We start from the raw sequence: 227662 nt of genomic DNA on the forward strand, positions 1-227662 counted from the left end.
GGGGCGCGGGGGCCGGGGGCGCCGCGGGTGCGGGGGCCTGAGGGGCCGCGGGTGTGGGGGCGGGCGCGGGTTCCGGAGTGCCGGGGACACCGAACGCGGGCGGGGCGAAGCCCGGCGCGGCGCCGGCCTGCGGCTGCTGCGGGGCCGGCGCCGGCGTCTCCTCCTCGGCGACCTCGCCGCCGAAGTTCTTCAGCAGCGCGTCCAGACCTCCGTCGAAGCCCTGCCCGACGGCGGCGAACCGCCAGACGTCCTTCAGGTAGAAGTCGCCCAGCATCACGGCCCGTTCGGTGGAGAACTCCGAGCCGTTGAAGGCGTAGCGCGCCACCTCCTCGCCGCCCGCGACGATACGGATGTACCCGGAGGCGATCTGCGACATCTGGCCGGCGCCGTCGATCGTGGCCGTGAAGGACAGCTTCTGGATCTGCGACGGGATCCGGTCGAGCGTCACCCGGAAGGACTCGGTGTCGCCCGCTTGGGCGCCCAGGAGCTGAATGGACTCCTCGGGGGATTTCGGCTGGTTGAAGAAGACGAAGTACCGGTCGTCCGAGAGCCGTTCGTCGGCGTCGAGGCCGAAGCAGCTGATGTCGAAGCTCAGTCCGGGCCCGGCGATCTGTACACCTACGTACAGATCCGTACCCGCGGTGAGGTCACTGATCCTGGCCTTGTGGCCGCGTTGGAATTCCCTGGCCATGCGTAACGACCGTCCCCCATCCAGAACGTAAGTGCGTCGCGCCAGGCTAACGGCAAACTCGGACACCGGACGAGGTCGGTACAGAGCCGGTACACAACGCCCGCTCGGCCGTATCGGCTGTTCGCTCGCGGAAAGCGGTCGGTCACCCCGTGGGGCTGTCGCCCCTTGTGCCGAATACATGGGGCAACCGCTCGGCGGCGACCACACCTTCGAGGTACCCCCGGGCCCGTTCCGTGCGCGGATAGGCCTTCAGGAGTTCCCAGAAGCGTGGTCCGTGTCCTGGGACGAGCAGATGCGCGAGTTCGTGGACGAGGACGTAGTCGACGACGTACTCGGGCATGCCCTGGAGGCGGTGCGAGAGGCGGATGCTGCCCTCAGCGGGGGTGCAGGAACCCCAGCGTGTGTTCTGGTTGGTCACCCAGCGCACCGACGCGGGCCGGGCGCGCCCCTCGAAGTACTGGTCCGAAAGACGCCGGGCCCGCTCGGTCAGCTCTGCGTCGCCGAGGGCCCGCTTGCTCTCCTGGGCGGCCAGCTTGTCGAGCATGACGGTCACCCAGCGCTGTTCCTCCGCCTCGGACATCCGGGCGGGGATGAGCACCACGGTGCGATCGCCCTCGCGGTACGCGGAGACCGTTCGGCGTCGGCGAGCGCTCCTGCGGACCTCGATCGCGCTCGCCCTTGAGCCGCTCGGCGGCTGGCTCGTCGTGCTGCGCTGTGCGGTTCCGGCGCGGTGCAGTGGGTCGGCGGGCACGCCCCGACGTTACCCGCTGCACACAGGGAAGTCCCGACTCCGGGACGCTTCCGTGCCGCCGCTCCCACCGGCCGCCGGACGGGTACGACCCGGTTGCCGGATTTGTACGACACGGTCGCCGGGTTCGTATGACACGGTCGCCGGGTTGGTAAGGCTCGCCGCTGACAGCAGGACACGATTGTCGGACCAGTACGACTAATACCTATGCCTGTGGACAACTTTCAGCGGGCCGCTGCGCGGTTGGGCATGCTGGATCTCGTCGGCGAGCAACGGCGAGGCCGGTCCGGGACCAGGGACCGTGTCCGCGCTCGGGGCCGTCGGCGTACGGGGACGATCTACGGCATACGGGGGCCTGTCTATGCATCCGATGGTGAAACCCGCACTCAGGCGCGGCTGGCGCGACCTCAACACCGTGCAGTTCGGGATGACACCGGCGCACGCGATGACGCTCGGCCCGATGGACCTGGCGACGGGCAGCTTCCTCGACCTGCTGAACGGCACGCGGGGGCTGGAGCTGCTCCGCGAGGAGGGACGCCGCATGGACCTGCCCGACGGCCATGTCGACAAGCTGGTGCGGGGGCTGGCACGGGCCGGACTGCTGGACGACGCCCGCGGCGGCGGGCCGTCCGCAGACGCGCTGCGGAAGAAGAAAGAGGTCCTCGACCGGCTGAGCCCCGACCTGGCCTCCCTCTCCCTGACGACACCGTCCCCCGGCGACGCGATCGGGCAGCTGGCCGCGCGGCGCTCGCAGCGCGTGCAGGTGCGGGGCGCGGGCCGGGTGGGTGCCGTGCTGGCCTCGCTCCTGGCAGGGGCCGGCGTGGGTGGGGTGGACGTGGTCGACGGCGGCCGTGTGGAGCCGTGGGACGTCGCGCCGGGCGGGCTGCCCCCGGATGCCGTCGGCGACCGCAGGGACGAATCGGCCCGCCGTGCCGTGCGCCGGGCGGCCCCCGACCGGCCGCCGCGCCGCGCGGCGGGTCGGGCCTCCCCGGAGGACGGCGACCCGGGATTCTCGCTGGTGATCCTCGCCCCGCGGGACGATGTCGCCGTGCACGCGCCCGACCCGGCCGCCGCAGAGCCGCTGATGACCTCCGGGACACCGCATCTGTACGCCGGTGTCGTGGAGGGCACCGGCGTGGTCGGTCCTCTCGTCCTGCCCGGCGAGACCGGATGCGCGGGATGCCTGCACGAAGACCGTGCCGACCGGGACCCCACCTGGCCGCGTCTGGTCGCCCAGTGGCGCTCCGGCAAGCAGCGGCAGGTGCCGCCGCCCTGCGACCTGACACTGGCCACGGCCGTGGCCGGACTCGCGGCCGCCCACGCACTCGCTTTCCTCGACGGCCGGGCCCCCTCCAGCGCCGGGGCACGCTGGGAGTGCTCCGTCCCTGATCTCCACTGGCGTACGCGGCCGGTCCGGGCGCATCCGACGTGCCCGTGCGCTGCGGCGAAGAGAGGAAAAGGGGAGCACCTCTCGGAGGACGGCGAGTCACACGAGACAATGGCTGTGCAACGGCCGTCGGAGCAGTGCCGTGAGGCAGAGGCGGAGCGGCCGGCTGGGACTTGGAGGGCGCATGTCTGATCTTCCCCGGAAGGCGGTTACCCGGACCGCCAAGCTCGCCGCGCTCCCGCTCGGCATCGCCGGGCGGGCGACCTGGGGATTCGGCAAGCGGATCGTCGGTGAATCCGCCGAGCTCGTCGGTCGCGAACTTCAACAGCGCACGGCGGACCAGCTGTTCAAGGTGCTTGGTGAGCTGAAGGGCGGCGCGATGAAGTTCGGGCAGGCCCTGTCCGTCTTCGAGTCCGCTCTGCCCGAGGAGGTGGCCGGCCCCTACCGGGCCGCGCTGACCAAGCTCCAGGAGGCGGCGCCGCCCATGCCGACCCGGACCGTGCACGCGGTGCTCGAGGAGCGGCTCGGCGAGGGCTGGCACGAGCTGTTCCTGGAGTTCGAGGACAAGCCCGCCGCGGCGGCCTCGATCGGCCAGGTCCACCGAGGGGTGTGGCACGACGGCCGCGAGGTGGCCGTCAAGGTGCAGTACCCGGGCGCCGGCGAGGCCCTGCTGTCGGACCTGAACCAGCTGAGCCGCTTCTCCCGCCTGCTCGGCCCGCTGATTCCCGGCATGGACATCAAGCCCCTGATCACAGAACTGAAGGACCGCGTTTCGGAGGAGCTGGACTACGGTCTGGAAGCCCAGGCCCAGCAGGCCCACGCGGAGGAGTTCACGGACGACCCGGACGTGGTCGTGCCGCAGGTGGTGCACCAGTCCGACCAGGTCCTGGTCACCGAGTGGATGGACGGCATCCCGCTGTCGGAGATCATCTCGGACGGCACCCAGGAACAGCGCGACCGCGCCGGTCAGCTTCTGGCCCGCTTCCTGTTTTCCGGCCCCGCCCGCACGGGCCTGCTGCACGCCGACCCCCACCCGGGCAACTTCCGGCTCCTGCCCGGCGGCCCGGAAGGGGAGGACGACTGGCGCCTGGGCGTGCTGGACTTCGGCACGGTCGACCGGCTCCCGGGGGGCCTGCCGGTCACCATCGGCGAGTCCCTGCGGATGACCCTCGACGGTGAGGCCGAGGCGGTCTACGAGCTTCTCTGCGCCGAAGGATTCGTCAAGGAGACCATAGAGCTGGACCCGGACGCCGTCATGGACTACCTGCTGCCGATCATCGAGCCGGCCCAGGTCGAGGAGTTCAGCTTCACCCGGGGCTGGATGCGCAGCCAGGCGGCACGGGTCGCCGACCCCCGTTCCCCGGCCTACCAGCTCGGCAAGCAGCTCAACCTGCCCCCGTCCTATCTGCTGATCCACCGGGTGACGCTGAGCACGATCGGCGTGCTGTGCCAGCTGGGGGCGACGGTGCGGCTGCGCGAGGAGTTGGAGGAGTGGCTGCCGGGGTTCGTCCCGGAGGATCCGGCGGACGGCGAGGAGGCGGTGGCGCAGGCCTGAGTGCCAACCGCGCCCTTCACCACCAGGCCGAGTCCAGACGCCCCTCGATGGACCTGAGGTTCTCCCGGGAGCAGGCCTCGCAGTAGCGGCGAAGGGCGCCGTCCTCCACGGAGTACGTCCAGGTGAGGGGTGGGCCTTCGGTCAGGACTTCGGCCGATGTGCCGCAGCGTGCGCAGGCGAAGCGTCGCGGTTCCGCGGCGGGACCGCCGTCACTGCCTCCTGGAGGACTCGTCACCCGGCGACGATATCTCCGCACCCGGCAATGCGGCAGGCACAACGCCCGGGGCCACACCACCTGGGCTTGATGGGCGCCGAGCCCCCGGGCTCGGTCCGCGCACCACTCCGGCCCGGCGCACACCTCACCTCGGCCCGGCGGGCACCACGCGCAGGCCAGGCAGGCACCACGCGCAGGCCAGGCAGGCACCACGCGCAGACCAGGCAGGCGCCGGGCGTGCGCTCTGGCAGGCGGTCAACGCGCCGCGGGGGCCGGCCCGTTCGATACGGATCGGCCCCCGCGGTGAGAGGTCGGCGGTGGCAGCCCGGCCGTATCGGCCGGAGAGCCCCGCTTCAGGTGCAGCGGATTACTGCATGACCGCCATGGCGAGCGCCCGGCGGGCACGCAGTGAGGCGCGCTCCGCCCTGCGCTGCATCCGGCGGGCGGATGCCAGGCGCACGGCCAGGCGATCCCGCTCCGCCTCTTGCAGTCGCTCGCGCATATGCACGCGAGCCATGGCTTCTGGGATGAGTTGCATCTCTCGGGTCCTGTTCTGACGCGAGTCCTTCGCGCCGTTGATGAGAAAGTCTTGGGTCGCCGAGCCGGCGGGCTCGTCAGTGGACGGCTTCATCGGGGCCTGCTTCTGGGGGTCGTGCGTGAAGGGATGGTCGATCGTTCCTACGGTGTTCATGCCGTGACCGGGTTCTTGCGCGGGCGGCCACGCGGCCGCTTCCGGGCGACGACAACACCCTGGACGAACAGCTCGCCACCCCAGACGCCCCAGGGCTCACGCCGCTCCTTGGCGCCGGCGAGGCAGGCCTCGACGAGCGGGCAGGTGCGGCAGAGGGACTTGGCGTACTCGACGTCCGCGGGCGACTCGGCGAAGAAGACCTCCGGGTCGTAGGAACGGCACGGGACGGGTACGCCGAGGTTCTCGATGGCGTCGTCGAGCGCGGTGAGCGGGGTCAAGGCGGGGTCCTCCGTGGAGCCGGGCTTGGGGATCGTGTCGGAAGGCGGTACGGACGGGGCGTGCGCTTCGAGTTGCACGGTTCGGCTTCCTCGTCAGGTCGTTCCGGCCTGTTGGCCGGGGGGTGGTGGTACCGGGTTCTTTTCTTGTCCCGAGGCTCCTTCGGTCTGTCATCCCTGTTCAGGGACAAACAGAAGGGCCGCGGATCCCGGATGGGGTTCCGCGGCCCTGAAGGCGCCGGCCTGATCGGCGATCAGGCTGGATCACTCCAGGGTTCTGGCCCACGGAAGGCCCACATCTGGTGGTGCTGCGTCGTCTGCTTCCGGAATCCGGCACCGGTCGCCGTAAAGGCATAGGCCTGTGCCTGTGCCGTTACTGCCGCTTCCAGTGCCTTGGTCGGTCGCTCATTGCGCTCACGGACAGGAAGGCCCGCGGGAGCAACGGAGGAGGACGCCGGGAGGGCGGCACGAATGCCGGACAGACCGGTGCCCAGGTTCGAAACGCCGAGCATGCACACGGAGACGGCCGAGCGATCGGTCATTTTCACGATGCTGACGGTGTTGATGCTGATCACTGGGCTCGCCTCCTCTCGGCGTCTTGGGGGACCGGGTGAACCAGTCCGACGGATATGCAAGTACAGCACGAAATCAGGGCCTCCGAGAAGGCCGCTGCTCTCGTGCCTTAGAACCTATGGGGATTGCTGGGGCATGCGCAAACTATTTTTTCGACGAGTTCGTGTCAGTCCTGATCTCGGCTCTCCGCGCCTGACTGGCCTGCGCAGATGGCCAGGACGTCGGCCCCGTAGCGGGTGAGCTTGCGCATCCCGACGCCCGGGATGCGGGCGAGCTCGCGTTCGTCGTCGGGGGCGGACTCGGCGATCGCCATCAGCGTCCTGTCCGTGAACACGCAAAAGGCGGGCTGGCCACTGCTGCGTGCCTGGTCGGCCCGCCACTCGCGCAGCCGCTCATACAGGCCCTCGTTCATGTCGGAGGGGCAGTCGTCGCAGCGCATCAGCTTCATCTCGCCCGGGTCCGTCAGCGTGCGGCCGCACACCCGGCAGCGGGCGGGAACTCGTTGGGTCCGCCTCGGGGCGGAATCCCTGGTTCCGGAAATTCCGCGCTCGATTCCGCCCGCCCCGCCCGAGCCGGCACGGCCCGTGGTGGCCGTCGAGCCCGGGCGCAGTCCGTCGAGGAAGCGGCTGGGACGACGGTTGGGGCGGCCGCCGGGCGATCGGGAGAGCGCCCAGGAGACGTGGAGGCGTTCGCGCGCGCGGGTGACCCCGACATAGAGGAGCCGGCGCTCCTCCTCGATCTGTTCGTCCGTCTTGGCGTAGGTGATCGGCATCATGCCCTCGGCCACACCCACCAGGAAGACGACGTCCCATTCCAGGCCCTTGGCCGAGTGCAGGGAGGCGAGGGTGACGCCCTGCACGGTGGGGGCGTGCTGGGCGTTCGCTCGTTCGTCGAGTTCGGCGACGAGGTCGGCCAGGGTGGCGCCCGGTTTGGCGGCGGCGAAGTCCTGGGCCAGGTTCACCAGGGCGGCCAGGGACTCCCAGCGCTCTCTCACGGCACCGGAGCCGGCCGGTGGCTGGGTCGTCCAGCCCTCTCCGGACAGGACGGCGCGCACCTGCGAGGGCAGGTCGACGACATCGTCGAGAAGGGAGTCGTTGCCGCCGAAGCGTGCCGCGCCGCGCAGGGCGATGCCCGCCTTGCGCACCTCCGGACGGTCGAAGAACCGCTCCGCGCCGCGCAGCTGATAGGGCACCGCGGCGTCGGCGAGTGCCTGCTCATAGGTCTCGGACTGCGCGTTCGTGCGGAAGAGGATGGCGATCTCGGAGGCAGGGACTCCGGAGTCGATGAGCTCGCGGATCCGGCGGGCCGCGCCTTCCGCTTCGGCGGGCTCGTCGGTGTACTCGCAGTAGACCGGCTCGGGCCCCGCGCCGCGCTGGGAGACGAGCTCCAGGCGGTGGTCGGCGGCCCGGCCCCGGGCCTGGGCGAGCAGGCCGTTGGCGAGATGGACGACCTGGGGGGTGGAGCGGTAGTCGCGGACCAGCTTGACGACGGTGGCACCGGGGTGGCGGGTGCGGAAGTCGAGCAGGTGGTCGGGGGTGGCTCCGGTGAAGGAGTAGATCGTCTGGCTGGCGTCTCCGACCACGCACAGGCTGTCCCGCTCGCCCAGCCACAGTTCGAGCAGGCGCTGCTGGAGGGGGCTGACGTCCTGGTACTCGTCGACCACGAAGTGCTGGTACTGGGCGCGGATCTGCTCCGCGATGTCGTGCCGGTCCTGCAGGACGGCCACGGTCAGCAGCAGCACGTCCTCGAAGTCGATGACGGAGCGCTCGCGCTTGACGTCCTCGTAGGCGGCGTAGAGCTGGGCGACCTCGGCGGGGTCGCGGGGGGACTCACGGCCGGCCTTGGCGGCGGCCGGCGCGTAGTCGGCGGGGACGGTCTGGGTGACCTTGGACCATTCGATCTCGGCGGTGACATCCCGCAGCTCGCCACGGTCGAGCCGGATGCGGCAGGCCGCTGCCGCGTCGGCGACGAGCTGGATCTTGCGGTCGACGAGCCGGGGCATCGAGCCGCCGATCGCTTTCGGCCAGAAGTACTGGAGCTGGCGCAGGGCGGCCGAGTGGAACGTACGCGCCTGGACGCCGGCGGCGCCGAGCTGACGCAGCCGGCCGCGCATCTCTCCGGCGGCGCGGGCGGTGAAGGTGACGGCGAGGACGCTGGAGGGGTGCAGGATGCCTGCGCGCACTCCGTAGGCGATGCGGTGGGTGATCGCCCGGGTCTTGCCCGTGCCCGCGCCCGCCAGGACGCACACCGGACCGTGCAGGGCCGTGGCCACCTCGCGCTGCTCGGGGTCGAGCCCATCGAGCACGGCGTCGGCGGAGTCCGGTACCTGCGGGAACAGGGTGGAGTGCGGTGCTGCTGTCACACCGCCATGCTGCCAGGTCGCGCGAGACGGCTGCGCCGGTTGTCCCCAGGGAGGCACCGATAGTCGTACCAATGCGGCAGGCGTCACGTCGGGGTGAGCCCGTGGGCCGGGAATGGTGGACCTTTCACATACGTTCCCCCACTGCGACCACCCGCCCCGAGCCACCGAAGGAGCACGAGAGACATGCTGGGCACTGTGACGATGTACAGCACCACGTGGTGCGGCTACTGCCGCCGGCTGAAGAGCCAGATGGACCGCGAGGGCATCGCGTACACCGAGATCAACATCGAGCAGGACCCGGAGTCCGCCGCGTTCGTGGAGAAGGCGAATGGCGGAAACCAGACGGTGCCCACCGTCCTGTTCCCGGACGGCTCGACGCTCACGAACCCCTCGCTGGCTCAGGTGAAGCAGAAGATCGGCGCCTAGTCACCGTGTGCTGGTGCGGGGAAGGCGGCTCCTGAGGCAGCTCAGGGGCCGCCTTCTCTCATACCGACGACGGGCGCGCTGACGAGGTCAGACGATGCTCCGCGTCGGGAGCGGCTTGCCGTACCAGAGCTCGATCAGGCGCGCCGCGATCGAGATGCCGTAGGGCGGGAGCACCTCGCCGGACTCGAAGGCGGCGTGCAGCTCCTCGCGGGAGAACCAGCGGGCCTCGTGGATCTCGTCGCCGTCGACCTCGATCTCGGTCGAGGTGGCCCGGGCCATGAAGCCCAGCATGAGGCTGGACGGGAAGGGCCAGGGCTGGCTGGCGACGTACTCGACCTGGCCGACGCTGATGCCGGCCTCCTCGTGGACCTCGCGGCGCACCGACTGTTCGATGGCCTCGCCGGGCTCGACGAAGCCGGCCAGGGTCGAGAAGCGGCCCTCGGGCCAGTGAACCTGGCGCCCGAGCAGGATGCGGTCGTCCTCGTCGGTCACGGCCATGATCACGGCGGGGTCCGTGCGCGGGTAGTGCTCCGCGCCGCAGGCCTGGCAGCGGCGAATGTGCCCGGCGGCGGCGATGACGGTGCGCTCGCCGCAGCGCGAGCAGAAACGGTGCGTGCGCTGCCAGTTCTCCAGTCCCACCGCGTGCACCATCAGGCCCACGTCGCGGGCCGACAGCAGGGCGCCCGCCTCGCGCAGGCCGGCCGGGCGCGCGGACTGGTCCATCCGGCCGGGCAGGGAGTCCTTCTGGAGGGCGAAGTAGCTGACACCGTCCTCGTCGATACCGAGGAAGTAGCGGTGCGCCTCGGTGAGGGGAGCTTCGAACGAGGGGGTCATGACGAGTTCGGTGCGCCCGTCCGCCGTCTCGTCGATGAGGACCTGCCCGCCGGAGACCACGAAGCAGCGCGTCGTGGGGTGGCTCCACGCCGCCGCGAGCCAGGCCTCGTCGAGCCGGTGGTGGGCGGCCCGGTCGATGCCGCTCGGGGCGGTGAGCGAGATGGGGCGGTCGGCGTTGTGGTCGGTCCAGGTGGTCACGGGTGCTTCCAACTCCCCGGTGGAACGGTCGGGTTCGGCGGGCGGTTCAGCGGGACGTACGGCGGGGGTCGACCGGTCCGGCGGGCTCGGGCGGTGCGGGGCGGCACTTCCAGTGTGCCCCGCGCGCAGTGGGCCCGGACGGATCGGGACGCTCAGGGCTCATGGCGCCAGTTCTCGGCGAGGTCACCCCACAGGTACGCGGTGGTCTCGACGCCCTTGAGGAGCAGGTCGAGTTCGACTTTCTCGTTCGGGGCGTGCCAGCCGTCTGAGGGGACGGAGATGCCCAGGAACAGCACCGGGGCACCGAGGACGTCCTGGAGGTCGGCAGCCGGGCCCGAGCCGCCCTCGCGCGTGAAGCGGACCGGCTGCTCGAAGGCACGGCCCATGGCGCGGGTGACCGACTGGAGGGCGGGGTGGTCCAGCGGCGTCAGGCACGGGCGGGTGGCCCCGCTGAAGGTGATGTCACAGCGGATCCCGGGCGGCACCTGCTGCTCGGCCCAGGCGCGGACGGCCTTCTCCACATGGCCGGGGTCCTGGCCCGCCACCAGGCGGAAGGACAGCTTCACCATGGCGGAGGCGGGGATGATCGTCTTGCTGCCGTGGCCCTGGTAGCCACCGCCGATGCCGTTGACCTCCGCGGTGGGCCGGGCCCAGATCCGCTCCAGGGTGGTGTAGCCGGCCTCCCCCCGGGTGGCGTTCGACTTGGCCGTGCGCAGCCACTGCTGCTCGTCGAAGGGCAGTTCGGCGAAGAGTTCGCGTTCGCGGCCGGTGAGGTCGACCACGCCGTCGTAGAAGCCGGGGATCGCCACGCGCGCGTGCTCGTCGTGCAGGGCGGCGACCAGGCGGGCCACGGCCGTCGCGGGGTTGGGCACCGCGCCACCGAAGGAGCCGGAGTGGATGTCCTGGTCGGGTCCGTGCAGGCGTATCTCGCATTCGGCGAGGCCACGCATGCCGGTGCACACCGTGGGGGTGTCCTCGGACCACATGCCGGTGTCGGAGACGATCACGGCGTCGGCGGCGAGCCGCTCGGCGTGCCGCTCGACCAGGGCCCGGAAGTGCGGGGAGCCGGACTCCTCCTCGCCCTCGACGATCAGCTTGAGGTGCACGGCCGGGCTGGTGCGGCCGGTGGCGGCGAGGTGGGCGCGGACGCCCAGGGTGTGGAAGAACACCTGGCCCTTGTCGTCGGCCGCCCCGCGCGCGTAGAGGCGGTTGCCGCGTACGACCGGATCGAAGGGTTCGCTGTCCCAGCCGTCCTCCCGGGCGGCGGGCTGCACGTCGTGGTGGCCGTAGACCAGCACCGTGGGCGCCTGCGGGTCGTCGCAGGGCCACTCGGCGAAGACGGCGGGGGCGCCCGGGGTCGGCCAGACCTCGACAGTCGGGAAGCCGGTCTCCTTCAGCTTTGCGGCGAGCCAGTCGGCGCTGCGTCGTACGTCGGGCGCGTGGTCCGGCTGGGCGGACACCGACGGGATGCGCAGCCACTCGGCGAGGTCGTCGAGGAAGGCGGCGCGGTGCTGCTGGATGTACGTACGGACGACGCTGTCCGGGGTCTGGCTCATGGTCACGAGCCTATCGGCCCGCACCTACGTCCTCGGAGTGCGGTTCCTCACCGGCCCCCGCCCCCGTGCGCGCGCTCGTCCGGGCACCCGCCTCCCCGTCGGTCGGGTCCTCCAGCAGCAGCCGCTCCAGGGCTGCGCGGTCCGGCAGCTCCGGGCGCACGACCTCCCCGCTGCGCACATAGAGGAACGCGGCCGTGACCGACTCCAGCGGCACGCCCCGCTGCTCGGCCCAGGCCAGGCGGTAGACGGCGAGCTGGAGCGGGTCGGCGGTACGGGAACGGTTGGTCTTCCAGTCGACGATCTCGTACGTCGCCTCGTCCCCGGCGCCCTCCTTGTAGACGGCGTCGATACGGCCACGGACGATCCGCCCGGCGATCTCCATCTGGAAGGGAGCCTCCACCCGGTAGGGCGTGCGGTGCGCGTACGGGGTGCGCTCGAAGGCGTCCTTGAGGGCCTCCAGGTCCCGTTCGTCGGCGATCTCGGCCTCGCTGCCGGGCAGTTCCTCCGGTTCCAGCATGGGCAGCATGAGCTCCTCGAAGCGGGCCTCGACCCAGGCGTGGAAGCGGGTGCCACGGCGGGCCGCGGGCTGGGGTGGGCGCGGCATGGGGCGGGCCAGCTCCTGGGCCAGGCCGTCCGGGTCGGCGGCAAGGCGCAGCAGCTGGGACGCCGAGAGCGAGGCGGGGAGGGGGACGTCGGTGACGCTGTCGCGGGCGCGCAGGAGTTCGCCCGTGAGGGCGTCGAGGTCGCGGTCCCAGGAGGCGACGGTGCGGGCTTCCTCCGGGGTGAGGTGTGGATGCTCCCGGCGACCGGGGCCCGGGCGCTCGGGGGCCTTGCGGTGGGGCCGGGCGGCCTGGGGCTCCGGTGGCGCCGCCTGGTGGGGGACGGTGGGTCGGACCGTGGCCCGGGCGTCACCGCCCGCCGGGTCTTCCCCGGAGGCGCTTTCGTGCAGAACCCCTGCGGCGGGACCCTCACCGACAGGATCCTGGTCGAAGGGGGCGTCGTGGAAGGGGTCGTCGTCGAACGGGTCCTTTTCGAAGAGCTCCTCCTCCAGGGGCTCCTCGTCGAACGGATCCGGTTCGTCGTACAGAGGCCCTTCGTGAGGGGGCTCGTCGTCCTCGGGGGGCGGCGGCCACTCCGGTTCGACGAGGTCGTCCGGGTCGTGCGTGGCCGTGGGGTGCCCGTCCTGATGGGACGCGAGGTCCTCCAGGTGGGTCAGGACGGTCTCGGCGGCCGCGCGGCGGCGGGCCAGGGCCGTCTCGTCCAGGGGCAGGGGCCAGACCTGGTCGTCGGTCGCCTGATGGAGGGCGGGGTTCTCCTCGTCCTCGGCGGGTTCGTCCGCCCAGGCCTCGATCTCGCCGTACCCGGCCTCGCAGTGCTCGTAGAGGGCCTGGAGGAAGGCGGACGGTCCGCGGCGCTTCTTCTGGGTCGGGCCCCACCAGTGGCCGGACCCCAGGAGGAGGGAGCGGGGCCGGGTGAAGGTGACGTAGCCGAGGCGGAGTTCCTCGGTGTGCTGGTGGTCCTTCATGGCCTCGTGGAAGGCCTTCAGGCCCTTGGCGTCCCAGGACGGCACGTCGGGCAGGGTGTCGGCGTCGCCGCGCAACCCGTGCGGCAGGACCTTGCCCTGGGAGGTCCACTTCTCGCGGCCCTGGCTGCTGGGGAAGGTGCCGGTGACCAGGCCGGGGACGACCACGACGTCCCACTCCAGGCCCTTGGACTTGTGGGCGGTGAGCACCTTCACGGTGTTGTCGCCGCCCGGGAGGGCGTTGTCGAGCCCCTTCTCGTACTGGGCGGCGGTGCGCAGGAAGCCGAGGAAGGCGAGCAGAGTGGCCTCGTTGTCGCCCGCGGCGAAGGAGGCGGCGACGTCCAGGAAGTTGGACAGGGTCTCGCGGCGGCGGGCGGCCAGGGCGTGCGGGGACGCCGACAGCTCGACCTCCAGGCCGGTGACGGCGAGGACGCGGTGCAGGACGTCCATCAGCGGGTCTGCCAGGGAGCGGCGCAGCTCGCGCAGTTCGGTGGCGAGCCGGGCGAAGCGCACGCGCGCGTCCGGCGAGAAGGGCAGTCCGTCGTCGTCCCCACGGCCGTCCAGTGGTGTCTCGAGGAACGTGTCGAGGGCGTCCGCGAGGGAGATCACCTCGGACGGGTCGACCCCTTCGACGGCTTCGGCGAGGCGGCGGTCCTGGTCGTCGTCGTCCGCCACGCGCGCGTGGGCCACGAGGAGACGGGCGCGCCGCCCCAGGAGGGCGAGGTCGCGCGGGCCGATGCGCCAGCGCGGGCCGGTGAGCAGGCGCACGAGGGAGGCGTTGGCTCCGGGGTCCTGGAGGACCTCGCAGACGGCGACGAGGTCGGCGATCTCGGGCAGGTGCAGCAGCCCGGACAGGCCGACGACCTCGACCGGGATGTCCCGGGCGACCAGGGCTCCCTGGATCTCGGCGAAGTCGGTCGCCGTGCGGCACAGGACGGCGATCTCGCTCGGTGCCGTCCCGGTCCGCACGAGGTGGGCGACGGAGTCGGCGGCCCAGTCGATCTCCTCGGCGTGGGTGGGCAGCAGAGCGCAGCGGACCGTGCCGTCGCGTTCGGCGCCGGGGGCGGGGCGGAGGGCCTCCACGCCCGCGTGCAGGGCGCGCAGGGGCTCTGCGAGGCCGTTGGCGAGGTCGAGCAGCCGGCCACCGCTGCGGCGGTTCTCGCTGAGTGCCTGTCGGGTCGCGGGGTGGCCGTCGGCGTGGGCGAAGTGCTCGGGGAAGTCGTCGAGGTTGGCGACGGAGGCGCCGCGCCAGCCGTAGATCGCCTGGCACGGGTCGCCGACGGCGGTGACCGGGTGGCCGGTGCCCTCGCCGAACAGGCCTGCCAGCAGGACGCGTTGGGCGACCGACGTGTCCTGGTACTCGTCGAGCAGGACCACCCGGAACTCGTCGCGCAGGAGGCGGCCCACCTCGGGGATCCCGGCGAGTCGGGCCGACAGGGCGATCTGGTCGCCGAAGTCGAGCAGGTCCCGCTCGCGTTTGGCGGCCCGGTAGCGGGTGACCAGCTCGGCGAGTTCACGCCGGGCGGCGGCCGCTTCGGGGACCTTGCGCAGGTCGGCGTTGCTGAGCTTGGCGCCCCGCAGGGTCAGCAGCAGTTCGGCGTCGTACGCGCGCAGTGCCTCCGGGCGTACGAGGTGCTCGGAGAGTTCGGAGTCCAGGGCGAGGAGGTCGCCGACCAGGTCGGGAAAGGAGCGGGTCAGGGCCGGGTAGGGCCCGGGGGCCTCGCGCAGGACACGCGCGGCGAGCTGGAAGCGGGTGGCGTCGGCGAGCAGCCGTGACGTGGGCTCGAGACCGATGCGCAGGCCGTGGTCGGTCAGCAGCCGGCCCGCGAAGGAGTGGTAGGTGGAGATCACCGGTTCGCCCGGCGGGTTGTCCGGGTCGATGGCGTCCGGGTCGGTCACGCCGGCCTTCACCAGCGCCTTGCGGACGCGCTCGGCGAGCTCGGCGGCGGCCTTGTTGGTGAAGGTGAGGCCGAGCACCTGCTCCGGGGCGACCTGGCCGGTGCCGACCAGCCACACCACGCGGGCCGCCATCACCGTCGTCTTGCCCGAGCCGGCTCCGGCCACGATCACCTGCGGGGCGGGCGGCGCGGTGATGCAGGCCGTCTGCTCCGGGGTGAACGGGATGCCGAGGAGCTCTTTGAGCTGTTCGGGATCGGTGATACGGGCGGGCACATCGAAAGGCTAGCGGCGACCACTGACAGTGCCGGCCGCACCGGCCTCAGGGGGAGGAAGAAGCGCAGCTCAGCACCGGTGGTGGGATACCTCACTCGACGACGTGACGCCCCTCCTGGCGCGCGCTGCACGAGGCCCGGAAAGCGCAGTGTGTGCAGTGCTGCCCGGCGGTCGGCGTGAAGCGTTCGTCGAGGACCTTGCCGGCGGCGGTGGCGAGCAGGTCGCCGACCCACTCCCCCTCCAGCGGCTCCTGGGCCTGCACCTTGGGCAGGCTCTCGCCGCCGTCGCGCTTGGCCGCCCCCTGCCGGAGGTGGACGAGTTCGGCGCCGCCCGGTTCGGGACGTACGCCGTCGAAGGTCTCGTCGACGGCACCCTCGCGGACGGCCAGCTGGTAGACGGCGAGCTGCGGGTGGCGCTCCACCTCCTTGGAACTGGGCGCCTGCTTGCCGGTCTTGAAGTCGACCACGTAGGCGCGGCCGTCGCCGTCCGCCTCGACCCGGTCCATCTGGCCGCGGATGCGCACCTGGTAGTCGCCCGCTTCGAGGGTGACGTCGAAGTCGTGCTCACTGGCCACGGGGGTGCGGCCGGTGCGGTTCATGACGTGCCACTGCAGGAACCGTTCGAGCGCCACGCGCGCGTTGTCCTTCTCCTGGGCCGACTTCCACGGCGCGTCGAAGGCCAGCGCGTTCCACACGGAGTCGAGGCGTTCCATGAGGACGCCGAGGTCGGCCGGGGTGTGCCCGGAGGCGACCTCGTCGGCGAGGACGTGCACCACGTTGCCGAAGCCCTGGGCGGCCGTCGCGGGGGCGTCCGCCTTCACCTCGCGGCCGAGGAACCACTGGAGGGCGCAGGTGTTGGCCAGTTGGTCGAGCGCGCTGCCGGAGAGCACCACGGGCTGGTCGCGGTCGCGCAGCGGCACCTTGGACTCGGTCGGTTCGAACATGCCCCACCAGCGGTAGGGGTGCGCGGACGGCACCAGGGGGCGTCCGTCCTCGTCGGCGAGGGCGGCGAGCCGGGCAAGGCGGCGGGCGGCGGCCTCCCGGAGCGCGTCGGAGACCCGCGGGTCGACCGTGGTGGCGCGCAGTTCGGCGACGAGCGCGGCGACGGACAGCGGCCGCCGGGGCCGGCCGGTGACGTCCTTGGGTTCGACGCCGAGTTCGGTCAGGAAGCGGGAGGGCTGATCGCCGTCGTCGGCGGGGGCCTTGACCGCGGTGACGACGAGGCGTTCACGCGCGCGCGTGGCGGCCACGTAGAACAGGCGGCGCTCCTCGGCGAGCAGCGCGCCGGGGGTGAGGGGTTCGGCGAGTCCGTCGCGCCCGATGCGGTCGGCCTCCAGGAGGGAGCCGCGGCGGCGCAGGTCGGGCCACAGGCCCTCCTGGACGCCCGCGACGACCACCAGGCGCCACTGGAGGCCCTTGGAGCGGTGCGCGGTCATGAGGCGGACGGCGTCGGGGCGTACGGCACGCCGCGTGAGGGTGTCGGCGGCGATGTCCTCGGCGTCGATCTCCGCCAGGAAGTTCAGAGTGCCCCGGCCGCCGGTGCGCTCCTCGGCGCGGGCCGCGGTGGCGAACAGGGCGCACACGGCGTCCAGGTCGCGGTCGGCGTTGCGTCCGGCGGCGCCGCCCCGGCGAGCGGCCCGTTCCAGCCGTGCGGGCCATGGTGTGCCCTCCCACAAGTCCCACAGCGCCTCCTCGGCCGTACCACCGCCGGCCAGGCGCTCGCGGGCCTTGCGCAGCAGCGCGCCGAGGCGCTGGGCGCCACGCGCGTACGTGGGGTCGTGCACGGCGAGTCGCTCCGGCTCGGCGAGCGCCTGTGCGAGCAACACGTCGGAGGGCGGCGGCAGCGGGTTGCCGGCGGCGCGCTCCTCGTCGCGCAGGGCGCGGCCGAGGCGGCGCAGGTCGGCGGCGTCCATGCTCGCGAGGGGGGAGGTAAGGAGGGTGAGAGCGGTTTCGGTGTCGAGCCAGCAGGTGCCCCGATGCGCGGGAGGGGCGACCTCGGAGGAGAGCTCCTGCTCGCGTTCCACAGGCTCGGCAGACACCTCCCGCCCGGCCTCCGCAGACTCGGGAGACGCACCGGCGGCCCGATGCTCGGCAGACACCTCCCGCCCGGCCTCTGCCGGCTCGGGATACACATCGTCCGCCTGGGGCTCCTCGGCGGGTTCCGCCTCCGCCATGGCCACCGCCCGCAGCGCCGTCAGCAGTGGTGCCACCGCCGGTTCCTGCCGCAGGGGCAGATCGTCACCGTCGACGTCCACGGGGACACCCGCCGCCGAGAGGGCGCGGCGGAGCGTCGGGACGGTGCGGGAACCGGCGCGCACCAGGACGGCCATGTCGCTCCAGGGAACGCCGTCCTCCAGGTGCGCCCTGCGGAGGATGTCGGCGATGTTGTCCAGCTCCGTCCCGGACGTCGGGTACGTGTACACCTCGACGCGGCCGCCGTCCCGCACCGGGGCGAGTTCGCGATGGGCGCGGACCTTCTCGGCGGGCAGGCGGGTCAGGGGCATGCGCTGGGTGAGCAGGCGCGTGGCGGCCAGCAGGCCGGCACCGGAACGGCGGGACGTACGCAGCACCGAGACGGGGGCCGGGCGCCCGTCCGCGCGCGGGAAGGCGTGCGGGAAGTCCAAAATGCCGTTCACGTCGGCGCCGCGGAACGCGTAGATCGACTGGTCGGGGTCACCGAAGGCCAGGAGCGTGCGGCCCCCGCCGGCCAGGGCGTCCAGCAGCCGCACCTGAGCGGGATCCGTGTCCTGGTACTCGTCGACGTAGACGGCGTCGTACCGGGCGGCGAGCCACGCGGCGACCTCGGGGCGGCGGGCGAGGAGCACCGCGCGGTGGACGAGTTCCGCGTAGTCGATCACGCCCTGCAGGTCGAGCACGTCGAGGTACTCGGCGAGGAAGGCGGCGGCGGCACGCCAGTCGGGCCGTCCCGTGCGGCGGGCGAAGGCGTCCAGGGCGTCGGGGCCGAGGCCCAGCTCACGGCTGCGGGCGAGGACCGCGCGGACCTCGTCGGCGAAACCGCGGGTGGTCAGGCAGGCGCGCAGCTCGTCCGGCCAGCGCACGTGCGCGAGCCCGAGCCGTTCGAGATCGACCTGGCCCGCGAGCAGCTCCCGCACCGAGACGTCCTGCTCGGGGCCGGACAGCAGGCGCAACGGCTCCACGAACAGGTCGCTGTCCTGGTGAGCGCGGACCAGGGCGTAGCAGAACGAGTGGAACGTGGTCGCCCGGGGGGCGCGGGCGGCGCCGGTCCGCAGGGCCATGCGGTCGCGCAGTTCGACGGCCGCCCGGCGGCTGAACGTGAGCACCAGGACGCGCTCGGGGTCCCCGCCCCGGGCGACGCGCTCGGCCACCGACTCGACCAGGGTGGTGGTCTTGCCGGTGCCCGGGCCTGCGAGGACGAGCAGCGGGCCGGCCGTGTGGTCAACCACGGAGCGCTGCGCGGCGTCCAAAAGAGGGGGGTCCATGCGGGCAGGGGGGGTACGTACCAGTCGGTAAGCGCCACGGCTCCCCCGCCGCACCCGGGGGTGCGACAGGCCGCTGGTGGAGAAAGAGGAGCTCACGTGGTTCGCCGGTTCTGGTGGAAGTGCTGGGTGGCGGGCCACCGCGCGTGGCGGGCGGTGACCGCGGGGTGACGGGGGCGCGTGCAGCCGACGCTACGCCGACGGGTCAGGCGGAAGCAGGGCTTCCCCTTCTTCCCACCGACCACGCGCGGCACTCGTGGCGCTCATGCCCCTCGCCTCACGAACGTACGTCATGCCCCCGGTGTGCCCCGATTCCCCCGTACGGATCACGGGTCACACGGGCGGCCGTCCGATGGCGGAAGCTGTCAGGTGTGACCCTCCGCGCGATCACCGCCGTCCCACCGCGCGCGTCTCATGTCGATGCGCGGCAGGTGGCCCTCGGCGGCGCGGCTCGCCTCCTTCAGGGGCGTGCCCTCCGCCCGGTAGTGGCCGAGGGCCCGCTGCTCGTGCCCGGGCAGCAGGACGCCGTCCGCACGGACGACCCGCCACCAGGGAGCGGCTCCGCCGTAGAGCGCCATCACACGGCCGACCTGGCGGGGGCCGCCCTGCTCCAGCCACTCGGCGACGTCCCCGTAGGTCATGACACGACCCGCCGGGATCAGTTCGGCGACGTCGAGGACCCGCTCGGCGTACTCGGGCAGCGCCTGCGCGAGATCGTCCTCGTACCGGCCCCCCTCAGGGCTCCTCTGCTCACTCATCCGCCCCATCCTGCCCCACCCCACCGACAACCGGCCGGGCGCGCTCCGGAGCGTTTCCCGCACCGGGCAGGGGCGCATCGGGCAGACTGTCCGCCCCCGCATGTGCACCCTGATTGCCCCGTGTGCCGGTGCGGCATGCCACCATCGTGCGGGCGGTGACCGGTGATACGAGACCAAGAAGAGACGATGAAGCAGCAGGGTGCGCACCCCGAGGACACAGAGGGCATCTCTGACGCTTCGTCGCGCCCGGGCACTCCGGACGACAGTCCGAAGGGGGCCGCGAGGAAGACGCGCGCGGCCGCCGAGGAGCCCGAGTTCGCGCACATCGACGAGGTGGAGGGCGACGAACCACTGCTCCCCGCGCGCGTGCACCGCCCGTCCGACCTGATGCGTCTGCTGGTGGGTGTGCTCGCCGTCGCGGTCCTGATCGGGATCGCCGCGTTCGCACACGGCACCACCTCGGGCCTCGAACAGGACATCAACAAGGGCACCGGGCAGGCACCCGACCTGCTCATCAAGATCGCGGGGCTGGCCTCCAGCATCGCCATCCTGCTGGTACCGGTCGCCTTCGCCATCGAGCGGCTGATCAAACGGGACGGGCTCCGCATCGCCGACGGCGTCCTCGCGGCGGTCCTCGCACACGGCGTGACCCTCGCCACGGACCTGTGGGTCGCCCGGGCCGCCCCCGACTCCATCCAGGAGGCGCTCACCCAGCCCTCCCCCGGCGACACCCACGCGCTGACCGACCCCGTGCACGGATACCTCGCCCCGGTCATCGCCTACATGACGGCCGTCGGCATGTCCCGCAGACCGAGATGGCGCGCGGTGCTGTGGGTCGTGCTGCTCCTCGACGCCTTCTCGATGCTCGTCACCGGGTACACGACCCCGTTCTCGATCATCCTGACCGTGCTGATCGGCTGGACCGTGGCCTACGGCACGCTGTACGCGGTCGGCTCGCCCAACGTCCGGCCCACGGGACAGACACTGATGGCCGGCCTGCGGACCGTCGGCTTCCGCCCGGTCAGCGCGTCACGCGAGGACACCTCGGACAACCCGGACACCGGGGACCGGGGGCGGCGTTACTTCGTCACCCTTGAGGACGGCCCGCCCCTGGACGTGACGGTGGTCGACCGCGAGCAGCAGGCCCAGGGCTTCTTCTACCGCGCGTGGCGCAACCTCACCCTGCGCGGCTTCGCCACCCGCAGCAGTCTCCAGTCGCTGCGGCAGGCTCTGGAGCAGGAGGCGCTGCTGGCGTACGCGGCCATCGCGGCCGGCGCCAACGCACCCAAGCTGATCGCCACCTCCGAGCTCGGCCCCGACGCGGTGATGCTCGTCTACGAGCACAGCGGCGCACGCACCCTCGACTCGCTGCCGGACGAGGAGATCACCGACGACCTGCTGCGCGACACCTGGCACCAGGTGAAGGCGCTGCAGTCGCGGCGTATCGCGCATCGCAGGCTGGTGGGGGACGCGATCCTGGTGGATCGTTCCCGCACGGTGATCCTCACCGACCTGCGCGTCGGCGAGATCGCGGCCGGTGATCTGCTGCTGCGCATGGACACCTCCCAGCTGCTGGTGACGCTCGGCCTCCGGGTGGGCGCCGAGCGGGCGGTGGCCTCCGCGGTGGGCGTGCTCGGTCCCGACGCGGTGGCGGACTGTCTGCCGATGCTCCAGCCCATCGCGCTCAGCCGTTCCACGCGCGCGACGCTGCGCAAACTGGCCCGGGAGCGGGCACAGCGCGAGCGTGACGCGGTGCTGGAGGCCTCCCGGCTGGCCAAGCAGGCTCGCCTGGAGGAGAACGCGGACGAGTCCGGGCCCGTCCTGGAGAAACCCGACAAGAAGGCCGTACGGGCCGAGCAGCGCGCCGAGAAGCGGGCGATCGACGAAGCCGTGGAGGAGGCACGCGAGGAGGACCTGCTCACGCAGATCCGGCACGCCGTGCTGCGGATCAGGCCGCAGGCACCCGTCGAACCGGCGCGGCTGGAGCGGGTGCGTCCGCGCACGCTGATCAGCTTCATCGCCGGGGCGATCGGCGCGTACTTCCTGCTGACGCAGCTCACGCACATCGAGTTCGGGCCGCTCATCGCGAACGCCGAGTGGGGGTGGGTCGCCGCGGCCGTGCTGTTCTCGATGTGCAGTTACGTCGCCGCGGCGATGGCCCTGCTGGGATTCGTACCCGAGCGGGTGCCGTTCGTGCGGACGGTGGCAGCGCAGGTCGCCGGGTCGTTCGTGAAGATCGTCGCCCCGGCGGCCGTCGGCGGTGTCGCGCTGAACACGCGCTTCCTGCAGCGCGCGGGAGTGCGGCCGGGGCTCGCGGTGGCGAGTGTCGGCGCGTCGCAGCTGTTCGGGCTCGGCTGCCACATCCTGATGCTGCTGTCCTTCGGCTATCTGACCGGCACGGAGAAGACGCCGTCGCTGTCGCCGTCCCGGACGGTCATCGCCGGCCTGCTGACGGTGGCGGTGCTCGTGCTCGTGGTGACCTCGGTGCCGTTCCTGAGGAAGTTCGTCTCCACGCGCGTGCGGTCGCTGTTCGCGGGTGTCGTGCCGCGCATGCTGGACGTGCTTCAGCGGCCGCAGAAGCTGGTCACGGGCATCGGCGGCATGCTGCTGCTGACGGCCTGCTTCGTGATGTGCCTGGACGCGTCGATCCGCGCGTTCGGCGACGACTCCACCTCGATCAGCATCGCCAGCGTCGCCGTCGTCTTCCTCGCGGGCAACGCCCTCGGGTCCGCGGCGCCGACGCCGGGCGGTGTGGGCGCGGTCGAGGCGACCTTGACGGTCGGTCTGATCGCCGTCGGGCTCCCGAAGGAGGTCGCGGCACCGGCGGTCCTGCTGTTCCGCCTCCTGACGCTGTGGCTGCCCGTCCTGCCGGGCTGGCTGGCCTTCAACCACCTCTCCCGCAAACAGGCCCTCTGACCCGACCGGGCCGGGCGCGGGTCCGTCAGCCCCCGTCGGCCCGGCGAGCAGGCTCTTTCGCCTCACCGGACCCTGCTACCTCGTACGGCACGCGTCCCGCGCGCCCCGTCCGGGGCCGCCGCAGGATGGAACCATGCCAACCCTCCTCCGGCTGCGCGCCGCCGCCCTGACCGCCTCCGCAGCGCTGCTGGCCACCGTGATGGCGGGCTGCGGCGACGACGCCAGGGACGAGGACGTGACGCGGCAGGCATTGAGCTGGAAGGCCTGCCCTGCCCCGGACGAGGCCCAGGGCGGTGGCCCCCCGCCCTCTCCGCTGCCGGACGGCGGCGAGTGGCAGTGCGCCACCATGAAGGCCCCGCTCGACTGGGGCGACCCCAAGGGCGACACGATCGGACTCGAGCTGATCCGGGCCAGGACCACCGGCGACGACAGCGAACGCATCGGCTCGCTCGTCTTCAACTTCGGCGGCCCCGGCGCCTCGGGCGTCACCACCCTGCCCGGCTTCGCGGACGGCTTCGAGACCCTGCGCACCCGCTACGACCTGGTCAGCTTCGACCCACGCGGAGTCGGCCGCAGCGACCCCGTCCTCTGCGAGAACGACCAGCAGCTCGACGCGTACTTCCAGCAGGACAGCACGCCCGACGACGCCGCCGAACGCAATCAGCTCGTGGACGACACCAAGGAGTTCAACGACGCCTGCGAGCGGAACTCCGCGAAGGTCCTGCCCCATGTGCGCACCACCGACGCGGCCCGCGACCTGGACCTGATGCGCCAGGTTCTCGGCGACGACAAGCTGCACTACTTCGGCTTCTCCTATGGCACTGAACTGGGCGGCGTCTACGCCCACCTGTTCCCCGAGCGAGTCGGCCGCGTCGTGTTCGACGCCGTCGTGGACCCCACCCTGAACCCCGAACAGAGCTCGCTGGCGCAGGTCAAGGGCTTCCAGCTCGCGCTCGAGAACTTTGCCGAGGACTGTGTGTCGAAGACGGAGGAGTGCCCCATCGGCGACAGCGCGCAGAACGTGACGGATCGCATCGCCACGCTGTTGAAAGACCTCGAACGCAAGCCGATCCAAGGGGTCTTCCCGCGCGAACTGACCCAGAGCGGGGCCACGAGCGGCATCGTGCAAGCGCTGTACTCGAAGGACTTGTGGGAGACCCTCACCGAGGGCCTGAAGCAGGCCTACGACGGCGACGGGAGCATCTTGATGCTGTTGTCCGACTCGCTGAACGGACGCAGTGAGAACGGCGAGTACGACAACTCGACCGCTGCCAACATCGCCATCAGCTGTGCAGACACCAAACCGCGCTACGACACCCCCTACGTGGAGAGGAAACTGCCCGAGTTCCGAGCGGCGTCCCCGCTGTTCGGCGCATCCTGGGCCTGGGCCATGCTCAGCTGCACCGACTGGGCCGTGGCGGGCGCCGCCGACCACCCGGACGTCAGCGCTCCGAGCTCGGCGCCCATCCTGGTCGTCGGCAACACCGGCGACCCGGCCACGCCGTACGAGGGCGCGAGGGCGATGGTGGACGCGCTGGGCAAGGGCGTCGGCGTCGAGCTGACCTACCGGGGGCAGGGTCACGGCGCCTACGACAGCAAGAACCCGTGTGTGCAGGGCGCGGTGAACGGCTATCTGCTGGACGGAAAGGTGCCGCCGGCGGGGACCGTCTGCACCTGACACCCCCAAGCCTTCGACCAAACTCGCAGGTCAAAGGGTTATCCACAGGCTGAGACGGTCGACGCGGGATGTGCCTACCATGGCCGGACCGCCATCCGCGGCACGAAGCGGACGGCCTGCGAGGGGGGATGGGCAATGACGCGCTTCGTTCGGTGGACCGCTCTGGCGGCCGCATCGGCCCTGCTGGCCGCGGGCTGCAGCGGCGGTCCGTCCGACGACGACAGGAGCGGGCTGTCCTGGGGACGTTGCAAGGCCGGTGCCGACGGCCCCGCGCCGAGCAGCGACTGGCAGTGCGCGACGCTGAAGGTGCCGCTGGACTGGTCGAAGCCGGACGGCGAGACGATCGGTCTGGGGCTGATCCGCGCCAAGGCGCGCGGCGGTAACCGCGTCGGGTCGCTGCTGTTCAACTTCGGCGGCCCGGGTGCCTCGGGCGTGTCCATGATGCCGTCGTACGCCCCGACCGTCTCCTCACTGCGCGAGCGGTACGACCTGGTGAGCTGGGACCCCCGCGGGGTGGGTGCGAGCGAGGGGATCCGCTGCAGGGGCGACAAGGAGATCCAGGCCGCCGAGTCGGTGGACCTCACCCCGGACACCCCGGCCGAGGAGAAGGCGTTCCTGAAGGACGCCACCGACTTCGGCAAGGGCTGCCAAAGGGACGCCGGCAAGCTCCTGGCCCACGTCTCGACGGCCGACTCGGCCCGTGACATGGACCGCATCCGTGAAGTCCTCGGCGACAAGAGGATGAACTACTTCGGTATCTCCTACGGCACCGAACTGGGCGGCACCTACGCGCACCTGTTCCCGAAGAAGGTGGGACGCATGACGCTGGACGCGGTCGTCGACCCCGGGGCGGACACCGTGGGCCACGCCCAGAACCAGGCGAAGGGCTTCCAGCGGGCACTGGACAGTTACCTCGAGTCCACCGGCCAGGACCCTCAGGAGGGCTCGCGGAAGATCGCGGCCCTGTTGCAGCGGATCGACGCCCGCCCCCTCCCGGCGGGCCTGCCGGGGCGGAAGCTGACCCAGGCCCTCGCGGTGACCGGCATCATCCTGCCGCTGTACAGCAAGGACAGCTGGCCGACGCTGACCGGCGCCCTCGACGCGGCCGAACAGGGCGACGGCTCGGAGTTGCTGACCCTCGCCGACCGCTACAACGAGCGTGCCCCCTCGGGGCGCTACGGCACGACCACCCACTCCCAGCGGGTCATATCGTGCCTGGACGACCGGCAGCGGCCGACGGTGGCCGAGACGAAGCGGCTGCTGCCCCGGTTCGAGAAGATCTCCCCGGTGTTCGGGACGTTCCTCGGCTGGGACACGGCCGGCTGGTGCCACGACTGGCCGGTGCCCGGACAGCACGACACCCCGGAAGTGAGCGCCCCCGGCGCGGCGCCGGTCCTGGTGGTCGGCAACACCGGCGACCCGGCCACCCCGTACGAGGGCGCGCGCAGGATGGCCGACGAACTGGGCAAGGGTGTCGGAGTGATGCTCACCTGGCGGGGCGAGGGACATGGCGCGTACGGCAGCGGGAGCGACTGCGTCGACTCCACGGTGAACGCGTACCTGCTGGACGGTTCGGTGCCGAAGGACGGCAAGGTCTGCTCATGACGGCGGCGGGGGCCTCGGACACCCGTGGTGCCCGAGGCCCCCGCCGCTCGGGAAGGGAGGCCGGATACGGCTCAGTACACCGGCTTGGACGGCTCGATCTGGTTGACCCAGCCGATCACGCCACCGCCGACGTGCACCGCGTCCGAGAAGCCCGCGGACTTCAGCACCGCGAGGACTTCCGCACTGCGGACACCCGTCTTGCAATGCAGGACGATCTTCTTGTCCTGCGGGAGGCTCTCCAGGGCGGTGCCCATGAGGAACTCGTTCTTCGGGATCAGCCGGGCGCCCGGGATGGAGACGATCTCGTACTCGTTCGGCTCACGGACGTCGATGATGTCGATGCTCTCGCCGTCGTCGATCCACTCCTTGAGCTGCTTGGGAGTGATCGTGGAGTCGGCGGCCGCCGCCTGGGCCTCCTCGGACACGACGCCGCAGAAGGCCTCGTAGTCGATGAGCTCGGTGACGGTCGGGTTCTCGCCGCAGACCGCGCAGTTCGGGTCCTTGCGGACCTTGACCTGGCGGTACTGCATCTCCAGGGCGTCGTAGATCATCAGCCGGCCGACCAGCGGGTCACCGATGCCGGCGAGCAGCTTGATGGCCTCGTTGACCTGGATGGAGCCGATGGACGCGCACAGTACGCCCAGGACGCCGCCCTCGGCGCAGGAGGGGACCATGCCGGGGGGCGGCGGCTCCGGGTACAGGCAGCGGTAGCAGGGGCCGTGCTCGGACCAGAAGACGGACGCCTGGCCGTCGAAGCGGTAGATCGAACCCCAGACGTACGGCTTGTTCAGCAGCACGCAGGCGTCGTTGACAAGGTAGCGGGTCGCGAAGTTGTCCGTACCGTCGACGATCAGGTCGTACTGACTGAAGATGTCCATCACGTTGTCGGCCTCGAGCCGCTCCTCGTGAAGGATCACGTTCACGTACGGGTTGATGCCCTTGACACTGTCGCGGGCCGACTCGGCCTTGGGCCGGCCGATGTCGGCCTGGCTGTGGATGATCTGGCGCTGCAGGTTCGACTCGTCGACCTCGTCGAACTCCACGATGCCGAGGGTGCCGACGCCCGCGGCGGCCAGGTACATCAGCGCCGGCGAGCCCAGGCCGCCGGCGCCCACACACAGCACCTTGGCGTTCTTCAGCCGCTTCTGCCCGTCCATCCCGACGTCGGGGATGATCAGGTGGCGGGAGTACCTGCGGACCTCGTCTACGGTGAGCTCGGCAGCCGGCTCGACCAGGGGTGGCAGCGACACGGGGACTCCGTTGGTCGGTCAATCACTACGGTTGTTCTCCCCGTAACAGTGCCATGCGCTTTTTCATTCCGAGACACCTGTTCCGACACGCGAGACGAATTCGTCCCAGTAGCCGGGCATGGCCTCCCACGGGTCCGTCTGACCGCCCCCGTCCGTGTGGTCGGTGATCCAGACCGTCGCGGCGCCCTGCCACCGGGCGATGCGCAGTGCCTCGGCCAGGTGAGGGCGGGGCACGCCGTGGACGAAGTGGCAGAAGCGCTCGGGCGTGTGGTCGGCGGTCCATTCCGCCACCTGCGACCAGCGGTAGTCGCTCCAGGGCCCGGAGAAGGTGACCAACTGGTCGGCGAGCTCGACATAGCCGGGGTGCGGGTGGATGCCGTGACCGAGGACGATGTGGGCGGCGTCACGGATCATGCGCAGCGTGGCGACCGTGCGGCGGATTTCGGGCAGCCCGGCGTGGTCGGCGGGGCAGCGCTCCAGGAGAAAGCCGTCGACCTGGTACCAGTCGACGAAGCGGTGGGCGTCCGAGATCAGTTCGCCGAAGTTCCGGGTGCCGTACCGGGTGTCGAGGTGGCCGAGGACGCGGATGCCGGCGTTACGCAGGCGGCCGGCCGCCGCCAGGCAGTGCGGGTCGGGGCGCGCGCCGGGACCGTCCGCCACATTGAGGACCACCCAGTGCAGCGGGGTGCCGGGGCGGGTCAGCTCACCCCATTCGGTGGGGGCGAGGAGGGGGTGAGCGTAGCCGGGCACCCCGACGCCGGGGCGGACTTCCGTGCCCGAGGTGCTCCGCCGGGATCTGGTCAGATGCGGCATGCCGCCTCCATCCAGATGTCGGCGAGGGACTCCTCCAGGCCGATCCGGGGACGCCAGCCGAGCCGGTCGCGCGCGGTGCGCACGTCGGCCTGCTGCCAGCTGCCGCAGCCGTCGGGGTACGGATACGCGACGGGGGGCGCGTGGTCCGGGTCGGGGCGGGGGTGGCCGATGGCCGAGCGCAGGGCGCCGGGAGGCCCGTCGAGTTCGTGGAGGGCGCCGCCGTATCCGGCGACCCGGGCGAGGACCCCGGCGGCGTCGCGCAGGCGCACGGCGCGGCCGGAGCCGATGTTGATGACGCCCTGCGCGGCGGAGAGCGAGGCGGCGTGGACGGCACGGGCCACGTCGCGGACGTCCACGAAGTCGCGCTGGGCGCCGAGCCCGCCGAGTTTCAGCTCGCCGTCGCCGGACTGCATGGCGCGGCGCATGGCCTCGGCGAGACGGCCCAGCGGGGAGCCGGCGGGGGTGCCGGGCCCGGCCGGTGAGAAGACGCGCAGGACGACAGCGTCCAGGCCGGAGCCGAGGACCAGTTCGGTGGCGGCGAGCTTGCTGACGCCGTACGGGCCGCCGGGCCGGGGCACCGCGTCCTCGGCGGTGGAGGAGCCTGGCTGGCTCGGGCCGTACTCCGCGCTGCAGCCGATCTGCACCAACCGGGCTCCGCAGCCGCTGCGGCGCAGGGCCTCGCAAACGGTGGCCACGGCGACGGTGTTGTGGCGGGTGAGCTCGCGGGCCCCGCCGCGGGTGGCACCGGCGCAGTTGACGACGACACCCGGGTGGACCGCGTCGAGGAAGCGGGTGAGGGCGCCGGGGCTGCCCGAGGCGAGGTCGAAGCGGACGTCGGCGTCGTCACCGCGGCCGAGGGCGGTGAGCTGCACGGCCGGGTCGGCGAGCAGGCGGTCGGCGACGAAGCGCCCGATGTAGCCGTTGGCTCCGATCAGCAGGACTCTCATCGCGCGGCTCCCCGTGTCGCCGGGGTTCCTGGGTGGGTGGTCATGCGGGTTCTCCTAGAAGCGGAAGAGAAGGCGGGAAGGAGGGGGAGGAAGGAAAGGAAGGGGTGGGACGGGGCGAATGCCGCCCGCGGCGGCGGGGCCGGTGTCGGCGCCGGTCACCGCGCGGGCTCCGACGGTGCGTGGGCCGAGGCCCGGGTGAGCTTGCGGGTCGTGTGGACCAGCAGGGCCAGGGCCGCCGCGCCGCAGGCGAGGGTGGGGACGCTGCCGGCGCCCCAGGTGGTGACGAGGGTTTCGACCGGGGTGGCCAGGAAGCCGAGACCAGGGAGGCGGGAGGCGAAGACAGAGGCGAGGCCGACTGCCTCCGCCATGGCCGTCGCGGTGAGGACCACGGCGGGGGCATAGGTGAAGCCGTGCGTGGTGAGGAGGCGGGCCAGGAACAGGAGCGCCCCCAGGGCGAGGGCCTGAGCGGAGGCACCGGACTCGCCGAGGACTGCCCCGCAGAGGGCGAGCAGGGCCGCCAGGGCGCCCAGGAACAGGGCGAACGTGCCGAGCAGGAGGGGTCGCATGGCGGCGGCGAAGTCCTCCAGGCCGCGGCTGGAGGCGAGTTTGCGGCGGGCACGCGCGGTGAGGAGGTGTGCGGTCCAGGCGGCGGGCGCGCAGGCCAGGGCGAGAGCCAGGACAGGGGCGGCGGTGAGGGGCCAGGGGCCGTCGGGCGTGCCGGTGGGCAGGGTGTCGGGGCCTCCGGCGAGGGCGTTGCGGAGCAGGCCGTCGCCCAGGAGGGTGTAGAGGACGAGCCACAGGGTCCACGGGGTGGTTCTGCCGGAGGATGCGCCCGGTCGCGGCCCGGGCCGGTCCGTGTCGGTCCTGCTCAGGGGCCCTCGACGCAGGGCCGCGCGCAGCCCCAGGGCCACGGCGAGGGCGCCCGCCGCGGCCGCGAGCAGGCGCGGCTGCCCATGGGTGAGGTGCACGGCGGTCACGGCTGCGGCGCACAGCGCACCGGGCAGGAGGGTCGAAAGGGCCCAGTCGGCGCGCACCCGGGGAGGGGCGGGCGGGGCGGGCAGGGGTGTGTCCCCGTCCCGTGAGACCCGCGCGTACATCTCCTCGGCGAGGGAGAAGACGTCCCGGTGGCGGAAGCGGGCGGCGGTCCGGTCGGTGATGCCGTGCGCCTCCAGACCCGCGGCGATCTCCAGGGGGTCCACCGCGCGCTCACAGAGGTCACGGTGACGGTGCATCAGCGCCTTGACCGGGTCGGCAGCGCCCCGACGCGAGGTGCTTCCCGGACGGTCCAGTTCGCCCAAGTCGCTCATCACGCACCCTCCTGGGCGGGCACGGGAGTGGTCGCCCGCACAGGTTTGCCCGCCACCCAGCCGCCGCCGGCGGCGGCGGCGAGGCGGGGCGACGCGGCGGTCCAGCGGACGGGTACGTGGGCCTCGGCGGGCACCGCGAACGGCAGTGGCGCCCCCGCTCCGTCGAGGAGGACACGGCGGACGGGCGCGTGCGAGACGATCTCCAGGTAAATGCCGTGAAATGCCTCGATGTTCTGCTCGACCGTGAACAGTTCGAGGGCACGGGCGCGAGCGGCGGCGCCCAGGCGCGCACGGCGCTGGGGGTCGCGCAACAGGGCCACGCACGCGTCGGCGAGCGCCCGCGGATTGCGCGGCGGTACGACGAGCCCCGTGCCGCCGATGACCTCCACGACCGCGCCGACGTCCGTCGACACCGTCGCGCGCCCGCAGAGCATGGCCTCGACGAGGCCGACGGGGAAGCCCTCGACCACGCTGGACAGTACGGTCACGGCACCCGAGGCGTGGGCGTCGGCGACGGCCGGGAGTTCAGGGCCGCCGATCTCCTCGAAGGACACCGGATTGTCGCCGGCCGCGTGCGGGCCCTCGGCCTCGTCGGGGAAGAGCTGGGCGGCCAGCGTCCTGCAGTGACCGAGGTAGGCGGCACCCTCGGGACCGGCGGGGGCGCCCACGATGCGCAGCCGCGTCGTCGGCTCCTGCTTGCGCACCTCCGCGAAAGCGTGCAGCAGCGAGACCAGGTCCTTGGCGGGCTCGACGTGGCCCACCCAGACGAGCGTGTACGGGTCCACGCAGTCCGGGGACTCGCCCACCTCGTCGAAGGGCCGGGCGTCCATGCCGGGGTAGACCGTGCGGAGCTTCTCGCGATCGGCGCCGCAGCGCTCCTGCCAGCGGCGGGTGTGGGTGTTGCCGGCGGTGACGACCTCGGCCCGCTCGTAGGCCTCGGCGGCGAGCCGGCCCTGGAAGGCGGCCAGCAGGGACCGCACGGCGGGCGGGGCGTCCGGGGCGTTGAGGTAGTGCGTCCGCAGGCGCACGCCGTATTCGGTCACCATCAGGGGCACGCCGGTGAAGTGCCGGGCCAGCAGACCGGGCAGGGCCGCCGTACCGCCGGACGCGGCGTGACAGAGGTCGACCGTGCCGAGCCCGTCGTCCTCGTACCAGTCGAGGGAGAGGGGGCGCAGGGCGCGTTCGAGGTGCGCGGCGACGGCGAGCAGATCCGGTACGCGCGCCTCGCGTGCCGCGCGATGGGCGCCGGGCGCACGACAGGCGCGTTCCAGGGTGCGCACGGCGGCCTCCGACCGGAGCGCTCCCCTCAGTCCGCCTTCTTCGCGGGCGAGTTCGGCGAGCCCGTACAGGGCGTTGGCGAAACGGTCCGCCTCGGAGGTCGGCGCACCTCCGGAGAGCCCCCCGACAGCGCTCGGGACGCCCCCGGCGGCAGGGGAGGCAGCTCCTCCCGGCCCCCCACACAGCACGGCGGCCAGTTCTCCGAAGTACTCGGTGAACCGCCGGCGTGCGCGGCGCCCGAGCACCACCTCGTCGTCCTCGGCCATCCACAGGGGCGCGGTGCGCACCCGGCGGACGTTCGGTGACAGCGGGACCCAGCCCTCGTCCTCCTGGTGCTCGCTGCGGCTGAGCGCGTAGACGTCGAACTCGTGCTGGGCGAGCCCGCGCACCAGCCGGTCGCACCAGAGCCTGGCGTCACCGCTCACATACGGATAGCCACCCTCCGTAAGCAGTCCGATGCGCACGTGTGCACCCCCGATCTCCCGTATGGGGAGCCGCCGTTGCCCGGCGGCTCGCAGCGGGACGAACGTATGCGGACAAGGCGGTGGTGCGACGGACGGTTGTCCGTCGCACCACCAAAAGGGGTGAACGGTCGTAACTTTCCCGTGCGGGTCGCGTTCTGTCGCGCTAGGAGATCAAGCGGACACGGATCGTCATGTCACAGCCGACTCCCGACGCCGAACACGGCATCACGCCACGGCCAGCTCCCGACGTTCCGCCCTGCGTCGCGCGGCGGCCTGCGGATCGAGCGCCGGGACGGCGGCCAGCAACTGCCTGGTGTAGGGGTCGCGCGGCGACTCGTACACCTCCCCGACGGGCCCTTCCTCGACGACCCTGCCGCGCCGCATCACCGCGACCCGGTCGCTGACCTGGCGGACGACGGCCAGGTCGTGCGCGACGAAGACCAGCGCGAGCCCGAGTTCGCGCTGCAACTCCCCCAGCAGGTCGACCACGTGGGCCTGGGTGGTGACGTCGAGGGCCGAGACCGGCTCGTCGCAGACGATGACCCGTGGGTCGGCCGCGAGCGCCCGGGCGATGCCCACCCGCTGGCGCTGCCCGCCGCTGAACTCATGGGGATAACGGTCGTAATGCGCCGCTTCGAGCCCCACGCGCTCCAGCAGTTCGCCCACGCGCTCCCGGATGCGCCCCTCCTGCCGCTCACCTCGTGCGCGCAGCGGGTCGGCGATGGACTCGCCCACGCTGCGGCGGGGGTTGAGGGAGGAGACCGGGTCCTGGAAGACCATCTGCACGGCCGGGTTCACCCCGGTGTGCGGACGGCCCTCGAAGGTCAGCGATCCCGCCGTCGGCTCCAGCAGCCCGACGAGCATGCGCCCGAGGGTCGTCTTGCCGCTGCCGCTCTCGCCGACGACCCCGAGGGTCTCGCCGCGGCGCAGAACCAGCGACACCTCGTCCACGGCCGTGACCGCCCGCTTTCCGCGCCCGAACTCGCGCCGGAGGCCGGTCGCCTCCAGGACGACCTCCTCGGGGGCCGTCGAGGCCTTCCGGGGCGCGTCCAGGCGGGGGACGGCGGCCAGCAGTTCCCGGGTGTACGGCTGGGTCGGTGCGCCCAGCACGCCGGCGACCGGGCCGTGTTCGACCGCCCGGCCGTGCCGCATCACCAGCACCTCGTCGACGCTCTCGGCGGCGACACCGACGTCGTGCGTGACGAGCAGCAGGCCCATGCCGGTCTCCTCGCGCAGCGTGTGCAGCAGGTCCAGGACCTGGGCCTGGACCGTCACGTCGAGGGCGGTCGTCGGCTCGTCGGCGATCAGCAGCCGGGGTTCGCACGCGAGCGCCATGGCGATCAGGGCGCGCTGGCGCATGCCGCCGCTGAACTCGTGCGGCCGCGACCGGGACCGCCGGGCGGCGTCCGGGATGCCCACCCGGTCGAGGACCTCCACGGCACGCGCGCGTGCCGCCCGCCGGGACACGCGGGCGTGCACGCGGTACACCTCGGCGATCTGGTCGCCGATCGCGTAGTACGGGTCGAGGGAGGACAGCGGATCCTGGAACACCATGGCGGCCCGACCGCCGCGCAGCCTCCGCAGTTCCTCTTCGGAGGCGCGCTGCACGTCGGTGCCGGCCACCTCGACCGTGCCCTCGACCCGCGCGCCGGTGCCGCGGTGCAGACCGAGCAGCGCGGACGCCACCGTCGACTTGCCGGAGCCGGACTCGCCGACCAGGGCGAGGGCGGCACCCTCCTCCAGACGGAAGGAGAGTCCGTCGACGGCACGCAGCGCGCCGAACTCCACGCGCAGGCCCGTCACGTCGACCAGGCTCATGTCAGCACCACCCGTCGGTCGGCCACCGCGTACAGGACGTCCGCGACGGCGTTGGCGAAGACCACGAAGAATCCGATGACCAGGACCATGCCGACCACGACCGGCAGGTCGACGACGTTGACGGCATGGACGAGTTCCTGTCCGATGCCGGGCAGGCCGAAGAGCGTCTCGGTGAGCACCGCGCCGCCGATCGCCGACCCGACGTTGGTGGCGTTCAGAGCGATGACCGGGGCGAACGCGCCGCGCAGCGCGTGCCGCCCGACGATCGACCGTTCGCCGACGCCGTACGCGCGGAAGGTGCGGATGTGGTCCTCGGCCAGCGTCTCCAGCATCGAGGCCCGGGTCAGCCGGGCGAACGAAGCGGCCTCGATGAGGGCGAGCGACAACCAGGGCAGCACCAGGTTCCACGCCCACTGTTCGGGGTCGTCGCCGAGCGCCACGTACTGAGGGAAGGGCAGCAGTTGCAGCTCCCCGCAGACGACGATCATCAGGACCAGGCCGATGACGAAGACCGGGGTGGCCGTGCCGGCGAGGGTGATGCCGGTCAGCACCCGCTCGGAGATCCGGCCGCGCCGCCAGGCGGAGAGCACACCGGTGCCGACGCCGAGGATCAGCCAGATGACCATCGCCCCGCCCACCAGGGACAGACTGACCGGGAGCTTGGCGAGGATCAGCTGCGTGACCTGCTGGTCGCTCTGGTACGACAGGCCGAGGCAGGGAGCGGAGCAGTGCTGCACGGACGTGCCCGTCGAGTAGTCCTGCCCGGCGACGAGGCCTTGCAGGAAATGCCCGTACCGCACGAACAACGGGTCGTCGAGGTTCAGTTGCCGGGCCACCTGGTGCACCTGTTCCGGGGAGCAGCGCGGACCGCAGGTGATCTGGGCGACGTTGCCGGGGGTGGCGTAGAAGACGACGTAGACGATCACCGAGATGGCGAACAGGGTGACGGCGGCGCCGACGGCGCGGCGCAGGACGAAGCCGGTGAGGCCGTTCATGCCGTGCCTCCCTCGTCCGCCTTGGACTCCCGCCTGCGTCCCGTCCCGACGCGCAGCCGGGAGGCCGCGCGCGGGTCGAGGGCGGTGCGGATCCCGTCGCCGAGGACCGTGAGGGCGAGCACCGTGACGAACAGGGCGCCCGCGGGCAGCAGCAGATACTGCGGGGCGGCCTGGTACCAGACGTCGGCGCTGGTGAGCATCTGGCCCCAGGAGGGCGTCGGCGGCTTCACACCCACGCCGAGGAAGGACAGCGCGGCCTCGACGGTGATGTTCATCGGGACGAGCAGCGCGGCGTATGTGATGACGGGCGCGGCGATCCCGGGCAGGAGCTCGCGGCGGGCGATGCTCCAGGTGCCCCAGCCGCTGAGCCGGGCGGCGGCGACGTGGTCGAGTTCCTTGAGGGTGAGCGTCTGCGCCCGCACGATCCGGGCGATGGTGCCCCAGCTGATCAGGCCGATGACGAGTGCGACGAGCACGGGCCGCGGGAAGCTCGACGGCACGATCGCGAGCAGCGCAAGCGACATGATCATGAGCGGCATGGCGACGATGACGTCCGTGAACCGGCTCAGCAGTTGATCAACCCATGGCTTCCCGAGTGCGGCCGCGACGCCCACGGTGATCCCGAGGGCTACCTGCACGACCGTCGCGGCCAGGGCGACGCCCAGGGACACGCGTGCGCCGTACACCAGCCGGGCGAACAGGTCCCGGCCGGTCTGCGGTTCGACGCCGAACCAGTGGTCGGCGCTCGTACCGCCGAGGGACCCGATGGGCACGCCGCCGCGCGCGGAGTCCACCAGGGAGGGGTGGTAGGTGGTCGGGTCCTGGCCTTCCAGGGCGGTGAGCAGCGGCGCGGCGAGCGCGACCAGGACGAGCAGCGCGACGAGGGCGGCCGCGACGAGGGCGGCGCGCTGCGTGCGCAGCCGCCGCCAGAACTGACGGGCCCCGGAGGCGGCCGGGACGATGGTGTCCGTCCCGGCCGCCTCGGTGGCGAGAAGTGCCTCACTCACGGCGTCACTTCACCGCGACCTGGGAGATGTCCAGCACGCCGGTCCAGTCGCTGATCACGACGTTCCTGACGTCCTTGCCGACCAGTCGCTTGTAGACGGGGTGGAACAGGGGCACCGTCAGGGCCTGCTCACCGATCTTCTTGTCCAGTGCACCCCACCTCTTGGCGGCCTGGTCAAGATCCGTCAACTTGTTGATCGCGTCAATCTCGGCATTGACCGACTTGTCGTTCAGCAGGCCCGTGTTGAAGTTCGCACCGTCCTTGACGATCTGCCGGCCGTCGAAGATCGGGGCGAGGAACGGCCCACCCGAGGGCCAGTCGGCGCCCCAGTGGGCGAGGAAGAAGCCGGGCTCGGACTTCACGTTGTGGATCTTGTCCGAGTAGTCGTTGTCCTCCAGCCCCTGCAGCTTGACCGTGATGCCGGCCTTCTTGAGCGCGTCCTGGACGGCGGTGGCGATCTCGGGGCTGGTCTCGAAGTCCTTGGCGTTGGAGTGCGTCAGCGTGACGGTGAGGCCGTTCGCGTGACCGGCCTGCTTCAGCAGTTCCTCGGCCTTGGCCGGGTCACCGGCCTTGCCCGCCGGGAAGAGGTCGTACGGCGTGTAGCCGAAGGACTTCTGGGCCGGCAGGAAGGTGGTGGCGGGCTCGGCCAGCGCGGACCCGCCCGCGGCGTTCACCACGGACGACCGGTCGATGGCGTAGGAGATGGCCTGCCGCACCTTGGGGTCGTCGAACGGCTTGACGGTCGGGTTGAACGCGATGTAGTCGGTGTAGCCGAAGTGCCCGGTGCCGACGCGGGAGGCAAGGTCCTTGTCTCCGGTGACCTTGGCCAGTTCGGCCGGGCCGAGGTTGGTGTCCGTGGTGACCGCGGCGGCGTCCGCGCCCTGGGACGCGGACAGCCGCTGATTGATCACGGACGAGTCGAGCCCGGACCGCACGTCGATCTTGTCCGGGTAGGCCTTGCGTTCGGCGTCGGTCGCGGCGGACCAGTGCGGGTTGCGCTCCAAGGTCACCCGCTCACCGTCGTTCTCGTTCCGCACGACCCTGTACGGCCCGGAGGAGACCGGGTGCTCCTCGTACTTGGTGCCCGTGTCCTTGCTCTTCGGGACGGGCGCGAACTGCGTCTGCGTGGCCAGGTACGGGAACTCGCCCTCGGGCTTGTTCAGGTGGAAGACGATGGTCCGCTCGTCCGGCGTCTCGATCGCGTCGAGGCCCCTCTTGTCCTTGTACGGGCCCTGGTAGTCGGCCGCGCCGACCAGCCAGTCCCGCAGGTAGGGGGCGCCGCCGGACAGCTCGGGGGCGAAGGAGCGCTCGATGCCGTACTTGATGTCGGCCGAGGTGATCGGGGTGCCGTCCTCGTACTTCAGGCCCTTCTTCAGGGTGTACGTCCACACGGTCGCGTTCTTGCTGGGACGCCCGGTGTCGGTGGCGAGGTCGGGCACGACCTTCGCTCCGGCGGCGCCGTTCTCGCGGTTGCGGGTGGTGAGCGTACGGAAGACCAGGGACGGGACGTTGCCGCCGCCGGAGGTGTAGAGGCGGGCCGGGTCGAAGTCCTGCTGCGGGTCGGCGTTCAGCACAGTGAGCGTGCCGCCCTTGTGAGGCGTGGAGTCACCGCCGGCGCCCTTGGCATCGTTGTCCTTCGGCCCGCAGGCGGCGGCACCCGCGGCCAAAACCAGGCTGACGGATGCCGCGGCCACGCGGCGCGCTGTGACGGACGGTTGGCGCATCGGAATGACGACCTCTCGGAAAGGGGCCCCGGATCACGAGTTCTCGTATCGCGAGACGAAAAGACGAAGGGTGAGACGAAAGAAGACAGACGTCTGCCCGGCGCCGAGCCGTCGGAAAAACCGTGACGACGTCACGGGGAGGATGAGCGACGCGCGCCGGGGGCGGGCGTCAGCAACAGTGAATGTCGGCCACGCAGAGCGGGGTCACGCCGATGAGCGCCAGCTCGATGGCTGCGCGAACGGAGACGTGACGGGGCGACATGCCCAGAAATATGAACGAACTTTCCGAGCATGTCAACGCGAGCCGCGCCACACCCCCTGAGGCCCCTGTCAACTCCCGGGGTAGGGCCAGGGGTTGGCGCGACAGTGGATGCCGTCATGGTCGAGGAACTTCGTCTGCTGCTGCATGACCGGGGCCAGGTCCCCGTCCTTGTCGCAGGTGACGTGGTTGTGGCCGAGGCGGTGGCCGACCTCGTGGTTGATCAGCATCTGCCGGTAGGCGTGGATCTTGCTGTCGCCGTAGGTCTCCGAGCCCTGCGCCCACCGATAGGCGTTGATCATCACGCGCTCGGTCGCCGCCGAGTCGCAGGAGACGTTGTCCTCGGTGGTGTCCAGGCCCGATTTGGCACACCAGTCGGCGGTCGTGCCGGGGCTGGCGAGGGTGATCACGAAGTCGGGCTTGCCGGAGTAGATCCGCTCGAAGGTGCGCGCGCCGTTGTGGGCCCAGCTGCGCTGGTCGTTGAGCGTCTTGTGCACGGCCTCGGCGAACAGCGCGCCGTCGAGCCCGAGGCCCTGCTCCACGTCCACGCGGTAGGTGAACTTCTGTCCGGCACCCGGCGCCTTGGCGATACCGGCGACCGCGTCGAACCTCCCGGAGCCCTTGAGAGTGGGGCCGAGCGGATACGTCCTGCCCATCTTCTCGTCGTACGTCAGCAGCTTGGCCTGGGGAGCGGGCGCCCGGCCGTCCGCTCGGGACGCGGGGTCCCGGACGTCACGGGCCTGGTCGGTGGCGGACTGCGACTGCACGCCGGCTGCGCCGTGGTCGTCGGCGACCTGCCCGGCGACGATGACGGCCAGCACGGTGGTGACGGCCGCGGCCGCGATGCCGGTGAAGGTTCGGCCCTTGCCGCCCCTGCCCGGCGCGGGCGTGCCGGTGGGCCCCGCGTCGTCATGACCGGACCCGGAGTCGGCAGGGCTGCCGACACTCCAGTCCGTGACGGAGGCGTAGGCGTCCGCGGCATGCGCGGAGGCGGGCGTACGGGGCGCGAAAACGTCGTCCTCCTCGTCGACGAAGGCGTCGATGTAGTCCTGCCGCGGCCCGGGCACGGATGCCCGACGCTGCCGCGGTATGGGTACGCCGACACCGGCGGTCCCTCCGCCGGTACCCCTCGACTCACCCCAGCCGCCCCCGGCTTCGCGCTGCTCGGGATGCCCGCCGCGGGCTTGCGGGAAGCCGTGCGCGGGGGTGCCGTCCGGCAACCGGGAAACGCCTTGCGCGTCAGTCCCGTGGGGCAACCGGGGAACACCCCTCGCCGCGCTCCCGTCGGCCCGCCTCGGAACGCCGAGCGACGGAGCACCCTCGGCAAGGCGGGGTACTCCGTGTACCGGCGTGCCGTCGGGCAGGCGTGGCATGCCCTGGGCCGGTGTGCCGTCGGGGTGCCAGCCATCGGGCAGGCGCGGCATCCCGTGCGGCGGGGTGCCGTGCGGCGGCGTTGCGTCCGGCGGCGCGGGCCTCGGCCCCGGCACCCTGCGCGAGCCCTGCGACGGCCCGCCACCCTGCGGTGCGCCGGGCGGCGCGGACCTGGCTCCCCGGTCGGTGTCCGGCGCCTGGCCCTGGGCCGGCCTCTGGCCCTGTGCGGCACCGGTCCGGCCGTCCCGTGCTGCGGTCGTGTCCGCGCTGTCGTCCCTGACGACCGGTCCGCGGCGGCTGTGGCGTCCCACGTCGCGCCTCAGCCCCCGATGCTCTCGTTGGTTCCTGCTCCCTCGCCGGCGGCGCCCCCGGCGTCCGTCCGGCCGGCCCGCGCCGCTTTCTGCGCGCCCAACTCGCCTGCGTCCGCGAGCAGTTCCCGAAACGACATGGCCACGGTCTCCGGGTACTCCATCATCGCCACATGGCCCGCATCGGGCAACGTCACCATCCGGGAGCCCCGGAAGGCCCGGGCCGCCTTGTGGGCCATGCGGAAGCCGACGAGCTGGTCGCGGCCGCCGTAGACGAGCAGGGTCGGCGCGAGGACTCGTTCCGCCTGACGCCACAGCCCCTGCTGGCCGCCCAGAGTGTAGGCGTTGACGATCCCGCGCGCGGAGCGCGCCATCGCGTCCCAGAAGTACGGCAGCCGCAGCCGCCGCTCCATCTCCTGCACGGCGTTGCGGAATCCTTCCGGCGTCACCCGCCCTGGGTCCCCGTAACACAGCGCCATCACGCCACGGACCCGCTGCTCCGCCGTCCACTGACGGGTGAGCCGGGTGAAGAGCAGGGCTACACCGGGCACCGCCAGCAGCCCCGTGGGCACGGCGGTGCGCTGCACTCGGATTTCCGGCAGAGCGGGCGACACAAGCGTCAGCGTACGGACCAAATCGGGTCGAACCGCGGCGACACGGGTGGCGATGGCGCCGCCGAGCGAGTTCCCGAACAGGTGCACGGGACCGCGCCCCGAGGCTTCGAGGTAGCGGATGACCGCGCGCGCGTGCCCCGTGACGGAGTAGTTGCCGTCGTCCGGTGGCGGGGAGTCGCCGAAACCGGGCAGGTCGAGGGCCTCGCCGTCGACGGAGTCGTCCAGCAGGGCCATCAGCGCCGACCAGTTCTGCGAGGAACCGCCGAGCCCGTGCACGAACAGGGCGGGAGGCAGCCCCTCGCGCGCCGGAGGCCTCGACCGCATCGTGAGCGTGACGCCGGGCAGCTCGACCGACCTCAGCCGCTCGCCCTCCGCGACCCGGACGGTCCCCACCTTGGGCAGCACATTGGCGGGCGGCACGAACGGCAGCTCGGTCGAAGACATGCGGCAATGTTACGAGACGATCACGCAGTGGCTCATGTGTTCGCCTGTGTTCGCCGTCACAGGAATCGGGCAGTTGAGGACGCGGAAGAACAGGCACCCGGCCACGCGGGGCAGCAGTCGGCGGGCGCAGCACTGCGTCACGTCGCGGACGCGGATCGCATAGCGTCCGGATCGGGTGTCTCCTAGGCTCGTACAGAGGGCACCCGCGTGTAGCCCCTGCATTCCCAGGGACGTTCGTAGGAAGGGAGCCCAGCATGGCCGTAGACCCCACCGACCCGGAGACGTTCGAGGTCGAGGATGCGCCGCAGGCGCAGGAGTTCGACGTCGAGGCACCCGAGGTCGACGCGGCCGAGCAGCAGGCGGACATCGCGCCGGACCGCGACGACCCGCTGACCGGCGTCGACCCGGACCGCGCCAACGAGGCGGACCTGGTGGAGCAGGCCCGGATCGTCTCGCTCGACGAGGACGACTATCGGTGACGCTCGCCGCCGACGGGCGACGAACCGCTCCACATAGCAGGAAAGAGGCAGCTTTTTGCCCGCTCTGACCCTGTTTGAAACCGTCGCAACCGCTTTCGCATCCGTCCGGTCCGTGAAATTCTGCGCTCTCACCGCGCACACCACGGTTACCGAAAAGTACGATGGCGACGCGGCCAGATCCGCATGTGGACGACTATGGGAGGCGGCGTGACAGCCATCGAGCAGACAGAGGCGGTTCGCCCACGGGGCACACGCCTGCCACGCCGTGCCCGACGGAACCAGCTCCTGGGTGCAGCCCAGGAAGTCTTCGTGGCCCAGGGCTACCACGCCGCCGCGATGGACGACATCGCGGAGCGTGCGGGCGTCAGCAAGCCGGTGCTCTACCAGCACTTCCCGGGCAAGCTCGACCTCTACCTCGCGCTGCTGGACCAGCACTGCGAGTCGCTCATCCAGGCCGTACGGAACGCGCTTGCGTCGACGACCGACAACAAGCAGCGCGTGCGGGCGACGATGGACGCCTACTTCGCCTACGTCGAGGACGACGGCGGTGCCTTCCGCCTGGTCTTCGAGTCGGACCTGACGAACGAGCCCGCCGTGCGCGAGCGCGTCGACAAGGTCACGAACGAGTGCGCGGAGGCGATCTGCGACGTCATCGCCGAGGACACCGGCCTGTCGCGCCCGGAGTCGATGCTGCTCGCCTCGGGCCTGGGCGGCCTCGCCCAGGTGGTGGCGCGGTCCTGGCTGCACAGCGACCGCAGCGTGCCCCGGGACCAGGCCGTACAGCTGCTCACCTCGCTGGCATGGCGCGGTATCGCGGGCTTCCCGCTGCACGGCATGGACCAGCCGCAGCACTGACAGGCGCCTTTGTTCCCGCCCGATGTTCGCTCGTGGCGTTCTCGGGCGGAGCCTGTACGTCCCCTCACCGGGCTAATGTGTGCTGCGTACAGCGCGGAAGGTCGCGCAACACTGACCGTCGGAGGGACATAGCCGTGGAGGTCAAGATCGGCGTGCAGCACGCGCCCCGCGAGATCGTTCTGGAGAGCGGTCAGACTGCCGAGGAGGTCGAGCGCGTGGTCGCCGAGGCACTGGCCGGGAAGTCGCAGCTGCTGAGCCTCGTGGACGAGCACGGCCGCAAGCTCCTCGTCCCGGCCGACCGTCTCGCCTACGTCGAGATCGGTGAGCCGGCCCCGCGCAAGGTGGGTTTCGGAGCGCTGTAGGCGCACGCGTGGAGCGGGGCGGGACGGCTTCGGCCGACCCGCCCCGTTTGCGTTGCCGCCGAGCGTCACGCTTGCGAACGACCGAGCGGGAGGCCACGTTGCGTTGCCGCCGACCCGCCCCGCTTGCACTCGTGCCACCAGCTCCCGCCGGCGCTGGTCCCGACCCGTCCCGCTTGCACGACTGCCGGCAGCTCCCGCCTGCGTGGGTCCCGACCCGTCCCGCTTGCATTGGTGCCGGTCCACCCCGTTTGCGTCGCCCTGCCTCGGACACCCATCTCGCGTAGCCCTCGGCTCGCCCTTGCGGCGCACCGGTTCCTCCACGGATGGCACACAAGTCGCCCACAGGGGTGGATTGGATTCCGCAGGTCAGGGGTAAGACGGGCTACGACCGATTTGGGCAGGCCGGCCGTGTGGGAGGGACCCCGACATGCTCCTGGAAGCGCTGAGTTCCGCGATCCTCGGCCTGGCTCTGGCGTGGGCGGCCGCACACCGCCTGCCGCACCGTCTCCCGGCCCGCTCCATGGTGCTGTCGACCGGAGTCGCCGGCGCCCTCTTCGGGGCGTTCGTCATGCACAGCGCACTGGAGGCCGGACATGTGCTGCTCGTCCTGCTCGGCGCGGTGATCGTCTCGGTGGCCTCGCTGTCGCTGCTGCTGCGCCCCGCGGGAAGACTGCGCCGCCGATCGGCGACCGCGTGAGGAGTCGCCGGTGGTGGCGCCTGTGAGGACGCGGATCGGCCAGAGGGCGACTGGGCCCCGTCCGGCCGGATCCTCCCGGCGTCGCGGGGCCCGGGTCGGCTGAGAGGCGCAGCGCCCCACAGCCGGCCCGCTTCGGACGGCAGGCCCTAGGCGGCCAGCCCCAGGGCGGCCATCCGCTTGGTGTGGGCCTCGGTGATCCGGGAGAACATCTTGCCGACCTCGGCGAGGTCGAAGCCGTCCGCGACACCGCCCACCAGCATGGTCGACAGCGCGTCCCGGTCGGCCACCACCCGCTGGGACTGCGACAGGGCCTCGCCCATCAGCCGCCGGGCCCACAGCGCGAGCCGCCCGCCCACGCGCGGGTCGGCGTCGATCGCGGCCCGCACCTTCTCCACGGCGAAGCCGCCGTGCCCCGTGTCGTCGAGCACGGCCAGCACCAGGTCACGCGAGTCGGAGTCCAGCCGGGCGGCGACCTCCCGGTAGAAGTCGCTGGCGATGGAGTCGCCCACGTAGGCCTTGACGAGGCCCTCCAGCCAGTCCGAGGGGGCCGTCTGCTTGTGGAACCCGTCGTACGCGGCGACGAACGGCTCCATCGCCCGCGTCGGCTCCTCCCCGATCTCGGCCAGCCGGTCGTGCAGCCTCTCGAAGTGGTGGAACTCCGCCGACGCCATCTTCGCCAGCTCCGCCTTGTCCGCCAGTGTCGGCGCCAGTTTGGCGTCCTCCGCGAGCCGCTCGAACGCCGCCAGTTCCCCGTAGGCGAGCGCACCGAGCAGATCCACGACCGCGGCGCGGTACTGCGGGTCGGCGGAGGCCGTCGCCCAGTCCCGGGCGGCGACTGAGGTGGGTTCGGCGGCGGCGGTGTCCGAGGCGTTCTCAGGCTTGTCAGAGCTCGTCATGAAGCGCACAATAACCCGCTTGCCGGGAGGCGTAAGGCCCTGGTCAATCACTGTGACGACGACTACGTGACCGAATCGGCCATCGCATGTGCGCGATTCCGGGGTATGGTGGTAATGCGCCTGCTGGTACGTTGACGTACCTCGACAGGCCGCACGTATGAGGATGCCCGGTCGGTGGCCCGATCGGCTCCGACCCGACAGCCCTCCCCGGCCGTCCGCCACAGTGCGGACGAGACCAGGAGGGGGACACCCTCAGCGGCACGAGCGCTAGAGCGTCGGCGCGGTCCCGTGCTCTACGGTCCGCCCGTAGGCAGCCGACGTCCCCAGCACGGTCTGACACGACCCCGCGCTCGCCTCGCGCCGCCCACACAGAAGAGGCAGCACCCTGACTACGTTCCGAGAGCTCGGAATCCTTCCCGAGACCGCCGAGGCCCTCGAGGCCGTCGGCATCATCACCCCCTTCCCCATCCAGGAGATGACGCTCCCCGTGGCCCTGTCGGGCAAGGACGTCATCGGTCAGGCCAAGACCGGCACCGGCAAGACGCTGGGCTTCGGCCTCCCGCTCCTCGAGCGCGTCACCGTTCCCGCCGACGTGGAGGCCGGGCGCGCCGAGCCCGAGGACCTCACCGAGGCCCCGCAGGCGCTCGTCGTCGTCCCCACGCGCGAGCTGTGCACACAGGTCACCAACGACCTGCTGACCGCGGGCAAGGTCCGCAACGTGCGCGTCCTCGCCATCTACGGCGGCCGGGCCTACGAGCCCCAGGTCGAGGCCCTGAAGAAGGGCGTCGACGTGGTCGTCGGCACCCCGGGCCGGCTGCTCGACCTCGCCGGGCAGAAGAAGCTGAACCTGAAGCACGTCAAGTCCCTGGTCCTCGACGAGGCCGACGAGATGCTCGACCTGGGCTTCCTGCCCGACGTCGAGAAGATCATCAACATGCTGCCGGTGCGGCGCCAGACCATGCTGTTCTCGGCCACCATGCCGGGCGCGGTCATCGGCCTCGCCCGCCGCTACATGTCGCAGCCCACGCACATCAGCGCCACGTCGCCGGACGACGCGGGCGCGACGGTCGCGAACACCAAGCAGTACATCTACCGCGCGCACAACATGGACAAGCCCGAAATGGTCGCGCGCATCCTCCAGGCCGAGGGCCGCGGGCTGGCCATGGTCTTCTGCCGCACCAAGCGCACGGCGGCCGACCTCGCCGACCAGCTGAAGCAGCGCGGGTTCGCCTCCGGCGCGGTCCACGGCGATCTCGGCCAGGGCGCCCGCGAGCAGGCGTTGCGCGCCTTCCGCAACGGCAAGGTGGACGTGCTCGTCTGCACTGACGTCGCCGCCCGCGGCATCGACGTCGAGGGCGTCACGCACGTCATCAACTACCAGTCGCCGGAAGAGGAGAAGACGTACCTGCACCGCATCGGCCGTACGGGCCGCGCAGGTGCGAAGGGCATCGCGATCACGCTCGTCGACTGGGACGACATCCCGCGCTGGCAGCTGATCAACAAGGCGCTGGAGCTGGACTTCAACGACCCGCCGGAGACGTACTCCACGTCCCCGCACCTCTTCTCCGACCTCGGCATCCCCGAGGGCACCAAGGGCGTTCTGCCGCGCTCGGAGCGTACGCGCGCTGGGCTGGACGCGGAGGAGCTGGAGGACGTCGGCGAGCCGGGCGGCCGCGGGCCGCGCGGACGCGGCGACCGAGGCGGCCGAGGGGGCCGCGGCGACCGGGACGAGTCCCGTTCGGCCGACCGCGAGCAGTCGTCGCGTACGCCGCGTCGCCGCCGCCGTACCCGTGGCGGGGCCACGGCGGACGGGGCGCCGGAGTCCACCGGCGCCATCGCACCGGGTACCACGACCACCGACGGCGCCGCCGAGGCGGACGCCGTGACGACTCCGCGCACCCCGCGCCGCCGTCGCCGCACCCGCGGCGGGGCCCAGTCCCAGCCGGCTCCGGTCGCGGCGGTCGAGTCCGCCGCGTCCGAGCAGGCGGAGAGCGCCGTCGCGACGGCGGAGGGCACGGCCACGGAGGCCACCGAGACGGCCGCGAAGCCGCGCCGGCGCCGCACGCGCCGTTCGGAGACGCCGGTCGTGGAGACCGAGGCCGCGGTCACGCCGTCGGTCGCGGAGCCGGCGGTCGTCGCGGAGCCGGCGGTCGTCGCCGAGACTCCCGCCGCCGCGGATGCCGCACAGCCCGAGGCCGCCGCCAAGCCGCGCCGCCGCACCCGCAAGGCCACGGCGGCGTCCGCGGCCGAGTCGGCGCTCGACACGGCCGAGGGGACCACCGGGTCCACGCCTGAGCCGGCGGAGAGCAAGCCGCGCCGCGCCCGCAAGACGACCGCGAAGGCGGAGGCGAGCGTCGACACGGCCGAGGGGGTCACCGAGCCCGCTCCGGAGCCGACCGAGGCGAAGCCGCGTCGCACCCGCAAGAGGGCCGTGGCGGCGCCGGGCGCGGAGGACGCCGTCGAGGCGGCCGAGGCCAAGCCCAGGCGTACGCGCAAGGCGGCGGCTGCGGCCGAAGCCGCCGTCGACACGGCGGAGGCCGCCGAGGCCAAGCCGCGCCGCCGCACCCGCAAGACCGCCGAGACCGCGGGCGAGGCCACGGCAACGGCTGCGGCCCCGGCCGAGGTTTCCGAGGTCGCGCAGACCAAGCCGCGTCGCACCCGCAAGGCCGCCGCTCCGGCGGAGGAAGCAGTAGACACGGCCGAGGGCGCGGAGGCCAAGCCGCGCCGCCGGACCCGTAAGGCCACCGAGCCGGCCGCGGCTGTCGCCGAGATCCCGGCCCAGACGGCCCAGGAGCCGGAGGCCGCCGAGGCCAAGCCGCGCCGGACGCGGAAGACCGCCACTGCCGTCCCGGACGCGGAGACCGTCGAGGCGAAGCCGCGCCGCACGCGCAAGACGGCTGCCGCGACCCCGGACGCGGAGGCCGTCGAAGCCAAGCCGCGTCGGACCCGGAAGACGGCAGCGGCCGAGGTCGCGGTCGACACGGCCGAGGGTACGGAGGCCAAGCCGCGCCGCCGCGCCCGCAAGGCCGCCGAGCCGGCCGAGATCCCCGCGCAGGCGGATCAGGAGCCGGAGACCGCCCAGGTCAAGCCGCGCCGCGCGCGCAAGACGGCAGCGGCCGCCACGGCCGCCACTGCCGAGGACGCGACGGAGCCGAAGCCCAGGGTGCGCCGCACCCGCAAGGCCACGGCCACCGCGGAGCCGACGGAGGGCTGACACGCTCCTCCACGACGGCCCGGCCCCCTTCACAGGGAGCCGGGCCGTCGGCGTTCACCCGGGCGACAGGGTCACCCCCACACTCGAAGCCACCACGCACCCCCAAAGCCCAGCCCTCCAGCAGGAGCCCGGCCGCCCACCTTTCGCCCGGGGCACACGGTCGGCCGCACCCGCTACCCTCGCCCCCGTGAGCAGCCACCCCACCTTCCCTCCGCCCCCGGGCGCCCGCGCCTACCCCCTGCGCACCTCACGCGGCGAGTTCGCCGTCGTCGACTCGTCGCCGAAGCCGGGTGCGGAGGTCAGGGGAGTCGCCCTGATGCTGCCCGGGTTCACCGGGAGCAAGGAGGACTTCAGGCTCCTCCACGAGCCGCTCGCGGAGCGGGGATACCGGGTCGTCGCCGTGGACGGGCGGGGGCAGCACGAGTCGGAGGGGCCCCTGAACGACGAGTCGGCCTACTCCCAGCGGGAACTGGCGCGGGACGTGCTCGCACAGGCCGAGGCGCTGGGCGAACCCGTGCACCTCGTGGGGCACTCGCTCGGCGGGCAGATCGCCCGTGCGGCCGTGCTGCTCGACCACTCCCCCTTCGTCTCGTTCACCCTGGTCTCGTCCGGCCCGGCGGAGATCTCCGTCTCCCAGCAGCAGCGAGTGAAGCTCCTGCGGGACGCGCTCGCGGTGCTGTCGATGGCGCAGGTGTGGGAGGCCATCCAGGCCATGGGGGCGCCGGAAGAGGTCGGCGGACCGGCTCGCGGCCTCGGTGACCAGGACCAGTTGCGCCGCCGCTGGCTGGGCCACAGCCCTGCCCAACTGCTCGCGACGGGGCGTCAGTTGTGCACCGAGCCGGACCGCGTGGCCGAACTCGCCGCGGTCCCGCTGCCCTTCCACGTGCTGTCGGGCGCGCACGACGACACCTGGCCGGTGGCGATCCTCGACGACATGGCCCTGCGGTTGGACGCGCGCCGCACGGTCGTCACGGGAGCCGAGCACTCCCCCAACGCCGACCGGCCCCTGCCGACGGCCCACGCCCTCGCGGACTTCTGGGACGACCTCGGAGAGGGCCGGTTCCCGGCGGCTCCCGGGACGGACTAGTACTGCGTCCGCAGGTGCTCCCAGAAGCCGTCCCGCAGCGCCCGCCGCAGGTCCGCCTGGCCGCGCAGCGAGTACTGCAGGAGGCCCTCCGCCTCCACCAGCAGGTCCTGGTCGACCGAGCCCGGCAGGTACGGGTGCCCGGGCAGCAGCTCGACCAGCGTGTCCCGGCCGCGTGCCGCCAGCCACTTCGCCGCGATCTGCGCACCCACGAACCGCACGGCCTCGCGGGTGGGCCGTTCCGCCGCCGTCTCGTGGGCGGAGGCGGTGCGGCGGGAGACGTACGGCTTGAAGAAGTCGAGGTCGAGGGTGCGCTGGCTGTCGACCTCCCAGAGCAGGGGCTCCGCCTGGTTGCGGCCCTCCGGCGCCTCGATGCCCCAGAGGTGGACCCGGGCGCCGTACCCCTGGGCCGCCTCCACCGCCGAGACGAGGTCCTCGTCGCCGCCGAGCAGCGCCGCGTCGCTGATGGCCCGGTGCCGGGCGAGGGACTCCAGGTCGGAGCGGATGAGTGAGTCGACGCCCTTCTGCTGGTTGTTGGCGTTGAGGTTGCCGAGCCGCACCTTGACATCCGGCAGTTCCGCGATGGTCTGCTGGTCGGCCGTGTGGATGCGGCGCCGGGCGCCGTCGTACCAGTAGACCCGCAGCAGCCGGCTGTCCGCGAAGATCGTGCGGGCCTTGTCGATGAGCGCGTCGATCAACCCCTCCGCGTCCACGTCGAAGGCGCGGCGGTCCTCCGTGCCTGCGACGAGGCGGCCGGCGGCGGCGTACAGATACCCGGCATCGACGAAGATCGCGTGGGTCGAGGGCGTCTTCGCCACCTCGGCGAGCATGCGCTGGAGCAGCTCGTTGGTGCGGTCGATGCGGGCACTGAGGGCCGCGAGGTCGTCGTTCATCGCCTCCATTGTCCCGGCGGTCACGCTGCGAACACAACCGGTCCCGGTCGGTCCCGTAACGACACTCTTACGACTCAGTAATTAGCCGTTCGAAAAATTTCCTTAGCGTAGGGAATGTTTGAACCATGCACCCCTGTTGACCCTTATGGAACACCGAGCGCCGCAGCCTGGTGGGCCACTCACTCAAGTAGTTCTCCTCAGGAGGATGACCAGACGAAGGGAGAAGCCCTTGCGCTTCGAAATCATGCGACTCGACGACGTCGACGGCACACCTGTGGACTCGACCGTTGTGGACGCCGCCTCCGTCAACCGCATCGTTCAGCAGGCCGCCTCCATCGGGCAGCGCCTGTGGATCCGCCCGGCCGAGACCACGGCCTCATAACGCGCGCACATCTCCCACGCTTCGGAGCCCCCGCCCGGCATCAGCCGGGCGGGGGCTCCGCTGTTGCGGACCTCCCTGGTCGGGGGCGTACTGGCTGAGGGGGACAGTGCGAACCAGAACAGGACGGTGGGACATGTCGGTGACGGACCGGCCGCACAGGGAACTGCACCAGCAGGCCGCAGCCGAGGCCGCGCGGCGCTACGAGGACTCCACCGCGGAGCGCGAGCGGGTCGAGGGCCGGCTGGCGGCCGGGGTCCGCTTCCCGGACTCCCCCGACGCGCTGGCCGTCCGCGCCGACCGGATCCTCGACCGGGGCGGCCTGTCGCCCTCGGCGGTGGTGGCCGACATCCACCGCGAGGCCATGGATCTGCCCGACGCCAACGAGCGGATCATCGACCTGTCCAACGAGCTCCAGGCCTGGAGCTTTCTGCCGCGCGGGGTCAGGGCCGGGGCCACGGTCGCCCGGATCACCCTGCGGCGCGACGGCCGCGAGCTGCCGCACGGCACCGGCTTCCTGGTCTCGCCGCGGCTGCTGATGACCAACCACCACGTCCTGCCCGACGAGAGCTTCGCCCGGACCTGCTTCGCGGAGTTCAACGCCCAGGTCACGGCGGACAACCTGCCCGACACCGTCGTCCGGATGGAGCTCGACCCGCAGACCTTCTTCGCCGCGGACCGGCGGCTCGACTTCGCCCTCGTGGCGCTGGCGCCCACCGGAGACGGCCCCGCGCCGGGCGAGATCTTCGGCTGGAACCGGCTGAGTGTGCAGACCGGCAAGCTGGTGCTCGGCGAGAAGGTGAACATCATCGGCCATCCCTCAGGGCGGTTGAAGGAGATCGCGTTGCGGGACAACGCCGTGCTGGTCCGCCTCGACGACTTCGTGCACTACACGACCGACACCGAACCGGGGAACTCCGGCTCCCCCGTCTTCAACGACCAGTGGGAGGTCGTGGCGCTGCACCACAGCGGCGTGCCGAAGAAGGACGACCAGGGCCGGGTCCTGCGCAAGGACGGCAGGCCCTGGCAGCAGGGCGACGGCGACGACGCCATCGAGTGGGTCGCCAACGAGGGCGTTCGGATCAGCTCGATCCTCAAGCACCTGGCGGGGCTGGACCTCGGCCCGGGGCGGCGTGCCCTGCTGGCCGAGATGGGCCCGGACACCGGCCTGGACCAGGCCATGACCACGGCGCCGGCCCTCCCCGCTGCGGCCCCCGGGGCACCACCCGAGAGGACGACCGCGGTACCGGGCCTCACGACCCCGCCGGCGCCCGGGGTTCCGGTGACGGTCCCCATGACCGAGAGCGAGACCGAAACCCAGCGGCCCAGGGTCGGGCTGCGGGCCCGCAGTACCGCCTTCGGCGGCCACCGGCACCTGGTCTTCCTGCACGGCCGGGACCAGCAGGAGAAGTTCCCCGACGATCTCCGCCGCACCTGGACGGCCGGGCTGAACCGCGGACTCACGCTCGCCTCCCTGCCCCCGCTCGACCCGGAGGACGTGTGGTTCCCGTTCTACGGCACGCGACTGCACGACCTCGTGAGCGGCCGGGAGAGCACGGCCGAGCCCATCGGCCTGGACCGGGTGAGCGCCGCCGCTGCCGCCGAGGTGTTCGCAGCGGAATCACCCACGGGCTCCTACGAGCGGCTGCTCTACGAGGCGGCCGCCCGGGCCGGCATGCCACAGAACGGGCCGGCGGCCACGGAGGGCTTCGGTGCGGGCCTGGTCGGGGTGCTGCACCGGCCGCTGAGCTGGCTGGCCGCCCGGTCGGACCTGGACGAGTGGACCATCGCCACATTTCTGCGGGACGTCGACCTGTACCTCGGTGACGGCGCCGTGCGGCAGGCGGTGCTGGACAGCGTGATGGAGACGATGCCCACCAGCGGCGAGCTGGTGCTGGTCACGCACAGCCTGGGCACGGTCGTGGGCATGGACCTCCTGACCCGGATCCCCGACGGCCTCGACCCCGTCCTGCTGGTCACCGCGGGCAGCCCGCTCGGCCTCGACGGCGTCAACGAACGGCTGCTGACTCGCGGCCCGCACCAGCCGCCCCGGGTGCGTGACTGGGTGAACGTCTGGTGCCCCACCGACGCCGTCGCCATCGGTTGCCCCCTGGCGGACGACCGCTGGGGGAAGCTCACCCAGCTGGCCGTCTCCAATGGCCGCGACCGCGCGCACAAGATCGACGAGTACCTCGGCCACCCCGGGCCGGCCCGGGAGATCCGCGGTGTCCTGCCCCAGCAGGCCTGAAGCCGGCCCTCAGCTCTGCTGGATCACCTGCGTGACACCGTTGATGATCTGCTGCACGGCGATCGCGGAGAGCATCATGCCGGCCAGGCGGGTCACCAGGACCACACCGCCGTCCTTGATGATCCGGATGATCACCAGCGAGTAGCGCATCACCAGCCACAGCACGACGTGGATGGCGAGGATGGCCGCCCACACGGACACCTGCGTGGCGATGCTGTGGGCCTTCTGCACGGCGAGGATGACCGACACGATCGCCCCGGGTCCGGCCAGCAGCGGCATGCCCAGTGGCACCAGGGCGACGTTGACGTCCTTGGTCTGCTTCGGCTCGTCGGTCTTGCCGGTGAGCAGGTCCAGCGCGATCAGGAGAAGCAGCAGGCCGCCCGCGATCATCAGCGCGGGCACGGACACGTGCAGATAGTTCAGGATCTGGTGCCCGAGGAGCCCGAACACGGTGATCACACCGCCGGCGACGCAGACGGCCTGGAAGGCCATCCGCTTCTGCACCTTGCCGGGCCGGCCCGCGGTGAGGGCGAGGAAGATCGGTGTGATCCCCGGGGGATCCATGATGACGAAGAGGGTCAGGAACAGGGAGCCGAAGACGGCGACGTCGAACATGAGGGTGATGGCCTTGCGGTAAGGGTGGAGCGGCGGAGCACGGCGTACCGGGACCGCTGTGGGCAGGCGTTCCGTCGGGGGTCCCCGCATGCCCTTGAGGCACTGGGGGTGGAACGGGTGGGCACGGCGAACAGCGCCGAGTGCCTGAAGAAGACCTGGAGCGGGAAGGGCTCAGGCGGCCCCGCCGGCCCCCGGCACGGGAAACGCCCCGAAGGCCCGTCGCGTGATCTCCCCGTACACCTCGGGATCCGTCGTGTACTCCCCGAGCACGCAGGTCTTGCGGCTGCCGTGGTAGTCCGAGGACCCGGTCACGAGCAGCCCGAGCTCCTTGGCCAGACCCCGCAGCCGCGCCCGCGTGTCCGCGTCGTGGTCCATGTGGTCGACCTCGACGCCATCCAGCCCGGCCGCGGCCATCTCGGCGATGGCGGCCTCCGGCACCGTGAGCCCCCGCTTGCTCGCCCCGGGGTGCGCGAACACCGCGACCCCGCCCGCGCCCTTGATCAGGCGGATGGCCTCGAAGGGGTCGGTCTCGTGCTTCTCCACGAAGACCCGGCCGCCGTCGGCCAGCCAGTCCTGCGTGAAGGCGTCGTTCACCGTCGGCACGACACCCAGCTCGACGAGCGCGCTCGCCACGTGCGGGCGCCCGACGGACCCGTCTCCGGCGATCCGCGCCACCTGTTCCCAGGTCACCGGCACGCCGAGCTCCTGAAGCTTGGCGATCATGCCCTGGGCGCGCGGTACCCGGTCGTCCCGGACCAGCTCCCGCTCGGCGAGCAGCGCCGGCTCCTCGGCGTCGAAGAGGTAGGCCAGCATGTGCATGCTGATGCCGTCGATCCGGCAGGAGAGCTCTGCCCCGGTCACCAGCGTGACGCCCTGGGGCAGCGCGGCGATCGCCTCCGCATGCCCGCGCGTGGTGTCGTGATCGGTGAGCGCGACGACGTCGAGCCCGGTCACGGCGGCTTTGCGCACCAGCTCGGCGGGCGAGTCCGTGCCGTCGGAAGCGGTGGAGTGGGTGTGCAGATCGATGCGCACGACACGAGCTCCAGACACAGACGGCACGAACAGGGCTGCTCAAGGATAACCGCATTTTCAACGCCCGATGTCACACCTGAACCCGGCACGCGCCCCCTACATCACGGGCCTCAGGGCGGCACACGGAACCGCCCGACCCCGAAGGGGCGCGGGGAACTACCCGACCCCGAAGGGGCGCGGGGAACCGCCCGACCCCGAAGGGGCGCGGGGAACCGCCCGACCCCGAAGGGGCGCGGGGAACCGCGCGACCGGCCACAAGAAGTGCGCGGCGCCGACGCACCCGACCTCCCGCCCCCGGAGGCACTACGGCTGAAGCAGACGCGGGGACAACGCCCCACAAGGCACCAGCTCCACCTCGGCCCCCGCCTCCCGGAGATCCGCCAGCACCAGTTCGTCGTACATCAGCAGCCCGGACTGCTCGGGCCACACCACGGCCCACAGCCACATCCCGAGCGCCTCTCCCGCGAACACCGCCCGGTCGCCGGGCGCCCCGGCCACGTGCCACAGCGGCGTGGGGCGCCCGGCGGCCAGCACCTTGGCCTGCGGCGGCTTCTCGACGTCCATGTGCGGCCCCGGGTCGGGGCCGTCCATGCCCGCATAGCGCGCCCCGAGCCCGACCCCGAGCTCCTCGGCCACCAGGATCAGCTCGCCCATCCCGCCGAGCGGCCCGGGCCCCGTGCAGGCCACTGCGGTCGCGCGGCCGCCGGTGCGGTCGTCCCCCGCGCAGGCCACCCCCGTGAACAACCACCCCACCGGCAGCGGCCAGGGCATCCACAGCGGCACCCGGGTGCGGTGCACCACGACGTCGAGGGCGTCGACGCTGGGCGGTATCACGGGCTGCACCGGATGAACGGTGCCGTGCACATCGCACTGCCACGAGTCGGAGAAGAGGCCGGGAGCCCTGACCCGGCCACCACACTTCGGGCAACTGGGTTCGCCCCTCATAGGGCCCCACGGTCCTACCCGCGCCCCGCCGCGTCAAGGACGATCACCCATCCGGACGGAACCCTTCACCGCCCACACTAGATGTAGTTTGCATTAATTAGCTTGGCTAACTTAGTATGTGCATATACCAACTATCTCGTCTCTGGAAAGGGAGCAAGCAATGGACTCCTTCGACGCCGGAGCGGGCGGCCTCCTGAAGCAGCCCAAGTCCGTGTGGGCGACCGCCGGGGCCTCGGTCGTCGCCTTCATGGGCATCGGGCTCGTCGATCCGATCCTGCCGTCCATCGCCCAGGGCCTCGACGCCACGGCCGGCCAGGTCTCCCTGCTCTTCACCTCGTACTTCCTCATCACCGCCGTCGCGATGCTGGTGACCGGATTCGTCTCCAGCCGGATCGGCGGGAAGAAGACACTGCTGCTCGGCCTCGCGTTCGTCGTGGTGTTCGCCGGGCTCGCGGGCACCTCCGGATCCGTCGACGAACTGGTCGGATTCCGGGCCGGATGGGGCCTGGGCAACGCGCTGTTCGTCTCGACGGCCCTCGCGGTCATCGTCGGTGCGGCGGCCGGCGGCAGCGCCGCGGCGATCCTGCTGTACGAGTCGGCCCTCGGTCTCGGCATGGCCTGCGGCCCGCTGCTGGGCGCCCTGCTCGGCGACGCCAGCTGGCGCTACCCGTTCTTCGGCACCGCGTTCCTGATGGCCGTCGGCTTCCTGTGCATCACGGTGTTCCTTAAGGAGCAGCCGAAGCCGGCCCGCAAGACCTCGCTGCTGGACCCGCTCAAGGCCCTCGGCCACGGCGGCCTCGCCTCCGCGGCGGTCTCGGCGTTCTTCTACAACTACACGTTCTTCACCGTGCTGGCCTTCACGCCGTTCGTGCTGAACATGAGCCCGTACCGGTCGGGTGCGGTGTTCTTCGCATGGGGTGTGCTGCTCGCCGTCTTCTCGGTGATCGTCGCGCCCCGGCTCCAGAAGCGGTTCGGCTCACTGAAGGTGCTCGGCGGTTCACTGGTCCTGCTCGCGGCCGACGTCCTGGTGCTCGGTTACGGCTCCCACACGGCCGCCGTGGTCTGCACGATCCTGTCCGGCGCCTTCATCGGCGTGAACAACACCGTCTACACCGAACTGGCCCTCGGCGTCTCGGACGCGCCCCGGCCGGTGGCGAGCGCGGGCTACAACTTCGTGCGCTGGTTCGCGGCGGCGGCAGCCCCTTACTTCGCGCCGAAGATCGAGGAGTGGACCGACATCCACATCCCGTTCGTGGTGGCGGCGATCACCGCGGTCGTGGGCGCGGCCGTGGTCGTCGTACGGCGCAAGGCCCTCACACTCCCCCAAGCTCTCGACTCCGCTCGAGCAGGGGGGACCCCCACCGCGGAGGAGTTGGAGCCGAAGCACGCGACCGAGGACAGTGTCACCGTGTTCGCCAACTGACGCCGTACAGCCCGGCGTTGGTGACCTTGCTCACTCCAGCGGGACGGACTTCCGGGAAGGATCCCGGAGGTCCGTCCCCTGGTTCAGCCACCGCTCCTGAAGCGCCTGCGCGCCGTGCACCCGCTTCCAGGCGGCCTCGTTCGGGGTCATCGGCAGCAGCGGCAGGAACCGCACGGGGTCGAGGGGCTCGTCGAGCTCCAGGTCCTCGACCAGACCGCCCGGCTCGGCGACCAGGACCGAGCTGAACGGGGCGCCCGGCCACAGCGGCTCACCGACGTCGAGGGACGCTCCGGGGGCCACGACCAGGCCCTCCACCTGCGGAGACGCGGCGAGCACGGCGAGCGGCCGGAGCACCTTGTCCGTGTCGGCGAGACCGGAGCGGACCGAGAGGACCAGCTCGGCGCGCGGACCCTTGACCGGGTCGGCGACCACCGCCGTGGGGTCCGTCATCGGGTGCGCGGACATGCCCAGCGAGGCGTAGCGGACGATGCCGCCCTCCTGGAAGCGGAGCACCTCGATGCGGTCCGTACCGAGGAAGGTGACCGCCGCGCGCGCGTCCGGTTCGCCCAGCGCGCTGCGCAACCGGGCTTCGACCAGAGGGAGAACATCTGCCATGCGGCGAGCATAGAACTCGCCAGTAGCGGGCAAAGCAGCACCTTGACAGTTGTGCCGGCTGCTACTCTTGCCCGGTGGTTCGGGGCAGCACGCAGAAGCGTCGCGATCAAGCCCTGACGCCGAAGGAACTCCCTTACGAGGGACCGGCCGGAGGAGGTGGGGCTGCAATGGATCGAAGTCGACCGTGCAGTAGCACCACGCTCTCCCGCCGCTGATGTAGCTGCTCTGTCTCTGGCTGCCACCTCTCGCACTCGCTTCACCGCGGAAGAGCGCTTCGTTTCGTTTTTCCTGATCTGCCTCAGTAGCTGAATCAGTAACGAAGCTCGCCACCGCGACGGTGCGGTGCTCCCCGCTTTGTGGACGTGCCAAACATCCGCAGTCACAACGTCCTCATTCCGGGTAGTTCCACCCGTCGTCGCCGGCGCCTTTCGTTGCCCGCCCGCGAAGGAGCCCGCCATGTCGATGATCCGCGACCTGCGCGCCGTGGTCCGTCCGTCCCGTGTCTCGCTGCGCAAGGACAGTGGCACCTACGACGCCACCCGCAGCCCGGCGACGGCCACCGCCGTCGTCGACTGCGCCGTCTACCGGGACGGTCGCCGCATCGAGACCGAGACCGCCCTGACCCCGCACGAGGCGGTGCGCCTGGCGCGCCGTGACGGGGGCTTCGTGTGGATCGGCCTGCACGAGCCGACCGAGGCCGAATTCTCCGGCATCGCCAGTGAGTTCGGGCTGCACCCGCTGGCCGTGGAGGACGCCGTCCAGGCCCACCAGCGGCCCAAGCTGGAGCGCTACGACGACTCCCTCTTCACCGTGTTCAAGACCATCCACTACGTCGAGCACGACCAGCTCGACGCCAACAGCGAGGTCGTCGAGTCCGGCGAGGTCATGTGCTTCACCGGACGGGACTTCTTCATCACCGTCCGGCACGGCGGGCAGGGCTCCCTGCGGGCCCTCAGGCACCGCCTGCAGGACGACCCCGAGCTGCTGGCCAAGGGCCCCTCGGCCGTGCTGCACGCGATCGCGGACCACGTCGTCGACGGGTACATCGCCGTCGCCGACGCGGTGCAGGACGACATCGACGAGGTCGAGACCGAGGTGTTCTCCCCGGGGCGCAAGGGCTCGCCGCGCGGTTCCGACGCCGGCCGGATCTACCAACTCAAGCGCGAGGTGCTGGAGTTCAAGCGGGCCGTGTCGCCGCTGCTGCGGCCCATGCAACTGCTGAGCGAGCGGCCCATGCGGCTGGTCGACCCGGACATCCAGAAGTACTTCCGGGACGTCGCCGACCACCTGGCCCGCGTCCAGGAGCAGGTCCTCGGCTTCGACGAGCTGCTCAACTCCATCCTCCAGGCCAACCTGGCGCAGGCATCCGTCGCCCAGAACGAGGACATGCGGAAGATCACCTCGTGGGCCGCGATCATCGCCGTGCCGACCATGGTGTGCGGCGTGTACGGCATGAACTTCGACCACATGCCGGAGCTGCACTGGCGCTACGGCTACCCGGTGATCCTGGGCTTCACCGTGGTCGTCTGCCTCGGCATCCACCGCACGCTGAAGCGGAACGGGTGGCTGTGAGCGGCCTGGTTAGGCTGGGCCCCATGACAAGCGAGCTGCTCGACCAGGCCCTCGTCGAGGAGGCCACGAAGAAGTCCGGCCTCGTCTGGGTCCAGGGCCCCGACGGCCCGGCGCGTGCGCTGTGGCACGTGTGGCACGAGGGTGCCGCGTGCCTGGTGGGCGACGGGCCGGGCGAGCAGCCGCTGCCTGGTCTCGCCGACGGCGCCGAGGCGAAGGTGACGGTCCGCAGCAAGGACAAGGGCGGCCGGCTGGCCACCTGGACGGCGCGGGTCACGGAGCTCGCGCCGGGCTCGCAGGCGTGGGACGCGGCGGTCGCCGAGCTCAAGGGCAAACGGCTGAACGCGCCCGACGGCGAGGCCATGACCGACCGCTGGGCCCGCGAGTGCCGGGTGCTGCGCCTGGAACCGACGGGGGCGACGGCGCCCCTGCCCGACGGCTCGCTGTCCGAGCCTCCCCTGCCGTCCCCGGCGATCACCCGCCGGCCGGTCCCGGCGGGACTGCCCCGCCTGCTGCTGAAGAAGCGCAAACGGACCTGACGGCCTAGGAGGACGGCAGCTGCCTGCCGTAGTCCACCGTCTCGTTCCTCTCCGGCTCCCGGAGGGAGAAGTCCTCGCCCCAGCCGGAGAAGGTGAGGGTGCCCGCCCCACCGGCCCGCTCCAGGCGCAGGGGGTACGGCTTGCCCTCGAGGGAGACCTCCAGGGTGCCGCCGGAACCCTTGTCACCGGTGACGCGGATGGTGCGGACGCCCGCCTCCTCGTCGTGGCCGTCCGTCGCGAGCGTCCCGTGCAGGGTCAGCAGACTGTCGAGGAGGAGACGCTTGTCCGTGAAACCACTGAACTTCTTGTACGAGGGGTCGCCCTGCGGCACCTTCACGTACTTGCCGCCGAGCTTGGAGGCCGCCGCCGCGTCCCCCTCGCCGCTGTCGCTCTTGCCGTCGCCGTGAGTCCAGAACTCGGCGTCCGCCTTGACGTAGAGCTGCTCGCCGATGCGCAGCAGCTTGAAGGTCGCGCCCTCGGAGGTGACCGAGCCGTCGCCGCCGTCGTCCTTCAGCCGGACGTCGAGCGCGTAGGTCCGCCCGCCGCTGACGACGTTGCCGTGCATCCGGACCGCCCCGGCGGATTCGGCGGCGGACCGGGTCTTGCCCTGGATCTTGGCGGCGGGCAGTCTGCCGACGCCGTTGGTGCCCTCGTTCGGATCCTCCGCGCAGCCGGTGAGCACCGTTCCCGTCACGAGCAGGGCGCATGTCGCGCTCGCGAGTGCCGCACGGCGGCCACGGCTCTGGCGAATCGGAGTCACAGGTGGGGCTGCCTCTCTGACGGGAGACCTGAACGGCGTACCGCAGGGTACCGGGGTCGTGCGGGCGGATCGGAGCCAGTCCGTCCGGACCGGCCGCCGACGCGTCACCGATCAGGACGGGCTAGCCTGAAGCCCACCCGAGCGGGCAATTCGGAAGACACAGGCACAAAAACAGCCACACGGACAGCCATCACGAACCACCCCGCACGAAAAGGAGCCGCGGCCATGGCAGCGGGCGCCCCCCGGATCTTCGTATCGCACCTCCAAGGTGTCGCCGTCTTCGACCCAGCCGGCGACCAGGTGGGGCGGGTGCGTGATCTCGTCGTCATGCTGCGGGTGGGACAGCGACCGCCCAGGCTGCTCGGCCTCGTCGTCGAACTCGCCACCCGCCGCCGTATCTTCCTGCCGATGACCCGGGTCACCGCCATCCAGTCCGGCCAGATCATCACCACCGGCGTGCTCAACGTGCGGCGTTTCGAGCAGCGGCCCACCGAGCGGCTGGTCTTCGGGGAGCTGCTGGACCGGCGGGTGACGCTCACCGAGACCGGCGAGGACGTCAGCGTCCTCGATCTGTCGGTGCATCAGCTGCCGGCCCGCCGGGAGTGGGAGATCGACCGGGTCTTCGTCCGCAAGGGCAGGAAGGGCAGTGCCTTCCGGCGCGCCAAGGGCGAGGCGCTGACCGTCGAGTGGACCGCCGTCACCGGGTTCTCCCTGGAGGAGCAGGGGCAGGGTGCCGAGAGCCTGCTCGCCACGTTCGAGCAGCTGCGCCCGGCCGACCTGGCCAACGTCCTGCACCACCTCTCCTCCAAGCGCCGGGCCGAGGTCGCCGCCGCACTCGACGACGACCGGCTCGCCGATGTGCTGGAGGAGCTGCCCGAGGACGACCAGATCGAGATCCTCGGCAAGCTGAAGGAGGAGCGCGCCGCCGACGTCCTGGAGGCCATGGACCCGGACGACGCGGCCGACCTGCTGGGCGAGCTGCCGACGGACGATCAGGAGCGGCTGCTGAGCCTGATGCAGCCCGGCGACGCGGCCGACATGCGCCGTCTGATGTCGTACGAGGACCGTACGGCCGGCGGTCTGATGACCACCGAGCCGATCGTGCTGCGCCCGGACGCCACCGTCGCCGACGCCCTCGCCCGTGTCCGCAACGCCGATCTCTCCCCCGCGCTGGCCGCCCAGGTCTACGTCTGCCGGCCCCCCGACGAGACGCCGACCGGCAAGTATCTGGGCACGGTCCACTTCCAGCGCCTGCTGCGCGAGCCACCACCGTCCCTGGTCAGCTCGATCCTGGACAGCGATCTGCAGCCGCTCGACCCCGAGGCGGAGCTGCCCGCCATCGCGGGCTTCTTCGCCACGTACGACATGGTCGCGGCGCCCGTCGTCGACGAGGCCGGCTCGCTGCTGGGCGCGGTGACGGTGGACGACGTGCTCGACCACATGCTCCCGGAGGACTGGCGGGAGACGGAGTTCCACTTGGACGAGGAGGTGGCGACCGATGGTTCCTGAGCGCGAGAGCCCGCGCGAACGCACGCCGGCGGGCGCCACGGCCGCATCCCGGCCCCGCACCACCCGCCTCGACCAGCCGCTGCCACCCCGGCGCCGGTTCCTGCCCGAGTACGACCCGGAGGCCTTCGGGCGGCTGTCGGAGCGCATCGCGCGCTTCCTGGGCACCGGGCGGTTCATCGTCTGGATGACGGTGGTCATCATCCTGTGGGTGGTGTGGAACATCTTCGCGCCGCACGACCTGCGCTTCGACGAGTACCCGTTCATCTTCCTGACCCTGATGCTGTCCCTCCAGGCCTCCTACGCCGCCCCGCTGATCCTCCTCGCGCAGAACCGGCAGGACGACCGGGACCGGGTCAACCTGGAGCAGGACCGCAAGCAGAACGAGCGGTCGATCGCCGACACCGAGTACCTGACGCGCGAGATCGCCGCCCTGCGCATCGGCCTGGGTGAGGTCGCCACCCGCGACTGGATCCGCTCGGAGCTGCAGGACATGGTCAAGGAGATGGAGGAACGGCAGAACGGCCATCGTCACGACCCCGTCGTATTCCCGGCGGAACGGTCACGCGGACGTGACGCAGACGACCGCTGAGACGCTTTCCTACGCACCGGTACGGCGCCGTACCATCGTCCTTATGGCTATGGAAGACGCGGTGCGCGAGGCACTGGCGACGGTGAACGACCCCGAGATCCACAAGCCCATCACCGAACTCGGGATGGTCAAGTCGGTGGAGATCGGCGCGGACGGGGCGGTCGCGGTCACCGTGTACCTCACGGTCTCGGGCTGCCCGATGCGGGAGACGATCACGCAGCGCGTGACCGACGCGGTCTCCGCGGTCGAGGGCGTCACCCGCGTCGACGTCACCCTCGACGTGATGAGCGACGAGCAGCGCAAGGAGCTGGCGTCCGCCCTGCGCGGCGGCCAGACCGAGCGCGAGGTCCCCTTCGCCAAGCCGGGCAGCCTGACCCGCGTCTACGCGGTCGCCTCCGGCAAGGGCGGTGTCGGCAAGTCCTCGGTGACGGTCAACCTGGCCGCGGCGATGGCGGCCGACGGCCTCAAGGTCGGTGTCGTCGACGCCGACATCTACGGCCACTCCGTGCCGCGCATGCTGGGCGCCGACGGCCGTCCCACCCAGGTCGAGAACATGATCATGCCGCCGTCGGCGAACGGCGTGAAGGTCATCTCCATCGGCATGTTCACCCCGGGCAACGCCCCGGTCGTCTGGCGCGGCCCGATGCTCCACCGTGCCCTCCAGCAGTTCCTGGCGGACGTGTACTGGGGCGACCTGGACGTCCTCCTCCTGGACCTGCCGCCCGGCACCGGCGACATCGCGATCTCCGTCGCGCAGCTGGTCCCGAACGCCGAGATCCTCGTCGTGACCACCCCGCAGCAGGCGGCGGCCGAGGTCGCCGAGCGCGCGGGCTCCATCGCCGTGCAGACCCACCAGAAGATCGTCGGCGTGGTCGAGAACATGTCCGGCCTGCCCTGCCCGCACTGCGACGAGATGGTCGACGTCTTCGGCACGGGCGGCGGTCAGACGGTCGCCGACGGCCTGACCCGCACGACCGGCGCGAACGTCCCGGTCCTCGGCAGCATCCCGATCGACGTCCGCCTGCGCGAGGGCGGCGACGACGGCAAGCCGGTCGTCCTCACGGACCCCGACTCCCCCGCGGGATCGGCCCTCCGGGCGATCGCCGGCAAGCTGGGCGGCCGTCAGCGCGGCCTGTCGGGCCTGTCGCTGGGGATCACCCCGAAGAACAAGTTCTGATCGGACGCCCCTGGGGGGACGCCCCCCCAGGGGCCCGGGGCTGTGTCGATTTGCGGCTCCACCGCGCGGGCGTGACGAGCCACAACGTGCCCGCCGCCGCCCGCTGACAGGCCCCCTACGGCGATGGGGCGCCGAAAACCCGGCGCCCCGAGGACTCACGCGTACGCGGCGATGTCCTTCACCACGGCGAACCCGAGCCCGTACGCGCTCATGCCCCTGCCGTACGCCCCGACGTGAACCCCCGCCGAGGTGGACCCGGCGAGCACCCATCCGAACTCGGACTCCCGGTAGTGGAACGCCGTCGGCACCCCGTCCACGGGCAGCGACAGCGTCGACCAGTCGGCCCCGTCCAGATCGTCCGCCAGCACCCAAGCCGTCTCGGTCTGCTGCTCCAGCCAGTCGTCCCGCAGCGCGTGGTCCATCTGCCCGGGCCAGGTGAAGGACAGCAGTCCGACGCCCGCGAGCCACGCCGCGGAGGACACCGAGGTGGCCTCCAGCAACCCCGTCCCGTCCGCCGTGCGCCGTGAGGGATTCGCCGCCACGGTCACGACGACCGCGAACTTCTCCTTGGCGTCCTGATCGCCCCCGGCCGCGTACTCGTTGCGAATGGTGGGTTCGTCCCCGTGCCCGATCGACCCGTGTTCCACGGCCCCGTCGGACGTCGTACCCACCTGCATCAGCCGGCGCGGTCCCGTGAAGGCCTCGTCGAGGCCGTACCACGGGAAGGGCGCACGCAGGTAGTCGTCGACCGTACGCCGGGCGAAGGGGGCCTGTTGTCCGCCCTCCGCGGCCGGCGTCTGCGCGACAGCCCGACTCGTCGTCTCCATGTGCCCGACGCCTCCTCGCTCTAGTCGGACCGGTACGGCCCGCCCCCCTTCGGGCGTACTCGTCACGGTCCGCACAACAACTCGGCAGCATAGCCACACCGCTGCGAGCAGCAGGGAAACCGCCCGGCGCGTGGGCCGCACGGGGGCCCCGTTCAGGCCGTACACAGCCCGACCGGAGTATGAAACGCGTCACGCACCCGGGGCGCACGCCCCTGGGCGTGTCCCTCAGGTGGCGTCCGCGTCGAAGGGCGGCCGGTCGTCCGGGTCGGGCGTCTCGGGCTTCTTCGTCATGTCGATGCGGCCACCGGACGAACCGGCAGAGCCGGCGGACGAAGCGGAGGAGGTGTCGGAGTCACGGCTGTGGACGGCGTCGGTGACCTCGGCCATCTCCTTCTTCAGGTCGAAGCCGTTGCGGATCTCCTTGAGCCCCAGGTCCTCGTTGTCCAGCTGCTTGCGGATGAACGTCTTGGGGTTGAGGTCCTCGAACTCGAAGTCCTTGAACTCCGGGCCGAGTTCCTCCCGGATGTCGTTCTTGGCGCTCTCCGAGAACTCACGGATCTTCCGGATCGTGCGCGTCACGTCCTGGATGACCTTGGGGAGCTTGTCCGGACCGAAGACGAGCACGGCAAGGACGATGAGCGTCACCAGCTCGAGTGGTCCTATGTCATTGAACACCTGAAGCTCCTAAAGCGATGTCCTCGGTCCTCGGCCCTCGTGGTCGGTGCGGGTCTTGCCGTGGTCCGGGCCGGACCCACGGTACCCGCCGATCCCGTCCGACCGGTACTGTCCCGGGACCTCCGAGTGCGGGAGGTGTGAGCGCTTTCCCGATTGTTTGCCTTGTCGGTCCGTTGTGAGGCCTGATGAGACGCCCTCCCGGGGCCAGGACCTCATGTCTCAGCCATCCGACGACCCGAGGACGAGCGAGACCTTGCGCTCCTTGCCGCCGCGCTCGACGGTCAGCTCCAGCCGGTCGCCGGGGCGATGGGCCCGGGTCTTCACGATCAGTTCCTCGCCGGAGTGCACCCGTGCGCCGTCGACCTCCGTGATGACGTCGCCCGACCTGATCCCTGCCTTGGCGCCCGGGCCGCCCGCGGTGACGGGCGGCCCGCCCTCGCTGCCCTCGGCGGCGACGCGGGCGCCGTCGCCCGTGTAGTCCATGTCCAGGGTGATGCCGATGACCGGGTGGGTGGCCTTCCCGGTGTTGATCAGCTCTTCGGCGACGCGTTTGCCCTGGTTGATGGGTATGGCGAAGCCGAGGCCTATCGAACCCGACCGGGCGCTGTCCTGCGTGGAACCGCTGTCCGCCGAGCGGATGGCCGAGTTGATGCCGATGACCCGGGCCCGGGCGTCCAGCAGGGGCCCGCCGGAGTTGCCCGGGTTGATGGGCGCGTCGGTCTGCAGCGCGTCGACGTAGGACACGTCGCTGCCGTCGCCCTTCTGGCCGCCGGCCGTGATGGGCCGCTGCGTGGCGCTGATGATGCCGGAGGTGACCGTGCCGGCCAGGTCGAAGGGGGCACCGATGGCCACGACCGGATCCCCGACCTGCACGTTGTCCGAGTTGCCCAGCGGCAGGGGGGTGAGTCCGCCGACGCCCTTGACCTTCACGACGGCGAGGTCGTAGCCGCTGTCCCGGCCGACGACCTCGGCCTTCGCGGTCTGCCCTCCGTTGAACGTCACGGTGATCTCGCCGCCGGATCCGGCGGGCTGCACGACGTGGTTGTTGGTGAGGATGTGCCCGCGGGTGTCGAGCACGAAGCCGGTGCCCGTGCCCTGCTCGCCGACGCCGCTGACATGCAGGGTGACCACGCTGGGCAGGGCCCGTCCGGCGATCCCGGCCACGCTGTCCGCGTCCCGCGCGGATGCCTCCTTCCCGGCCTGCGGCAGCTCGACGGTCCCGACGCCCCCGTTGCGCTCCAGATACGTCCCTACGACGCCGCCGAAGCCCCCGGAAACGAGCGCGAGCAGTACGGCACCGAGCACGAGGGACTTCCTGCCCCGCCTGCGCCGCTGCTGCGTGCTGAGCACGGCGGCGCCGCTCTGCTGGAAGGGCCCCTGTCCCCCGGCTGCACCGGGGGCCGCCCAGGGGTCGTAGCGCTGCCAGGGGTCGGGGGCGGGGGCGGGGGCTGGAGCACCTGCGTGGACCGGCACGGGCGCGGGGTCGCCGGGCGCACCAGGGGCACCGGGGACGCCGGGGTGCGGCATCTCGGCCGACGAGTGAGCGGAGGGCGCTGCATGGCCGTGGGCCGAAGCAGACGGTGTGCCGTGCGGCTCGGGCGGCGACGACACGGCCGCGGTGCCCGGCACGGCCGGCTGGCCCGGGGAGGGCGCTGCATGGCCGGTGGCCGAAGCAGACGGTGTGCCGTGCGGCTCGGGCGGCGACGACACGGCCGCGGTGCCCGGCACGGCCGGCTGCCCCGGGGAGGGCGCTGCATGGCCGGTTGTCGAAGCGGACGGTGTGCCGTGCGGCTCGGGCGGCGGCGACACGGCCGCGGTGCCCGGCACGGCCGGCTGGCCCGGGGAGGGCGCTGCATGGCCGGTGGCCGAAGCAGACGGTGTGCCGTGCGGCTCGGGCGGCGACGACACGGCCGCGGTGCCCGGCACGGCCGGCTGGCCCGGGGAGGGCGCTGCATGGCCGGGGGCCGAAGCAGACGGTGTGCCGTGCGGCTCGGGCGGCGACGACACGGCCGCGGTGCCCGGCACGGTCGGCTGCCCCGGTGTCGCCACGCCCTGCGCGGGGATCGTCGCCGGGTGCTGGACGGGCGGCGCGGGCGCCCAGGGACCGGGTTCGCCGTAGGGCGGGGTGCTGTAAGGGTCGGGGTCGTGCAGCGGCCGGGGAGCATCCTGCACCGGCCCGGCAACGCCGGCCTCCGCCGTCCCGGGCTCCGACGCCGTCGCCTTTGCGGCGCTCTCGGCCGGAACCGCTTCGGGGCGCCTCAACTCGTAGTCGCCGTCCGTGTCGTGCCGAGGCGCGGGCTGGGGCAGCTCGAAGTCACCGTCGGGGCCGGTCGATGCCTGGGCGGTCTCGGGCCCGTGCACACCGCTCCCGCCCGAGTCTTCCGCCGTGACCTGGTCCGTTCCGTCCGGCTCCCCCGCATGGTCCTGCGGCCGTGGACGGCTCCACCACTTCGCTTTCGTGGGCTTCCCCTCGTTCATGCTCTCCCCACAGCCGCGGCACGGCTCGTCGCGATGGCCGCAGTTCCTACTCGAACCGGCGCCCGGCCACACCTCGGCCGCGGGCGACAACCCCCGGATTCAATCAGGTTCGCGGGCCGATGCGCAGAGGCCGGTCAGTGAGCCGTGCGCGAGGAAGCGGGGGACGAAGGGGAGGAGGTCGGGTCCGCGAGGGGCACGGCGAACAGCGGGGCCGTGATCTCGGGGACCGCGGACCACGAGGTCAGGGCGGCGGGAGTGGCCGCTTCGAGCGGACGTATCAACGGGGACATGACGGCGGCTCCGGCCACCACCGGGGCGGTCAGCGCGTGGAACGCGTGGTGCCGGGCGGCGGACGGCACTCCGGGCAGCAGCGGGGCCGAGACCTCGGTCGGGGCGACCGGGGCGCGGCCGAGCATGCTCTCGCCGTGCACCTGCCCGAGCTGCGGCGCCGACCGGCGGCGCTGGGACTCGGGCGTCGTCGCGGCGCCGGTGCCCTGGGAGCGCATCGGTGTGACGTTGCTCCCCGTGCCCTGGCCACCTCGGGCCTCGGCATCGACCGGTGTGCCGGTGGTGACGCCGCCCAGCGCGATCGCCGCCAGGGACACGGCACCGGCCGCCACGAACGCGAATCGCAGCCGCGAGGACGACCGGTCGCCGTCGTGCCGGCCCACGTCGTGAATGCGGAAGCCCCTCTCCGGGGGCAGGCCCCGGTGGCCGGGCAGCGGGCCGCCGGTGTCGGAGGGAAGGCCAGGGGTTCCGCCCGGGGACGCGGGCACCACGGGCAGGTGCGACCGGGACGGGGCGTACCCGAACTCGAACCGCTCGCCGCGCTTCACACCGAAGGCCCCGGACGATCCGAACCGTCCGGACAGTCCTCCGGGCAGCCCTGCCCCGCCCGGCGGCGTGATCTCACCGTCCGGGCCGCCGCCCGCGGGTAGTCCCTGCAGGCGGGCCAGGAAACTCTCGGAGGGGGGCGGCGGGGCCGCCTCCGCGAAGACGTTCTTCAGCCGGCGCTGGGCGTCCACCTCCGCCTTGCACTTCGGGCAGGTGGCCACGTGCGCCAGTACGCGCTCGCGCGCGTCATGACCGAGCTCTCCGTCCACCAGGGCGGAGAGTCGGTCTCCCAGATGCTGCTCTGCGAGGTGACCCTCGGAGGCTTTCGGCCGAGATCCGCTCACGCGCTCGCGCCCCCTCCTCCCAGGGCGGGAACACGGGGCACGAAGGAGCGGCGCTCGGCGCGTGCCTCCGGGGAGCGGTGCGCGAGAGCCTTGCGCAGCTGGGAGCGTCCGCGGTGGATCCGGGAGCGGACCGTGCCGAGCTTGACGCCGAGGGTCGCCGCGATCTCCTCGTACGACAGTCCTTCGATGTCGCACAGGACGACCGCGGCGCGGAACTCGGGGGCGAGGGTGTCGAGGGCCTGCTGGACGTCCGCGTCGAAGTGCGCGTCGTTGAAGATCTGCTGCGGCGTGGGCTCCTTGCTGGGCAGGCGCTCGGCCGCGTCCTCGCCGAGCGCGTCGAAGCGGATGCGCTGCTTGCGGCGGACCATGTCCAGGAAGAGGTTCGTGGTGATGCGGTGCAGCCAGCCCTCGAAGGTGCCCGGCGTGTAGGTCGACAGGGAGCGGAAGACACGGACGAAGACCTCCTGCGTGAGGTCCTCCGCGTCGTGCTGGTTGCCGGTCAGACGGTAGGCGAGCCGGTAGACCCGGCCGCTGTGCGTGCTGACGATCTCCTCCCACGTGGGCGGAGTCCACGCCTGCCCGTCCGCGTCGGTGGTGAAGGTCGCGGTCTGGGCGAAGTCAGCGGCGTGACTGTGGTCAGCAGCGGTGTCGTTCACAGATGTCGGCCTGCCAGCCGGTCCGAGGAAGCGCCGGAGCACTCCTCCGCGAACCACAGCCGCAGCCGCACCTCCCCTGTCAGCTCTGGTGGTGTCCAGTGGAGCCCCTACCATAGCCACCTCGCCCGTTAGGACCGGATAAGTGGTTTTACGAGAATTTGATCTGGGCTGATACGCCTCGTACTCGTGCGTCAGCCTCGGCTCAACGTCCTGATCCACAGCCCGTCCCCCCGTCCCGGCCCACGCCGCTCGCTCATCCCTTTAAACGACCGGTCCCATCTGCGGGTTCCCGTGCCCAACGGATACAGTCACGCCCAGGCATTCACGGGGACAGGAGAGGGTCATTACCGGCAACCGGCAGACGAGCTGGGCGTTCGCCGACGCCTATGTCGCCGAGGACGAAACGCTGCAGTGGGCCCGGGACCGGGCCCGCGAGGCAGGGTTGCGCTCGGTGACGCCCGGCACGGGCGCTGCGCTGCGGTTGCTGGCCGCGTCGGTCGACGCGAAGGCCGTGGCGGAGATCGGGACCGGCTGCGGTGTCTCCGGGATCCACCTCCTGCACGGTATGCGGCCGGACGGTGTTCTGACGACCGTGGACCCCGAGCCGGAGCACCAGCAGTTCGCCCGTCAGGCCTTCCGCGCCTCCGGCTTCGCCAGCAACAGGGCCCGCTTCATCCCGGGCCGCGCCCTGGACGTGCTGCCCCGCCTCGCGGACGCCGGTTACGACCTGGTCTTCTGCGACGGTGATCGCCTGGAGGTCATGGACTACCTCGCCGAATCGTTGCGCCTGCTGCGCACCGGCGGGCTGGTCGTCTTCGAGGGCGCCTTCGCGAACGGCCGGACGGTGGACTCCGGTCCGCAGCCCACGGAGGTGCTGCGGCTGCGGGAGCTGCTGCGCGCCGTGCGCGAGAGCCAGGAGCTGGTGCCGTCACTGCTGCCGGTGGGCGACGGGCTGCTGTGCGCGGTGAAACGCTAGCCGGGTCGCGCGTTATCCAAGCGGGAGACGGGGCAGGCGAGTGTCGTCGGTGAGAAAAACAGCCGCCCCGGCACCGAGATGATGCCGGGGCAACTGAAAGGGTATGGTCGCTTGCGCCTCAGCCGACGACCTTCTTGAGGGCGTCGCCCAGCGCGTCGGCCTCGTCAGGGGTCAGCTCGACGACGAGCCGACCGCCGCCTTCGAGCGGAACGCGCATGACGATGCCCCGCCCCTCCTTGGTCACCTCGAGCGGGCCATCACCCGTTCGCGGCTTCATGGCCGCCATGCTCGTTCCCCTTCCTGAAACCCAGCTCATCGTCAAAGCCGACGGCCCCTGAGAAGGGCACACGTGCGGCCCTTGTGGCAGGACACGCGTCACCGGCATCGAACACATTGCTTCCAAGCCATTATCCCGCATCTCAGGACCCGATGACCAACATCAGTCGGCATCGCTTGGGCAACGCACGCGAGCAAAACCACTCAATTCGGCGATGAGGCTGCGATACTCCGCCACCGCACACACTTCCGCCGAACCAATCCGGACGAGAATTGTTTGACGCAGGTCACACGTCCGGTCCGGTTCCCGGCCCGCGATCTCCGTCATGCTGTCCTGCATACCCGGGGCGTACCGGCCGGTACGTCCCCGTTCCGCGACCCGGAGGGGATACGCCATGGCCGACACCGTGCTCTACGAGGTGAGCGACGGACTCGCGACGATCACGCTGAACCGCCCGGAGGCGATGAACGCGCTGAACGTGGAGACCAAGGTCGCCCTGCGGGAGGCGGTCGAGTCGGCGGCGCGCGACGGGGCCGTGCGGGCGGTGCTGCTGACGGCCGCCGGGGACCGGGCGTTCTGCGTCGGGCAGGACCTCAAGGAGCACATCGGGCTGCTGGTCCAGGACCGGGAGACCGGCTCGGGGCAGACCATGAACACGGTCCGGGAACACTACAACCCGATCGTGCGGGCGCTGGCGGGGGCGGCGAAGCCGGTCGTCGCCGCCGTGAACGGGGTGGCGGCCGGGGCGGGCTTCGGCTTCGCGCTCGCCGCGGACTACCGGATCGTGGCGGATACGGCGGCGTTCAACACCTCGTTCGCCGGGGTGGCGCTGACCGCCGACTCGGGGATCTCCTGGACGCTGCCGCGGGTGATCGGCCCGGGCCGCGCCGCCGATCTGCTGCTCTTCCCGCGGAGCATCGGCGCGCAGGAGGCGTACGAGCTGGGCATCGCCAACCGGCTGGTGCCGTCCGCCGAGCTGCGCGCGGAGGCCGAGAAGGTGGCGCGGGCGCTGGCCGAGGGTCCGACGGTGGCGTACGCGGCTCTGAAGGAGTCGGTGGCGTACGGGCTGACGCACTCCCTGGAGGAGGCCCTGGAGAAGGAGGACGAGCTCCAGACCCGGGCCGGCTCCTCCGAGGATCACGCGATCGCGGTCCAGGCCTTCGTCAACAAGGAGAAGCCGAAGTATCTGGGCCGCTGAGTTCGGGGCGGTCCCGCCGTGGGGGCACCGCGGGTTTTGTGTGATGGATCGCGCCCCCGCGGCGGAGCCGCACATCGACTCAGCCCCGCGCCCCTTACGGGGCGCTCCTGGCGACGCAGGCCTCCAGGTGATCGTCCACCAAACCGCACGCCTGCATCAGCGCGTACGCCGTCGTCGGGCCCACGAAGCGCAGCCCTCGCTTCTTCAGGGCCTTGGACAGGGCCGTCGATTCGGGGGTGACGGGCGGGACGTCGGACAGGGTCTTGGGGACCGGGCGGCCGGCCGGGTCGGGGGCGTGGGACCAGATCAGTTCGTCCAGCTCGCCCGGGGCCCATTCGGTCAGCGCACGCGCGTTGGCGAGGGTCGCGTCGATCTTGGCGCGGTTGCGGATGATGCCCGCGTCGGCCAGGAGGCGCTCGCGGTCCTCCTCGGTGAAGGCCGCCACCGACGCGATCTTGAAGTCGGCGAAGGCGGCGCGGAAGCCGGGCCGGCGGCGCAGGATGGTGATCCACGACAGGCCGGACTGGAAGGCCTCCAGGCTGAGGCGCTCGAAGAGCGCGTCGTCGCCGTGGACGGCGCGGCCCCACTCCTCGTCGTGGTACGCGACGTACTCCGGGGCGGACAGGGCCCAGGGGCAGCGCAGTGCGCCGTCCGGGCCGGCCAGGGCGGTGCCGTCGCTCACGGCCGGTCCTCCCGCCGCGGCTTGTCCATGGAGACGTGGTTCTCCCCGGCGGCGGACACCGGCCCGTGGGCGGCGGACGACCGGGCACCGGCCAGGGCGGACTCCAGGTCGGCGATGCGGGCGTCGCGCTCGGCGAGCTCGGCGCCCAGGCGGCTGAGGGCGTCGTCCACGTCCGCCATGCGGTAGCCGCGGGCGGCGAGCGGGAAGCGCAGGCCTTCCACGTCCGCGCGGTCCACCGGCCGGTCCGGGGGCAGCGGGTCCCGCAGCAGCTCGGGGGCGGCCTCGGGCAGCGGGCCGTTCTCGCCGCCGCCCACCACGGCGAGGGTCACCGCGGCGACCACGACGGCGAGCGCGACGACCAGGAACAGGAACATAACCATCGCGGGGCCCCCACGGTCGGATGCATCGGACGCTGCGGACGTCCTGCGAGTCGGATGTTGTCAGGCTCCGATCGTGCCATGCGAGTCCGACAGTTAGGGTCGCAGGCGGCGGAAGACGGGACGTACCCAGGAAAGGTCACAGGGGATGCTCAGGCTGGGCAAGCGGGAATTCGGACCACACGAGCCGGTGATCATGGCGATCGTGAACCGCACCCCGGACTCCTTCTACGACCAGGGCGCCACCTTCCGCGACGAGCCGGCCCTCGCGCGGGTGGAGCAGGCGGTGGCCGACGGGGCCGCGATCATCGACATCGGCGGGGTCAAGGCCGGACCGGGCGAGGAGGTCACGGCCGAGGAGGAGGCCCGGCGGACGGTCGGGTTCGTCGCGGAGGTGCGGCGGCGGTTCCCGGACGTGATCATCAGCGTGGACACCTGGCGGGCCGAGGTCGGCGAGGCCGTGTGCGAGGCCGGGGCCGATCTGCTGAACGACGCGTGGGGCGGGGTCGATCCGGGGCTGGCGGAGGTCGCCGCGCGTCATCGCGTGGGGCTGGTGTGCACGCACGCCGGCGGAGCGGAGCCGCGGACACGGCCGCACCGGATCGAGTACGACGACGTCATGGCGGACATCCTGGACGTGACGGTCGGCCTGGCCGAGCGGGCGCTCGCGCTGGGGGTGCCACGGGAGTCGATCATGATCGATCCGGGGCACGACTTCGGGAAGAACACCCGGCACAGCCTGGAGGCCACGCGGCGGCTGGACGAGATGGTCGCCACGGGGTGGCCGGTGCTGGTCTCGCTGTCCAACAAGGACTTCGTCGGGGAGACGCTGGACCGGCCCGTGAAGGAGCGGGTCGTGGGGACGCTGGCGACGACGGCGGTGTCCGCGTGGCTGGGGGCGCAGGTGTACCGGGTGCACGAGGTCGCGGAGACGCGGCAGGTGCTGGAGATGGTGGCGGCGATCGCGGGGCATCGGGCTCCTGCCGTTGCCCGGCGCGGGTTGGCCTGACCGAGGTACCAGGGGGCTCCGCCCCCTGGGCCCCCGGACCTGTGCCCACCCAACGCCCGACACGGTCCGGCAGGAGGCCGGGCTCGAAAGGCCCCCTAGCGCCCCGCCTCCTTCGACACCAGGGCCACCGCCTCGTCCACGTCGTCCGTCACGTGGAACAGCAGAAGATCCTTCTCCCCCGCCTTGCCCTGGGCGATCACCGTGTCACGCAGCCAGTTCACCAGGCCGCCCCAGTAGTCGGTGCCGAAGAGGACGATCGGGAACTGGGTGACCTTCTGGGTCTGGACGAGGGTGAGGGCCTCGAAGAGCTCGTCGAGGGTGCCGAGCCCGCCGGGCAGGACGACGAAGCCCTGGGCGTACTTGACGAACATCATCTTCCGGACGAAGAAGTAGCGGAAGTTCAGGCCGATGTCGACGTACGGGTTCAGGCCCTGTTCGAACGGCAGCTCGATGCCGAGGCCGACGGAGATGCCCTTCGCCTCGAGGGCGCCCTTGTTGGCCGCCTCCATCGCGCCCGGGCCGCCGCCCGTGATGACCGCGAAGCCCGCGTCGACCAGGCCCCGGCCCAGTCTGACACCGGCGTCGTACTCGGGAGAGTTCGCCGGGGTCCGGGCCGAGCCGAACACGCTGATCGCGGGCGGAAGTTCCGCGAGCGTGCCGAAGCCCTCGATGAACTCCGACTGGATGCGCAGCACACGCCACGGGTCGGTGTGCACCCAGTCGGAGGGGGCCCGCTCGTCCAGCAGCCGCTGGTCGGTCGTGCTGGACTGCACCTGCGCCCGCCGCTGGAGGACCGGGCCCAGGCGCTTTTCCTCCGGCGGCTGCTTCTTCCCCTCGGGGTTGCCGGTCGCCATGTGCGCTCCCTCCGTCGTGCCTGTCTTTCCACCTCAGCGTAGATCTACGCGGGTTACGAACGAGGGACGTGAGCATGTCCGCGATGAAGCGCCGTAAACACGAGGGGCGTTCCGGAAGGGTCAGGCGGTCAGCCAGGTCCGCAGCCGCTCCTCGCCCGCGAGGATCTTGGCGATCTCCACGCGCTCGTCCCGCTTGTGCGCCAAGTGAGGGTTGCCCGGGCCGTAGTTGACTGCGGGGACGCCGAGCGCCGAGAAGCGGGAGACGTCCGTCCAGCCGTACTTCGGCATGGGGGTGCCGCCGACCGCCTCGATGAACGCCTTCGCCGCCGGATGGGAGAGTCCGGGCATGGCCGCGCCGCTGTGGTCGACGACCTCGAACTCCTCGACCCCGCAGTCCGCGAAGACCTCCCTGACGTGCGCGACGGCGTCCTCGGGCGTGCGGTCGGGCGCGTAGCGGAAGTTGACGGTGACGACGCACTCGTCGGGGATCACGTTGCCGGCCACTCCCCCGCTGATGCCGACCGCGTTCAGGCCCTCGCGGTACTCCAGGCCGTCGATGACCGGCCGGCGGGGTTCGTAGGAGGCCAGCCGGGCAAGGATCGGGGACGCCGCGTGGATCGCGTTGGCGCCCATCCAGCCGCGCGCGGAGTGGGCCCGCTCGCCGGTGGTCTTCAGCAGGACCCGCAGCGTGCCCTGGCAGCCGCCCTCGACCTGGCCGTCCGATGGCTCCAGGAGCACCGCGAAGTCGCCCTCCAGCCACTCGGGACGGGTCTCGGAGACGTGCTTGAGGCCGTTCAGCTCGGCGGCGACCTCCTCGTTGTCGTAGAAGACGAAGGTCAGGTCGCGGTTGGGGGCCGGGACCGTGGCCGCGATGCGCAGCTGCACGGCGACGCCCGACTTCATGTCGCAGGTGCCGCAGCCCCACAGGACGCCGTCCTCGTCGAGCCGGGAGGGGACGTTGTCCGCTACGGGGACGGTGTCGATGTGCCCGGCGAGGATCACCCGCTCGGAGCGGCCGAGGTTCGTGCGGGCCACCACGTTGTTGCCGTACCGGTCGACCGTCAGGTGGGGCAGGGCGCGCAGCGCGGTCTCGATCGCGTCGGCGAGGGGCTTTTCGGTGCCGCTCTCGGAACGGAAGTCGACGAGCCGGGCGGTGAGCTCCGCGGCGTCCAGCGTGAGGTCAAGCGAGGTGTCGGCCATGCCTTCGACCCTAACGCGCCGGGCCCCGGCCTCACTCTCCCCACCCGGCTCATGCCACTGCGTACTCTCCAGTACCTTGTACGGCGTGCCAGAGCCGTCCTCTCCCAAGCGTCGTGGCCGCCTCTTCCGATGCGGCGCCGCCTTCGTGGCCCTGCTCGCGGTCGCCGGTTACCTCGTCGTGCAGTACGTCACCGGGGGCTCGGGCGGACCGGGCTGCAAGGTCGTCTCCGGCAAGGGCGACGGGGCGTCGTACGAGTTCACGCCCGAGCAGGCGGTGAACGCGGCGACGATCACCGCCGTGGGGACCGCGCGCGACCTGCCCGAGCGGGCTGTGACCATCGCGCTGGCGACCGCGCTGCAGGAATCGGCCCTGCGCAACATCAAGCACGGCGACCGGGACTCCCTCGGCCTGTTCCAGCAGCGGCCCTCGCAGGGCTGGGGAACGCCGAAGGAGATCATGGACCCGACGTACTCGGCCGGTGAGTTCTACGACCATCTGGTCAAGGTGCCCGGCTACACCCGGCTGCCGCTCACCGTCGCCGCGCAGCGCGTGCAGCGCAGTGGCTTCCCGCAGGCCTACGCCAAGCACGAGCCGGACGCCGCACTGCTGGCCGCGGCCCTCACCGGGCAGTCCGCGGCCACGCTGACCTGCGACGGCCGCCCGGCCGCGACCCGGGCATCGGGCCCGGACGGGGTGCGTGCCGCGCTCGTGCGTGACTTCGGGCGCGATGTGCTGGACCCGGCCGGTGCCGAGGTCGGCGGTACGTCGAAGGACACGCCCACGCCGTCCCCGAGCCCCACGGACGGGACCGGCGGGCGGACCGTGACACTGCCGGTGACCGCCGGCACCGCTTCGACGACCGGACGTGGCCCGGGTCTGCGCGGTTGGCAGCTGGCGCACTGGGCCGTGGCCAACGCCTCCGAGCTGCACATCGCGCGCGTCACCTACGCGGGGCGGGAGTGGGTGGCGGGGAACACCGCCAGCCAGTGGCGTACCGCCACGGAGAACGGCACCGCGGGTGCGGAACGCGCCGCGGACGCCGTCCGTATTGTCACGATGCGCTAGATCGCGCAGGGGTACGGGAACTCACTCCTGGGCGTTATCCGTGCGGCTCCGCGCCGAGGGTGTGCGCAGGTTTTCGCACCCTCACCCGGAAACTCCCGAAAACCCTTGGGCGCACAGGGCCGGAAGGGATGCGGCGGGCTTTCCGGCGAGGGTCTTTTCGCCCGTTTGTCCGCAGCCGATTATGCGACGCATTACCAACTCTTTACGTTCCGGCGCCGCAACCTTCGCGGGTCTCAAGCGGTAGTCACTGCGTCCGAGCCGGGTGCGATCGCAGCCAGTCGATCAACGCCCGGTGTCGGTCGGACACTTCACGAACCTCTGTTCTCTCCCGTTGAAGGAGCACCATGTCCCTCCCCCTGACCCGCCGTATCGCCCGTGCCGCGCTGATCGTCGCTGCGGGAGCGGCTGCCGGGGTCGGTGCGGCCGGCTCCGCCAGTGCGGCCCCCGAGCTGCCGGCCAACCCGAACCTCGGCGGACTGACCGCCCTGGACGGGGCGAACGCCGGCAAGACCGTCGACAGCGCGGCGACGGACGTCTCCAAGTCCGCGGGTGACACCGGCAGCAAGGCCGTCAAGAAGGCGGTGCCCACCGCGGGCAAGCTCGGCGGCAAGACGGTCAAGAAGGCCACCCCCGTCGCGCAGAAGGCGGCCGGTGCGGCGGCGGGCTCCGCCGGGCAGCTCGTCGGTGAGGCAGCCGGTTCGACCAAGGGCGGTCTGCCGACGGACTCCCTGGCCAAGGGTGGCGTGCCCGCCACGGGCACCCTGCCGACGAAGGGCCTGCCGGTCGGCTGACGCCGAGCCCCACGTCCGAGGCCTGAGGGGCCCGGGGGAACGTCCCCGGGCCCCTCAGGCATGCTCACCGCGGCAGCGGTCACAGACGTCGTACCGCCGCCGCCACCCTCTCGTCCGTCGCCGTCAGCGCCACCCGGACGAACTCCGCGCCGGCCGGGCCGTAGAAGTCCCCGGGGGCCACGAGGATGCCCCGCTTGGCGAGGTGGTCGACCGTGTCCCAGCAGGACTCGCCCCTGGTGGCCCACAGGTAGAGGCTGGCCTCGCTGTGCTCGATGCGGAAGCCGTGGGTGACCAGGGCCTCGCGCAGCAGCTCTCGGCGGGACGCGTAGCGCTCGCGCTGGACACGGACGTGGTCGTCGTCGCCGAGGGCCGCGACCACCGCCGCCTGTGTCGGAGCCGACGTCATCATGCCGCCGTGCTTGCGGATCTCCAGCAGCGGGCCGAGGACCGCCGGGTCACCGGCCAGGAAGGCCGCGCGGTAGCCGGCGAGGTTCGAGCGCTTGGAGAGCGAGTGGACGGAGACGATGCCGTCGTAGGAGCCGCCGTTGACGTCCGGGTGCAGGACCGAGACCGGGTCGGCCTCCCAGCCCAGCTCCAGGTAGCACTCGTCGGAGAAGAGCAGGATGCCGTGCGAGCGGGCCCAGGCGACGATCCGGGTCAGCTCCTCCTTGGAAAGGACCTTGCCCGTGGGGTTCGACGGGGAGTTCAGCCAGAGCAGCTTCAGGCCCTCGGGGTCCAGCTCCGTCGGGTCGTCGTAGGCCTCGTACGCGGCGCGCGCCAGCCGGGCGCCGACCTCGTACGTCGGGTAGGCCAGGCGCGGGAAGGCCACCCGGTCGCCGGGGCCGAGGCCCAGCTGGGTCGGGAGCCAGGCGACGAGCTCCTTGGAGCCGACGATCGGCAGTACGTGGCGGTGGGTGACGTCCCGGGCGCCGAGGCGGCGCTCCACCCAGCCGGTGATCGCGTCGCGCAGCTCGGGCGTGCCCCACACGGTCGGATAGCCCGGCGAGTCGGCGGCGGCCACCAGCGCCTTCTGGATCAGCTCGGGCACCGGGTCGACGGGGGTGCCGACGGACAGGTCGACGATGCCGTCCGGGTGGGCGGCTGCCGTGGCCTTGTACGGGGTCAGCTTGTCCCAGGGGAAGGTGGGCAAGCGGTCTGAGACTGCGGACACGGGTTCTGGCTCACTTTCTGGTACGTACGAGCCGGTGACGGCAAACGCCTCGGCCCCGTACGGCGATCAGCGGGTGATCGGGCCGTACGGGACCGAGGCGGCACGGAGTGCGGGCCGCTCTTACTGGTTCTGCGGCGGCAGCGCGGCGACGAAGGGGTGGTCGCGCTCGATCAGCCCCAGCTTGCTGGCGCCGCCCGGCGAGCCGAGCTCGTCGAAGAACTCGACGTTCGCCTTGTAGTAGTCCTTCCACTCCTCGGGAGTGTCGTCCTCGTAGAAGATCGCCTCGACCGGGCAGACCGGCTCACAGGCACCACAGTCGACGCATTCGTCCGGGTGGATGTACAAGGACCGCTGGCCCTCGTAGATGCAGTCGACCGGGCACTCCTCGATGCACGCCTTGTCCTTGACGTCGACACAAGGCTGCGCGATGACGTAGGTCACGCTGTCGTTCCTCCTCGATAGGGCGCTGGCGGGCCTCCTCAGGCTCCGCCGCCTGGCGCGCGGGAGCGCGGCGTCGTCGATGCCCGCCCCTAGTATCTCCGTTCTTGGGCATGATCCGAACAGGAGGGGTGAACTGACCTGTGGAAATCTCTGCCGCCGGGCGACTCGAGGTCCGCATCACCGCTGCTGACGTGGGCAAACGGGTCTCCGTACGGAGCTTGATCGAACACGGCGCTCCGGGTGAGAAGTTCACCGACACGGTCGGTGTTCTCACATCATGGGACAACGGTGTGCTGCTCATCACACGGAAGAGTGGCGAAAGCGTCCGCATCGCGGAATCCGCGCTGGTCGCGGGCAAGACCGTGCCCTCCGCACCGGCGCGTCGCCGTGGCCCGGCCGCCTCCTACGAGGAGCTGGCCCGGGTCGCCGCGCGGGCCTGGCGGCCCGTGGAGAGCGAACGGCTCGGCGAGTGGGAGCTGCGGGCCGCGTCGGGATTCACCCGGCGGGCCAACTCGGTGCTGCCGCTGGGCGCGCCGGGCGTGCCGCTCGACGAGGCGCTCGACGCCGTGCGGCGGTGGTACGGCGAGCGCGGACTGCCCGCCTACGTCCAGACCGCGACCGGCGCCGAGGGCACGCAGGAGCTGCTCTGTGCCGAGCTGGAGCGGCGGGGCTGGGTGCGGGAGGTGACCGCCGAGCTGTGGGCCGGGCCGCTGGCGCCGATCGCCGACCGGGGTGATCCGGCGGGGGTCGTGCTGTCCCGGGAGGCCGATGAGGCCTGGCTGGCCCGGTATCAGCGCAAGGGCGTGAGCGAGGTGGCGTTGCGGGTGCTGCAGGGCGGCCCCTCCGTGTGGTTCGCGAGCGTGCCCGGGGCGGCCGGGACCGGGGCTCCGGCCGCCATCGGGCGGTGTGTCGTCGACGGGCGGTGGGCCGGGTTCGCCGCCGTCGAGGTCGATCCGGCGCTGCGGCGGCAGGGCCTCGCCACGGCCGTGATGGCCGCGCTGGCCCGCCGGGCGCTCGACGAGGGCGCGTCGGCCGCGTGGCTCCAGGTCGAGGCCGAGAACGCGGGAGCGCGGGCGCTGTACGCCCCCATGGGCTTCGCCGCGCACCACGCGTACCACCACTACCGGGCGCCGGACGCCGACGGCACCGGCCGGTAACCGATCGTCGCGAGAGGGCACGAGCCAGTCATGCGTCCCCCGTATCCCCCGTCCCCCGGGCGTTCCGCCGAGCTGCGGCGGCGGTTCGCCGAGGAGGCCCGCTCGGAACGGCCCGATCTGTCGACGCTGTGCCTGCTGGTGGGCGCCGAGGCGGACGGGGAGCTGGACGAGGCGGGTCTGGACGCCGCACAGATCGAACTGGACCGGCTGGCCGGGTTGCTGCCGTACCGGCCCGCCGGGCCTCGGGCCTGGGCGGTCGCCCTGCGGGAGCTGCTCGGCGACCGGATGGGGTTCCACGGCACACCGGGCGACTACCAGCGCCTGGAGTCCTCCCTGCTGCACCAGGTGCTGGTGCGGCGCAGAGGGCTGCCGATCCTGCTGTCCGTGGTCTGGATGGAGGTCGCCAGGCGAGCGGGCGCGCCGGTGTACGGGGTGGCCCTGCCGGGGCATTTCGTCGTCGGGTTCGGGCCCGACGAGGGGCAGGTGCTCGCCGATCCGTTCGACGGGGGGCGGGTGCTGAGCGGGGCCGACGCGGAGTTGCTGGTGACCGGGGCCACGGGGGCGGGGCTGGAGGCGGCGATGTTGCGGCCGGCGGATCCGCTGGATGTGGTGCTGCGGATCCTGAACAACGTGCGGGCGTGGGCGGCGGCCCGGCCCGAGCGGTCGGATGTGGCGTTGTGGGCGGTGGAGTTGTCGTTGCTGCTGCCGTCGCATCCGGCGCGGTTGCGGTACGAGCGGGCGCAGTTGCTGGTGCAGCGGGGGGAGTTTCTCGCTGGAGCCTCGGAGCTGGAGGCCTATGCGGAGATTGTCTCGGCGGTCGATGAGGGGGCCGCGGAGCGGGTGCGGGGGGAGGCTTTCGCGGCTCGGGCGATGCTGAACTGAGGCTTCTCGCCGTACCGGTTTGCGGGGTGTGGCGTGTGCGGGTGCTTTGTGGCTTGTCGCGCAGTTCCCCGCGCCCCTGACGGGGCTCCTACAACCAGCCCTTTTCGCGGGCCACCCGGACCGCCTCCGCTCGGTTTCTCACCGCCAGTTTCTGGATCGCCGTGGAGAGGTAGTTGCGGACCGTGCCCTGGGAGAGGTGCAGGGTCGTGGCCAGTTCGGCGTTGGTGGAGCCGTCGGCGGCTGCCCGGAGGACCTCTCGCTCCCGGTCCGTCAGCGGGTTCGCGCCCTCCGCCAGGGCCGCTGCCGCGAGAGTGGGGTCGATGACCCGTTCGCCGGTGAGGACCTTGCGGACGGCCTCGGCGAGCTGGGCGGCCGGGGCGTCCTTCACCAGGAAGGCGTCGGCGCCGGACTCCATCGCGCTGCGCAGGTAGCCGGGGCGGCCGAAGGTGGTGAGGATGACCAGCTTCACGGCCGGGAGTTCGGCGTGCAGGCGGGCCGCGGCCTCTATGCCCGTCGCGCCGGGCATCTCGATGTCCAGCAGGGCCACGTCCACGGCGTGGGCGCGGGCCGCCTGGAGGACCTCGTCGCCGCGGGCCACCTGGGCCACGACCTCGATGTCCTCCTCCAGGCCGAGCAGGGCGGCCAGGGCCTCGCGGACCATCGACTGGTCCTCGGCGAGCAGGACCTTGATCGTGCGGCTCATGCCCGGGATCCTACGTCCGCCGGTCCGGCCGTCGGCACGCGGGCGACCAGCCGGAAGCCGTGCCTGGACGGGCCCGCCTCCAGGGAGCCGCCCGCCTTGGTGAGGCGCTCGGTCAGACCCGCGAGGCCGTTGCCCTCGCCGGTGCCCTTGCCGCCCGAGCCGTCGTCCTCGACGGTGAGTTCCAGTACCGGCCCGTCGAGGGTCTGACGGCCCACCAGCTCCACCGTGCAGCGGCGGGCCCCGCTGTGCCGTACGACGTTGGTGACCGCCTCGCGCAGTGCCCAGGCGAGGGCCGACTCGCTCTCCTCGGGCACGCCGGCGAGATCGGGTTCGGCGGGCAGCTCGGGGGTGACGCCGGCCGCGGTCAGGGCGACCCGGGCACCGGCGAGTTCGGCGTGCAGGCGGGGGCGGCGGTAGCCGGTGACGGCCTCGCGGACGTCGACGAGGGCCTGGCGGCTGACCTGCTCGATGTCCGCGACCTGCTGGGCCGCCTTGTCGGGATGGGCGGGCAGCATCCGCCCGGCCAGCTCGCTCTTGAGCGTGATCAGGGAGAGCGAGTGGCCGAGCAGGTCGTGCAGGTCGCGGGCCAGGCGCAGGCGCTCCTCGTTGGCGGCGAGCTGGGCGACGGTCGCGCGGGCCTCGCGCAGGGCGATGGTCGTCCGGACGAGTTCGCGTACGCCGGTCATCGCGAAGCCGCCGAGCAGGGCCGGGATGAGCAGTCCGGCCAGGTAGGAGTGGCCGCCCGGCACGGCGAACGCCACGGCGCTCAGCAGCGCGCACGCGCCCGGGATCGTCCAGCGGGCCATGCGCAGCGGCAGGGCGGCGCCGGACGCGATCGACACGTACACGAACAGCACCAGCCACTCGCGGCCCAGGGTGAGGGCGAGGAGCGTGGACTGGGCCGCGAGGACCCCGAGCGAGGCGAGCACCAGCCCGTTGCGTTCACCGCGGCCGGTGCGGAAGACCAGCAGCATGTACCAGGTGACGAAGGCGGCCAGGCCGAGCCAGCCGAGGATCCGCACGCCGGTGCTGTGGCCGCCGTGCAGCAGGTCGGTGACGGGTGCGCTCAGGTAGACCAGCCAGATGCCGGTCCACAGCGACTTCACCACGCGCTGCCTGCGGTTGACCGGGCGCTGCCCGATACCGACGCCGACGTCGTTCACGCCTTCAGGGTGTCCTTCCGGTACAGCCAGGCCGCGCCGCCCGCGAACAGGACGAACGACACCGCGAGGACGGCGAGATCCTGGACGTGCGGGGCCCGGCTCTGCTCGATGGCCTGCCCCAGGGCAGCGTACGCGTGCGTGGGCAGCCACTTCGCGATGTCCTGGAGCCAGCCCGGGAAGGTCGTGGTCGGCATCCACAGGCCGCCCAGCATCGAGAGGCCGAAGTAGGTGATCATCGTGATCGGCCGGACCGCGTCCCCGCTGGCCAGGTAGCCGAGGGCGACGCCGAGCGCGGCGAAGACCAGGCTGCCGGCCCAGATCGCGCCGGTGAGGGCGAGCCACTGCCAGGCGGCCAGTCGTACGTCCTTCACGGCCGCCGCGACGGCGAAGACGATGACGATGGACGGCAGGCTGACGACGGCGGCGCTCGCGGTCTTGGCGAGGACGTAGCCGCGGCCCGGCAGCGTGGTCAGGCGCAGTTGCCGCACCCAGCCGCCCTCGCGCTCCTTGGCGATGCGCTCGCTGTTGCCCATGAGGACGGCCGTGAGGGCGCCGAAGGACGCCATGGAGACCATCATGTAGGTCGGGAGGGTCAGGTCGCTGCCGGGGACCTTCGTGGTGCTGTCGGCGTTGCCCGCGATGATCAGAAACAGCACCGATGGGTAGATCACGGAGAAGAACAGGAACTTGCGGTTGCGCAGGGCGCGGGTGAGCTCCAGCTTGATCAGGCTGTTCACTTCGACTTCGCCTCCTCGGCGGTGGTGATGGCGACGAAGGCCTGTTCCAGGCCGAGTCCGGCGACTTCGAGGTTGCGGGGGTAGACGCCGAGGCCGTACAAGGCGTGGACGGTGGCGTCGGCGTCTGAGGACTGGATGCGCACGGTCCGGCCGGAGATGTCGATGCCGGTCAGGAAGGGCAGGGCGCGCAGGGCGGGTTCGTCGACGGTGCCCTCCACGTCGAAGGAGACCCGGCGGGCGCCCGCCTTGGCCTTGATCTCGGCGGCCGTGCCGTCGGCGAGGAGGCGGCCGCGGTGCAGGACGAGGACGCGGTCGGCGATGGCGTCGGCCTCTTCGAGGTAGTGGGTGGCGAAGAGGACGGTCCGGCCCTGGTCGGCCTGCTCGCGCATGGTGGCCCAGAAGGCCTGGCGGGTGGTGACGTCCATGCCGGTGGTGGGCTCGTCCAGGATGATGAGGTCGCTGTCGCCGGCGGTCGCGAGGGCGAAGCGGACGCGCTGGGCCTGTCCGCCGGAGAGCTTGTTGACCTTGCGGTCGGCGATCTGCGCGATGCCCGCCCGGGACAGGACCTCGGAGGGCCGGTACGACTTGGGGTGCAGGTCGCAGGCGAGCCGCACGAGTTCGGCGACCGTGACCTCGTCCATGAGGCCGCCGCTCTGCAGCATGGCGCCCACGCGCCCGGCGACGATGGCGTCCCGGGGGCTGGTGCCGAAGAGCCGGACGGTGCCGCTGTCGGGGTTCTTGAGGCCGAGCAGCAGATCGAGGGTGGTGGACTTGCCGGCGCCGTTGGGACCGAGCAGCGCCACGGTCTCCCCCGGCCTGAGGTCGAGGCTCAGCCCGTCCACGGCCCGGACGGCGTCGTACGCCTTGCTCACCTGGTCGAACGCGACCACCGAAGCTGTCGTTGTCATACCGGCATCGTGGCGTCGGGGGTGCCGGCGGGGGCAGTGCCGGGTGTCCGGAGTGCCGCATGACAGGTGTCATGCCGATGAGGTGACGGCGAGAGCCCCCGCCCTCATCGGGCAGGGGCTCTCGTACGGCGCGTGGCCGGAGGTCAGTTCGGGTTGGTGTCGATGACTCCGACGCGTTCCGCGGGCGTCTTGCCGCGCAGGGCCTTGCGCAGGGCCGTGACGACGTCCTGCGGCGTGACATCGCGCTTGCCGCTCGCGCCCTCGATCTGCACGCCGTCGAAGGTCGTGCCGTACGCCTCCTGGAGCGCCTTGAGGTTGTACGTGTCCACGAGCTTGCCGTCGACGGCCTTGAAGCTCAGGATCTTCGGCAGCGACAGCGCACCGAACGGGATGCTGTGCGCGGCGTCGGTCTGCACGATGGCCTTGGCCGACATCGCGGGCTGCGCGAAGTCCTTCAGGACCCGGTCGACCTCGGCGTTCGAGATGGTCGGCTGCCGGGTGGTGGTCGGGAGGTTCACCGTGCCGGGCGTGCCGTTCTCCACCTGGGTGCGGTACGCCTCCTCCACCACCGTCGTCGACCTGGCCAGGTCGACGCCCTTGCCGGTCTTGCCGTACACCGGGACCGCCTTGCCGTTCTTGAACTCGATCGTGCCGTCGGTCGACGCGCCGGAGCCGCCCGCCGCCTGCTCCAGGGAGGCGTGCAGCTTCTCCTCGTCGACGGGCATGACCGGCGTGACGACACGGTGGTTGCCGAAGAGCGAGCCGATCACGGAGACCGGGTTGTAGTCGCTCTTCGCCGCCGCGTCGGCCGTGGCGTCCATGTCGAACTGCAGGCCCGCCTTGTCCGGGTCGAGGGCGACGGTCTTGCCGCCCACCGACAGCTTCAGCTCCTTACCGGCGTTCTTGTCGAAGGCCTCGTCGAGCTTCCTGACGGCGCCGTCGCGGGTGGTGCCGCCGATGTCGACGCCGAGCACGGTGGTGCCCTTGGGCACGTCCGTGCGGTTCATCAGCAGACCGGCGCCGTAGACGCCACCGGCGAGGACGACCACGCCGACGGCCAGCAGCACGAGCTTGCTGCGCCCCTTCTTCTTCGGTGCCTTCGAGGAACTCGCCGGGGGCGGCGAGACCGGCTCGGGCAGCTTCGGAGCGGCGTGGGGCACCGGGCCGTCACCGGGGGCGCCCGGGGCGAACGGCGAGGCCCCGCCGGACGGTACGACGGGAATGCCGCTGGTGACGGTGTGCCCGGAGACGTTGTCGTGCCGGGGGCCGTAGCCCGGGCCGTCCGGCGGCTCGGGGGCCGGCTTCTGGGGGGTGAGGATCGCGGTGTCGTCGCTCATGCCACCGCCGGGAGCGGGGGCGCCGGCGAGCGGGCCGGAGCCCGCGGGGCCGCCAGCCGCTCCGGGGGCGCCAGGGCCGCCTATGGCGCCGGGGCCGCCGGGGGCGCCGGCGCCTCCCGGTCGGCCAGGCTTGTTGAAGGCACCAGGAGCTCCGGGGCCGTTGGGCCCACCGGGGCGGCCGGGCTCGTCGAACGCCTCGGGGCCACCGGGCCTGCCCGGGTCACCGAAGCCGCCGGGGCCGGAGGCGCCAGGGCCGCCGGGGCGACCAGGGGCGGCGGGTCCGCCAGGGGCGTTGAAGTCGTGGGGGCCGCCCCGGCCGCCCGGTCCGCCCGGCTCGTTGCCGAAGCCACCGGGAGCGCCCGGTGCGGTGAAGCCGCCGCCACCCTGCCCGCCGGGTGCGTCGAAGCCGCCCGGGCCGCCGGCCGGCGGCACCATCGGGCCGTCGCCGGTGACCGGTCCGCCGGTCGGGCCCGCCGGGCCCTGCGACCCGGGACCGCCGGACGGACCGCCGTAGCCACCCTGCCCGTTCTGCCCGTCGCGGCCGTTCTCGGAGAAGTACGGCAGGTCGTCGCGGCGCGGTTCGCCGCCGCCCGGGGCGGGACGCGAGCCGTTGCCCAGCGGGCCCGCCGCGAGGGCCTCGGTGACGTCGAACGAGCCGGTGCCGCCGCCGTGCCCGGGCGCGACGGGACCGCCGGTCGCGCCGCCCGGAAGTCCGGCACCGTTCGTACCGCCGGACCGGGAGCCGCCCGGCGCGCCCATGGAGCCGACCACACCTCCGGGTCGCCCGGTGCCCGGCCGCGTCGCTCCGGACGCACCGGCACCGGAACCCGGCGCCACGGCACCGGGACCGCCCGAGGCCGGACGCGAACCGCCCGGGGCCCCGGCGCCGTTGGTGGAGTCACTGCCCGGACCGCCCTTGCCGCCGCCCGACTTGCGGGGCGCGAACCAGTCGCTGGCCGGCTTGCCGTCGTCCGGCTGGCCTGGCTCGGCGGGAGGCTCGACCGGTGACGGGGACGGGGCGGTGCCCGCCGTCGTCGGCGCCTCACCGCGGGTGTCGGTGTCGGCCGTGCCCTCCGCCTCCGCGACGGGCTTGCGCACCACCACGGGCGGAATGGGCCGCGACCCGGGGATGTTGATCCGGATCCGGGTCGTCAGCGTGGTCTCGGTCTTGCGTTCCTCCGGCCGCGTGGCGGAACGGCCCGCGTCCGCACCGGCGTCGGGGACCGCCGGAATGCCGTAAGGCGGCGTACCCGACGGGTAGGCGGCTCCGCCGCGCCCGTTGGGCCCGGAGGACGGAGTGTCAGTTTCACGACTCAAGGCAGGTTCTCCCGGTTGGCTCCGCCGCCCGACACAACCTCACGCGGGCAGCTCGGCGGCGCGCACCACCATACTGGCCACTTCTCGCCCGTATCCCGTGACCGCCATGGAAACCCACACCGGACCCCCACGGCCACGTCTGGCGAAGTGGTACGTCACTTGGCAAGTCGGACGGGGCCGCCGTCCGGTTGCCGCCCCGGGGCGAGGGTGGCGCAGATCACAGCCACGGCGATGCCCCCGAGCAGGAAGAGATAGGAGCCGCTCCCCGCGGCGAAGAGGAAGTCGCCCTCGGGACGGCTGGCGGTGAGCAGGACGACGGCGAGCATCCAGCCGGCGGCCGCCGCGACGCCACCCGCCCGGCCGCGGACGACCCATGAGGCGCCCAGGACGGCTCCGGCCTCTCCGGCCAGGGCGAGCAGCAGCCCGCCCGGGAACCACCCGGGCTGCACCAGGGCCCCCGCGACGCCGGCCACGGCGCCGAGCACGAAGAATCCGAGGCAGGCGCCGACGCGTCCTGCGGTGGGCGGGCGCATCGGCTGGGCCAGCATCGGCGTCCGGTCGCTCATGAGGCCTCCTCGAGACCGGCGAACAGGTCCGTCTCCCGCTCGCCGGGGCCCGCCTCGCCGCGCACCAGCTCGTAGTACTCGGTGGTGAGGATCGGCTGGGCGAGTTCGTTGGACAGCACGAAGTACGGCCCGTCCACGGTGATCTGGGTGGCGTGGGCGCGCATCGCGGCGGCCTTGGCGGCGGCGTGGGAGGTGCCGTCGATCACGGTGGTGATCCGCTCCTCGGGCACGACACCCGGGACGTCGTCGACGTCGGCGGCCTTGGTGAAGGCCGTGCCGGGCAGGTCCTCCCTCAGCCGCGCGAAGGACTCCTCCACAACCGGCCGGGGGACCCGGTTCCAGTAGACCTTGGGGATCGGCAGGCCGGCGTCGGCGGTCAGCTCCGCGGCGCGCATGGCGACGCGGTGGGCCTGGATGTGGTCCGGGTGGCCGTAGCCGCCGTTGTCGTCGTAGGTGACGAGAACCTGGGGGCGTACCTCTCGGATCACCTCGACGAGGTGCGCGGCGGCCTCGTCGACGTCGGCCTGCCAGAAGCAGCCGGGGTCGTCGTTGTCGGGCAGGCCCATCATCCCGGAGTCGCTGTAGCGCCCGACGCCGCCGAGCAGGCGGAAGTCCTGGACGCCGAGCTCGGCCATGGCGGCGGTGAGCTCACGGCGGCGGTGCCGGCCCAGAGCGGCGCCCGTCAGGTGCGCGAGCCCGGGCGGGATGACCTCGCCGCGTTCGCCGAGGGTGCAGGTGACCAGGGTGACGTGGGCACCCTCGGCCGCGTACCTGGCCATGGTCGCGCCGTTGTTGATCGACTCGTCGTCCGGGTGCGCGTGCACCAGCAGCAGACGCCTCGCGGAGCGAGGTGGGGGTCCCCCCTGCTCGGAGAGCTTGGGGGAGGGCAGTTCCGTCATGGGACCAGCCTACGAGGTCCCGCGAGGCTCAGAACTTGATGCTGCCGATCATGCCCGCGATGTTCGTCGTCAGCTCGCTGATCGTGGGAGCGACGGTCGAGGAGGCGAGGTAGAAGCCGAGCAGCATGCAGACGATCGCATGCCCCGCCTTCAGTCCCGACTTCTTGATCAGCAGGAAGACGATGATCGCCAGCAGCACCACCGCCGAAATCGAGAGTGCCACGGCGGCTCACCTCCAAAGATCCACGAGGGCGCGGGGGGTCGGACTATGGGGGCATCAAATCCGTACAGCAGCCAGCAGGTTCATACCCACTATGCGTCATTGATCATAACTATCCCTCTGCGCGCATCGATCGGCGCACGGCCGCACAAGGGGGCGCATGGCCAATATGGTCAGGGCATGACGACCGAGCCTCACTCCTTCCCCCGACGGCACGCCCGTACCCAGCGCTTCACGCTCGGCGCGCCGCGTTCGTTCACCGTGGCGCCCGACGGTTCGCGTGTCGTGTTCCTGCGCTCCGGTTCCGGTACGGACCGGGCGAATTCGCTCTGGGTCCTCGACACGGAGGAGGGCGCTGAGCGCGTTGCCGCCGACCCGCGCGCCCTGCTGGGCGGCGCCTCGGAGGACCTCTCACCCGAGGAACGGGCCCGGCGCGAACGCAGCCGCGAGGGCGGGGCCGGCATCGTCGGGTACGCCACCGACACGGCCGTCGAGTTGGCCTCTTTCGCCTTGTCGGGGCGGCTTTTCGCGGCCGAGCTGCGGGCCGGGACGGCGCGTGGGCTGTCCGTGCCGGGCCCCGTGATCGACCCGCGCCCGTCGCCCGACGGGCGGCACATCGCGTATGTCGCGCAGGGTGCCCTGCGGGTGGTGGGCGCCGAGGGAGAGGACGACCGGGCGCTCGCCGAGCCGGAGTCGGAGAATGTCTCGTTCGGACTGGCCGAGTTCATCGCGGCCGAGGAGATGGGGCGTTCGCGGGGCTTCTGGTGGGCCCCGGAGTCGGACCGGCTGCTCATGGCGCGGGTGGACGACACGCCGGTGCGGCGCTGGTGGATCGCCGACCCCGCCCATCCGGAACGGGAGCCGCAGCGGGTGCCGTACCCGGCGGCCGGCACCGGCAACGCGGAGGTGCGGCTGTTCGTGATCGGCCTGGACGGGCTGCGGACGGAGGTCGTCTGGGACCGGGCGCGCTACCCGTACCTGGCACATGTCCACTGGTCAGCGGCGGGCGCGCCGCTGCTGCTCGTACAGGCGCGCGACCAGCGCAGCCAGCTGATCCTGGCCGTGGAACCGGACTCGGGCGCGACACGGATGGTGCACGCCGACGAAGATCGAACATGGCTTGATCTTTTCCCCGGAGTGCCGTGCTGGAGCCCGTCCGGTCAGCTGGTGCGGATCGCCGACGAGGGTGGTGCGCGTGTGCTGGCGGTCGGGGACCGGCCGCTCACCGGCGCGCAGCTGCACGTCCGGGCCCTGCTGGACGTCTCCGCGCACGACGTGCTGATCTCGGCGTCGGCGGGCGCGGAGGCCCCCGGGGAGCCGGAGACGGGCGAGGTGCACGTGTACCGGGTGAACGAGCTGGGCGTGGAGCGCGTCTCGCGGGAGCCGGGCGTGCACGCGGCGGTGCGGGCCGGGGAGGTGACGGTCCTGGTCTCGGCGGCACTGAACCGGCCAGGTTCACGGGTGCAGGTCCTGCGCGACGGAAAACCGACCAGGACTGTCCCTTCGTACGCCGAAGATCCCGGTATGTCCCCCCGCGTGACGCTCACCGAGGGGGGCGCACGCCGCGTCCCGTGCGCCGTGCTTATGCCTCGGGACTACGACGGCGACACCCCGCTGCCGGTGCTCATGGACCCGTACGGAGGTCCGCACGGCCAGCGGGTGGTGGCCGCGCACAACGCCCACCTCACCTCGCAGTGGTTCGCGGACCAGGGCTTCGCGGTCGTGGTCGCGGACGGCCGCGGCACCCCGGGCCGCTCCCCCGCCTGGGAGAAGGCGATCCACCACGACTTCACGCTGTCGCTGGACGACCAGGTGGAGGCCCTGGAGGATCTCGCCAAGCGCTACCCCCTGGACCTGTCCCGGGTGGCGATCCGCGGCTGGTCCTACGGCGGCTGGCTGGCGGGACTTGCGGTGCTGCGCCGTCCGGACGTCTTCCACGCCGGCATCGCGGGCGCGCCGGTGACGGACTGGAGTCTGTACGACACCCACTACACCGAGCGCTACCTGGGCACTCCGGCGGAGCACCCGGAGGCGTACGCGAAGAGCTCCCTGATCACCGCAGAGGGGCTGTCCTCCCCCGCCGAGCCGCACCGCCCCCTGATGGTCGTCCACGGCCTCGCCGACGACAACGTCGTGGTCGCCCACGCCCTGCGCCTGTCCTCGGCCCTGCTGGCCGCCGGCCGCCCCCACGAGGTACTGCCGCTGTCCGGCGTCACCCACATCACCCCGCAGGAACAGGTCGCCGAGAACCTGCTCCTCCTCCAGGTCGACTTCCTGAAGCGCTCCCTGGGCATCACGGCCCCCTGAACACGGCGACGGGCCGGAACGCCTCCCGGCGCCCCGGCCCGTCTACGGCACCCGCACGGCCGTACGCTGACCAGCCTGACGTGTCCGTATATCGGAACCGGGTCGGCGAAGTTGCCTGCGTGTTAACGCAGTTGGCGGGAGTTCGCGGGGTGGAAGCCCGGCCCGACGGCAGCGTTTCCCGGCCCCCTTGGGGATACCGGGAAACGATGCGGTGAGGTCAGGCCGCGTGGACCACGTCCTTTTCCTCGGCGAAGTGGCAGGCGGACTCGTGGGCCGCCGGGGTGTCCTCGCCCTGGAAGCGCTCGGGAATGGCCAGGAGCGGGATCTCCTGGGCGCACTTGTCCTGGGCCTTCCAGCAGCGGGTGCGGAAGCGGCAGCCCGAGGGCGGGTTGGCCGGGGACGGGACGTCGCCGGTGAGGATGATCCGCTCGCGGCCCTCGCGGGACGCCGGGTCGGGGACCGGGACGGCCGACAGCAGCGCCTGGGTGTAGGGGTGCGTCGGGTGGTCGTAGATCTCCGTGTCCGAGCCGATCTCGGCCATCTTGCCGAGGTACATCACACCCACGCGGTCCGAGATGTGCCGGACGATCGACAGGTCGTGCGCGATGAAGAGATACGAGAGGTTGAACTCGTTCTGCAGCTTCTCCATCAGGTTGATGACCTGTGCCTGGACGGACACGTCCAGCGCGGAGACCGGCTCGTCGCAGATGATGATCTCGGGGTTGAGGGCCAGGCCGCGGGCGATGCCGATGCGCTGGCGCTGACCGCCCGAGAACTGGTGCGGGTAGCGGTTGATGTACTCGGGGTTGAGGCCGACGACGTCCAGGAGGTCCTGGACCTTGCGGCGGCGGTCGCCCTTCGGCGCCACCTCCGGGTGGATCTCGAAGGTCTCCCCGATGATGTCGCCCACCGTCATACGGGGGTTGAGCGAGGTGTACGGGTCCTGGAACACCATCTGGATGTTCCGTCGGACCGCCTTCAGCGCGCGCCCGGACAGCTTGGTGATGTCCTGGCCCTTGTAGAAGATCTCGCCCGCGGTCGCCTTCTCCAGCATCATCAGGAGCTTGGCGACGGTGGACTTGCCACAGCCGGACTCGCCCACGATGCCGAGCGTCTCACCCTGGTAGAGGTCGAAGGAGACCCCGTCCACGGCCTTGACCGCACCGATCTGACGCTTGAACAGGATGCCCTGGGTCAGCGGGAAGTGCTTGACCAGGTTGCGCACCTGAAGAATGGGCTCACCGCGTTCGACCGGCGCCTCGATGGCGGCGACGGCCTCCTCGTCGGTGGCCACCTCCACCGTCTCGACCTCGGTGACGTTGGGGGTGGCGTCCATGGACTCGTCCGTCTTGTCCAGCTCAGCCATGGATCGTCTCCTTCCAGAAGTGGCACGCGCTGCCGCGGCCGGGCAGCTCGCCGCCGTCCCGCTCGGTGACCGGGTGCAGCGGCGGGACGTCCGTACGGCAGATGTCCTGCGCCTGCGGGCACCGCGGGTTGAAGGCACAACCGGACGGGATACGCGTCAGGTTGGGCGGCAGGCCCTTGATCGCGTACAGGTCCTGGCCCTTCTGGTCCAGGCGCGGGATCGACTCGAGCAGACCCTTGGTGTAGGGGTGCGCGGGCCGCTTGTACAGCTCGTGCACGGGCGCGGTCTCCACGATCCGGCCCGCGTACATCACGGCGATCTTGTCCGCGACGTCGGCGACGACGCCGAGGTCGTGGGTGATCAGGATCAGGCCCATGTTGTACTCGCGCTGCAGCTCCGCGAGCAGGTCCATCACCTGGGCCTGGACCGTCACGTCGAGGGCCGTGGTCGGCTCGTCGGCGATGATCAGGTCCGGCTCCAGGGCGAGCGCCATGGCGATCATGATGCGCTGGCGCATACCGCCGGAGAACTGGTGCGGGTAGTCGCCGACGCGCTCCTTGGCGGCCGGGATCTTCACGCGGTCCATCAGCTCGATGGCCTTGGCCTTGGCGTCCTTCTTGCTCAGGCCCTGGTGGACGCGGAACATCTCGCCGAGCTGGTAGCCGACGGACAGCACGGGATTCAGCGCGGACAGCGCGTCCTGGAAGATCATGGCGATCTTCCGGCCGCGGATCTTGCGCCGGGCGTCGCCGGACATGGTGAGCATGTCCTCGCCCCGGTACAGGATCTGACCCTGCGGGATCCGCCCGGGCGGCATGTCGAGAATGCCCATGATCGCCTGCGCGGTCACGGACTTGCCGGAGCCGGACTCACCGAGCACGGCGAGGGTCTCGCCCGAGTTCACGGTGTAGTTGACGCCGTTGACGGCCTTGGCCACACCGTCACGGGTGTGGAACTCGACGTGCAGGTCGCGCACTTCGAGCAGGGGGACGTCACCCTCGGCCGCGCCGCGCGGCTCGGGGACGTTCCGGGTTTTGTCGATGGTGGTCACGTACGCCCTCCTCAGCGCAGCTTCGGGTCAAGGGCGTCGCGGACCGCGTCGCCGAGCATGATGAACGCGAAGACGGTGAGGCTGAGCATGCCCGCCGGGAACAGCAGCGTGTGCGGGTTGTCCCGGATCACCTTGCTGCCCTCGGAGATGTCGATGCCCCACGAGATCGTCGGGTCGCTGAGGCCGAGGCCGAGGAACGACAGCGTCGCCTCGGCCGAGATGTAACCGCCGAGGGCGATCGTGGCCACGACGATGGTCGGCGCGACGGCGTTCGGCATCACGTGGCGGAACAGGATCCGCGTGGTGCCGGCGCCGAGCGCCCGGGCCGCCGTCACATAGTCCGCCTGCTTGGCCGTGATCACCGAGCTGCGCATGACGCGGGCGATCGAGGTCCAGCCCAGGAAGGCCAGGGCCAGGATGACCACGTACACCTTGCGCTCGGTGAAGGCGTTCAGGACGACCATCGTGCCGAGCAGGAAGGGCAGGCCGAAGAAGATGTCGACGATCCGGGAGATCACCGAGTCGACCCAGCCGCCGAAGTAACCGGCCAGCATGCCGAGCAGACCGCCGAGCAGCGTGACGGCCGCGGTGACGCAGACGCCGACGAGGATCGAGGCACGGGTGCCGTGGATGACACGCGAGTAGATCGAGCGGCCCTGCTGGTCGTAGCCGAACCAGTCGGGCTGGAAGAGGTGCCCCAGCTCCGGCTTGCCCAGGTAGTGGTGGACGAGGTCGCCGTCACGCGGGTCGACGCTGGTGAACCAGCCGGGGAACGCGGCGATCACGAGCAGCAGGACCAGCAGCACCGAGGAGATCCAGAACATGGGCCGGTGGCGCAGGTCGTACCAGGCGTCGCCCCACAGGGAGCGCGGCTTGTCGCTCTTCTGCGTGCTCGCCTTGCCGGGGGCGTCGACGGCCGGCGGGGCCACGGCGTCCACGGTCGCGGCGTCGGTGGTCTGGGCCTTGGTCACGTCAGGCATACCGGATCCTCGGGTCCAGGACCGCGTACAGCAGGTCGATGAGCAGGTTGATCAGGAGGATGACGAGGACGAGGACCGTCACCACACCCGTGACCGTCGAGCCCTCGCTCGTCTGGATCGCCCTGTAGAGGAGGTTGCCGACACCCTGGATGTTGAAGATGCCCTCGGTGATGACCGCGCCGCCGATGAAGCCGCCGACGTCGGTACCGACGAAGGTGACGACCGGGATCAGCGAGTTGCGCAGCAGGTGGACACCGATGACGCGGCGCCGGGGCAGGCCCTTGGCGAGAGCGGTGCGCATGTAGTCGGCCCGCAGGTTCTCGGCGAAGGTCGTCCGGGTCAGCCGGGCCACATAGGCCATCGACAACATGGCCAGGACGAACGCGGGCAGGAACAGCTGCGAGTAGCTCGTGGAGTCCTGGACGTTGGGCGGCAGCCAGCCGAGTTCGTCGGCGAAGATGAACCGGGCGATGAAGCCGAGGACGAACACCGGGATGGAGATCACCGTCAGGGTGAAGACCAGCACGCCGGTGTCGGCGGCCTTGCCGGCCCGCAGACCGGCCCACGCCCCCAGGCCGACACCGATGATGATCTCGATGGTGATGGCCAGCAGCGTCAGCCGCAGAGTCACCGGGAAGGCGTCGGCCATGAGGTCGACGACCGGGCGTCCGGCGAGGTTGTTGCCGAAGTCTCCCTTGAGGAGGTTCAGCATGTAGTGGAAGTACTGCTCGAGGACGGGCTTGTCGAAGCCGTACTCGCGCTTGATCTGCGCGATCTGTGCGGGATCGGGAGCCTTGTCCCCGTAGATGGCCCGGACCGGGTCGCCCGGCAGGATGTGGACCATCAAGAAGATCAACAGAGTTGTCCCGATGAAGATCGGGATCATCTGGAGCAGTCGCCTGGCGGCGTAGCGCCCCATCTTGCGCCTCCATGCCGTGAGGGGTCGGCGAGGCCTGCGCACTCATCTACCGCAGGTGAGGGGGGTGAGGTGGAGGCCTGTGCCTACGGACCGGCGCCGCCGCTCCCCTTGTGCGGGAGAGGCGGCACCGGTCTGCGGTCGTCTGGTTACTTCTGCTTGACCTGGATGGTGTCGAAGATCGGGTCACCGTCCTGGCCGTACTCGATCTTGCCCAGGATGTTCTTGGACTGACCGCTGTTGACCTTGTAGAACCAGAGCGGAATCGCCGGCATGTCCTTGGCGAGGAGCTGCTCCGCGTTCTGGTACAGCTTCACGGTCTCGTCGATCGAGCTGGCCTTGTCCGCCTCGGAGCTCAGCTTGTCGAACGCCTTGTTGGAGTAACCGCTGGTGTTACCGGCCGCCGTGGTGCCGTACAGGTCGCGCATGAAGTTCGAGTTGACCGGGTAGTCCAGCACCCAGCCACCGCGGTACATGGACTTGACCTGGTCCTTGTCACGCGCGTCGAGGTCGGCCTGGAAGGTCGGCTTCGGGTCGCCGGTGCACTCCACGCCGGTGGACTTGCGGATCGAGTTGCAGACCGCGTCGACCCAGGGCTTGTGGTCCTGGTCGGCGTTGTACTGGATCTGGATCTTGTTGCCCGGGACGCCGCCACCCTCCTGGATGAGCTTCTTGGCCTGGGCCGGGTCGAACTTGACGATGTCGCCGAGCGCGCCCTTCTTGTAGCCGAGGACGCCCGGGGCGACGTAGGAGTCGGCCGGGGTACGCGTGCCCTGGAGGACCGTCTTGGTGATCGTCTGGCGGTCGATCGCCATGGACAGACCCTGGATGACCTTGGGGTCGATGTCCTTGAACTGCTTGGTGTAGAACGCCGGGACGATCGACTGGACGGCCGAGTACGGCTCGTCGATGGCGCGGTCGCCGAGGTCCGACTTGTAGTTCGTCAGCGCGGTGGTCGGGACCTGCTCGATCCAGTCCACGTTGTCCGAGCGCAGGTCCGAGTACGCGGCGTCGGCGGTCGTGTAGTTCTTGAAGTCGATGCCGCCGTTCTTGGCGACGTTCGGGCCCTTGTAGCCCGCGAACTTGCGGACCTTGATGAGCTTGTTGTGCTCCCAGGACACGAACTTGTACGGGCCGTTGCCGACCGGCTTCTGGCCGAAGCCCTTCGGGTCCTTGAAGAAGGCCTCGGGCAGCGGCGCCCACACGTCGTAGCCCAGCTTGTACGCGAAGTACGAGACCGGCTGCGACAGCTTGATCGTGAAGGTGTTGTCGTCGACGACCTTCAGACCCGACATCTTGTCGCTCTTCGGGTCACCCTTCTCCGGGTGCACGTCCGCGAAGCCGACGATGTCGGAGAACCAGCTGGAGTTGGTCTGGTTGTTCTTGATGTTGGCGGACCAGTTCCAGGAGTCCACGTAGGACTTCGCGGTGACCGGGGTGCCGTCGTGGAACTTCCAGCCCGGCTTGAGCTTGACGGTCCACTCCGACGAGTCCTTGTTCGGCGTGACCGACTCGGCGTTGACGTACTCGAGCTTGCCGGTGCCGGGCTCGTAGTCGACCAGGCCGGCGAAGATCGTGCGCAGCACGCGGCTGCCCTGGCTCTCCTTGGCGTTGGCCGGCTGGAGCGGGTTCTGGGGCTCGCTCAGCTGCGCAGTGACGATGCCGTTCGGGTCGGCCTTCCCCTTGTTCATGTCGTCGCCGGCACTGTCGTCGCCGCCGCCGCAGGCGGTGGCGGCCAGGGCGACGACTATCGCCCCCGCGACCCACTTGGCGCTCTTGGCACCGCGCATGGGTTCCTCCTATGAAGTCATTGGTTCACCGCGAAGGGAGCACACGACACATCACGGCCCCCGCCCGTCGCCGGTGCCGGAATTCGTCGAGTGCCCCCGCGCTCGTGAGTCGCGCCGCTGCCGGCTACTGACCCGTACATCCGAGCTCTACGCGCCTAACTATCTGCCAAACGCCAGGACCGAACCACACTCTCGAGGTCTCGGTTCGATCACAGCTCTCGCCTACATCTTCCAAAATCCGGACAAAGGGTTTGGTGAAAGATCCCTGCGAAACGGACTTGTTACACATCTATCGGTGTCGGCTGTCCGCATTCCGGACGCGAGAGTGAGATAAACCGCTTGCGGCGTACCGTGGGTCCCGTGCAGGGTGCCACCGGAGTCTGTCGCGCGCTCAAGAAGCTTGTGCGGTAAGGCCGTTGCGCGTTCCCCGGTACCGGGGAGGCGTGGCGCTTCCGGAGCAGGGTAGTGGGAGAAAACCGCCTCTGACGGCTGTCACCGGCAAATCGAGGGTTTTCCCTACCCCTTCCCTTCGCGTTCCCCCTTCTTTACGCAACGGCACCGGGCACCCCGCATGAGCGGGGTGCCCGGTGCCGTTGTGAAGGGCGTCAGCCGTGCTTGGCGCGGCTCGCGGCGCGGGCACGCTCGCGGGCGTCCAGGTTCACCTTGCGGATGCGCACGGCCTCCGGGGTGACCTCCACGCACTCGTCGTCCCGGCAGAACTCCAGGGACTGCTCCAGCGACAGCTTGCGCGGCGGGACGATCGCCTCGAACGAGTCGGCCGAGGAGGACCGCATGTTCGTGAGCTTCTTCTCCTTGGTGATGTTCACGTCCATGTCGTCGGAGCGCGAGTTCTCACCGACGATCATGCCCTCGTACACCTCGGTGCCGGGGTCCACGAAGAGCACGCCGCGCTCCTGGAGGTTCGTCATCGCGAAGGCGGTGACGGCACCGGAGCGGTCGGCGACCAGCGAGCCGTTGTTACGGGTCTGCAGGGTGCCGAACCAGGGCTCGAAGCCCTCGTGGATGGAGTGCCCGATGCCGGTGCCGCGGGTCTGGGTCAGGAACTCGGTCCGGAAACCGATGAGACCGCGGGACGGCACCACGAACTCCATGCGCACCCAGCCGGAGCCGTGGTTCGACATGTTGTCCATGCGGCCCTTGCGGACGCCCATGAGCTGGGTGACCGCGCCCATGTGCTCCTCGGGCACGTCGATCGTCATGCGCTCGACGGGCTCGTACGTCTTGCCGTCGACCTCCTTGGTGACGACCTGCGGCTTGCCGATGGTCAGCTCGAAGCCCTCACGGCGCATCTGCTCGACCAGGATGGCCAGCGCCAGCTCACCACGGCCCTGCACCTCCCAGGCGTCCGGCCGCTCGGTGTCCAGCACCCGGAGGCTGACGTTACCGATCAGCTCGCGGTCGAGGCGGTCCTTGACCTGGCGGGCGGTGACCTTGCGGTCCTTGACGGCCGCCTTGTTGTCGGCGCCCTTGCCGGTGGCGCCACGGCCGACCAGCGGGGAGGTGTTGGTGCCGATGACCATGGAGATCGCGGGCTCGTCGACCGTGATCAGCGGCAGCGCGACCGGGTTCTCCGGGTCGGCCAGGGTCTCGCCGATCATGATGTCCGGGATACCGGCGACCGCGCAGATGTCACCGGGGCCCGCCATCTCGGCCGGCTTGCGGGTGAGCGCCTCGGTCATCATCAGCTCGGAGATGCGGACGTTGCTGACGGACCCGTCACGCTTCATCCACGCGACCGTCTGGCCCTTGCGCAGCTCGCCCTGCTCGACGCGGAGCAGCGCGATACGGCCGAGGAAGTTGTCGGCGTCCAGGTTGGTGACGTGGGCCTGGAGCGGGCCGCCCTCGTCGTAGGTCGGGGCCGGGATGTGCTCCAGGATCGTGGAGAAGAACGGCTCCAGGCTGGTGGAGTCCGACGGGACCGTGCCGTTGTCCGGCTTGGTCAGCGAGGCGATGCCATCGCGGCCGCAGGCGTAGACGATCGGGAACTCGATCTGCTCCTCGTCGGCGTCCAGGTCGAGGAAGAGGTCGTAGGTCTCGTTGACGACCTCGTCGATCCGGGAGTCCGGGCGGTCCGTCTTGTTGATGCACAGGATGACGGGCAGGCGCTGCTGGAGCGCCTTGCGCAGCACGAAGCGGGTCTGCGGGAGCGGGCCCTCGGAGGCGTCCACGAGCAGGACGACACCGTCGACCATCGACAGACCGCGCTCGACCTCGCCACCGAAGTCGGCGTGGCCGGGGGTGTCGATGATGTTGATGGTGATGACGTCCCCCCCGTCCTTCGGGTGGTACTTCACCGCCGTGTTCTTGGCCAGGATCGTGATGCCCTTCTCACGCTCCAGGTCGTTCGAGTCCATCATGCGGTCGTCGACGCCTTCGAGCTGATGCGCGGCGAAGGCACCGGCCTGCTTCAGCATGCCGTCGACGATGGTGGTCTTGCCGTGGTCGACGTGGGCGACGATAGCGACGTTGCGGATGTCGTGGCGCGTGGCCATAAAAGGCGTACTCCCGGAGTAGTGAATGCCCTGCGCGTACATCGGTGGTGCGCGGGCCCTGCCGGGCTCAACATGCCACGGCCTCACCCCATGGTACGGGGCTGCGGCCGCAGGGGTTAGCCGGGATACGTCGGTGCAGGTCAGGCCGGTCCGCAGGAGCGCCGGGCGACCTCCCGGGCCACGGGTGAGTCCGGGCGCACCTCACAGTCGGTCAGGACGGCGAAGTCGACCGTCCAGTTCCGGGCGTGGCCGGAGACGGTCCTGCCGTCCGGGCAGCGGTAGCGGAAGTCCGCCGCCACCTCCCTCACACCGGCGTACTGGATGTACTCGCCCGCCGCGTCGGGCTTGATGCGGTCGGTGTCGAGCTCCGGGGCCGGTTGCCGGACGTCGGTGAACGGCCAGGTCTCGCCCGCCTCCGCCAAGGTGCGCGCGTCGGAGTCGATCTCGCCGGCCTTCTTGCCGAGCGAGAAGAGGATCTCCGCGGGGGACGGGGCCGGTCCGTCGGCGCGTACCGAGGGGCTGGGGGTGTACACCCGCCGCATCGGGTTCCGCAGGGGACCACCGCCCTTACCGAGCCGCTCCAGGTCGGAGACGCCGGTCAGCCGGTCCCGCTCGGTGAGGTGGGACCAGGTGAAGGTTCCGTTCGCGCAGGCCCTCGCGACGGGCTTGTCCGTCCTGCGGCCCTGGTCGGCGTCGTTCCCGCCCGAGCCCCCCGTACAGGCCGCCACCCCCGCCACCAGCACCCCGATGACCAGCCCGGCCCTGCAGACCCGCCCCGCCATGCCGTGCATCCCCCGGCTCCCATCCCCCCGCGTACGGACGCCCGGCGTCCGCACCATGATCACTGCTGGTCTCATGGTGGGGACGCCGGGCGTGGGACGGCAAGGCGTTTGAGCGTTTCCAGAGCTATGAGGCGTTCCCAGAGCTACGGGGCTTTCGAGCCTTTCACCGACGGGCCCGCCGCCGGCTTCGCGCCCTTCTTCAGGAAGCCCATGTCCTCGTAGACCGGCGTGCCGAGGCCGAAGGCGCCGGTGTTGACCAGGTTCTTGCGGGCCGCCAGGAGCTGGGGGCGCTGGAAGAGGGGGATCGAGCCGGCCGCCGCCCAGATCCGGGAGTCGGCCTTACGAAGCAGGGAGCGGGACTCGCTCTCGTCGAGGGTGGCCACGGCCTCGTCGAAGAGCTGGTCGACCTGGTCGGTGCCGACGCGGGTGTAGTTCTGCTCGACGTTCAGCGAGCCGTCGGCGGCCGGGACGGGCTTGGCGTAGACGGGGCGGGCGTCGGTGGCGGGGAACGCCGTGGCGGGCCAGGAGTACAGGGCGAGGTCGTACTGGCCGGAGGCGATGTGGTCCTTGAAATAGGACTCGTCGGAGACCTTGGAGATCTCGGTGGTGATGCCGACGCGCTCCAGCATGCGGGAGATGCGGTCCGCGACCGTGCGCAGCGTCTGGGAGCCGGGCCCGGAGGGCAGCACGAAGCGGAGCGTGAGGGGCTTGCCGTTCTTGGCGAGCGGGGCGGCCTCCTGGTTCGCCGGGGCGGCGGTGCCGCGGGGGGCGTACGCCCCGGGCCGGCCACCCTGGTGCGCGTACTGCTTGCCGTCCCGGGCGACGTGCTCCGCGGGGTCCGGTCCGCGCCGCGCCTTGTCGTCCTCGCCGGTGTCGTCGGCCTTGCCGCCCTCGGGACCGGCCGCCTTCTCCTTCTTCTTCTCCTCCTTGACCGGGCCGCCGCGCACCCACCCGGCGTCCGCGAGCAGCGCCTGGGCCTCCTTGGTGTCCTGGTCGCCGAGGGCGCCGCTGTTGTCCGCGTAGGCGGCCTGGCCGGACAGGGCGAGGTGGCTGCCGACCGGGACGGCGGGCAGGCCGAGGGGTCCGAGGACGACCCGGGCGAGTTCCTTGCGGTCCAGGGCGCGGGCGACGGCCCTGCGGACGCGTTCGTCGGTGAGCGGGCCCTCGGCGCCGTTCAGGGCGAGCTGGGTGTAGGCGGGCTCCAGGGACTTGCGGACCTCGAAGCCGCTGAGGGCCTGCTGCTGCCTGGCGTACTTGGCGGCCGCCTTGCGCAGCTTCTTGCGGGCGACGATCTCCTCGTCGGCGGCGTCCTCGTCGGAGCCGTTGGCCCGGGCCCAGGACTCCAGGGAGTCCGCGGCGGACCGGTCGGCGCCGGGGCCCATCAGCGGGCTGGTGGAACTCTGCGGGCGGGCGGCGACGGTGATGCGGCGGGCCGCCGTGGGGTCGATCTCGGCCAGGTCGAGGTCGCCGGCGGCCAGCTCGGCGGCCCGCTTGTCGCGCGGGACGGTGCGCAGCACGATCTCGGAGAGTTTGGCCGGCTTGCCCCACCAGCGCGGGCTGCGGGCGAGGGTGATCTCCTCGTCCTTGTGGTCGACCTCCTTCACCGTGAAGGGTCCGGCGCTGACCTTGAGCTTCTTGCGGGCCCCGTCGTTGAAGGAGTCCGGGGTGCCCATGACGTCCTTCGGGTACAGCGGGGAGAACAGCGAGCGCCAGTCCGCGTAGGGGCGGCTGAAGGTGACCCGGACCTCCAGGGCGTTGTCGCCGCGCTCGATCTTCTGGATGCGGTCGTAGCCGGCGTTGCGGGCGGTCCAGTAGGCGGTGTTCTTGCCGGACAGGGCGCGCCACTGGGCGGCGAAGTCGGCGGCGCCGATCTCCCGGCCGTCGCTCCAGACGGCCTGCTGGTTGAGCTTGTACAGGACGACCTGCTTGGGCTCGGTGTCGACGACCTCGGCGGACTCCAGGTAGTCGGGGTTGCGCTCCGGGCGGCCGGAGGCGTCCAAGCGGAACATCGACGGCAGGACGGCCTGGGCGACGCGGGCAGTGGTGGCGTCGGCGTCCGACTGGAAGGTGTTCAGCGTGTCGGGGACGGAGTCGACGGCCCAGCGCAGGGTGCCTCCGTCGGTGATCCGGTCGCGGGGGGCGGGCTGGATGTCCTGCCCGGCGAGCGGCTTGCCGGACGGGTCGTCGGAGCCGCATCCGGCGAGCGCGGGCACCGCGAGCACGCCCGCGGTGAGGAAGGCGACCGAGCGCATGACCGCGCGCGGGCCGACGCCGTGCTGGGACATCTGTGCTACCTCCGGGAAGCCGCGGGCGTTATGATCACGTTTGGCGGTATTTGGCGTTCATCTGATGTATGCGGCCACTGAAGAGGAAAGGGTTCGGCAACACAGGGCGACACGGCGGTCACGGACGGGAAGTCACCCGTGCGGCGCAACGCACCGCGCAGTGCACCCGTACGCCTCGGCCAATCGATGCACATCCCTTCACAGCACAAGGTGTGACGCGCAACACTCGCAGGCGCATGAGCGTTGCCGCCTTGGGCCACGAAGGACCCGCGGAAGTGAGGGCAAGTCATGTCCGTTCACGACGAACTGACGTCAGTCCAGCGCAGTCTCGACGAAGTGTTCCGATCGCTGGGGCGCCTGGAGAAGCAGCTCGGCACCGGCGGCCTGGAGATGCGCCGCGTCCGAGCCGACGCCAACCACCTGCGCGAGAGCGTCGCCCTGCTGCGCGACGCCGCCGCGTCACCGTCCGCGCCGACCCGCCCCGAGCTGGTCACCATCTCGGACACGCCGTACGACTCCGCCCTGTGGAGCGACTCGGACGACGAGGGGCTCGGCGCCCGGGACCGGCGCGCTCCCTGACCCGGGGAGGAGTCGAGCGCGACCGGCACCTCCCCCGAACCCGACCGGAGTCGTCACGTGGCCACTGGTACGGAACCCCCTGCCACCGAACCCAGACCTGAGAGCGGCGGTGTCCGGGGCGCTGCGCGGGCCGCGATCGCCGCCCCGCACCTGCGCACCGACCGCTGGTGGCTGGCCCCGGCCGGCACCGCCGCGGGCCTGCTCGCCTTCATCGTCTACTCGACCTGGCGGGCCTTCGCGAACACCGGCTACTACGCGGCGCCGTACGTCTCGCCCTTCTACTCCCCGTGCCTGGCGGAGAACTGCGAGCCGATGCGGTCCGGCCCGAACTGGGAGATCTTCGGGAGCTGGTGGGGCATCTCCCCCGCGATCATCATCCTGATCTTCCCGCTCGGCTTCCGCCTGACCTGCTACTACTACCGCAAGGCCTACTACCGGGGCTTCTGGGCGTCCCCGCCGGCCTGCGCGGTCGCCGAGCCGCACAAGAAGTACACCGGCGAGACCCGCTTCCCGCTGATCCTGCAGAACATCCACCGGTACTTCTTCTACGCCGCCCTCGTGGTCGCCGGGATCCTGACCTACGACACCGTGCTCGCCTTCCGCGACGAGACCTACGCGTGGGGCCACATGGGTCTCGGCACGCTCGTGTTCCTGGTCAACATCGTGCTGATCTGGGCGTACACGATCTCCTGCCACTCCTGCCGGCACATCGTCGGCGGCAAGCTCAAGCACTTCTCCAGGCATCCCGTGCGCTACCGGATGTGGCAGTGGGCGGGGAAGCTCAACGCCCGGCACATGCAGCTCGCCTGGGCGTCGCTGGTGAGCGTGGCGCTCGCCGACTTCTACGTCTACCTGGTCGCGTCGGGTGCCTTCGACGATCCGCGCTTCTTCTAGAGGGATGAGGCCTTCTGATGTCCGTGGTCGACCGGCAGGAGTGGGACGTCGTCGTGGTGGGCGCGGGCGGTGCCGGGCTGCGCGCCGCCATCGAGGCCCGCGAGCGGGGCGCCCGTACGGCCGTGATCTGCAAGTCGCTGTTCGGCAAGGCGCACACGGTGATGGCCGAGGGCGGCATCGCGGCGGCGATGGCCAACGCCAACGAGAACGACTCCTGGCAGGTGCACTTCCGCGACACCATGCGCGGCGGCAAGTTCCTCAACCAGTGGCGGATGGCCGAACTGCACGCCCAGGAGGCACCGCAGCGGGTGTGGGAGCTGGAGACCTGGGGTGCGCTCTTCGACCGTACGAAGGACGGCCGGATCTCCCAGCGCAACTTCGGCGGGCACGAGTACCCGCGCCTCGCGCACGTCGGTGACCGTACCGGCCTGGAGCTGATCCGCACGCTCCAGCAGAAGATCGTCTCCCTCCAGCAGGAGGACCACAAGGAGACCGGCGACTACGAGTCCCGGCTGAAGGTCTTCCAGGAGTGCACGGTCACGCGCGTGCTGAAGGAGGGGGGCCGGGTCTGCGGGGTCTTCGCCTACGAGCGCGAGTCGGGCCGCTTCTTCGTGCTGGAGGCACCCGCCGTGGTGATCGCCACCGGCGGCATCGGCAAGTCCTTCAAGGTGACGTCGAACTCGTGGGAGTACACGGGCGACGGCCACGCGCTGGCCCTGCTCGCGGGCGCTCCCCTGCTGAACATGGAGTTCGTGCAGTTCCACCCGACCGGCATGGTCTGGCCGCCGTCGGTGAAGGGCATCCTCGTCACCGAGTCGGTGCGCGGCGACGGCGGGGTGCTGCGCAACTCCGACGGCAAGCGGTTCATGTTCGACTACATCCCCGACGTCTTCAAGGACAAGTACGCCGAGACGGAGGAGGAGGGCGACCGCTGGTACGACGACCCGGACCACAACCGGCGCCCGCCCGAGCTGCTCCCCCGTGACGAGGTCGCGCGGGCGATCAACGCCGAGGTGAAGGAGGGGCGCGGCTCCCCGCACGGGGGCGTGTTCCTCGACGTGTCGACGCGGATGCCCGCCGAGGTCATCAGGCGCCGGCTGCCGTCGATGTACCACCAGTTCAAGGAGCTGGCGGACGTCGACATCACGGCGGAGGCGATGGAGGTCGGGCCCACCTGCCACTACGTGATGGGCGGGGTCGCGGTCGAGTCCGACACGGCGGCCGCGCGCGGGGTGCCCGGGCTGTACGCGGCCGGTGAGGTGGCCGGCGGTATGCACGGCTCCAACCGGCTCGGCGGCAACTCCCTGTCCGACCTGCTGGTGTTCGGCCGCCGGGCGGGCCGACACGCGGCCGAGTACGCGGCCGGTCTGGCCGGGGCGCGGCCCGTGGTGGACGACGTCCAGATCGACGCGGCTGCGGCGGAGGCGCTGCGGCCCTTCTCGGCCGAGGCGGAGATCGAGGAACCGTCGGGGGGCCCGCCGGAGAACCCGTACACCCTGCACCAGGAGCTCCAGCAGACGATGAACGACCTGGTCGGCATCATCCGCCGGGAGCCGGAGATGGAGCAGGCCCTGCAGAAGCTGGCCGAGCTGCGGCTGCGGGCGCGCCGGGCCGGGGTCGAGGGGCACCGGCAGTTCAACCCGGGCTGGCACCTCGCCCTGGACCTCAGGAACATGCTGCTGGTCAGCGAGTGCGTGGCGCGGGCCGCGCTGGAGCGCACCGAGTCGCGCGGCGGGCACACGCGTGAGGACCATCCGGGGATGGACCGCACGTGGCGCCGGATCAATCTGCTGTGCGCGCTCACCGACCCCACGGGCGGCCTGGGGGCGACGGACCCGGTCCGCGGCCAGATCGCCCTCACCCGTGAGACCACCGAACCCGTCCGTGACGACCTGCTCGCCCTGTTCGACAAGGAGGAGCTGGTCAAGTACCTCGCCGAAGAGGAGCTCCACGAATGAGCGGCTATACGGCCCACTTCAAGGTGTGGCGCGGGGACGTGGACGGCGGCGGCCTTGAGGACTTCGGGGTCGAGGTCAACGATGGTGAGGTGGTGCTCGACATCATCCACCGCATCCAGGCCACCCAGGCGCCCGACCTCGCCGTGCGCTGGAACTGCAAGGCGGGCAAGTGCGGTTCCTGCTCGGCTGAGATCAACGGCCGTCCCCGGCTGATGTGTATGACGCGCATGTCGGTCTTCGACCGGGCGGAGATGATCACGGTCACGCCCCTGCGCGCCTTCCCGGTGATCCGCGACCTGGTCACCGACGTCGGCTTCAACTACCAGAAGGCGAGGGAGGTGCCGGCGTTCGTCCCGCCGGCCGGTGTCGCTCCGGGCGAGTACCGGATGAGGCAGGAGGACGTGGACCGCTCGCAGGAGTTCCGCAAGTGCATCGAGTGCTTCCTGTGCCAGGACACCTGCCACGTGGTCCGCGACCACGAGGAGAACAAGCAGGCGTTCGCCGGGCCGCGTTTCCTGATGCGGGTCGCGGAGCTCGACATGCACCCGCTGGACGCGGCGGCGGAGTCCGGCCTGGACCGCAAGGCCACCGCCCAGGACGAACACGGCCTCGGCTACTGCAACATCACCAAGTGCTGCACGGAGGTCTGCCCCGAGGGCATCAAGATCACGGACAACGCGCTGATCCCCCTGAAGGAGCGGGCGGTCGACCGCAAGTACGACCCGCTGGTGTGGCTGGGCTCGAAGATCAGGAGGCGCTCCTCAGCAGGCTGAGCACCCGCTGACCCAGTCCTCCTCGTACGCTCGCCAGTTCGCCTCGGTCGCCGCGTAGTCGATGTACAGTGCGACGCCGAAGCGGGCCCGGTCCGCGTCCGTGCGGGACAGGCCGAGGCGGACGCCCCGGACCGCCGCGGGCACCGTCTCGGCGTGGCCCCAGTGGCTGACGTCGTTCTCCCAGTAGAAGGGCAGGCCCATCAGCAGGTCGGTGGAGGGCGGGGTGACCTCCAGGGCGAGAGAGGTCTGCTGGGCGACATAGCCGCCGTAGGTGCTCTCCAGGGGCTGCGCGGTGTCGTACGACATCACGGCGATCTGGTCGACGCGGCGGGCGACCTGGCCGAAGAACTCCTGCGACCACCACTTGGGGTGGCCGGTGAGACCGCCACGCAGGGTGTGCAGGCCGGGGAGCGGGTCGATCTGGTGGGCCGCGACGGAGAGCAGGGCGTCCCGGGAGCGGGTCTCGCGGTGCAGGGCGTCGAGGAGGCGCAGGTAGTTCCGGTCGCCGGAGTGCAGGGGTTCGAGGTCGAGGTGGACACCGTCGTAGCCGAGGTCCAGGATCCGGCGGGTGGAGCGGAGGACGGTGCCGCGCGTTGTCGGGTCCTCCAGCCTCATGCCCTCGTCGCCCTCGGTGGCGACGACGTCCCCCAGGAACGCCTGGACGCGGACGCCGGGGAGCTGGTCGTGCACGGCGTCGATGAACCAGCGCGCTCGGGGGTGGACCGACGCGGGGAGCGTGCCGTCGTGCTCCAGCGGTCCCGAGTGGACGTACAGGTCGCGGATGCCGCTGTCTCGCAGACGGCGGGCCAGGGCGGTGACGTCGGCATCCTTCTTGCGCCCGTCGACCCAGGCGTGGCCCAGCCAGAGGGCGTCACGGCCACGGCTGTGGGTGCCGTCGGCCGGATCGCCCATGTAGGTGATCCTGAGGGCTGTCAGCACGGAGAGGAGCGGGAGCAGCAGGAGCAGGGCGAGGCCGACGGCCGTGCGTCTGATCCAGCGCCGGCGTCTCGCACCGCTCCGCGGGCCGGGCGCGGCGTCCCCGTGCGGCGCTGAGGAGTTCTCGCTGCCGGCGACTTCCGTGCGGCCCATGCCGTCTCCCCCCGGTGGTGCGGTCGATGTTGCCGGGGAGGACGAGCAGTACCTGTGTTCGGTTCCGGGTCAGAACAGGCTCAGCAGGGCCTCCGCCGGGTCCGTGAGGCTCGTGTCGCCACCGGGCAGGGGCAGTTCGAACCAGACCGTCTTGCCCCGCGGGGTCCGGCGGGAGCCCCACGCCGCGCTCAGGAGGCCGACGAGCTGGAGGCCGCGGCCGCCCTCGTCGGTGTCGCGGGCCCGGCGGCGTCGGGGCTGGACCAGGCCGGAGTCCCACACCTCGCAGACCAGGGTGCGGTCGAGCAGGAGGCGCAGCCGGATCTCGCCCTCGCCGTAGCGCAGGGCGTTGGTGACCAGTTCGCTGACCAGGAGCTCCGTGGTGTCGACCAGGGGTTCCATGTCCCAGGCGAGCAGCTGGGCGCGGGCGTACTCGCGGGCCCGGCCCACGCTGCGCGGCTCGCGCGGCAGGGTCCAGTCGCCGACGGACTCCGTGGGCAGCCCCTGTACACGTGCCATCAGCAGCGCGATGTCGTCCTCGCCGTGATGGGTGTCCAGGGTGTTGAGGACGTGGTCGCAGACGTCCTCCAGCGGCTGGGTCGGGTCGGAGAGCGCGCTGACGAAGGCCTGGAGGCCCTCGTCCAGGGGGTGGTCGCGGCTTTCGACCAGGCCGTCCGTGTAGAGCGCGAGCAGGGCGCCTTCGGGCAGTTCGACCTCGACCTCCTCGAAGGGCTCCCCGCCGACGCCGAGCGGCATGCCCGGCGGCACGTCGAGCATCAGCGCCGGCTCGCCCGGCTCGACCAGCACGGGCGGCAGATGGCCCGCGTTGGCGAAGGTGCAGCGCCGGGTGACGGAGTCGTAGACGGCGTAGACGCAGGTGGCGAGGTACACCTCCGACAGGTCCGCCTCGCGGGGGCGGCGGGCCGCCCGGGTCGCCTGCTGGACGCCCCCGGGGGCGCCGAGGCCACGGGCGATCTCGTCCAGCTGGGAGAGTACCTCGGCCGGTTCGAGGTCGAGCTGGGCCAGCGTGCGGACCGCCGTGCGGAGTTCGCCCATGGCGACGGCGGCGCGCAGGCCGCGGCCCATGACGTCGCCGACGACCAGCGCGGTGCGGTGCCCGGGGAGTTCGATGACGTCGAACCAGTCGCCGCCGACCTCGCTGGGCCGGCCGGTGTTGACGTTGCCGGGCAGATAGCGGCAGGCGATGTCGAGGCCGGAGGCCTCCGGGTCGCCCGGTGGGAGCAGGGACCGCTGCAGTATCAACGCGCGTTCGTGCTCGCGACGGTAGAGGCGGGCGTTGTCGATGCAGACCGCGGCACGGGCGGCGAGTTCGACGGCCAGGTCCCGGTCACGGTCGCCGAACGGCTCGCTGCCCTTGGTGCGGGCGAACTGCACGAGTCCCACGACGGTGTCGTGGGCGACCATCGGCACGGCGAGCGTGGACTGCACGAGTCCGCCGTCCTCGCCCGGGACGGTCTGGGGGCGGGCGGTGCGCAGGGCGTCCGCGCAGGGCGAGTTGAACGGGTAGTGGTGGACGGCGCCGACCGAGACGGGCACGCCGGCGCCCGCGAAGGGCTCGTCGGAGACGGCGCTGGCGAAGGCCACCCGGCGCAGCTCGGCGCTGCCGTCGGCGAGGCCGGGCGGCGTCTCGTCACCGGCCAGCAGGCCCTGGTAGAGGTCGACGGTGGCCAGGTCGCAGAAGCCGGGGACGACGACGTCGAGGAGTTGCCGGGCCGTGGTCTCCAGGTCGAGGGAGTTGCCGATGCGGGCACCGGCCTCGTTCAGCAGGGCGAGGTTGCGCCGGGCGGCGGCGGCCTCACGGGCGGCGGCGCGACGGGCGGTGATGTCCGTGCCGAGCCAGGCGACGCCGATGGGGCGGCCCGAACCGCTGTGCACACGATAGAGGTTGACGGACCAGTGGCGGCGCTCGTCGGAGCCCGGTACGAAGCCCGTGACGTGCATGTCCGTGATGGAGTTGCCGGTCTCCAGCACGCGGCGCAGGGTCGCGGCCACCCGCTCGGCCTCGCCACGCTGGAGGTAGTCGTGGACGCCCTTGCCGCGGTGGTCGTCGGGCGTGCCGCCGAAGATGGACGCGAACCGCTGGTTGGCGCGGCGGACCCGCAAGTCGGGGTCGATCAGCAGGAAACCGAACGGGGATTGACTGAAAATGGCCTGCGAGGCGGCGAGGTCGGTCTCGATGCTGCGCAGGGTGCGCACGTCGACGACGATGCAGACGGCGGCCTTCTCACCCTCCTCCGTGCGCGTCGGCATGACGTACACCTCGGCGAGTCCCTCGTGGCCGCACTCCCCCTCGGCGCCGCTCGGCATCCGGAAGGGCACCACGCCGGTCCACTCGCGGCCGTCCAGGATCTCGGCCATCTTGCGCATGCCGCGTTCACGGTGGCGCGGGTCGATGAACGCCTCGATGGGGTCCATGCCCACGGCGCGGTCGGCGCGGATGCCGAAGAGGTGCTCGGCGCGCAGGCTCCACTGGTCGACCAGGCCGTCGGGGCCGATGGAGAAGGACGCGACCTTGATGTAGTCGTAGATGGATCCGGGGGGACTGCTCTGCCACAAGGCGTCCCCTGACGACACACCGTCGGCGGCGAGCGCGCCTCCCACCGCGGAGGCCAGGCCGTCGGCAGCCCTTGCCCTCGCGCCCTCCGACGGGTCCTCGGACTCCGTGGCCTTCGCTGGTATCTCGCTCACGCGAACCGTCCCCTCCAGCTCACCGCGTCCGGCACCGGTCACCGGGGGCGGCTGCCCGCAGTATCCAGCACTACGGTGCCGCACAACACGGTGTTCACGATCACAGCACGGTCCCGATGGTTTTCGGTCCGGACCGTGACAACACTTCCAGTCTTCTAACCAGGGGACACGCCCTCGAATCCCGTCCACCGGCAACCGCCACTGGCCTGAACCAATCGCTCTACAGCGGCGGGCAGTACGTACACCGGATATTCACTCCGGCACTGCGAGTTCGAACCACACCGTCTTGCCCGTGGCGCCGGGCCGGGTGCCCCAGCGGCGGGAGGCGGAGGCCACCAGATGCAGTCCGCGGCCGCTCTCGTCCTCGAGTCGGGCGGCGCGCTCGCGGGGCGGGTCCGGCAGCGGGTCGGAGACCTCGACCAGGAGGGCGCCGTCCAGGCCCGAGCGGCGTACCAGGCGAACTCCGATGGGGCCCGTGGCGTGCCGCAGGGCATTGGTCACCAACTCGCTGACCAGCAGTGCCGCGAGGTCCGCGAGGCTGTCGAGGCCCCAGTCGCGGAGTTGGCCGCGCACGGCCTGGCGAGCGGTGCGTACAGCGCCCGGTTCGGCGGGAAAGGTCCAGTCGGCGCAGTCACCCTCGGTGTCGATCACGCCGATCACTTCCCAGGCAGGAGCCCCACCCATGTCCGGTTTCATGGGCTTAATGGGCACATACCCGATATCCGGGGCGGAGTACCGCGCGGGGCGGCGCACTGTGGCACGAAAGGCGTAGAGGCGCTGGTGCAGCAGTGCGATGGGATCGCACGCCCCCGGCGGGCTTCAGGCGCCGGGCCCTTCCGGCCTGCCGGGCCGGGCTCTGCGGTCAGCCGGGGCCGGGGTTCTGCGGTCAGCCGGGGCGGAGCTCTCCCGGCCAGCCAAGGCGGGGCTCTTACGGTCAGCCGGAGTCGGGGCTCTCCGGTCAGCCAGGGCCCGGCTCTTACGGTCAGCCGGGGCGGAGCTCTCCCGGCCAGCCAAGGCGGGGCTCTTACGGTCAGCCGGAGTCGGGGCTCTCCGGTCAGCCGGGGCCCGGCTCTTACGGTCAGCCGGGGCGGAGCTCTCCCGGCCAGCCAGGGCGGGGCTCTTACGGTCAGCCGGAGTCGGGGCTGGGGGAGGCCGGGGTCTGTGCGACTCCCAGGTGTGCGACAGCCTGCCGTACGGCCGGGACGTCCTGGTCGAGCCAGGGCACGTCCCAGATCTCGTCGGGGCCGAGCCAGCGCAGTTCGTCGTGGTCCTGGAGGGGCCGGGGAGCGGCCGAGCCGGGGCGCAGCCGGGCGCTCCACACGTGCAGGACGTAGGGCGCCCTGAGAGGCCACTCCCCCGGGACGCGCCCGCTCACCTCGGCGTCGACGCCGAGTTCCTCACGCAGCTCCCGCGCGAGCGCCGCGTCGGCCGTCTCTCCGGGCTCGACCTTGCCACCGGGCAGCTCCCAGCGCCCGGCCAGTTCGACGGGCGCGCTGCGCCGGGCGGCCAGCAGCCGCCCGTCCTCGACCAGCGCGGCCCCCACGACGATCCGCTCACTCATGCGGGGAGCCTACGGGAGCCCCGCCGATCTCCGGAGCCCTCCCCGGGGCGCCCCCGCGACGGTCAGTCGTGCGCCACGGCCGGCCCGTTCTGGCCGAGCCGTTCGACCCAGTACAGGTGCTTGTGTCCGCGACCGTCGAGGCTGTCCGCGATCTCCTGGGCCTCGGCCCGGGTCGCGTAACGGCCCACTCGGTAGCGGTTGCCGTTGTCGTCCTCTCGTATCACGAGCCAGGGGAGAGTGACCGTGCTGTCGTTCATCGCGCCCCTCCACTTCCCGCCCGCGGCCTGTGCCGTGCCCCACCCGCCAAGGAAACCGCAATGCGCATATGCCCGACCCTACGCCTAACCTTCACGGAGCGAATACGGGTTTTCACGAAGAGGTACGCAACCAGCCAGAACGCAGGGGGCGCACGCCGGTGAACGCGCCGTCCGCACGCCTCTGCGCAACCAGACTCAGGCATACCGCATACACGGGTGTCCACCTGCGGGGAAGGCGGTCGGCTCTGGGCCGTGCGGTCTCCCGGTCCCGGTCGGTCCGTACGGCGATCGGGTGAGCGGGGCGCGCGAGGAGCGCGCAGCGGGGCGGATGGGAGCGTGCGCTACTTGACCGGAAGGTGGTAGGCGACCCGGTACCGATCGGCCGGGATGACCACGTCGGCCGTCTCCACCGGACGTCCGGAGGCGTAGAAGGTGCGCTGGATGACCAGGACCACATGCCCCGGGACGCCGCCCAGGACGAGGAGTTCCTCGGCGAGGCCGGGCCGCGCGCCGACCTCCTCCGTGACGTTGTCCACGACCACGTCGATGGCGCGCATGCGCTCGACGACGCCCATGCCGCCGACCGGCCCCTCCTCCGGCAGCATCACGGGCGTACGCCCCGTCACGGTGAGGGGCTCCCAGGACGTGGAGAGCATCATCGCCTCGCCGCCCTCACGGTAGAGGTACCGCGTGCACATGACCCGCTCGCCCGGCTCGATGCCCAGCCGCTCGGCGACCGCGACACTCGCCTCGGACTGCTCGCTGCTGGATTCCCAGGTGCCGCGCCCCTCGCCGTCGGCCTGCTCCTGGCGGAACGGCGTGGCCCCGCCGGACGGGCGGTAGCCGGAGCGGGAGATGCGCCGGGGCACGGGCCGCTCGCGCACATAGGTCCCCGAGCCGGAACGGCCCTCGACCAGGCCCTCCGCCATGAGCACCTTGCGGGCCTCCAGCGCGACCGTGTCCGAGACCCCGTACTCCTGGCGGATTCTGGCCTGGGAGGGGAGGCGCGTGTGCGGTGGCAGCTGACCGTCGACGATCTTCTTGCGGAGATCACCCGCGACGCGCAGGTACGCCGGCTGCTCACCGAATGTCACTGGCCGCTCCCATCAGGTTGTACAGACAGCAACAGCGTCGCAACCGTAGGTTGTGCGATGCAAGCAAAGGCCAGAGAATCACTCGATGTGATGACATGGGGCGGCGAAGGGCTTTACGCAGGCACTTTCTCCCCGCTATAGCCGCCGTCACACCTGCGCTTCGGACTCTTTCTTCTCGCCGTCCCCGACGGCGGGCGGGGTCGACGCCAGACCGAGGGCCTTGCGCGCCGTGACGGTCGTCGGCCCGTCCACGATGCCGTACGCCTTGCCGTAGTGCGCGTAGTAGGTGTCCGCGTCACCCGCGGTGCTCGCCCTCTTCCACTCCGTCCGGGCGTCCTCCAGGTCCGCGACGAAGCCGGCGACCGGTGTGCGGGCGCCGGCCGGCCAGGTGTGCCCGCGCAGGGCCTCGATCTGCTCGCCGAGCACGTCGTGGGCCTGGGCGGCCCACGCCCGGTGGGCGGCGAGGTCCTCCTCGGGGGTCTTCTCGGGCTCCTCGTAGAGCGCCGCGTCGAGGGCGTTGGCCGTCGACAGGAAGGCCACCTGGTGGGTGTCGAGCGTGGCCCCGGGGGGCGGGGATATCGACACGGGTACGGTGCTCCTGGCTGAGGCGGTGAGGAAGCGGGCCGTCCGCAACCGACGTACGGCTGGGCGCATCGTAAGCGGCGGGATCACGGGGGCGGAATGCGGGCGACAAACGAGGCGATACGGGCGGCGAACGCCCTGACGGCCCGCTGGGCGTCGCACGTCTGCGGGGGCACGGTGTTCTCGGCGGCGGGGGTGTGGCCCCTGCTGGCCCTCCTCGCGTCGGGGGCGAAGGGCGTGGCCCGCGAGGAGTTGGGCGACGCCCTGGGTGTGCCGGCGGACCGGGCGGGAGCGGCGGCGCGGGAGTTGCTCGCGGCGCTGAGGGAGATCGACGGCCTGGAGTCCGCGCTGGGGTTGTGGACCGCGCGGACGGTGGAACTGCGCGAGGAGTGGGCGTCGGGGCTGCCGGTCGGGGTGCGCGGGGTGCTCACGGGGGACGCGGGGGCGGACCGGCGGGCGCTGGACGCCTGGGCAGCACGGCGAACCGGCGGGGCGATCGAGCGGATGCCGGCGGCGCTGCGGCCCGACACGTCCCTGGTGCTGGCGAGCGGGCTGGTGCTGCGGACGGACTGGGAGGTGCCGTTCAAGGGCGACCTCATGCCGTGGGGCGATCACGACCGGGCCGGGCTCACCCGCACCCACCCCGGTCTCGACGACGTGGCGCTCGCGCGGACCCCGGGCGGCCCGGTGACCTTGGCGACGGTGCGCGGCACGAACGGGCTGGACGTCCTTCTCCTGCTCGGCGACGCGCAGTCGACGCCCGCTCAGGTCATCGGGGCGGGAGTCGACGTCGTCGGCGGTGCGCTCACCGCCGTTCCCGGGAGCCGGCTGCCGCACGGCCGGCCCGGCCCCGGGCTGCGGCTGGAGAGGCTGCGTACCCAGCGCCCCGAGCCGCCGGCGCTGACGCTGAGCACCGCCGAGTTCACCCTGGCCGCGGATCACGACCTGCTGGACCACGCGGCGTCGTTCGGCCTGGCCGCGGCCGCGGACGGCGCCCCGGGCCACTTCCCGGGCATCAGCGCCGTACCGCTCGCCCTGGCCTCCGGCCGGCAGTCGGCCACGGCGACGTTCAGCGCCGAGGGGTTCCGCGCGGCGGCCGTGACCCTGATGGAGGCGGTCTGGCTCGGCTGGGAGGACCGGCCCGAACCTCAGCACGAGACGACACGGGCCTACGCCGTCTTCGACCGCCCCTTCGGGGTCCTCGCCGTTCACCGCGAGACGGGTCTCGTGCTCGCGGCGGGCTGGGTCACCGACCCGAAGCGCTTCCCGGAGGACGGGGACGCCTACGTCCTGGACACCTCGGGAGGGTGACGGCCGGCCGGTTCACAGCGGGTACGCCTCATCCGGTACGGCGGCCCGTCACCCGCCGGCAGGCCTGCGCGCACGCCCGTACCAGGGGCCGCCGCCCGTCCTGTCGTCTCCAGGCCAGGACGTAGCGGCTGGGGGTGACGCCGTGTACCGGGCAGGCCGTCACGCCGGCCAGGGTGAGCAGGTGGACGTTGCCCTCCGCCACGAGGCGGACGCCGAGGCCGGCGGCCAGGGCCTCGTAGGTCTCCTGCGTGCCCGCGATCTCGGCGCCGATGCGCGGATCGCGTTCATCGTCGCCCTCGGGGTGCTGCTCGACACGCTCGTGGTGCGCTCCCTGCTGGTGCCCGCGATGATGATCGACATCGGGCGCCGGGCGTGGTGGCCGAGCGTTCTCGCCCGCCGGGAGGACTGAACCGCCCGCGGCGCCCAGGGGTGCATCCGCCGGGGCCGCCGAGCCGGAAGTGTTCCCGTCAGGGCTGGTCGCGATCCGGCGGCACGGCAGCGGTGCGGGACGCCGGGGAGGTACGGGTATGACGACGGACGGACAGCGGCTGCACTGCCTGGTCACCGGGGCGTCCGGATACATCGGCGGGCGCCTGGTGCCGGAACTGCTGCAGGAAGGCCACCGCGTCCGGTGTCTGGCCCGCTCCCCCGGCAAACTCCGCGACCACCCCTGGGCGGCGCACGCGGAGGCGGTCCGCGGGGACGTCACGGACCCGGAGTCGGTCGCCGCCGCCATGCGCGGTGTCGACGTCGCCTACTACCTGGTGCACGCCCTGGGTTCCGGCTCCCGCTTCGAGGACACCGACCGCGCCGCCGCCCGGGTTTTCGCCGAGCAGGCCCGGGCCGCGGGCGTACGGCGGATCGTCTACCTCGGCGGGCTCACGCCGCACGGCGTCCCGGAGGCCTCGCTCTCCCCGCACCTGCGGTCCCGGGCCGAGGTCGGACAGATCTTCCTCGACTCCCCCGTCCCCGCGACGGTGCTGCGGGCCGCCGTCGTCATCGGCTCCGGCTCGGCGTCGTTCGAGATGCTGCGCTACCTCACCGAACGCCTGCCCGTCATGATCACCCCCAGCTGGGTGCACACCCGCACCCAGCCCATCGGGGTGCGGGACGTGCTGCGCTACCTCGTCGGGTCGGCCACCATGCCCGACGACGTCGACCGGGCCTTCGACATCGGCGGACCGGACGTCCTCACCTACCGGGACATGATGCTGCGCTACGCCGCCGTGGCCGGGCTGCCGCGGCGGTTCATCGTGCCCGTCCCGGTCCTCACCCCGCGGCTGTCCAGCCACTGGGTCGGCCTGGTCACCCCGGTGCCCGCCGCCCTGGCCCGGCCGCTGACCGAGTCGCTGCGGCACGAGGTCGTCTGCCGCGAACACGACATCGCCCGGTACGTGCCGGACACCCCGGGCCGCCCCCTGCCGTTCGACGAGGCGCTGTCCCTGGCGCTGCGCAAGGTGCGCGAGGCGCAGGTCGCCACCCGATGGTCCTCGGCGTCGGTGCCCGGAGCGCCCAGCGACCCGCTGCCGACGGACCCGGACTGGGCGGGCGGCAGCCTCTACCAGGACGAACGGCACCGGCCGGTCGACGCCTCCCGGGCAGAGCTGTGGAAGGTCGTCGAGGGCATCGGCGGCGACAACGGCTGGTACTCCTCCCCGCTCGCCTGGGCCGTCCGGGGCCGGCTGGACCGCTTCGCGGGCGGGGTCGGACTGCGCCGCGGACGGCGGGACACCGAGCGCCTGAGGGTCGGTGACTCGCTGGACTTCTGGCGGGTCGAGGAGCTCGAACCCGGTCATCTGCTGCGGCTGCGCGCCGAGATGCGGCTGCCGGGACTCGCCTGGCTGGAGATGTACGCCGAGACCGACGAGGCGGGCCGTACCCGCTACCGGCAGCGCGCCCTGTTCCATCCGCGCGGCCTGCTGGGCCACGCCTACTGGTGGAGCGTCGCCCCGTTCCACTCCGCCGTGTTCGGCGGCATGGCCCGCAACATCGCCCGGGCCGCGGCCGAGGGCACGGGCGGGCGCCGCAGGGCCTCGCGCATCCGGCGGGCCCGCGAGCGGCGAAGTGTCCGGCAGCAACGAACGGAACCCGCACCACCGCACCAGGAGTGACACCATGACCGTCGCGGTCGTCCTGTTCACCTCGGACCTGCGTCTGCACGACCATCCGCCCCTGCACGCCGCGCTGAACTCGGCCGACGAGGTGGTGCCCCTGTTCGTCCGCGACCCCGCCATGCACGCCGCCGGCTTCGACGTGCCCAACCGCGCCGCCTTCCTCGCCGACTGCCTGGCCGACCTCGACTCCTCGCTGCGCCGCCTCGGCGGACGGCTGGTGGTGCGCAGCGGGCCGGTCGCCCGCGAGGTCCGCGCGGTCGCCGCCGCGTGCGGGGCCACGGAGGTACACATGGCGGCCGGGGTCAGCGGCTACGCCCACCGCCGTGAGGAGCGGCTGCGCGAGGAACTCGAAGCCGACCGGGTCGCGCTGCGGGTGCATGACAGCGTGGTCACCGCCGTCGCGCCGGGGGCCGTGACACCGCTCGGCTCGGACCACTTCGCCGTGTTCACCCCCTACATGCGCCGCTGGTCCAAGGAGCCGCTGCGCGACCTCCTGCCCGAGCCGCGCGCGGTGCGGGTCCCCGACGCGGTGCGCGGCGAGGAACCGCCCTCGCGTCCGGAGGCGGCGGTCCTGTCGCCGGACCTCCCGCCCGGCGGGGAGTCGGCGGGGCGGGACCGGTTCGCGCGCTGGGCGGACACCGGCCTGTCCCGGTACGAGGAACGGCACGACGACCTGGCCGGTGACGCGACCTCACGCCTGTCGCCCTACCTCCACTTCGGGGCGCTCTCGCCGGTGGAGGTCGTCCGGCGGGCCCGCGAGCGGGGCGGTGCCGCGGCGGAGGCGTTCGTCCGCCAGCTGTGCTGGCGCGACTTCCACCACCAGGTCCTCGCGGCCCGGCCCGAGGCGTCCGTCCGGGACTACCGCTCCCGGGGCGACCGGTGGCGCGGCGAGGAGGAGGCCGCCGAGGACATCGCCGCGTGGCGGGAGGGCCGCACCGGCTACCCGGTGGTCGACGCGGGCATGCGCCAGCTGCGCCACGAGGGCTGGATGCACAACCGGGCGCGGCTGGTGGTGGCGAGCTTCCTGACCAAGACGCTGTACGTGGACTGGCGGATCGGCGCCCGGCACTTCCTCCGGTACCTGGTGGACGGCGACCTCGTCAACAACCAGCTGAACTGGCAGTGGGTCGCCGGCACCGGCACCGACACCCGCCCCCACCGCGTCCTCAACCCCGTACTCCAGGGCAGGCGCTACGACCCGGACGGCATCTACGTACGCCGCTGGGTGCCGGAACTGGCGGACGTCGCCGGCGCCGCGGTGCACGAGCCCTGGCGGCTGCCGGACGACGAGCGGGCCCTGCTGCGCTATCCGGCGCCGCTCCTCGACCTCGGCGAGGGCCTGGCCCGCTTCCGGCAGGCCCTGGGGCGCGACTGAGAGCCCGGGCCCTCGACCGAGAGCCCGGTTCGGAACCGAGAGTCGGGTTCGGAACCGAGAGCCCGGTTTGCGAGGGAGAGCTCGGTTCGGAACCGGGAGCCTGGTTTGCGACGGAGAGCCCGGTTCGGAACCGGGAGCCCGGTTCGCGGCGGAGAGCCCGGCACCCGGCGCATCCGAAACACCGCTGTCCGCGGAAGCACTGATGTGCGGATGACCGGAAGCGAGAAGGGGTTGCGCATGCTTGGACCGCGGCCGACGGCGGCCGGACCGGCGGAGACGGACGACGCCCCGCTCACGGCTCCGGGGGCCACGCGTGCCATGGAGGCGGTCCTCGAGCGGGTGCTCGAGGCGCGGCTGCGGCAGGCACGCGACACCGATGCGGTGTTCGCCCACGAGATGGCCGAGCGTGTCGCCTCGTTCGTCCGGCGGGGCGGCAAGCGGCTGCGGACGGCGTTCGTGTGGTGCGGCTGGCGGGCCGCGGGCGGCTCCGGTGACGCGGACGCCGTCCTGCGTGCGGGGGCCGCCCTCGAACTGCTCCAGGCCTGCGCCCTCATCCACGACGACGTGATGGACGGATCACCGCTGCGCCGGGGCGGGCCCGCGATGCACGTGGACTTCGCCCACGGGCACCTGGCCGGCCCGACGAGCGGCCGGGCGTACGGGTCCGCCGAGTCGTTCGGGACGTCGGCGGCCGTGCTCGCGGGGGATCTGGCACTGGCGTGGGCGGACGACCTGCTGACCGAGACGGCGCTCGCCTCGCCGTACGGCCCGCGGCTGTATGACGAGTGGCGGGCCATGCGCACCGAGATGGTGGCCGGGCAGTACCGCGACCTGCGCGCGCAGGCGAGCGGCTCGTCCGGCACCGAGGAGGCGCTGACCATCGCCGTCCTGAAGAGCGCCCGGTACACGGTCGCGCGGCCGCTGGCGCTCGGTGCGTCGCTCGCCGGTGCCGATGCCCGCACCCTGGGCGCGATGCGGGCCGCCGGCCGGTGCGCGGGGCTGGCCTTCCAGCTGCGCGACGATCTCCTCGGCGCGTTCGGGGACCCGGCGCTGACCGGCAAACCGGCCGACGAGGACCTGCGCGCCCGCAAGCTCACCCCTCTCCTCGCCGTCGCCGTCCGGCTCGCGGAGGCCGGCGGCGACCAGGACGCGGCCGCCGTGCTCGCCCCGAACGCGGAGGCCCTCCCCGGGCACACCGTCGAGCGGATGCGGGCGGCACTGGAGCGGACGGGCGCCCGCGGTGAGGTGGAGGCGAGGATCGCCGACCTGGCGGCCTCCGGTCTGCGGCACTTCGGGGCGACCGGCGCCGCCCCCGCCGTACGGCGGGAGTTCGCCGCCCTGGTCGAGCGGGCCGCGGGCGTCGCCCCGCGGCACGCGGAGGAACTCGTATGAGGACGGTGACGGGCCCGACGGACCATGTCGTCGTGGTCGGCGCCGGCCTGTCCGGACTGGCGTGCGCCCTGCACCTGCTGGGCGCCGGACGGCGGGTCACGCTCGTCGAACGGGACGCCGGCCCGGGCGGGAGGGCCGGGCGGGCCGGGCTCGGCGACTACCTGGTGGACACCGGGCCCACCGTGCTGACGATGCCGCATCTGGCCGACGAGGCGTTCGCCGCGGTCGGCGAGCGTCTCGACCGGCACGTCGAGCTGGTGGCCCTGCACCCCGCCTACCGGGCGGGCTTCGCGGACGGGTCCTCACTCGACGTGCACACCGACGGCGACGCCATGGAGGCGGAGGTGCGGCGCTTCGCCGGACCGGCGGAGGCCGCGGGTTACCGCAGGCTGCGGACGTGGCTGGAGCGGCTGTACCGGGCGCAGATGCGCCGTTTCATCGACACCAACTTCGACTCGCCGCTCCAGCTCGCGCACCCGGACCTGGCCCGGCTGGCGGTGCTCGGCGGCTTCGGGCGCCTCGACGGCCGGATCGGCCGCTTCCTGTCCGACACCCGCCTTCGCCGGGTCTTCTCCTTCCAGGCCCTGTACGCCGGAGTGGCACCGGCCCGGGCGCTCGCGGCCTACGCGGTGATCGCCTACATGGACACCGTGGCCGGTGTCTGGTTCCCCAAGGGCGGCATGCACGCGCTGCCCCGGGCGATGGCGGACGTGGCGGCCGGTGCCGGTGCGGAACTGCGCTGGTCGGCCGAGGTGAGCGCGCTGGAACGCACCGCCGGACGGGTGCGGGCGGTCCGGCTCGCCACGGGTGAGCGCATCCCCTGCGACGCGGTGGTGCTGACCTGCGAACTGCCCGTCGCGCACCGGCTCCTGGGCCGGGCACCCCGGCGTCCGGTACCGCTCCGGCACTCGCCGTCCGCGGTGGTCCTGCACGCCGGGACGGACCGCACCTGGCCCCAGCTGGCCCACCACACGCTGTCCTTCGGCGCCGCGTGGGAGCGCACCTTCGACGAACTGACCCGCTCGGGAGCGCTGATGAGCGACCCGTCGCTGCTGATCACCCGTCCGACGACGCACGACGCCTCGCTCGCGCCGCCGGGCCGCCACCTCCACTACGTCCTGGCGCCCTGCCCCAACACCGCCGTCGGCCCCTCCGCCGCCGCCTGGCGCGACCTCGGCCCGCGCTACCGCGACAGCCTGGTCGACGAGCTGGAGCGCCGCGGCCTGGACGGCTTCGCGGACAGCGTCGAGGAGGAACTGCTGGTGACCCCGCTCGACTGGACGGCCCAGGGGCACGCGGCGGGCAGTCCCTTCTCGGTCTCCCACACCTTCGCCCAGACCGGGCCCTTCCGGCCGCGCAACCTCGTCCGCGGGCTGGACAACGTGGTGCTCGCCGGCTGCGGGACCACCCCCGGTGTCGGCGTACCGACCGTGCTCATCAGCGGGAAACTCGCCGCCGCCCGCGTCACCGGTGGCCGTGCCCGAGCGCCACGAGCCGGCCGGCCCCCGTACCGCCGCCCGTCCACCCCGACCGGAGCAGGTGCCCATGACCCGTCGTGAACTGGACGCCGCCGGAGTCACCGACCCCGGCCTGCGCGCCGCCTACAGCCGGTGCCGGCAGCTCAACGCCCGCCACGGCCGGACCTACTTCCTGGCCACCCGCCTGCTGCCGCTGGAACGCCGTACGGCCGTGCACGCGCTGTACGGCTTCGCCCGCTGGGCCGACGACATCGTCGACGACCTGGACCGGCGCGTGACACCCGACGAGCGGGACCTGCTGCTGAAGCGGCTGGAGGAGGATCTCGCCCATGCGCTGCGCACCGGCGGCGGGGACGAACCCGTGGTCCGGGCCGTGGCCGACACCGCCGACCGCTACGGCATCGAGGTGGACCTGTTCGCCGACTTCCTCGCCTCGATGCGCGCCGACCTGACCGTCACGGACTACCCGACCTACGCCGACCTGCGGGCCTACATGCACGGCTCGGCCGCGGTGATCGGCCTGCAGATGCTGCCCGTGCTCGGCACGGTCGTCCCGCGCGAGCAGGCGGCACCGCACGCCGCGGCCCTCGGGGTGGCGTTCCAGCTGACCAACTTCCTGCGGGACGTGGGCGAGGACCTGGACCGCGGTCGCGTCTACCTGCCGGCGGACCTGCTCGCCGCCCACGGCGTGGACCGGCCGCTCCTGGAGTGGAGCAGGCGCAGCGGCCGCCGCGACCCTCGCGTCCGGTCGGCACTCGTCGCGGCCGAGGCCCTGACCAGGGACGTGTACCGGACGGCCGAACCGGGCATCGCGATGCTCGACCCGCGGGTGCGCCCCTGCATCAGGACCGCGTTCACGCTGTACGGCGGCATCCTCGACGCGATCGCGCGGCACGACTACACGGTGCTGCACCGCCGTGCCGTGGTGCCCCGGCGCCGGCGGGCGGCCACCGCCGCGGCCGGTGTCCTGCGGGTGACCCGCGCGCGGTGGGCGGCGCACGCGACGGCTCCGGCCGCATCGGAACGGAAGGGACAAGGCCGTGGCTGACCGAGCGGACAGGACACGCTGGACCTCACCCCTGCGGCGGCGCCGCGGCCCCGGCTGGGCGGAACAGACGCCGACCTGGCGCGCGGCCCGGCCCGCGCTGATCGCCGACACCCTCAAACGGGCGTCCGCCCGGCCGTCCGGCAACTGGTTCGTGGTGGGCGCCTCCCGGGACGTGCGACCCGGCCGCCCCTACGGAAGGACCGTCGGCGGCGTGGAAGTGGTGCTCTGGCGCTCGCCGGCCGGTGAGCTCCGGGCCGGTCCCGGCGCCTGCCCGCATCTCGGTGCCCCGCTGCGGGACAGCCGGGTGGTGTGCGGCACGCTGGTGTGCCACTGGCACGGACTGGCCCTGGACGGCTCCGCGTTCGCCGGCTGGCAGCCGTACCCGGCCCATGACGACGGGGTGCTGGTGTGGGTACGGCTGGACGCGGTGGGCGGTGAGGAGCCGTCGGAGCGGCCCCTGGTCCCGGCCCGGCCGGCACCGGGCAGCGGGGTGGACGCCGTGTTCACGGCGGTCGGGCGGTGCGAACCGCAGGACGTGGTGGCCAACCGGCTCGACCCGTGGCACGGATCCTGGTTCCACCCGTACTCCTTCGTCGATCTGACGGTCGTGCGGGAGCCGCAGGGCGACGAGGGCGGCGAGGGCGGCGACGGGGGCGACGCCTTCGAGGTCGATGTCTCCTTCCGGGTGGCGGGTCGTCTGGTGGTGCCCGTGCGGGCCGAGTTCACCGCTCCGGAGCCGCGGACCGTCGTCATGCGCATCACCGACGGTGAGGGCGCCACGTCCGTGGTGGAGACCCACGCCACGCCGCTCACCGCCGCGGACGCCGAGCAGCCGCGGACGGCCGTGATCGAGGCCGTCGTCGCCGCTTCGGACCGGACCGGTTTCGCGTTGGCCCGCGCCGCCGCCCCCGTACTGCGTCCCCTGATGCGGCAGACGGCCGGGCGCCTGTGGCGCGACGACCTCGCCTACGCCGAGAGACGCTGGGAGTTGCGCAGCACGGGGCGGTTCCCCGGGTGACGTGAAGCCGGTTGCGCAGCACCGGGCGGTTCCCCGACCGACCGGATGACGTGAACCGGGTTGCACGCGCCGGGCGTTGTCCCGACCGAAATGACCCCGCCGGACGGGCCTGCGCTGAGCGGCCCGGGCCCGTTCGGCGGCCCGGGGTCATCGGCGCGCCGGACGGTCCGCGAGCACGCCGAGTGCCCGCAGCACCGGCGAGCGGCCCGCCCGTGGCACGGTCCACAGCACCTGGCCGCGGACGCCCCACCCGGCGAGCAGGGCGTTGGACGCCAGGAAGCCCGTGGTGGCGGCGCGTTCCATCAGGGCCACGGGCAGGTCGCAGCGCAGCCCGTCGCCGGCCAGCGTCAGCCACGGGTGCGGGGTCCTCACCGTGGGGCGCCGGTGGTGGGCGCCGACCGGGAAGAGCGGGCAGTCCGAGCGCCACTCGTGCCGGGCGTCGACGACCCGCGCCCGGCCGGTCTCCGGGTACACCCGGCGCAACTGCCCGAGCAGCGCGTCCTGCACGGCCCCGGAGTCCGCACCGGGGGTGACGGCGTAGGCGTGCAGTTCCACCACGGAACCCCCGTGCTTCGCGGCCCAGCGCGCGGCCTCGCCCTCGTAGCGTTCCAGGACGCTGATGTTGTCGAGGCCGTCGTAGCCGCTGGTGCCGAGGAAGCCGGGGCGGTGGGCGCGGACCGGCCGGTCGAGCCAGAGCCGCGAGACGAGGAACGGCGGGGCGGTGCGCAGGGCGGCGATGCCGTCGCGCCAGGGGGTGGTGCCCAGGCCGGGCGAGGCGGCGACGACCCGGCGCAGTCCCCCGGTGTCGAGGGCGAGCACCACCGCGTCGTGCCGGTCGGTGCCGGTGCCGGTGCGCACCTCGGCTCCCCCGGTGCCGGCGGGGTCCACGCCGTGCACGGGTGTGCCGGTGCGGACGGTCGTGCCGAGGCGCCGGAGGTAGTCGGCGAGCGGCTCCCACAGGGCCTGGGGGAAGGGCTCGTCGGGCACGTCGAAGAGCAGCCCCTCCGAGGAGCCGAGGAAGTAGATGTGGAACATCAGCATCAGTTCGGCGGCGGAGAGTTCGCGCGGGTCGGCGAAGAAGCTGCGTGAGAACACCTCGAAGGCCAGGTGGTGCGCGGCTTCGGGGAAGCGGACGCGTTCCAGGAAGGCGGTCGCGCTGATCTCGTCGAAGCGTGTGTACACCTCGGGCACGCGCACGTCCGTCAGCGGCAGCGCCGCTCGGGCGTCCAGGGCGGTGAGGTCGCGCCAGCGGAAGGTGGGGCTGAGGGCGACGAAGCCGAGGGCGCTCAGGGGCGGGGTGCGCGGGACGCGGGCGAAGCTGTCGGTCAGGCCGCCGCTGTGCCGCAGGGGGTAGTCGGGCAGGGGGGTGAGGCGGGCGAGGGCGGGGTCGGTGCGCCGCAGCAGGCCGCGCAGGTTGTAGTACTGCCGGAAGAAGGCGTGGAAACCGCGGCTCATGGTCACCTCGGAGCCGTCGGCCAGCCGGGTGCGGTACCCGGCGAGGCGGCCGCCCAGGGAGTCCTCGCGCTCGTAGAGGGTCACTCGGGCGCCGCGTTCGGCCAGCCCGGTGGCCGCGGCGAGTCCGGCGATGCCGCCGCCCACCACGGCGACGGACGGTGCGTCCCCGGGCGCGAACCGGTCCCGGCCGGGCGCCGGCATCAGGACCTCGGCCTTGCGGTCCCGGCCGCGGCGGGCGGCCGGGCGGGTGCTCGTCGGGCAGCTCTTCGGTGAGCTTTCCGGTGAGCTTTTCGGTGAGCTCGGCGTTGTGTTCTCCGGTGAGCTTTTCGGTGAGCTCGGCGTTGTGCTCTCCGGTGCGCTTTCCGGTGAGCTCCGCGTTGTGCTCTCCGGTGAGCTTTCCGATGTGCTCCGCGTTGTGCTCTCCGGTGCGCTTTCCGGTGTGCTCCCAGGGGGACTCATCGGGTGGCCTCCCTTGCCGTGGCCGATCCGTTGCGGGCGACGAACGTGTGCGTGATGCCGGTCTGCCATCCCGCGAGGGGCAGGGCCCGCGCGCCCGTGAACCCGGCCCGCGTCAGCCGCATGGTGAAGTCGGAAGCGCTGTCGAAGTCGAGGACGCTGTGCCACAGGTGCCGGTACAGGGCCCGGTCACCGGTGAGCGTGCCCGCCGGGATGATCACCCCCTGGCACACGGCCGTCCACAGCGCCCGGTGCGCGGGCGAGCCACCGAGGCTGTACTCGTGGACGGCGAGGCGCCCGCCCGGCCGCAGCAGTGCGCGCACCGTGCCGAGGACGCCGTCCGGGTCGGAGACGTTGCGGAACAGGTAGGCGGCGAAGACCGCGTCGAAAGGCCCTTCGCCGGCCGTCGCCAGCTCCTCGGCGCTCAGGTGCACAAAGCGCACGGTGTCGGGCCAGGGTTTGGTCCGGGCCCGCCGCAGCATGCCGGCGGAGGCGTCCACCGCGGTGATCCGCGCACAGGGTGCGGCCCGCAGCAGGGCCCGGGTGGAGGCGCCGGTGCCGCAGCCCAGGTCGAGCAGCCGCAGCCCGGCCCCGTCCCCGGGGAGCCTCAGCCGGCGGGCCGAGCGCAGCAGGTCGGCGCGGTAGCCCGGGTTGAGGCCGGTGAGGCGGTCGTAGGTGCGGGACGCGTGGTCGAAGGCGCGTGCCAGGTCGCGGTCGCGCAGCAGGGTCATCGGGGGTTCTCTCCGGTTCCTGGGGCGGGGTGGGTGCGGCGGGGCAGGAAGGGCACTTCGAGCGCGGTGCGCAGCATCGGGCCCACGGGGGTGCGCAGCCCGATGCCCCACTCCTCCCGGAGCGAGGTGGCACCGTCGAGGAAGCGCAGCAGGCGGTGCGTCGGAATCCGGCGGAAGAGGCCGGTGAAGAACGCGGGGCCGTCGATCCGGCCGGTGTCCAGGGCCCGCAGCAGCACCGCGTCCATGGCGAGTGCCCGCCGCCCGTGCGGCGCGGGCACGGTGGCGCGGCCGTCCCGCACGGCGGCGGCGACGGCCCGGCTGTGCCGCTGTACGGCCGCGAAGGTGTAGCCGGTGGCGGGGCGGGTGGCGCCCCCTGCCGTTCCGATGCGGAAGACGGCCGTACCGGTCCGCCGGGGGAAGCGGGCGTCGGTCATGGGGATGACGCCCTGCTCGGCCGTCTCCACGGCGAACTCGCCCAGGCGCAGCACCTCCCGGGCGTAGTGACCGAGCGCTGCCTCGTACGCCGCCGTCGTCAGTGGGCTCTTGGAGAACTCGGTGTATTCGACGAGCGCCCGGTCCGGGGCCAGCGGCAGGACGTAGCCGAAGGCGAGGCCGTGCCGCGGCTGGGGCACCCGGAAGTCCATGAGGTCGGCGACCGCCGGGTCGAACCGGTCGGTGCGGGTGCGCACGAACCAGCCACGGAAGTGCTGCAGCAACTGCGTCCGGGCCGGTGGCAGGGCGTGCAGGGGCCGCGAGTCGAACACGAGCCGGGCGCGCAGGGTCAGTGGCCTGCCGCCGGGTTGCGTGCAGCGGACCTCGGCGCCTCCGGGGACGTCGCGCACCGTGTCCGCGGTCGCGCGCAGCAGCCGTCCGCCGGGCGAGCCCGCCAGCCGCGCGTGCACCAGCCGTTCGAACGCCGCGGAACGCACCATGCGGTAGCGGGCGGGGGCCGGATCGACGGTGAGCGGGCTGCCGTCGCGGTCGTGTACCCGCAGCAGGGGCCAGGTGGCGGTGACCGCTTCGCCGAAGCCGTCGGCGTCGTCGTCGCTCTGGTCCCAGTAGCACCAGGTCCGTTCCGCCGGGCGCGCGGGACCGTCCGGCGGCTCCACCACGGTCACGGTCGCGACGGCGGTCTCGAGCAGCCGGTACGCGAGACTGAGGCCCGCGGCACCGCCCCCGAGGATCACCACGTCCGGCGCGCCGACAGGCCCCCGGCTCACCGGGCCCACCACCCGCAGCCCATCACCGCACCCCGCTCCCGGCCACCTCGTCGACTGTGTCCTGTCCGTTCACCGCCGCTTCTGGCCGGCGGCCGTGTACGGATGCAGTCGAAGGCAGTCGGATGCGGTCGGCCGGATCCACCGCGACACGGACGCGGTCGGTCGAAATCACCGCGACACGCATGCGGTCGGCCGGTCGAAATCACTGCGACACGCATGCAGTCGGCCGGTCGAGATCACCGCGACACGCATGCAGTCGGCCGGAGTCACCGCGGCACGACCGACTCCAGCACGGCGACGGCCTCGGCCAGCCCCGTCGGACGCGGCAGTCCGGCAACGGTCCGGCCGGTCCAGCCGGGCCCTATCGTCAACACGACCGGCTTGCGGCGGGCACCGCGCACCCCCCACTCCATCGCGGCCACGTGCTGGGCCAGCGGCCGGCTGGCGGTCGTCCGGGACTGCGCCCACAGCCCCACCGCCGCGGGCCCCGTTCTGCGGACGGCCGTGACGAGGGACTCCACGGGCAGGGCGCCGCCGAACATCCGCACCGGCACACCGCGTTCGGCCAGTGCGGCCGCCAGCACCTCCAGGGGCAGCGTGTGGTTCTCCCCCGGCACACAGGCGAGCACGACGGTCGCGCCCGGGCGGTCGGGGGCCGCGGGCGGGGCGCCTCGCCGCAGTGCGCCGGAGACGTGCCAGGACAGGAAGTGCTCGACCTCGACGTACTTCTCGCCCGAGCTCTCCCACTTGCGGCCGACCGCCTGGAGGGTCGGCATGATCACCTCGGTCCAGGCGGCGACCAGCCCGTGCTCGGCGATCGCGGACCGGAGCAGGTCGTCCAGAGCGGGGGCGTCGAGGCGCAGTGCGGCACGGGCGATGCCCTTGCACTCCTGGCGCACATCACCGAGACGCAGCCCGCTGCCCGCGCGGCTGCGGGTGGGGGTAGCGGTGCGGGCGCGATCCGACGGTCGCGGTGGTGTGCCGCCGGTCGACCGCCCCGGGTCCGCCGACCCCGGTGAGGCCCCGGCGTCCCGTCGGCCCGGGGTCGGTATCGCTGCCGGGGGCGCCGGGGCAGCCGGCCCGGCCGGGTCCGCCTCCGGTTCCACTTGAGTGGGCCGACCGGCGGAACCCGCCGCATGCGTCGTTTCGCCGAGGACCGCGCGGGCCGCCTCGGCGGGGGGTATCCCGGTCGCGGTCAGGGCACACATCCGCTCCAGCCGGGCCACGTCCGTCGGGGTCCACCGCCGGTGCCGGCCACCGGTGTGCGCGTCGGGTCCGAGACCGTAGCGGCGGTCCCACGTGCGCACGGTGGTGGGCGCCACCCCCAGCCGCCGGGCCACCTCGCCGGTGGTCAGGCCACCCCCGAGTGGCCCACCCGCGAGCGGCCCGCCACCGTGCGGCCCGGCCTCGCGTCCGCGGCGTTCGCTGTCCCGTTCGTGTGCACCCATACCTCCGACTGTACGACGCATAAACGACGCATGTTGAGCTGCGTCGTTTACGCACCGAACACTGGCCTGGAGCGCATGGCGCGGCTCACACAGCGCGACCGGTGCGGTTCGGCAGACGGCCTTCCGTCCCCGCACGACGCACTGCAGGAGGAACCAGGCCATGATCACGAACACGCGACTCACCGCCCCCGTCGCGCCCGCGGAGGAAACGCGGTACGAGGAGGAGCTGGCCCGTGGCCTCGTCGCCGCCGACGAGGAGGCGTTCGCCGCGATCTACCGGCGCTGGGGCGCGCTCGTCCACACCATGGCCAGCCGACTGCTCGGTGACACCCACGAGGCGGAGGACGTGACCCAGCAGGTCTTCCTCGGCGCCTGGCACGGCCGGGCGGGCTTCCGCCCCGAACGGGGTCCGCTCGGCGCCTGGCTGGTCGGCATCACGCGCCGCAAGATCGTCGACGCGCTGGCGGCCCGGACGCGACGGCTGACGCTCATCGACTCGGCCGGCCGCGACGCGGACCCCACCGGCCCCGACGAGGCGGCACCTGATCGTGTCCTGGACCGGGTCCTGCTGGTCGACGCCCTGGCCCGGCTGCCGCGCCACCAGCGGGAGGTGCTGTGCATGGCCTTCTACGAGGACCTGACCCAGGCGCAGATCGCGGAGCGGACCGGGATGCCCCTGGGGACCGTCAAGAGCCACGCCCGTCGCGGCCTGCACCGGCTGCGCATGGTGATCGAGCAGCACCAGGCCGCCGACGCGGACCGATAGCGGTGCCGCCGTACGCGCATCCGCGGCGGCCCTCACACCTGAAAACAGGACCGAGACTCCGCACCGTACGGAGACTCCGTTCGAAGGGATGATTCCCATGACCTCCCACACCCGCCTCGCCGTCGCCGCCTCGGCCGGAGCCTGTGCCCTGGCCCTCGGCGTTTGCGCTCCCGCCCTGGCCGGACAGCAGGACCAGGCCATGGTGTCCGTCTTCCACGGCATCCCCGGCATGACCGTGGACGTGTACGCCAACGGCGACGAACTGATCGGCGACTTCAAGCCCGGCACGGTGACGGACCCCAAGTCCCTCGACGCCGGCACCTATGACATCAAGATCTTCGAAGCGGGCAAGGATCCCGCCGGAACTCCGGCCCTGGAGAAGAAGATCGAGGTGCCCGAGGGCGCGAACGCCACGGTCGCCGCCCACCTTTCCGCCGACGGCACACCGGAGTTGACGGCCTTCACCAACGACGTCTCCCGGGTGGACGCCGGCAAGGCCCGTCTGACGGTCCGCCATGTCGCTGCGGCCCCGGCCGTCGACGTCCGGGCCGGCGGACAGCCCGTCTTCAGCAACCTGACCAATCCGAAGGAGGACACCGCCGAGGTCGACGCGGGCACCCTCAACACCGATGTGGTGCTCGCCGGTACGGACACCGTGGCCATCGGCCCGGCCGACCTGAAGCTCGGCGAGGGCACGAGCAACGTCGTCTACGCCTGGGGCAGCGCCGACGACAAGAACCTGGCCCTGGCGACCCAGACGTTCAGCGGCATGGCGTCGTCGCCGCGCGGCGTCCCCGCGGGCGGCAGCGGTGCCGCCGTCGCCCCGAACTCCTCCGACCTGAGCCCGGCCTGGGCCGCCGGGGCCGGAGCGGTCGCGGTGGCGGGCGTGCTGGTGGCCCGCCGGGTCGCCCGCCGACGTGGCTGACGGCGCACGCCGACTGACGGGACCGACGCTGGCGGCTGCCGCCCTGGCAGCCGTCCTCGGTCTCCCGGCCGGGCCGTCACAACCGGCCGCGCCGGCCTCCGACTTCACGACCGCATCCTCCGGGCGGACGACCGGCTCGACGACGAAGGCGCCACCGAGCAGGCCCCCGGCCCCGCCGCCCCGCCGTGTCCTGCTGCCCCTCGCGGGTGTCGATGCCCGGGTCACTGCGGTGGGCGTGACGGACCGGGGCGAGACGGCGGTCCCCGACGAGCCTTCCGTGGCCGGCTGGTACCGCTACGGACCGGCGCCGGGCAGCGCTTCGGGTTCGGCGGTGCTGGTCGGACACGTGGACAGCGACACCGGAGCGATCGGCGAGTTCGCCGCCCTGTACGACGTACGGCGCGGGGACGGGGTGGAGGTGCGGCGTGCCGGGGCGGAACCGGTGCGCTACCGCGTCGTCTCACGCGTCACCGTCCCCAAGAACGAGTTGCCTTCCTCGGCGTTCCGCCGCACCGGCGCCCCGGCCCTCACGCTCATCACGTGCGCGCCCCCGTTCGTCCCCGAGCGGGGCGGCTACCTGTCCGACCTCGTCGTCGCGGCGGAGCCCGTGAAGTCCGGGAGGGCGCAGTGGCCCACGTAGAGCCCGCGCACCTGGTGGAACTGGCGCTGCGCAACGCGGCCCCGACCGACGCGGACGCCGAGGCCCTGCGCCACATCGAAGAGTGCGGCCGCTGCGGTGACGAACTCCGCGTCCTGGCCCGCCTGGTGACCGCGGCGCGCACCGCGCGGGCGTTGGACCTGCCGACCCCGCCCCCTGAACACGTCTGGCGTCACATCATCCGAGAGGTCTCCCGCGAATCCGGCACACCCCGAGGGCCGGACCGCCCGGGGCACGACGAGAACGACGACTGCTGAGAGCCGCGGGCCTTCCGGGCGCGCCCGTCGAAGGTGATCGCCCCGCCGCCTTCCTGCCCCCGGCGAGGGCTGGGCGGCGTTGCGGCGCCCGCGCTCGTCACCCTCGACGACCTCGCACATCCCCGTCCCGCATCGGCTTCGCCTAGGTCGTGTCCGCAAAGTCCCGCCTGCCCCGCGACGCCTGGCACGCTCCCCCGAGCTCTTCGAGCAGGGGGTACCCCCACTCGCCGCACCGGACGAAGCCCCAAGTACGTCCAGGTTCTCCGCCGGCCAGCTCCAGTCGATGCGGCTGTCCTCGTCGGCCCGCTTGTGAAAGAAGGACGCCTGGGAGCGGTCCTGCCGGGTGATGCAGCCGCCGCGCTTCTCAGCGCCGTGGCCGGAAGACGAGCCACTCCAGTTTGCGCCCCTCATGCACGGAGGGGACCCGGGGGAGCGGGGTGACCGGGGAGCCGTTCTCGACTCCCTCGCACAGCTCTTCCAGCATCAGTTCCTGACTCGCCCACAGCACCCGGTGGTCGGGGTCACCGAAGGAGATCTCGCCGACCTCGCCGTAGTGGTCGCCTCGCCTGTGGTCCACGAACAGCATGTCGCCCGAGAAGCCCTGGGCGAACGGCACCCACTCGCGGTGCGCGATCCTGCCGGCCACCAGGTCCTCGTCGCCCTCCTCCACCGCATCCTCGACCATCGACACGAGACGGCGCTGCCCCTCCAGGATCCTCCGGGTGTCCAGCAGTGCGTAGTTCAGAAGAAAGGTCCCGGGGTCGGTGCTTCCTCGCGGCGGCATCACGCCGTCGTGCCGCGCCAGGAGTGCCTTCAGTCCCGGGTGGAGAGGGAAGCCGAGTCCTTCCTCCAACTGTGAGATGTCCGCCTCCGAAGCACCGGCGCGCATGGACGCGTACTCGCCGGGGGCATGCTCGGACAGCCAGCGTTCGAGACGCTCCCACAGCTGTGCGGTGTCGTGCGGTGCGTGAGACATGCGGCATGTATATCGCGTGCGCGGATGCCGAGCATCGGCCTGCTTTCACGCTCGCGGTGTCGACGACGCCGCGGAGAAGGGCGAGACCACCGTGAGGCCGGCCAGTGAATTGCCGTCAGCTGCTCGAAGGCAGTTCCCAGGCACCGCCCCGGGCTGTCCTTCCGTGACGGACCGTTTTCAAGCCCCTCACGGAGGACGACGTGCACTGACCGGTCCCCAGCTGAGCCGACCAGCCACCGCTGGCCGCACCCAGCCGGGCTTGCGTACGGGCACCGGGACGTCCTTGATCTCCAGTGCGTCCAGGCCGCCGGGCCGGGTGACGACGACGGCCCGCATCGTCGCCGGTGCGGCGTCGCCGGCTGCTGTCGGTTGGCTCATGCCGAGTACCTCACTGTTGTCCGCTGCGCTCTTCCGTATCGCCCGACGGCCGTCAGGGGCGGGCGATGCCCTCCCACAGGTCGAGGGCCTGCTGGTAGTGAGCGGTGCCCTCGAAGGGAGAGTTGCCGACGGTTTCCGCGGTGGGCTTGTCCGTGACGGCGGGCCACGGACGGGACCGCTCGCCGGTGGCGAAGTCGAGGACCATGTCCCGGATCCGCGTGTCACGCTTGGCCTGTTCGGCGCTGCGGCCCGGCTTTTCCTGGCCGACGAGGGCGTACATCTCGGTGCCGTGCACCGCGGGCGCGCCCTCGGCGGGCCCGATCATCAGGAGATGGGCGTTGCCGCCGGCGGCGGCGTGCGCCAGGGCGCCGCGGGCCGCGGGGAGCGCGAAGAGGTAGTCCGCCATGACCGCGGCACGGACCTCGGCCGGGGTACGGCCGCCCTCATCGTAGAAGTCGACGATCTTCTTCGCGCGGGAGCGGGAAATACGCCACCCCGCGACCTCGTCGACAATGCGGTCGAGGGTGTGCGGATCGAAGCGGTCGAGGTCGTTCGCCACCCACCAGCCCATGTCGTCACTGGCCATGCTCAGCAGCACGTCCACGTCGCGGTGCGCGCCCGAGGCGAGGACGTCCATGGGGTGGGCGTGCACCACCGCGCCGGGCTGCCCGATGTCCAGGACGACGCCGGTGGCCTTGTTGTCCACCCCGCCGCGGACTCCGAGGTCCGTCGGGAGGACCGTGCGCAGGGCGTCCCGCAGGGAGAGCGGGTCGAGGTCGAGCAGCTTCTCCGGGTTGTCCGCCCCGCCGATTTCGGTGACGAACAGGTGCGCGAGTTCCTCGGCCCACCAGGCCGGGACGCTACGAGCGGGCCCGCCGGAGAACCCGGCCAAGCGCCGGTACAGGCCGTCGGCGGAGGAGGCGCCGAGCAGCCCGAAGGTGGAGTAGGCGCCGGCACTGTGGCCGTAGACCGTTACGTTGTCGGGATCGCCGCCGAAGTGGGCGATGTTGTGCCTGACCCAGGTGAGCGCGGCGATGATGTCCTGGAGGAAGAGGTTGCTGGCCTCGGCGAGCTTCCCGCCGTAGTGCGACAGCGAGAGCGGGCCCAGGGCGCCGAGCCGGTAGTTGACCGACACGCTCACCACGCGCCCCGTCGCGGCGAGACCGGCGGCGTTCGAGGTGATCTGCGTGTTCGCCCCGACCTCGAATCCGCCGCCGTGGACGTACACGGTCACCGGGAGCGCCTTCCCGGCCGGCTCCTCGGGGGCCCACACGTTCAGGTTCAGGCAGTCCTCACCCATCCCGCTGTCCGCTTCGAGCCAGTCGCCGCTGTCGGGCTGGACAGAAACGACGCCCTTGCGGTCGTAGGGGAGGCTTGGATCGAAGTCCGCGACCACGGGACGGCGGTACCGCTCGGCGGTGCCGTACGGGATCCCCCACCAGGACCGCACCCCTGGTGCGGTCGGAGCCTTGGGAGCGGAGGCGGTCATGACATGTCCTTCCAGCGCGATTCGGATGCTTCGCGCGGTGAGTCGGCGGCTGGTCGCTCGCGGTGACCTCTCATATCGTTTCCCGGGATACGACAAAACGCCTGGTGCGCAGCGGTCACCTGGTGGTCAGCCGGTGACACTTCCTTGCTTGTCTTCCTCTCGTGGTCCAGGCAGCCGAGGGGAGGTCCGGGTGGCCTGGGGTCTGTCATCGGCGGGCCCGGAGGAGCTCGGGAAGCCGGCCGAGCAGGCACCGCATGGGGCGGCAGCACTGGTGAGTTGCCGTCGAGGACGGGCCTCAGCGATACGGCAACGGCTGAGGGGCCGGCCCCGGTCGGCCGGGCTGAAAACCAGAGGGCAGTGCGCGACCCGGTGTTCACCACCCACCGCAAGCCGGGCCCCGGCAAGGTGGCCGGCCTGCGGGCGGTCAGAGGTCGGTCAGCCGCCGCACTCCGCTCACGGGTGGGTCGTGGTGTCGCCGGCCGCGAAGGCGGCGGGGGTGAGGCCGGTGCGGTCGCGGAAAAAGCGACCGAAGTTCGCCGGGTCGGTGAAGCCGAGGTGGACGGCCACCGTCCGGGCATCCCACCGGGCACCTCCCAGTAGGCGCCGGGCTTCCAGGAGGCGCCGCTCGTCGATGAGTTCACGCACCCCCTTGCCGGTGGCATCCCGGGCGGCGCGGCTGAGGGTGCGGACCGAACAGCCGAGCAACTCGGCGTAGTCCGCGGCTTGGTGCAGCTCGCGATAGTGCAGTTCCAAGGCGTCCAGGAAGCGCCCGTACCGGTCGGCACGGCCCGTGCCGACCGTGACCGTGGCGACGGGGGCGATGCCCGGGGAGTTGGCCAGGCGCAGCAGCAGCGATTCGAGCAGGCTGCGGCGCAGGGCGTGGTGGACGTCGAGAGGGCGGCGCCCCAGTGCGCGGTGTTCGTCCAGGAGCTGGAGTGCCGTCTGCTGGAGCCAGGCGATGTCGTCGGGGTGCGGGCTGAGCACCGCGGGGGCCTCGTGCGCGGTGAGCGGGGCCAGGAGACGGGCGAGCTCGGGCCGCAGCACGTCCGGTTCGAACAGGATGAAGGTGCCGCGGGCCGCGCCGGGCGGATGCCAGCACTGCGCGTGCCCGGGACGCACCCACAGCCACTGGCCGGGGGCCACGGTCCGCGTGACGTGGTCGACGTCGTGCCGCAGCTCCCCCTCGGTGACCGCGATGAGGTAGTGGAAGGTGGCACGGCCCGGACGGGGCGGGTTCCACGGCCAGTCGTCGTGCTGGGCGAAGAAATCCTCGACGGTACTCACCTCAAGGCCGTAGGGAGTACCGACCGGGGGCTCGAAACCGTACAGCGGAACCGCAGCCGGCCCGGCATGCCTGCTCGGCCCGGAGTGTCGCCTACCGACCATCATGTGTCCGCAGCCTACCCCCTTTGCAGTCGGCCTCGACGGAAGGATGGGACTGCCACCGCGCCCGCGCGGCGCGCCCTCCCCCTCTTCGATGCCACCATCCGACACCGTCCGAGGAGGCCCACGGCCTATGAACGGATCGACCCTGCAGAAGACGGCCGCCGACTGCGCGGACGGACTCCCCGGAGCCCAGCTGGGGCACCCCTTCGGCCCCGACTGGGAGGTCTACAAGGTACGCGGCAAGGTATTCATGCTCATGACCGAAGTCCCGGGGCGTCCCGTCGTGATCCTCAAGGCGGACCCCGCCGAGGCCCACGCCCTGCGGGAGCAGTACAACCACATCACCCCCGGCTACCACATGAACAAGAAGCACTGGATCACCCTGGAGAGCGGAGAAGACGTCGACAGGAAGCTGATCGAGGAACTCGTCACCGACTCCTACCGGCTCGTCGTCGCCCACCTACCCAGGGCGGAGCAGCCCGTCGACCCGCACACCTACGGCACCGGCACACGGGCGGCCGGGTGAGCGCGGCCGGCGACCGGCTCCAGGACACCGCCCGCCGGGCGGCACTGGCCCTCCCCGACGTCAGCCACGGGTACCCCTTCACCCCGGGACTCGACGTGTACAAGGTCGCGGGCAAGGTGTTCCTGATCGTCACCGACGACCCGGACGAGCAGATCATCACGGTCAAGTGCGAACCCGAACACGCCCGCGCCCAAGTACGCGGCTACGCCACGATCACAGCGGGCCGCTACCTCGACAAACGCCACTGGATCTCCCTCAGGGCAGGTCCCGGCATCACCGAGCGACTGGTCACCGACGCGGTCGAGGACTCCTACGACCTGGCCGTCGAGCGGCTGCCGCGGCGCGACCGCCCCACGGCTCGTTGAGCGCCGCGAGCCTCCCCACGAGCGGCTGAGCCGACACTTGTCGGTGCCCCGTGCAAGGCTCGTCACGTCCGGACATGTCCGCCTCCGACCCGAGAGACCGATGGAACCGACCGAAGCGCCCCTGCCGCTCTTCGGCGAGGAGCCCGCCCGGCCCCTCGCCGACCGCCTGCGCCCCACCCGGCTGGGCGAAGTCGTCGGGCAGGACCACCTCCTTGCCCCGGACGCCCCGCTGGGCCGCATGGTCGCCCAGCAGCGCCTCAGCTCCGCCGTCCTGTGGGGCCCGCCCGGAGTCGGGAAAACGACCATCGCCCGGCTGCTCGCGGACGCCGGTGACCTGGCCTTCGAACCGGTGTCGGCCACCTTCTCCGGCGTGGCCGAGCTGCGCAAGGTCTTCGCCGCCGCACGCAGCCGACGCGGCATCGGCCAGGGCACCCTGCTGTTCGTCGACGAGATCCACCGCTTCAACCGCGCCCAGCAGGACAGCTTCCTCCCCTACGTCGAGGACGGCACAGTCACCCTGATCGGTGCCACCACGGAGAACCCGAGCTTCGAACTCAACGGCGCCCTCCTCTCCCGCACCCAGGTCCTCGTCCTCAAACGTCTCGACGAAGCAGCGCTGTCCACGCTCCTCGACCGCGCCGAACAGCTCACCGGCCACCGTCTGCCCCTGGACGACGACGCCCGCCGCGCCCTGATCGCCATGGCCGACGGCGACGGCCGCTACCTCCTCAACATGGCCGAACAGCTCCAGGCCCTCCCGGACACCGGGACTCCCCTGGACACCACCGGGCTCGCCCATCACATCCAGCAGCGGGCCCCGCTGTACGACAAGGCGCAGGAGGGCCACTACAACCTCACCTCCGCGCTGCACAAGTCGATGCGCGGCTCCGATCCGGACGCGGCCCTGTACTGGCTCGCCCGCATGCTCGACGGCGGCGAGGACCCGCTGTTCGTCGCCCGCCGTCTGGTCCGCTTCGCGAACGAGGACATCGGCATGGGCGACCCGCACGCCGTCCAGCAGGCCCTCGCCGCCTGGGACGTGTACGAGCGGCTCGGCTCCCCCGAGGGCGAGTTGGCGATCGCCCAGGCCGTCGTCTACCTCGCCACCGCCCCCAAGTCCATCGCCGTCCACCGCGGCTTCAACGCCGCACACCGATCCGCCCGGCACACCGGCTCCCTCAAGCCGCCCGCCCACATCCTCAACGCCCCGACCCGGCTGATGAAGGACCTCGGCTACGGCAAGGACTACCAGTACGACCCGGACACCACCGACGGCTTCTCCGGTGACGACTACTTCCCCGACGGCATGGACCGCGAGACGTACTACCAGCCCACCCGCAACGGTTACGAAGCCCAGATCACCGAGCGCCTGCGCCACTGGACCGCTCTGCGTGCCCGTCGGCAACGCGGCTGACCGGGCGACAGCGCGCCCGAGTTGTCCGTGACGTGCACGCACCCGAACGTGCGCCGCCATCCCGCGCTGGAACGGGCGGAGAACGCCCCTAAATGGCCCGGTCCCGCCAACGCGCAGACAGTACCTGCGGGGAAGGCAGCCAGGGGCGTTCGGCCAATCCGACGCCCGACCGACGTCTTTGCCACTCGCAAGGCGGAGCGCCGTCATCCCCGCCTCACGAGCGAAGGCGGACGCGGGCCACAAGGCACTTCGCGGCCGCAGGCCAGGCTCTGGCCAGTACACGTACCAGCACGGGCGCTTTCATCCCCTCCAGCACGCACCCGGCACGGTAGGGATGAGCAGGGATGACGACAGATGACGAGAGGTCAGAAAATCCAGCACCCATCCAGCACGGCGAAAATCCAGGGGCCTGACCCCGAAGAGTCAGACCCTTGTTGACCTGCTGTTTTCCAGATCAGCGAAGTGGTGTTAAGTCACCCGCTACACGTTGAACCGGAACTCCACCACATCCCCGTCCTGCATCACATACTCCTTGCCCTCCATGCGCGCCTTCCCCTTCGCGCGGGCCTCCGCCACCGAGCCCGTCTCCACCAGGTCGTCGAAGGAGATGACCTCCGCCTTGATGAAGCCCTTCTGGAAGTCGGTGTGGATGACGCCGGCGGCCTCGGGGGCCGTGGCGCCCTTCTTGATCGTCCAGGCTCGGGATTCCTTGGGGCCGGCGGTCAGGTACGTCTGGAGCCCCAGGGTGCGGAAGCCGACGTGGGCGAGGGTCGCCAGGCCCGGCTCCTCCTGGCCGACGGACTGCAGGAGCTCCAGCGCCTCGTCCTCGTCGAGCTCGGCGAGGTCCGCCTCCAGCTTGGCGTTGAGGAAGATCGCCTCGGCCGGGGCGACCAGCGCCCGCTGCTCGTTCTTGAAGTCCTCGTCGGTCAGCTCGTCCTCGTCGACGTTGAAGACGTAGAGGAACGGCTTGGTGGTGAGCAGGTGCAGGTCGTGCAGCAGCTCCTCGTTGCCGGAGCCCTGGACGATGCCCGCGGAGAACAGCGTGTCGCCCTTCTCCAGGATCTCCTTCGCCTCCTCGACGGCCTTGACCTTCGGCGCGATGTCCTTCTTGATGCGCGACTCCTTCTGGAGGCGCGGCAGGACCTTCTCGATGGTCTGCAGGTCCGCGAGGATCAGCTCGGTGTTGATCGTCTCGATGTCGTCCTTGGGCGAGACCTTGCCGTCCACGTGCACGACGTTCTCGTCCTTGAAGGCACGGATGACCTGGCAGATCGCGTCGGACTCGCGGATGTTCGCGAGGAACTTGTTGCCGAGCCCCTCGCCCTCGGACGCGCCGCGCACGATGCCCGCGATGTCGACGAAGTCGACCGTGGCCGGGAGCACCCGCTGCGAGGAGAAGATCTCGGCCAGCTTGGTGAGGCGGGGGTCGGGGACGCCGACCACGCCGACGTTCGGCTCGATGGTGGCGAACGGGTAGTTGGCCGCCAGCACGTCGTTCTTGGTCAGGGCGTTGAACAGGGTCGACTTGCCGACATTCGGCAGACCGACGATTCCGATCGTGAGCGACACGTTGCGACTTCCCGTGAGTGGAGGGCCAGGGGGCCGGGTTCCCGTGAGTGCAGGGCCCAGGGGGGCCAGGGGACCGGCCGATCCACCAGTCTACGGCGTGTCCGGAACCGTACCGGCGACGTATCGAACGCTTGGCCAAGCTCGGCCGACGGTGTGTCTGAAGGGCCATTCGGCATATTGAACGACCTAAGTTGGTGCGGTGGAGCAATACAGGACGCGTTCTCCCCGGTACGGACCGCGACGGGACCGGCCCAGGCCGCCCCGGCAACCCCTGCCGTCGCAGGCGGGACGGGGGGCGGGGGGTGAGCCCGTGCGTGCGGGACGGGGGGCGGGGGGTGAGCCCGTGCGTGCGGGACGGGAGGCGGGGGGTGAGCCCGCGCGTGCGGGACGGCCGCCCGGGCAGCAGCGACGCCCGGCACCGGTACAGCGGCCCGCGCCCGCACCGGGGCCCGCCGCGGGAGGCCTGCCGAACCCCCGGCTGACCGGGCTGGGCAGCGGGCTGTTCTGCACGGTGGTGATGTTCCTGCTCGGCCTGCTCTGCTCGGTGCTGTTCGGAGCGTCCCTGACGGCGTACGGCGTGCTGTTCCTGCCGGTGTGCGCGCTGACCGCCCTCTGGGTGCGCCCGGGGGATCTGATGACCGCGCCCGTGGTGATGCCCATCGCGTTCGCCGTGGGGCTGCTGCCGGTGGCCGACGGCGAGGGAGGGACCAGCAGCACGCTGATGGGTCTGGTGACGGCGCTCGCCACACAGGCCGGCTGGCTGTACGGAGGGACGCTGATCGCCGGGCTCATCGTGATCGGCCGGCGGATCCACCTGGTGCACCGACGACGGACGGCAGGAACAGGAGCCCGACCGCCGGCCTGACACCCGGCCCGAAACAACCCCAGCGCCTACCGAGGGCCTGACGCCATCCGGCCCTCGGCAGCCCTGACGCCGACGGCCGGCGTCACACCGCCCGCGGCCAAGCGGCCCTAGTGTCCGGCCGCCCGCATCGCCGCGCCCACGATGCCCGCGTTGTTCTGCAGCTGCGCCGGGACGATCTCCGCCTTGATGCCCTCGATGTGGGGCAGGAACTTGTGCGACTTGCGGCTGACACCGCCGCCGATGATGAACAGCTCCGGCGAGAACAGCATCTCGACGTGCGCGAGGTACTGGCGGACGCGGTGCGCCGCCCAGTGCTCCCATGTCATGTCGTGGTCCTCGCGGGCCTTGCTGGAGGCCCGCTTCTCCGCGTCGTGCCCGTCGAGCTCCAGGTGGCCCAGCTCGGTGTTGGGGACGAGGACACCGTCGGAGAAGACCGCGCTGCCGATGCCGGTGCCGAAGGTCAGCAGGATCACCGTGCCCCGGCGGTCGCGGCCCGCGCCGAAGTGCATCTCGGCGACGCCCGCCGCGTCCGCGTCGTTGACCACCGTCACCGGCAGTCCGCCCAGCCGCTCGCCGAGCAGCGCGCGGGCATCGGTGTCGATCCAGCTGTCGTCGACGTTCGCCGCCGTGCGGATCGCGGCTCCGTCGGTGACCACGCCCGGGAAGGTCACTCCGACCGGGCCCGTCCAGCCGAAGTGGTCGACGACCTGTTTGACGCCGTCGGCCACCGAGTCGGGCGTGGCCGGGTGGGGGGTGAGGACCTTGTGCCGCTCCTGCGCCAGGTCACCCTTGTCCAGGTCCACCGGCGCACCCTTGATCCCGGATCCGCCGATGTCCACTCCGAAGATCTGCATGGCCCTACGTTACGACGAACGACTGACAGTCACAGGCCGGACAGCGGTGCTGCCCGACCTGTCCCCGATCACTCCCCGGAATTTTCACCGGTCCCGGCGCCGCCCCGCTCGGCGGCCAGGGCGGCGGCCTCCTCGCGCAGGTCGCGGCGCAGTTCCTTGGGCAGGGAGAACGTGATGGACTCCTCGGCCGCCTTGACGATCTCGACGTCCTCGAAGCCCCGCTGGGAGAGGAACTCCAGGACCTGCTCGACCAGGATCTCCGGGACGGAGGCGCCCGAGGTGACGCCGACCGTGCTCACGCCCTCCAGCCAGGCCTCGTCGATCTCGTCGGCGAAGTCCACGAGGTAGGCCTCGCGGGCACCCGCGATCTTGGCGACCTCGACGAGCCGCTTGGAGTTGGAGGAGTTGCGGGAGCCGACCACGATGACCAGGTCCGACTCGGCGCCCATCTGCTTCACGGCCAGCTGGCGGTTCTGCGTGGCGTAGCAGATGTCGTCGCTGGGCGGGGAGATGAGCTGCGGGAACTTGTCCTTCAGGGCGTCGACGGTCTCCATGGTCTCGTCGACGGACAGCGTGGTCTGGGAGAGCCAGACGACCTTGGACGGGTCACGGACCTCGACCTTCGCCACATCGCCCGGCCCGTCGACGAGCTGGATGTGGTCGGGGGCCTCGCCGGAGGTGCCGATGACCTCCTCGTGGCCCTCGTGGCCGATCAGGAGGATGTCGTAGTCCTCGTCCGCGAAGCGGACGGCTTCCTTGTGGACCTTGGTGACCAGCGGGCAGGTGGCGTCGATGGTGGCGAGCTTGCCGCGCTCGGCCTCCTCGTGGACGACGGGGGCAACGCCGTGCGCGGAGAACATGACGATGTTCCCGGGGGGCACTTCCTCCGTCTGCTCGACGAAGATCGCGCCCTTCTTCTCCAGGGTCTGCACGACGTACTTGTTGTGGACGATCTCGTGCCGGACGTACACCGGAGCGCCGTACTGCTCCAGGGCTTTCTCGACGGCGATCACGGCGCGGTCCACACCCGCGCAGTAGCCACGGGGGGCGGCGAGCAGGACACGGCGGCCAGGCGAAGCAGACATGCGTCCCATCGTAAGGCCGCGTTCGGCGGGTAAGAGATCGCGTGTGCGCGCCGCCACCGGGAAGACCGACGGGGCGCGACGCGAGTGACGTACGGCGGGAGCGGAGGCACGATGGCCGAGACCGGAACGACGACCCCCGAGGCCGAGGGGGAACGCGCGCTGCGGCGCAGTCTCGGTTTCCGTGATCTGGTCGTCTACGGGCTGCTGTTCATCGCTCCGATGGCCCCGGTGGGCGTGTTCGGCACGCTGGACGCCAAGTCGCACGGCGCGGTCGCGCTGGTCTACCTCATCGCCACGATCGCGATGGCGTTCACCGCGTTCAGCTACGCCCAGATGGTGCGGGTGGTCCCCCAGTCGGGCTCGGTGTTCGCCTACGCGCGCGTGGGGCTCGGGAACGGTGCCGGGTTCGTGGCGGGCTGGATGGCGATGCTCGACTACGTCCTGATCCCCGCGGTGGCGTATCTGTTCTCCGGCGTGGCGATGAACGCGCTGGTCCCGGAGGTGTCGCGGTGGGTGTGGACGGCCCTGGCCGTGGTCGTGACGACACTGCTGAACCTGTGGGGCGTGCGGGCCGCCGCCCGGGTGGGCTTCCTGGTGCTGGCGATGGAGGTCGTGGTCCTGGCCGTGTTCGTCGTGTCGGCGGTCGTCGTGCTGGCCCGGGACGGCACGCAGCGGGGCTGGCTGTCGCCGCTGACGGGGGACGGCACGCAAGGGGCGTTCGCGCTGTCCGCGGTGCTCGGGGCGGTGTCGGTGGCGGTGCTGTCGTATCTGGGGTTCGACGCGATCGCCTCCTTCGCGGAGGAGGTCACGGGCGGCTCGGCGAAGATCGCGCGGGCGCTGCTGTTCTGCCTGGCGCTGACGGGTGTGCTGTTCATCGCGCAGACGTATCTCGTGGCGCTGCTGGAGCCGGTGTCGTCGGCGCGGCTGGCGGCGGAGCCGGGGCGGCAGGGGTCGGCGTTCTACGACACGCTGGACGCCTCGGTCGGCACCTGGCTGCACGACCTGGTGGCGGTGAGCAAGGCGATCGGTGCGGCCTTCGCCGCGCTGGCCGGGCAGGCCGCGGCGGGCCGGCTGCTGTTCGCCATGGGGCGCGACCGGCGGCTGCCCCGGGTGCTGTCCCGGACGAACGACGGGGTGCCGCGGGTGGCGCTGCTGTGCGCCGCCGTCGTGACGCTGGTGGCGGCCGTGTGGGCGGCCCGCCGGGACGACGGCATGGACCAGCTGGTGTCGGTGGTCGACATCGGGGCACTGACCGCCTTCGTGTTGCTGCACGCGAGCGTGGTGGGCTGGTTCGCGGTGAAACGCCGGGGCGGGCCGGTGATCTGGTGGCGGCACGTGCTGGCTCCGGTGGCGGGAGCCGCGATCACGCTCGCGGTGATCACCGAGGCGTCGGGAACCGCGCAGCTGGTGGGGGCGGTGTGGCTGGTGACCGGCCTGGTGGTGCTGGCGGCGCAGGGGAGCCGCCCGGCGGTGTCATCACCCTCGTGAGGTGCCGGTACCGGTACCGGTGCCGGTGCCGGCCGGGCGGCTGGGCCGTGCCGCCCGCCCCCGTCAGGCGCCCGCACCCGCAAGGCGGCCCAGCCACGTGATCGCCCCCGTCAGGCGCCCGCACCCGCACGGCGGCCCAGCCGCACCGCAGCCCCAGGGACGCCCCCAGCACGGCTCAGCCCCGCGTCGTCGCCCCCTGAGATGCCCGCGTCCGCAAGCCGGCTGAGTCGTGTTGTCGGCGGTGCCCACTACTCTCGCGGGCATGGCTGTGAACACGACTCCGGAAGCCCCGCTGCCCGTCGGCGAGGTGTCGCGGCTCATCGGGGGCTGGATCGACCGGCTCGGGGCGGTGTGGGTCGAGGGGCAGATCACGCAGTTGTCGCGGCGGCCGGGCGCCGGTGTGGTGTTCCTGACGCTGCGGGACCCCTCGTACGACATCTCCGTGAGCGTCACCTGCTACCGGCAGGTGTTCGACGCCGTCGCGGACGTGGTGAGCGAGGGCGCCCGGGTCGTCGTCCTCGCGAAGCCCGAGTGGTACGCCCCGCGGGGGCAGCTGTCGCTGCGGGCCGCCGAGATACGGCCCGTGGGGGTCGGTGAACTGCTCGCGCGCCTGGAGCAGCTGAAGAAGGCCCTGGCGCGGGAGGGGCTGTTCGCGCCGGAGCGCAAGAAGCCGCTGCCGTTCCTGCCGCAGCTGATCGGGCTGGTCTGCGGACGGGCCTCCGCCGCCGAGCGTGACGTCCTGGAGAACGCCCGGCACCGCTGGCCCGCCGTCCGCTTCGAGGTGCGCAACGTCGCCGTGCAGGGCGTCCACGCCGTGCCGCAGGTCGTGCAGGCGGTGAAGGAGCTCGACGCGATCGACGACGTGGACGTGATCATCGTGGCCCGGGGCGGCGGCAGCGTGGAGGACCTGCTGCCGTTCTCCGACGAGCAGCTGATCCGCACGGTCGCGCAGTGCCGTACGCCGGTGGTGTCCGCCATCGGGCACGAACCGGACAACCCGCTGCTGGACCAGGTCGCCGACCTGCGCGCCTCCACGCCGACCGACGCCGCCAAGAAGGTCGTGCCGGATGTCGGCGAGGAGTACGAGCGGGTGCGGCTGCTGCGGGACCGGGCGCGGCGGTGTGTGGCGGCGCTGGTGGAGCGTGAGGAGCGCGGGCTGGCGCACGCGCTGGCGCGGCCGTCGATAGAGGATCCGCACCGGATGATCGATGCGCGGGCCGACCAGGTGGCGGACCTGCTCGACCGGGGCCGGCGGTGTCTGCGGCACCAGCTCGACCGGGCGGACTCGGAGCTGGCGCACACGCACGCGCGGGTGGTGGCCCTCTCCCCCGCCGCGACCCTGAAGCGTGGGTACGCCGTGCTGCAGAAGGCGGACGGGCACGCCGTCCGCGACCCGGGCGAGGTGGCGCCCGGCGAGGCCCTGCGTGCGCGGGTCTCCGAGGGAGAGTTCTCCGTACGAGTGGACACATAGGGTGAGTGGATGACCAGCGAGGTTGAACAGACACCGGGCACCAGCGAGGCGCTCGGATACGAGCAGGCGCGGGACGAGCTGATCGAGGTCGTCCGGCGTCTGGAGGCGGGCGGTACGACGCTGGAGGAGTCCCTCGCGCTGTGGGAGCGGGGCGAGGAGCTGGCCAAGGTGTGCCGGCGCTGGCTGGACGGGGCCCGGGCGCGGCTGGACGCGGCGCTGGCGGAGGAGGCCGCGCAGGACGAGGGCGCGGAGTAACCGGGACCGTGCGTCCGGAGTGACACACGACACCCTCACATTAGTTGAACGTTGAACTTCACTGGCGTACGGTCGAAGACGTCAGCCGATCTTCCGGACCAGACACGAGAAAGTGCATCCATGTCCCTCGTTCTTGACCCCGCCGCCCAGGACCTGCTGTTCCGCGAGGCCCGGTCCGCCAACACCTTCACCGACGAGCCGGTGACCGACGAGCAGGTGCAGGCGATCTACGACCTGGTCAAGTACGGTCCGACCGCCTTCAACCAGACCCCGCTGCGCATCACGCTGGTCCGCTCCCCCGAGGCCCGCGAGCGCCTGGTGGCGCACATGGCCGAGGGCAACCGGCCCAAGACGGCGAGCGCCCCGCTGGTGGCGATCCTCTCCGCGGACAACGAGTTCCACGAGGAGCTGCCGCACCTGTTCCCGGCCGCCCCGCAGATCAAGGACATCTTCTTCACCGAGCGCCCGGTCCGCGAGAACGCCGCCGCGCTGAACGCCGCCCTCCAGGCCGCGTACTTCATCGTCGGTGTCCGCGCCGCCGGTCTCGCCGCCGGCCCGATGACCGGCTTCGACTTCGAGGGTGTCCGCAAGGAGTTCCTGGACGACGACCACACCCCGCTGATGGTCGTCAACATCGGCCGCCCCGGCCCGGACGCCTGGTACCCGCGTTCCCCGCGCCTGGAGTTCGACCAGGTCGTCACAACGGTCTGAGCCGCTCCCGCGCACGCACACGAGGAAGGCCCCCGGCGACAACGCCGGGGGCCTTCCTCGTGCGGCTCTCACTTCGTCCGGAGCGCCTCGGCCATCTTCGTCAGCTGCGCGAACGACGCCGTGCCCGTCACGACCGTCGTCGAGCCCTTGGTGCCCTCCAGGACCAGCGCGTCGTAGCGGCCACCCTCGTAACGGGTCCAGGTCTCGCCGCCGATCTTCGCGGTCTTCCCGGTCTCGTGAGCGCCCTGTGTCGCCTCGTCCAGGAAGACGGGGCGGCGCTGAGTGGACTGCTCGACCGCCACGTACTCCCCCTCGGGATCGTGGAAGCCGAGGTGCCAGGCGTCGTACTCGTCGCCCCGGAAGCGGACGGAGGTGGCCTTCCATGCGTCGGACAGACCCTCGGGCGCGGCCACGGGGTAGGAGGCGGCGCGGCGTGCCGTGAGCAGCTCGACCCGGTAGTCGACGGCCTTGACGTCGGGCGCGCTGTCGTCGTGCGGGATGAAGAGGTACACGAAGCCCGCCACCAGGATGATGATCCCCATCGAGAGGATCATGTCCCGCGCCGTCTTCTGCTTGCCGTTCTCGCCTGCCACGCCCCCTATCGTCGCAGGTCCCTGCCGCGCTCATCCGTGGGGGCCCCTGCTCATTTTGCGGGCTCGGAGATAGAGTCGGGCGACAACACCCTCATCCGGCCGTCGCCGTACAGAAAGGTGCGCTCCGATGACCGAGCATCATCATTTGCCGTCCGAACTCGATGTGCCCTCCGAGGCCCCCGACCGCAACCTCGCCCTGGAACTCGTCCGGGTCACCGAGGCGGCGGCGATGGCCGCGGGCCGTTGGGTCGGGCGAGGTGACAAGAACGGCGCCGACGGCGCCGCGGTGCGTGCCATGCGGACCCTCGTCTCCACCGTCTCGATGAACGGCGTCGTCGTCATCGGCGAGGGCGAGAAGGACGAAGCCCCGATGCTGTTCAACGGGGAACGCGTGGGCGACGGGACCGGGCCCGAATGCGACATCGCCGTCGACCCGATCGACGGCACCACGCTGACCGCGAAGGGCATGACGAACGCGATCGCGGTGCTGGCCGCCGCCGAGCGCGGGTCCATGTTCGACCCGTCCGCGGTCTTCTACATGGACAAGCTCGTCACCGGGCCCGAGGCGGCCGACTTCGTCGACATCAACGCCCCGGTGGCGGTGAACATCCGCCGGGTCGCCAAGGCGAAGCGGTCCGCGCCGGAGGACGTGACGGTGGTGATCCTGGACCGCCCGCGGCACGAGGGCATCATCAAGGAGATCCGGGACACCGGGGCACGCATCAGGCTGATCTCCGACGGCGACGTGGCCGGCTCGATCCTGGCGCTGCGGGAGGGCACCGGGGTCGATCTGCTGCTCGGCATCGGCGGTACGCCCGAGGGCATCATCTCGGCCTGCGCGGTGAAGTGCCTGGGCGGCACGATCCAGGGCAAGCTGTGGCCCAAGGACGACGAGGAGCGGCAGCGGGCGATCGACGCGGGGCATGATCTCGACCGGGTGCTGACGACCGAGGACCTCGTCACCGGCGAGAACGTGTTCTTCGTGGCGACCGGCATCACCGACGGCGAGCTGCTGCGCGGGGTGCGCTACCGGGCGGAGACCGCCACGACCGACTCGATCGTGATGCGGTCGCGGTCGGGCACGGTCCGCCGGATCTCCTCCGAGCACCGGCTGAGCAAGCTGCGTGCCTACAGCGCGATCGACTTCGACAAGGGGAAGTAGCGCCGTCTGGAAGCGGGGCTGCGGATCGCCGGCGAGTGCGGGCCGGCTGTGGCCGATCGCGCCCGCGCGGCGGAGCCGCAAGTCGATGCGGCCCCGCGCCCCCGGATAAGGCCGATGAACGAAAGGGCGCCCCCGGTGCGGTGGGGGCGCCCTTTTCGCGCTGCGTGGCCGTCAGCCGGCCGCGGCTATCCGGTCCGCGGGGCGGGCCGTCTTCTTCAGCTCCATCTCGCGGCGGCGCCGCCGGGCCAGAACCACACGGCGTTCCGCGGCGGTGAGGCCGCCCCAGACGCCGTAGGGCTCCGGCTGGAGCAGAGCGTGTTCGCGGCACTCGACCATCACGGGACAGCGGGCGCAGACGCGCTTCGCCGCTTCCTCCCGGGACAGCCTGGCGGCGGTCGGTTCCTTGGAGGGGGCGAAGAACAGGCCTGCCTCGTCGCGCCGGCACACCGCCTCGGTGTGCCATGGGGCGTCCTGATCCCTGTCTCGCGCAGGCACCCGCGGGGCCGGAACGGCAGCGACCTGCAGGGACGAATGCGGCGGTTGCAGCACGGTCTACTCCTGACGACGGCTTCGCGAGCGAGAGACGATGCAGCAAGGCCTACCCGCTGTACGCGCGCCTATGCACTGAGTTCCGAACCGCCGGTTTCGGGGGATTCGCGGCTGTCAATGCCCCAGGTGTTTGCGCAAACTCCTGTCGACCTTGTGCTGCACCCGGTCCAGGATGTCCGCGACGATCTTCCCCCGCCTCGGCCGCGCCTCGACGCTGCCCAGGACGGCCCAGCCGTCGACGTAGACGATGGGGGCCTCCGGGTCGTCCGAGTCGAGCGTGACCACCTCGAAGCTGCCGAGGACGCCGCCGCCCATGCCGCGCAGCGACACGTTCTCCGGGACGCGGATGTCGACGCTGCCGAAGATCGCGAACGACTTGACGACGACCTGCTGGTGGTCGAAGAGGGCCTCGCTGAGGTCTATCTCGACGCTGCCGAAGATCGCGTACGCGTGGATACGGCGGCCCGCGCGCCGGCGGCCCTTGCGGACGGCGCTGCTGAACACCGCGACCACGTTGTCGTCAGGGTCGATCGGGATGGCGCCGGCGGTGGGGCGCCAGGGGGCCGGGGCATGGGCGGGGCCGGGGCCCTGACGGTGGCCCGCGGGCAGGTCCCGCACGAAGACCTCCAGCTCGCCGACGGTCTTGGCGCGCAGCACCCCCTCGACGCGCTCGGCGTGTTCGTCCGCGGTGAGGCGGCCCTCGGCCAGGGCGTCGCGCAGGAGGTCGGCGACGCGGTCGCGCTCGGCGTCGGAGGCGCGGAGCTCGGAGACGGCGGGCGCGCCCTGCTGCCGGAGATCCGGCTTCTGGAGGTCCTGCTTCTGAAGGTCCACGGCAGCAGCGTACCCAAACACGATAGATCGCGACACCCCCCGCCTCACGACCGCCTCACGACCGCCTCACGACCGCCTCACGACCGCCTCACGACCGCCTCACGACCGAGTGTGACGAACTGAGCCTTACCTCACAGGCTCCGTGTCGGCGGCAGGTTCTACGCTGGTTGGCGCTCGCCAACGGAGGCGGGCCGTCGTCCGTCGAGTGAGGAATGGGCTGAGATGCCGCGCAATTCCCCCCCACCCAACCCTGCGTTCGTGTACACCGATCTGCTCCCCCAGGGAGAGGACACCACCCCCTACCGGCTGGTGACCTCCGAGGGTGTCTCCACGGTCGAGGGGCCGGACGGGCGGACCTTCCTCCAGGTGGAGCCGGAGGCGCTGCGCAAGCTCGCCGAAGAGGCCATCCACGACATCCAGCACTACCTGCGCCCGGCCCACCTCGCGCAGCTGCGCCGCATCATCGACGACCCCGAGGCGTCGGGCAACGACAAGTTCGTGGCGCTGGACCTGCTGAAGAACGCGAACATCGCGGCGGCCGGTGTGCTGCCGATGTGCCAGGACACGGGCACGGCGATCGTCATGGGCAAGCGCGGGCAGAACGTGCTGACCCGGGGCCGCGACGAGGAGGCCCTGAGCCGCGGCATCTACGACGCGTACCAGAACCTGAACCTGCGCTACTCGCAGATGGCTCCGCTCACCATGTGGGAGGAGAAGAACACCGGCTCCAACCTCCCCGCGCAGATCGAGCTGTACGCGGCCGACGGCGGCGCCTACAAGTTCCTCTTCATGGCCAAGGGCGGCGGCTCGGCCAACAAGTCGTTCCTGTACCAGGAGACCAAGGCCGTTCTGAACGAGTCCTCCATGATGAAGTTCCTGGAGGAGAAGATCCGCTCGCTGGGCACGGCGGCCTGTCCGCCGTACCACCTGGCGATCGTGGTCGGCGGTACGTCCGCCGAGTACGCGCTGAAGACCGCGAAGTACGCCTCCGCGCACTACCTGGACGAGATCCCCGCCGAGGGCTCCGAGCTCGGCCACGGCTTCCGGGACAAGGAGCTGGAGCAGAAGGTCTTCGAGCTGACGCAGAAGATCGGCATCGGCGCGCAGTTCGGCGGCAAGTACTTCTGCCATGACGTGCGCGTGGTGCGACTGCCGCGGCACGGCGCGTCCTGCCCGGTCGCGATCGCCGTGTCCTGCTCCGCCGACCGCCAGGCCGTCGCGAAGATCACCGCCGAGGGCGTCTTCCTGGAGCAGCTGGAGACGGACCCGGCGCGGTTCCTGCCGGAGACGACCGACGAGCAGCTCGACGAGAGCGACGTCGTCAAGATCGACCTGAACCAGCCGATGGAGACGATCCTGGCGGAGCTCACCAAGTACCCGGTGAAGACCCGCCTGTCCCTGACCGGCCCGCTGGTCGTGGCGCGTGACATCGCGCACGCCAAGATCAAGGAGCGGCTGGACGCGGGCGAGGAGATGCCGCAGTACCTGAAGGACCACCCGGTGTACTACGCCGGTCCGGCCAAGACGCCCGAGGGCTACGCGTCGGGCTCCTTCGGCCCGACCACGGCCGGCCGGATGGACTCCTACGTGGAGCAGTTCCAGGCGGCGGGCGGCTCCAAGGTGATGCTCGCCAAGGGCAACCGCAGCAAGCAGGTCACGGCCGCCTGTGACGCCCACGGCGGCTTCTACCTCGGCTCCATCGGCGGCCCGGCCGCCCGCCTCGCCCAGGACTGCATCAAGAAGGTCGAGGTCGTCGAGTACGAGGAGCTCGGCATGGAGGCCGTCTGGAAGATCGAGGTCGAGGACTTCCCGGCCTTCATCGTGGTCGACGACAAGGGCAACGACTTCTTCCAGGACCCCGCGCCGGCGCCCACGTTCACCTCCATTCCGGTACGCGGACCCGGACTCGCCTGACCGCGGCGGTGATGACTCGCCTCCGCGGGGAACAGTGGTCGCGGCGCTGACGCTGTGACACGTGGAGGTGATCGTCGATGACCGACGAGCAGGACAGGACCGAGTACCGCACCGAGCACGACTCCATGGGCGAGGTGCGGGTGCCCGCGCACGCCAAGTGGCGTGCCCAGACCCAGCGGGCCGTGGAGAACTTCCCGGTCTCCGGGCAGCGCATCGAGCGTGCGCACATCGAGGCGCTGGCCCGGATCAAGGGCGCGGCGGCCAAGGTCAACGCCGAGCTGGGGGTCCTCGACAAGGACGTCGCGCAGGCGATCCAGGAGGCGGCCGGGGAGGTCGCCGAGGGCAGGTGGGACGAGCACTTCCCGGTCGACGTCTTCCAGACCGGGTCCGGGACCTCGTCCAACATGAACACCAACGAGGTCATCGCCACCCTCGCGAGCGAGCGCCTGGGCAGCGGCGTCCACCCGAACGACCATGTGAACGCCTCCCAGTCGTCCAACGACGTCTTCCCCTCCTCGATCCACATCGCCGCCACCGCCGCCGTGACGCGCGACCTCGTCCCGGCCCTGGAACATCTCGCCGACTCCCTGGAGCGCAAGGCCGAGGAGTTCGCCGACGTCGTGAAGTCGGGGCGGACGCACCTCATGGACGCCACGCCCGTGACGCTGGGCCAGGAGTTCGGCGGGTACGCGGCCCAGGTGCGGTACGGCATCGAGCGGCTGGAGGCCTCCCTCCCCCGGCTTGCCGAACTGCCCCTCGGAGGTACGGCCGTCGGCACCGGCATCAACACCCCGCCCGGCTTCTCCGCCGCCGTCATCGAGGAGGTCGCCCGGACGACCGGGCTGCCCCTCACCGAGGCCCGCAACCACTTCGAGGCGCAGGGCGCCCGGGACGGCATCGTCGAGACCAGCGGCCAGCTGCGGACCATCGCGGTGGGACTGACGAAGATCGCCAACGACCTGCGCTGGATGTCCTCCGGGCCGCGCACCGGTCTCGCGGAGATCGCCCTGCCCGACCTCCAGCCCGGCTCCTCGATCATGCCGGGCAAGGTGAATCCGGTCATTCCCGAGGCCGTGCTGATGGTGGCCGCCCAGGTCGTCGGCAACGACGCCACCGTCGCGACCGCCGGCGCCGCCGGGAACTTCGAGCTCAACGTGATGCTGCCCGTCATCGCCAAGAACGTGCTGGAGTCGATCCGGCTCCTCACGAACGCGACGCGGCTGCTCGCCGACCGCACCGTCGACGGCATCACCGCGAACCGGGAGCGGGCGCGGGAGTACGCCGAGTCCTCCCCCTCCGTCGTGACCCCGCTGAACAAGTACATCGGGTACGAGGAGGCCGCGAAGGTCGCCAAGAAGGCGCTGGCCGAGCGGAAGACGATCCGTCAGGTCGTACTGGACGGCGGGTACGTGGAGCGCGGGGACCTGACCGCGGAGCAGCTCGACGAGGCGCTCGATGTCCTGCGGATGACGCACCCGTGACAAAGGGGCTCGTTCGTGTGCCCGGCGCGTGAACCGTGACACGCGCCGCAGCGTCGTATGCCTACGGCACCTAATATCTGGTCATGGCAGACGGTGGAGCGATGAGACGCGTGGAAACGGGTGGTGCGGCAGGCTTCTGGACGCCCGGGAGCCGGATCCTGTGGCGGTACCGGGAGAACGGCGGCACGCAGGTGCACATCGCGCGCCCCGTCACCGTCGTCCGGGACGACGCGGACCTGCTCGCCGTGTGGCTGGCGCCCGGCACCGAGTGCGTGAAGCCCGTGCTCGCCGACGGCACGCCCGTCCACCTGGAGCCGCTGGAGTCGCGCTACACCAAGCCGCGGACCGTGCAGCGCGACCGGTGGTTCGGCACGGGCGTGCTGAAGCTGGCCCGGCCCGGCGAGCCCTGGTCGGTCTGGCTGTTCTGGGAGCCGGGCTGGCAGTTCAAGAACTGGTACGTGAACCTGGAGGAACCTCTGACCCGTTGGGCCGGCGGCGTCGACTCCGTCGACCACTTCCTGGACATCTCCGTCCATCCCGACCGCAGTTGGCACTGGCGGGACGAGGACGAGTTCGCCCAGGCCCGCCGGGACGGGCTGATGGACGACCAACTGGCGGAAAAGGTACAGGAGGCGGGACGGGACGCCGTGGAGGTGATCCGCGCCTGGGGGCCGCCGTTCTCGGAAGGCTGGCAGCACTGGCGCCCGGATCCCTCCTGGGCTGTACCGTCACTGCCGGAGGACTGGGACCGTACGCCTGCGCATGTGTCCTCATGAGACCCTTGCTGCGCCCCCGGGCAAGAAACGTAGGATCGTCCTCCGCAAGGGCGCGCGGCGGCAACCACCGGAGCACGCGCTGGGCTTGACCGATCGTCACCGAGGGGCGGCAGGACGTGAGCGAGGGGTACGAGGGCAACACCGACAGGGCCTGCGCCACAGGCCCTGGGGGCCGTCAGAAGGCCCCTGCGGGCCGCAGACGGTCCGTCGGTGGCACAGGAACAACCTCTGACCACGCGGGAATTCCGTTCCTGGGGCACGTAATCCGGGTATCGGAGTTTCGGCGGGACCAACTGCGCGCGCGGCGCGCAGCCCCGGACGGATGGATTCGACACGCGTGACGGAGCAGCCGACCTCGTTCGAACGCCCCCAGGCGGGCGTCGACCCCGCGGACCCCCGCGGGGCTTTCGTGCATACCCCGGCACCGGCGCGTGCGCCCGGCGCCTTACCGGTACAGGGCCGCCCCGGCGGCGACGTCAGCGTTCCGGTCACGACGGCACACAGCACGCCGGGCACGTCGGAGCCGGGCACCTCCACGCCGTTCGGCAAGGGCAAGGACACCGTGAGCGACCCCGCCTCCGAGCACTCCCAGCCGGGTGCCGAGCAGACCGCCGAGCGCGAGACGCCTCGGCCGCGCCCCGCCCCCGAGGGCATTCCGGTCCAGCCGGCCGACGAACAGGACCGGCCGCCGGTGAACAACGACGGGCAGGAGCGCCGCAGCGGCCAGAGCCTGCCACCCGGCCGCCCCACGCCGATGCGGCGGGACGGCGACCGGCTCAGGTTCGTGGGGGCCGCCACCCGGCGGATCGCCCGCGGCATCGACCTCGACGAGATCGTCATGGGGCTGTGCCGGGCCACCGTGCCCACCTTCTCCGACGCGATCCTGGTCTATCTGCGCGATCCGCTGCCCGTCGGCGACGAGCGGCCCACCGGACCGCTGGTGCTGCGGCTGCGCCGCACCGACCGGATACCGGCGGAGCGCGACACCGAGAACGGCTTCCTGCCGGCCGCGCAGCCCGAACCGAACGAACTGGACACGGTCGGCGCCGAGCTGTGCGAGGTGCGGCCCGGCAGCGCACTCGCCGAGGTGCTGCGAGGCGTGCGCCCGGTGTTCACCGACGCTCCCGCGGCCCGCGCCGCGCTGCCGGAACTGCTCGGAGAGGACGGCGAGTTCGCCGTGCCGGACGGGCAGCGCGCGATCCTCGCCCCGCTGCGCGGACGGCGCCGGGTGATCGGTGCCGCCCTGTTCCTGCGCCGCCCCGAGCGCGTCGCGTTCGACCCGGACGACCTCCTGGTCGCCGCCCAGCTCGCCACGCACAGCGCCCTCGGCATCGACAAGGCCGTGCTGTACGGCCGCGAGGCCTACATCGCGGACGAGCTGCAGCGCACCATGCTGCCCGAGACGCTCCCCCGCCCGACGGGCGTGCGGCTGGCCTCCCGTTACCTGCCGGCGGCGGAGACGGCCCGGGTGGGCGGCGACTGGTACGACGCGATCCCGCTGCCCGGCAGCCGGGTCGCCCTGGTCGTCGGTGACGTCATGGGCCACTCCATGACCTCGGCCGCCATCATGGGCCAGCTGCGCACCACGGCCCAGACCCTCGCCGGTCTCGACCTGCCGCCGCAGGAGGTCCTGCACCACCTCGACGAACAGGCCCAGCGCCTCGGCGTGGACCGCATGGCGACCTGCCTCTACGCCGTGTACGACCCGGTATCGCACCGCATCACCATCGCCAACGCCGGTCATCCGCCGCCCGTCCTGCTGCACCTGGGCGGCCGCGCCGAGGTGCTGCGCGTGCCCGCCGGCGCCCCGATCGGGGTCGGCGGCGTGGACTTCGAGGCCGTGGAGCTGGACGCGCCGGCCGGGGCGACCCTGCTGCTCTACACCGACGGTCTGGTCGAGTCCCGGCTGCGCGACGTGTGGACCGGCATCGAGCAGCTGCGGGAGAAGCTCGCCGCGGTCGCGCAGCTCACCGGGCCGGACCATCCGCCGCCCCTGGAAGCGCTGTGCGACGAGGTGCTCGACATGCTCGGCCCGGGTGACCGGGACGACGACATCGCGCTGCTCGCCGCCCGCTTCGACGGGATCGCGCCCAGCGACGTGGCGTACTGGTTCCTGGAGCCGGAGGACGCGGCCCCCGGCCGAGCCCGCCGGCTGGCCCGGCGCGCATTGCAGCGCTGGGGTCTGGAGGAGCTCAGTGACTCCGTCGAGCTGCTCGTCAGCGAGGTCGTCACCAACGCCGTGCGATACGCCTCGCGGCCGGTGACGCTGCGCCTGCTGCGCACGGACGTGCTGCGCTGCGAGGTCGGCGACGACGTGCCGCAGCTGCCGCGGCTGCGCCAGGCACGCGCCACCGACGAGGGCGGCCGCGGGCTGTACCTGGTGAACCGGATGGCCCGGCGCTGGGGCGCGACCCGGCTCAGCACGGGCAAGGTGGTCTGGTTCGAGTTGAACCGGGGCTGAAGGGCCGTAGGGACGAGCGAAGGACGCCCGGTGTTCACCGGGCGCCCTTCCTTCTGCCGATCCCGTGATCTTCGCGTGTCGCTCGACCTCACGTTTTCAGCAGTCTTCAGGCCGACCCTTGTGATCCTGAGCCACAGGTGTTCCACAGGATGCCCGCAGAGGCGCTGCCCGACCAATCGCCGAGGCGTGCCCGGACGTAGACGGCCGTTCTCTCCTTGATCAGTACTGCCCGCCGCCGCCCGGGTATTCGATGATGGCTATGACGGAGTGACCATCCTTCGAGACATCCTTCAGTGAGGCAAATGGCGACCTTCCAGGTGATTCCCGACATCCCGCCACGAAATTCGAATCCCCGCCCATGCTATAATACCCGTCGCTTGTTGCGGACAATGCATGCATTTTCCGTAGCGGCTTGCTAATTTCAAATAGAACTTGGGGGTATTCTGTGAAATTCCGAAGCGTGCTGGTTGCCGCGCTGGGAGTGCTCGCCCTTTCCACTCTCGCAACAACGCCGGCCTCCGCGGAGGCCGGGTGGCAGTCGCTCGGTAATAGCGAGTTCTCTCCGGACGCGGACGGTAACGGCTGCCACACCAAGAATTTCTCTTCGGGTGGCGGTTACATCAAGGTGTCTTTCTACAGGCCCGGACACCCGGACGACTCGACGACCGTTCGCCTCTATGAGTACGACTCGAACAACGCGGATGAACTGATGTACACGTGGTCCACGTACGATTCCACGAATCAGACGTTCTTCGTTGATACGTTCACTGACGGAGACAACGGAAAAGCCGAAATCTATCTCAAGCTGTCGTCCGATGCAGACTGCACGGGTGCCCCTTGGGTCCACGTCGACGACTGACGATCAAAAGGCGCTACCTGCACGCTCTTGCTGGCATGGCCCGGCTGATGCGCTGGGCCATGGTTCGTCTCTGTAACACGGTCCGCAAGGGCGTGTCCGAGTTGGAGGCCGGCGAGGAGCCTCTGGGGCGGGTGCGGCGGCCGGGCGGAGGCCGCAAAAGGGCCGCAGATCTCGATCCGGGGCTGCGGTCGGCCCTCCTGGCGCTGGTCGAGCCGGACGAGCGAGGCGATCCGATGTCCCCGCTGCGGTGGACGGTGAAGTCGACCCGCACGCTGGCACGGGAGCTGGCGCGGACCGGGCACAAAGTCACCGGCTCAACCCTCAACACCCCACCCATACAGGCAAAATGCCCGCGACCAGGCCTTCTGCAGCACCCTTCAGGCGCATGCGCAAGGGCGCCCGGTCTTCACCGGGCGCCCTTCGATGTCTTCTCCTGGTCATTCTTTACTGGTCGTCGCCCGGCCTGATCGGGTCGAACGGGTCGCCGCCGTCGCCCGGCGGTGTCGTCTGCGGGGTCGTGGGCGGGGTGACGCTGGGCGGGTTCGTCGACGGGGTGGCCGGCGGGGACGACGAGGGTTCCTCCGTCGTCGGCGGCGGGGACGACGAGGGCGCCTCGGTCGTCGGCTCCTTCGTCGGCTCCTTGGTCGGCTCCTTCGTGGGCGTCGGCGTCCAGGTCGGCTGGACGGCCGCGCCCTGCTGGGTCTCCAGGTCGAACTTGCTGATGTCACCCATCACGCCGAAGGTGTACTGCGCCCAGATCCGCGCCGGGAAGTCGCCGCCGTTGATCCGGGGCTCGCCGGCCGCCTTGTACATCGGAACCTGGGCGTGGGTCTTGGCGTCCTCGCCGAACAGGCCCACCGAGGTGACCAGCTTCGGTGTGTAGCCGGTGAACCAGGCCGACTTGTTGTTGTCGGACGTACCCGTCTTGCCCGCGACCTGCTGGCCGTCGCGCAGGGGGTTGTTGCGCACGGACGCCTGTGCGGTGCCGTCGTCGACCACGCCGGTCAGCACCGAGGTGACCGAGTCGGCGGCCTCGCGGCTGATGACCGGGTCGCCGATCGGGTCGGGCATGGGGACCGTCTGGTTCAGGTGCTCCGCCGACTTCAGAACGGCCGGGGTGACCTTCCTGCCGTGGTTGTCGAGGGTCGCGTAGACGCCGGCCATCTGCAGGGGGCTGGCGCCCATGCTGCCGAGGGTCTGCGCGGGCACGGCCTCCATGTTGTCGGTGTCCATGCCGAGCTTGCCGGCGACCTTCACCACCTCGGACATGCCGACGTCGACGCCCATCTGCGCGAAGACCGAGTTGACGGACTTGTTCATGGCCGTCTGGACGGAGATCGGGCCGTAGTCGCGGTCGTCCTCGTTCTCGGGCGCGAAGCCGACCTTGGTGCCGTCCTCCACGACCTGGCGCTTGCTCGTGCCGTCGTAGACCGTGTTCGCGTTGATCGGCTTGCCGTCCTGCGTCTTCGCCTGTTCCTCCAGGGCCGCGGCCAGGATGACCGGCTTGAAGGTGGAGGCGGGCTGGTAGTCGGCGCGGGTGGCGTTGTTGGTGTAGTGCTTGAAGTAGTCCTCGCCGCCGTACATCGCGACCACGGCGCCGGTCTTCGGGTTCACCGACGCGGCACCGGCCTGGACGTCTCCGTCCACCTTGCGCTTGTCGGGGTCGAGATTGCTGGTCAGCTGCTGCTTGACGGACTTCTCCAGCGCCGCCTGCTTCTTCTTGTCGATGTTGAGCGTGAGCGTCCAGCCGCCGGCGTTGACCAGCGCCTCGGCTTCCTTGGTGTTGTCTGCGGTGCCGTCGGCGACGAGCTGCTTCTCCAGCGCCGCGTTGGCCGCGTTGACCAGGTAGCCCTTCTGGCCCTCCATGCCGGGGGCGGGCTTGGGCTCCTTGGGCACCGGGAACTTCATGCCGGCCCGCTCGGACGCGCTCAGCCAGCCCTCGTCGACCATGTTGTCCAGGACGTAGTTCCAGCGCGCCTTCACCAGCTTCTTACCCTCCTTCGAGGCGACGGCCCAGTCGTACTGGCTGGGGGCCTGCAGGAGTGCGGCGAGGTAGGCGCCCTGCGCGACGTCGAGCTTCTCGGCGTCCGTGCCGTAGTAGGCCTGCGCGGCGGCCTGGATGCCGTAGGCGTTGCGGCCGTAGTAGCTGGTGTTGATGTAGCCGGCGAGGATGTAGTCCTTGGACTTCTCCCGGTCCAGCTTCAGCGAGATGACCATCTCTTTGAGCTTGCGCGAGACGGTCTGTTCCTGCGTCAGGTAGTAGTTCTTGACGTACTGCTGGGTGATCGTCGAACCGCCCTGCGCGCCCCGGCCCGACAGCGTGTTGAACAGGCCGCGGGCGGTGCCCTTGAAGTCGACGCCGGAGTCCTTGAAGAAGGTCTTGTTCTCGGCCGCGACGAAGGTCAGCCGCACACCCTTGGGGACCCGGGACAGATCGACGTTCTCACGGTTGACCTTGCCGTCGCGGGCCATGATCGAGCCGTCGCTGTACTTGTAGATGTTGCTCTGCCGCTTGGCGTCGGCGTTCCCCTCGGGGATGCCGATCACCATGTACAGCACGACGAAGGCGCCCATGCCCAGCAGACACAGGCCGAGGAAGGTGCCGACGATCTTCTTCCAGGTGAAGAGCCTGCGTATGCCGCTCTTCCCGGCCGCGCCCGACGAACGGTGGCTCTTGGGTGCCGCACGGCGCCCACCGCGCTGTCTTGCGCGTCTTTCTTCCGCTCGTCCCATGAGTCCGATCCGCTCCGCTTCGTTCATGTGTGCTCACGTGTCACACAGGTTCGCCGCTCAGGTCAGCTCAGAAAGCTAACACCGGGAGATAAGAGATAGGGCAGCCGATCCGGCCCTTTGCGGACGTGACAATCAGCACCCATTCCCATCGGAACCGACGTTCGAGACACCCGCAGGGTTGCCAGGACCCAGAAAAGTGATATCACTTAGATAGATGGGAGCTATGCAGGAGTGGCTCCCCAGGGGAAACGGGGGATCACCCATGTCCACATCGGAACCGCAGGTCACGGCGGACGTGCCCGAGATGCCGGCACCTCGTGTGCGGGAGTTCACCGCGCACAGCATCGGCGGCGGGCTCGCCCTGCTGCTCGGCCTGCTCGGCCTGCTGACCGGCGCCGGTCTGATCGCGGCCGCCACCTCGGTGCGGCCGACGGGGGCGCAGGCCGGGCTGATCATCGGCGGCATCGTGATCGCGCTCGCGGCATTTCTCGCCATGTGCGGGCTGAACATGGTGGCCCCCGGCGAGGCCCGGGTCGTCCAGCTCTTCGGCCGGTACCGGGGCACCATCCGGCAGGACGGCCTGCGCTGGGTGAACCCCTTCACCTCGCGCACCAAGATCTCGACGCGGGTCCGCAACCACGAGACCGCCGTCCTCAAGGTCAACGACGCCTACGGCAACCCGATCGAGCTCGCCGCGGTCGTGGTGTGGCGCGTGGAGGACACCGCCCAGGCCACGTTCGAGGTCGACGACTACATCGAGTTCGTCTCCACCCAGACCGAGGCGGCCGTGCGGCACATCGCCATCGAGTACCCCTACGACGCGCACGAGGAGGACGGCCTCTCGCTGCGCGGCAACGCCGAGGAGATCACCGAGAAGCTCGCCGTGGAACTGCACGCGCGCGTGGAGGCGGCCGGCGTGCAGATCATCGAGTCCCGCTTCACGCACCTCGCGTACGCACCCGAGATCGCCTCGGCGATGCTCCAGCGGCAGCAGGCCGGCGCGGTGGTCGCGGCGCGGCGGCAGATCGTGGACGGCGCGGTGGGCATGGTGGAGGCCGCGATCGCCCGGATCACCGAGCGGGACATCGTGGAGCTGGACTCCGAGCGGAAGGCGGCGATGGTCTCCAACCTGATGGTGGTGCTGTGCGGCGACCGGGCCGCGCAGCCGGTCCTCAACACCGGGTCCCTCTACCAGTGACGGTCCCCGACGAAGGCCAGGGCCCGCAGCGCCGGCCGCAGCAGCAGCGCAAGCAGGTGCTGCTGCGGCTGGACCCGGCGGTGTACGAGGCGCTCGCACGGTGGGCCGGGGACGAGCTGCGGTCGGCCAACGCGCAGATCGAGTTCCTGCTGCGGAAGGCGCTGGCGGAGGCGGGGCGCCTGCCGCGGGACACGGGACCACTGCCCCGGCGTGGACGGCCTCCCGGCCCTCCCGGCCCCCCCGGAGAGTCCGCCCCTGGTCCGCCCCCGGCCTGAACGCACGGGCTCCACGGCTGTTGCGGAACCGTGACAACCTGTCCCGACCTGCACCGCCGTACCGCCCGCCATGAGCTGCACACCCGGCGTATACACATCGCGTATACACCCCATGTACAGTCCTGCTCATGTCCATCGGTCACACTCTCCTGGGGCTCCTGGAGTCCGGCCCGCGCCACGGTTACGACCTGAAGCGGGCCTTCGACGAGAAGTTCGGTCATGACCGGCCCCTCCACTACGGCCAGGTCTACTCGACGATGTCCCGGCTGCTGAAGAACGGGCTCGTCGAAGTCGACGGCATCGAGGCGGGCGGCGGTCCCGAGCGCAAGCGGTACGCGATCACCGAGGCCGGCATCACCGACGTCGCGCGCTGGCTCGCCACGCCCGAGAAGCCGGAGCCGTACCTCCAGTCGACCCTCTACACCAAGATCGTCCTCGCGCTGCTCACCCACCGCGAGGCCGGTGACATCCTCGACACCCAGCGCTCGGAGCACCTGCGCAGCATGCGGATCCTCACCGACCGCAAGCGCAAGGGCGACCTGGCCGACCAGCTCATCTGCGACCACGCCCTGTTCCACCTGGAGGCGGACCTGCGCTGGCTTGAGCTGACCGCGGCGCGTCTGGAGAAGCTCCGTGAGGCGGTGACCCGGTGACGATTCCCGCTGGTTCGCTCCTCACCGCCCAGGACCTGCGCAAGGCCTACGGGCCGACGACCGCGCTCGACGGCGGCGAGTTCTCCATCCACCCGGGCGAGGTCGTCGCCGTGATGGGCCCGTCCGGGTCGGGCAAGTCGACGCTGCTGCACTGCCTCGCCGGGATCGTCATGCCCGACTCGGGCACGATCATGTACAACGGGCGCGAGGTGACCGCCATGGGCGACGCCGAGCGCAGTGCGCTGCGGCGCACGGAGTTCGGGTTCGTGTTCCAGTTCGGGCAGCTCGTGCCGGAGCTCACCTGCGTGGAGAACGTCGCCCTGCCGCTGCGGCTGAACGGCTCCTCCCGCAAGGAGGCCGAGCGGACCGCGCTGGCCTGGATGGAACGCCTGGAGGTCGACGACCTGCGCAAGAAGCGGCCCGGCGAGGTGTCCGGCGGCCAGGGACAGCGGGTCGCCGTCGCCCGCTCTCTGGTGACGAACCCGCGGGTGGTGTTCGCCGACGAGCCGACCGGCGCGCTCGACTCGTTCAACGGCGAGCGCGTGATGGAGCTGCTCACGGACGCGGCCCGGTCCGCCAACGCGGCCGTGGTGCTCGTCACGCACGAGGCCCGGGTGGCCGCGTACTCCGATCGCGAGATCGTCGTACGGGACGGCAAGTCCCGTGACATGGAGCGCGTCGTATGAGCGTCGGGCAGTGGAGCCGGGACCTGGCCATGGGGGTCCGCTTCGCCTTCTCCGGCGGACGCGAGGGGTGGACCCGGGCGCTGCTCACGGCCGTCGGTGTCGGACTCGGAGTGGCGCTGCTGCTGCTCACCACCGCCATCCCGAACGCGCTGGCGGAACGCGACCGGCGCGAGGAGGCCCGCAGCGACCACACCTTCGGCCAGCAGGAGATACCCAAGGCCGACGACACCCTGATCGTCCTGGACGCGGACACCACGTTCCGCGACATGGACGTGCGCGGCCGGATGCTGGAGGCGGAGGGCCCGCGGGCGCCGCTTCCGCCGGGGGTCTCGGCGTTCCCGGCCGCGGGCGAGATGGTCGTCTCCCCCGCGCTGAAGGAACTGCTCGCCTCCGACGACGGCAAGCTGCTGCGGGAGCGCCTGGACTACCGCATCGCGGGCACCATCGGCGAGCAGGGGCTCGTCGGCTCCCACGAACTCGCGTACTTCGCGGGCGGCAAGGGGCTCGCGAAGATGCTGGAGGGCCCCGCGAGCGGCGCCCGGATCGACAGCTTCGGCAACGACGACCTGGGGTCGTCCGACGCCTGGGACCCGGTGCTGCTCCTGCTGGTCCTGGTCGTCTTCGTGGTGCTGCTGATGCCGGTCGCCGTGTTCATCGCCGCGGCCGTGCGGTTCGGCGGCGAGCGGCGCGACCGCAGGCTGGCCGCGCTGCGGCTGGTCGGCTCGGACAGCCGGATGACCCGGCGGATCGCCGCCGGCGAGGCACTCGCCGGATCCGTGCTGGGGCTCGTCCTCGGCACCGGGTTCTTCCTGCTCGGACGCGAACTGGCGGCCTCCGTCGAGGTGTTCCACGTCAGCCTGTTCCCGAGCTATCTGAACCCCTCTCCCCTGCTGGCCGTCCTGGTCGCGCTGGCGGTGCCGGCGGCCGCGATCCTGGTGACGATCCTCGCCCTGCGCGGCGTGGTCATCGAGCCCCTCGGCGTGGTGCGCACGGCCAAGCCCTCGCGGCGCCGCCTGTGGTGGCGGCTGCTGCTGCCGCTGGGCGGGATCGCCCTGCTCTACCCGATGATCGGGCAGGGCAACGACGGCGGGGACTTCAACCAGTACCTCGTCGTGGGCGGCGTGATGCTGCTGCTGGTCGGCGTCACGGCACTGCTGCCCTGGGTGGTGGAGGCGGTCGTGGCCCGGCTCGGGTCGGGCGGAGTCGCCTGGCAACTGGCCGTGCGAAGGCTCCAGTTGAGCAGTGGTGCGGCAGCCCGGATGGTCAACGGCATCGCGGTGGCGGTGGCCGGGGCGATCGCGCTGCAGATGCTGTTCGCCGGGGTGGAGGGCAATTACACCAGGGCGTCGCAGTACGACGTCAGCCGGGCCCAGATGGGCGTGGACGTGCCGGACGGCTCCGACCCCTCGGCCATCATCGGCAAGTACCGCGAGACCGAGGGCGTGCGCAAGGTCACCGCCCTGTCCGACGTCTATCTCTTCGACCGGGGCAACGAGGACTCCTCCGTCCAGATCACCCTGGCCGACTGCGCGTCACTGCGCGAGGTGGCCGCGCTCCCCTCCTGCCGCGACGGGGACGTCTTCGCGGTCAAGGGATCGGAGTACGAAAGCGCGAGCGACCACCTGGCCGAGCCCGGCACGACCCTGTGGACGCCCGAACCGGACGGCGACACCGCACGCTCGGGCGAGCGCCCGGTCTCCTGGACCGTGCCGCAGGACATCCGGCAGGCCCAGCCCCGCGAGGACCCCACCGGGTACGAGCGCGGCGGCATCCTGGTCACGCCCGGCGCGCTGCCCGAGAAGCTCGCGGCGTTCATGTCCGCGCGGCTCTTCCTGAGCCTGGACCTCTCGGTGCCGGACGCCTACGACCATGTGCGCAACACGGCCGCGCGGCTCGACCCCGCCGTCCAGCCCATGACGTGGCACAGCGTCGAGAGCAACGACCGCTACGCCACCATCCGCACGGGCCTGTCCGTCGGCTCCGCCTGCGTGCTGGCGCTGATCGGGGCGAGCCTGCTCGTCTCGCAGCTGGAGCAGCTGCGCGAACGGCGCAAGCTGCTGTCGTCCCTGGTCGCCTTCGGCACCAGGCGCCGCACCCTCGGCCTGTCGGTGCTGTGGCAGACGGCGATCCCCATCGGGCTGGGTCTGCTGCTCGCCGCGACGGTGGGCATGGCCCTGGGCGTGGTGCTGCTGCGGATGACCAACACGTCGGTCCGGGTGGACTGGCCGAGCGTGCTGTCGATGACCGGCATCGGCGCGGGCGTCGTCCTGGTGGTGACACTGCTGAGCCTGCCGCCGCTGCTGAAGCTCATGCGGCCGGACGGGCTGCGGACCGAGTAGGGCCGGGTCCCGCACGAGCTGTCAGGCACCCATGGCCGGGTCCCGTGGAGGCACGGGCCCCGGCCGGTGGCATGAGCCGTCAGCCGTCCTGGCCCAGGACCCGTACCGTCAGCCGTCCTGGCCCAGGACCCGTACCGTCAGCCGTCCTGGTCCAGGACCCGTACCGGCAGCGGCCGCAGGGCCTGCCGCAGGGCGGCGGCCAGTTCCTCGTACTCCGCGCCGCGCGCGGCCCCCGCCCGCATCGCCAGTGCGATCCGGCGGGTGGGGGCGGGGTCGGCGAAATACCCGGTGAGGAGCTGGTTGCTGCGGGAGGTCTCCACCTTCAGGGCGGTGCGCGGCAACAGCGTCACGCCGAGTCCGCCCGCGACGAGCTGCACCAGCGTGGACAGCCCGGCGGCGGTCGTGGTGACCGGCACGTCGTCGCGGCCGGCCTCCCGGCAGATGTCGAGGGCCTGGTCACGCAGGCAGTGCCCCTCGTCCAGCAGCAGCAGGTTCAGCTCGCGCAGCGCCTGCCGCGGAATGCCCTCCCGCCCGCCGAGGCGGTGGTCGAGCGGGGTGACGAGCACGAAGTCCTCGTCGAACAGCGGCAGTTCGGACACTCCCGGGACGCCGAGGGGCACCGCGAGCAGCAGCAGGTCGAGCCGCCCGCCGGCCAGACCGTCGAGCAGGTTGGCGGTCTGCTCCTCGTGCACCTGGAGGTCGAGCTGCGGATACCGCTCGTGGACGAGCCGCAGCACCGTCGGCAGCAGATAGGGCGCGACCGTCGGGATCACTCCGAGCCGCAGCACCCCGGTGAAGGGCGCCCGGACCGCCTCGGCCTCCTCCATGAGCGCCTCCACCTCCCCCAGAACCGCCTTGGCCCGTACGGCGATCCGCTCCCCCTCGGGTGAGAGGAGCACCTTGCGCGTCGTACGCTCGAGGAGCGTCACTCCGAGTGTTTCCTCCAGGGCCGACACGGCGCCCGAGAGGGCGGGCTGGCTCATGCCGATCGCCGCGGCCGCGTCCCGGAAATGAAGGTGCTCGGCGACCGCGGCGAAGGCACGGAGCTGGGCGATGCTGGGCTGCCTGCGCTTATTACCGACAGTCACTGATAACTACCTCCGATCAACTCGACCGAGTGTAGCTATTTCCGTAATCAATCGAGCCTGTGCCAACATCAACACAGTCCAACCCATGGGAAACCCCCGCGATCCGGGAGTTTCTTCGCTGCAAGGAGTGTGTGTGCTCACCGTCGGTGACAAGTTCCCCGAGTTCGACCTGACCGCCTGCGTCTCGCTGGAGAAGGGCAAGGAGTTCCAGCAGATCGACCACAAGACCTACGAGGGTCAGTGGAAGGTCATCTTCGCGTGGCCCAAGGACTTCACCTTCGTGTGCCCGACCGAGATCGCCGCTTTCGGCAAGCTGAACGAGGAGTTCGCGGACCGCGACGCGCAGGTCCTCGGCTTCTCCGGTGACTCCGAGTTCGTCCACCACGCCTGGCGCAAGGACCACGACGACCTGCGCGACCTGCCGTTCCCGATGATGGCCGACTCCAAGCACGAGCTGATGCGCGACCTCGGCATCGAGGGCGAGGACGGCTTCGCCAAGCGTGCGGTGTTCATCGTGGACCAGAACAACGAGATCCAGTTCTCCATGGTGACCGCGGGCTCGGTCGGCCGTAACCCGAAGGAGGTCCTCCGGGTCCTGGACGCGCTCCAGACGGACGAGCTGTGCCCCTGCAACTGGTCGAAGGGCGACGAGACCCTCGACCCCGTCGCGCTGCTCTCCGGGGAGTGATCTGACATGTCGCTGGACGCGCTGAAGTCCGCCATACCGGACTACGCCAAGGACCTGAAGCTCAACCTGGGCTCGGTCATCGGCAACTCCGACCTTCCGGCCCAGCAGCTGTGGGGCACGGTGCTGTCGACGGCCATCGCCTCGCGCTCCCCGATCGTGCTGCGCGAGCTGGAGCCGGAGGCGAAGGCGAACCTGTCGCCGGAGGCGTACACGGCCGCCAAGGCCGCCGCCGCGGTGATGGCGATGAACAACGTCTTCTACCGCACCCGTCACCTGCTGTCGGACCACGAGTACGGCACCCTGCGTGCGGGTCTGCGGATGAACGTCATCGGCAACCCGGGCGTCGACAAGGTCGACTTCGAGCTGTGGTCCTTCGCCGTCTCCGCCATCAACGGCTGCGGCATGTGCCTGGACTCCCACGAGCAGGTGCTCCGCAAGGCGGGCCTCGACCGCGAGGTCGTCCAGGAGGCCTTCAAGATCGCCTCCGTGATCCAGGCGGTCGGCGTCACGCTGGACGCCGAGGCGGTTCTGGCCGAGTAACCCCCGGCCCCCGCCTCACCCCACAGGGCCCCGCCCACCTGACCGGTGGACGGGGCCCTGTCGGCGTTCCCGCTACTCCGACGGGGGCTGTGGCGTCGGCTCCGCGCTCACCGCCGTGGCGCCGCGCGGCCGCACCGAGTGCCGCAGTGCCGACTTCTGCGAATACGACCGCAGATACCCGGCGACCGTGTTCGTCACCGCCACCAGCGGCACGGCGACCACCGCACCGCCGATCCCGGCCACCATCCCGCCCGCCGCGACCGACAGCACCACCGCCAGCGGGTGCACCCGAACGGCGCGCCCCAGGATGAACGGCTGCAGGATGTGCCCCTCGATCTGCTGCACCGCCAGCACCACCACCAGCGTCATGACGGCCGTGAACACCCCCTGGGTGACCAGCGCGACGACCACCGCCAGCGCCCCGGACACCACCGCGCCCACCAGCGGGATGAACGCGAACAGGAAGATGAACACCGCCAGCGGCACGGCCATCGGCACATCGAGGAAGTAGATCCCAAGTCCGATGAAGATCGCGTCGATCAGCGCCACGATCACCGTGCCCCGCACATACGCCGTCAGCGTCCGCCACGCCGCCGGACCGGCCCCGGCCACCCCCGGCCGCGCCGCCGCCGGCACCAGCTTCAGCGTCCACTCCCAGATGCGCTTGCCGTCGTAGAGCAGGAACAGCGTCGAGAAGACCGCCAGCAGGATCCCGGTGAGCGCCTCGACGACGACCGTCACGCCCTCCAGACCCGCAGAGGTGATCTGGTCGGTGTTCGCCCCGACCGCCTCGCGCAGGTTCTTGGCGATCTCGTTGATCTGCTTGTCCGTGACGTGGAAGGGGCTGTTCAGCAGCCAGTTCCGCAACTCGTCGATGCCGTCCTGGATCTGGCCCGAGAGGTCGTCGATGTTCTCCATGACCTGCCAGGTCACGAACCAGCCGATGAGGCCGATGACGACGAAGCCGAGGACGGCCGTCAGCGCGGTCGCCGGGCCGCGTGGCACGCCGTGGCGCCGCAGTCGCGCCACCGTCGGCTGCAGGATCGCCGTGATGAGCAGCGCGATGACGAACGAGAGCACCACGAGCTGGACGGCGCTGATGACCCGCATCAGCACCCAGAGGGTGCCCGCGAGGACGAGCAGCCGCCAGCCGGCCTCGGCCGCGACCCGCACGCCCCACGGCACGGCCAGCGCGGGATCGGGTCGGGCGGCGACGTCGGGGGCGTAGTCCGGGGGCGGCGGCACGTGTTCTCCGGCGAGTGTCCCGGGCTCGATGTCGTCCTGCTCCCGTTCGGCCTCGGCGCGGCGTTCGTTGTACCGCTCGCTCATCTCGGTCAGCCCGGCACCGAGCCGGCCGAGCCACCCTGGCACTCGCGACATGATCCGTCCTTTTCCCCCGTCTTGGCGCACCACTCCCCCGGGGAGCCGTTCGTCCGACCGTACATGGCGCGAGCCCCGCACCGGACGACGGTGCGGGGCTCGCGCGAAGGACGGATCGGCCGGGGCCGGTCGGCTCAGTACCAGTGGTTGGCCTGCCAGAACGACCAGGCGTCACAAGGGCTGCCGTAGCGGTCGTTCATGTAGTTGAGGCCCCACTTGATCTGCGTGGCCGGGTTGGTCTGCCAGTCGGCGCCGACGGACGACATCTTGGAACCGGGCAGCGCCTGGAACATGCCGTAGGCCCCGGAGGAGGGGTTGACGGCCTTGTAGTTCCAGTCGGACTCGTGGTCCACGATGTTGCTGAAGCACTGGAACTGACCCGAGGGCACCAGCTGCCTCGCCATCGCCTGGATCTGGGCGATGCTGTACGAGCTCGCGACGGGGAAGTCGGAGATGTCCTTGGAGCGGCTGGCGGCGGCCTTGGTCTCCGCGCGCTCCTTGGCGGCTGCCTCGGCGGCCTTCTTGGCGGCTGCCTGCTTGGCGATGGCCGTGTCGGCGGCGGCCTTGCGGGCTGCCTCCTCGGCATCCTTCTTCGCGCTCGCGTCCGCCTGAATGGCCTGTGCGTCGGCCTGCTGCGTCAGCGACGCGGTCTGCACCTGGGCCTGCTGGCCCGCGGGGATGTCCGCGAGCAGCGTGGCGCCGGTTGCCGTCGCTTCCGCGTCGTTGTTCTGCGCGGTGCTGCCCGAGGCAACGCCGACGACGCTTCCGACAGCGGTGACCGCCGTGGCCGAGGCCACTGCGAATCCCCGGACCGAGATCCGGCTCACACGGTTTTCCTTCCAGCATCGCCCGCTTCGGTGACCCTCGCGGACGCAATCGTGCCCCTGGCACTGGCCTCCCCAACTGCGGGGTCACGGGAGGCGCGGGCCCGGTGGGCAACTCCCCCGGGGGGAGCGCCGTGTGTAGCTCGGGCGGCATACGACATCGCTATGCAGTTGACGCTGAAGCTTTTGTGGTGCCGTACCGCTGGGGGTACAGGTGTGTCGTATGCGGGGCCTGACAGGAGTGAGACTCTGCCGTAACACGACGGGGCAAGGCAATTCCGAGTTGCGTGTGAAAGCTCACATCCCGTTTGGCGCAGGTAATTCCACGGAACGGCCACACGCGAAGGCGCCGCCCGGCTAGGCTCTTGGCCTTTTCCGGACGGCGCCAACTATCGCATAACCGCTACTACTTACTGCGGTCGGTCAGATCTGCCCGTCTTCGAGCATTTCGGTCACAAGCGCAGCGATCTGGGACCTCTCGGACCGCGTCAGGGTCACATGGGCGAAGAGCGGATGCCCCTTCAGCTTCTCGACGACGGCGACGACACCGTCGTACCGGCCGACCCTGAGGTTGTCCCGCTGGGCCACGTCATGGGTGAGAACCACCCGTGAATTGGCCCCGATCCGGGACAGAACGGTAAGAAGCACGTTCCTTTCCAGCGACTGGGCCTCGTCCACGATCACGAACGCGTCGTGCAGCGAGCGTCCCCGGATGTGGGTGAGCGGCAGAACCTCGAGCATCCCGCGCGCGGTGACCTCCTCGATGACCTCCCGGGACGTGACCGCCGACAGCGTGTCGAAGACGGCCTGCGCCCAGGGGCTCATCTTCTCGGCCTCGGAGCCCGGCAGATAGCCCAGCTCCTGCCCGCCCACCGCGTACAGCGGACGGAAGACCATCACCTTCTGGTGCTGACGGCGCTCCAGCACCGCCTCCAGGCCCGCGCACAGCGCCAGCGCCGACTTGCCGGTGCCGGCCCGGCCTCCCATCGACACGATCCCGACGTCCGGGTCGAGCAGCAGGTCGAGTGCGATCCGCTGCTCGGCGCTGCGGCCCTTGATGCCGAAGACCTCACGATCCCCGCGCACGACACGGATGTTGCCCTCGGGCGTGACCCGGCCGAGGGCCTTGCCGCGCTCCGACTGGATCATCAGGCCCGTGTGCACCGGGAGGCCGGCGGCCTCGGGGACGTGGACGTGCCCTTCCTCGAAGAGGATGTCCACCTGCTCTCCGGGCAGGGTCAGTTCGGACATTCCGGTCCAGCCGGAGGAGTCCGTGATGGCGAGCTCCGCGCGGTACTCCTCGGCGAGGAGTCCGACGGAGGACGCCTTGATCCTGAGCGGGAGGTCCTTCGAGACGACGGTGACGTCGAACCCCTCGGCCTGCAGATTGCGGGCGACCGCGAGGATGCGGGAGTCGTTGTCCCCCAGGCGGTAGCCGCTGGGCAGCACGCTGGGGTCCGAGTGGTTGAGCTCGACACGGACGGTCCCGCCGAGGTCCCCGATGGGGATGGGGGCGTCGAGGCGACCGTGCCGGACGCGGAACTCGTCGAGCAGGCGCAGGGCCTGCCGGGCGAAATAGCCGAGTTCGGGATGGTGCCGCTTGGCCTCCAGCTCCGTGACCACGACGATGGGGAGCACGACCTCGTGCTCGTCGAAGCGGTTCAGGGCGTTCGGGTCGGCCAGCAGGACGCTGGTGTCGAGAACATAGGTGCGCCGGTCGGGCTTGTGGCGCTTTGTGCTGGTCACCACGGAAGGACGTACCCCCTCGGATGAGGTCGGGGAGCGACGGTATGGAGCTGGACCGGTCGTCGGCCGCCCTGCACGGGCCGAGAACCGGCCCTCCGCCTCTTCGTCCGTGCTGTGACCGCACGATCGGGCTGGTGCAAAGGGCCTCCCGGGCGGACGGCCCCGTGCCGTCCGCTGAGATCCGACACCCGTGGTTCGGGCGTCGACCTGTCTGGGTTATGCCCTCGAACCCGCGTCGCCATGCCACGGCATATGACGGCGAGCCGGTGAACTCGGCGTTACAGGCGTCGCCAAGTGGGTACCGGGAGGTGTTGTCACGTGGGACGTCCTGCGTCCGGATGCCCGTCTGGGGGTACGTCAGCCGCCGTAGCGCCGGTGGCGGGCGGCGTAGTCGCGCATGGCCCGCAGGAAGTCCACCTTGCGGAACGCCGGCCAGAACACGTCACAGAAGTAGTACTCCGAGTGGGCGGTCTGCCAGAGCATGAATCCGGACAGTCGCTGCTCGCCACTGGTGCGGATCACCAGGTCGGGGTCGGGCTGGTGGCTCGTGTAGAGGTGACGCCCGATCATGTCGATGTCGACGGCCTCGGCGAGCGCCTCCATCGAGGTGCCCTTCTCCTGGGCGTCGAGCAGCATCGACCGCACCGCGTCGGCGATCTCCTGGCGGCCGCCGTAGCCGATGGCGACGTTGACCACTATTCCGTCGACGTGCGCCGTGGTCTCCTCGGCCTCCTTGAGGATGGTCTGCATCCCCGAGGGCAGCAGGTCGGGCGTGCCGACGTGGTGCACGCGCCAGCGGCCGTCGGCGGCCAGGGTGCGCACGACGTCCTCGATGATGCCGAGCAGGGGGACGAGCTCTTCCTGCGGGCGGTCGAAGTTGTCCGTGGACAGGAGCCAGAGGGTGACGACCTCGACGTCGGTCTCACTGCACCAGCCGAGGAACTCCTCGATCTTCCCGGCCCCGGCCCGGTGGCCGTCGACGGTGCTGGAACCGGCGGCCTTCGCCCAGCGGCGGTTGCCGTCCATGATGACGCCGATGTGCTTGGGCACCTGAGCGTGGTCCAGGTGACCTTCCACCCGGCGTGCGTACAGCCTGACCAGCAGGCCACGCAGCTTGTCGCGCAGGTTCACGTGATTGTCAGCCCCTCCGTACGGATCGGACAGGCCGCGGCGTGCGGCCCGGTCGTGGCCGCGGGCGGTCCCTGCCCGTATGGCAGTCCCCGGAGGCGAAGCCTACCCTCGCCGCGGCCGTGGGCCGCCAACGGGGGCGGAACGAAGGGTTCCGGCCGATGGTTCGAGCCGCCCCGCGGGCCAAGAAAAAACGGGCCGGTCCGTGGGGGGGAGACGGACCGGCCCGAGGGGGGGTTTCCACCATAACCCTTCGTGAGTGCTGCTGCGTGCATCGGCGGGCCACAACTACTCTCCGGAGCCACCCGGCGACGCGGCGACGCATACGGAGCCCCGCGTTCAGGGCTCGCCTCTGGCCGAAACTTGGCGCATGAGCTGGGGAATCAGGCGATCCGCGGCCGGAAACCGGAGGATTTGGCGCACCTTGGGGCCCACTCGGGTGACTTGTCCCGACATCCTCCCGACGGGTGACGCACATGTGAACGCCCGCTTGACCCGGGAACGGCCTCGCCTCGCATGCGTGCGGCCCGCCCGCCGATGCTTTGCCCGCGGGACGCCGATGCCGTGCGGCTCGACGGGTGGACCCTGGCACCGCGCAGCCCCCTCCACTGCGCGGTACCGCCCGCGCAGCTTTGCTCACGCGAATTACCCTCGCTCGAATTTACGTGAGCGGCGGGTCGGAGGCGAGCTGCGGGCGATAACGATGTGAAAACCCTCGTCGGATGATGCGCAAGTGCGGTGAGTGGGAGGGGTGACGCGGGGCCGCAGGCCGGCGCCCGCCGCAGGAGTACGCGGCCCAGCACCGCGGGCGGGGGGGGCGGATCAATCGAGGCCTTGAGGTGCGGGCTCGGCGCTGAACCCCCGGCCCCCCGGACGATCCAGGGCGGGCAATCCAGGACGGGCAATCCAGGACGGGCAATCCAGGACGGGAGGACGGGCGATCTAGGACGGAAACTGTCCTCATTGCCGTCTAACGTCGTTTCATGACGACGACCGTGAGGATCACGTGGGACGCGGCGAGCGCACGTCGGGCGCGTCGGCAGTTCCTGACCGGGCCGACCACGACCGGGACGCCGGTCGCCGAGGTGGTGGGCGCGATGCTGGGGGCGCATGCGCAGGTGCTCTCCGCGGCCGAACTGTCGGTGGGGATGCGGACGGACGCGGCGACACGGGCGGACGTACGGGCCGCGCTCTGGGACGACCGGACCCTGATCAAGACGTACGGCCCACGCGGCACGGTCCACCTTCTCCCCGCCCGTGAACTCCCCCTCTTCTCGGCGGCGCTGAGCGCGGTACCGACCGGGCCGAGCCCGTTCCCGCCCGATGTACGGCTCACCGAGGAGCAGGCGGGCCAGGTCGTGACGGCGATCGGTGACGCGCTCGACGGCAGGTTCCTGACCCTCGACGAGCTGTCCGAGGAGGTCGTCACCCGCACGGGCCCCTGGGCCGGTGACCGCGTGATGCCGGCGTTCCAGGACCTGTGGCCGCGCTGGCGCCAGGTGATGCACCGGGCCGGCTGGGCGGGCGCGCTGTGCTTCGGCCCGAACCGGGGGCGCAAGGCGACGTACACCCGTCCGCTGCCCGGGGGCCCGGGCAAGGCGACGTACACCCGTCCGCTGCCCGGGGGCCCGGAGGCGGGCCCGGGGGGCGCACTGGCTGCCTTCGTCCACCGCTATCTGCACACGTACGGCCCGGCCACGCCGCAGCACTTCGCGCGGTGGCTGGCGGCGCCGTCCGGCTGGGCCACGGCACTGTTCGGCGAGTTGGCCGCAGCGGGCCGTATCGAGGAGGTCCTGTTCGAGGGAACACCGGCATGGGTGGCGGCGGGCGACACCGACTTCCCGCAGGGCCCGCCGCGGGGTGTGCGGCTGCTCCCCTACTTCGACGCGTACGTCATCGCCGGGCAGCCCCGCGAGCGGCTGTTCCCCGGGGCGGCGTACGAGCGCGCCCTCGGGGGCGGCCAGGCGGGCAACTACCCGGTGCTGCTCGTCGACGGTGTCGTGGCGGGGGTCTGGCACCAGCGTCGCCGGGGCCGTCGTACGACCGTCACGGTCGAGCCGCTCGTCCGGCTGACGGCACGGCAGGAACGGGAGCTGGGCGAGCAGGTGGAGCGGGCGGGTGAGGTGCTGGAGGCGACGCCGGAGCTGGTGGTGGGAGAGGTGACGGTGGGTCCGCACGCGTGACGACGCGGTCCGCGGCGTCAGTCCGGCTTGCGGGCCTCGAAGAGGCGGCGACGTCAGTCCGACCTGCGGGCCTCGAAGAGGCGGCGACGTCAGTCCGGCCTGCGGGCCTCGAAGAGGCGGCGACGTCAGTCCGGCCTGCGGGCCTCGAAGAGGCGGCGACGTCAGTCCGGCCTGCGGGCCTCGAAGAGGTGGCGGGTGCTGTGGGCGACGAAGGGCCCCTCGGCCTGGATGCGCTCGTGCAGTTTCCGGAGTTGTGGCTCGTACGCCTCGACGGTGAAGCCGGGGACCATCCAGACCACCTTGCGCAGGAAGTGCACGACGGCGCCGATGTCGTGGAACTCCATGCGCAGCCGCTCCGCCCGCAGACCGACGACATCGAGCCCGGCGGCTTCGGCGTCGGCCCGCTCACGGTCGGGGTGGCGGGCACTGCGCACATCGTCCGGCTGGGGCCCGAGGAAGTACTCGACGAGTTCGAAGACGCTGCGCGGGCCGACGTGCTGGGCGAAGTACGTCCCGCCGGGCCGCAGGACGCGGGCGATCTCGTCCCAGTGCGGGCGGACGGGATGCCGGCTGACGACCAGGTCGAAGGCACCGTCGGCGAAGGGCAGCGGGTCGTCCTCGGCAACGGCGACGACGCCGACGCCGCGCGGACGGAGCAGGGCGGTGGCCTTGGCGACGTTGGGGGGCCAGCCTTCGGTGGCGAGGGTCAGGAGGGGCGGCTTCGAGGCGGGATCCGTGTCGGCCTGGCCCGCGACAGTGTCGGCGACCCTGGCGAGGGCGAAGTCCAGCACCTCTCCTCCCCCGGTCTGCACGTCGAGTACCGCACTCGCCCGGCCGAGCCGCTCGGACATCGACACGGCGTATCCCCAGGAGGGACGTGCTTCCGTCGCCCGCCCTTCGAACCAGGAGAAGTCCCATCCCTCGGTGGGGACGGAGGATCCTTCGGCGAGGAGGTCTTCGAAGGTGGCGGGATGCGGGTTCCGGTGCTCTGCCATGGAGGGATCGTGGCAGGGGGCGGACGGGGACGTCACGCGATTTCCGCTCATGCGAGGACGAGCATGACGTGCTCGTCGTCGCCGTGCCGGACGGTGCCGGTCCGCTGGAAGCCGTGCTTCTCGAGGAGGCGTACGGAGCCGGTGTTGTCGCCGGCGGGGTCGGCGTGCAGGGGCCGGTTCCGCTCCCGCTCCAGAAAGAGGGCGAGGGCCCGGCTGCCGATGCCGCGGCCCCAGTACGGGCGTCCGAGCCAGTATCCGAGGAAGCGGCGGTCCGCGGCCCACCAGGCGACGACGCTGCCGGCGACTTCGCCGTCAACGGTCACGGCCTGCACGAAGACGGTGTCGTCCTCAAGGACCTTGGTCTTCCAGTGCCGCAGGAACGCCTCGCGCGGCCGAGGGGTGAACCTCGACCGCCGAACGGCTTCCGGATCGTGCTCGTACGCGAGGAAGAACTCGAGGTCGGCTTCCACCACGTCTCGCAGACGCACGTCCATGTCGTCATCGCTCATGCCCGGAGTGTGGCAGCGACCACTGACAACGGGCATGGGCATAGACCTGGACTTGCAGCCTGGGGCGCCTGGGCTCTGGACGAGGCCCAGGCCCGGGTCCTCAGGGGACGAGGGGCCGCACTTCTTCGGCCGTGAACCGCACGAACCCCTCCGGGTCGGGCTCGTCCGCGGTCGGCTGGAGCACGACGCTGTCGGCGCCGGCCTCGACCAGCCGCTCGACGGCATCGGCCACGGCCTTGGCGTCTCCGGCGACCCCGAGGTCCGGCACGGATGTGAGCCCCTCGGCGACGAGTTCAGCACGCAGGCGGGCGCCGGCGTCGGGCCCGGTGGCGGTGAGCAGGTAGACGACCAGGGGGTGGGGCCCGGCCTCACGGCCGGCCGCCGCGCGCCCCTCCTCGACGAGCTGCCGTGCTCGGCGGACACCGTCGGCGTTTGTGGCGGCGGTGAGGAGAGTGCCGTCGGCGGCCTCTCCGCTGAGCCGCAGCGACCGCGGCCCGGTGGCCCCGGCCAGGACCCCGCTCCGCGAGCCGTGCGGTGGCCAGTCGAGGGCGACGTCGTCCAGCTTGACGTACCGTCCGTCGACGGTGACGCGCTCGCCGCCCAACAGGGCTCGGAGCGCGAGGAGATGCTCCCGCAACAGGGTGAGGGGCGACTCGGCCCGGGCGCCGACCTGCCCCATCCAGTCCTGCACACCGTGCCCCACACCGAGGATCGTCCGCCCGGGGAACATCCGGTGCAGCGAGGCGGCCTCCATGGCGGTGATGGTCACGTTCCGCAAGGGCACGGGCAACAGCCCGACCCCGACCCGCACCCGCTCGGTCCACGCGAGAGCGGCTGCGGCGGTGGAGATCCCGCCTTCTCTGAAGCAGTCTTCCCAGAGCCAGAGCTCTTCGAGCCCGGCCCCCTCAGCAACGTCACAAACGGCCCGAAGCCGCTCGGGGGCCAACTGGGGGCGGAAAACTGCGCCTAGGGGGGTCACGGGAGGCTTCCTACCCAGGATCGGGCACGCCGGGCAACAGCTTTTAAGCACTGTTGCGTAGCCTCCGCGAAGCAATCTCGGCTGGTCTGGGGGACGCGTGTCAGCTAGGCACACGTACTCCAGCACGACGGGCGAGCTCCAGTGCTTCGGGAGAAGCGACCCACCCGTCGGTAGGGGCATGTGAATCGGCAAGCTGGTAGAGCAGGAACAGACGCTTGGGGCCGGGTACCGCGATGACTCCGGCGAATCGTGGATCACCGGCGAACCAGATCTCCGCTACCTGAGCGGTCTTCTCGCTTCCATAGCCCCGCCCGAGACGACGACGCCACCAGGCAGATCGTGCATGGCCGTGCAGGATGACGTGGACGACATCGTCAGACTGATCGGGGTTGGGAAACGCCAGCCAGACGTCGCCGAGCTTAGCTCCCGGGATCTGCCCGATTCCGCTCGCCGGCGTCTTGTGCGTCCGCCAGGAATACACCTTCAGGAGGCGGCGCGTCTGCGCAGCCGCAACAAGGTACTGACGCTGCAGAAATGATCGATAAAGGGCGTACACAGCCACCGGGAGCATGACCCACATCGACCACCGTCCCGCGAGAATCATGAGGACGAAGCCGCCGACACAAACCGCGGGCCATAGAACCTGGCCGGCAACGGCTGAGGTGAACAGCTTCTTCCACGCACTCTGTGTGGCTGAATGTTCCCAGGCCACAGCTGAGCTTGTGGGGTGATGCACGGTGTCCATTTCATGCCTCGCCATGATCCATCGGCAACGGGTTCTCAAAGGTGACCATGCGGGCCGTTTCCCGGAGTAGGTTCCGATAGTGGTCCGAACGGTGAACGGCAGTCGTCGACAGCGTCAGGATGGCCAGTTTGCGGGCATCCGGGAACGGCACATAGGCGACAACCTGGAGCAATTCCTGCCGCGTACGCCCGACCTGAGGGCTGCTACAGGTTTCGACGAGCGACGCAGGACCGCACGGCAGCTCGAGGGTCTCCACATGACTGGCGTCTGCCATGGCCGCTGCAGCACGAGCAGCCATCACGCCACGTGGCGCCCAGGACGCCTCCTGCCATCCGATGGTGAACAGCGACAGCAGGAGACCTCCGTCTCCCTCGTCGTCACGATGTGCCCCCACGGCACAATGGATGACACCGCTGTAAGCCAGCATCTGGGTCAAACGCCGGACTGGTGCCAACAACTCCAAGAAGCGTTGGGTGTTCTCGGGACCAGTCAGCATCGTGGCAAGCGCCTCGAGTGAGCGCTCCTGGCGCTCAGTGCCAGCCGGCCCTTCCTCCACTGCAGCGAAGCCTGGGAGTGGTACCGGCATGAAGCCCGCAGGCAGCGCGAACCAGATGTCCGCGCCCGGCATCCTGGCAGACGGATCGATGACGAAGGTGTCCGAGCTCATGAAGCGGCAGCCACTCCCCTGAACAGGTACTTGAGCACGCCGGCTGTCGCCGCCCCATCGATCACGCCGGTCCTGACTCCGTCCAGCGTGCCCGTCACGGCCTTGGCTCCGTCAGAGTCCAGACTGTCGTAGAGACTGCCCGCAATCCCGTACGTGGCTGTGCCGGCTCCCAACCACGTCGCCCCCGCCTCCACCTTCGGCAGCACCTGGTCGGTGCTCGCGCCGAAAACGCGTGATCGCTCCAACACGCTCGGCGCCTCGGAGATGGCTACGGCCTCCTCGCGGATCGAAGCACCAACAGCGGCGGCCTTCTGCCCGAGAGTCAGGGCCTCATCCGCAGTACGAGCTGCGGCGCTCAACGCCTCCGGCGCCTTCATCAAGCCCTTGGTCACAGCCCCAAGCCCGGGCACAATACCCAGTACGTCCCCGGCGACCGAGATCGCATTGCTCCAGAAGTCCAAGTCGAGTTCGCCGTTCCTGATGCCGTCGCTCAGGGAGGCCCACACTTCGTCGTCCTGCAAGCGGAGAGTGAGGGCCGTCCCGCTCAGCAGTCCAGCGCCCAGCAGCAGGAGTGGCACCGCGAGCGGGCCCGTGGCGAACAACGCGATCACTCCCAGGATCGCCGCAATACCACTGAGGATGTCCGGCAGGTTGTCGCCTAGCCAATCCGTGAACTTGTCCCACGCACCAGGTTCATGCGGAGCCAGTTTCGCCGTGGCGTCGCCGATTTTTCCCGCGCGGTACCGGGCCCTCTGCTCATGCTCCTCGGCGAGCTTCTTCGCCTGACCGATGATCTTGTCGAGGTCGGCCTGGGCCTCCTCCACCGCGGTAATCGCGTGGGTGAGTGTCTTCTGGGCGTCATCGTGGCGGGCGCCCTTCTTGTCCAGGTCGGGGGCCTTCTCCGCCTTGCTCGCACGGCCCTTCGCCGCGTCCAGAGCTGCCTGGGCGTCCTTTGCGTCCTTTTCCAGGCGTTTGGCGCGACGCTGGAAGTCCTCGAGTTCTCCCTCCCAGCGATCCAACTGCCTGGAGGCCTTACGGATCGAGTGCGCGGCGTTCTTGAGGTTCAGGGGCAGCGTCCCGCCGTCCAGCTCCTCACGAAAGGCGACAGCGGCATCACCCTTCCAGTAACTGCCGTCCATCAACTTGGTGACCAGGTCGTGGCTTTCCTCCAGGACCTTGGCACAGTCCACGAGTTTCTTACGCAGCTCACGGACGGTGTGCGGGCTGCCCGGTGTGGGGTTGAAGCCCAGGTGCGCGTAGTCGGGGTTCGCAACGTGGCGGCCTGATTGGAGTCCTTGCGGCTTGTCAAGATCCGTGGTGTACCGCGGGCCGGCAGCAGTGCCCGGACCGCCGGAACCAGAGGTGTAGGTCATGTGGAACCCGCCGACCCCGCCTTGCCGTGCCGGGCCTTCTTCAGCGCCTCTTCCAGCGCCTTGTCGACCTCGTTGTAGCTGTCCTTGCTCTGCCCGATGATCTTGGCAAGGTCCTCGGTCTGCTCACCGATCTGCTCGGTGCCGTACTTCCAGTCCTCCTGGAAGCTCTCGCACGCGGCGTCCAGGTCGTCCGTACCCAGTCCGGTCACCGAAGCGTCGCTCAGCGCCTTGTGCAGCCCCTTCAAGGAGCTGCCCGACTTCTTCAACAACTTCATGAAGTGCGCGAGCTCATCGTCGTCGACGGCCAGTCGCTCGGCCATGCAGCCGCTTCCTCTCCACGCTCCTGCCGCTTCCTCGAGTAAGTGACTCTAGCCGTTCCGCTTGTGTGCGGAGGGGCGGCCACCCGCACAGGGGGGCCGCTCGCGGGTCGGAGCTGTGGCTCGGTTCAGCGGTTGACGGACTGGATCTCTTGGACGACGACATTCTGCTCCGCGCCGAAAGAACCGTCCGGCAGCCGCCGCTCGCCGGCGACGCCTGTACCGGTCCAGTGAATCTTCCAGGTGACCGTCGCCCTGAGCTGGTACGAATCATCTCCAGACGACCGTAGATACTTCACGCCGCAGGACGGAGTCTCGTTGGCCTTGCCCTTGGCGTATGGCTCGCCGATTCGTCCGTTCTGGATCTGACAAACCCCCGAGGCGGGGTATGTTTCGGCATCCGTGGTGCCCGGTCCGATCTTCACCGACAGAGGTTCGGCCGTTGTGGTCGCCTGGATACCGAGGAGCGGAACTGAGGCCGTCACCGACACAGGCTTGAACTCCGCCGCATCCAGCCACGCCCAAGTAGGTAGATTCACCTTTGTGTTCGCCTGCGGAGCGAGATTCATCTTCGTGGCAGGGACGCGCACTTCGGCGTAGGCAAGCTGCGCGAGGACCTCGGTAGTGATGGCCTGTGGGATGTCGGCCGGCGGATCGTCGTTCTCGTCCACCCAGAAGATGGGCTTGTCGCAGTCAAGCGCCCCCGGGTCCCCCTCCCGGCCGGGCGTGACGTAGAAGTCCCACCAATAGCCCTTGCCGGCCTTCTCCTTGTTGAAGTCTTTGTAGGGGTGACCGTTGACGTAGCGATCGCGCTGCTTGGCATCCCACTCGTAGCCTGTCGAGCCGGCTTCCCAAGTGGGTTCCAGGTACTTCTGCAGCTGCTCCGGCGTGTACTTCGGAGCGTAGTAGCAAGCCGGCGGGGTCCAGGGCGTCGAAGACGTCACCGGGCCTGCCGCCTGGCCCGAGCCGTTGTGGGAACGGTCGAAGACGACGACTCCTGCGGTCGACGACAGAGTGCCGTCGCCGTCCGAGTCACCGTGGGCGTCCTTCTTCGGAGGAGGCATCTGCGATCCGCCGCCAATGACGTTGTCCGCCTGGGCGGGGGCTCCGCACAGCAGCATCGAACCGATCGCAAAGGGCACGATCAAAGCCCGGGAAGCCGGTCTCAGGGCTGGCACCTGTCGCTCCCCCTCTGGGAAAGGATCTTCTCGATGACCCACACACCCTTGTCGTTCTTCTGCAGCAGGGTGTTGTAGAGCACGTAGCTGTTCTTGGATGCAGGCGTTTTGTTGATCTTCTTGTTCTTCACGTACATGTCGTAGGCCTTGCTCTGGTCTTCGCAGTACACGAGCGACCCACTGCCCGCACTCCTGATATTGACCACGGGGTCGTAGAAGCGATACGCGCCCGTGACACGCGCTTTGGCCTTGACATAGGCCTGAATGAACGTCTGCGTTCCTGCGGCGGCCTCGCCCTCGTAGTAATAGAGGTACGCCTTGTCGAGAGCGTTCTGGTTGACGATCGCCAGGTCCACCGCCTTGATGGACTGTTCGCTGTCGGCCAGGATCGCGTCCTTCTCCTTGTCCCCTGTCTTGGGCCAGTCGAAGGTGTAGGAGAGGTCCGAGGGCAATTCGATGTTCGGCCGGCCGGCGGAGTTCGCAGCGCTCGGAGAGGGAGAGGGTGACGCCTTGTCACCCGTGTCCGCTCCCGCGATCTTGTCGTCGTCCTTGGCCTTGGAGCTGTCGTCGCTTCCGCACGCGGACAGCGTCAGGGCCGCTGCGGCGGTCAACGTGAGCGCTGCGAGGAGGGTGGGGCGGCGGGTCACGGTCGGCTCCCGGGAGGTGGCGAGGGCTTCTCTTGAGCGAACCAAAGCTATACAGCGGGGTGCGGCCGCACCAGGGTGAAGGTTGTCAACTCACGGGGCGTATGGGGAGGAATTGGCGATTCGTCGTCACTTTCGCGCCGTAACGGTTGCATAACGCGCCCAGAGGAGGCGTCAACAGCGGTGCTGCTCGGGGCGTTTCAGTCAGGAATCAGCAAAGGGGATGGGTCCTTGGGCCCATGTGAGGGGCGGTCGATACGGATACGTTCGGGGCGGCGAGCTACCGGCAGGTGGTGGCACGGTCGGAGGGGGCCCGGATGGGGCGGCGTTGGCGGGACGGGCGTGGGGAGCTGGTCGTGCACAGGGGTGACGGCGGACCGTCCCTCAGAGTGCCGCTGGAGATCGCGGGCTCCTACCGGGCCCGTACGAAGGGGCTGTTGGGGCGGGACTCCATCGACGGGGCGATCCTGCTCTCCCCCGCCAACAGCGTGCACACCTTTCGTATGCGCATGCCGATCGATGTCGCCTATCTCGATCGGCGTCTCCGCGTCATCGCCGTGCGGACCATGCGGCCGGGGCTGCTGGGGATGCCTCGGTTGCGAGCCCGGCATGTGGTGGAGGCCGGGGCCGGGGCGATGGGCGAGTGGGGGGTGCGGGAAGGAACGCGGGTGGAGGTCGTCGGGCCGGTGGAGTGAGGTGAGTGGCCTCGTTCGAAGGGCTCGGGTGGTGCTGTCAGGGGCTCGGCCGACTCCACCGCCCATTCGGCGAATGACCGGGGTCCGGGGCCTATAGCCGGCCAATAGCGCACCCAGCGGCCGCATGGGATGGAGTCGCATTCATGAGTACCGACTTGTATGGATGGCTGGAGTGCAGGCATGAGCCCAGGCGCTACAGCGCTGGAGACGTTCCGTGGGAGGCCTTCTCCGAACTACGGCACCTTTATTGGGCCCGGGATTACATGTCGTGGTCAGCACTCTTCGACGTCCGGAGTGTGGAGCCTGTCAAAGCTCTCTTTCCTGACCGCGGAGTGCCTGTAGATGTCTCGGACAGGGCACGGAAAGATGCGGACGAACGCGAGGGTCACAGTCATTCGTGGTTCTCCGGGCGTGAACTGTCGGCTGTCGACTTGAACGCCCCCTGCACCGACGGCCCGTCTCGGTACTGGGTCCGCCGCTGGTCCCGTGCCGATGAGGGATCCCTCGTGCCCGAGGGACTGACCGTGCTCCCGGATGAGCTGTACGACTCGGCCGGCGCCACGTTCGGAGAAGTCAACATCGCTCCCTCCCGGTGGCCGGCCGGCGGAGAGCTTCCGCTCGGCAACGGGGTGTACCGACCTGTCTCCCTTGCCCACGCCTGAGCCGTCGTCAACCGAACCAGACGACCAGACGTACGTTGTCGTCCCCGTGCTCGTCTGCGAGGTCCCGCATCGCATTCCAGACCCGGGACCAGGGTGCCTGGTCCGGAGGAGCGAGCATCCGCGCTGTGAGAATCACGGGGCGGTACACGGCGCCGTCCAGGTGGACCTCGCCGCCCTGCGGCCATTCCGCTGGGCTGTACACATCCTCGCCGAAAGCATCGGCCGCGGCCTCATCCAGGCCGGGCGTGGCTGGGGCCCACACGATGTCGTGTTGGGCGAGCTCGCCGTCGTCACCAGGCCGCCACAGGCCCGCCCAGTAATAAGCAGGCTCGTCGGCGAGCGGGGCGTCCCAGTCGACCACGGCGACTTCGGCCCAGGTGGCATACGTGTGGCTGTGCTGATAGTCCTCGCATCCGGTATCCCGCACCGGATCCGAGGGGTTACTCGGAAGCCCGCGGTCGGCGAAGAGCGGACGATCCACACACCCCGTCCCGCCGAAGCCGAAGAGACACCCCCACGCCTCGCGGTTCCGCCCCAATTGCAGGTCCAAAAGGTCGACCGCCATCTCCCAGTGCCCGTCGGCCGAGTGAGTCTCGATCACACCATCTATGTCTGCGCCCACTGAGTTGCCCCCTGATAACGAGCCGCACTGTCACGGCTTCAGGCGTTCCCCTGCGCCGCCTCGGTCAGCAGGCGCGTCGCTTCGACCACTGCGACGTTCCGGTCGATGTAACGCTTGGCAAGCTCCTGGGCCCATGGGGAGAAATGGTCTTCTTGCCAGAGCCAGGAAAGGACAGGTGGAGCAGGAGAGGCTGCTCGCCCTTCCTTTCAGCTTCCGCGCCTACTACTGGGGCCTCTCAGTCTCCAGATCGAAGAGCCTCCCCTGTGCCGCCTCCGCGTTGTCCCAACTCGCCGGACCGCCCGGCTTCACCGACAGGCGATCCAGAGCCGCCCTGGCCTCAGGACTCCCCATCGCGCCCAGCAACTCGATGGCAGAGTCCGCGCCGATGTCCTCGATCACGCAGCGCTCGGCCGTATCCACCGCCCAGTCGGCGAAACGGCCGGGGTCGGAGTCCAGGGCCAGCCAGCGGAGCACCGAGTCGGCGATGTCGTCCCGCAGCCGCGGGATCATGGCGAGTATCGCCGCTTCGACGTGATCAACGACATGCCGCTGAAGCGGGTACAGCCTCTCCCGTCCCCGCCACTCGCGCACCAGCTCGTCCACACCGGCCCACGTCACCTGGCTCGTGCGGGGCATCCTCTCCCCCACCGCCTGGTGGAACTCCTCCCACACGTGCCACAACAGGCCCGGAGAGGGCGGCTGAGGCACATCCGGCGCCAACTCCGGGTCCTCCAGCAGCTCGGTCACCACCTGCCGAGCCTCCGCCACCCGCTCATCGGTGCGCGGCAGGTTCCCGATCCGGTGCCAGTCGCCCTCGTCCCAAGGCTGTGGCAAGGACCGAAGGGCGCGGGGCAGAACGTAGTCACCCTCCGGATCACACCATCGCGCGACCTGCGGATCCCACATCTCCTCGGCACTCCGCACCGCGTCCGACTCGCTCATCTCCGCCGTCCTGCCACGTCTCGTGGCTGTCGTCCACTCGTTCATCTCAGTCGATGCCCAGGTACGCCTTTGCGCTGTCCGGGTCCTTCATCTTCGACCAGTCCATCGTGCCGTTCGCCGTTCGCTCGTCGATGGCACGCTGCATCCTGCCGAGCTGGTCGGCGGACAGACCCTGGCCCGCCACCTTCACGTCCACACCGTTCTTGGCCATCTCACCGGCCGCCGTTCTGGTGTCCTTCGCCGGCTTGCCGTTCCGGGCGGGCTTGAACTCGCTGAAGACCGACGTCCAACGGTCCGCCGTCTCGATCTCCACGGTGGCCTTGCGTCCCGGCTCCTTGCTCGCCCACTTCTTGAGCCTCGCGACCTGATTGGCGAAGTCCGCCTTACGTGTGGCCGAGCCCGCGTTCTTGACCTCCTTGACGTGCACGGTGCCGTTCTTGTCCTTGTAGACCACGTCCGCGTCCGGGATCTCGTCGAGATTCACCTTCTCCCCGTTGCCCAAGTCAGCCTCCTTGCGGTTCATCTTGCCGCCGACTCCGGCGTCCACGTCGGTTCCGGGGGCCGCGTCGTCGGCAGCGCGGCGCAGGGCGTTCACCTCCGCGCGTGCCTCGGCGAGCTTGTTGGCGTCGGAGGCATTGGCGATCTTGCCTTCCAGCGCCGCGGCGGCATCGCCGTTGACGTTTCCGCGGCGTGCGAGGTCGGTGATCTCGTCGAGCGAGTCGGCCGCGTCCTTCTTGCTGATCTCACCGGGTTCTGGGGGGTCCTTGGCGCGGTTGACGAGCCCGTCGATCTGGTCGTCAGGCACCGAAGAGCCCTGCTCCCGCAGCGCGACCTTCGCCGCTGCGGCCCTGGCGTCGAGCGCCTGCTGCTGGGCCTGGCGTGCGTCGTCGGCGTCGTCGCCCGTGCATTCCTTGCCGCCTCCTGCGGCGACGACGATCCGGTCGCCCTGCGGGGCTGCCAGGACGCCCGTGCCGGTGCCCGGGACTCCGCGCAGGCCGCCGCCACCGCCGTAGGGGACGCGCCCGATCGCGATGGTGCAGCTACCGTTCTTCTCGGCCTTCTTCTTGGCCTCATCGGCGTGCTTCTGGGCCTCGTCCGCGGCCTTCTTCGCTCCGTCGAAGTCGCCCGCCTTGGCCGCCTTGCGCGCCTTCTCCGCCGCGTCGGCCGCCTTGTCGAGGGCTTCACCGACCTCGGCCAGCTTCTTGAACTTGGTGAACTTCGTGATGGTCTTCGGGCTGAAGATGCCGACGACGTTGACCACGGTGTTGCCGATGGAGGCGCCGTAGTTGCCCTTCTCCCAGTTCTCCTTGTCGACCAGCGTGTCGGTCGCCAGGTCGGACACGAAGTCCTCGGGCGAATTGACCCAGCCCCATACGGAGGAGACGTAGTTCCCCTTGTCCCACTTCTCGCCCAGCTCGTCGGCCTTGTCGCCCCACCAGTTCGTGGTGTAGCCCTTCAGGCCGTTCCAGGTGTCCTTGACCGAGCCGACCGGGTCGCTGACGACGTCCATGGTGTCGGCCAGGAAGCTCTTGGTCGGGGCCACGAAGAAGCCCCGGACATGGTCCATGAACGTCCTGTCGTGGCGTTCCTGGTCATGTACGTCGTCCCAGAGGGACTTGTCCTCGAACGGGCCCGGGGCGAGCGGGATCGTGTCGTTCGGGCCCGCGCCGTCGTAGGTGATGAGCTGGGCCGACGAGGGGATGCCGCTGCCGCCCGTGTCACCGTCGCCGGTGCCTGTTCTCGTGCCGTCGCCGGCTTCGGAGCCGCCGTCGGCTTCCGTGCCTTCCTGGGTGCCCGCACCGCCCTGGGTGCCCGAGCCGCCTTGGGTGTCAGAGTCTCCTCGGGTACCCGCATCGCCGTTCACGCCCGCGTCGCCGTCCGGGTCCGCGCCATTGCCGCCGTCGGCGCCGGTGTCCGCATCGCCGTGCTCCGCGGCGTCGTTGTCCCCGGCCGCACCCGTCTCCGTACCGTCGCCCTGCGGAGCAGGGCAAGCCGTGCCCGTCACCGAGCAGATGGCCGACTGGATGCCGTCGGCGATACGACCGCCGAGGCCGCCGACCGACAGTGCGACGATGATCGCCGCGACCACCGCGATGAGCCCCGCGTACTCAACCGCGGTCTGGCCCTCGTCCCGTCGCCAGCGGATCATTCTTTCCAGGCTGAACGGCCGCCGCTCCTCCCTGTCCTGAGGAGCGCTCTCGAACCACTCACGCGACCGGGCCCGGAGCAACAGCACGATGACCGCCACCGGCATCGCCGCCTGCGTGACGCCCCGCGGATCACCGTGCAACAGCGTGCCGAACGACAGCCACACGATCCAGGCCTGTACGGCGATCAGGGCGCGACTCGTCCACACCCCGCCCTGCCACAGGCGCCGGGCCAGGTAGATGCCGGCCACGCTGGGCAGTGAGTCGTACACCAGGATCCCGAAGATCTCCCCGGAGTAGTACGTCACCACCGACAGCACGGTGATCACGTACAGCGCCGTCAGCGCGAACTGCACCCACAGCAGTACCTGCGCCCAGCCCAGTTCCCTGGGCAACGGCGAACGCCGCTCCCAGGAGGGGCTGTTCTGTGCATCCCCCATTCCGTAAGGGGGTATCCGGTCACCGGCAGGGGACATGCGCGACCTCGGCTCAGCTCGATAAACGGCCGTTCAAGACGGATACCGAGCCGAGGCTAAAGAACGTCGATCACTCGCACATGGGCCCCTGGCCCCAACCCTGGGCCCATTTGCGGTGACTCAGCTCTCTGTGCGCGGAAAGGAGACCTCGACGCGGCGGTTCTTCTTGCGGCCGGTCTCCGAGGAGTTGTCGGCGATGGGGTACTGCTCGCCGTAGCCGCGGACCTCGTACGTGACGTCGGAGTCGGTGAGTTCCTGGTCGAGGACGTTCTGTACGGCGTCGGCGCGCTTCTTGGAGAGGACGTCGCCGTGTGCGGAGGAGCCGAGGTTGTCCGTGAAGCCGAAGACGCGGATCTTCGTCGCGTTCTGCTTCTTGATCTCCTCGGCGATCGCGGAGATACGGGCCTTTGCCTCGCCGCTGAGTTTCGCGCTGTCCTTGCCGAAGAGGACCTCTGCCTGTAGGGCGAACTTGACGTCGGCGTTGGTGTCCTCGCGGCGTTCGTCTCCGCTTTGGTCTTCTACGACCTGTTTGATGTCGAGGACCTTCGGCTCGGCGAGAGTGGCGCCTTCGGGGATCTTGAGGTCGGGGTCATTGGGGTCGACCTCGACGGGGGCGGAGGCGGAGGCCTCGGTGCCGGGGGGCACGCCGGGGGTTTCGTCGGCGTGGGCCGATACGGCGCCGTAGATGTTCGTGGCGACCATGAGGCCGGCGGCGGTGAGGGCGAGGGCGAGGCGTGGAGTCGCCGGGCGGGTGCGTGTGCGGGTCTTCATGGCCGGCCTCACCCGGAGATCTTGATGGTGCCGCTGGAGAAGGTCGGGACTTGCAAGTCGACCTCGGCCGTGCTCGTGGGAGGCGCGGGGAACTGCATGAAGACCGGGAGGGTCTGCCCCGCCTCGAGGTTGCCGAGGCCGGTTGTCGTCAGCGGGCGCCCTTCCGTGTCGCGGAGCGTGTAATAGCGCTTCTTCCCCTTGGCATCCACCAGGGTGGCACCACCGAGCGAGGGCCCGTGCGCGATGACCTCCGTCTCGTCACCGCTCGTCTGAGGAGGGACCACCGCCGACTTGTCTCCGTCGTTCTTCACCACTCCGTTCACGGTGAGGAAGCCGCCCGAGTCCCTCGCGGCAGACGTGATCTGAAGGAGCAGTCCGCCCGTGCCCTTCAGTTCCGCCAGCGGCGTCTCCGACTGCCCCTCCTGAGCACTCGGCTTGGATCCACCGTCCTTGGAAGCGGATGCAGACGGGGTCGGGTCATCGCCGCCACCGCCGCCACTGCAGCCCGCCACGCCGAGGACCAGTCCGGCCGCAACGGTCAGCGCGACCGTTCCCCTGCGGACCTTCGCAGTGAACCGAATGCTCATCTCTCTGCTTCCTTCATCACTCGTCGTTCGCTAGTGGTTCGGCCAGGTGGACGTCGAAGAGGTCTTCGGGTTCCGGCAGGACATCGAGGTCGTCCGGGTCCAGCTCCCAGGTCTCCTCGCCCTCGCACAAGAGCTTCGGCAGGACGTCGGGGCCGGCGTCCTGTGCCAGGGGATCGAAGTCGCAGCGGGGCTCGATCACGGCAGTGGCGGAAGCATGCGCCTTCCGGTTCGCCTCGCCCGGGACAACCGAGTCCCCCATGGGCTTGTTGGTCTGCACCTCGACCGTGAAGCTCAGAGGACCATCCGGAACGCACCCTCGGCCGGTCACCTGTGCATCGTTCTGTGCGGCCAGCTGATGTGCGCGCCAGCACGAGGGGCCGAGTCCTTCTGCGTTCCCGTCGAAGATCGCCTGCCACTTGCCCGGGTCGAGTACGTCCTTCACCCACGCGCCGGCGAGTTGGTCCCGCCTGTCCTGCGCTGCCGCGAGAGCCGCCGCATCGGCGGCTGTCTGAGCCCCGTTCCTGTTCGCCGCGGCCTGGCCGACCGCGAAGTACGCGAACGCGAGAAAGAGCAGGCCCCCCACCACAGTGATGTAGATGGGGAAAGCCTGCCCTGCGTCGCCGTACCGGCGGGGTCGCGTCAAGGAGCGACCTTGGCGATCTGCGCCTGGATCTTTCCGAGAATCGTCTGGCCGAGGCTGGTACCCGTGATCGCCAGCACGATCGCCACCACCACCGCGATGATGCCCAGGTACTCGACCGCCGTCTGCCCCCTGTCGCCGGCGCGGCGGCGCATCGCCTCGGCCGTCGTGTTCTTCCAGCCGTTCACACGGACCTTGGTCGCGACGGCGGTCTTCAGCATCAGGTCGCTCATGGTGTTCCCCTCCGGGTTCGGCTGTGTCGGTTTCGACACGAGGAACGTACGGCGGAACGCCCTGTCCGCCAGAGGGCCCGTGGGCCCAATTCCGGGCCCAATCGTCCGGGCCCAGCCGTCGGTTGTCCCCCCATCGCGTCACCGGAGGTCACCCCCGTCCCCGGTGCGCGTCCGGTGCCGTGCCGATCCACTTCGCGGCGGCCTCGGAGCGGCTGGTGCTGTGGAGCTTGGCGAAGATGCGGTTGATGTGGTTCTTGACGGTCTTCTCGCTGATGAAGCACGTGGCGGCGATCTGCTGGTTGTTCATGCCGGACGCGATGAGGTCCATGATCTCCGCCTCCCTCGTGCTCAGTTGGAACCGCGACCTGTCGGGAGCGGCCGGACGGCCACTCGTCCACTCAGTCGAAGACTGTCCCACATGTGGTTGCATTTGCGAAAGCATTTCCGGAGAAGTGGGCGGAGGTGGCGCGTGAGAAGCTCCGAAAGATGCTGGTGGAGAGGGTTGTTGAGGCTGCATATACGATTGCCCGGAAGTGGAAGTTCCGTATGCAGTCGCACTCGATGACTGGCCCAGGCCCTCCGGCAAGGGTGGAGCCGGGGCCCGGTCCTGGCGGAGTTGGGCCAGGAGGGCGCCCGCCGCTGTCGGGGTGAAGTGGGCCCGGCCCTCCTTGATGTCCCGTACGGCGTCGACCAGCTGGTCGGCGGTGAACTCGCCGTGGACCAGGTAGCCGCCCGCCCCCCGGCGCAGGGCCTCCTGGACGATCTCCGACTCCCTGCTGTAGGTCAGCATCACGACCGGGGCGATTCGCACCAGGTACGGGAGGGCCGAGATGCCGTCCACGCCGGGCATGCGGACGTCCAGGAGGACGACGTCCGGGCGGAGCTGCTGAGCCGCCTCGTAGGCCTGGCGGCCGTCGGCGGCCTCCGCCACGACCTCGATGTCCGGGCGGCCGGAGAGCAGGGCGGTGAGGCCGGCCCGGACGACCGGGTTGTCGTCCGCCACCACGACCCGGAGGCGGCGGGCCGGTGGTGCCGGGTGCGGGAGCGGGAGGTCGGCGAACGGGTGGTGCGGTGGCGGCTGCGGGGCGCCGGTCGGGTGGGGCGTCTGGTCCGGCATCAGGGGCCTCCTCTCGGGTCGTGGGGTCATGCGGTGGGGGTGGTCAAGGCGGCCAGGGGGAGTTCCAGGCGGACCTCCGTGCCCTGGGAGTGGCCGCCGCGGCCTATGCGGATGCGGGCGCCGACCGAGGCGGCGCGTTCGACCATGCCGACCAGGCCGAAGTGGCCTGCTCGGCGGAGTTGTTCGAGGGTGGTGCCGGGTGGGAGGCCGCGACCGTCGTCGTAGACGCTGATGCGGAGCAGGTCGCCGTGGACGCCCGCGCTGACGTCGACGCGGGTGGGGCGGGCGTGGCGGTGGGCGTTCTCCATGGCTTCGGAGGCGATGGTGAGGAGTTGGCGGGCCACGGCCGGTGGGACGGGCGGCACGGCGTGGGCGCCGGTGGGGCGGTAGACCGCCGGGAGGCCGGTGCGGGTACTGAAGTCACGGGTGCGGGCAGCCAGTTCGACCAGGACGTCCGTGGCCTGGGACGGGTCCGATTCGCGGCGCAGGTCGGCCAGGAGTTCCCGGGACTCCGCGGCTGCCCGGCGGGCCGATCGGGCGACCAGTGCTGCCTGCTGTCTCACCAGGGCCGGGTCCATGCGGTCGGCGTTCGCCGAGGTGGTCAGGCCGTCGGCGGCCAGAGCCACGCCGTGCAGGGTCTTCGCGACCGAGTCGTGCATCTCGCGTGCCAGGCGGGCTCGTTCGGCGCTGACCGCTTCCGTCACGGCGAGGCGGGCCTGGACGGTGGTGAGGGCCTGGGTGGCGGCGCCGAAGCGGAGCATGAGGTTGCGGAGGCTGGAGCCGACGGCGCCGGCGATGACGCAGAGGCCGGGCAGGAGGGCGGACTCGGTGATGCCGGGGGCCGGGTCCTTCTGTGCCGCGTGGATGAGGAGCAGCAGGAGGGCCTGGAGGGAGGCGAAGACCGCCGCGCCGCGCCAGCCGTAGACCAGGCCTGCCAGGAGCGGGGTGCAGACGCTGACGTAGGCGAGGGTGCTGTCGGGGCCGGCCGCGATGAGGAGCAGCGCGCCGAAGAGGGTGTCCACGGCGAGGAGGGAGGGGTGGCGCAGGAGGAGGGGGCCGAAGCGTTCCCAGTCCCGGAAGAGGACGTAGGAGGTCATGAAGGTGACGACCACGGCCGCGCCGACGAGTCGGGTGGGCAGGCCGTCGTTCGCGTTGACGAGGGCGGTGGGGGTGGCCAGGGCGATCATGGCCAGGCGGAAGCCGAAGACCTGGCGGCCCATTGCCTGGAGGGCGTTGACCTGGATGTCGATCGCGGGGCCGGCGGGGTGGGTGGTGTCCCGCCCTTCGGCAGGGAGCTGTTTTCCGGCCGCAGCAGCCGGGCGGCCGCCGTCGTCGTGTGCGGGTGGCCCCAGCGGAGGCGCGGCACCATCGGCGGCCGATCGGTCGTTCACCGACGGCTTCCCGGCCGGACCACCCGGACGGCCGCCGTCGTCGAGCGCGGGTGGCCCCAACGGGGGCGCGGCGCTGCCCCCGTCCGTCGGGCGCGGACCCGAAGCAGGAGCGTTGCCCGCATGTCGCTCCGCTGGGGCGCTGCCCCCGGCCGTCGGGCGCGGACCCGAAGCAGGAGCGTTGCCCGCATGTCGCTCCGCTGGGGCGCTGCCCCCGGCCGTCGGGCGCGGACCCGAAGCAGGAGCGTTGCCCGCATGTCGCTCCGGTGGGGCGCTGCCCGCGGCCGTCGGCAGCGGACCCGGCACAGGGGCGTCCACCGCAGCCCCCCGTGGCACCCCGGCCTTCCCCCACTCGCCCCCCTTGATCCGCAGCGTCGGCTCACCGCCCACCGCCGCCTCCCACCCCGGCGGCAGCGCGGGCGTCACGGACGTCACGGGTACGTCCGGCGCGCCCGTGCGGGCATGTGGGGGCAGCACCGTCCCCGCCGGGGGCGTCGTGATCTCCGGTGTCTGCTCTGCCCGGCGGCGTCGACGCCCCAGCAGCCCTGTCCGCTCCCCTGTCATCGACATACCGTCGCCCCTCCCCTACTTCCCCGTGACCGAGCCGAAGTCCGTGCCCGAGCCGAGGATCAGGCCTGCGCCCAGCAGCAGCATGGTGGCCGGGACCATGAAGGTCGTGATCATCATCGTGGCCTTGGGGACGGCCCGGGCCGCCTTGCGGCGGGCGTTCTGCGCGTCCGTACGCCGCATGTCCTTGGCGAGGGACACCAGCGTGTCGACGATCGGCGCGCCCAGTTCCTCGCCCTGCTGCAGCGCCGTCACGAACATCGCCACCTGCTCGGAGTCGTTGCGGCGGCGCAGTTCCGCGAAGGCCTGGCGGCGGCTCATGCCGAGGTCCATCTGGCGCAGGGTGATGCGTAGTTCGTCGGCCCAGGGGCCCTCGTAGCGGGAGGCCACCCGGTCCAGCGCCTGGCGGAAGCCGAGGCCCGCGCTCACCACGACCGCCAGGACGTCCAGGAAGTCCGGCAGGGTCCGTTCGATGACGTCCTTGCGGAGGCGGATCGCCGACCAGATGCCGACCTCCGTCCAGAACGCGCCGAACGCCAGCAGGAGCAGAGCGACCAGCAGTTGGCCGCGCATGAGGAAGACCAGGAATCCCACGGCCCCGAGGAAGCCGTAGACCGCGCGCCGTGCCGCGTACCGGTCGATCGTGAGGCCGCCGGGGTTGCCCGCGAGGTCGATCTTGCGGCGGTACTTCGCCACCTGTTTCGGGCCCATCAGGCGAAGTACCGCGGGCGCGTAGCGCATGCCGAGGCGGTCGATGAGCGAGTCGACCGCGCCGGTGCGGGTGGAGCCGACCTCCAGGGCCAGGGCGAGGTCGCCGGGCAGTTTGGCCTCCGCGCGGTACATGCGGATGCCGGCGAAGACGCCCCAGACGCTGAGGCCCGTCAGCAGGGCGAGAAGCAGTCCCATGGTTGCCTCCTGGCTCTCAGACGTCGATGCGGGACAGGCGGCGGATGAGGACGAAGCCCACGGCGTAGAGCGAGAAGGCGATGATGACCGCCGCCTGGCCGAAGGCGGAGCCGGTCATGCGGTCCAGGGCGCCGTCCTTCACCCCGTTCATCAGGAACAGGGAGCCGACGCCCAGGACCGGGACGGCGTACGACGTCATGTTGACCTGGGAGAGCTGGGTGCGGACCTCGCGCCGGGTCTCCTTGCGTTCCTCCAGCGTCTCCGTCAGGTTGCGCAGCGCGCTGACGACCTGGCCGCCGGCCCGGTTGGACAGGACCAGGGTGGTGACGAGGACGACCAGTTCGCGGGACGGGAGGCGGTCGGCCAGTTCGCCCAGCGCGTCGTCCATCGAGGCACCGACCGCCAGTTGGTTGGACACCTTGCCGAGTTCCTCGCCCGCCGGGGCTTCCATCTCCTCCGCCGCCATTCCGATGGCCGTACGCAGGGCGAGGCCCGCCTGGGTGGCGTTGGCGAGGATGCGGGCCATCTCGGGGAGCTGGTTGATGAACTTCTCGATGCGTTTCTGGCGTTGCCAGTTGAGGAACTGGACGGCCACCCCGATGCCGAGCAGGCCGGCCAGCGGGCCGAAGAACGGCGCCAGGGCGGCCTGGCCGGTCAGCCACAGGCCCGCGACCGTGGCGAGCATGTAGACGAAGAACTCGCCCGGGGTGATGTCCAGGCCGGTCGCCGCGAGGCGGAGCTCCAGCTTCTTGCCGAGCCTGGTGCGTCGCAGGCGGCGGTCGATCCCGTGGAAGTTGCGGCGCCGGCCGCCGGCCGGGATCTGGCCCGTGGCGGACAGGCGGTCGACCAGGGCCTGCCGCTGTGCCCTGCCCGTGGCGTAGGAGTGCAGGCCGACGACCACGAGGGCGCAGGTCAGCAGCGTGACGCCGGTGGTGAGCGTGATGAGCGATTGCAGTTCCATCGGTCGGTCCTACCTGGCTTCTCGGGTGGCTAGCTGGTCCGCCGACCGGGCGATGCCGAACGCCTGCGGGAGGGGCTGGCTCGCCATGTAGAGGCGGTCGGCGGTGCGGCGTGGGAGGGGGTAGTACTCGAAGGCTCCGTGGATACGGCCGTCGGAGGTCATGGGCTGTGCGTGGAAACGGGCGACCGTGACCAGGCGGTACGGGTCGCTTCCGTGACTGTCCATCAGCGCGATCTCGGTGATGCGGCGGGCGCCGTCCGCGAACCGGGTCAGCTGCACGATGACGTCGACCGCGCTGTTGATCTGGTCGTGCAGCGCCACGAAGGGGATCTCCACGTCCGACATGGACGCCAGGGTCTGCAGCCGCATCAGCGCGTCCTCGGCGCTGTTGGCGTGGACGGTGGCCAGCGAGCCGTCGTGGCCCGTCGACATCGCCTGGAGCATGTCGAGGGACTCGCCGCCGCGGACCTCACCGACGACGATCCGGTCGGGGCGCATGCGCAGGGAGTTGCGGACGAGCTCGCGGATCGTCACCTGGCCCTTGCCCTCGACGTTCGGCGGGCGCGACTCCAGGCGGATGACGTGGGGCTGCTGGAGCTGGAGTTCGGCGGAGTCCTCGATGGTGATGATGCGTTCGCCCTCGGGGATGAGGCCGGAGAGCGCGTTGAGCAGCGTCGTCTTGCCGGTGCCCGTCGCACCCGAGACGATGATGTTGAACTTCGCCTGCACCAGGCCCGCCAGCAGGTACAGCATGTGCTCGTCGAGCGAACCGAGGCCGATCAGCTCCTGGAGCGTGAAGGAGCGCGGGAAGCGGCGGATGGTGAGGGTGGCGCCCGTCAGGGACAGGGGCGGGATGATGACGTTGACGCGCTCGCCGGAGGGCAGGCGGGCGTCGACCATCGGGTTCGACTCGTCCACGCGGCGGTTGACCGTCGAGACGATGCGCTCGATGGTCTGCATGAGCTGGTCGTTGGAGGCGAAGCGCAGGGGCAGTTGCTCGACCCGGCCGCCACGCTCCACGAAGATCGCGTCCGGGCCGTTCACCATGATCTCGGTGATGGACGCGTCCTCCAGGAGCGGTTCCAGGATGCCGAGGCCCAGGGCCTCGTCGACCACCCTGCGGATCAGCTGTGAGCGCTCCACCGTCGACAGGACCGGGCCCTCGCGGCTGATGATGTGCCCGAGCACCCGCTCCAGCCGTGCCCTGCGCTCGGCGGCGGCCAGCGAACTCATCTCCGCGAGGTCGATCTCCTCCAGGAGCTTGGCCCGGTAGGAGGCGACCATGTGGCCGTCCTCGCCCCGGTTGCCGTTCTCCTCGGGGGTGTTGATGCGTGCTCGCAGGCTCATGAGTGCGGTGCTCCTAGCTCTCGCTCAGTGGTCGCGCGGCATCGTGGCGGTCTTGACGGCCGGGTCGAACTCCCAGCCCGGCACGAGGGACGGGATCTGCACGGTGGCCGTGACGGTGACCTCTTCCCCGCCGATCGACGCGGGGCAGGTCGTCCCGTCGGCCAGCCAACTGCTCACCGCGGCCTTGCAGTCCGCGTCGGACGGCCCGCCCAGCGACGCACTGCGCGCCCCCGTCCTGGCCGCCGTGCCGGCCTGCTGGGCCGTGTAGGCGATCAGGCCGAGCTGCACGGCCCCCAGGGCGACGATCAGCAGGATCGGCAGGAAGCCGATGTACTCGATGGCGACCTGGCCGCGGTCGCGGCCCTTGCGGATACCGGTCATCTCGGTTTCGCCTCCTCGACCGCCCCGGCGTGGCCGTGGACCGTGAACCCGAAGGACAGCGTGCCGGGGAAGAGGACCGGGACCTGCAGGCGCACGTCGGCCGTCACGAAGCCGGAGCCTTGGCAGGTCACCTCGGCCCCGGACCGCCACGCGTCCGACAGGTGCTCGAGCCCGGCCGCCTCGCACACGCCCTGCCGCACCCCCGGCTCCGCAGCCGTCCCCTGCCGTACGGCCTCGTCCGCGGCGTTGCCCGCGAGGATGTAGGTGTAGCCGACGAGGACGGCCTGCCACAGCGCGATCAGCGTCACGATGATCGTCGGCGTCATCCCGAGGAACTCGATGGTGACCTGTCCCTTGTCCCGCTCCCTCAAGAGCACCCTCTGCACCCTCACCCCTCCTTCCTCCGCCGGAATCCCCCCGCCCCCCGGCCCCCCTTCTGGGCACCGTCCGGGGCCTTGACCAGTCCCAGCTCCCCGGCCAGACCCCACAGGGCCTGCTTCACGGAGCTCTTGCTCTCCAGTTCGTGGATGCGGCCCGCGTCCACGACGCTCTGCAGTTCCTTGAAGTTGGCGGGGACCACGGTGGCCGCGACCGCCGTGCCGGTGATCTTCTGGATCAGGGGCGGCTGGATCTCCGTACCGCGCGAGTGCCGGTTGACGACGACGGTCGTCTCCTCGGCCTTGCGGATCTGCAGCCGGTCCCACATCCGCACGGCCCGTTTCGCGCCCCGTACGGCGACCACGTCCGGTGTGGTGACCAGCAGGGCCCGGTCGGCCATCTCCACGGCCGCCGCCCCCGCGCCGCCGAGCTGGGCGCCGCAGTCGATGACGACGACCTCGTAGCGGGAGCGCAGGGCGCTGACGATCTGCCGGGCGGCGCGGTCGGTGACGTCCTCGCCGCGCTCCCCTTCGGCGGGGGCGAGCAGCAGGGCGACGCCGGTGTCGTGGCGGAAGACCGCGTCGGCGAGGACGCGCGGGGAGATGTCGGTGATGGCGGCGAGGTCGACGACGGAGCGCCGGAACTGCACGTCCAGGTAGGAGGCGATGTCGCCGGTCTGGAGGTCCATGTCGACCAGGGCGGTGCTGCGGCCGGAGGCCTGGGCGGCCAGGGCCAGCTGGATCGCGGTCACGGTGGTTCCGGCGCCGCCCTTCGCGCCGCTGACCGTGACGACGGTGCCGCCGACGCCGGTGAAGACGTCGCCGCCGGCGCCCAGGTGCCGTCGTACGCCGGTGGACCACTGGGCGACCGCCTGGACGCGGCTGGCGAGTTCCTCGTAGCTGAGGGGCAGGGCGACCAGGCCGCGGGCGCCGTAGTCCATGGCGGCCTGGAAGAGGCCGGGGCTCGCGTCGGAGGTGACGAGGATGACGCCGACGGCCGGGAAGCGCAGGGCCACTTCGCGGATCAGTTCCAGCGCGGGGACGGGGCCGATCCGCTCGTGGACGATCACGACCTCCGGCAGCTCGTCGACCGACTCGGCGGCCAGCCGGGCCAGGGTGTCGATGAGCTGGGTGGAGTCGACCACGGGGGCGACGGGCTCGGCGTCCGGGAGCTGGCTGAGCAGCGTCGTGACGGACCGGACCGCGTCCGTGTCACCGACTGCCGGGAGGATCCTCGTGGGCATGGCAGCCTCTCACTTGTCCTTCGCGAGTTCGTACGTCCGGTCCTTCTCGGGGACGGTGGTGTCGCTGCCGGGCGCGACGAGGGCGAGCCGGACCCGCTTGGCGAACGACTCGGCGTAGGTGATGCGCTGGGCGTCGAGGGCGGACAGCGCGAAGGTGATCGGGACGGCGTCGGTGGGCTGCTGGGTGCGGTTGCTCTCGTCGGGCTTGAGGGCGGTCAGTTCGCCGACGTCGAGGACCTTGGCGTTGGTGACGATGATCTTCGACTGGTCGGGGTCGCCCTCGCGCGCGCCCTCGAAGGTGGCGTAGACGTTGACCGAGGCACCCGGCGTGATCTTGCCGGCCACGCCGGTCGCCGCGTCGATCATGATGGCGACCTCCTGCTGGCCGGGCTGGAGGGCCGGCCGGCGGACGATCATGTCGGACTGGAGCAGGGAGCCCGCTTCCAGCGTGGTGACGGCGATCTTGCCCTGTATCTCCCGCAGGTCGGTGACCGCGTTGTCGGACAGCCACCGTTCGGGCATCTTGATCTTCTCGAACTGGCCCGTGCTGAGGGTGGTGTAGGGCGGCACCTCGGACTTGAGCCGATAGGCGGTGACCTCGGGGCCGACCTTCGACTCCACGTCGCTGATGACGGAGAGCACGCCGGCGAAGGCGCCGAGGGCGCAGACGACCGACAGGAGCAGGAGAATCACGCCGCGGCGCTGACGGGAGTTCATGAACCGTACAACCTCGTTGGGGATATCGGTCGAGCGGGATCGGAACAGTGCTGACGAGCGGTGTCAGGCCTCAGCCGACGGCCGTTCGGTTCTCGAGCTGCTGGTGGGGCGGGCTGTCGTGGACGGGTGGCGTGGCCGAGCAGAACACGCAGCGGTCCCCGATGACGTCGATGCCGCACCAGTGGCACCGGCTGCGCCGTACGGAGGTGACCAGCTGGTAGAGGACGGACAGGTCGGGCAGGTAGCTGCAGAACTCGATGAGCTTGCCGGTGCCCCACCAGTCGGGTGATTCGGCCGGGAGGGGAGTCTCGCGCAGCCCCTGCACCTTCCAGGAGGGGGCGAGGGTGCCGGCGACCCAGTCGGACTGGAGCTGGCCCTTGGCGAGGAGCATCCAGGTGCCGAACTCGGGGCCGGGGAGCTGGGCCTCGGGGGTGATCCTCACGAGGTGCGGCTCGGGGTGGGCGAGGACGCCGAACTGGCTGCCGGGCACCCAGGACTTGGCGTGCGACTTCAGGCCGACGGGGACGCGGTCGAGGCGGGCGACGGAGTTCAGCAGCGCGCCGGCGTGGATGTAGTGCACGAGCAGCCGGCCGGCCGAGGCGAGCACGCCGGGGCTGATGTCGCAGGAGGCGAGTTGACGTAACTGGCGGGCCAGGACGGCCAGTCCGAGGGGTGGCAGGTCCGGCCGGAACAGGGCGATGCGGTCGCTCTCCATGAGGGAGCGCAGGGTGTGCAGCCGTCGCTGCACCGCGGTGGGTGCGGCCTGTGAGCAGACCACGATCACGTGCCCGTGGTGTTCGACCAGGGCCTGCATCTCGGCCAGCGTCTGCTCCAGGGGACGTCGGTCGACGTCCCGCAGCACGACGGCGGGCAGGGTGCGTTCGTCCTGTGGCGGCAGCGCCATGTCGGCGCCGGTCACGGCAATGGCAGTTGGCACGCGCAGCTCCCCGTTTCCCCATGCCGGTCGGAACGCCGGGTGTCACTCCGGCGCACCGTGCCGACTTCACTGCGTGACTACCTCAGCACTGTATCCACGCCTCTGTGACCGGAGAACAGCGTTTGTGTAGCTGGAGAGCAACTGCCGTTGCACAAGAGGCGTCAAAACGGGACAGGTTGAGCATCTTGCCGGTCGTCTCGGCGCGTCCGGGCCGTCCCGGGCGGTGGGCCCAGCGGGCCCAGTGGTGACGGTGGGCCTTCGTTTGGGTCCTGAGGCCCACGCCTGACGCAGCGTCGCGTACCTACGCTCGCCGTCCGAACGACACACGGATCGGGTGAGGAGGGGTGCCGTATGGCGGACGGGGGCGGCATACGGACGTACGGATGCAGAGGGGTCTTCGACGACCGGGGGGCGACCGGCACCGAGTACCTCGGGATGGTCGTCGTCAGCGCGGCGATCGTCCTGGCCGTCTCGGCCACCGGTGTCGGCCAGTTGATCTACGACAAGCTCGCCGCGCAGGTGTGCCGGGTCGCCGGCGGCGGCGAATGCGGGACGGCCGGACCGGGGCCCGACAAGCCGCTCACCGACGCGGACTTCGAGCCGGCGCTGTGCCAGGTCTCCTCCGTCACCGACAAGGCGGGCTCCAAGGCGAAGATCCTCTTCTGGGAGATCGGCAAGGAGTACGGCTTCCAGGAGCAGCACCTGAAGGCGAAGACGGACGTCAACGGGGACGGCACGGTCGACGACAACGACCAGTTGGTCTACCTGACGTTCACGGACGCCGCCTCGGTCGCCGCGAAGAAGGACTTCAAGCCCGGCATGAAGGTGGGCCGGTTCGGCGCGGACAAGGTGGAGCTGGGGCTCGGCATCAAGGTCACCAACGGCGACACCTGGGTGTTCCAGAGCCCCGAGGAGGCCCAGCGGTTCCGGGACGACGTGGAGAAGCTGCAGATGTACGAGATGCGGCGCACCATGCCCGGCGGCGCGGAGGCGAGCCTCGGCGACAGCATCGCCTACCTCTTCGGGAAGGGCCCCCTCAAGGACGAGGAGGACACCCAGAACCGCATCAAGGAGAGCCTCGGCGACAACCGGAAGATCACCTACGGCAAGGTCGGCGTGGAGGCCTCGGCGTCGGCGGGCCTGAAGATCTCGGCGGGCGACGAGAAGAAGCTGAGCGCCGCGCTCGGCGGCTCCTTCAAGTACTCCCCCGAGGTGACCTGGACGGACAACTCCTACAAGAACACCAAGTCGTACACCTACTCCTCGTCCATCGAGTACGGCTCCAAGGTGGGCTACGAGGCGGGCCCGCTCAGCGGCGAGTACACGGCGAACACGACGCAGACGGGCACCATCACGGTCACCTACGACAAGAAGACCGGCAAGCTGGTCCGCGTCGACATGACCCGCACCGTCGAGGAGGGCGGCCAGAAGGACGGCGCCAAGGCGGGTGGCGACAACGGCAAGAAGGACGGGGACAAGCGGGGCGGGAACGCCGGGGTGAAGGGCACCGACTCGCAGACCGGCATCGAGATCGTCACCCACACCCTCACCTTCGATCCGGGCCCGGCGGGCGACCGGGACCGGGCGGTCGCGGAGCGCTGGCTGGACAGCAACAACGAGCAGGTCGCGACGCCCTTCCAGTACATGTTCGCCGACCACGTGCCGACGTCCCGACCGGGCGCCGACGACCCCTTCGGGCAGCTGATGTTCGACCAGGGCAAGTCGAGCCGGATGACGTACACGGGCGATGTGAACGCGGCCGAGTACGGCTTCGAGTTGAATCTGGGGCTCAGTCTGGGCATGACGATCAGCACGGAGAAGAAGGCGGAGACCCTGACCGACGCCCAGTTCCTGGGTGCGCCGCACGGAGACGGTCGCTCCTATCTTCCCTACAGCTACTGTGCGAACTGACGAGACGGGAGCCCCTGCCGATGAAGACCCGCCGTGCCTGCCTGGCCGCCGCCCTGCTGACGACCGCGTTGGCCCTGACCGGCTGCGGGGACACCGACTCCGGCGCGGGCTCGGTGCCCGAGGGCTGGGGGACGCTGAAGACGAAGGGCGTCGACGTGTCGTACCCGAAGGGCTACGAGGAGCAGAGCGCCGCCGAGCGCGGCAAGCACAATACCGCGGCGGCGGTGCGTACGGAGGGCGGGAAGAAGGTCTCGGTCGTCACCGTGCAACTCGGCTTCACCGAGGCGAACTCGGCCGAGCAGGCCGCGATCGCCGCCGAGGCGGGCATCCAGATGGGCGCCGACGTCAAGGGCCAGAAGGACGTGGAACTGGCCGGCACGGACGAGGCGAAGCGCATCGACTTCTCCTTCAAGGCGACCGGCGAGGACGGCGGACCGGCCGCGGGCACCCCGGTCGAGGGGGTGATCCTGGCCGGTCTGGACTCGGACGACACCGCCTTCGCGATCCGGATCGACGCGCGGCAGGGGTCCCTGCCGGACGGGGACCTGGACCGGATCATCGACTCGGTCGAGGTGCACTAGCCGTGGAGGTGCCGGGCGCCGGATACGTCGTCCTCGCGCTGCTCGTGGCGCTGTTCGGCGCACTGGCGTGGAGGTACGTGCGGCGGCTGGTGACGGTGACGCGGGTGCTGCGGCGCGGTGTCCGGACGGAGGGCAGTTGCGTCCGGGTGGAGACGGAGCCGTACCAGCGCTCCGACGCCCGGCGGCACTTCTTCGCCTTCCGTACGGCCGAGGGTGCGCGGGTCGAGTTCGAGGACCTGGCGGGCTGGTCGACGACGGAGGGCAGCACGGTCACCGTCACCTACGACCCCCGCGATCCCGCGGGCACGGCGACGGTGGCGGGCCGGGGCAGCTGGTCGCCGGTGCTGCAGGCGCTGGCCCTGGTCGCCGGGTGCGGCATGGCCACGGCCGGGTTCGCGATCCTGCTCTTCTTCGAGATCACGGGGGGCAACCGATGACGCTCGTCCGCTGCTGGGCCGTCGGCGTCGTGGTGCTGGTGGTCACCGAGTACGTGCAGATCACGCTGATCCACGATCCACTGATCGGCCCGGAGGGCGTCGGTTCGTTCGGCGCCGCCCTGGCGCTGGTGCATCTGCCGAACCTGGTGTGTGTCGTACTGGCCACCTGGGCGGCGGGGCGGGTGCATCCGGAGCCGTGGCGGGAGATGCCCGCGCGGCACCTGGCGGCGGCGTGCGCGGCCCCGGCGGCGGCTCAGGTGCTGCTGCTCTTCCTGCGGCCGGGGGTGCTGGACCTGGCGGGTGCGGCGTTCTGGATGTCCACGGGTGTGCTGCTCGCGGGATGCGCGGTGGGAGTGCTGCTCGACCGGTTGGTCTGGACCTCTTGACAGCCGCTTTGGTCTGGACCATTTTCTTGTCATGTCCCCACACAGACGATCCCTGCGGCTGTGGTCGGGTGCCGCCACGGCTGCCCTGGCCCTTTCTGTCACGACCGTCGGCCAGGCGAGCGCCGCCGACGTCAACAACGCCAGGAACGCCGGCTTCGAGTCGGGCCTGAGCGACTGGACCTGCTCGGCGGGCAGCGGCACGACGGTCCCCTCCCCCGTCCGCACCGGCACGGCCGCGCTGCGGGCGACCCCCTCGGGGCAGGACAACGCCCGGTGCTCCCAGACCGTCCGGGTGATGCCCGACTCGACCTACACGCTGGGCGCCTGGGTCCGGGGCGGGTACGCCTACCTCGGCGTGACGGGCACCGGCACGACGGACGTGTCCACCTGGACGCCCGACTCCTCCTCCTGGAAAGAGCTGTCGACCACCTTCACCACGGGCTCCTCGACCACCTCGGTGACGGTGTACACGCACGGCTGGTACGGGCAGGCGGCCTACTACGCGGACGACGTGTCGGTGTTCGGCCCCGACGGCGGCGGGGGCACGGACCCGGGCCCTACGATCCCGTCCACGCCGGACGGCCTGAAGGTCTCCGGCACCACGTCCTCCTCGGTCTCCCTGGCGTGGAACACGGTCTCCGGAGCGACGGGTCACACCGTCTACCGCGACGGCACGAAGGTGACGGCCGTCTCCGGCACCTCGGCGACGGTGACCGGGCTCGCGGCCTCGACGTCGTACTCCTTCCAGGTCACGGCGACCAACGGGGCCGGTGAGTCGCCGAAGTCGGCGGCAGTGACCGGCACCACGAACAAACCGAACGGCCCGGGTCCGGCGCTGCCCGAGCACGCGGTGACCGGCTACTGGCAGAACTTCGACAACGGGGCGACCGTCCAGCGCATCTCCGACGTCCCCGCCGCCTACGACATCATCGCGGTGGCCTTCGCCGACGCGACGGGCACGCCCGGGGCGGTGTCCTTCACCCTGGACTCGGCCGGGCTGAAGGGCTACACGGCCGAGCAGTTCAAGGCGGACGTGAAGGCGAAGCAGGCCGCGGGCAAGAAGGTCGTCATCTCGGTCGGCGGCGAGCGCGGCACCGTGTCGGTCAACGACGCGGCGTCGGCGACGAACTTCGCGAACAGCGTGTACTCCGTGATGCAGGCGTACGGCTTCGACGGCGTCGACATCGACCTGGAGAACGGCCTGAACGCGACGTACATGACGCAGGCGCTGCGCGCCCTGTCGGCGAAGGCGGGCCCCTCGCTCGTCCTCACGATGGCACCGCAGACGATCGACATGCAGTCCACGTCCAACGGCTACTTCCGGACCGCGCTGAACGTGAAGGACATCCTCACGGTCGTCAACATGCAGTACTACAACAGCGGTTCCATGCTCGGCTGCGACGGCAAGGTCTACAGCCAGGGCTCGGTCGACTTCCTGACGGCCCTGGCCTGCATCCAGCTGGAGAACGGCCTCGCCCCGTCCCAGGTGGGTCTGGGCCTGCCCGCCTCGACACGCGGGGCGGGCAGCGGCTACGTCTCGCCGACGGTGGTGAACAACGCCCTGGACTGCCTGACCAGGGCCACCGGCTGCGGCACCTTCAAGCCGCCGCGGACGTACCCCGGCCTGCGCGGTGCGATGACCTGGTCGACCAACTGGGACGCCACGGCGGGCAACGCCTGGTCCAACGCGGTGGGACCGCACGTGCACGGGCTGCCGTAACCGGGAGCGACATCACCGGTGGGGTGGGGAGGCCCCTCACCCCACCGGCCGGTAGTGGCCCAGCACCCACGCCAGCTGCGGGAACCACTCCTGGAGCCGCGACCGGGACTTGGCCTCCACCACGCACTCGAAGAACCGGCCGTCCACGTGGATCACGGCGACCATCAGCGCCTTGCCGCTCGGGCTCGCCTGGTAGTGGACGCTGCGGATCTCGGGCCAGCGGAACTCGATCGACAGACCCGACGACTCGAAGGCCACGCCCGAGGCGTCGACGACGACCGCGTTGCGCTTGTCGACGGCGAGGAAGTCCGGGCCCTCCGCCGCCGGCTGCGACGGAGCCGGGGCGTACGCCTGCTGCGGCGCCTGGGCGTACGGCGGGGGCTGCTGCGGGGCCGGGGCGTACGGCGGGGGCTGCTGCGGGGCCGCGTGCGGGGGCGGCGCCGGCGCGTACTGCGGCGGGGGCGGGCCGAAGCCGGGGCCGGGGGGTGGGTACTGCTGGCTCATCCGTCGGGTCCTCGGTCCTCGTGCTCGCCGGCAACGTCTCGGTACTTCGGTGAGCCATTCTCCCTGTCCCCGCCCTAGAAGAAGTCCCCCCACGGCTGGTCCCAGATCTGCTTCACGCACAGGATCAGGAACAGCAGGCCGGCGACGGCGAGCATGATGTTGCTGAGCGGGCCGTTGCGCCACTCCCGGGGCGTGCGGGAGGAGTTGAGGAGCCAGATCAGGGTGCCGGCGAGGAAGGGCAGGAACGCCGCGCCGAGGACGCCGTAGATGATGATCAGGCGGAAGGGCTGACCCTCGAAGAGCAGGATCATCGGCGGGAAGGTCAGCCAGAGCAGGTAGGCGCGGAACGGCCAGGAACGCTCGCGTGTCCCCGAGGCGACCTCCTCGCCCTTGGCCTGGCCCGTGCCCGACAGCCGGGCCACGAAGTCGGCGAACATCAGGCTCACGCCGTGCCAGACGCCGATCAGCGAGGTGAAGGACGTGGCGAAGAAGCCGATCAGGAAGAACTTCGCCGTGGCCGAGCCGTACTCCTCCTCCAGGATGTCGCCCAGCTGGATCAGTCCCTTGTCACCGCTGGCGATGGCGACGTTCGCCGAGTGGAGCATCTCCGCGCCGACGAACAGCATGGCGATGACGAAGATGCCGGTGGTGGCGTAGGCGACGCGGTTGTCCAGGCGCATGACCTTCATCCAGCCGGTGTCGGTCCAGCCCTTGGCGTTGACCCAGTAGCCGTAGGCCGCGAGCGTGATGGTGCCGCCCACACCGCCGATCAGTCCCAGTGTGTTGAGGATCGAGTCCTTCTCGTCCGGCAGTACCGGCAGGAGTCCGGCGAGGGCGTCGGGGATGTTCGGCGTGACCCGGATCGCCAGGTACACCGTCACCACGAACATGACGCCCACCAGGACCGTCATGACCTTCTCGAACACCGCGTACTTGTTGAACCAGACGAAGACCAGGCCGACCAGACCACAGGCGATGCCCCACCACTTGAGGTCCATCACGTCGGGGAACAGCGCCTGCAGCGGCAGCGCGCTCGACGACATCGCCGCCGCGCCGTAGACGAAGCCCCAGACCACGACGTAGACCGCGAAGAACCAGGTGGTCCAGCGGCCCAGGCTCGCCCAGCCGTCGAACAGGGTGCGGCCCGTGGACAGATGCCAGCGGCCCGCGGCCTCGGCCAGGGAGATCTTCACCAGACAGCCGATGATCGCGGCCCACAGGAGGGTGTAGCCGAAGTTGCTGCCCGCGATCAGCGTGGCGACCAGGTCACCGGCGCCGACGCCGGTCGCCGCGACGACGATGCCCGGGCCGATGTACTTCCAGCTCGCTTTCCGGGGCTGTGGGGGGTGGGTGGCCTCGTTCTCGGTGGTGTTTTCCGTGGTGTCCGCCATGATGGTCAAGAAATCCCAAAGGAGCCCGCGGGACAAGAGGGCCTGACCGGATCTTCACGCGATGCCCGTAGGACACCCGGCCCGGTCAGGCCCGGCGGAGCGCTACGGCCGTCGCCGACCACAGCCGTCCGCCCCGCACGTGCCGAGCTCGAACCACACGGTTTTGCCCGGCCCGTCCCGGTGGCAGCCCCAGCGCTGGGCGAGCGCGTCCACCAGGAACATTCCACGGCCGCTCTCCCCCGTGCCCGCGTCCAGTACCCGCGGCACACGGCGTTCGGTGTCGGCGACCTCGCAGCGCAGGAGGCCGTGCGCGGCGAAGAGGGTGAGCCGGAAGGGGCTCCGGGCGTGCACTACGGCGTTGGTGGCCAGTTCACCGACGAGCAGTTCGGCCACTTCCGCGACGTCACCGCGCTCGGCGAGCCCCCAGCACTCCAACTGCCTGCGGACCTCCGCACGTGCCTCACGGACGGCGGAGGGCCGGGGTGCGTACTCGACCCTCAGATGCCCCGCTCCCAACGGTGGTTGCGGGAACGGGCCGTAGTGGGCGTCGGGGTCGGGGAGGTGGTGCCGCCCGGAGAGTTGCAGCATGGGTCCAGGGTGATCCCCTCAGGCGCTCCCGCGCATGGGGAGTACTACCCGATCCCCTACCTGCTTGTGCAGGTGAGGGGGTCACGCGTACTGGAGACGGACCGTCGCTCCGTCGGCGTCGTCGCGGATGTCCACGTAGGCGCAGACCTGACGCGCGTACCACAGCCCCGGTCCCGGTTCCGGGCCGGCGGCCGGCGGGACGAAGCCGGCGAGCGCGTCGTCGAGGCGGTGGGCCGAGCGCAGTTCGCAGACGCAGCCGGGAGCATCGCCCCACAGCAGGAGGTCACCGTCGAGGGGCGCGAGGGCCGCGGCGCTCTCCGCCACGGCGGCGGCGAACAGCTCCGCGTCCGCGGCGGGCAGCCCCCGCCCCACGGCCCAGCTCTGCACGGCCGCGCCGTGCGGCTCCGACAGGCGCAGCGCACCGGTCGGCGGCAACGGCAGCGGTACGGCGTCGAGTTCGGCCGCGAGCCGCAGCGGCTCCTCGTACACCTCGGTGTCGGGGTGGGTGCGGCGGGCCGCGGCGACGACGGCGGGCCCGGCGGTGCGGGTGTCGTAGGCGCACAGGGCGGTCGTGGCCATGGGGGCGAAGAGGAGGTTGGCGAGGGCCTCGTAGCGGATCCACTCGGTGGTCTCGCGGGCGGACCGGCCGGCGCGGCCGCTCCAGACGGGCTCCATGACGAGGTGGAGCCGGCCGCCGGGTCCGGCGTGCGCCGCGAGGTACGCGGCGGCCCGGGCGACGGCGTTGGCGGCGGAGCCGGTGTACCAGTCGGTGTGCGGGATGCAGGTGACGTCCTTCGCCCCGGAGCCGAGGGCGTCACGCAGGAGGTCCAGGTGGTGCGGGGCGGCGATGGCCACCGGCGGCGGTTCGCCGGAGGCGTCGAGGCCCTCGCCGAGGAAGGGCAGGGCGGCGGCCAGGAAGCCGTCGTCGGAGTCGAAGACGGCCATGCGGTGGTCGAACGGGCTGATTTCTCCGGTGGTCACGTGATCCCCTCGGGTGGATGGGTGCGGGTGGGGGCGGGGCAGCGCTGGGCCGTCACCCAGGCGGCGATCTGGCTGCGGTTGCTGAAGCCGAGCTTGCCGAGGATGCGTTCCACATGGCCCTCGGCGGTGCGGCGGGCGATCACCAGGCGGTCGGCGATCTGCTGGTTGGCGAGCCCTTCGGCGACGAGCTGGGCGACCTCGGCCTCACGGCGGGTCAGACGGACCGTGCCGTCGTCGTGCGGGAGGGCGGTGGCGATGGCGGGTTCCGTGGGGTGCGGGCGGCCCGGCTCCTGGAGCTCGTGGCCGGCCAGTTCCGCGAGCCCCAGGGTTGCGCCCCGGCGGTGGGCCCGCTCGAACGCCTCGCGTCCGAGGGCCCGGCCCGCCCGCTCCTCGCTGTCCCGGCGTACGGAGTTGAGGGTGTGGGAGCCCCAGCGGCCGGTGTCGATGTCGGCCCAGACGCGGTCGGCGCCGCCCAGCAGCACGGCGGCGTGCTCGTCGTCGCCGCGTGCGGTCGCGATCGACGCGAGCAGATCGAGGGTGAGGGCGATGCCGATGACGTCGTGGACGGCGAGTTTGAGCCGCAGGGCCTCCCTGGCGTGCCGTTCGGCCCGGGGCCAGTCGCCGCGCACGGTGTGGGCGAGGGCGAGGATGCGCAGCACGTAGGACCGGACCCACTGTTCGCCGTGCCGCTCGCACAGGGCGAGGGCCCGCTCGCAGACCTCGACGGCCCGTTCGGCCTCGCCCAGGTAGCCCAGCGCGCAGGCGAGTTCGACCTGGTCGAGGCCGGCGAGGCTGAGGTGCTGGCCGGGCACGGGGCCGCGGGCGACGGTGCTCTCGAAGTGCCGCAGCGCTCCGGGCAGGTCGTCTGTGAACAGCCGGATGACGCCGATGACGTACTCGGCGTGCGCGGCCTCTGCGTCGTCGCCGAGGGCGCGGGCGAGGGCGAGGGCATCGGTGGCGTGGCGGCGGCCCCGGGGGAAGTCCCGGGTGGCGGCGGCCAGCAGCCCCGCGACCCACAGGCCGCGGGCCCGTTCCCGGGTCGGTCCGGGGGCGGCGGTCAGGGCCCGGTCGAGCCAGTACAGGCCCTCGCGGGAGGCGCCGCAGGCGTGCCAGTGGAACCAGAGCGTGCCGGCGAGACGCAGTCCGGCGACGGCTTCGCCGGGGGTGGAGAGGCTGAAGTCGAGGGCGGCGCGGAGGTTGTCCCGGTCGGCGCGCAGCCGGGCGACCGTCTCCGGCTGCCCGGGCCCGAACCAGCCGCGTTCGCACTCCTCGGCCCGACGCGCCATCCAGTCGCGCTGCCGCCGCCGGGCGGCCTCCTCCTGCCCGGCGCCCCGCCGCAACTGCTCCAGCCCGTACTGCCGCAGGGTGTCGAGCAGCCGGTAGCGCACACCGCCGGGCCCGGGCTCCCGGCAGAGCACGGACTTGTCCACGAGTCCGGCGACGGCCTCCAGGACGTCGTCCGTGCGCAGGCCCGGGGCCGAGAGCAGGGTGATGGTGCCCGTGGGTGCTGCCGTCGACCGGGGCTGTGCACCGGAGTCCTCCTGGAGCCGGGCCGGCAGTACGGTCGGTGTCGTGTGCGGTGGTCGCGCCCTTTCCCCCGCCGGCCGGGTGTCGCCCTCGAGGGCGGCGTCCGCGCACACCGACTCCGCCGTCTCCAGGTCGAAGCTGCCCGGCAGGACCGACAGCCGGGCCCACACCGTCTGCTCGGGGACGGTGCACAGGTCGTGGCTCCAGGCGACCGCCGCGCGCAGGGTCTGGTGCCGGGGCAGCGCCGCGGGGCTGCCGGTGGTGAGGAAGCGGTAGCGGTCGTCGAGGCGGTCCAGGAGCTGGTCGACGTCGAGGACCCGCATGCGGACGGCGGCGAGTTCGATGGCCAGGGGCAGACCGTCCAGGCGGTGGCACAGCCGGGCGACGGAGGCGCGGTTGGCCGGGGTGAGGCGGAAGCCGGGGACGACGGCGGCGGCCCGGTCGCTGAAGAGCCGGAGGGCGGGGTAGCCCTCGGCGGCGGACAGGTCGCCGTCCGGGTCGGGTACCGGCAGCGGACGTACCTCCAGCAGGTGCTCCTCGGTGAGACCGAGCCGGTGCCGGCTGGTGGCGAGGATCCGGACGCCCTCACAGCCGTGCAGCAGGGCGGCGGCGAGCCGGGCGCACGCGTCCGCCAGGTGCTCGCAGTTGTCGACGACGAGGAGCAGCCGCCGGTCCCGTACCTGCTCGACGAGGGCGTCCAGGGGCGGCTGGGCGGAGCGGTCGTGGAGACCGAGCGCGTCGGCGACGGCGAGCGGGACGAGGGCCGGGTCGTGCAGTCCGGACAGGTGTACGTAGCGCACGCCGTCCCGGAAGGCGCGCTGCACCCGGGCCGCGATGCGTGCGGCGAGCCGGGTCTTGCCGACGCCGCCCGGTCCGGTCAGTGTCACCAGGCGTGCGCGGGCGAGCAGCTCACGGCCCTGGGTCAGTTCGCCACGCCGGTCGACGAAGCTGGTCGTCTCGGCCGGCAGGTGGTGGTCCCGTCGTGGCGCTGATCCGCCCATGATCAGCCAGTCCTCTGAAAGGGTGTAGGTCCGGGGATCCGGACACTCCGGCTCCGTGTGCGCGGCCCCTCACTCTGGCGAAGTCGCGTACATATATGCACGCCGGGGCCACACCTGCGGGTGCACTTCGGCTGTGACACCTCGACCGCGACACCACGCGCGTACACTGCGCGGCCGCTTTCAGTCTTGACCTGCTCATGCCATTAGCAGAACGATATGCGCCACCCGCACCTGTACGTCGCACGGAACAACCCCACCTCCCACAAGGAGATTTCATGCGACTTCGCACACGAGGCCCCGGTGCCCGCACCGGCAGACGCACCGCCGCACTCGCCGGGCTCCTCGCCCTCGCCCTCGCGGCGCCCCTGTCCGCGACGACCGGTGACGCCACCGCCGACAGCGCCCGCAAGCCGGCCGCCTCGGCGGACGACATCCGGCAGTACGAGATCCACCTGCGCTCGACGGCTCAGGACCGCACGGCACTTCAGCGCACGGGCGTGACCGTGGACGAGGTCCACGGACACGGTGTCGTGGTCTCCGGCCGGGCCGGCCAGATCAAGAGGCTGCGCAACCTGGGGTACGAGGTCACCCCGCTCGGCGCCGTGCCCGACCGGTCCGCCGGCGCGGACGACGTCCGGCTCCTCGACTTCCCGTCGGCCGACTCGAAATACCACAACTACGCGGAGATGACGAGCGAGATCAACTCGATCGTCTCGGCCAACCCGTCCATCGCGAGCCAGCGCGTGATCGGCAAGTCCTACCAGGGCCGGAACATCGTCGCCATCAAGATCAGCGACAACGTGGGCACCGACGAGTCCGAGCCGGAGGTGCTGTTCACGCACCATCAGCACGCCCGCGAGCACCTGACCGTCGAGATGGCGCTCTATCTGCTGCGCGAGCTGACCTCCGGCTACGGCTCCGACTCACGCGTCACCGGCATGGTGAACAACCGCGAGATCTGGATCGTCCCGGACATCAACCCGGACGGCGGCGAGTACGACATCGCCACCGGCTCGTACCGCTCCTGGCGCAAGAACCGGCAGCCCAACTCCGGTTCGTCGTACGTCGGTACGGATCTGAACCGCAACTGGGACCACCGCTGGGGCTGCTGCGGCGGCTCCTCGGGGTCGACGTCCTCGGAGACGTACCGGGGTCCGGCCGCGGAGTCGGCGCCCGAGGTGAAGGTCGTCTCCGACTTCGTGCGCAGCCGGGTCGTCGGCGGCAAGCAGCAGATCAAGGCGGGCGTCGACTTCCACACCTACAGCGAGCTGGTGCTGTGGCCGTTCGGCTACACGTACTCCGACACCACGACCGGGATGACCGCGGACGACAACGCGGCGTTCAAGGCGGTCGGGCGGAAGATGGCCGCGAGCAACGGCTACACGGCGGAGCAGTCCAGCGACCTGTACATCACCGACGGGTCGATCGACGACTACCTCTGGGGCGCGCACAAGATCTTCGCGTACACCTTCGAGATGTACCCCCGGTCCGGTGGGGGTGGGTTCTACCCGCCCGACGAGGTGATCGAGCGGGAGACCTCCCGTAACCGCGACGCGGTGCTCCAACTGCTGGAGAACGCCGACTGCATGTATCGGTCGATCGGTAAAGAAACCCAGTACTGCGGTTAGGTGCGCGGTTCCTCGCGCCCCTCGGCTTCGCCGTCCTCGAAGTAGGCGTCGAGGACGGCGTCCAACTGCTCGTCCCACTCCGTGAAACGGCTCCTGGCCGGCGCCTCGATCTCGATCGGGTACCAGCGCCGGTCAGGGGTGTGGACGGTGACGGTGTACCGCTTGCCGAAGCGGGCCGTCTCCGTCTCCACCGCGCCGATCTCGTCCCAGCGGAACTCGCACTCCTGGTCGTCCAGGGACATGCGTACGCCTCTGTGGTCGGCGACCAACCGGGCGCGGCGGTCGGACGCCTCGAACACGGGGCCGTCGGCTTCGGTGTCCTCCTCCTGTGCGGAGGGGGCCGCCTTTGCCGTGTCCTTCGCCGTGTCCTCCGGCTCGGGAACGGCCTCCTCGGCCTCCTCCACCTCCTCGGCCTCTGCGACCTCAGGCTCCTTCTCCGGCCCGTCCTCCTTCGTCCGTTCGGACGCGGGTGACGTGAGCCCGGGGATGAAAGCCGGGTCGAATCCGGCGCCTTCCAGGGGCTGGCTGCTCGAACCTATGCGCTGCTCCACAGCGGAGCAGTATGGTCGACAAACCTGTGCGGCACACAGTCGACCCCGACTTCGTTATCAGACGCCTACACGAACAGACTCAAGCCCGCCGCGACCGCGAACCCCGCCACCGACAGCACGCTCTCCAGCACCGTCCAGGTCTTGAGGGTGTCCCGCTCGCTGATGCCGAAGTACTTCGCGACCATCCAGAAGCCCCCGTCGTTCACGTGTGAGGCGAAGATGGATCCGGCCGAGATGGCCATGATGACCAGGGCGACGAAGGCCTGGGAGTGGTTTCCCTCGGACAGGAGCGGGGCCACGATGCCCGCCGTCGTCACGATCGCCACCGTCGCCGAGCCCTGGGCCACACGCAGGACCAAGGAGATCAGGTAGGAGAGGACGAGCACCGGCAGACCCACGTCGTGGAACGTGTCCGCCAGGGCCTGCGCGACGCCGCCGGCCTTGAGGACCGCGCCGAAGATGCCGCCCGCGCCGACCACCAACAGGATGTTGCCGACCGGCTTGAGGGACGCGGTGGACACCCTCTCCAGGGACTTGCGGGACCAGCCGCGGCGGATGCCGAGCAGGTAGTAGGCGAGGAACAGGGCGATCGTCAGCGCCACGAACGGGTGGCCGAAGAACTCGATGACCGAGCGGAGGGTGGAGGGCTCCAGGGCGATCGAGGAGAAGGTCGCGGCGAGGATGAGCACCAGGGGCGTGCCGATGATGCCGAGGACGGTGCCCAGGGAGACCGGCTGCTCGCTCGGCGCGACCCCGGCGGCCCGCTGCTCGTCGATGACCGCCTGCTTCGCCTCCTCCGCCGCCTCGACCATGTCCTGCGGCACGGCGACGAAGATGCGGCGGCCGATCCACGCCGAGTAGGCCCACGCGGCCACCACGGCCGGCAGACCGCAGACGATGCCCATGAGGATGACCCAGCCGAGGTCGACGTGGAGGAGACCGGCGGCTGCGACCGGGCCGGGGTGCGGGGGAAGGAAGGCGTGGGTGACCGACAGGCCCGCGAGCAGGGGCAGGCAGTACAGCAGGATCGACTTGCCCGTGGCCGTCCCCCCTGGACCGGAGCTTGTCGGAGGCCCTTGGGGGCGCTTGGCGGCGGCGTAGACGATCGGGGCCAGGACGAAGATGCCGACGTCGAAGAAGACCGGGATGCCGAAGATCAGGCCGGTGAGGCCCATGGCGAGCGGGGCGCGCTTCTCGCCGAACAGGCCGAGCAGCCGCCGGGCCAGCACCTCGGCGCCGCCGCTGACTTCGAGGATGGCGCCGAGCATGGTGCCCAGGCCGATGATGATGGCGACATGGCCGAGGATGCCGCCCATGCCGGACTCGATGGTGGAGACGGCGTCCGACTTCTGGACCGTGCCGAAGAGTTCGGTGACCGAGAGACCGGCGGCGAGGCCGACGGCTATGGAGACCGCGAGCAGGGCGACGAACGGCTGGAGTCTCACCTTGATGATGAGGAAGAGCAGCAGCGCGATGCCGAGCGCGGCGGTGAGCAGGAGTCCGGCCGTGCCGTCGACGAGGAGGAGCAGGCCTCCGGTGTGGGGTGGGGTCTCGGCAGGGGCGGACGCAGCGAGCGAGGGGGACATTCGGGGGTCCTCTGCGTACATGCATGCGGCTTCTGGGTAGGGGGGAGCGCGGCGCGGCGCATCGAACGGCGCCGCGCCTCGAAACAGGCCGGTGGGGGTGGGTCGTCAGCCGAGGACGGCCAGGGCGTCGATCTCGATGAGGAGACCCGCGGGGAGCCCGACGTAGACGGTCGTGCGTGCGGCGGGCGGCTGGGTCAGCCCCTGCTCCTCGAAGTACGCGTTGTAGATCTCGTTCATCTCGGCGAAGTGGCCGACGTCCGTGAGGTAGACGCGGATCATCATCACGTCGTCCCAGCAGGCGCCGCCCTCCTCCAGGATCGCCTTGACGTTGGCGAGGGTCTGGAGGGTCTGCTCGCGCAGGCCCGGCCCGGCGGGCGTGGGCGCCTTGCCCTCCTCGGCGGGCAGGAAGCTGACCTGGCCGGCGACCTGGAGGATGTTGCCCTTCCTCACACCGTGGGAGAACTTCGCCGGCGGGGTGGTGTGGGTCTTCGGGGTGAGTGCGATCTTGTCCGTCATACGGTGCCCTTCACTGGTGTCCTGCCGGAGTACTCGCCGCTGATGGCGTCCGCCGTACGGCGCACCAGCGGCAGGAGGGTGAGGAGTTCGTCGGCGGTGACGACGACGTTCGGCGCGGAGACCGACATCGCGGCGACGACCCGGCCGTCGGCGCCCCGGACGGGCGCCGCGACGCAGTTGATGGACTCCTCGTGGCCGCCGAGGTCGGTGGCCCAGCCCTGTTCGCGCACCTTCTCCAACTCGCGCAGGAACGCGGCCGCGTCGGGCGTCGAACGGGACGTGTAGGTGGGGTAGTCGAGCTTCTCCGCGATCGCCCGCCGCTCGTGCTCCGGCAGGTCGGCCAGGAGCAGCTTCGCGACCGCGGCGACGGTGATGGCGACGGGCTTGCCGATGCGGGAGTACATCCGCACGGGATAGCGGCTGTCGACCTTGTCGATGTAGAGGACCTCGTGCTCCTCGTACACCGCGAGGTGCACGGTGTGCCCGCAGCTCTCGTTGAGGCGGACCAGGTGGGGATGGGCGATCTCGCGGACGTCGAGGTTCTCCATCGCCTCCTGGGCGAGCGCGAAGAGCCGGGCGCCGAGGCGGTAGCGCTGGTCGGACTGGCGGTAGACGAGTCCGTGCTCGTGGAGGGTGCGCAGCAGGCGCAGGGCCGTGGACTTGTGCACGCCGAGCCGGTCGGCGACCCGTCCCAGGTCGGCGGGGCCCTCGGCGAGCAGCGGCAGGATGCTGAGCGCGCGGTCGACGGTCTGGCTCATGGCGTGCGTACCTCCTCGTCGGCCCGCTGTGTCCCCTCGGTCCAGCCCGGGCCGAGTCGCAGTCTCCCCCATGCCGCGTCGTCCAGGGCGGCGAGCCGGTCGGCGTGCTCCCGCGCGGGCGGTGTCGCGAGGTCGCCGGGCACGGTGAGGGCGGCGGCGGCCATGAGGTGCCCGTGCCGCAGCCGGTCCCTCACGGGCAGTGCGCGCAAGGTGGCGGAGAGGAACCCGGCGGCGAAGGCGTCTCCGGCACCGACGGCGGCGACGACGTCGACCTGGGGGGCGGGCACGAAGGTGACGTCCCGCTTGTCGAAGACGGTCGCTCCGGCGGCGCCCTGCTTGACGACCAGCACCTCGGGTTCGGGGAGGGCGGCGCGGACGGCTTCGGCGCTGTGCAGCCCCCACGCCTCGTCCTGCCCGACGAACACCAGGTCGGCACCCCGGGCGAGGTCGCGCAGGACCGTCGGGGCGTCCCCCTCGCGCCACAGGCCGGGCCGGTGGTTGACGTCGAAGGAGACCAGGGGGCGGCCGGGGCGGCGGGCGGTCAGCTCGCGCATCAGGCCGAGGCAGGTACCGGACAGCGCCGCGGTGATCCCGGAGAGGTGCAGCACACGGCCGGCGCGCACCGCCGCCGGGTCCACCGTGTCGGCGGACATCGCCGAGGCAGCCGATCCGGCCCGGTAGTAGGCCACCTCGTGGGCGTCGCCGGCGCGGTCCCCGGCGGTGCGGAAATAGATGCCGGTGGGGCGGCCGGGGTCGCGCCGGACGTGCGTCACGTCGACCCCGTACCCGCCGATCGTCTCCACCAGGTGGTCGCCGAACGGGTCGGCCCCCACCCTGCTGATCCACCGTACGGAGTGCCCCGCCGCCGCCAGCCCACAGGCCACGTTCGACTCCGCCCCGCCGATGCCCCGCTCGAAGGACGGCACGTCGGCGAGGCGTCCCGGCCGGGACGGCAGGAACGTGACCATGGACTCGCCGAGCGCGACGACGTCCACGACATCCACGATGTCGGGGGCGTCGGGGACCTCGCAGGGTCCGGTGGGGGTCACGATGCTCGTAGCTCCTCGTCGAGGCGTCGGGCCGTCGGGGCGGCCGGTGGCGGTTTCATTGACCGGGGGTGGCCGAGATGTTAGACAGCGTTGAGCGCCCTATGCAATGAAGGTTGCAGAGACTGCAACATCGCAGATCAGGAGGTCTCATGACGGCCGACCCCGCCCAGTCCCTCGCCCGGCTCGCCGCCGAGCGCGTCGACCACCGCTTCAAGGGCCTCCCGCCGGACGCGGACGGGCTGACCGTCGCCGAGCTGGCCGGCCAGCGCCGCAACCTCTTCACCGGCGGCTTCGCCACGCCCGTGCTGGCGCTGTCCGCCGAGCGCCTGGAGCACAACCTGACGCTCATGGAGACGTACGCGGCCCGGCACGGCCTGGCCTTCGCGCCGCACGGCAAGACCTCCATGGCTCCGCAGCTGTTCCAGCGGCAGATCGAGCACGGGGCGTGGGGCATCACGCTGGCCGTGCCGCACCAGGTGCGGGTGGCGCGGGCGTTCGGGACCCGGCGCGTGTTCCTGGCGAACGAACTGGTCGACGCGCCGGCCCTGCGCTGGATCGCGGCCGAGCTCGACGCCGACCCGGACTTCGAGCTGGTCTGCTACGTCGACTCCGTGCGCGGCGTCGAGCTGATGGACGCCGCGCTGCGGGACGCCCGCGCCACGCGCCCCGTGGACGTCGTCGTCGAACTCGCCGCGGGCGAGGGCGCCAGGACCGGTGTCCGCACCGAGACCGGGTGCGCGGCGGTCGCGGACGCGGTGGCGGGCACCCGGACCCTGCGGCTCGTCGGCGTCGCGGGCTACGAGGGCGAGGTGCCGAAGGCCGACACCGAGCGGGTGACGGCATGGCTGCGCCGGCTGGTCGCGCTCGCCGCCGACTTCGACAAGGCGGGCCGTTTCGCGGGCCTGGACGAGATCGTGGTCAGCGCGGGCGGCAGCGCCTGGTTCGACGCGGTCGCCGAGGTCTTCGCGGAGATCCCCGAACTGTCCCGCCCTGTCCTCAAGTTGCTGCGCTCGGGCGCGTACGTCTCGCACGACGACGGCCACTACCGCAAGCTGACCCCGTTCAACCGCGTCCCCGAGGAGGGCGCCCTGGAACCGGCGTTCCGCCTGTGGACGCAGGTGGTGTCGCGGCCGTCGGCCGAGCAGGCCTTCGTCAACGCCGGCAAGCGGGACGCGGCCTACGACCTCCACCTGCCCTTCGCCCAGGTGATCCGCCGGGACGGCGCCGAGCGCCCGGCCACGGGCGTGTCGGTGACGGCCCTGTCCGACCAGCACGCCTGGCTCGCCACCACGCCGGAGGCGGACCTGGAGGTCGGCGACTGGGTCGGGCTCGGGCTGTCCCACCCGTGCACCTCGTTCGACAAATGGCAGCTGATCCCGGTCGCGGAGGCGGACGGCACGGTCGTCGACTACGTCCGCACCTTCTTCTAGGAGGCGGGCAGCGATGGAAGAGCTCGTCATCCTGGACGCCGACGTCGTCGACGGCTCCGGCTCGGACGCGTACCGGGCCGATGTGGTGGTCGACGGCGGCCGGATCGTCTCCATCGTCAAGGAGGCCGCCGCGGCCGGCTGCCAGCGGCCGAAGGCACGCCGGGAGCTGGACGCCGAGGGGCTCGTCCTGTCCCCCGGCTTCGTCGACATGCACGCCCACAGCGACCTGGCGCTGCTGCGCGACCCCGACCACAGCGCCAAGGCCGCGCAGGGCGTGACCCTGGAGGTCATCGGCCAGGACGGGCTGTCGTACGCGCCGGTCGACGACCGCACGCTCGGCGAGGTGCGGCGGGCGATCGCCGGGTGGAACGGCCCGGGGGACGACATCGACTTCGACTGGCGCACCGTCGGCGAGTACCTGGACCGGCTGGATGGCGGGATCGCCGTGAACGCGGCCTACCTGATCCCGCAGGGCACGGTCCGGGCGCTCGCCGTCGGCTGGGAGGACCGGGAGGCGACCCCGGACGAGCTGGACCGGATGCGCAGGCTGGTCGCCGAGGGCATGGAGCAGGGCGCCGTCGGCATGTCCTCGGGGCTGACCTACACACCGGGCATGTACGCGCCCGACGCCGAACTGACCGAGCTGTGCCGGGTGGTGGCCTCCTACGGCGGCTACTACTGCCCGCACCACCGCTCCTACGGCGCCGGGGCGCTCCAGGCCTACGCGGAGATGGTGGCACTGACCCGGGAGGCGGGCTGCTCCCTGCATCTGGCCCACGCCACCATGAACTTCGGCGTGAACAAGGGCCGGGCGCCGGAGCTGCTGGCCCTGCTGGACGAGGCCCTCGCGGCCGGATCCGACATCAGCCTCGACACCTACCCGTACACCCCGGGCTGTACGACGCTGGCGGCCGTGCTGCCGAGCTGGGCGAGCGAGGGCGGCCCCGAGCGGGCCCTGAAGCGGCTGGCGGACGAGGAGACGGCGGAGCGCATCCGCCACCATCTGGAGGTCACCGGCTCGGACGGCTGCCACGGCGTCCCCGTCGAGTGGGACACCATCGAGATCTCGGGCGTGAACGACCCGGCCCTCGCCGAGTTCGTCGGCCGGACGGTCCAGGAGTCGGCGGACCGGCGGGGCGAGACGCCCTGGGCGACCGCGCGCGGACTGCTGCTGGCCGACCGGCTGGCCCCGACGATCCTCCAGCACGTCGGCCACGAGGAGAACGTCCGGGCGATCATGCGCCACCGGGTGCACACCGGCGGCTCGGACGGCATCCTTCAGGGCGCGAAGCCCCATCCGCGCGCCTACGGCACGTTCCCGCACTACCTCGGGCACTACGTCAGGGAGTTGGGGGTGCTGTCGCTGGAGGAGTGCGTCGCGCACCTCACGTCCCGCCCGGCGGCGCGGCTCCGGCTGCCCGACCGGGGTCTGGTCCGCGAGGGCTACAAGGCCGACCTGGTGCTGTTCGACCCGGCGACGGTCGCGGCGGGCTCCACGTTCGAGCTGCCGCGCACGCTCCCGGTGGGCATCCCCCACGTCCTGGTCGACGGCCGGTTCGTGATCGAGGACGGCCGGCGCACGGACGTGCTGGCGGGCCGGGCGGTCCGCAGGACTGCTCCCGCGTGACCGCCCGGCCGGCACCCTGCCTTACGGCTTGGGCAGGGTGCAGCCGCTCGCGCTCAGGTCGAGCTTGTTGTCGATCCCGAAGCAGGCCGGGATCCCGTAGGTCTCCTGGGCGTAGTTGATGCCCTTGCGGACGGTCACGTTGCCGTTCGCGTCGACCTCGCACGGGTTGTTCACCGTGCAGCGCTCACCGTCCTCGTTGCCGGTGTTGTTGATGGCGACGACCTTGTTGGTGGCCTGGTCGACGACGGGCGAACCGGACGTGCCGCCGATGGTGTTGCAGGCGGAGGTGTAGCGGACCGAGTCCTTCCAGGTCCAGTCGCCCTCCTTCAGGGTGGGGACGAACCCGTCGATGGTGCAGCTGTAGATGCGCTTCCAGTAGCCGGAGGGGATGCCGATGGCGGTGCCGGCGACCGGGTGGCTGTCGTTCAGCGTCAGCGCGTTGATGTTGTACGAGCTCTTGATCTGCCCGTACGTGGTGGTGAGCTGGTACAGCGCGACGTCCGTGTCGGTCATCGTGCCGTAGGCGAGCTTGGCGGCGCGCAGGGTGGCGACGCGCGAGCCGGAGGCGCCCAGCAGGGTGAAGGTGCGGCTGGAGGCCTTGTCGACGAGAACCTGTCCGGGGCCGGGGAACCCGGACTCCAGGCAGTGGCCGTTGGTCATCACGAGCGCCGGGTCGTCGGCCTCGGAGTCCGGCATGCGGACGACCGAGCCGGAGCAGTTGCTGAGCGCGACGGTGCCGGCGAAGTTCACGGCCTTGGCCTGAGGGCCGCGAAGGCCGGACAGCGTCTGCTCCACGGACGAGACCACGCCGGAGACGGCGGACGTGGCCGAGCCCGTGTCCGCGGCCTTGCCGACGCCCGTGGGGGCGGCCTCGGCAGCGGTCGCGGGAGCCGCGCCGGCCCCGGCTATCGCCAGGGCGCAGAACGCGGCGGCGAGAGGTTTTCTCATGGGGGGTCCCCTCTTGCGACGGAGGCGGCCGGAAATCCTCCGGCCGCCTGCACGATTGTCATGTGCATTGTGATCACGCAAAGGGGGATGGCACAAGAACCTGTTCCACAACCGGAATCCAGGCGTCCTGAACGACCCTACTCAACCGCCCTTACGGGCAGGTCACTTGGGTCCCTTGGTGCCGCCGGGTCCATGTCCGGGTCTCCCGTCGGACCTGCCGGGGGCCGAGGGTGTGACGGTGGGGCTGGGGCCGGTGTCCGCCGGGGCAGTGGTCGCGGAGGTGCCCGCCGGGGGCCGCCCGCCTTCCGTGGCGGACGCGGACGGGGTCCGGCTCACCGAGGGCGGCGGACTCGGGGACGCCGCGCCGGACGTCCCGTCAGAGCCCCCCGGATGGCCCGCGAGCGGGGCGTCGGGGCTCGCCGCCGGACCGGTGTCCGCGGGTGACGCCGTCGAGGGCTCCCCCGCCGTCGGATCGGTGCGGCCGCGCTCGCCGCCCCGCGCCCCGCCGGAGGACCCGCCCGTGAAGGAGACCCCGGCGATGAGCACGGCCGCCGACACGGCACCCACGGCACCGGCGGCGAAGCCCGCGCGGCGCGACCGCCGCGCGGGCGGCTTGCGCCGGGCCCGGCGCCCGGCCCCGGCCCGGCCACCCGGCGCCGGCATCGGCACCACCGGCAGTTCACGGGTCTCCCCGACACCGTCCGAGCGACCGGGAGGCAGGGGGCCGCCGAGGTCACCGGGGTAACCGGGATATACGGGGCCGCCTCGGGCATCGTCCTGCCATCCGTGTGCCGCCGCCGGATCCGCGTAGGCGTCGTACGCCGGAGGGGCGGCCCCCTGCGGCAGGTAGACGTTCGGCGGGCCCTGCGGCTCACCGCCCGTCGCTCCGTCGGCGTAATCGAATGGCTTGGACATGGCGGCGCATTCCAGGGACCGAAGAGGCTGGTGGGACAGCGTGCGGCGATATCGCCCCAAATCCCCGCGTCTCACGTGGCGGAAAACACGGCCCGGGAGGCATTACCGGGCCGTAAGCTCCCAGACATGCAGGTGATCCAGTCGACCAAGCTCGCCAACGTCTGTTACGAGATCCGGGGCCCGGTGCTCGAGGAGGCGATGCGACTGGAAGCTGCCGGCCATCGGATCCTCAAGCTGAACACCGGCAATCCGGCCGCGTTCGGCTTCGAGTGCCCGCCGGAGATCCTGGAGGACGTCCTCCGCAACGTGTCCACGGCCCACGGCTACGGCGACGCCAAGGGCCTGCTGGCCGCACGCCGGGCCGTCGTCATGCACAACCAGACCCTCGGCATCGAGACCGACGTCGAGCACGTCTTCATCGGCAACGGCGTCTCCGAGCTGATCGTGATGGCGATGCAGGGCCTGCTGGACGACGGCGACGAGGTCCTCGTACCCGCGCCCGACTACCCGCTGTGGACCGCCGCCGTCTCCCTGTCCGGCGGCACCGCCGTGCACTACCGCTGCGACGAGCAGGCCGACTGGATGCCGGACCTCGCCGACATCGAGCGCAAGGTCACCGACCGCACCAAGGCACTCGTGATCATCAACCCCAACAACCCGACGGGGGCCGTCTACGACGAGGCGATGGTCAAGGGCCTGACCGACATCGCCCGCCGGCACAACCTCCTCGTCTGTTCCGACGAGATCTACGACAAGATCCTCTACGACGGCGCCACGCACACCCCGACCGCCTCCATCGCCCCGGACCTGCTCACCCTCACCTTCAACGGCATGTCGAAGGCCTACCGGGTGGCCGGCTACCGGGTCGGCTGGATGTCGATCTCCGGGCCGCGCGCGCACGCCGACTCCTACATCGAGGGCCTGACGATCCTGGCGAACATGCGCCTGTGCGCGAACATGCCCGGGCAGCACGGGGTCGTCGCGGCGCTCAGCGGGCGGCAGACGATCAACGACCTGGTGCTGCCGGGCGGACGGCTGCGCGAGCAGCGGGACACGGCGTACGAGCTGCTGACCCAGATCCCCGGGGTGTCCTGCGTGAAGCCCAAGGGCGCGCTGTATCTCTTCCCGCGTCTGGATCCCAAGGTCTTCAAGATCAAGGACGACCGCCGCATGGTCCTGGACCTGCTCCGGCGCGAGAAGATCATGGTCGTCCAGGGCACCGGCTTCAACTGGCCGGAGCCGGACCACTTCCGGGTGGTGACCCTGCCGACGGTCGGGGACCTGACCGACGCGGTGGGGCGGATCGGTCACTTCCTGGACGGATACAGCCAGCCCTGACCACGCCGAGCCGAATCAGGACTGTCCGCTCACCCTATGTGCGCGGGCAGTCCTGTTTTGTGAACGACTCAACTTTAGACGAAATCTAAGCTAGGATGGTTTCCTGTAAGAACTCAGGAGGCCTTCCCATGTACGAACCGATCCGCGCCAAGTCGGTCCACAGCACGGTGGACGGCCCCAACCCGGACTTCCCCCACCGTTCGCGCGAGGAAGAGCTGGACATCCAGCTCGCGGGCCATCTCGCCGCCCTGCTCGCCGTCACGGACGAGCTGCGCGCGACGCAGGCCTCGGCCGACCTGGACGCGGCGGCGGAGCGGCTCGCGGAGCAGGTGAGCAGGCTGCGCGGGGGACGCACCCCGGTGCGCGCGCCGATGAGCGGTCGTCGCGGGACCGGCGCCGCAGCCCTGCACCGGCGGGCACTCGCCCTGGCGGGCCGGACGCTGGTCGTCGCCGCCTCCCGCGCCGACACGGCGGTCGCGATCCTGGCCGCCGAGCGGATGGACGCCCACACGGCGGCCCTGGAGCCGCGCGAACTCGCCTCCCACTGAGCCCTTCGGGCTCCTTCGAGCCCCCGGGCTTCCCTTGAGCCCCCGGGCTCCCTCCTACGGCCCCGGTCCGCGCGCACCCGCAGCGACGCGCGGACCGGGCGCCACAAGTCAACGGGCTGGTCCTACGACAGGCCCGGCGACGAGACCGCGGGCGCGAGTGGGCCATCGGGGTCCGCAGCAGGACGAGGAAGTGCGCGCGTTGTCCCGCACCGGCCGCGTTCGCCGTTGCCCGGCAACGCCCGAGCGCTCCGGTCGACGTAGGCCGTCGGCCGGAGCGCTCGGTCATCCATCGGCACGTTCGTGAGCCCGCTGGGCGGGCCGTGCCGAAGCGGGCGGGAGTGAGCCTGTCGGTGCCGGATCCGTCGGGGCGGACGGAGGGCGGCGACGAGCCCGGAACCCCGCACGCCGTTGTACGGGCCCCGCCAGTGCGTTCCGCGGCCGGCCGTGACGATGTTGCTGGTCAGGGCACTGTCGGTTCCAGCCGGCCGCGGAGTTCGGGGTGGGGTCTCAGCCCAGGCGCTCCACCAGCGCGCGGTACTGGTCCCACAGCTCCTTCGGCGTGTGGTCGCCGAAGGTGTTGAGGTGCTCGGGGACCAGGGCGGCCTCCTCGCGCCAGACCTCCTTGTCGACCGTGAGCAGGAACTCCAGGTCGGACTCGGCCAGTTCCAGGCCGTCGGTGTCGAGGGCGCCCTTGGTCGGCAGGACGCCGATCGGGGTCTCGACGCCCTCGGCCGTGCCGTCCAGGCGCTCCACGATCCACTTCAGGACGCGGGAGTTCTCACCGAAGCCGGGCCAGACGAACTTGCCCTCGTCGTCCTTGCGGAACCAGTTGACGTAGTAGATCTTCGGCAGCTTGGACTGGTCCTTGTCCTTGGCCACGTCGATCCAGTGGGCCATGTAGTCGCCCATGTTGTAGCCGCAGAACGGCAGCATCGCGAACGGGTCGCGGCGCAGCTCGCCGACCTTGCCCTCGGCGGCGGCGGTCTTCTCGGAGGCCACGTTGGCGCCGAGGAAGACGCCGTGGTTCCAGTCGAAGGACTCGGTCACCAGCGGTACGGCGGTGGCGCGGCGGCCGCCGAAGAGGATCGCCGAGATCGGCACGCCCTTGGGGTCCTCCCACTCGGGCGCGATGATCGGGCACTGCGAGGCCGGGACGGTGAAGCGGGCGTTGGGGTGCGCGGCCGGGACGCCCGACTCGGGCGTCCAGTCGTTGCCCTTCCAGTCCGTGAGGTGGGCCGGGGTCTCCTCCGTCATGCCCTCCCACCAGATGTCGTTGTCGTCGGTGAGGGCGACGTTGGTGAAGACGGAGTTGCCCCAGAGCGTCTTCATCGCGTTGGCGTTGGTGTGCTCGCCGGTGCCGGGGGCGACACCGAAGAAGCCGGCCTCGGGGTTGATGGCGTAGAGGCGGCCGTCCTCGCCGAAGCGCATCCAGGCGATGTCGTCACCGATGGTCTCGACCGTCCAGCCGGGGACGGTCGGCTCCAGCATGGCGAGGTTGGTCTTGCCGCAGGCGCTCGGGAAGGCCGCGGCGACGTACTTGGCCTCGCCGCGCGGCGGGGTCAGCTTCAGCACGAGCATGTGCTCGGCGAGCCAGCCCTCGTCACGGGCCATGACGGAGGCGATGCGCAGGGCGTAGCACTTCTTGCCGAGCAGGGCGTTGCCGCCGTAGCCCGAGCCGTAGGACCAGATCTCGCGGTCCTCGGGGAAGTGCGAGATGTACTTGGTCTGGTTGCAGGGCCAGGGGACGTCCGCCTGGCCGGGCTCCAGCGGGGCGCCGAGGGTGTGGACGGCCTTGACGAAGAAGCCGTCGGAGCCGAGCTCGTCGAGGACGGCCTGGCCCATGCGGGTCATGGTGCGCATGGAGACGGCGACGTACGCCGAGTCGGTGATCTCCACGCCGAGTGCGGACAGCGGCGAGCCGAGCGGGCCCATGCAGAAGGGCACGACGTACATGGTCCGGCCGCGCATCGAGCCGCGGAACAGACCGCCCTGGCCGCCGGCACCCTGGAAGATCTCCCGCATCTCGGCGGGGGCCTTCCAGTGGTTGGTCGGGCCCGCGTCCGCCTCTTTCTCGGAGCAGATGAACGTCCGGTCCTCGACGCGCGCGACGTCGGTGGGGTCGGAGGCGGCGTAGTAGGAGTGGGGGCGCTTGATCGGGTCGAGTTTGCGGAAGGTGCCCTTCTCGACGAGCTCCCCGCACAGGCGCTCGTACTCGGCCTCGGATCCGTCACACCAGACCACGTTGTCCGGCTGCGTCAGTTCGGCGATCTCGTTGACCCACGAGATCAGTCCCTGATGGGTGGTGGGGACGGTGGGAGCCGCGATGTCGCGCGCCACGATTGCTCCTAAATGAGGGATTTTTTGTGATGTGGAGGCCCCGTGGGGGCTGCGACCCGGATGCTTCAGGGTGGATCTTGGCGCTCATCCGGTGCCGACCGCACTCATTTGATCATCCGACGTGCGCGCCCATCTGTCCAGAGGAGCGCACAGGTGAGCAACGTGAGGCTCGCCACGGTTTCTCGCGGCGGCTTTACGTGCACGTTGCGTTCACCTGGCAGTCCGTTTGCGTAACCATCGTCGGACCGCCGTGAGAGGATGGCCACTCTTCGCCTTGCGATCCGCAGCTCGGATACGTCACTTACGGTTCCGTAGCTACCATTCGCCCATGACTGCGTTCGTCCCCGACGCGCCCAAGGACTCGGCGGCCGACGGCCACGGTCCGAAGGCGCTCTCCCTGCCGCATCCGGTGAAGCCGAAGCTGCGCGGCTGGCTGCACCTCGGCATGTTCCCGGCCGTGCTGGTCGCGGGCCTGGTGCTGACCGCCCTCGCCGACTCCTCCAGAGGACGGATCGCCTGCGGCATCTTCGCCCTGACGGCATGCCTGCTGTTCGGCGTGAGCGCGCTGTACCACCGGGGCGACTGGAGCCCCCGCATGGACGGCGTCCTGCGCCGGCTGGACCACGCCAACATCTTCCTGATCATCGCGGGCACCTACACGCCGCTGACCATGCTGCTCCTGCCGGGCGACAAGGGTCGGTGGCTGCTGTGGGGCATCTGGAGCGCCGCCGTGGCCGGCATCCTCTTCCGCGTTTTCTGGGTCGGCGCCCCGCGCTGGCTCTACACGCCCTGCTACATCGCGATGGGCTGGGCGGCCGTCTTCTACCTGCCGGACTTCATGCGGACCGGTGGCATCGCCGTCCTGGTCCTGGTCATCGTCGGCGGCCTGCTCTACAGCGCGGGCGGCGTGGTCTACGGGATCAAGCGGCCCAACCCGTCACCGCGCTGGTTCGGCTTCCACGAGGTGTTCCACTCCCTCACCCTGGCGGCCTTCATCTCGCACTACGTGGGGATCTCGCTGGTGGCGTACCAGCACGGATAGCACCCCCTCACCCCTTCGGGCCACGGCTCCCGGCCGTGGCCTCTCGCATGCCCGGATCCCTCCGATGGCCGAACATGACCTCCATGACGGCCCCCTCCGGGATCTCGTCGACCGCGCCCCGGACGTCCTGGAGCACGGCCTGCCGGCCGGGAAACCCTGAGGCCGGGGCGGTGTCCCCGTGGCATCCTGACCAGGTGAACGGTCCCGAGATCGATGTCGAATTCGCCCCCGAGCTGCATGTGTTCGTGCCCCGGGCCCGGCAGTCGGGCGGCGTGCGGGCCGGCACGGACGGCGTCGCCGCCCTCGGCCATGTCGTCGAGTCACTGGGTGTGCCGCTGACCGAGGTCGGCGCGCTGCTCGTGGACGGCCGCGAGGTGCCCTTCGCACACGTCCCGTCGGCCGGCGAGTCGGTGACGGTCCGGGCTGTCGCCCGTCCGCAGCAGGTCCCGGGCGCTCCCCTGCGCTTCCTCCTCGACGTGCACCTCGGCACGCTCGCGCGGCGGCTGCGGCTGCTCGGTGTGGACACGGCCTACGAGTCGACCGACATCGGCGACCCGGCCCTCGCGGCGCGTTCGGCCGCCGAGCAGCGGGTGATGCTCAGCCGCGACCGGGGGCTGCTGCGGCGGCGCGAGCTGTGGGCGGGGGCGTTCGTGTACAGCACGCGGCCCGAGGAGCAGCTGCGTGATGTGCTGGAACGGTTCCGGCCGGAGTTGCTGCCCTGGACGCGGTGCACGGCCTGCAACGGGATGCTGCGCCGGGCGAGCAAGGACGAGGTCGCCGACCAGCTGAAGCGCGGCACGCATGCGACGTACGACGTGTTCGCGCGGTGCGGTGCGTGTGGGCGGGCCTATTGGAAGGGTGCGCACCACGAGCAGTTGGAGGCCATCGTGGAGCGGGCGCTTGCGCTCCGCGCGGAGCGCCGTTGAGTGCTGAGCGCCGCGGGGAACCGCGGGACCGCCGTGGCTGGTCGCGCAGTTCCCCGCGCCCCTTGGGCGCGCCCCCGTCGGGGCGCTTCTAGCGCCTGGTCAGGTCCCCCTTGCCGCAGGCGGTTCCGTCCCTGTTCCGGTCCAGGCCCAGGGGGTCGTCCGTGCCGTTGATCTTCAGGCGGCCGTAGTCGTTCGTCCTGAGCCACTCGCAACGGGCCGCCGTCGTCTTCTTCACCTCCGCCGGGAAGTCCGTCGGCACGCAGACGTTGATCGAGCCGTAGTGGCGGTCGCAGCCGGAGATCGTCGGGCTGACCTTCTGGGAGGCCCGCTTCTTGCCGGGCTTGACCACCGTGCCCGTGGGCGCGTCCGCGAAGTCGTGGACATGGGCCGAGGCGTCGGTCGCCGTGAGCGCCTGCG

At 71.3% G+C, this 227662-nt stretch carries 206 protein-coding genes and 4 pseudogenes (1 of these 210 cut by a window edge); 81 read left to right on the forward strand and 129 right to left on the reverse strand.

From position 1 onward, the window contains the following. Window positions 1-691: TerD family protein (locus FDO69_RS00005; protein WP_138430014.1), on the reverse strand; the 691-nt coding region annotated here is incomplete at its 3' end. Window positions 692-833: 142 nt separating this feature from the next. Beyond that, a complete protein-coding gene (locus FDO69_RS00010) occupies window positions 834-1442 on the reverse strand; it encodes a M48 metallopeptidase family protein (protein WP_104777497.1) in 609 nt (202 codons plus the stop codon). Window positions 1443-1800: 358 nt separating this feature from the next. Between FDO69_RS00010 and FDO69_RS00015 the strand changes: the two genes are divergently transcribed. Beyond that, window positions 1801-3018, forward strand: coding sequence for a TOMM precursor leader peptide-binding protein (locus FDO69_RS00015; RefSeq protein WP_104777498.1), 1218 nt, complete (start codon window positions 1801-1803; stop codon window positions 3016-3018). Then, entirely contained in the window at window positions 3011-4381 is a 1371-nt protein-coding gene (locus FDO69_RS00020) for an ABC1 kinase family protein (protein WP_104777499.1), read from the forward strand. Before FDO69_RS00015 ends, FDO69_RS00020 begins: the two co-directional genes overlap by 8 nt. Window positions 4382-4397: 16 nt before the next feature. On the opposite strand, the gene FDO69_RS00025 is transcribed toward FDO69_RS00020, so the two are convergent. The 5 genes from FDO69_RS00025 to FDO69_RS00045 form a co-directional block, all read right to left on the reverse strand. Next, window positions 4398-4616 carry a hypothetical protein gene (locus FDO69_RS00025; protein WP_104777500.1) on the reverse strand — a complete coding sequence of 73 codons (219 nt, stop codon included), beginning with the start codon at window positions 4614-4616 and terminating at the stop codon, window positions 4398-4400. Between the two features lie 346 nt (window positions 4617-4962). Beyond that, the gene (locus FDO69_RS00030) at window positions 4963-5286 is read right to left on the reverse strand and encodes a hypothetical protein (RefSeq protein WP_104777501.1); all 324 of its coding nucleotides are present in this window, start codon (window positions 5284-5286) and stop codon (window positions 4963-4965) included. Further along, window positions 5283-5642: a WhiB family transcriptional regulator gene (locus FDO69_RS00035; RefSeq protein ID WP_104777502.1), complete on the reverse strand. Its 360-nt coding sequence runs from the start codon at window positions 5640-5642 to the stop codon at window positions 5283-5285. Before FDO69_RS00035 ends, FDO69_RS00030 begins: the two co-directional genes overlap by 4 nt. A 173-nt stretch (window positions 5643-5815) precedes the next feature. Next, the gene (locus tag FDO69_RS00040; protein ID WP_167526488.1) at window positions 5816-6136 is read right to left on the reverse strand and encodes a hypothetical protein; all 321 of its coding nucleotides are present in this window, start codon (window positions 6134-6136) and stop codon (window positions 5816-5818) included. A 164-nt stretch (window positions 6137-6300) separates the two neighbouring features. After that, complete coding sequence (locus tag FDO69_RS00045) at window positions 6301-8496, reverse strand: ATP-dependent DNA helicase UvrD2 (RefSeq protein ID WP_170320812.1); 2196 nt, start codon at window positions 8494-8496, stop codon at window positions 6301-6303. 183 nt (window positions 8497-8679) lie between these two features. Here FDO69_RS00045 and FDO69_RS00050 point away from each other — a divergent pair, with 183 nt between their 5' ends. Continuing rightward, window positions 8680-8922, forward strand: a complete 243-nt coding sequence (locus FDO69_RS00050) for a mycoredoxin (RefSeq protein ID WP_003992805.1) — start codon at window positions 8680-8682, stop codon at window positions 8920-8922. Window positions 8923-9009: 87 nt separating this feature from the next. Here the strand turns inward: FDO69_RS00050 and nudC are convergent, their stop codons facing one another. The 5 genes from nudC to FDO69_RS00075 all read right to left on the reverse strand — a co-directional run bounded on the left by nudC (window position 9010) and on the right by FDO69_RS00075 (window position 19419). Continuing rightward, window positions 9010-9954, reverse strand: a complete 945-nt coding sequence (gene nudC, locus FDO69_RS00055; protein ID WP_167526489.1) for an NAD(+) diphosphatase — start codon at window positions 9952-9954, stop codon at window positions 9010-9012. Window positions 9955-10106: 152 nt separating this feature from the next. Beyond that, window positions 10107-11510, reverse strand: coding sequence for a dipeptidase (locus tag FDO69_RS00060; protein ID WP_104777882.1), 1404 nt, complete (start codon window positions 11508-11510; stop codon window positions 10107-10109). Between the two features lie 10 nt (window positions 11511-11520). Continuing rightward, a complete protein-coding gene (locus tag FDO69_RS00065) occupies window positions 11521-15204 on the reverse strand; it encodes an ATP-dependent DNA helicase (protein WP_104777505.1) in 3684 nt (1227 codons plus the stop codon). Between the two features lie 91 nt (window positions 15205-15295). Continuing rightward, complete coding sequence (locus FDO69_RS00070) at window positions 15296-18664, reverse strand: ATP-dependent helicase (protein WP_420878469.1); 3369 nt, start codon at window positions 18662-18664, stop codon at window positions 15296-15298. A 362-nt stretch (window positions 18665-19026) separates the two neighbouring features. Beyond that, window positions 19027-19419 (reverse strand): MGMT family protein, encoded by a 393-nt coding sequence (locus FDO69_RS00075; protein ID WP_234387790.1) that lies wholly within the window; start codon window positions 19417-19419, stop codon window positions 19027-19029. 186 nt (window positions 19420-19605) lie between these two features. Here FDO69_RS00075 and FDO69_RS00080 point away from each other — a divergent pair, with 186 nt between their 5' ends. The 3 genes from FDO69_RS00080 (at window position 19606) to FDO69_RS00090 (ending at window position 25618) form a co-directional block, all read left to right on the forward strand. Further along, entirely contained in the window at window positions 19606-22335 is a 2730-nt protein-coding gene (locus tag FDO69_RS00080) for a lysylphosphatidylglycerol synthase domain-containing protein (protein ID WP_104777508.1), read from the forward strand. Window positions 22336-22468: 133 nt separating this feature from the next. Continuing rightward, entirely contained in the window at window positions 22469-24013 is a 1545-nt protein-coding gene (locus FDO69_RS00085; protein WP_104777509.1) for an alpha/beta hydrolase, read from the forward strand. A 135-nt stretch (window positions 24014-24148) separates the two neighbouring features. Beyond that, window positions 24149-25618, forward strand: a complete 1470-nt coding sequence (locus FDO69_RS00090) for an alpha/beta hydrolase (protein WP_104777510.1) — start codon at window positions 24149-24151, stop codon at window positions 25616-25618. A 71-nt stretch (window positions 25619-25689) separates the two neighbouring features. Here the strand turns inward: FDO69_RS00090 and moeZ are convergent, their stop codons facing one another. The 12 genes from moeZ to FDO69_RS00145 all read right to left on the reverse strand — a co-directional run bounded on the left by moeZ (window position 25690) and on the right by FDO69_RS00145 (window position 40216). Further along, window positions 25690-26868, reverse strand: a complete 1179-nt coding sequence (moeZ, locus tag FDO69_RS00095; protein ID WP_104777511.1) for an adenylyltransferase/sulfurtransferase MoeZ — start codon at window positions 26866-26868, stop codon at window positions 25690-25692. 63 nt (window positions 26869-26931) lie between these two features. After that, window positions 26932-27681, reverse strand: a complete 750-nt coding sequence (locus tag FDO69_RS00100) for a spherulation-specific family 4 protein (RefSeq protein ID WP_104777512.1) — start codon at window positions 27679-27681, stop codon at window positions 26932-26934. Further along, window positions 27669-28628, reverse strand: coding sequence for an NAD-dependent epimerase/dehydratase family protein (locus tag FDO69_RS00105; protein ID WP_104777513.1), 960 nt, complete (start codon window positions 28626-28628; stop codon window positions 27669-27671). The genes FDO69_RS00100 and FDO69_RS00105 overlap by 13 nt, the downstream gene beginning before the upstream one ends. 155 nt (window positions 28629-28783) lie before the next feature. Next, a complete protein-coding gene (locus tag FDO69_RS00110; RefSeq protein ID WP_234387791.1) occupies window positions 28784-29935 on the reverse strand; it encodes a hypothetical protein in 1152 nt (383 codons plus the stop codon). Then, window positions 29935-31677: a DUF3492 domain-containing protein gene (locus tag FDO69_RS00115; protein WP_104777514.1), complete on the reverse strand. Its 1743-nt coding sequence runs from the start codon at window positions 31675-31677 to the stop codon at window positions 29935-29937. Before FDO69_RS00115 ends, FDO69_RS00110 begins: the two co-directional genes overlap by 1 nt. 225 nt (window positions 31678-31902) lie before the next feature. Beyond that, a complete protein-coding gene (locus FDO69_RS00120; RefSeq protein WP_104777515.1) occupies window positions 31903-33495 on the reverse strand; it encodes a dipeptide ABC transporter ATP-binding protein in 1593 nt (530 codons plus the stop codon). Then, window positions 33492-34490 (reverse strand): ABC transporter permease, encoded by a 999-nt coding sequence (locus FDO69_RS00125; RefSeq protein WP_104777516.1) that lies wholly within the window; start codon window positions 34488-34490, stop codon window positions 33492-33494. The genes FDO69_RS00120 and FDO69_RS00125 overlap by 4 nt, the downstream gene beginning before the upstream one ends. After that, the gene (locus FDO69_RS00130) at window positions 34487-35497 is read right to left on the reverse strand and encodes an ABC transporter permease (RefSeq protein ID WP_104777517.1); all 1011 of its coding nucleotides are present in this window, start codon (window positions 35495-35497) and stop codon (window positions 34487-34489) included. Before FDO69_RS00130 ends, FDO69_RS00125 begins: the two co-directional genes overlap by 4 nt. 4 nt (window positions 35498-35501) lie before the next feature. After that, the gene (locus FDO69_RS00135) at window positions 35502-37220 is read right to left on the reverse strand and encodes an ABC transporter substrate-binding protein (RefSeq protein ID WP_104777518.1); all 1719 of its coding nucleotides are present in this window, start codon (window positions 37218-37220) and stop codon (window positions 35502-35504) included. A gap of 169 nt (window positions 37221-37389) precedes the next feature. Continuing rightward, the gene (locus tag FDO69_RS42840; RefSeq protein ID WP_311774658.1) at window positions 37390-37482 is read right to left on the reverse strand and encodes an Ms4533A family Cys-rich leader peptide; all 93 of its coding nucleotides are present in this window, start codon (window positions 37480-37482) and stop codon (window positions 37390-37392) included. A 68-nt stretch (window positions 37483-37550) separates the two neighbouring features. Continuing rightward, window positions 37551-39161: a DUF3152 domain-containing protein gene (locus FDO69_RS00140; protein ID WP_104777519.1), complete on the reverse strand. Its 1611-nt coding sequence runs from the start codon at window positions 39159-39161 to the stop codon at window positions 37551-37553. Between the two features lie 8 nt (window positions 39162-39169). Further along, window positions 39170-40216, reverse strand: a complete 1047-nt coding sequence (locus FDO69_RS00145; RefSeq protein WP_104777520.1) for an alpha/beta fold hydrolase — start codon at window positions 40214-40216, stop codon at window positions 39170-39172. 254 nt (window positions 40217-40470) lie between these two features. Between FDO69_RS00145 and FDO69_RS00150 the strand changes: the two genes are divergently transcribed. The 4 genes from FDO69_RS00150 (at window position 40471) to FDO69_RS00165 (ending at window position 42609) form a co-directional block, all read left to right on the forward strand. Continuing rightward, window positions 40471-40695, forward strand: a complete 225-nt coding sequence (locus FDO69_RS00150; protein WP_104777521.1) for a hypothetical protein — start codon at window positions 40471-40473, stop codon at window positions 40693-40695. A gap of 207 nt (window positions 40696-40902) precedes the next feature. Next, window positions 40903-41550: a TetR/AcrR family transcriptional regulator gene (locus FDO69_RS00155; protein ID WP_104777884.1), complete on the forward strand. Its 648-nt coding sequence runs from the start codon at window positions 40903-40905 to the stop codon at window positions 41548-41550. Between the two features lie 134 nt (window positions 41551-41684). Further along, window positions 41685-41912 (forward strand): DUF3107 domain-containing protein, encoded by a 228-nt coding sequence (locus tag FDO69_RS00160; RefSeq protein ID WP_030854792.1) that lies wholly within the window; start codon window positions 41685-41687, stop codon window positions 41910-41912. 427 nt (window positions 41913-42339) lie between these two features. Continuing rightward, window positions 42340-42609, forward strand: a complete 270-nt coding sequence (locus tag FDO69_RS00165) for a hypothetical protein (RefSeq protein WP_104777522.1) — start codon at window positions 42340-42342, stop codon at window positions 42607-42609. Window positions 42610-42755: 146 nt separating this feature from the next. Here FDO69_RS00165 and FDO69_RS00170 read toward each other — a convergent pair whose 3' ends face one another. Further along, complete coding sequence (locus tag FDO69_RS00170) at window positions 42756-43505, reverse strand: ferritin-like fold-containing protein (protein WP_097223187.1); 750 nt, start codon at window positions 43503-43505, stop codon at window positions 42756-42758. 475 nt (window positions 43506-43980) lie between these two features. Here FDO69_RS00170 and FDO69_RS00180 point away from each other — a divergent pair, with 475 nt between their 5' ends. Together FDO69_RS00180 and FDO69_RS00185 are read left to right on the forward strand one after the other, a co-directional pair. Then, entirely contained in the window at window positions 43981-46719 is a 2739-nt protein-coding gene (locus tag FDO69_RS00180; RefSeq protein ID WP_104777524.1) for a DEAD/DEAH box helicase, read from the forward strand. Window positions 46720-46906: 187 nt separating this feature from the next. Continuing rightward, window positions 46907-47806 (forward strand): alpha/beta fold hydrolase, encoded by a 900-nt coding sequence (locus FDO69_RS00185; RefSeq protein ID WP_104777525.1) that lies wholly within the window; start codon window positions 46907-46909, stop codon window positions 47804-47806. Here the strand turns inward: FDO69_RS00185 and FDO69_RS00190 are convergent. Continuing rightward, window positions 47803-48696, reverse strand: coding sequence for an NYN domain-containing protein (locus FDO69_RS00190; RefSeq protein ID WP_167526491.1), 894 nt, complete (start codon window positions 48694-48696; stop codon window positions 47803-47805). The two genes, FDO69_RS00185 and FDO69_RS00190, sit on opposite strands and share 4 nt — an antisense overlap. A gap of 229 nt (window positions 48697-48925) precedes the next feature. On the opposite strand from FDO69_RS00190, the gene FDO69_RS00195 reads away from it, so the two are divergent. Continuing rightward, window positions 48926-49078: a hypothetical protein gene (locus FDO69_RS00195; RefSeq protein WP_104777527.1), complete on the forward strand. Its 153-nt coding sequence runs from the start codon at window positions 48926-48928 to the stop codon at window positions 49076-49078. Window positions 49079-49211: 133 nt separating this feature from the next. Beyond that, complete coding sequence (locus FDO69_RS00200) at window positions 49212-51323, forward strand: trypsin-like serine peptidase (RefSeq protein ID WP_104777528.1); 2112 nt, start codon at window positions 49212-49214, stop codon at window positions 51321-51323. A 9-nt stretch (window positions 51324-51332) separates the two neighbouring features. Here FDO69_RS00200 and FDO69_RS00205 read toward each other — a convergent pair whose 3' ends face one another. From FDO69_RS00205 to FDO69_RS00215, 3 genes are all read right to left on the reverse strand, one after another. After that, window positions 51333-51938 (reverse strand): MarC family protein, encoded by a 606-nt coding sequence (locus FDO69_RS00205; RefSeq protein WP_104777885.1) that lies wholly within the window; start codon window positions 51936-51938, stop codon window positions 51333-51335. Window positions 51939-52109: 171 nt separating this feature from the next. After that, the gene (locus tag FDO69_RS00210) at window positions 52110-52970 is read right to left on the reverse strand and encodes a PHP domain-containing protein (RefSeq protein WP_104777529.1); all 861 of its coding nucleotides are present in this window, start codon (window positions 52968-52970) and stop codon (window positions 52110-52112) included. Between the two features lie 303 nt (window positions 52971-53273). Then, the gene (locus FDO69_RS00215) at window positions 53274-53915 is read right to left on the reverse strand and encodes a DUF6758 family protein (RefSeq protein ID WP_104777530.1); all 642 of its coding nucleotides are present in this window, start codon (window positions 53913-53915) and stop codon (window positions 53274-53276) included. A 160-nt stretch (window positions 53916-54075) separates the two neighbouring features. Between FDO69_RS00215 and FDO69_RS00220 the strand changes: the two genes are divergently transcribed. After that, window positions 54076-55338: an MFS transporter gene (locus tag FDO69_RS00220; protein WP_104777531.1), complete on the forward strand. Its 1263-nt coding sequence runs from the start codon at window positions 54076-54078 to the stop codon at window positions 55336-55338. A gap of 30 nt (window positions 55339-55368) precedes the next feature. Here FDO69_RS00220 and FDO69_RS00225 read toward each other — a convergent pair whose 3' ends face one another. Next, window positions 55369-55953, reverse strand: coding sequence for a suppressor of fused domain protein (locus FDO69_RS00225; protein WP_104777532.1), 585 nt, complete (start codon window positions 55951-55953; stop codon window positions 55369-55371). A 456-nt stretch (window positions 55954-56409) separates the two neighbouring features. Here FDO69_RS00225 and FDO69_RS00230 point away from each other — a divergent pair, with 456 nt between their 5' ends. Beyond that, window positions 56410-57525: a magnesium and cobalt transport protein CorA gene (locus FDO69_RS00230; RefSeq protein WP_104777533.1), complete on the forward strand. Its 1116-nt coding sequence runs from the start codon at window positions 56410-56412 to the stop codon at window positions 57523-57525. Window positions 57526-57548: 23 nt separating this feature from the next. Further along, a complete protein-coding gene (locus FDO69_RS00235; RefSeq protein ID WP_104777534.1) occupies window positions 57549-58061 on the forward strand; it encodes a hypothetical protein in 513 nt (170 codons plus the stop codon). A gap of 4 nt (window positions 58062-58065) precedes the next feature. On the opposite strand, the gene FDO69_RS00240 is transcribed toward FDO69_RS00235, so the two are convergent. Next, entirely contained in the window at window positions 58066-58821 is a 756-nt protein-coding gene (locus tag FDO69_RS00240) for a hypothetical protein (protein WP_104777535.1), read from the reverse strand. Window positions 58822-59046: 225 nt separating this feature from the next. Between FDO69_RS00240 and FDO69_RS00245 the strand changes: the two genes are divergently transcribed. Genes FDO69_RS00245 through FDO69_RS00255 form a run of 3 tightly spaced genes read left to right on the forward strand, consistent with a single transcriptional unit; the run spans window position 59047 to window position 62096 of the window. Continuing rightward, complete coding sequence (locus FDO69_RS00245; RefSeq protein WP_104777536.1) at window positions 59047-60330, forward strand: magnesium transporter MgtE N-terminal domain-containing protein; 1284 nt, start codon at window positions 59047-59049, stop codon at window positions 60328-60330. Further along, a complete protein-coding gene (locus tag FDO69_RS00250; RefSeq protein ID WP_104777537.1) occupies window positions 60320-60919 on the forward strand; it encodes a DUF1003 domain-containing protein in 600 nt (199 codons plus the stop codon). Before FDO69_RS00245 ends, FDO69_RS00250 begins: the two co-directional genes overlap by 11 nt. Window positions 60920-60962: 43 nt before the next feature. Continuing rightward, window positions 60963-62096 (forward strand): Mrp/NBP35 family ATP-binding protein, encoded by a 1134-nt coding sequence (locus tag FDO69_RS00255; RefSeq protein WP_104777538.1) that lies wholly within the window; start codon window positions 60963-60965, stop codon window positions 62094-62096. A gap of 155 nt (window positions 62097-62251) precedes the next feature. On the opposite strand, the gene FDO69_RS00260 is transcribed toward FDO69_RS00255, so the two are convergent. The 5 genes from FDO69_RS00260 to sigE all read right to left on the reverse strand — a co-directional run bounded on the left by FDO69_RS00260 (window position 62252) and on the right by sigE (window position 67952). After that, window positions 62252-62923, reverse strand: a complete 672-nt coding sequence (locus FDO69_RS00260) for a hypothetical protein (RefSeq protein ID WP_104777539.1) — start codon at window positions 62921-62923, stop codon at window positions 62252-62254. A gap of 225 nt (window positions 62924-63148) precedes the next feature. Continuing rightward, window positions 63149-63598 (reverse strand): sec-independent translocase, encoded by a 450-nt coding sequence (locus FDO69_RS00265; RefSeq protein WP_104777540.1) that lies wholly within the window; start codon window positions 63596-63598, stop codon window positions 63149-63151. A 219-nt stretch (window positions 63599-63817) separates the two neighbouring features. Then, window positions 63818-65425, reverse strand: coding sequence for a trypsin-like peptidase domain-containing protein (locus FDO69_RS00270; protein ID WP_420878478.1), 1608 nt, complete (start codon window positions 65423-65425; stop codon window positions 63818-63820). Between the two features lie 785 nt (window positions 65426-66210). Beyond that, window positions 66211-67254 (reverse strand): anti-sigma factor family protein, encoded by a 1044-nt coding sequence (locus FDO69_RS00275; RefSeq protein ID WP_104777542.1) that lies wholly within the window; start codon window positions 67252-67254, stop codon window positions 66211-66213. After that, complete coding sequence (gene sigE / locus FDO69_RS00280) at window positions 67251-67952, reverse strand: RNA polymerase sigma factor SigE (protein WP_104777543.1); 702 nt, start codon at window positions 67950-67952, stop codon at window positions 67251-67253. The genes FDO69_RS00275 and sigE overlap by 4 nt, the downstream gene beginning before the upstream one ends. 235 nt (window positions 67953-68187) lie before the next feature. Between sigE and FDO69_RS00285 the strand changes: the two genes are divergently transcribed. Further along, on the forward strand, window positions 68188-68886 hold the full coding sequence (locus FDO69_RS00285) for an O-methyltransferase (RefSeq protein WP_276616026.1): 699 nt from the start codon (window positions 68188-68190) through the stop codon (window positions 68884-68886). Window positions 68887-69004: 118 nt separating this feature from the next. On the opposite strand, the gene FDO69_RS00290 is transcribed toward FDO69_RS00285, so the two are convergent. Next, the gene (locus FDO69_RS00290; protein ID WP_003966491.1) at window positions 69005-69172 is read right to left on the reverse strand and encodes a DUF3117 domain-containing protein; all 168 of its coding nucleotides are present in this window, start codon (window positions 69170-69172) and stop codon (window positions 69005-69007) included. Between the two features lie 153 nt (window positions 69173-69325). Further along, window positions 69326-69490, reverse strand: coding sequence for a hypothetical protein (locus FDO69_RS41030; RefSeq protein WP_159030577.1), 165 nt, complete (start codon window positions 69488-69490; stop codon window positions 69326-69328). A 67-nt stretch (window positions 69491-69557) separates the two neighbouring features. Here FDO69_RS41030 and chcB point away from each other — a divergent pair, with 67 nt between their 5' ends. After that, the gene (chcB, locus tag FDO69_RS00295) at window positions 69558-70361 is read left to right on the forward strand and encodes a 2-cyclohexenylcarbonyl CoA isomerase (protein ID WP_104777544.1); all 804 of its coding nucleotides are present in this window, start codon (window positions 69558-69560) and stop codon (window positions 70359-70361) included. A gap of 94 nt (window positions 70362-70455) precedes the next feature. Here chcB and FDO69_RS00300 read toward each other — a convergent pair whose 3' ends face one another. Continuing rightward, window positions 70456-71043 (reverse strand): DNA-3-methyladenine glycosylase I, encoded by a 588-nt coding sequence (locus tag FDO69_RS00300; protein ID WP_104777545.1) that lies wholly within the window; start codon window positions 71041-71043, stop codon window positions 70456-70458. Further along, window positions 71040-71423, reverse strand: coding sequence for a DivIVA domain-containing protein (locus tag FDO69_RS00305; RefSeq protein WP_104777546.1), 384 nt, complete (start codon window positions 71421-71423; stop codon window positions 71040-71042). Before FDO69_RS00305 ends, FDO69_RS00300 begins: the two co-directional genes overlap by 4 nt. Before the next feature lie 145 nt (window positions 71424-71568). Here FDO69_RS00305 and folP point away from each other — a divergent pair, with 145 nt between their 5' ends. Beyond that, window positions 71569-72429: a dihydropteroate synthase gene (gene folP / locus FDO69_RS00310; protein ID WP_104777547.1), complete on the forward strand. Its 861-nt coding sequence runs from the start codon at window positions 71569-71571 to the stop codon at window positions 72427-72429. Window positions 72430-72524: 95 nt separating this feature from the next. On the opposite strand, the gene FDO69_RS00315 is transcribed toward folP, so the two are convergent. Further along, window positions 72525-73283, reverse strand: coding sequence for an LOG family protein (locus FDO69_RS00315; protein ID WP_104777548.1), 759 nt, complete (start codon window positions 73281-73283; stop codon window positions 72525-72527). A gap of 120 nt (window positions 73284-73403) precedes the next feature. Then, the gene (gene dapE / locus FDO69_RS00320; protein WP_104777549.1) at window positions 73404-74483 is read right to left on the reverse strand and encodes a succinyl-diaminopimelate desuccinylase; all 1080 of its coding nucleotides are present in this window, start codon (window positions 74481-74483) and stop codon (window positions 73404-73406) included. A gap of 85 nt (window positions 74484-74568) precedes the next feature. Here dapE and FDO69_RS00325 point away from each other — a divergent pair, with 85 nt between their 5' ends. Both FDO69_RS00325 and FDO69_RS00330 read left to right on the forward strand, forming a co-directional pair. Continuing rightward, complete coding sequence (locus FDO69_RS00325) at window positions 74569-75549, forward strand: VldE C-terminal domain-containing protein (RefSeq protein WP_104777550.1); 981 nt, start codon at window positions 74569-74571, stop codon at window positions 75547-75549. Window positions 75550-75893: 344 nt separating this feature from the next. Next, on the forward strand, window positions 75894-76340 hold the full coding sequence (locus FDO69_RS00330) for an ATP-binding protein (RefSeq protein ID WP_104777551.1): 447 nt from the start codon (window positions 75894-75896) through the stop codon (window positions 76338-76340). Window positions 76341-76419: 79 nt separating this feature from the next. Here the strand turns inward: FDO69_RS00330 and FDO69_RS00335 are convergent, their stop codons facing one another. Together FDO69_RS00335 and fdxA are read right to left on the reverse strand one after the other, a co-directional pair. Beyond that, window positions 76420-77511, reverse strand: a complete 1092-nt coding sequence (locus tag FDO69_RS00335; RefSeq protein ID WP_104777552.1) for a bifunctional succinyldiaminopimelate transaminase/glutamate-prephenate aminotransferase — start codon at window positions 77509-77511, stop codon at window positions 76420-76422. Window positions 77512-77631: 120 nt separating this feature from the next. Then, window positions 77632-77952: a ferredoxin gene (gene fdxA, locus FDO69_RS00340; protein WP_003973842.1), complete on the reverse strand. Its 321-nt coding sequence runs from the start codon at window positions 77950-77952 to the stop codon at window positions 77632-77634. A 140-nt stretch (window positions 77953-78092) separates the two neighbouring features. On the opposite strand from fdxA, the gene FDO69_RS00345 reads away from it, so the two are divergent. Together FDO69_RS00345 and FDO69_RS00350 are read left to right on the forward strand one after the other, a co-directional pair. Further along, window positions 78093-79109 (forward strand): GNAT family N-acetyltransferase, encoded by a 1017-nt coding sequence (locus tag FDO69_RS00345; protein WP_104777553.1) that lies wholly within the window; start codon window positions 78093-78095, stop codon window positions 79107-79109. A 30-nt stretch (window positions 79110-79139) separates the two neighbouring features. Further along, a complete protein-coding gene (locus FDO69_RS00350; protein ID WP_104777554.1) occupies window positions 79140-79991 on the forward strand; it encodes a transglutaminase family protein in 852 nt (283 codons plus the stop codon). Window positions 79992-80079: 88 nt separating this feature from the next. Here FDO69_RS00350 and FDO69_RS00355 read toward each other — a convergent pair whose 3' ends face one another. The 8 genes from FDO69_RS00355 to FDO69_RS00390 form a co-directional block, all read right to left on the reverse strand. Continuing rightward, window positions 80080-80694 (reverse strand): response regulator transcription factor, encoded by a 615-nt coding sequence (locus FDO69_RS00355; RefSeq protein ID WP_104777555.1) that lies wholly within the window; start codon window positions 80692-80694, stop codon window positions 80080-80082. Further along, window positions 80691-81857, reverse strand: a complete 1167-nt coding sequence (locus FDO69_RS00360) for a sensor histidine kinase (protein WP_104777556.1) — start codon at window positions 81855-81857, stop codon at window positions 80691-80693. The genes FDO69_RS00355 and FDO69_RS00360 overlap by 4 nt, the downstream gene beginning before the upstream one ends. Further along, window positions 81854-82594: an ABC transporter permease gene (locus FDO69_RS00365; protein ID WP_104777557.1), complete on the reverse strand. Its 741-nt coding sequence runs from the start codon at window positions 82592-82594 to the stop codon at window positions 81854-81856. Before FDO69_RS00365 ends, FDO69_RS00360 begins: the two co-directional genes overlap by 4 nt. Next, window positions 82591-83502 carry an ABC transporter ATP-binding protein gene (locus FDO69_RS00370; protein WP_104777558.1) on the reverse strand — a complete coding sequence of 304 codons (912 nt, stop codon included), beginning with the start codon at window positions 83500-83502 and terminating at the stop codon, window positions 82591-82593. Before FDO69_RS00370 ends, FDO69_RS00365 begins: the two co-directional genes overlap by 4 nt. A 143-nt stretch (window positions 83503-83645) precedes the next feature. After that, window positions 83646-86156 carry a hypothetical protein gene (locus tag FDO69_RS00375; RefSeq protein ID WP_104777559.1) on the reverse strand — a complete coding sequence of 837 codons (2511 nt, stop codon included), beginning with the start codon at window positions 86154-86156 and terminating at the stop codon, window positions 83646-83648. Window positions 86157-86311: 155 nt separating this feature from the next. Further along, window positions 86312-86722 carry a DUF6113 family protein gene (locus tag FDO69_RS00380; RefSeq protein ID WP_104777560.1) on the reverse strand — a complete coding sequence of 137 codons (411 nt, stop codon included), beginning with the start codon at window positions 86720-86722 and terminating at the stop codon, window positions 86312-86314. Further along, the gene (gene mshB, locus FDO69_RS00385) at window positions 86719-87621 is read right to left on the reverse strand and encodes an N-acetyl-1-D-myo-inositol-2-amino-2-deoxy-alpha-D-glucopyranoside deacetylase (protein ID WP_104777561.1); all 903 of its coding nucleotides are present in this window, start codon (window positions 87619-87621) and stop codon (window positions 86719-86721) included. Before mshB ends, FDO69_RS00380 begins: the two co-directional genes overlap by 4 nt. Before the next feature lie 28 nt (window positions 87622-87649). Next, window positions 87650-87844, reverse strand: coding sequence for a hypothetical protein (locus FDO69_RS00390; protein ID WP_003992731.1), 195 nt, complete (start codon window positions 87842-87844; stop codon window positions 87650-87652). Window positions 87845-88021: 177 nt separating this feature from the next. Here FDO69_RS00390 and FDO69_RS00395 point away from each other — a divergent pair, with 177 nt between their 5' ends. Further along, window positions 88022-90148 carry a S9 family peptidase gene (locus FDO69_RS00395; RefSeq protein ID WP_104777562.1) on the forward strand — a complete coding sequence of 709 codons (2127 nt, stop codon included), beginning with the start codon at window positions 88022-88024 and terminating at the stop codon, window positions 90146-90148. A 217-nt stretch (window positions 90149-90365) separates the two neighbouring features. Here FDO69_RS00395 and FDO69_RS00400 read toward each other — a convergent pair whose 3' ends face one another. The 8 genes from FDO69_RS00400 to FDO69_RS00435 form a co-directional block, all read right to left on the reverse strand. After that, window positions 90366-91514: an ABC transporter ATP-binding protein gene (locus FDO69_RS00400; RefSeq protein WP_104777563.1), complete on the reverse strand. Its 1149-nt coding sequence runs from the start codon at window positions 91512-91514 to the stop codon at window positions 90366-90368. Beyond that, window positions 91507-92565 (reverse strand): ABC transporter ATP-binding protein, encoded by a 1059-nt coding sequence (locus FDO69_RS00405; protein ID WP_104777564.1) that lies wholly within the window; start codon window positions 92563-92565, stop codon window positions 91507-91509. Before FDO69_RS00405 ends, FDO69_RS00400 begins: the two co-directional genes overlap by 8 nt. 11 nt (window positions 92566-92576) lie before the next feature. After that, window positions 92577-93545, reverse strand: a complete 969-nt coding sequence (locus FDO69_RS00410; RefSeq protein WP_104777565.1) for an ABC transporter permease — start codon at window positions 93543-93545, stop codon at window positions 92577-92579. Then, entirely contained in the window at window positions 93538-94464 is a 927-nt protein-coding gene (locus tag FDO69_RS00415; RefSeq protein WP_104777566.1) for an ABC transporter permease, read from the reverse strand. The genes FDO69_RS00410 and FDO69_RS00415 overlap by 8 nt, the downstream gene beginning before the upstream one ends. A 146-nt stretch (window positions 94465-94610) precedes the next feature. Then, on the reverse strand, window positions 94611-96251 hold the full coding sequence (locus tag FDO69_RS00420) for a peptide ABC transporter substrate-binding protein (RefSeq protein WP_104777567.1): 1641 nt from the start codon (window positions 96249-96251) through the stop codon (window positions 94611-94613). Between the two features lie 605 nt (window positions 96252-96856). After that, window positions 96857-98764, reverse strand: a complete 1908-nt coding sequence (typA, locus tag FDO69_RS00425) for a translational GTPase TypA (protein WP_104777568.1) — start codon at window positions 98762-98764, stop codon at window positions 96857-96859. Window positions 98765-98904: 140 nt separating this feature from the next. Next, the gene (locus FDO69_RS00430) at window positions 98905-99555 is read right to left on the reverse strand and encodes a hypothetical protein (RefSeq protein WP_104777569.1); all 651 of its coding nucleotides are present in this window, start codon (window positions 99553-99555) and stop codon (window positions 98905-98907) included. 134 nt (window positions 99556-99689) lie between these two features. Then, window positions 99690-101831, reverse strand: a complete 2142-nt coding sequence (locus FDO69_RS00435) for an ABC transporter family substrate-binding protein (protein ID WP_104777570.1) — start codon at window positions 101829-101831, stop codon at window positions 99690-99692. 288 nt (window positions 101832-102119) lie between these two features. On the opposite strand from FDO69_RS00435, the gene FDO69_RS00440 reads away from it, so the two are divergent. Genes FDO69_RS00440 through FDO69_RS00455 form a run of 4 tightly spaced genes read left to right on the forward strand, consistent with a single transcriptional unit; the run spans window position 102120 to window position 106035 of the window. Continuing rightward, on the forward strand, window positions 102120-102410 hold the full coding sequence (locus tag FDO69_RS00440; RefSeq protein WP_104777571.1) for a hypothetical protein: 291 nt from the start codon (window positions 102120-102122) through the stop codon (window positions 102408-102410). 57 nt (window positions 102411-102467) lie between these two features. Continuing rightward, window positions 102468-103304, forward strand: a complete 837-nt coding sequence (locus FDO69_RS00445; RefSeq protein ID WP_104777572.1) for a hypothetical protein — start codon at window positions 102468-102470, stop codon at window positions 103302-103304. Between the two features lie 17 nt (window positions 103305-103321). Beyond that, window positions 103322-105262: a fumarate reductase/succinate dehydrogenase flavoprotein subunit gene (locus FDO69_RS00450; protein WP_104777573.1), complete on the forward strand. Its 1941-nt coding sequence runs from the start codon at window positions 103322-103324 to the stop codon at window positions 105260-105262. Further along, window positions 105259-106035: a succinate dehydrogenase/fumarate reductase iron-sulfur subunit gene (locus FDO69_RS00455; protein ID WP_104777574.1), complete on the forward strand. Its 777-nt coding sequence runs from the start codon at window positions 105259-105261 to the stop codon at window positions 106033-106035. Before FDO69_RS00450 ends, FDO69_RS00455 begins: the two co-directional genes overlap by 4 nt. On the opposite strand, the gene FDO69_RS00460 is transcribed toward FDO69_RS00455, so the two are convergent. From FDO69_RS00460 to FDO69_RS00490, 7 genes are all read right to left on the reverse strand, one after another. Next, complete coding sequence (locus FDO69_RS00460) at window positions 106024-107124, reverse strand: glycoside hydrolase family 18 protein (protein ID WP_107502201.1); 1101 nt, start codon at window positions 107122-107124, stop codon at window positions 106024-106026. The genes FDO69_RS00455 and FDO69_RS00460 overlap by 12 nt on opposite strands. A gap of 69 nt (window positions 107125-107193) precedes the next feature. Then, window positions 107194-109830 (reverse strand): SpoIIE family protein phosphatase, encoded by a 2637-nt coding sequence (locus tag FDO69_RS00465; protein ID WP_104777575.1) that lies wholly within the window; start codon window positions 109828-109830, stop codon window positions 107194-107196. A 252-nt stretch (window positions 109831-110082) separates the two neighbouring features. Further along, window positions 110083-110514 carry an ATP-binding protein gene (locus FDO69_RS00470; protein WP_234387792.1) on the reverse strand — a complete coding sequence of 144 codons (432 nt, stop codon included), beginning with the start codon at window positions 110512-110514 and terminating at the stop codon, window positions 110083-110085. A 442-nt stretch (window positions 110515-110956) separates the two neighbouring features. Continuing rightward, window positions 110957-111391 carry a (deoxy)nucleoside triphosphate pyrophosphohydrolase gene (locus tag FDO69_RS00475; RefSeq protein WP_104777577.1) on the reverse strand — a complete coding sequence of 145 codons (435 nt, stop codon included), beginning with the start codon at window positions 111389-111391 and terminating at the stop codon, window positions 110957-110959. Between the two features lie 62 nt (window positions 111392-111453). Then, the gene (locus FDO69_RS00480; protein ID WP_104777578.1) at window positions 111454-111648 is read right to left on the reverse strand and encodes a hypothetical protein; all 195 of its coding nucleotides are present in this window, start codon (window positions 111646-111648) and stop codon (window positions 111454-111456) included. A gap of 341 nt (window positions 111649-111989) precedes the next feature. Continuing rightward, window positions 111990-112742, reverse strand: coding sequence for a GntR family transcriptional regulator (locus FDO69_RS00485; RefSeq protein WP_104777579.1), 753 nt, complete (start codon window positions 112740-112742; stop codon window positions 111990-111992). Between the two features lie 147 nt (window positions 112743-112889). Continuing rightward, entirely contained in the window at window positions 112890-113327 is a 438-nt protein-coding gene (locus tag FDO69_RS00490; protein ID WP_234387793.1) for a hypothetical protein, read from the reverse strand. Window positions 113328-113423: 96 nt separating this feature from the next. Here FDO69_RS00490 and FDO69_RS00495 point away from each other — a divergent pair, with 96 nt between their 5' ends. Next, the gene (locus FDO69_RS00495; protein WP_104777580.1) at window positions 113424-114635 is read left to right on the forward strand and encodes a serpin family protein; all 1212 of its coding nucleotides are present in this window, start codon (window positions 113424-113426) and stop codon (window positions 114633-114635) included. Between the two features lie 28 nt (window positions 114636-114663). On the opposite strand, the pseudogene FDO69_RS00500 reads toward FDO69_RS00495, so the two are convergent. Further along, window positions 114664-114918 (reverse strand): annotated as a pseudogene (locus FDO69_RS00500) (LysR substrate-binding domain-containing protein); the annotation flags it as partial. Between FDO69_RS00500 and FDO69_RS00505 the strand changes: the two are divergent. The 7 genes and pseudogenes from FDO69_RS00505 to FDO69_RS00535 form a co-directional block, all read left to right on the forward strand. Further along, window positions 114910-115044, forward strand: a pseudogene (locus tag FDO69_RS00505) (MMPL family transporter); the annotation flags it as partial. The pseudogenes FDO69_RS00500 and FDO69_RS00505 overlap by 9 nt on opposite strands. Before the next feature lie 118 nt (window positions 115045-115162). Continuing rightward, window positions 115163-116746, forward strand: a complete 1584-nt coding sequence (locus FDO69_RS00510; RefSeq protein ID WP_104777581.1) for an SDR family oxidoreductase — start codon at window positions 115163-115165, stop codon at window positions 116744-116746. Window positions 116747-116750: 4 nt separating this feature from the next. Beyond that, entirely contained in the window at window positions 116751-118124 is a 1374-nt protein-coding gene (locus FDO69_RS00515; RefSeq protein WP_104777582.1) for a cryptochrome/photolyase family protein, read from the forward strand. 237 nt (window positions 118125-118361) lie between these two features. After that, the gene (locus tag FDO69_RS00520) at window positions 118362-119516 is read left to right on the forward strand and encodes a polyprenyl synthetase family protein (RefSeq protein WP_104777886.1); all 1155 of its coding nucleotides are present in this window, start codon (window positions 118362-118364) and stop codon (window positions 119514-119516) included. Continuing rightward, window positions 119513-121075: a phytoene desaturase family protein gene (crtI, locus tag FDO69_RS00525; protein ID WP_104777583.1), complete on the forward strand. Its 1563-nt coding sequence runs from the start codon at window positions 119513-119515 to the stop codon at window positions 121073-121075. Before FDO69_RS00520 ends, crtI begins: the two co-directional genes overlap by 4 nt. Next, on the forward strand, window positions 121062-122042 hold the full coding sequence (locus FDO69_RS00530) for a phytoene/squalene synthase family protein (protein ID WP_104777584.1): 981 nt from the start codon (window positions 121062-121064) through the stop codon (window positions 122040-122042). Before crtI ends, FDO69_RS00530 begins: the two co-directional genes overlap by 14 nt. Continuing rightward, on the forward strand, window positions 122035-123060 hold the full coding sequence (locus FDO69_RS00535) for a Rieske (2Fe-2S) protein (RefSeq protein ID WP_234387794.1): 1026 nt from the start codon (window positions 122035-122037) through the stop codon (window positions 123058-123060). Before FDO69_RS00530 ends, FDO69_RS00535 begins: the two co-directional genes overlap by 8 nt. A gap of 147 nt (window positions 123061-123207) precedes the next feature. Here the strand turns inward: FDO69_RS00535 and FDO69_RS00540 are convergent, their stop codons facing one another. The 4 genes from FDO69_RS00540 to FDO69_RS00555 form a co-directional block, all read right to left on the reverse strand. Further along, window positions 123208-124716: an FAD-dependent oxidoreductase gene (locus tag FDO69_RS00540; protein WP_104777585.1), complete on the reverse strand. Its 1509-nt coding sequence runs from the start codon at window positions 124714-124716 to the stop codon at window positions 123208-123210. A gap of 254 nt (window positions 124717-124970) precedes the next feature. Next, complete coding sequence (locus FDO69_RS00545) at window positions 124971-125702, reverse strand: class I SAM-dependent methyltransferase (RefSeq protein WP_104777586.1); 732 nt, start codon at window positions 125700-125702, stop codon at window positions 124971-124973. Next, the gene (locus FDO69_RS00550; protein ID WP_104777888.1) at window positions 125699-126922 is read right to left on the reverse strand and encodes a lycopene cyclase family protein; all 1224 of its coding nucleotides are present in this window, start codon (window positions 126920-126922) and stop codon (window positions 125699-125701) included. The genes FDO69_RS00545 and FDO69_RS00550 overlap by 4 nt, the downstream gene beginning before the upstream one ends. A gap of 266 nt (window positions 126923-127188) precedes the next feature. Then, a complete protein-coding gene (locus tag FDO69_RS00555; protein ID WP_234387795.1) occupies window positions 127189-128370 on the reverse strand; it encodes a MerR family transcriptional regulator in 1182 nt (393 codons plus the stop codon). 160 nt (window positions 128371-128530) lie between these two features. Here FDO69_RS00555 and FDO69_RS00560 point away from each other — a divergent pair, with 160 nt between their 5' ends. From FDO69_RS00560 to FDO69_RS41035, 4 genes are all read left to right on the forward strand, one after another. Continuing rightward, window positions 128531-129136 carry a sigma-70 family RNA polymerase sigma factor gene (locus FDO69_RS00560; protein WP_104777587.1) on the forward strand — a complete coding sequence of 202 codons (606 nt, stop codon included), beginning with the start codon at window positions 128531-128533 and terminating at the stop codon, window positions 129134-129136. A 97-nt stretch (window positions 129137-129233) separates the two neighbouring features. After that, entirely contained in the window at window positions 129234-130061 is an 828-nt protein-coding gene (locus FDO69_RS00565) for a DUF4397 domain-containing protein (RefSeq protein WP_104777588.1), read from the forward strand. Next, window positions 130054-130701: a class F sortase gene (locus tag FDO69_RS00570; protein ID WP_104777589.1), complete on the forward strand. Its 648-nt coding sequence runs from the start codon at window positions 130054-130056 to the stop codon at window positions 130699-130701. Before FDO69_RS00565 ends, FDO69_RS00570 begins: the two co-directional genes overlap by 8 nt. Beyond that, window positions 130689-130976 (forward strand): hypothetical protein, encoded by a 288-nt coding sequence (locus tag FDO69_RS41035; RefSeq protein ID WP_167526487.1) that lies wholly within the window; start codon window positions 130689-130691, stop codon window positions 130974-130976. The genes FDO69_RS00570 and FDO69_RS41035 overlap by 13 nt, the downstream gene beginning before the upstream one ends. Before the next feature lie 228 nt (window positions 130977-131204). On the opposite strand, the pseudogene FDO69_RS42965 reads toward FDO69_RS41035, so the two are convergent. From FDO69_RS42965 to FDO69_RS00595, 5 genes and pseudogenes are all read right to left on the reverse strand, one after another. Next, window positions 131205-131321, reverse strand: a pseudogene (locus FDO69_RS42965) (methionyl-tRNA formyltransferase); the annotation flags it as partial. Window positions 131322-131340: 19 nt separating this feature from the next. Then, window positions 131341-131952: an SMI1/KNR4 family protein gene (locus FDO69_RS00580; protein ID WP_104777590.1), complete on the reverse strand. Its 612-nt coding sequence runs from the start codon at window positions 131950-131952 to the stop codon at window positions 131341-131343. Window positions 131953-132138: 186 nt separating this feature from the next. Then, entirely contained in the window at window positions 132139-132330 is a 192-nt protein-coding gene (locus FDO69_RS00585) for a hypothetical protein (RefSeq protein ID WP_234387796.1), read from the reverse strand. Window positions 132331-132382: 52 nt separating this feature from the next. After that, a complete protein-coding gene (locus tag FDO69_RS00590; protein ID WP_104777591.1) occupies window positions 132383-133819 on the reverse strand; it encodes a carboxylesterase family protein in 1437 nt (478 codons plus the stop codon). Between the two features lie 453 nt (window positions 133820-134272). Further along, the gene (locus FDO69_RS00595; protein WP_104777592.1) at window positions 134273-135208 is read right to left on the reverse strand and encodes a helix-turn-helix domain-containing protein; all 936 of its coding nucleotides are present in this window, start codon (window positions 135206-135208) and stop codon (window positions 134273-134275) included. A 127-nt stretch (window positions 135209-135335) separates the two neighbouring features. Here FDO69_RS00595 and FDO69_RS00600 point away from each other — a divergent pair, with 127 nt between their 5' ends. From FDO69_RS00600 to FDO69_RS00610, 3 genes are all read left to right on the forward strand, one after another. Further along, window positions 135336-135731, forward strand: a complete 396-nt coding sequence (locus FDO69_RS00600) for an MmcQ/YjbR family DNA-binding protein (protein WP_104777593.1) — start codon at window positions 135336-135338, stop codon at window positions 135729-135731. After that, window positions 135728-136096, forward strand: a complete 369-nt coding sequence (locus FDO69_RS00605; RefSeq protein WP_104777594.1) for an MmcQ/YjbR family DNA-binding protein — start codon at window positions 135728-135730, stop codon at window positions 136094-136096. The genes FDO69_RS00600 and FDO69_RS00605 overlap by 4 nt, the downstream gene beginning before the upstream one ends. Window positions 136097-136196: 100 nt before the next feature. Further along, window positions 136197-137510: a replication-associated recombination protein A gene (locus tag FDO69_RS00610; protein WP_104777595.1), complete on the forward strand. Its 1314-nt coding sequence runs from the start codon at window positions 136197-136199 to the stop codon at window positions 137508-137510. Between the two features lie 480 nt (window positions 137511-137990). Here FDO69_RS00610 and ychF read toward each other — a convergent pair whose 3' ends face one another. Further along, on the reverse strand, window positions 137991-139079 hold the full coding sequence (gene ychF, locus FDO69_RS00615) for a redox-regulated ATPase YchF (RefSeq protein ID WP_030842729.1): 1089 nt from the start codon (window positions 139077-139079) through the stop codon (window positions 137991-137993). 343 nt (window positions 139080-139422) lie between these two features. On the opposite strand from ychF, the gene FDO69_RS00620 reads away from it, so the two are divergent. Beyond that, a complete protein-coding gene (locus tag FDO69_RS00620; protein WP_420878471.1) occupies window positions 139423-139944 on the forward strand; it encodes a DUF6542 domain-containing protein in 522 nt (173 codons plus the stop codon). Window positions 139945-140051: 107 nt separating this feature from the next. Here the strand turns inward: FDO69_RS00620 and ppgK are convergent, their stop codons facing one another. Together ppgK and FDO69_RS00630 are read right to left on the reverse strand one after the other, a co-directional pair. Then, window positions 140052-140798, reverse strand: coding sequence for a polyphosphate--glucose phosphotransferase (gene ppgK / locus FDO69_RS00625; RefSeq protein ID WP_104777597.1), 747 nt, complete (start codon window positions 140796-140798; stop codon window positions 140052-140054). Between the two features lie 68 nt (window positions 140799-140866). After that, on the reverse strand, window positions 140867-141892 hold the full coding sequence (locus FDO69_RS00630) for a 4-hydroxy-3-methylbut-2-enyl diphosphate reductase (RefSeq protein WP_104777598.1): 1026 nt from the start codon (window positions 141890-141892) through the stop codon (window positions 140867-140869). 102 nt (window positions 141893-141994) lie between these two features. Between FDO69_RS00630 and FDO69_RS00635 the strand changes: the two genes are divergently transcribed. The 4 genes from FDO69_RS00635 to FDO69_RS00650 all read left to right on the forward strand — a co-directional run bounded on the left by FDO69_RS00635 (window position 141995) and on the right by FDO69_RS00650 (window position 145808). Then, on the forward strand, window positions 141995-143371 hold the full coding sequence (locus tag FDO69_RS00635; RefSeq protein WP_104777599.1) for an APC family permease: 1377 nt from the start codon (window positions 141995-141997) through the stop codon (window positions 143369-143371). 262 nt (window positions 143372-143633) lie between these two features. Then, window positions 143634-144842, forward strand: coding sequence for an exodeoxyribonuclease VII large subunit (gene xseA / locus FDO69_RS00640; RefSeq protein WP_104777600.1), 1209 nt, complete (start codon window positions 143634-143636; stop codon window positions 144840-144842). 9 nt (window positions 144843-144851) lie between these two features. Further along, a complete protein-coding gene (locus FDO69_RS00645; protein ID WP_104777601.1) occupies window positions 144852-145097 on the forward strand; it encodes an exodeoxyribonuclease VII small subunit in 246 nt (81 codons plus the stop codon). A gap of 120 nt (window positions 145098-145217) precedes the next feature. After that, window positions 145218-145808 (forward strand): malonic semialdehyde reductase, encoded by a 591-nt coding sequence (locus FDO69_RS00650; protein WP_104777602.1) that lies wholly within the window; start codon window positions 145218-145220, stop codon window positions 145806-145808. A 68-nt stretch (window positions 145809-145876) separates the two neighbouring features. Here the strand turns inward: FDO69_RS00650 and FDO69_RS00655 are convergent, their stop codons facing one another. Continuing rightward, a complete protein-coding gene (locus FDO69_RS00655; protein WP_104777603.1) occupies window positions 145877-146401 on the reverse strand; it encodes a DUF4245 domain-containing protein in 525 nt (174 codons plus the stop codon). Between the two features lie 127 nt (window positions 146402-146528). On the opposite strand from FDO69_RS00655, the gene glpX reads away from it, so the two are divergent. Next, the gene (glpX, locus tag FDO69_RS00660; RefSeq protein ID WP_104777604.1) at window positions 146529-147563 is read left to right on the forward strand and encodes a class II fructose-bisphosphatase; all 1035 of its coding nucleotides are present in this window, start codon (window positions 146529-146531) and stop codon (window positions 147561-147563) included. Window positions 147564-147734: 171 nt separating this feature from the next. Here glpX and FDO69_RS00665 read toward each other — a convergent pair whose 3' ends face one another. Continuing rightward, window positions 147735-148112, reverse strand: a complete 378-nt coding sequence (locus tag FDO69_RS00665) for a WhiB family transcriptional regulator (RefSeq protein ID WP_053675314.1) — start codon at window positions 148110-148112, stop codon at window positions 147735-147737. Between the two features lie 114 nt (window positions 148113-148226). Further along, complete coding sequence (locus FDO69_RS00670; RefSeq protein WP_104777605.1) at window positions 148227-148943, reverse strand: DUF1707 SHOCT-like domain-containing protein; 717 nt, start codon at window positions 148941-148943, stop codon at window positions 148227-148229. 222 nt (window positions 148944-149165) lie between these two features. On the opposite strand from FDO69_RS00670, the gene FDO69_RS00675 reads away from it, so the two are divergent. From FDO69_RS00675 to FDO69_RS00700, 6 genes and pseudogenes are all read left to right on the forward strand, one after another. Beyond that, on the forward strand, window positions 149166-150857 hold the full coding sequence (locus FDO69_RS00675) for a fumarate hydratase (protein WP_104777606.1): 1692 nt from the start codon (window positions 149166-149168) through the stop codon (window positions 150855-150857). 77 nt (window positions 150858-150934) lie between these two features. Then, window positions 150935-152338, forward strand: a complete 1404-nt coding sequence (locus FDO69_RS00680; RefSeq protein ID WP_104777607.1) for a class II fumarate hydratase — start codon at window positions 150935-150937, stop codon at window positions 152336-152338. Between the two features lie 83 nt (window positions 152339-152421). After that, entirely contained in the window at window positions 152422-153114 is a 693-nt protein-coding gene (fomD, locus tag FDO69_RS00685; RefSeq protein ID WP_104777608.1) for a cytidylyl-2-hydroxypropylphosphonate hydrolase, read from the forward strand. Between the two features lie 322 nt (window positions 153115-153436). Further along, window positions 153437-155575 (forward strand): SpoIIE family protein phosphatase, encoded by a 2139-nt coding sequence (locus FDO69_RS00690; protein WP_104777609.1) that lies wholly within the window; start codon window positions 153437-153439, stop codon window positions 155573-155575. A gap of 460 nt (window positions 155576-156035) precedes the next feature. Beyond that, window positions 156036-156434, forward strand: a complete 399-nt coding sequence (locus tag FDO69_RS00695; protein WP_104777610.1) for a hypothetical protein — start codon at window positions 156036-156038, stop codon at window positions 156432-156434. Beyond that, window positions 156431-156757: pseudogene (locus FDO69_RS00700) on the forward strand (ISAzo13-like element transposase-related protein); the annotation flags it as partial. The gene FDO69_RS00695 and the pseudogene FDO69_RS00700, both read left to right, overlap by 4 nt. Window positions 156758-156878: 121 nt before the next feature. Here the strand turns inward: FDO69_RS00700 and FDO69_RS00705 are convergent. Next, window positions 156879-159167: a transglycosylase domain-containing protein gene (locus tag FDO69_RS00705; protein WP_104777890.1), complete on the reverse strand. Its 2289-nt coding sequence runs from the start codon at window positions 159165-159167 to the stop codon at window positions 156879-156881. A 262-nt stretch (window positions 159168-159429) separates the two neighbouring features. Between FDO69_RS00705 and FDO69_RS00710 the strand changes: the two genes are divergently transcribed. The 5 genes from FDO69_RS00710 (at window position 159430) to FDO69_RS00730 (ending at window position 164318) form a co-directional block, all read left to right on the forward strand. Next, window positions 159430-160365 carry an SPFH domain-containing protein gene (locus FDO69_RS00710; RefSeq protein WP_104777611.1) on the forward strand — a complete coding sequence of 312 codons (936 nt, stop codon included), beginning with the start codon at window positions 159430-159432 and terminating at the stop codon, window positions 160363-160365. After that, window positions 160311-160640 (forward strand): type II toxin-antitoxin system antitoxin, encoded by a 330-nt coding sequence (locus FDO69_RS00715; RefSeq protein WP_420878472.1) that lies wholly within the window; start codon window positions 160311-160313, stop codon window positions 160638-160640. The genes FDO69_RS00710 and FDO69_RS00715 overlap by 55 nt, the downstream gene beginning before the upstream one ends. A 128-nt stretch (window positions 160641-160768) precedes the next feature. Further along, the gene (locus tag FDO69_RS00720; RefSeq protein WP_104777613.1) at window positions 160769-161293 is read left to right on the forward strand and encodes a PadR family transcriptional regulator; all 525 of its coding nucleotides are present in this window, start codon (window positions 160769-160771) and stop codon (window positions 161291-161293) included. Continuing rightward, entirely contained in the window at window positions 161290-161979 is a 690-nt protein-coding gene (locus tag FDO69_RS00725) for an ABC transporter ATP-binding protein (RefSeq protein ID WP_104777614.1), read from the forward strand. Before FDO69_RS00720 ends, FDO69_RS00725 begins: the two co-directional genes overlap by 4 nt. Next, on the forward strand, window positions 161976-164318 hold the full coding sequence (locus FDO69_RS00730) for an ABC transporter permease (protein ID WP_104777615.1): 2343 nt from the start codon (window positions 161976-161978) through the stop codon (window positions 164316-164318). The genes FDO69_RS00725 and FDO69_RS00730 overlap by 4 nt, the downstream gene beginning before the upstream one ends. Before the next feature lie 137 nt (window positions 164319-164455). Here FDO69_RS00730 and FDO69_RS00735 read toward each other — a convergent pair whose 3' ends face one another. Continuing rightward, entirely contained in the window at window positions 164456-165406 is a 951-nt protein-coding gene (locus tag FDO69_RS00735; protein ID WP_104777616.1) for a LysR substrate-binding domain-containing protein, read from the reverse strand. A gap of 133 nt (window positions 165407-165539) precedes the next feature. Between FDO69_RS00735 and FDO69_RS00740 the strand changes: the two genes are divergently transcribed. Together FDO69_RS00740 and FDO69_RS00745 are read left to right on the forward strand one after the other, a co-directional pair. Beyond that, entirely contained in the window at window positions 165540-166094 is a 555-nt protein-coding gene (locus FDO69_RS00740) for a peroxiredoxin (RefSeq protein ID WP_030842656.1), read from the forward strand. A gap of 6 nt (window positions 166095-166100) precedes the next feature. Beyond that, window positions 166101-166634 (forward strand): alkyl hydroperoxide reductase, encoded by a 534-nt coding sequence (locus tag FDO69_RS00745; protein WP_031103031.1) that lies wholly within the window; start codon window positions 166101-166103, stop codon window positions 166632-166634. A 72-nt stretch (window positions 166635-166706) separates the two neighbouring features. On the opposite strand, the gene FDO69_RS00750 is transcribed toward FDO69_RS00745, so the two are convergent. The 4 genes from FDO69_RS00750 to FDO69_RS00765 form a co-directional block, all read right to left on the reverse strand. After that, entirely contained in the window at window positions 166707-168014 is a 1308-nt protein-coding gene (locus FDO69_RS00750) for an AI-2E family transporter (protein WP_104777617.1), read from the reverse strand. A gap of 134 nt (window positions 168015-168148) precedes the next feature. Then, window positions 168149-168841 carry an aggregation-promoting factor C-terminal-like domain-containing protein gene (locus tag FDO69_RS00755; protein ID WP_170320814.1) on the reverse strand — a complete coding sequence of 231 codons (693 nt, stop codon included), beginning with the start codon at window positions 168839-168841 and terminating at the stop codon, window positions 168149-168151. A 420-nt stretch (window positions 168842-169261) separates the two neighbouring features. After that, on the reverse strand, window positions 169262-170587 hold the full coding sequence (locus FDO69_RS00760; protein ID WP_031103027.1) for a PhoH family protein: 1326 nt from the start codon (window positions 170585-170587) through the stop codon (window positions 169262-169264). 354 nt (window positions 170588-170941) lie between these two features. After that, window positions 170942-171715, reverse strand: a complete 774-nt coding sequence (locus tag FDO69_RS00765) for an isoprenyl transferase (protein ID WP_104777618.1) — start codon at window positions 171713-171715, stop codon at window positions 170942-170944. Between the two features lie 980 nt (window positions 171716-172695). On the opposite strand from FDO69_RS00765, the gene FDO69_RS00770 reads away from it, so the two are divergent. Then, window positions 172696-173895, forward strand: a complete 1200-nt coding sequence (locus FDO69_RS00770) for a winged helix DNA-binding domain-containing protein (RefSeq protein ID WP_104777619.1) — start codon at window positions 172696-172698, stop codon at window positions 173893-173895. 161 nt (window positions 173896-174056) lie between these two features. Here FDO69_RS00770 and FDO69_RS00775 read toward each other — a convergent pair whose 3' ends face one another. The 9 genes from FDO69_RS00775 to FDO69_RS00815 form a co-directional block, all read right to left on the reverse strand. Then, window positions 174057-174890: a class I SAM-dependent methyltransferase gene (locus FDO69_RS00775; protein WP_104777620.1), complete on the reverse strand. Its 834-nt coding sequence runs from the start codon at window positions 174888-174890 to the stop codon at window positions 174057-174059. A 47-nt stretch (window positions 174891-174937) separates the two neighbouring features. After that, window positions 174938-175399 carry a GNAT family N-acetyltransferase gene (locus tag FDO69_RS00780; RefSeq protein ID WP_199838268.1) on the reverse strand — a complete coding sequence of 154 codons (462 nt, stop codon included), beginning with the start codon at window positions 175397-175399 and terminating at the stop codon, window positions 174938-174940. Between the two features lie 100 nt (window positions 175400-175499). After that, on the reverse strand, window positions 175500-176378 hold the full coding sequence (locus FDO69_RS00785) for an LLM class flavin-dependent oxidoreductase (RefSeq protein ID WP_104777621.1): 879 nt from the start codon (window positions 176376-176378) through the stop codon (window positions 175500-175502). 100 nt (window positions 176379-176478) lie between these two features. Beyond that, window positions 176479-177123: a hypothetical protein gene (locus FDO69_RS00790; RefSeq protein ID WP_199838269.1), complete on the reverse strand. Its 645-nt coding sequence runs from the start codon at window positions 177121-177123 to the stop codon at window positions 176479-176481. Between the two features lies 1 nt (window position 177124). Beyond that, entirely contained in the window at window positions 177125-177790 is a 666-nt protein-coding gene (locus FDO69_RS00795) for a hypothetical protein (protein WP_104777622.1), read from the reverse strand. Further along, the gene (locus FDO69_RS00800; RefSeq protein ID WP_234387798.1) at window positions 177787-179163 is read right to left on the reverse strand and encodes a hypothetical protein; all 1377 of its coding nucleotides are present in this window, start codon (window positions 179161-179163) and stop codon (window positions 177787-177789) included. Before FDO69_RS00800 ends, FDO69_RS00795 begins: the two co-directional genes overlap by 4 nt. Next, window positions 179160-179483 carry a hypothetical protein gene (locus tag FDO69_RS00805; protein WP_104777623.1) on the reverse strand — a complete coding sequence of 108 codons (324 nt, stop codon included), beginning with the start codon at window positions 179481-179483 and terminating at the stop codon, window positions 179160-179162. The genes FDO69_RS00800 and FDO69_RS00805 overlap by 4 nt, the downstream gene beginning before the upstream one ends. Before the next feature lie 125 nt (window positions 179484-179608). Next, window positions 179609-180601: a hypothetical protein gene (locus tag FDO69_RS00810; protein ID WP_104777894.1), complete on the reverse strand. Its 993-nt coding sequence runs from the start codon at window positions 180599-180601 to the stop codon at window positions 179609-179611. A 44-nt stretch (window positions 180602-180645) separates the two neighbouring features. Then, on the reverse strand, window positions 180646-181305 hold the full coding sequence (locus FDO69_RS00815; RefSeq protein ID WP_104777624.1) for a hypothetical protein: 660 nt from the start codon (window positions 181303-181305) through the stop codon (window positions 180646-180648). 314 nt (window positions 181306-181619) lie between these two features. Here FDO69_RS00815 and FDO69_RS00820 point away from each other — a divergent pair, with 314 nt between their 5' ends. Both FDO69_RS00820 and FDO69_RS00825 read left to right on the forward strand, forming a co-directional pair. Further along, window positions 181620-181997 carry a DUF192 domain-containing protein gene (locus FDO69_RS00820; protein ID WP_104777895.1) on the forward strand — a complete coding sequence of 126 codons (378 nt, stop codon included), beginning with the start codon at window positions 181620-181622 and terminating at the stop codon, window positions 181995-181997. A gap of 143 nt (window positions 181998-182140) precedes the next feature. Beyond that, complete coding sequence (locus FDO69_RS00825) at window positions 182141-182659, forward strand: hypothetical protein (protein ID WP_138430016.1); 519 nt, start codon at window positions 182141-182143, stop codon at window positions 182657-182659. Window positions 182660-182666: 7 nt separating this feature from the next. Here FDO69_RS00825 and FDO69_RS00830 read toward each other — a convergent pair whose 3' ends face one another. From FDO69_RS00830 to FDO69_RS00920, 17 genes are all read right to left on the reverse strand, one after another. After that, on the reverse strand, window positions 182667-183260 hold the full coding sequence (locus FDO69_RS00830; protein ID WP_234387799.1) for a hypothetical protein: 594 nt from the start codon (window positions 183258-183260) through the stop codon (window positions 182667-182669). Between the two features lie 243 nt (window positions 183261-183503). Next, window positions 183504-184223, reverse strand: coding sequence for a hypothetical protein (locus FDO69_RS00835; RefSeq protein WP_138430018.1), 720 nt, complete (start codon window positions 184221-184223; stop codon window positions 183504-183506). 46 nt (window positions 184224-184269) lie between these two features. Next, window positions 184270-186810: a hypothetical protein gene (locus FDO69_RS41040; protein ID WP_159030578.1), complete on the reverse strand. Its 2541-nt coding sequence runs from the start codon at window positions 186808-186810 to the stop codon at window positions 184270-184272. Window positions 186811-186966: 156 nt separating this feature from the next. Then, window positions 186967-187617, reverse strand: coding sequence for an OmpA family protein (locus FDO69_RS00845; RefSeq protein ID WP_104777627.1), 651 nt, complete (start codon window positions 187615-187617; stop codon window positions 186967-186969). Between the two features lie 8 nt (window positions 187618-187625). Next, entirely contained in the window at window positions 187626-188204 is a 579-nt protein-coding gene (locus FDO69_RS00850) for a hypothetical protein (protein ID WP_104777628.1), read from the reverse strand. Window positions 188205-188220: 16 nt separating this feature from the next. Then, window positions 188221-188847: a pilus assembly protein TadG-related protein gene (locus FDO69_RS41510; protein WP_199838270.1), complete on the reverse strand. Its 627-nt coding sequence runs from the start codon at window positions 188845-188847 to the stop codon at window positions 188221-188223. Then, window positions 188844-189077, reverse strand: a complete 234-nt coding sequence (locus FDO69_RS00865) for a hypothetical protein (RefSeq protein ID WP_030842584.1) — start codon at window positions 189075-189077, stop codon at window positions 188844-188846. The genes FDO69_RS41510 and FDO69_RS00865 overlap by 4 nt, the downstream gene beginning before the upstream one ends. Window positions 189078-189225: 148 nt before the next feature. Continuing rightward, entirely contained in the window at window positions 189226-190194 is a 969-nt protein-coding gene (locus FDO69_RS00870; protein WP_104777630.1) for a response regulator transcription factor, read from the reverse strand. A gap of 26 nt (window positions 190195-190220) precedes the next feature. Then, window positions 190221-191585, reverse strand: coding sequence for a sensor histidine kinase (locus tag FDO69_RS00875; protein ID WP_234387800.1), 1365 nt, complete (start codon window positions 191583-191585; stop codon window positions 190221-190223). Between the two features lie 582 nt (window positions 191586-192167). Then, window positions 192168-193055 (reverse strand): DUF5936 domain-containing protein, encoded by an 888-nt coding sequence (locus tag FDO69_RS00885; protein WP_104777631.1) that lies wholly within the window; start codon window positions 193053-193055, stop codon window positions 192168-192170. Between the two features lie 16 nt (window positions 193056-193071). After that, on the reverse strand, window positions 193072-194016 hold the full coding sequence (locus FDO69_RS00890) for a type II secretion system F family protein (protein ID WP_104777632.1): 945 nt from the start codon (window positions 194014-194016) through the stop codon (window positions 193072-193074). 9 nt (window positions 194017-194025) lie between these two features. Continuing rightward, on the reverse strand, window positions 194026-195363 hold the full coding sequence (locus FDO69_RS00895; protein WP_104777633.1) for a TadA family conjugal transfer-associated ATPase: 1338 nt from the start codon (window positions 195361-195363) through the stop codon (window positions 194026-194028). A 24-nt stretch (window positions 195364-195387) separates the two neighbouring features. Continuing rightward, window positions 195388-195744 (reverse strand): TadE/TadG family type IV pilus assembly protein, encoded by a 357-nt coding sequence (locus FDO69_RS00900; protein WP_104777634.1) that lies wholly within the window; start codon window positions 195742-195744, stop codon window positions 195388-195390. Then, window positions 195741-196070 carry a pilus assembly protein gene (locus FDO69_RS00905; RefSeq protein WP_234387816.1) on the reverse strand — a complete coding sequence of 110 codons (330 nt, stop codon included), beginning with the start codon at window positions 196068-196070 and terminating at the stop codon, window positions 195741-195743. The genes FDO69_RS00900 and FDO69_RS00905 overlap by 4 nt, the downstream gene beginning before the upstream one ends. Window positions 196071-196132: 62 nt before the next feature. Further along, window positions 196133-197365 carry a CpaE/TadZ family protein gene (locus tag FDO69_RS00910; protein WP_104777636.1) on the reverse strand — a complete coding sequence of 411 codons (1233 nt, stop codon included), beginning with the start codon at window positions 197363-197365 and terminating at the stop codon, window positions 196133-196135. 9 nt (window positions 197366-197374) lie between these two features. Further along, complete coding sequence (gene cpaB / locus FDO69_RS00915) at window positions 197375-198082, reverse strand: Flp pilus assembly protein CpaB (protein WP_104777637.1); 708 nt, start codon at window positions 198080-198082, stop codon at window positions 197375-197377. A gap of 70 nt (window positions 198083-198152) precedes the next feature. Further along, window positions 198153-198986 carry a hypothetical protein gene (locus FDO69_RS00920; protein ID WP_104777897.1) on the reverse strand — a complete coding sequence of 278 codons (834 nt, stop codon included), beginning with the start codon at window positions 198984-198986 and terminating at the stop codon, window positions 198153-198155. A gap of 384 nt (window positions 198987-199370) precedes the next feature. Here FDO69_RS00920 and FDO69_RS00925 point away from each other — a divergent pair, with 384 nt between their 5' ends. From FDO69_RS00925 to FDO69_RS00945, 5 genes are read left to right on the forward strand one after another with little or no spacing between them, the layout of a single operon-like run. Beyond that, window positions 199371-200930 carry a hypothetical protein gene (locus FDO69_RS00925; RefSeq protein WP_104777638.1) on the forward strand — a complete coding sequence of 520 codons (1560 nt, stop codon included), beginning with the start codon at window positions 199371-199373 and terminating at the stop codon, window positions 200928-200930. 20 nt (window positions 200931-200950) lie between these two features. Next, entirely contained in the window at window positions 200951-201511 is a 561-nt protein-coding gene (locus tag FDO69_RS00930) for a hypothetical protein (protein WP_104777639.1), read from the forward strand. Window positions 201512-201513: 2 nt separating this feature from the next. Then, on the forward strand, window positions 201514-201948 hold the full coding sequence (locus tag FDO69_RS00935; protein ID WP_104777640.1) for a DUF3592 domain-containing protein: 435 nt from the start codon (window positions 201514-201516) through the stop codon (window positions 201946-201948). Next, window positions 201945-202334, forward strand: a complete 390-nt coding sequence (locus tag FDO69_RS00940) for a hypothetical protein (RefSeq protein ID WP_167526494.1) — start codon at window positions 201945-201947, stop codon at window positions 202332-202334. Before FDO69_RS00935 ends, FDO69_RS00940 begins: the two co-directional genes overlap by 4 nt. Before the next feature lie 31 nt (window positions 202335-202365). Further along, on the forward strand, window positions 202366-204054 hold the full coding sequence (locus FDO69_RS00945) for a chitinase (RefSeq protein ID WP_104777642.1): 1689 nt from the start codon (window positions 202366-202368) through the stop codon (window positions 204052-204054). A gap of 36 nt (window positions 204055-204090) precedes the next feature. On the opposite strand, the gene FDO69_RS00950 is transcribed toward FDO69_RS00945, so the two are convergent. From FDO69_RS00950 to FDO69_RS00970, 5 genes are all read right to left on the reverse strand, one after another. Beyond that, window positions 204091-204558: a hypothetical protein gene (locus tag FDO69_RS00950; RefSeq protein WP_104777643.1), complete on the reverse strand. Its 468-nt coding sequence runs from the start codon at window positions 204556-204558 to the stop codon at window positions 204091-204093. 74 nt (window positions 204559-204632) lie between these two features. Next, window positions 204633-205949 (reverse strand): Nramp family divalent metal transporter, encoded by a 1317-nt coding sequence (locus FDO69_RS00955; RefSeq protein ID WP_104777644.1) that lies wholly within the window; start codon window positions 205947-205949, stop codon window positions 204633-204635. Window positions 205950-206051: 102 nt separating this feature from the next. Next, on the reverse strand, window positions 206052-206537 hold the full coding sequence (locus FDO69_RS00960) for an ATP-binding protein (RefSeq protein WP_104777645.1): 486 nt from the start codon (window positions 206535-206537) through the stop codon (window positions 206052-206054). Between the two features lie 81 nt (window positions 206538-206618). Next, window positions 206619-207518: an MEDS domain-containing protein gene (locus FDO69_RS00965; RefSeq protein ID WP_234387801.1), complete on the reverse strand. Its 900-nt coding sequence runs from the start codon at window positions 207516-207518 to the stop codon at window positions 206619-206621. Then, a complete protein-coding gene (locus FDO69_RS00970) occupies window positions 207515-210046 on the reverse strand; it encodes an ATP-binding protein (protein ID WP_104777646.1) in 2532 nt (843 codons plus the stop codon). The genes FDO69_RS00965 and FDO69_RS00970 overlap by 4 nt, the downstream gene beginning before the upstream one ends. A gap of 275 nt (window positions 210047-210321) precedes the next feature. Between FDO69_RS00970 and FDO69_RS00975 the strand changes: the two genes are divergently transcribed. Then, entirely contained in the window at window positions 210322-211674 is a 1353-nt protein-coding gene (locus FDO69_RS00975) for a M14 family metallopeptidase (protein ID WP_104777647.1), read from the forward strand. Here the strand turns inward: FDO69_RS00975 and FDO69_RS00980 are convergent. The 5 genes from FDO69_RS00980 to FDO69_RS01000 form a co-directional block, all read right to left on the reverse strand. Further along, the gene (locus FDO69_RS00980) at window positions 211671-212225 is read right to left on the reverse strand and encodes a hypothetical protein (RefSeq protein WP_104777648.1); all 555 of its coding nucleotides are present in this window, start codon (window positions 212223-212225) and stop codon (window positions 211671-211673) included. The two genes, FDO69_RS00975 and FDO69_RS00980, sit on opposite strands and share 4 nt — an antisense overlap. A gap of 65 nt (window positions 212226-212290) precedes the next feature. Then, the gene (locus tag FDO69_RS00985) at window positions 212291-213811 is read right to left on the reverse strand and encodes a GntP family permease (RefSeq protein WP_104777649.1); all 1521 of its coding nucleotides are present in this window, start codon (window positions 213809-213811) and stop codon (window positions 212291-212293) included. Window positions 213812-213916: 105 nt separating this feature from the next. Next, on the reverse strand, window positions 213917-214327 hold the full coding sequence (locus tag FDO69_RS00990) for a RidA family protein (protein WP_104777650.1): 411 nt from the start codon (window positions 214325-214327) through the stop codon (window positions 213917-213919). Next, the gene (locus FDO69_RS00995; protein ID WP_104777651.1) at window positions 214324-215085 is read right to left on the reverse strand and encodes an IclR family transcriptional regulator; all 762 of its coding nucleotides are present in this window, start codon (window positions 215083-215085) and stop codon (window positions 214324-214326) included. The genes FDO69_RS00990 and FDO69_RS00995 overlap by 4 nt, the downstream gene beginning before the upstream one ends. Further along, the gene (locus tag FDO69_RS01000) at window positions 215082-216134 is read right to left on the reverse strand and encodes a sugar kinase (RefSeq protein ID WP_170320817.1); all 1053 of its coding nucleotides are present in this window, start codon (window positions 216132-216134) and stop codon (window positions 215082-215084) included. The genes FDO69_RS00995 and FDO69_RS01000 overlap by 4 nt, the downstream gene beginning before the upstream one ends. Window positions 216135-216283: 149 nt before the next feature. Here FDO69_RS01000 and FDO69_RS01005 point away from each other — a divergent pair, with 149 nt between their 5' ends. Beyond that, complete coding sequence (locus FDO69_RS01005; RefSeq protein ID WP_104777652.1) at window positions 216284-217564, forward strand: amino acid deaminase; 1281 nt, start codon at window positions 216284-216286, stop codon at window positions 217562-217564. A 13-nt stretch (window positions 217565-217577) separates the two neighbouring features. Next, on the forward strand, window positions 217578-219191 hold the full coding sequence (locus FDO69_RS01010) for an N-acyl-D-amino-acid deacylase family protein (protein ID WP_104777653.1): 1614 nt from the start codon (window positions 217578-217580) through the stop codon (window positions 219189-219191). A gap of 21 nt (window positions 219192-219212) precedes the next feature. On the opposite strand, the gene FDO69_RS01015 is transcribed toward FDO69_RS01010, so the two are convergent. Beyond that, window positions 219213-220139 (reverse strand): S1 family peptidase, encoded by a 927-nt coding sequence (locus FDO69_RS01015; RefSeq protein ID WP_104777654.1) that lies wholly within the window; start codon window positions 220137-220139, stop codon window positions 219213-219215. 162 nt (window positions 220140-220301) lie between these two features. Next, a complete protein-coding gene (locus FDO69_RS01020) occupies window positions 220302-221054 on the reverse strand; it encodes a hypothetical protein (protein ID WP_104777655.1) in 753 nt (250 codons plus the stop codon). A 126-nt stretch (window positions 221055-221180) separates the two neighbouring features. Here FDO69_RS01020 and FDO69_RS01025 point away from each other — a divergent pair, with 126 nt between their 5' ends. Together FDO69_RS01025 and FDO69_RS01030 are read left to right on the forward strand one after the other, a co-directional pair. Next, window positions 221181-222392, forward strand: a complete 1212-nt coding sequence (locus tag FDO69_RS01025) for a pyridoxal phosphate-dependent aminotransferase (RefSeq protein ID WP_104777656.1) — start codon at window positions 221181-221183, stop codon at window positions 222390-222392. 128 nt (window positions 222393-222520) lie between these two features. After that, on the forward strand, window positions 222521-222940 hold the full coding sequence (locus FDO69_RS01030) for an SCO4983 family protein (RefSeq protein ID WP_104777657.1): 420 nt from the start codon (window positions 222521-222523) through the stop codon (window positions 222938-222940). 507 nt (window positions 222941-223447) lie between these two features. Here FDO69_RS01030 and FDO69_RS01035 read toward each other — a convergent pair. Further along, complete coding sequence (locus FDO69_RS01035) at window positions 223448-225277, reverse strand: phosphoenolpyruvate carboxykinase (GTP) (protein ID WP_104777658.1); 1830 nt, start codon at window positions 225275-225277, stop codon at window positions 223448-223450. Between the two features lie 328 nt (window positions 225278-225605). On the opposite strand from FDO69_RS01035, the gene trhA reads away from it, so the two are divergent. Together trhA and FDO69_RS01045 are read left to right on the forward strand one after the other, a co-directional pair. Then, on the forward strand, window positions 225606-226319 hold the full coding sequence (trhA, locus tag FDO69_RS01040) for a PAQR family membrane homeostasis protein TrhA (RefSeq protein ID WP_104777659.1): 714 nt from the start codon (window positions 225606-225608) through the stop codon (window positions 226317-226319). 194 nt (window positions 226320-226513) lie between these two features. Continuing rightward, on the forward strand, window positions 226514-227245 hold the full coding sequence (locus FDO69_RS01045) for a Mut7-C RNAse domain-containing protein (protein ID WP_104777660.1): 732 nt from the start codon (window positions 226514-226516) through the stop codon (window positions 227243-227245). 88 nt (window positions 227246-227333) lie between these two features. On the opposite strand, the gene FDO69_RS01050 is transcribed toward FDO69_RS01045, so the two are convergent. Beyond that, window positions 227334-227662 carry the 3' end of a galactose oxidase family protein gene (locus FDO69_RS01050; RefSeq protein WP_420878473.1) on the reverse strand. 2038 nt of this gene lie beyond the right edge of the window, so only the last 329 of its 2367 coding nucleotides appear in the window; its start codon lies off the right edge, out of view; the stop codon is at window positions 227334-227336.

The organism is Streptomyces tibetensis (assembly GCF_007655005.1).
In the GTDB taxonomy this organism is placed as follows: Bacteria; Actinomycetota; Actinomycetes; order Streptomycetales; family Streptomycetaceae; genus Streptomyces; species Streptomyces tibetensis.

What these genes read in the sequence shown, in the direction of transcription:
- FDO69_RS00330 (WP_104777551.1), top strand. Translation starts at nt 75,894, where the DNA reads ATGTCCCTCCCCCTGACCCGCCGTATCGCCCGTGCCGCGCTGATCGTC.
- FDO69_RS00190 (WP_167526491.1), bottom strand. Translation starts at nt 48,696, where the DNA reads ATGAACGACGACCTCGCGGCCCTCAGTGCCCGCATCGACCGCACCAAC.
- FDO69_RS00745 (WP_031103031.1), top strand. Translation starts at nt 166,101, where the DNA reads ATGTCGCTGGACGCGCTGAAGTCCGCCATACCGGACTACGCCAAGGAC.
- FDO69_RS00120 (WP_104777515.1), bottom strand. Translation starts at nt 33,495, where the DNA reads ATGAGCCTGGTCGACGTGACGGGCCTGCGCGTGGAGTTCGGCGCGCTG.
- ppgK (WP_104777597.1), bottom strand. Translation starts at nt 140,798, where the DNA reads ATGCAGATCTTCGGAGTGGACATCGGCGGATCCGGGATCAAGGGTGCG.
- FDO69_RS01025 (WP_104777656.1), top strand. Translation starts at nt 221,181, where the DNA reads ATGCAGGTGATCCAGTCGACCAAGCTCGCCAACGTCTGTTACGAGATC.
- FDO69_RS01010 (WP_104777653.1), top strand. Translation starts at nt 217,578, where the DNA reads ATGGAAGAGCTCGTCATCCTGGACGCCGACGTCGTCGACGGCTCCGGC.
- FDO69_RS00205 (WP_104777885.1), bottom strand. Translation starts at nt 51,938, where the DNA reads ATGTTCGACGTCGCCGTCTTCGGCTCCCTGTTCCTGACCCTCTTCGTC.
- FDO69_RS00170 (WP_097223187.1), bottom strand. Translation starts at nt 43,505, where the DNA reads ATGACGAGCTCTGACAAGCCTGAGAACGCCTCGGACACCGCCGCCGCC.
- FDO69_RS00560 (WP_104777587.1), top strand. Translation starts at nt 128,531, where the DNA reads ATGATCACGAACACGCGACTCACCGCCCCCGTCGCGCCCGCGGAGGAA.
- FDO69_RS00770 (WP_104777619.1), top strand. Translation starts at nt 172,696, where the DNA reads ATGACGACGACCGTGAGGATCACGTGGGACGCGGCGAGCGCACGTCGG.
- FDO69_RS00940 (WP_167526494.1), top strand. Translation starts at nt 201,945, where the DNA reads ATGACGCTCGTCCGCTGCTGGGCCGTCGGCGTCGTGGTGCTGGTGGTC.
- FDO69_RS00125 (WP_104777516.1), bottom strand. Translation starts at nt 34,490, where the DNA reads ATGAACGGCCTCACCGGCTTCGTCCTGCGCCGCGCCGTCGGCGCCGCC.
- FDO69_RS00050 (WP_003992805.1), top strand. Translation starts at nt 8,680, where the DNA reads ATGCTGGGCACTGTGACGATGTACAGCACCACGTGGTGCGGCTACTGC.
- FDO69_RS00225 (WP_104777532.1), bottom strand. Translation starts at nt 55,953, where the DNA reads ATGGCAGATGTTCTCCCTCTGGTCGAAGCCCGGTTGCGCAGCGCGCTG.
- FDO69_RS00460 (WP_107502201.1), bottom strand. Translation starts at nt 107,124, where the DNA reads ATGGGCCGCACGGAAGTCGCCGGCAGCGAGAACTCCTCAGCGCCGCAC.
- FDO69_RS00145 (WP_104777520.1), bottom strand. Translation starts at nt 40,216, where the DNA reads ATGTCTTCGACCGAGCTGCCGTTCGTGCCGCCCGCCAATGTGCTGCCC.
- FDO69_RS00590 (WP_104777591.1), bottom strand. Translation starts at nt 133,819, where the DNA reads ATGACCGCCTCCGCTCCCAAGGCTCCGACCGCACCAGGGGTGCGGTCC.
- FDO69_RS00835 (WP_138430018.1), bottom strand. Translation starts at nt 184,223, where the DNA reads ATGAGCGAGTCGGACGCGGTGCGGAGTGCCGAGGAGATGTGGGATCCG.
- FDO69_RS00415 (WP_104777566.1), bottom strand. Translation starts at nt 94,464, where the DNA reads ATGGGGCGCTACGCCGCCAGGCGACTGCTCCAGATGATCCCGATCTTC.
- FDO69_RS00370 (WP_104777558.1), bottom strand. Translation starts at nt 83,502, where the DNA reads ATGACAACGACAGCTTCGGTGGTCGCGTTCGACCAGGTGAGCAAGGCG.
- FDO69_RS00380 (WP_104777560.1), bottom strand. Translation starts at nt 86,722, where the DNA reads ATGAGCGACCGGACGCCGATGCTGGCCCAGCCGATGCGCCCGCCCACC.
- FDO69_RS00060 (WP_104777882.1), bottom strand. Translation starts at nt 11,510, where the DNA reads ATGAGCCAGACCCCGGACAGCGTCGTCCGTACGTACATCCAGCAGCAC.
- trhA (WP_104777659.1), top strand. Translation starts at nt 225,606, where the DNA reads ATGACTGCGTTCGTCCCCGACGCGCCCAAGGACTCGGCGGCCGACGGC.
- FDO69_RS00645 (WP_104777601.1), top strand. Translation starts at nt 144,852, where the DNA reads ATGACCAGCGAGGTTGAACAGACACCGGGCACCAGCGAGGCGCTCGGA.
- FDO69_RS00705 (WP_104777890.1), bottom strand. Translation starts at nt 159,167, where the DNA reads ATGGGACGAGCGGAAGAAAGACGCGCAAGACAGCGCGGTGGGCGCCGT.
- mshB (WP_104777561.1), bottom strand. Translation starts at nt 87,621, where the DNA reads ATGACGGAACTGCCCTCCCCCAAGCTCTCCGAGCAGGGGGGACCCCCA.
- FDO69_RS01020 (WP_104777655.1), bottom strand. Translation starts at nt 221,054, where the DNA reads ATGTCCAAGCCATTCGATTACGCCGACGGAGCGACGGGCGGTGAGCCG.
- FDO69_RS00495 (WP_104777580.1), top strand. Translation starts at nt 113,424, where the DNA reads ATGCGGGCGACAAACGAGGCGATACGGGCGGCGAACGCCCTGACGGCC.
- FDO69_RS00395 (WP_104777562.1), top strand. Translation starts at nt 88,022, where the DNA reads ATGACGACCGAGCCTCACTCCTTCCCCCGACGGCACGCCCGTACCCAG.
- FDO69_RS00800 (WP_234387798.1), bottom strand. Translation starts at nt 179,163, where the DNA reads ATGACCTACACCTCTGGTTCCGGCGGTCCGGGCACTGCTGCCGGCCCG.
- FDO69_RS00100 (WP_104777512.1), bottom strand. Translation starts at nt 27,681, where the DNA reads ATGCCGCATCTGACCAGATCCCGGCGGAGCACCTCGGGCACGGAAGTC.
- FDO69_RS00015 (WP_104777498.1), top strand. Translation starts at nt 1,801, where the DNA reads ATGCATCCGATGGTGAAACCCGCACTCAGGCGCGGCTGGCGCGACCTC.
- FDO69_RS00710 (WP_104777611.1), top strand. Translation starts at nt 159,430, where the DNA reads ATGTCCACATCGGAACCGCAGGTCACGGCGGACGTGCCCGAGATGCCG.
- FDO69_RS00790 (WP_199838269.1), bottom strand. Translation starts at nt 177,123, where the DNA reads ATGGACACCGTGCATCACCCCACAAGCTCAGCTGTGGCCTGGGAACAT.
- FDO69_RS00850 (WP_104777628.1), bottom strand. Translation starts at nt 188,204, where the DNA reads ATGAGCATTCGGTTCACTGCGAAGGTCCGCAGGGGAACGGTCGCGCTG.
- FDO69_RS00675 (WP_104777606.1), top strand. Translation starts at nt 149,166, where the DNA reads ATGCCGCGCAATTCCCCCCCACCCAACCCTGCGTTCGTGTACACCGAT.
- FDO69_RS00545 (WP_104777586.1), bottom strand. Translation starts at nt 125,702, where the DNA reads ATGACCCTGCTGCGCGACCGCGACCTGGCACGCGCCTTCGACCACGCG.
- FDO69_RS00180 (WP_104777524.1), top strand. Translation starts at nt 43,981, where the DNA reads ATGACGCTCCCCGTGGCCCTGTCGGGCAAGGACGTCATCGGTCAGGCC.
- FDO69_RS00400 (WP_104777563.1), bottom strand. Translation starts at nt 91,514, where the DNA reads ATGGCTGAGCTGGACAAGACGGACGAGTCCATGGACGCCACCCCCAAC.
- FDO69_RS00795 (WP_104777622.1), bottom strand. Translation starts at nt 177,790, where the DNA reads ATGAGCTCGGACACCTTCGTCATCGATCCGTCTGCCAGGATGCCGGGC.
- FDO69_RS00580 (WP_104777590.1), bottom strand. Translation starts at nt 131,952, where the DNA reads ATGTCTCACGCACCGCACGACACCGCACAGCTGTGGGAGCGTCTCGAA.
- glpX (WP_104777604.1), top strand. Translation starts at nt 146,529, where the DNA reads ATGACCGAGCATCATCATTTGCCGTCCGAACTCGATGTGCCCTCCGAG.
- xseA (WP_104777600.1), top strand. Translation starts at nt 143,634, where the DNA reads ATGGCTGTGAACACGACTCCGGAAGCCCCGCTGCCCGTCGGCGAGGTG.
- FDO69_RS00955 (WP_104777644.1), bottom strand. Translation starts at nt 205,949, where the DNA reads ATGGCGGACACCACGGAAAACACCACCGAGAACGAGGCCACCCACCCC.
- FDO69_RS00585 (WP_234387796.1), bottom strand. Translation starts at nt 132,330, where the DNA reads ATGAGCCAACCGACAGCAGCCGGCGACGCCGCACCGGCGACGATGCGG.
- FDO69_RS00810 (WP_104777894.1), bottom strand. Translation starts at nt 180,601, where the DNA reads ATGCTGCTGTGCGGAGCCCCCGCCCAGGCGGACAACGTCATTGGCGGC.
- FDO69_RS00895 (WP_104777633.1), bottom strand. Translation starts at nt 195,363, where the DNA reads ATGAGCCTGCGAGCACGCATCAACACCCCCGAGGAGAACGGCAACCGG.
- FDO69_RS00030 (WP_104777501.1), bottom strand. Translation starts at nt 5,286, where the DNA reads ATGAACACCGTAGGAACGATCGACCATCCCTTCACGCACGACCCCCAG.
- FDO69_RS42840 (WP_311774658.1), bottom strand. Translation starts at nt 37,482, where the DNA reads ATGTCGCCCCGTCACGTCTCCGTTCGCGCAGCCATCGAGCTGGCGCTC.
- FDO69_RS00090 (WP_104777510.1), top strand. Translation starts at nt 24,149, where the DNA reads ATGACGCGCTTCGTTCGGTGGACCGCTCTGGCGGCCGCATCGGCCCTG.
- FDO69_RS00455 (WP_104777574.1), top strand. Translation starts at nt 105,259, where the DNA reads ATGAGCGGCTATACGGCCCACTTCAAGGTGTGGCGCGGGGACGTGGAC.
- FDO69_RS00410 (WP_104777565.1), bottom strand. Translation starts at nt 93,545, where the DNA reads ATGCCTGACGTGACCAAGGCCCAGACCACCGACGCCGCGACCGTGGAC.
- FDO69_RS00450 (WP_104777573.1), top strand. Translation starts at nt 103,322, where the DNA reads ATGTCCGTGGTCGACCGGCAGGAGTGGGACGTCGTCGTGGTGGGCGCG.
- FDO69_RS00435 (WP_104777570.1), bottom strand. Translation starts at nt 101,831, where the DNA reads ATGTCCCAGCACGGCGTCGGCCCGCGCGCGGTCATGCGCTCGGTCGCC.
- FDO69_RS00775 (WP_104777620.1), bottom strand. Translation starts at nt 174,890, where the DNA reads ATGGCAGAGCACCGGAACCCGCATCCCGCCACCTTCGAAGACCTCCTC.
- FDO69_RS01030 (WP_104777657.1), top strand. Translation starts at nt 222,521, where the DNA reads ATGTACGAACCGATCCGCGCCAAGTCGGTCCACAGCACGGTGGACGGC.
- FDO69_RS00515 (WP_104777582.1), top strand. Translation starts at nt 116,751, where the DNA reads ATGACCGTCGCGGTCGTCCTGTTCACCTCGGACCTGCGTCTGCACGAC.
- FDO69_RS00970 (WP_104777646.1), bottom strand. Translation starts at nt 210,046, where the DNA reads ATGGGCGGATCAGCGCCACGACGGGACCACCACCTGCCGGCCGAGACG.
- FDO69_RS00255 (WP_104777538.1), top strand. Translation starts at nt 60,963, where the DNA reads ATGGCTATGGAAGACGCGGTGCGCGAGGCACTGGCGACGGTGAACGAC.
- FDO69_RS00690 (WP_104777609.1), top strand. Translation starts at nt 153,437, where the DNA reads ATGGATTCGACACGCGTGACGGAGCAGCCGACCTCGTTCGAACGCCCC.
- FDO69_RS00540 (WP_104777585.1), bottom strand. Translation starts at nt 124,716, where the DNA reads ATGCCGGCGCCCGGCCGGGACCGGTTCGCGCCCGGGGACGCACCGTCC.
- folP (WP_104777547.1), top strand. Translation starts at nt 71,569, where the DNA reads ATGCTCAGGCTGGGCAAGCGGGAATTCGGACCACACGAGCCGGTGATC.
- FDO69_RS00900 (WP_104777634.1), bottom strand. Translation starts at nt 195,744, where the DNA reads ATGACCGGTATCCGCAAGGGCCGCGACCGCGGCCAGGTCGCCATCGAG.
- FDO69_RS00250 (WP_104777537.1), top strand. Translation starts at nt 60,320, where the DNA reads ATGGTTCCTGAGCGCGAGAGCCCGCGCGAACGCACGCCGGCGGGCGCC.
- FDO69_RS00975 (WP_104777647.1), top strand. Translation starts at nt 210,322, where the DNA reads ATGCGACTTCGCACACGAGGCCCCGGTGCCCGCACCGGCAGACGCACC.
- FDO69_RS00565 (WP_104777588.1), top strand. Translation starts at nt 129,234, where the DNA reads ATGACCTCCCACACCCGCCTCGCCGTCGCCGCCTCGGCCGGAGCCTGT.
- FDO69_RS00020 (WP_104777499.1), top strand. Translation starts at nt 3,011, where the DNA reads ATGTCTGATCTTCCCCGGAAGGCGGTTACCCGGACCGCCAAGCTCGCC.
- FDO69_RS00530 (WP_104777584.1), top strand. Translation starts at nt 121,062, where the DNA reads ATGACCCGTCGTGAACTGGACGCCGCCGGAGTCACCGACCCCGGCCTG.
- FDO69_RS00475 (WP_104777577.1), bottom strand. Translation starts at nt 111,391, where the DNA reads ATGAGTGAGCGGATCGTCGTGGGGGCCGCGCTGGTCGAGGACGGGCGG.
- FDO69_RS00885 (WP_104777631.1), bottom strand. Translation starts at nt 193,055, where the DNA reads ATGGGACTGCTTCTCGCCCTGCTGACGGGCCTCAGCGTCTGGGGCGTC.
- FDO69_RS00200 (WP_104777528.1), top strand. Translation starts at nt 49,212, where the DNA reads ATGTCGGTGACGGACCGGCCGCACAGGGAACTGCACCAGCAGGCCGCA.
- FDO69_RS00305 (WP_104777546.1), bottom strand. Translation starts at nt 71,423, where the DNA reads ATGGTTATGTTCCTGTTCCTGGTCGTCGCGCTCGCCGTCGTGGTCGCC.
- FDO69_RS00350 (WP_104777554.1), top strand. Translation starts at nt 79,140, where the DNA reads ATGCGTCCCCCGTATCCCCCGTCCCCCGGGCGTTCCGCCGAGCTGCGG.
- FDO69_RS01015 (WP_104777654.1), bottom strand. Translation starts at nt 220,139, where the DNA reads ATGAGAAAACCTCTCGCCGCCGCGTTCTGCGCCCTGGCGATAGCCGGG.
- FDO69_RS00080 (WP_104777508.1), top strand. Translation starts at nt 19,606, where the DNA reads ATGAAGCAGCAGGGTGCGCACCCCGAGGACACAGAGGGCATCTCTGAC.
- FDO69_RS00825 (WP_138430016.1), top strand. Translation starts at nt 182,141, where the DNA reads ATGAGTACCGACTTGTATGGATGGCTGGAGTGCAGGCATGAGCCCAGG.
- FDO69_RS00995 (WP_104777651.1), bottom strand. Translation starts at nt 215,085, where the DNA reads ATGAGCCAGACCGTCGACCGCGCGCTCAGCATCCTGCCGCTGCTCGCC.
- FDO69_RS00910 (WP_104777636.1), bottom strand. Translation starts at nt 197,365, where the DNA reads ATGCCCACGAGGATCCTCCCGGCAGTCGGTGACACGGACGCGGTCCGG.
- FDO69_RS00150 (WP_104777521.1), top strand. Translation starts at nt 40,471, where the DNA reads ATGGCCGTAGACCCCACCGACCCGGAGACGTTCGAGGTCGAGGATGCG.
- FDO69_RS00230 (WP_104777533.1), top strand. Translation starts at nt 56,410, where the DNA reads ATGTCGATGATCCGCGACCTGCGCGCCGTGGTCCGTCCGTCCCGTGTC.
- dapE (WP_104777549.1), bottom strand. Translation starts at nt 74,483, where the DNA reads ATGGCCGACACCTCGCTTGACCTCACGCTGGACGCCGCGGAGCTCACC.
- FDO69_RS00750 (WP_104777617.1), bottom strand. Translation starts at nt 168,014, where the DNA reads ATGTCGCGAGTGCCAGGGTGGCTCGGCCGGCTCGGTGCCGGGCTGACC.
- typA (WP_104777568.1), bottom strand. Translation starts at nt 98,764, where the DNA reads ATGGCCACGCGCCACGACATCCGCAACGTCGCTATCGTCGCCCACGTC.
- FDO69_RS00595 (WP_104777592.1), bottom strand. Translation starts at nt 135,208, where the DNA reads ATGATGGTCGGTAGGCGACACTCCGGGCCGAGCAGGCATGCCGGGCCG.
- FDO69_RS00920 (WP_104777897.1), bottom strand. Translation starts at nt 198,986, where the DNA reads ATGGCGCTGCCGCCACAGGACGAACGCACCCTGCCCGCCGTCGTGCTG.
- FDO69_RS00520 (WP_104777886.1), top strand. Translation starts at nt 118,362, where the DNA reads ATGCTTGGACCGCGGCCGACGGCGGCCGGACCGGCGGAGACGGACGAC.
- FDO69_RS00420 (WP_104777567.1), bottom strand. Translation starts at nt 96,251, where the DNA reads ATGCGCGGTGCCAAGAGCGCCAAGTGGGTCGCGGGGGCGATAGTCGTC.
- FDO69_RS00430 (WP_104777569.1), bottom strand. Translation starts at nt 99,555, where the DNA reads ATGCACGGCATGGCGGGGCGGGTCTGCAGGGCCGGGCTGGTCATCGGG.
- FDO69_RS00720 (WP_104777613.1), top strand. Translation starts at nt 160,769, where the DNA reads ATGTCCATCGGTCACACTCTCCTGGGGCTCCTGGAGTCCGGCCCGCGC.
- FDO69_RS00355 (WP_104777555.1), bottom strand. Translation starts at nt 80,694, where the DNA reads ATGAGCCGCACGATCAAGGTCCTGCTCGCCGAGGACCAGTCGATGGTC.
- FDO69_RS00650 (WP_104777602.1), top strand. Translation starts at nt 145,218, where the DNA reads ATGTCCCTCGTTCTTGACCCCGCCGCCCAGGACCTGCTGTTCCGCGAG.
- FDO69_RS00245 (WP_104777536.1), top strand. Translation starts at nt 59,047, where the DNA reads ATGGCAGCGGGCGCCCCCCGGATCTTCGTATCGCACCTCCAAGGTGTC.
- FDO69_RS00235 (WP_104777534.1), top strand. Translation starts at nt 57,549, where the DNA reads ATGACAAGCGAGCTGCTCGACCAGGCCCTCGTCGAGGAGGCCACGAAG.
- FDO69_RS00510 (WP_104777581.1), top strand. Translation starts at nt 115,163, where the DNA reads ATGACGACGGACGGACAGCGGCTGCACTGCCTGGTCACCGGGGCGTCC.
- FDO69_RS00820 (WP_104777895.1), top strand. Translation starts at nt 181,620, where the DNA reads ATGGGGCGGCGTTGGCGGGACGGGCGTGGGGAGCTGGTCGTGCACAGG.
- FDO69_RS00925 (WP_104777638.1), top strand. Translation starts at nt 199,371, where the DNA reads ATGGCGGACGGGGGCGGCATACGGACGTACGGATGCAGAGGGGTCTTC.
- FDO69_RS41040 (WP_159030578.1), bottom strand. Translation starts at nt 186,810, where the DNA reads ATGGGGGATGCACAGAACAGCCCCTCCTGGGAGCGGCGTTCGCCGTTG.
- FDO69_RS00600 (WP_104777593.1), top strand. Translation starts at nt 135,336, where the DNA reads ATGAACGGATCGACCCTGCAGAAGACGGCCGCCGACTGCGCGGACGGA.
- FDO69_RS00610 (WP_104777595.1), top strand. Translation starts at nt 136,197, where the DNA reads ATGGAACCGACCGAAGCGCCCCTGCCGCTCTTCGGCGAGGAGCCCGCC.
- FDO69_RS00110 (WP_234387791.1), bottom strand. Translation starts at nt 29,935, where the DNA reads ATGAGCGACTTGGGCGAACTGGACCGTCCGGGAAGCACCTCGCGTCGG.
- FDO69_RS00780 (WP_199838268.1), bottom strand. Translation starts at nt 175,399, where the DNA reads ATGAGCGATGACGACATGGACGTGCGTCTGCGAGACGTGGTGGAAGCC.
- FDO69_RS00260 (WP_104777539.1), bottom strand. Translation starts at nt 62,923, where the DNA reads ATGGAGACGACGAGTCGGGCTGTCGCGCAGACGCCGGCCGCGGAGGGC.
- FDO69_RS00805 (WP_104777623.1), bottom strand. Translation starts at nt 179,483, where the DNA reads ATGGCCGAGCGACTGGCCGTCGACGACGATGAGCTCGCGCACTTCATG.
- FDO69_RS00070 (WP_420878469.1), bottom strand. Translation starts at nt 18,664, where the DNA reads ATGGACCCCCCTCTTTTGGACGCCGCGCAGCGCTCCGTGGTTGACCAC.
- FDO69_RS00165 (WP_104777522.1), top strand. Translation starts at nt 42,340, where the DNA reads ATGCTCCTGGAAGCGCTGAGTTCCGCGATCCTCGGCCTGGCTCTGGCG.
- FDO69_RS00215 (WP_104777530.1), bottom strand. Translation starts at nt 53,915, where the DNA reads ATGAGGGGCGAACCCAGTTGCCCGAAGTGTGGTGGCCGGGTCAGGGCT.
- chcB (WP_104777544.1), top strand. Translation starts at nt 69,558, where the DNA reads ATGGCCGACACCGTGCTCTACGAGGTGAGCGACGGACTCGCGACGATC.
- FDO69_RS00085 (WP_104777509.1), top strand. Translation starts at nt 22,469, where the DNA reads ATGCCAACCCTCCTCCGGCTGCGCGCCGCCGCCCTGACCGCCTCCGCA.
- FDO69_RS00865 (WP_030842584.1), bottom strand. Translation starts at nt 189,077, where the DNA reads ATGAGCGACCTGATGCTGAAGACCGCCGTCGCGACCAAGGTCCGTGTG.
- FDO69_RS00930 (WP_104777639.1), top strand. Translation starts at nt 200,951, where the DNA reads ATGAAGACCCGCCGTGCCTGCCTGGCCGCCGCCCTGCTGACGACCGCG.
- cpaB (WP_104777637.1), bottom strand. Translation starts at nt 198,082, where the DNA reads ATGAACTCCCGTCAGCGCCGCGGCGTGATTCTCCTGCTCCTGTCGGTC.
- FDO69_RS01005 (WP_104777652.1), top strand. Translation starts at nt 216,284, where the DNA reads ATGACGGCCGACCCCGCCCAGTCCCTCGCCCGGCTCGCCGCCGAGCGC.
- FDO69_RS00290 (WP_003966491.1), bottom strand. Translation starts at nt 69,172, where the DNA reads ATGGCGGCCATGAAGCCGCGAACGGGTGATGGCCCGCTCGAGGTGACC.
- FDO69_RS00890 (WP_104777632.1), bottom strand. Translation starts at nt 194,016, where the DNA reads ATGGAACTGCAATCGCTCATCACGCTCACCACCGGCGTCACGCTGCTG.
- FDO69_RS00135 (WP_104777518.1), bottom strand. Translation starts at nt 37,220, where the DNA reads ATGCGCCAACCGTCCGTCACAGCGCGCCGCGTGGCCGCGGCATCCGTC.
- FDO69_RS00985 (WP_104777649.1), bottom strand. Translation starts at nt 213,811, where the DNA reads ATGTCCCCCTCGCTCGCTGCGTCCGCCCCTGCCGAGACCCCACCCCAC.
- FDO69_RS00845 (WP_104777627.1), bottom strand. Translation starts at nt 187,617, where the DNA reads ATGAAGACCCGCACACGCACCCGCCCGGCGACTCCACGCCTCGCCCTC.
- FDO69_RS00870 (WP_104777630.1), bottom strand. Translation starts at nt 190,194, where the DNA reads ATGCCGGACCAGACGCCCCACCCGACCGGCGCCCCGCAGCCGCCACCG.
- FDO69_RS00945 (WP_104777642.1), top strand. Translation starts at nt 202,366, where the DNA reads ATGTCCCCACACAGACGATCCCTGCGGCTGTGGTCGGGTGCCGCCACG.
- crtI (WP_104777583.1), top strand. Translation starts at nt 119,513, where the DNA reads ATGAGGACGGTGACGGGCCCGACGGACCATGTCGTCGTGGTCGGCGCC.
- FDO69_RS00635 (WP_104777599.1), top strand. Translation starts at nt 141,995, where the DNA reads ATGGCCGAGACCGGAACGACGACCCCCGAGGCCGAGGGGGAACGCGCG.
- FDO69_RS00105 (WP_104777513.1), bottom strand. Translation starts at nt 28,628, where the DNA reads ATGAGAGTCCTGCTGATCGGAGCCAACGGCTACATCGGGCGCTTCGTC.
- FDO69_RS00555 (WP_234387795.1), bottom strand. Translation starts at nt 128,370, where the DNA reads ATGGGTGCACACGAACGGGACAGCGAACGCCGCGGACGCGAGGCCGGG.
- FDO69_RS00905 (WP_234387816.1), bottom strand. Translation starts at nt 196,070, where the DNA reads ATGACGCCGACGATCATCGTGACGCTGATCGCGCTGTGGCAGGCCGTC.
- FDO69_RS00315 (WP_104777548.1), bottom strand. Translation starts at nt 73,283, where the DNA reads ATGGCGACCGGCAACCCCGAGGGGAAGAAGCAGCCGCCGGAGGAAAAG.
- FDO69_RS00680 (WP_104777607.1), top strand. Translation starts at nt 150,935, where the DNA reads ATGACCGACGAGCAGGACAGGACCGAGTACCGCACCGAGCACGACTCC.
- FDO69_RS00950 (WP_104777643.1), bottom strand. Translation starts at nt 204,558, where the DNA reads ATGAGCCAGCAGTACCCACCCCCCGGCCCCGGCTTCGGCCCGCCCCCG.
- FDO69_RS41030 (WP_159030577.1), bottom strand. Translation starts at nt 69,490, where the DNA reads ATGACGGAGATCGCGGGCCGGGAACCGGACCGGACGTGTGACCTGCGT.
- FDO69_RS00990 (WP_104777650.1), bottom strand. Translation starts at nt 214,327, where the DNA reads ATGACGGACAAGATCGCACTCACCCCGAAGACCCACACCACCCCGCCG.
- FDO69_RS00470 (WP_234387792.1), bottom strand. Translation starts at nt 110,514, where the DNA reads ATGGGTGGGGCTCCTGCCTGGGAAGTGATCGGCGTGATCGACACCGAG.
- FDO69_RS00730 (WP_104777615.1), top strand. Translation starts at nt 161,976, where the DNA reads ATGAGCGTCGGGCAGTGGAGCCGGGACCTGGCCATGGGGGTCCGCTTC.
- FDO69_RS00440 (WP_104777571.1), top strand. Translation starts at nt 102,120, where the DNA reads ATGTCCGTTCACGACGAACTGACGTCAGTCCAGCGCAGTCTCGACGAA.
- FDO69_RS00075 (WP_234387790.1), bottom strand. Translation starts at nt 19,419, where the DNA reads ATGAGTGAGCAGAGGAGCCCTGAGGGGGGCCGGTACGAGGACGATCTC.
- FDO69_RS00630 (WP_104777598.1), bottom strand. Translation starts at nt 141,892, where the DNA reads ATGGGACGCATGTCTGCTTCGCCTGGCCGCCGTGTCCTGCTCGCCGCC.
- fomD (WP_104777608.1), top strand. Translation starts at nt 152,422, where the DNA reads ATGGCAGACGGTGGAGCGATGAGACGCGTGGAAACGGGTGGTGCGGCA.
- FDO69_RS00220 (WP_104777531.1), top strand. Translation starts at nt 54,076, where the DNA reads ATGGACTCCTTCGACGCCGGAGCGGGCGGCCTCCTGAAGCAGCCCAAG.
- FDO69_RS00960 (WP_104777645.1), bottom strand. Translation starts at nt 206,537, where the DNA reads ATGCTGCAACTCTCCGGGCGGCACCACCTCCCCGACCCCGACGCCCAC.
- FDO69_RS00480 (WP_104777578.1), bottom strand. Translation starts at nt 111,648, where the DNA reads ATGAACGACAGCACGGTCACTCTCCCCTGGCTCGTGATACGAGAGGAC.